178 protein-coding genes, 3 tRNA genes and 2 pseudogenes (2 of these 183 cut by a window edge) are annotated in these 230,686 nt (G+C 74.9%); 89 read left to right on the plus strand and 94 right to left on the minus strand.

All coding sequences use genetic code 11. The features are described from left to right. Window positions 1-624, minus strand: the 5' end (the start) of a protein-coding gene (locus tag IE99_RS0118560) for an erythromycin esterase family protein (RefSeq protein WP_211258851.1). Its footprint begins 672 nt before the window's first position; only the first 624 of its 1,296 coding nucleotides appear in the window; it begins with the start codon at window positions 622-624; its stop codon lies off the left edge, out of view. 246 nt (window positions 625-870) lie between these two features. Here IE99_RS0118560 and IE99_RS0118565 point away from each other — a divergent pair, with 246 nt between their 5' ends. The 3 genes from IE99_RS0118565 to IE99_RS0118575 all read left to right on the plus strand — a co-directional run bounded on the left by IE99_RS0118565 (window position 871) and on the right by IE99_RS0118575 (window position 3,579). Beyond that, the gene (locus IE99_RS0118565) at window positions 871-1,932 is read left to right on the plus strand and encodes a DUF2637 domain-containing protein (RefSeq protein ID WP_030172047.1); all 1,062 of its coding nucleotides are present in this window, start codon (window positions 871-873) and stop codon (window positions 1,930-1,932) included. A gap of 99 nt (window positions 1,933-2,031) precedes the next feature. Continuing rightward, the gene (locus tag IE99_RS0118570; RefSeq protein WP_030172050.1) at window positions 2,032-3,144 is read left to right on the plus strand and encodes a hypothetical protein; all 1,113 of its coding nucleotides are present in this window, start codon (window positions 2,032-2,034) and stop codon (window positions 3,142-3,144) included. A gap of 12 nt (window positions 3,145-3,156) precedes the next feature. Beyond that, entirely contained in the window at window positions 3,157-3,579 is a 423-nt protein-coding gene (locus IE99_RS0118575) for a pyridoxamine 5'-phosphate oxidase family protein (RefSeq protein WP_030172053.1), read from the plus strand. Window position 3,580: 1 nt separating this feature from the next. Here IE99_RS0118575 and IE99_RS0118580 read toward each other — a convergent pair whose 3' ends face one another. The 4 genes from IE99_RS0118580 to IE99_RS0118595 are packed head-to-tail and all read right to left on the minus strand — an operon-like array spanning window position 3,581 to window position 6,288. Beyond that, window positions 3,581-4,213 carry an SRPBCC family protein gene (locus tag IE99_RS0118580; RefSeq protein WP_030172055.1) on the minus strand — a complete coding sequence of 211 codons (633 nt, stop codon included), beginning with the start codon at window positions 4,211-4,213 and terminating at the stop codon, window positions 3,581-3,583. Then, on the minus strand, window positions 4,210-4,563 hold the full coding sequence (locus tag IE99_RS0118585; protein ID WP_030172059.1) for an ArsR/SmtB family transcription factor: 354 nt from the start codon (window positions 4,561-4,563) through the stop codon (window positions 4,210-4,212). Before IE99_RS0118585 ends, IE99_RS0118580 begins: the two co-directional genes overlap by 4 nt. Before the next feature lie 43 nt (window positions 4,564-4,606). After that, window positions 4,607-5,200 carry a CE1759 family FMN reductase gene (locus IE99_RS0118590; protein WP_030172061.1) on the minus strand — a complete coding sequence of 198 codons (594 nt, stop codon included), beginning with the start codon at window positions 5,198-5,200 and terminating at the stop codon, window positions 4,607-4,609. Continuing rightward, window positions 5,197-6,288 (minus strand): LLM class flavin-dependent oxidoreductase, encoded by a 1,092-nt coding sequence (locus tag IE99_RS0118595; RefSeq protein ID WP_030172064.1) that lies wholly within the window; start codon window positions 6,286-6,288, stop codon window positions 5,197-5,199. The genes IE99_RS0118590 and IE99_RS0118595 overlap by 4 nt, the downstream gene beginning before the upstream one ends. A gap of 117 nt (window positions 6,289-6,405) precedes the next feature. Here IE99_RS0118595 and IE99_RS0118600 point away from each other — a divergent pair, with 117 nt between their 5' ends. From IE99_RS0118600 to IE99_RS0118625, 6 genes are all read left to right on the plus strand, one after another. Next, window positions 6,406-7,209 (plus strand): universal stress protein, encoded by an 804-nt coding sequence (locus IE99_RS0118600; protein ID WP_030172067.1) that lies wholly within the window; start codon window positions 6,406-6,408, stop codon window positions 7,207-7,209. Window positions 7,210-7,318: 109 nt separating this feature from the next. Next, a complete protein-coding gene (locus IE99_RS0118605) occupies window positions 7,319-8,281 on the plus strand; it encodes a CHAP domain-containing protein (RefSeq protein WP_030172070.1) in 963 nt (320 codons plus the stop codon). Between the two features lie 37 nt (window positions 8,282-8,318). Continuing rightward, window positions 8,319-8,391 (plus strand) — tRNA-Gly (locus tag IE99_RS0118610). Between the two features lie 25 nt (window positions 8,392-8,416). After that, window positions 8,417-8,487: transfer RNA gene (locus IE99_RS0118615), tRNA-Cys, on the plus strand. Window positions 8,488-8,499: 12 nt separating this feature from the next. Next, window positions 8,500-8,574, plus strand: a tRNA-Val gene (locus IE99_RS0118620). A 151-nt stretch (window positions 8,575-8,725) separates the two neighbouring features. Further along, a complete protein-coding gene (locus IE99_RS0118625) occupies window positions 8,726-8,968 on the plus strand; it encodes a hypothetical protein (RefSeq protein ID WP_030172073.1) in 243 nt (80 codons plus the stop codon). A gap of 36 nt (window positions 8,969-9,004) precedes the next feature. Here IE99_RS0118625 and IE99_RS0118630 read toward each other — a convergent pair whose 3' ends face one another. From IE99_RS0118630 to IE99_RS0118685, 12 genes are all read right to left on the minus strand, one after another. Then, window positions 9,005-10,114, minus strand: a complete 1,110-nt coding sequence (locus tag IE99_RS0118630; protein WP_051712718.1) for a 4Fe-4S dicluster domain-containing protein — start codon at window positions 10,112-10,114, stop codon at window positions 9,005-9,007. Next, the gene (locus IE99_RS0118635) at window positions 10,111-10,575 is read right to left on the minus strand and encodes a hydrogenase maturation protease (protein ID WP_037559690.1); all 465 of its coding nucleotides are present in this window, start codon (window positions 10,573-10,575) and stop codon (window positions 10,111-10,113) included. The genes IE99_RS0118630 and IE99_RS0118635 overlap by 4 nt, the downstream gene beginning before the upstream one ends. After that, window positions 10,572-11,867, minus strand: coding sequence for a Ni/Fe hydrogenase subunit alpha (locus tag IE99_RS0118640; RefSeq protein ID WP_030172082.1), 1,296 nt, complete (start codon window positions 11,865-11,867; stop codon window positions 10,572-10,574). The genes IE99_RS0118635 and IE99_RS0118640 overlap by 4 nt, the downstream gene beginning before the upstream one ends. Then, on the minus strand, window positions 11,851-12,636 hold the full coding sequence (locus IE99_RS0118645; protein WP_030172085.1) for an NADH-quinone oxidoreductase subunit B family protein: 786 nt from the start codon (window positions 12,634-12,636) through the stop codon (window positions 11,851-11,853). The genes IE99_RS0118640 and IE99_RS0118645 overlap by 17 nt, the downstream gene beginning before the upstream one ends. 2 nt (window positions 12,637-12,638) lie before the next feature. Next, on the minus strand, window positions 12,639-13,448 hold the full coding sequence (locus IE99_RS0118650) for an FAD/NAD(P)-binding protein (RefSeq protein ID WP_030172087.1): 810 nt from the start codon (window positions 13,446-13,448) through the stop codon (window positions 12,639-12,641). After that, window positions 13,445-13,933 (minus strand): cyclic nucleotide-binding domain-containing protein, encoded by a 489-nt coding sequence (locus IE99_RS0118655; RefSeq protein WP_211258852.1) that lies wholly within the window; start codon window positions 13,931-13,933, stop codon window positions 13,445-13,447. The genes IE99_RS0118650 and IE99_RS0118655 overlap by 4 nt, the downstream gene beginning before the upstream one ends. Next, a complete protein-coding gene (locus IE99_RS0118660) occupies window positions 13,923-14,753 on the minus strand; it encodes a DUF6390 family protein (RefSeq protein WP_211258853.1) in 831 nt (276 codons plus the stop codon). Before IE99_RS0118660 ends, IE99_RS0118655 begins: the two co-directional genes overlap by 11 nt. Next, window positions 14,750-15,676 carry a DMT family transporter gene (locus IE99_RS0118665; protein WP_030172096.1) on the minus strand — a complete coding sequence of 309 codons (927 nt, stop codon included), beginning with the start codon at window positions 15,674-15,676 and terminating at the stop codon, window positions 14,750-14,752. Before IE99_RS0118665 ends, IE99_RS0118660 begins: the two co-directional genes overlap by 4 nt. Beyond that, window positions 15,673-15,909 carry a HypC/HybG/HupF family hydrogenase formation chaperone gene (locus IE99_RS0118670; protein WP_030172098.1) on the minus strand — a complete coding sequence of 79 codons (237 nt, stop codon included), beginning with the start codon at window positions 15,907-15,909 and terminating at the stop codon, window positions 15,673-15,675. Before IE99_RS0118670 ends, IE99_RS0118665 begins: the two co-directional genes overlap by 4 nt. Before the next feature lie 120 nt (window positions 15,910-16,029). Further along, the gene (locus IE99_RS0118675) at window positions 16,030-16,473 is read right to left on the minus strand and encodes a CPBP family glutamic-type intramembrane protease (protein ID WP_030172101.1); all 444 of its coding nucleotides are present in this window, start codon (window positions 16,471-16,473) and stop codon (window positions 16,030-16,032) included. After that, a complete protein-coding gene (locus tag IE99_RS0118680) occupies window positions 16,440-17,291 on the minus strand; it encodes a universal stress protein (RefSeq protein ID WP_030172104.1) in 852 nt (283 codons plus the stop codon). The genes IE99_RS0118675 and IE99_RS0118680 overlap by 34 nt, the downstream gene beginning before the upstream one ends. Window positions 17,292-17,353: 62 nt before the next feature. Beyond that, a complete protein-coding gene (locus IE99_RS0118685) occupies window positions 17,354-17,554 on the minus strand; it encodes a DUF1918 domain-containing protein (protein WP_030172107.1) in 201 nt (66 codons plus the stop codon). Between the two features lie 167 nt (window positions 17,555-17,721). Here IE99_RS0118685 and IE99_RS0118690 point away from each other — a divergent pair, with 167 nt between their 5' ends. After that, on the plus strand, window positions 17,722-20,337 hold the full coding sequence (locus tag IE99_RS0118690) for a cation-translocating P-type ATPase (RefSeq protein WP_211258854.1): 2,616 nt from the start codon (window positions 17,722-17,724) through the stop codon (window positions 20,335-20,337). A gap of 272 nt (window positions 20,338-20,609) precedes the next feature. On the opposite strand, the gene IE99_RS0118695 is transcribed toward IE99_RS0118690, so the two are convergent. Continuing rightward, entirely contained in the window at window positions 20,610-25,145 is a 4,536-nt protein-coding gene (locus IE99_RS0118695; RefSeq protein WP_051712720.1) for a cation-translocating P-type ATPase, read from the minus strand. Window positions 25,146-25,285: 140 nt separating this feature from the next. Here IE99_RS0118695 and IE99_RS30445 point away from each other — a divergent pair, with 140 nt between their 5' ends. Then, window positions 25,286-25,807 carry a hypothetical protein gene (locus IE99_RS30445; protein WP_051712722.1) on the plus strand — a complete coding sequence of 174 codons (522 nt, stop codon included), beginning with the start codon at window positions 25,286-25,288 and terminating at the stop codon, window positions 25,805-25,807. Here the strand turns inward: IE99_RS30445 and IE99_RS0118705 are convergent. The 10 genes from IE99_RS0118705 to IE99_RS0118750 form a co-directional block, all read right to left on the minus strand. Next, the gene (locus tag IE99_RS0118705; protein ID WP_030172118.1) at window positions 25,804-26,673 is read right to left on the minus strand and encodes an alpha/beta fold hydrolase; all 870 of its coding nucleotides are present in this window, start codon (window positions 26,671-26,673) and stop codon (window positions 25,804-25,806) included. The two genes, IE99_RS30445 and IE99_RS0118705, sit on opposite strands and share 4 nt — an antisense overlap. Window positions 26,674-26,726: 53 nt before the next feature. Then, complete coding sequence (locus tag IE99_RS31960) at window positions 26,727-26,963, minus strand: hypothetical protein (protein WP_030172122.1); 237 nt, start codon at window positions 26,961-26,963, stop codon at window positions 26,727-26,729. Between the two features lie 59 nt (window positions 26,964-27,022). Then, entirely contained in the window at window positions 27,023-27,448 is a 426-nt protein-coding gene (locus tag IE99_RS0118715) for a hypothetical protein (protein WP_030172125.1), read from the minus strand. 74 nt (window positions 27,449-27,522) lie between these two features. After that, the gene (locus IE99_RS0118720) at window positions 27,523-28,332 is read right to left on the minus strand and encodes an ABC transporter ATP-binding protein (RefSeq protein ID WP_030172128.1); all 810 of its coding nucleotides are present in this window, start codon (window positions 28,330-28,332) and stop codon (window positions 27,523-27,525) included. Further along, window positions 28,329-29,390: a FecCD family ABC transporter permease gene (locus IE99_RS0118725; protein WP_245623259.1), complete on the minus strand. Its 1,062-nt coding sequence runs from the start codon at window positions 29,388-29,390 to the stop codon at window positions 28,329-28,331. The genes IE99_RS0118720 and IE99_RS0118725 overlap by 4 nt, the downstream gene beginning before the upstream one ends. Then, window positions 29,387-30,352: an ABC transporter substrate-binding protein gene (locus tag IE99_RS0118730; protein WP_030172136.1), complete on the minus strand. Its 966-nt coding sequence runs from the start codon at window positions 30,350-30,352 to the stop codon at window positions 29,387-29,389. Before IE99_RS0118730 ends, IE99_RS0118725 begins: the two co-directional genes overlap by 4 nt. A gap of 25 nt (window positions 30,353-30,377) precedes the next feature. Then, the gene (locus IE99_RS0118735; RefSeq protein WP_030172139.1) at window positions 30,378-31,598 is read right to left on the minus strand and encodes a YcaO-like family protein; all 1,221 of its coding nucleotides are present in this window, start codon (window positions 31,596-31,598) and stop codon (window positions 30,378-30,380) included. After that, entirely contained in the window at window positions 31,595-32,989 is a 1,395-nt protein-coding gene (locus IE99_RS0118740) for a YcaO-like family protein (protein WP_030172142.1), read from the minus strand. The genes IE99_RS0118735 and IE99_RS0118740 overlap by 4 nt, the downstream gene beginning before the upstream one ends. Then, a complete protein-coding gene (locus IE99_RS0118745; protein ID WP_211258855.1) occupies window positions 32,986-34,368 on the minus strand; it encodes a CocE/NonD family hydrolase in 1,383 nt (460 codons plus the stop codon). Before IE99_RS0118745 ends, IE99_RS0118740 begins: the two co-directional genes overlap by 4 nt. Further along, entirely contained in the window at window positions 34,365-35,120 is a 756-nt protein-coding gene (locus tag IE99_RS0118750) for a hypothetical protein (RefSeq protein WP_030172148.1), read from the minus strand. Before IE99_RS0118750 ends, IE99_RS0118745 begins: the two co-directional genes overlap by 4 nt. A gap of 275 nt (window positions 35,121-35,395) precedes the next feature. Here IE99_RS0118750 and IE99_RS0118760 point away from each other — a divergent pair, with 275 nt between their 5' ends. Further along, the gene (locus IE99_RS0118760) at window positions 35,396-36,673 is read left to right on the plus strand and encodes an MFS transporter (RefSeq protein ID WP_084219613.1); all 1,278 of its coding nucleotides are present in this window, start codon (window positions 35,396-35,398) and stop codon (window positions 36,671-36,673) included. Here IE99_RS0118760 and IE99_RS0118765 read toward each other — a convergent pair. Both IE99_RS0118765 and IE99_RS0118770 read right to left on the minus strand, forming a co-directional pair. Next, a complete protein-coding gene (locus IE99_RS0118765) occupies window positions 36,631-37,467 on the minus strand; it encodes an NAD(P)H-binding protein (protein WP_030172155.1) in 837 nt (278 codons plus the stop codon). The genes IE99_RS0118760 and IE99_RS0118765 overlap by 43 nt on opposite strands. 171 nt (window positions 37,468-37,638) lie before the next feature. Next, the gene (locus tag IE99_RS0118770) at window positions 37,639-38,202 is read right to left on the minus strand and encodes a DoxX family membrane protein (protein WP_030172158.1); all 564 of its coding nucleotides are present in this window, start codon (window positions 38,200-38,202) and stop codon (window positions 37,639-37,641) included. 185 nt (window positions 38,203-38,387) lie between these two features. Here IE99_RS0118770 and IE99_RS0118775 point away from each other — a divergent pair, with 185 nt between their 5' ends. Then, window positions 38,388-41,042, plus strand: coding sequence for an HAD-IC family P-type ATPase (locus tag IE99_RS0118775; protein WP_051712725.1), 2,655 nt, complete (start codon window positions 38,388-38,390; stop codon window positions 41,040-41,042). Between the two features lie 23 nt (window positions 41,043-41,065). After that, on the plus strand, window positions 41,066-42,295 hold the full coding sequence (locus IE99_RS0118780) for an acetyl-CoA hydrolase/transferase family protein (RefSeq protein WP_030172164.1): 1,230 nt from the start codon (window positions 41,066-41,068) through the stop codon (window positions 42,293-42,295). 94 nt (window positions 42,296-42,389) lie between these two features. On the opposite strand, the gene IE99_RS0118785 is transcribed toward IE99_RS0118780, so the two are convergent. The 3 genes from IE99_RS0118785 to IE99_RS0118795 are packed head-to-tail and all read right to left on the minus strand — an operon-like array spanning window position 42,390 to window position 45,783. Beyond that, window positions 42,390-42,839, minus strand: coding sequence for a response regulator (locus IE99_RS0118785; protein ID WP_030172167.1), 450 nt, complete (start codon window positions 42,837-42,839; stop codon window positions 42,390-42,392). After that, complete coding sequence (locus IE99_RS0118790; RefSeq protein ID WP_084219615.1) at window positions 42,836-44,548, minus strand: sensor histidine kinase; 1,713 nt, start codon at window positions 44,546-44,548, stop codon at window positions 42,836-42,838. Before IE99_RS0118790 ends, IE99_RS0118785 begins: the two co-directional genes overlap by 4 nt. Further along, entirely contained in the window at window positions 44,545-45,783 is a 1,239-nt protein-coding gene (locus tag IE99_RS0118795) for a PP2C family protein-serine/threonine phosphatase (protein ID WP_051712727.1), read from the minus strand. The genes IE99_RS0118790 and IE99_RS0118795 overlap by 4 nt, the downstream gene beginning before the upstream one ends. A gap of 254 nt (window positions 45,784-46,037) precedes the next feature. On the opposite strand from IE99_RS0118795, the gene IE99_RS30450 reads away from it, so the two are divergent. Then, on the plus strand, window positions 46,038-46,406 hold the full coding sequence (locus tag IE99_RS30450; RefSeq protein WP_051712728.1) for an STAS domain-containing protein: 369 nt from the start codon (window positions 46,038-46,040) through the stop codon (window positions 46,404-46,406). A gap of 12 nt (window positions 46,407-46,418) precedes the next feature. Here the strand turns inward: IE99_RS30450 and IE99_RS0118805 are convergent, their stop codons facing one another. Continuing rightward, a complete protein-coding gene (locus IE99_RS0118805; RefSeq protein WP_030172175.1) occupies window positions 46,419-47,264 on the minus strand; it encodes an LLM class F420-dependent oxidoreductase in 846 nt (281 codons plus the stop codon). 112 nt (window positions 47,265-47,376) lie between these two features. Further along, window positions 47,377-48,663, minus strand: a complete 1,287-nt coding sequence (locus IE99_RS0118810; RefSeq protein ID WP_084219616.1) for an MFS transporter — start codon at window positions 48,661-48,663, stop codon at window positions 47,377-47,379. Between IE99_RS0118810 and IE99_RS29375 the strand changes: the two genes are divergently transcribed. The 5 genes from IE99_RS29375 to IE99_RS0118835 all read left to right on the plus strand — a co-directional run bounded on the left by IE99_RS29375 (window position 48,662) and on the right by IE99_RS0118835 (window position 57,692). Beyond that, window positions 48,662-49,417 (plus strand): DUF6544 family protein, encoded by a 756-nt coding sequence (locus IE99_RS29375; RefSeq protein ID WP_051712730.1) that lies wholly within the window; start codon window positions 48,662-48,664, stop codon window positions 49,415-49,417. The genes IE99_RS0118810 and IE99_RS29375 overlap by 2 nt on opposite strands. Before the next feature lie 39 nt (window positions 49,418-49,456). Then, window positions 49,457-50,509, plus strand: a complete 1,053-nt coding sequence (locus tag IE99_RS0118820; protein ID WP_030172180.1) for an NAD(P)-dependent alcohol dehydrogenase — start codon at window positions 49,457-49,459, stop codon at window positions 50,507-50,509. A gap of 177 nt (window positions 50,510-50,686) precedes the next feature. Further along, window positions 50,687-54,733, plus strand: coding sequence for a HAMP domain-containing protein (locus tag IE99_RS0118825; protein WP_037559691.1), 4,047 nt, complete (start codon window positions 50,687-50,689; stop codon window positions 54,731-54,733). A gap of 1 nt (window position 54,734) precedes the next feature. Beyond that, complete coding sequence (locus IE99_RS0118830) at window positions 54,735-57,179, plus strand: SpoIIE family protein phosphatase (RefSeq protein WP_030172184.1); 2,445 nt, start codon at window positions 54,735-54,737, stop codon at window positions 57,177-57,179. A gap of 93 nt (window positions 57,180-57,272) precedes the next feature. Beyond that, window positions 57,273-57,692 carry a response regulator transcription factor gene (locus tag IE99_RS0118835; RefSeq protein ID WP_051712732.1) on the plus strand — a complete coding sequence of 140 codons (420 nt, stop codon included), beginning with the start codon at window positions 57,273-57,275 and terminating at the stop codon, window positions 57,690-57,692. A gap of 7 nt (window positions 57,693-57,699) precedes the next feature. Here the strand turns inward: IE99_RS0118835 and IE99_RS33675 are convergent, their stop codons facing one another. Further along, entirely contained in the window at window positions 57,700-58,254 is a 555-nt protein-coding gene (locus tag IE99_RS33675) for a PP2C family protein-serine/threonine phosphatase (RefSeq protein WP_281176559.1), read from the minus strand. Between the two features lie 126 nt (window positions 58,255-58,380). Then, window positions 58,381-59,193: pseudogene (locus tag IE99_RS33680) on the minus strand (helix-turn-helix domain-containing protein); the annotation flags it as partial. A 298-nt stretch (window positions 59,194-59,491) separates the two neighbouring features. On the opposite strand from IE99_RS33680, the gene IE99_RS0118845 reads away from it, so the two are divergent. The 3 genes from IE99_RS0118845 to IE99_RS0118855 all read left to right on the plus strand — a co-directional run bounded on the left by IE99_RS0118845 (window position 59,492) and on the right by IE99_RS0118855 (window position 65,260). Then, a complete protein-coding gene (locus tag IE99_RS0118845; protein WP_051712734.1) occupies window positions 59,492-61,531 on the plus strand; it encodes an outer membrane protein assembly factor BamB family protein in 2,040 nt (679 codons plus the stop codon). A gap of 10 nt (window positions 61,532-61,541) precedes the next feature. After that, window positions 61,542-63,710, plus strand: coding sequence for a serine/threonine-protein kinase (locus tag IE99_RS31970; protein WP_051712736.1), 2,169 nt, complete (start codon window positions 61,542-61,544; stop codon window positions 63,708-63,710). A gap of 257 nt (window positions 63,711-63,967) precedes the next feature. Further along, window positions 63,968-65,260, plus strand: coding sequence for an RNA-guided endonuclease InsQ/TnpB family protein (locus tag IE99_RS0118855; RefSeq protein WP_157610376.1), 1,293 nt, complete (start codon window positions 63,968-63,970; stop codon window positions 65,258-65,260). Here IE99_RS0118855 and IE99_RS0118860 read toward each other — a convergent pair. After that, complete coding sequence (locus IE99_RS0118860; RefSeq protein ID WP_030172196.1) at window positions 65,214-65,693, minus strand: VOC family protein; 480 nt, start codon at window positions 65,691-65,693, stop codon at window positions 65,214-65,216. The genes IE99_RS0118855 and IE99_RS0118860 overlap by 47 nt on opposite strands. Window positions 65,694-65,836: 143 nt before the next feature. Here IE99_RS0118860 and IE99_RS0118865 point away from each other — a divergent pair, with 143 nt between their 5' ends. Continuing rightward, window positions 65,837-66,811 (plus strand): terpene synthase family protein, encoded by a 975-nt coding sequence (locus IE99_RS0118865; RefSeq protein WP_051712738.1) that lies wholly within the window; start codon window positions 65,837-65,839, stop codon window positions 66,809-66,811. 121 nt (window positions 66,812-66,932) lie between these two features. Here IE99_RS0118865 and IE99_RS0118870 read toward each other — a convergent pair whose 3' ends face one another. Next, on the minus strand, window positions 66,933-67,205 hold the full coding sequence (locus tag IE99_RS0118870) for a sulfurtransferase TusA family protein (RefSeq protein WP_030172200.1): 273 nt from the start codon (window positions 67,203-67,205) through the stop codon (window positions 66,933-66,935). A gap of 346 nt (window positions 67,206-67,551) precedes the next feature. Here IE99_RS0118870 and IE99_RS29385 point away from each other — a divergent pair, with 346 nt between their 5' ends. Then, window positions 67,552-67,911 (plus strand): STAS domain-containing protein, encoded by a 360-nt coding sequence (locus tag IE99_RS29385; RefSeq protein ID WP_084219623.1) that lies wholly within the window; start codon window positions 67,552-67,554, stop codon window positions 67,909-67,911. A 186-nt stretch (window positions 67,912-68,097) separates the two neighbouring features. Here IE99_RS29385 and IE99_RS30460 read toward each other — a convergent pair whose 3' ends face one another. Together IE99_RS30460 and IE99_RS29390 are read right to left on the minus strand one after the other, a co-directional pair. Then, window positions 68,098-68,940 (minus strand): STAS domain-containing protein, encoded by an 843-nt coding sequence (locus IE99_RS30460; protein WP_051712740.1) that lies wholly within the window; start codon window positions 68,938-68,940, stop codon window positions 68,098-68,100. Between the two features lie 3 nt (window positions 68,941-68,943). Then, window positions 68,944-69,327, minus strand: a complete 384-nt coding sequence (locus tag IE99_RS29390; RefSeq protein WP_037559693.1) for a hypothetical protein — start codon at window positions 69,325-69,327, stop codon at window positions 68,944-68,946. A gap of 362 nt (window positions 69,328-69,689) precedes the next feature. Between IE99_RS29390 and IE99_RS0118890 the strand changes: the two genes are divergently transcribed. From IE99_RS0118890 to IE99_RS0118900, 3 genes are all read left to right on the plus strand, one after another. Further along, window positions 69,690-71,132, plus strand: coding sequence for a maltokinase N-terminal cap-like domain-containing protein (locus IE99_RS0118890; RefSeq protein ID WP_030172205.1), 1,443 nt, complete (start codon window positions 69,690-69,692; stop codon window positions 71,130-71,132). A 165-nt stretch (window positions 71,133-71,297) separates the two neighbouring features. Next, window positions 71,298-72,146 (plus strand): C40 family peptidase, encoded by an 849-nt coding sequence (locus tag IE99_RS30465; RefSeq protein ID WP_157610377.1) that lies wholly within the window; start codon window positions 71,298-71,300, stop codon window positions 72,144-72,146. Window positions 72,147-72,301: 155 nt separating this feature from the next. After that, window positions 72,302-73,432 carry a rod shape-determining protein gene (locus IE99_RS0118900; protein ID WP_051712744.1) on the plus strand — a complete coding sequence of 377 codons (1,131 nt, stop codon included), beginning with the start codon at window positions 72,302-72,304 and terminating at the stop codon, window positions 73,430-73,432. Between the two features lie 121 nt (window positions 73,433-73,553). Here the strand turns inward: IE99_RS0118900 and IE99_RS0118905 are convergent, their stop codons facing one another. The 6 genes from IE99_RS0118905 to IE99_RS0118930 are packed head-to-tail and all read right to left on the minus strand — an operon-like array spanning window position 73,554 to window position 86,565. Beyond that, on the minus strand, window positions 73,554-75,554 hold the full coding sequence (locus tag IE99_RS0118905) for a hypothetical protein (RefSeq protein WP_030172216.1): 2,001 nt from the start codon (window positions 75,552-75,554) through the stop codon (window positions 73,554-73,556). Next, window positions 75,551-76,690 carry a VWA domain-containing protein gene (locus IE99_RS0118910; protein WP_030172219.1) on the minus strand — a complete coding sequence of 380 codons (1,140 nt, stop codon included), beginning with the start codon at window positions 76,688-76,690 and terminating at the stop codon, window positions 75,551-75,553. Before IE99_RS0118910 ends, IE99_RS0118905 begins: the two co-directional genes overlap by 4 nt. Then, entirely contained in the window at window positions 76,687-78,978 is a 2,292-nt protein-coding gene (locus IE99_RS0118915; protein WP_030172222.1) for a DUF5682 family protein, read from the minus strand. The genes IE99_RS0118910 and IE99_RS0118915 overlap by 4 nt, the downstream gene beginning before the upstream one ends. After that, on the minus strand, window positions 78,978-80,072 hold the full coding sequence (locus IE99_RS0118920) for an ATP-binding protein (RefSeq protein WP_030172225.1): 1,095 nt from the start codon (window positions 80,070-80,072) through the stop codon (window positions 78,978-78,980). The genes IE99_RS0118915 and IE99_RS0118920 overlap by 1 nt, the downstream gene beginning before the upstream one ends. Then, window positions 80,072-83,293, minus strand: coding sequence for a DUF4132 domain-containing protein (locus IE99_RS0118925; RefSeq protein ID WP_051712745.1), 3,222 nt, complete (start codon window positions 83,291-83,293; stop codon window positions 80,072-80,074). Before IE99_RS0118925 ends, IE99_RS0118920 begins: the two co-directional genes overlap by 1 nt. Further along, on the minus strand, window positions 83,290-86,565 hold the full coding sequence (locus tag IE99_RS0118930; protein ID WP_030172230.1) for a DUF4132 domain-containing protein: 3,276 nt from the start codon (window positions 86,563-86,565) through the stop codon (window positions 83,290-83,292). The genes IE99_RS0118925 and IE99_RS0118930 overlap by 4 nt, the downstream gene beginning before the upstream one ends. Window positions 86,566-86,927: 362 nt before the next feature. Here IE99_RS0118930 and IE99_RS0118935 point away from each other — a divergent pair, with 362 nt between their 5' ends. Further along, entirely contained in the window at window positions 86,928-87,416 is a 489-nt protein-coding gene (locus IE99_RS0118935) for a DUF4189 domain-containing protein (RefSeq protein WP_084219629.1), read from the plus strand. Between the two features lie 72 nt (window positions 87,417-87,488). Further along, window positions 87,489-88,622, plus strand: a complete 1,134-nt coding sequence (locus tag IE99_RS0118940) for a cystathionine gamma-lyase (protein ID WP_030172235.1) — start codon at window positions 87,489-87,491, stop codon at window positions 88,620-88,622. Here the strand turns inward: IE99_RS0118940 and IE99_RS0118945 are convergent. Next, entirely contained in the window at window positions 88,610-89,713 is a 1,104-nt protein-coding gene (locus IE99_RS0118945; RefSeq protein WP_030172238.1) for an amidohydrolase family protein, read from the minus strand. The two genes, IE99_RS0118940 and IE99_RS0118945, sit on opposite strands and share 13 nt — an antisense overlap. Window positions 89,714-89,824: 111 nt before the next feature. Between IE99_RS0118945 and IE99_RS0118950 the strand changes: the two genes are divergently transcribed. Then, entirely contained in the window at window positions 89,825-91,222 is a 1,398-nt protein-coding gene (locus tag IE99_RS0118950; RefSeq protein WP_211258857.1) for a type I glutamate--ammonia ligase, read from the plus strand. 87 nt (window positions 91,223-91,309) lie between these two features. Beyond that, window positions 91,310-92,617: an FUSC family protein gene (locus tag IE99_RS0118955; protein ID WP_051712747.1), complete on the plus strand. Its 1,308-nt coding sequence runs from the start codon at window positions 91,310-91,312 to the stop codon at window positions 92,615-92,617. A gap of 27 nt (window positions 92,618-92,644) precedes the next feature. Here IE99_RS0118955 and recD2 read toward each other — a convergent pair whose 3' ends face one another. Both recD2 and IE99_RS0118965 read right to left on the minus strand, forming a co-directional pair. Beyond that, window positions 92,645-94,888, minus strand: coding sequence for an SF1B family DNA helicase RecD2 (gene recD2, locus IE99_RS0118960; RefSeq protein ID WP_051712749.1), 2,244 nt, complete (start codon window positions 94,886-94,888; stop codon window positions 92,645-92,647). Between the two features lie 51 nt (window positions 94,889-94,939). Continuing rightward, the gene (locus tag IE99_RS0118965) at window positions 94,940-95,941 is read right to left on the minus strand and encodes an NAD-dependent epimerase/dehydratase family protein (protein ID WP_030172249.1); all 1,002 of its coding nucleotides are present in this window, start codon (window positions 95,939-95,941) and stop codon (window positions 94,940-94,942) included. Between the two features lie 177 nt (window positions 95,942-96,118). Between IE99_RS0118965 and IE99_RS0118970 the strand changes: the two genes are divergently transcribed. The 4 genes from IE99_RS0118970 to IE99_RS0118985 all read left to right on the plus strand — a co-directional run bounded on the left by IE99_RS0118970 (window position 96,119) and on the right by IE99_RS0118985 (window position 104,132). Continuing rightward, the gene (locus IE99_RS0118970) at window positions 96,119-96,907 is read left to right on the plus strand and encodes a hypothetical protein (RefSeq protein WP_211258858.1); all 789 of its coding nucleotides are present in this window, start codon (window positions 96,119-96,121) and stop codon (window positions 96,905-96,907) included. Next, a complete protein-coding gene (locus IE99_RS0118975) occupies window positions 96,904-98,463 on the plus strand; it encodes a DNA polymerase Y family protein (RefSeq protein ID WP_030172253.1) in 1,560 nt (519 codons plus the stop codon). The genes IE99_RS0118970 and IE99_RS0118975 overlap by 4 nt, the downstream gene beginning before the upstream one ends. Window positions 98,464-98,501: 38 nt before the next feature. Beyond that, window positions 98,502-101,777, plus strand: coding sequence for an error-prone DNA polymerase (locus IE99_RS0118980; RefSeq protein WP_030172255.1), 3,276 nt, complete (start codon window positions 98,502-98,504; stop codon window positions 101,775-101,777). A gap of 237 nt (window positions 101,778-102,014) precedes the next feature. Further along, complete coding sequence (locus IE99_RS0118985) at window positions 102,015-104,132, plus strand: protein kinase domain-containing protein (RefSeq protein ID WP_030172257.1); 2,118 nt, start codon at window positions 102,015-102,017, stop codon at window positions 104,130-104,132. Window positions 104,133-104,141: 9 nt separating this feature from the next. Here the strand turns inward: IE99_RS0118985 and IE99_RS0118990 are convergent, their stop codons facing one another. Both IE99_RS0118990 and IE99_RS0118995 read right to left on the minus strand, forming a co-directional pair. Beyond that, complete coding sequence (locus tag IE99_RS0118990; RefSeq protein ID WP_030172259.1) at window positions 104,142-106,304, minus strand: MMPL family transporter; 2,163 nt, start codon at window positions 106,302-106,304, stop codon at window positions 104,142-104,144. 124 nt (window positions 106,305-106,428) lie between these two features. Beyond that, window positions 106,429-107,355, minus strand: a complete 927-nt coding sequence (locus IE99_RS0118995; protein WP_030172262.1) for a Ppx/GppA family phosphatase — start codon at window positions 107,353-107,355, stop codon at window positions 106,429-106,431. Between the two features lie 95 nt (window positions 107,356-107,450). Here IE99_RS0118995 and IE99_RS0119000 point away from each other — a divergent pair, with 95 nt between their 5' ends. Then, window positions 107,451-107,867 carry a PH domain-containing protein gene (locus IE99_RS0119000; protein ID WP_157610378.1) on the plus strand — a complete coding sequence of 139 codons (417 nt, stop codon included), beginning with the start codon at window positions 107,451-107,453 and terminating at the stop codon, window positions 107,865-107,867. Here the strand turns inward: IE99_RS0119000 and IE99_RS0119005 are convergent. Both IE99_RS0119005 and IE99_RS0119010 read right to left on the minus strand, forming a co-directional pair. Beyond that, window positions 107,864-108,073, minus strand: coding sequence for a hypothetical protein (locus tag IE99_RS0119005; RefSeq protein WP_157610379.1), 210 nt, complete (start codon window positions 108,071-108,073; stop codon window positions 107,864-107,866). The genes IE99_RS0119000 and IE99_RS0119005 overlap by 4 nt on opposite strands. 58 nt (window positions 108,074-108,131) lie before the next feature. After that, window positions 108,132-109,235 (minus strand): glycerophosphodiester phosphodiesterase, encoded by a 1,104-nt coding sequence (locus IE99_RS0119010; protein ID WP_037559694.1) that lies wholly within the window; start codon window positions 109,233-109,235, stop codon window positions 108,132-108,134. A gap of 232 nt (window positions 109,236-109,467) precedes the next feature. Here IE99_RS0119010 and IE99_RS0119015 point away from each other — a divergent pair, with 232 nt between their 5' ends. Next, window positions 109,468-111,021: an alkaline phosphatase D family protein gene (locus tag IE99_RS0119015; RefSeq protein ID WP_051712751.1), complete on the plus strand. Its 1,554-nt coding sequence runs from the start codon at window positions 109,468-109,470 to the stop codon at window positions 111,019-111,021. Here the strand turns inward: IE99_RS0119015 and IE99_RS0119020 are convergent. Continuing rightward, complete coding sequence (locus IE99_RS0119020; RefSeq protein WP_084219631.1) at window positions 111,006-112,928, minus strand: ATP-binding cassette domain-containing protein; 1,923 nt, start codon at window positions 112,926-112,928, stop codon at window positions 111,006-111,008. The genes IE99_RS0119015 and IE99_RS0119020 overlap by 16 nt on opposite strands. Window positions 112,929-113,243: 315 nt before the next feature. On the opposite strand from IE99_RS0119020, the gene IE99_RS0119025 reads away from it, so the two are divergent. From IE99_RS0119025 to IE99_RS0119060, 8 genes are all read left to right on the plus strand, one after another. Beyond that, on the plus strand, window positions 113,244-114,284 hold the full coding sequence (locus IE99_RS0119025) for a LacI family DNA-binding transcriptional regulator (RefSeq protein WP_030172282.1): 1,041 nt from the start codon (window positions 113,244-113,246) through the stop codon (window positions 114,282-114,284). Beyond that, window positions 114,281-114,988 (plus strand): (Fe-S)-binding protein, encoded by a 708-nt coding sequence (locus IE99_RS0119030; RefSeq protein WP_030172284.1) that lies wholly within the window; start codon window positions 114,281-114,283, stop codon window positions 114,986-114,988. The genes IE99_RS0119025 and IE99_RS0119030 overlap by 4 nt, the downstream gene beginning before the upstream one ends. 44 nt (window positions 114,989-115,032) lie before the next feature. Next, window positions 115,033-116,442, plus strand: coding sequence for a LutB/LldF family L-lactate oxidation iron-sulfur protein (locus IE99_RS0119035; RefSeq protein ID WP_211258867.1), 1,410 nt, complete (start codon window positions 115,033-115,035; stop codon window positions 116,440-116,442). Next, the gene (locus IE99_RS0119040; protein WP_030172287.1) at window positions 116,439-117,056 is read left to right on the plus strand and encodes a LutC/YkgG family protein; all 618 of its coding nucleotides are present in this window, start codon (window positions 116,439-116,441) and stop codon (window positions 117,054-117,056) included. Before IE99_RS0119035 ends, IE99_RS0119040 begins: the two co-directional genes overlap by 4 nt. A gap of 50 nt (window positions 117,057-117,106) precedes the next feature. Next, entirely contained in the window at window positions 117,107-118,441 is a 1,335-nt protein-coding gene (locus IE99_RS0119045; RefSeq protein WP_211258868.1) for a rhamnulokinase, read from the plus strand. Between the two features lie 296 nt (window positions 118,442-118,737). Next, the gene (locus tag IE99_RS0119050) at window positions 118,738-121,716 is read left to right on the plus strand and encodes a helix-turn-helix transcriptional regulator (RefSeq protein WP_084219667.1); all 2,979 of its coding nucleotides are present in this window, start codon (window positions 118,738-118,740) and stop codon (window positions 121,714-121,716) included. 130 nt (window positions 121,717-121,846) lie between these two features. Then, window positions 121,847-122,938 carry an alpha/beta hydrolase gene (locus IE99_RS0119055; protein ID WP_030172293.1) on the plus strand — a complete coding sequence of 364 codons (1,092 nt, stop codon included), beginning with the start codon at window positions 121,847-121,849 and terminating at the stop codon, window positions 122,936-122,938. Between the two features lie 3 nt (window positions 122,939-122,941). Further along, on the plus strand, window positions 122,942-125,374 hold the full coding sequence (locus tag IE99_RS0119060) for a GMC oxidoreductase (RefSeq protein ID WP_030172296.1): 2,433 nt from the start codon (window positions 122,942-122,944) through the stop codon (window positions 125,372-125,374). Window positions 125,375-125,440: 66 nt separating this feature from the next. Here IE99_RS0119060 and IE99_RS0119065 read toward each other — a convergent pair whose 3' ends face one another. Then, window positions 125,441-125,905 carry an SRPBCC family protein gene (locus tag IE99_RS0119065; protein WP_030172298.1) on the minus strand — a complete coding sequence of 155 codons (465 nt, stop codon included), beginning with the start codon at window positions 125,903-125,905 and terminating at the stop codon, window positions 125,441-125,443. A 64-nt stretch (window positions 125,906-125,969) separates the two neighbouring features. Then, entirely contained in the window at window positions 125,970-129,551 is a 3,582-nt protein-coding gene (locus IE99_RS30470) for an AAA family ATPase (protein ID WP_157610380.1), read from the minus strand. 182 nt (window positions 129,552-129,733) lie between these two features. On the opposite strand from IE99_RS30470, the gene IE99_RS0119075 reads away from it, so the two are divergent. From IE99_RS0119075 to IE99_RS0119085, 3 genes are read left to right on the plus strand one after another with little or no spacing between them, the layout of a single operon-like run. Beyond that, a complete protein-coding gene (locus IE99_RS0119075) occupies window positions 129,734-130,333 on the plus strand; it encodes a sigma-70 family RNA polymerase sigma factor (protein WP_084219633.1) in 600 nt (199 codons plus the stop codon). Beyond that, entirely contained in the window at window positions 130,330-131,082 is a 753-nt protein-coding gene (locus tag IE99_RS0119080; RefSeq protein ID WP_030172309.1) for a zf-HC2 domain-containing protein, read from the plus strand. Before IE99_RS0119075 ends, IE99_RS0119080 begins: the two co-directional genes overlap by 4 nt. A 16-nt stretch (window positions 131,083-131,098) precedes the next feature. Then, window positions 131,099-131,785, plus strand: coding sequence for a hypothetical protein (locus IE99_RS0119085; RefSeq protein WP_245623274.1), 687 nt, complete (start codon window positions 131,099-131,101; stop codon window positions 131,783-131,785). Here IE99_RS0119085 and IE99_RS0119090 read toward each other — a convergent pair. Together IE99_RS0119090 and IE99_RS0119095 are read right to left on the minus strand one after the other, a co-directional pair. After that, on the minus strand, window positions 131,782-132,600 hold the full coding sequence (locus tag IE99_RS0119090; protein ID WP_051712756.1) for an ABC transporter permease: 819 nt from the start codon (window positions 132,598-132,600) through the stop codon (window positions 131,782-131,784). The two genes, IE99_RS0119085 and IE99_RS0119090, sit on opposite strands and share 4 nt — an antisense overlap. Beyond that, the gene (locus IE99_RS0119095) at window positions 132,597-133,559 is read right to left on the minus strand and encodes a daunorubicin resistance protein DrrA family ABC transporter ATP-binding protein (protein WP_030172316.1); all 963 of its coding nucleotides are present in this window, start codon (window positions 133,557-133,559) and stop codon (window positions 132,597-132,599) included. Before IE99_RS0119095 ends, IE99_RS0119090 begins: the two co-directional genes overlap by 4 nt. Before the next feature lie 54 nt (window positions 133,560-133,613). Between IE99_RS0119095 and IE99_RS0119100 the strand changes: the two genes are divergently transcribed. Next, the gene (locus tag IE99_RS0119100; protein ID WP_030172319.1) at window positions 133,614-134,369 is read left to right on the plus strand and encodes a TetR/AcrR family transcriptional regulator C-terminal domain-containing protein; all 756 of its coding nucleotides are present in this window, start codon (window positions 133,614-133,616) and stop codon (window positions 134,367-134,369) included. A 66-nt stretch (window positions 134,370-134,435) separates the two neighbouring features. Here IE99_RS0119100 and IE99_RS33445 read toward each other — a convergent pair whose 3' ends face one another. Beyond that, window positions 134,436-137,048 (minus strand): ATP-dependent RNA helicase, encoded by a 2,613-nt coding sequence (locus tag IE99_RS33445; protein WP_030172322.1) that lies wholly within the window; start codon window positions 137,046-137,048, stop codon window positions 134,436-134,438. 325 nt (window positions 137,049-137,373) lie between these two features. Here IE99_RS33445 and IE99_RS0119110 point away from each other — a divergent pair, with 325 nt between their 5' ends. Further along, a complete protein-coding gene (locus IE99_RS0119110) occupies window positions 137,374-138,138 on the plus strand; it encodes a nuclease-related domain-containing protein (RefSeq protein WP_030172324.1) in 765 nt (254 codons plus the stop codon). Between the two features lie 38 nt (window positions 138,139-138,176). Here the strand turns inward: IE99_RS0119110 and IE99_RS0119115 are convergent, their stop codons facing one another. Next, on the minus strand, window positions 138,177-138,635 hold the full coding sequence (locus IE99_RS0119115; RefSeq protein WP_245623261.1) for a hypothetical protein: 459 nt from the start codon (window positions 138,633-138,635) through the stop codon (window positions 138,177-138,179). After that, window positions 138,628-138,993, minus strand: a complete 366-nt coding sequence (locus IE99_RS0119120; protein ID WP_030172331.1) for a hypothetical protein — start codon at window positions 138,991-138,993, stop codon at window positions 138,628-138,630. The genes IE99_RS0119115 and IE99_RS0119120 overlap by 8 nt, the downstream gene beginning before the upstream one ends. Before the next feature lie 56 nt (window positions 138,994-139,049). Between IE99_RS0119120 and IE99_RS0119125 the strand changes: the two genes are divergently transcribed. Continuing rightward, entirely contained in the window at window positions 139,050-139,766 is a 717-nt protein-coding gene (locus tag IE99_RS0119125; protein ID WP_030172340.1) for a histidine phosphatase family protein, read from the plus strand. Between the two features lie 6 nt (window positions 139,767-139,772). On the opposite strand, the gene IE99_RS0119130 is transcribed toward IE99_RS0119125, so the two are convergent. Then, entirely contained in the window at window positions 139,773-141,278 is a 1,506-nt protein-coding gene (locus IE99_RS0119130) for a helix-turn-helix domain-containing protein (RefSeq protein ID WP_030172343.1), read from the minus strand. A 506-nt stretch (window positions 141,279-141,784) separates the two neighbouring features. On the opposite strand from IE99_RS0119130, the gene IE99_RS0119135 reads away from it, so the two are divergent. The 4 genes from IE99_RS0119135 (at window position 141,785) to IE99_RS30475 (ending at window position 145,278) form a co-directional block, all read left to right on the plus strand. Beyond that, window positions 141,785-142,327, plus strand: coding sequence for a hypothetical protein (locus tag IE99_RS0119135; RefSeq protein ID WP_157610381.1), 543 nt, complete (start codon window positions 141,785-141,787; stop codon window positions 142,325-142,327). Window positions 142,328-142,368: 41 nt separating this feature from the next. Then, complete coding sequence (locus IE99_RS0119140) at window positions 142,369-143,412, plus strand: threonine aldolase family protein (RefSeq protein WP_030172349.1); 1,044 nt, start codon at window positions 142,369-142,371, stop codon at window positions 143,410-143,412. 93 nt (window positions 143,413-143,505) lie between these two features. Then, the gene (locus tag IE99_RS0119145; RefSeq protein WP_030172352.1) at window positions 143,506-144,696 is read left to right on the plus strand and encodes a lipid-transfer protein; all 1,191 of its coding nucleotides are present in this window, start codon (window positions 143,506-143,508) and stop codon (window positions 144,694-144,696) included. A gap of 99 nt (window positions 144,697-144,795) precedes the next feature. After that, on the plus strand, window positions 144,796-145,278 hold the full coding sequence (locus IE99_RS30475; RefSeq protein ID WP_245623262.1) for an oxygenase MpaB family protein: 483 nt from the start codon (window positions 144,796-144,798) through the stop codon (window positions 145,276-145,278). A 211-nt stretch (window positions 145,279-145,489) separates the two neighbouring features. Here the strand turns inward: IE99_RS30475 and IE99_RS0119155 are convergent, their stop codons facing one another. The 7 genes from IE99_RS0119155 to IE99_RS0119185 all read right to left on the minus strand — a co-directional run bounded on the left by IE99_RS0119155 (window position 145,490) and on the right by IE99_RS0119185 (window position 156,827). Continuing rightward, complete coding sequence (locus tag IE99_RS0119155) at window positions 145,490-146,650, minus strand: aminotransferase class I/II-fold pyridoxal phosphate-dependent enzyme (RefSeq protein ID WP_051712758.1); 1,161 nt, start codon at window positions 146,648-146,650, stop codon at window positions 145,490-145,492. A 277-nt stretch (window positions 146,651-146,927) separates the two neighbouring features. Next, entirely contained in the window at window positions 146,928-148,631 is a 1,704-nt protein-coding gene (locus tag IE99_RS0119160; RefSeq protein ID WP_030172357.1) for an ATP-binding cassette domain-containing protein, read from the minus strand. Next, entirely contained in the window at window positions 148,628-150,406 is a 1,779-nt protein-coding gene (locus IE99_RS0119165; protein ID WP_051712760.1) for an ABC transporter ATP-binding protein, read from the minus strand. Before IE99_RS0119165 ends, IE99_RS0119160 begins: the two co-directional genes overlap by 4 nt. A 149-nt stretch (window positions 150,407-150,555) precedes the next feature. Continuing rightward, a complete protein-coding gene (locus IE99_RS31975; RefSeq protein ID WP_169744452.1) occupies window positions 150,556-150,714 on the minus strand; it encodes a VenA family class IV lanthipeptide in 159 nt (52 codons plus the stop codon). After that, a complete protein-coding gene (locus IE99_RS0119175) occupies window positions 150,692-152,560 on the minus strand; it encodes an alpha/beta hydrolase family protein (protein WP_051712761.1) in 1,869 nt (622 codons plus the stop codon). Before IE99_RS0119175 ends, IE99_RS31975 begins: the two co-directional genes overlap by 23 nt. Continuing rightward, the gene (lanL, locus tag IE99_RS0119180; RefSeq protein ID WP_084219637.1) at window positions 152,557-155,277 is read right to left on the minus strand and encodes a class IV lanthionine synthetase LanL; all 2,721 of its coding nucleotides are present in this window, start codon (window positions 155,275-155,277) and stop codon (window positions 152,557-152,559) included. The genes IE99_RS0119175 and lanL overlap by 4 nt, the downstream gene beginning before the upstream one ends. 686 nt (window positions 155,278-155,963) lie before the next feature. Continuing rightward, window positions 155,964-156,827 (minus strand): LLM class F420-dependent oxidoreductase, encoded by an 864-nt coding sequence (locus IE99_RS0119185; RefSeq protein WP_030172369.1) that lies wholly within the window; start codon window positions 156,825-156,827, stop codon window positions 155,964-155,966. Window positions 156,828-157,326: 499 nt separating this feature from the next. Between IE99_RS0119185 and IE99_RS0119190 the strand changes: the two genes are divergently transcribed. Further along, window positions 157,327-159,012 (plus strand): hypothetical protein, encoded by a 1,686-nt coding sequence (locus tag IE99_RS0119190; protein ID WP_030172372.1) that lies wholly within the window; start codon window positions 157,327-157,329, stop codon window positions 159,010-159,012. Between the two features lie 22 nt (window positions 159,013-159,034). Here IE99_RS0119190 and arsB read toward each other — a convergent pair whose 3' ends face one another. Together arsB and IE99_RS0119200 are read right to left on the minus strand one after the other, a co-directional pair. Further along, a complete protein-coding gene (arsB, locus tag IE99_RS0119195; protein ID WP_037559750.1) occupies window positions 159,035-160,081 on the minus strand; it encodes an ACR3 family arsenite efflux transporter in 1,047 nt (348 codons plus the stop codon). 74 nt (window positions 160,082-160,155) lie between these two features. After that, window positions 160,156-160,443, minus strand: coding sequence for an ArsR/SmtB family transcription factor (locus tag IE99_RS0119200; protein WP_245623263.1), 288 nt, complete (start codon window positions 160,441-160,443; stop codon window positions 160,156-160,158). A 108-nt stretch (window positions 160,444-160,551) separates the two neighbouring features. On the opposite strand from IE99_RS0119200, the gene IE99_RS0119205 reads away from it, so the two are divergent. After that, window positions 160,552-160,974 (plus strand): arsenate reductase ArsC, encoded by a 423-nt coding sequence (locus tag IE99_RS0119205; protein WP_030172381.1) that lies wholly within the window; start codon window positions 160,552-160,554, stop codon window positions 160,972-160,974. Window positions 160,975-161,015: 41 nt separating this feature from the next. Here IE99_RS0119205 and IE99_RS31980 read toward each other — a convergent pair whose 3' ends face one another. Continuing rightward, on the minus strand, window positions 161,016-161,252 hold the full coding sequence (locus IE99_RS31980; RefSeq protein WP_051712810.1) for an ArsR/SmtB family transcription factor: 237 nt from the start codon (window positions 161,250-161,252) through the stop codon (window positions 161,016-161,018). On the opposite strand from IE99_RS31980, the gene IE99_RS31985 reads away from it, so the two are divergent. Further along, window positions 161,163-162,053, plus strand: a complete 891-nt coding sequence (locus tag IE99_RS31985; RefSeq protein WP_245623264.1) for an NAD(P)-binding domain-containing protein — start codon at window positions 161,163-161,165, stop codon at window positions 162,051-162,053. The genes IE99_RS31980 and IE99_RS31985 overlap by 90 nt on opposite strands. Here the strand turns inward: IE99_RS31985 and IE99_RS0119220 are convergent. Then, window positions 161,957-162,346 (minus strand): ArsR/SmtB family transcription factor, encoded by a 390-nt coding sequence (locus IE99_RS0119220; protein ID WP_030172389.1) that lies wholly within the window; start codon window positions 162,344-162,346, stop codon window positions 161,957-161,959. The two genes, IE99_RS31985 and IE99_RS0119220, sit on opposite strands and share 97 nt — an antisense overlap. A gap of 145 nt (window positions 162,347-162,491) precedes the next feature. Between IE99_RS0119220 and IE99_RS0119225 the strand changes: the two genes are divergently transcribed. The 8 genes from IE99_RS0119225 (at window position 162,492) to IE99_RS0119260 (ending at window position 167,312) form a co-directional block, all read left to right on the plus strand. Continuing rightward, complete coding sequence (locus IE99_RS0119225) at window positions 162,492-162,962, plus strand: ArsI/CadI family heavy metal resistance metalloenzyme (RefSeq protein ID WP_030172392.1); 471 nt, start codon at window positions 162,492-162,494, stop codon at window positions 162,960-162,962. Window positions 162,963-163,164: 202 nt separating this feature from the next. Further along, window positions 163,165-163,518: a hypothetical protein gene (locus IE99_RS29415; protein WP_051712765.1), complete on the plus strand. Its 354-nt coding sequence runs from the start codon at window positions 163,165-163,167 to the stop codon at window positions 163,516-163,518. Further along, on the plus strand, window positions 163,515-163,964 hold the full coding sequence (locus IE99_RS0119235; RefSeq protein WP_030172400.1) for a MerR family transcriptional regulator: 450 nt from the start codon (window positions 163,515-163,517) through the stop codon (window positions 163,962-163,964). Before IE99_RS29415 ends, IE99_RS0119235 begins: the two co-directional genes overlap by 4 nt. Next, window positions 163,961-164,239 carry a hypothetical protein gene (locus IE99_RS0119240; RefSeq protein ID WP_030172403.1) on the plus strand — a complete coding sequence of 93 codons (279 nt, stop codon included), beginning with the start codon at window positions 163,961-163,963 and terminating at the stop codon, window positions 164,237-164,239. The genes IE99_RS0119235 and IE99_RS0119240 overlap by 4 nt, the downstream gene beginning before the upstream one ends. A gap of 31 nt (window positions 164,240-164,270) precedes the next feature. Further along, on the plus strand, window positions 164,271-164,603 hold the full coding sequence (locus IE99_RS0119245) for a YnfA family protein (protein ID WP_030172406.1): 333 nt from the start codon (window positions 164,271-164,273) through the stop codon (window positions 164,601-164,603). Window positions 164,604-164,732: 129 nt separating this feature from the next. Further along, window positions 164,733-165,452 (plus strand): AAA family ATPase, encoded by a 720-nt coding sequence (locus IE99_RS29420; RefSeq protein WP_037559700.1) that lies wholly within the window; start codon window positions 164,733-164,735, stop codon window positions 165,450-165,452. Window positions 165,453-165,571: 119 nt separating this feature from the next. Beyond that, window positions 165,572-165,772, plus strand: a complete 201-nt coding sequence (locus IE99_RS0119255; RefSeq protein WP_030172410.1) for a hypothetical protein — start codon at window positions 165,572-165,574, stop codon at window positions 165,770-165,772. Window positions 165,773-165,893: 121 nt separating this feature from the next. Continuing rightward, entirely contained in the window at window positions 165,894-167,312 is a 1,419-nt protein-coding gene (locus IE99_RS0119260) for a WS/DGAT/MGAT family O-acyltransferase (RefSeq protein ID WP_211258859.1), read from the plus strand. A gap of 6 nt (window positions 167,313-167,318) precedes the next feature. On the opposite strand, the gene IE99_RS0119265 is transcribed toward IE99_RS0119260, so the two are convergent. Together IE99_RS0119265 and IE99_RS0119270 are read right to left on the minus strand one after the other, a co-directional pair. Continuing rightward, on the minus strand, window positions 167,319-167,822 hold the full coding sequence (locus IE99_RS0119265; protein WP_157610383.1) for a hypothetical protein: 504 nt from the start codon (window positions 167,820-167,822) through the stop codon (window positions 167,319-167,321). Between the two features lie 75 nt (window positions 167,823-167,897). Continuing rightward, window positions 167,898-168,317, minus strand: coding sequence for a limonene-1,2-epoxide hydrolase family protein (locus tag IE99_RS0119270; RefSeq protein ID WP_030172418.1), 420 nt, complete (start codon window positions 168,315-168,317; stop codon window positions 167,898-167,900). A 42-nt stretch (window positions 168,318-168,359) separates the two neighbouring features. On the opposite strand from IE99_RS0119270, the gene IE99_RS0119275 reads away from it, so the two are divergent. From IE99_RS0119275 to IE99_RS0119305, 7 genes are all read left to right on the plus strand, one after another. Continuing rightward, on the plus strand, window positions 168,360-171,437 hold the full coding sequence (locus IE99_RS0119275; RefSeq protein WP_030172423.1) for an ATP-binding protein: 3,078 nt from the start codon (window positions 168,360-168,362) through the stop codon (window positions 171,435-171,437). A 31-nt stretch (window positions 171,438-171,468) separates the two neighbouring features. Beyond that, complete coding sequence (locus tag IE99_RS0119280; RefSeq protein ID WP_030172425.1) at window positions 171,469-173,016, plus strand: MFS transporter; 1,548 nt, start codon at window positions 171,469-171,471, stop codon at window positions 173,014-173,016. Between the two features lie 40 nt (window positions 173,017-173,056). Beyond that, a complete protein-coding gene (locus IE99_RS0119285; RefSeq protein WP_030172428.1) occupies window positions 173,057-173,971 on the plus strand; it encodes an SPFH domain-containing protein in 915 nt (304 codons plus the stop codon). Between the two features lie 438 nt (window positions 173,972-174,409). After that, a complete protein-coding gene (locus tag IE99_RS0119290; protein WP_030172430.1) occupies window positions 174,410-174,649 on the plus strand; it encodes a type II toxin-antitoxin system antitoxin in 240 nt (79 codons plus the stop codon). 2 nt (window positions 174,650-174,651) lie between these two features. Next, on the plus strand, window positions 174,652-175,272 hold the full coding sequence (locus IE99_RS0119295) for a GOLPH3/VPS74 family protein (RefSeq protein WP_030172434.1): 621 nt from the start codon (window positions 174,652-174,654) through the stop codon (window positions 175,270-175,272). Window positions 175,273-175,390: 118 nt separating this feature from the next. Then, complete coding sequence (locus IE99_RS0119300) at window positions 175,391-176,068, plus strand: lysophospholipid acyltransferase family protein (RefSeq protein ID WP_211258860.1); 678 nt, start codon at window positions 175,391-175,393, stop codon at window positions 176,066-176,068. An 84-nt stretch (window positions 176,069-176,152) separates the two neighbouring features. Beyond that, window positions 176,153-176,638, plus strand: coding sequence for an ATP-binding protein (locus tag IE99_RS0119305; RefSeq protein ID WP_030172440.1), 486 nt, complete (start codon window positions 176,153-176,155; stop codon window positions 176,636-176,638). On the opposite strand, the gene IE99_RS0119310 is transcribed toward IE99_RS0119305, so the two are convergent. Then, window positions 176,635-177,666, minus strand: a complete 1,032-nt coding sequence (locus IE99_RS0119310; RefSeq protein ID WP_245623265.1) for a mechanosensitive ion channel family protein — start codon at window positions 177,664-177,666, stop codon at window positions 176,635-176,637. The genes IE99_RS0119305 and IE99_RS0119310 overlap by 4 nt on opposite strands. 156 nt (window positions 177,667-177,822) lie before the next feature. On the opposite strand from IE99_RS0119310, the gene IE99_RS0119315 reads away from it, so the two are divergent. The 4 genes from IE99_RS0119315 to IE99_RS0119330 all read left to right on the plus strand — a co-directional run bounded on the left by IE99_RS0119315 (window position 177,823) and on the right by IE99_RS0119330 (window position 184,835). Next, window positions 177,823-179,481 (plus strand): CocE/NonD family hydrolase, encoded by a 1,659-nt coding sequence (locus tag IE99_RS0119315; RefSeq protein ID WP_030172446.1) that lies wholly within the window; start codon window positions 177,823-177,825, stop codon window positions 179,479-179,481. 114 nt (window positions 179,482-179,595) lie between these two features. After that, window positions 179,596-180,846 (plus strand): glycosyltransferase, encoded by a 1,251-nt coding sequence (locus tag IE99_RS0119320; protein WP_030172448.1) that lies wholly within the window; start codon window positions 179,596-179,598, stop codon window positions 180,844-180,846. A 97-nt stretch (window positions 180,847-180,943) separates the two neighbouring features. Then, the gene (locus IE99_RS33450) at window positions 180,944-183,820 is read left to right on the plus strand and encodes a helix-turn-helix transcriptional regulator (protein ID WP_030172451.1); all 2,877 of its coding nucleotides are present in this window, start codon (window positions 180,944-180,946) and stop codon (window positions 183,818-183,820) included. A 160-nt stretch (window positions 183,821-183,980) separates the two neighbouring features. After that, a complete protein-coding gene (locus tag IE99_RS0119330) occupies window positions 183,981-184,835 on the plus strand; it encodes a nitroreductase/quinone reductase family protein (RefSeq protein WP_030172454.1) in 855 nt (284 codons plus the stop codon). Here IE99_RS0119330 and IE99_RS0119335 read toward each other — a convergent pair. From IE99_RS0119335 to IE99_RS0119345, 3 genes are all read right to left on the minus strand, one after another. Then, a complete protein-coding gene (locus IE99_RS0119335) occupies window positions 184,795-185,874 on the minus strand; it encodes an NAD(P)H-dependent amine dehydrogenase family protein (protein WP_030172455.1) in 1,080 nt (359 codons plus the stop codon). The two genes, IE99_RS0119330 and IE99_RS0119335, sit on opposite strands and share 41 nt — an antisense overlap. After that, window positions 185,871-186,662 (minus strand): SDR family oxidoreductase, encoded by a 792-nt coding sequence (locus IE99_RS0119340; protein WP_245623266.1) that lies wholly within the window; start codon window positions 186,660-186,662, stop codon window positions 185,871-185,873. Before IE99_RS0119340 ends, IE99_RS0119335 begins: the two co-directional genes overlap by 4 nt. A gap of 62 nt (window positions 186,663-186,724) precedes the next feature. Further along, window positions 186,725-187,717: an ABC transporter ATP-binding protein gene (locus tag IE99_RS0119345; protein WP_030172461.1), complete on the minus strand. Its 993-nt coding sequence runs from the start codon at window positions 187,715-187,717 to the stop codon at window positions 186,725-186,727. 265 nt (window positions 187,718-187,982) lie between these two features. Between IE99_RS0119345 and IE99_RS0119350 the strand changes: the two genes are divergently transcribed. After that, on the plus strand, window positions 187,983-189,044 hold the full coding sequence (locus IE99_RS0119350) for a S1 family peptidase (protein ID WP_051712769.1): 1,062 nt from the start codon (window positions 187,983-187,985) through the stop codon (window positions 189,042-189,044). A 61-nt stretch (window positions 189,045-189,105) separates the two neighbouring features. On the opposite strand, the gene IE99_RS0119355 is transcribed toward IE99_RS0119350, so the two are convergent. The 9 genes and pseudogenes from IE99_RS0119355 to IE99_RS0119385 all read right to left on the minus strand — a co-directional run bounded on the left by IE99_RS0119355 (window position 189,106) and on the right by IE99_RS0119385 (window position 216,669). Continuing rightward, complete coding sequence (locus IE99_RS0119355; RefSeq protein WP_030172466.1) at window positions 189,106-189,843, minus strand: thioesterase II family protein; 738 nt, start codon at window positions 189,841-189,843, stop codon at window positions 189,106-189,108. After that, the gene (locus tag IE99_RS0119360) at window positions 189,840-190,460 is read right to left on the minus strand and encodes a GNAT family N-acetyltransferase (protein WP_030172469.1); all 621 of its coding nucleotides are present in this window, start codon (window positions 190,458-190,460) and stop codon (window positions 189,840-189,842) included. Before IE99_RS0119360 ends, IE99_RS0119355 begins: the two co-directional genes overlap by 4 nt. A gap of 46 nt (window positions 190,461-190,506) precedes the next feature. Continuing rightward, complete coding sequence (locus IE99_RS0119365; protein WP_030172472.1) at window positions 190,507-190,716, minus strand: MbtH family protein; 210 nt, start codon at window positions 190,714-190,716, stop codon at window positions 190,507-190,509. 12 nt (window positions 190,717-190,728) lie between these two features. After that, on the minus strand, window positions 190,729-194,631 hold the full coding sequence (locus IE99_RS31315; RefSeq protein ID WP_084219649.1) for a non-ribosomal peptide synthetase: 3,903 nt from the start codon (window positions 194,629-194,631) through the stop codon (window positions 190,729-190,731). Next, window positions 194,616-196,379, minus strand: a complete 1,764-nt coding sequence (locus tag IE99_RS33150; RefSeq protein ID WP_245623273.1) for a condensation domain-containing protein — start codon at window positions 196,377-196,379, stop codon at window positions 194,616-194,618. Before IE99_RS33150 ends, IE99_RS31315 begins: the two co-directional genes overlap by 16 nt. Beyond that, window positions 196,372-202,203 (minus strand): annotated as a pseudogene (locus IE99_RS29425) (amino acid adenylation domain-containing protein); the annotation flags it as partial. The pseudogene IE99_RS29425 and the gene IE99_RS33150, both read right to left, overlap by 8 nt. Further along, complete coding sequence (locus tag IE99_RS33455; protein WP_342666231.1) at window positions 202,188-203,852, minus strand: condensation domain-containing protein; 1,665 nt, start codon at window positions 203,850-203,852, stop codon at window positions 202,188-202,190. The pseudogene IE99_RS29425 and the gene IE99_RS33455, both read right to left, overlap by 16 nt. Beyond that, on the minus strand, window positions 203,753-214,684 hold the full coding sequence (locus IE99_RS33460; RefSeq protein ID WP_051712775.1) for a non-ribosomal peptide synthetase: 10,932 nt from the start codon (window positions 214,682-214,684) through the stop codon (window positions 203,753-203,755). Before IE99_RS33460 ends, IE99_RS33455 begins: the two co-directional genes overlap by 100 nt. Window positions 214,685-215,112: 428 nt before the next feature. Further along, on the minus strand, window positions 215,113-216,669 hold the full coding sequence (locus IE99_RS0119385) for an amino acid adenylation domain-containing protein (RefSeq protein ID WP_030172478.1): 1,557 nt from the start codon (window positions 216,667-216,669) through the stop codon (window positions 215,113-215,115). A gap of 209 nt (window positions 216,670-216,878) precedes the next feature. On the opposite strand from IE99_RS0119385, the gene sbnA reads away from it, so the two are divergent. Further along, entirely contained in the window at window positions 216,879-217,877 is a 999-nt protein-coding gene (gene sbnA / locus IE99_RS0119390) for a 2,3-diaminopropionate biosynthesis protein SbnA (protein WP_245623267.1), read from the plus strand. Between the two features lie 28 nt (window positions 217,878-217,905). Beyond that, on the plus strand, window positions 217,906-218,931 hold the full coding sequence (gene sbnB / locus IE99_RS0119395; RefSeq protein ID WP_030172483.1) for a 2,3-diaminopropionate biosynthesis protein SbnB: 1,026 nt from the start codon (window positions 217,906-217,908) through the stop codon (window positions 218,929-218,931). 3 nt (window positions 218,932-218,934) lie between these two features. On the opposite strand, the gene IE99_RS0119400 is transcribed toward sbnB, so the two are convergent. Continuing rightward, the gene (locus IE99_RS0119400) at window positions 218,935-219,522 is read right to left on the minus strand and encodes a Uma2 family endonuclease (protein WP_211258861.1); all 588 of its coding nucleotides are present in this window, start codon (window positions 219,520-219,522) and stop codon (window positions 218,935-218,937) included. Between the two features lie 151 nt (window positions 219,523-219,673). Here IE99_RS0119400 and IE99_RS0119405 point away from each other — a divergent pair, with 151 nt between their 5' ends. The 4 genes from IE99_RS0119405 to IE99_RS0119420 all read left to right on the plus strand — a co-directional run bounded on the left by IE99_RS0119405 (window position 219,674) and on the right by IE99_RS0119420 (window position 223,036). Beyond that, the gene (locus IE99_RS0119405) at window positions 219,674-219,922 is read left to right on the plus strand and encodes a hypothetical protein (protein ID WP_030172487.1); all 249 of its coding nucleotides are present in this window, start codon (window positions 219,674-219,676) and stop codon (window positions 219,920-219,922) included. Between the two features lie 89 nt (window positions 219,923-220,011). After that, window positions 220,012-221,097: an acyl-CoA dehydrogenase family protein gene (locus IE99_RS0119410; protein WP_030172490.1), complete on the plus strand. Its 1,086-nt coding sequence runs from the start codon at window positions 220,012-220,014 to the stop codon at window positions 221,095-221,097. 33 nt (window positions 221,098-221,130) lie between these two features. After that, a complete protein-coding gene (locus tag IE99_RS0119415; RefSeq protein ID WP_030172493.1) occupies window positions 221,131-222,138 on the plus strand; it encodes an ADP-ribosylglycohydrolase family protein in 1,008 nt (335 codons plus the stop codon). A 76-nt stretch (window positions 222,139-222,214) separates the two neighbouring features. Continuing rightward, window positions 222,215-223,036 (plus strand): alpha/beta fold hydrolase, encoded by an 822-nt coding sequence (locus IE99_RS0119420; protein WP_051712777.1) that lies wholly within the window; start codon window positions 222,215-222,217, stop codon window positions 223,034-223,036. Here IE99_RS0119420 and IE99_RS0119425 read toward each other — a convergent pair. From IE99_RS0119425 to IE99_RS0119435, 3 genes are read right to left on the minus strand one after another with little or no spacing between them, the layout of a single operon-like run. Beyond that, entirely contained in the window at window positions 222,987-223,418 is a 432-nt protein-coding gene (locus IE99_RS0119425; protein WP_030172499.1) for a TIGR03668 family PPOX class F420-dependent oxidoreductase, read from the minus strand. The genes IE99_RS0119420 and IE99_RS0119425 overlap by 50 nt on opposite strands. 15 nt (window positions 223,419-223,433) lie before the next feature. Then, window positions 223,434-224,237, minus strand: coding sequence for an enoyl-CoA hydratase (locus IE99_RS0119430; protein WP_030172502.1), 804 nt, complete (start codon window positions 224,235-224,237; stop codon window positions 223,434-223,436). Between the two features lie 34 nt (window positions 224,238-224,271). Then, on the minus strand, window positions 224,272-224,916 hold the full coding sequence (locus IE99_RS0119435) for a class II aldolase/adducin family protein (protein WP_030172504.1): 645 nt from the start codon (window positions 224,914-224,916) through the stop codon (window positions 224,272-224,274). Between the two features lie 45 nt (window positions 224,917-224,961). Between IE99_RS0119435 and IE99_RS0119440 the strand changes: the two genes are divergently transcribed. Further along, window positions 224,962-225,876, plus strand: coding sequence for a carbohydrate kinase family protein (locus tag IE99_RS0119440; RefSeq protein ID WP_030172507.1), 915 nt, complete (start codon window positions 224,962-224,964; stop codon window positions 225,874-225,876). A 39-nt stretch (window positions 225,877-225,915) separates the two neighbouring features. Here IE99_RS0119440 and IE99_RS0119445 read toward each other — a convergent pair whose 3' ends face one another. Continuing rightward, a complete protein-coding gene (locus IE99_RS0119445; protein WP_030172511.1) occupies window positions 225,916-226,551 on the minus strand; it encodes an ACT domain-containing protein in 636 nt (211 codons plus the stop codon). Window positions 226,552-226,751: 200 nt separating this feature from the next. Here IE99_RS0119445 and IE99_RS0119450 point away from each other — a divergent pair, with 200 nt between their 5' ends. The 3 genes in view from IE99_RS0119450 to IE99_RS0119460 are tightly spaced (at most 13 nt apart) and all read left to right on the plus strand, a layout consistent with a single transcriptional unit that may run on beyond the window. Further along, on the plus strand, window positions 226,752-227,393 hold the full coding sequence (locus IE99_RS0119450) for a nucleotide exchange factor GrpE (protein WP_030172514.1): 642 nt from the start codon (window positions 226,752-226,754) through the stop codon (window positions 227,391-227,393). A gap of 7 nt (window positions 227,394-227,400) precedes the next feature. After that, window positions 227,401-228,984 (plus strand): Hsp70 family protein, encoded by a 1,584-nt coding sequence (locus IE99_RS0119455; protein WP_030172517.1) that lies wholly within the window; start codon window positions 227,401-227,403, stop codon window positions 228,982-228,984. 13 nt (window positions 228,985-228,997) lie between these two features. Further along, window positions 228,998-230,686, plus strand: partial view of a SaeA-related protein gene (locus IE99_RS0119460; RefSeq protein WP_030172520.1) — the 5' portion only. It continues 915 nt past the right edge of the window; the window shows 1,689 of its 2,604 coding nt (coding positions 1-1,689); the start codon lies at window positions 228,998-229,000; its stop codon lies beyond the right edge, outside the window.

Below are 230,686 nucleotides of genomic sequence, written 5' to 3' on the forward strand. Positions count from 1 at the left end.
GCGCGGCGACGGGGCGCGCATCCGGGTCAGCAGCGCGAGGACCTCGTCGGCGCAGCCGTCCGGCACGAGCGCGGTGTTCCACCCGTACGCCTGCGGGTCCTCGCCGTGCGGCTCGAAGCAGCGGTACGCGGCGAGCGCCGTGTCGAGGTGCTCGGGGCGGTGCTCGGCGACGTGGTCGGTGACGGCGCGCAGCGACTCGTACAGGCTGTAGACGTCCAGGCCGTAGAAGCCGGCCCGCAGCTCGGACGGCAGCTCGGCGTTGCGGTCACGGAGCCACCGGCAGAACCCCGCCGTCTCCTCGTTCGCCCACATCCACGTCGGCCACCGCTCGTAGCCGCCGAGGACCGCGCGGGGGTCGTCCGCCGCTCCTCCGGCGAGCGTCACCGACCGGCACACGCGCATGCAGTCCGGCCAGTCCCCCTCGAGCGCGACGAACGCGAACCCCTTCTCCGCGATGAGCCGCCGGGTCAGCGCCGCCCGCCACGCGTAGTACTCGTGGGTGCCGTGGGACGCCTCCCCGATCAGGACGATCCGGGAGTCCCCGACGCGGTCGAGGAGGGGGCCGAGGTCCTCCTCGTACTCCAGCGGCAGGGCGGACCCGAGGACGTCGTCCCCGGTGCTCACCGCGGGTCCCCCCGCTCGCCCGCCTCGGCGCCGTACCGGCTGCTTCCTGGACGTGACATCGACATCTCCCCCTATTTCGGTCGTCACCCGACGGGTTCCCCGGATCGGGCGTTCGATGCCGGACGGGAGGCCCCCGCGAAAGCGGCCACGACACGTACCCGGAATCCACCACGAATAAGCCAAGAAATGGATAGTCTCCCCAGCGATTCGTTTCGATCGCGCAAGGAAACCGGGGGCAACCGCCGCATGAGCGCCGCCAACCGCGCACAGGTCATCACTCGCTGGGGGGCCATCGCCTTCATGGCGGCCGCGGTCATGACCGCGACCGCGGGCGGCTTCGCCCAGTCCTACGCCGGGCTCTACCACTGGGCGCTGGAACACGGCCTGCGCGGCTGGAAGGCCGAGTCCTTCCCCCTCCTGGTCGACCTGTTCATCATCGTCGGGGAGCTCGGCCTGTTCCTGCTCGCCGTGGACGCGTTCGTCCTGCACCGGCGGCAGCTCCTCAGCTGGCTGGACTTCTTCCTGCCGCTGACCATCGCGCTCGCCGGGTGGACCGCCAGCCTCGTCTTCAACGTCGGCCACGTCGGCAACCGGACGTTCTCCTACCAGGCGACCGCCGCCGTCCCGCCGATCGTGTCGATGCTCGGCCTGTTCGTCCTGCTGCGGACCCTGCACCGGTACGTCGCGCAGAAGGAGGCCGAGCCCGAGCCGAAGCAGCCCGAGCCGCAGCCGCGCGCCATCGCCGGGCCGGTCACCCTGCAGCAGATCACGTTCATGCCGGTGCGGCACACCGGGCCGCTGCCGCAGATCCAGGTCCCCGGGCACTCCGGCAAGGCCATCGAGTCCGGCGCCACCGCGCCCGCCGCGGCGGGCGGGCCCGCGCCCGCGCCGGCCGCCGCCGCGCCGGCCGCCGAGCCCGAGCCGGAACTCGCCGTGATGAGCGCCGCCGCGAGCGCCAACGGGCACGGCGCTCTCGGCGGGATCGCGGACGACCCGGCGCCCGCCCCCGCCGAACCCGCCGGGCGCGAGACGACCGCCGAGAACCTGCGCTCGGTCGTCCTGGAGATCCTGGAGCGACGGCACGGCGATATCGCCGGGACGGTCGCCGAGCTCACCGCCGAGGGGTACCACGTCGACGAGGCGGAGATCCGCCGGATCAGCGACAACCACTGGTTCCCGTACGCGGTGTACCGGCTGCTGGCCAAGCACGAGGGCGACGGCGCCCGGGTCGCCCGCGACCTGGACCTCCAAGGCATCTCCTACGACCAGGCGACGCTGGACGCGCTCGTCCGCTCCTGGCGTATGTGACATACCCGCCGATCACGCCGTGTCCGTGTGATCACTGTGCGTCCCGTGCGACGCTGGTATCCGGTCACCATGCCGCGTCCAGTGATGCCGGGAGAGCCCATGAGAACGCATCTCGCCGCGGTGGCCGCCGCGGCCGCCCTCGGCGGTGCCGCCGCCGGGTACCTGATCGCCCCGACGCCCGGGGACGCCGCGGCCCGCGCCGCACGCGACCAGGCCGCGTCCTACCCGGCCGGCGGCACCCGCACGTCACCGGGCGCGGATGAGCCGGGCGCGAACGACGAGCCCCCGAACACGGGTCGGCAGCCGCCGGACACGGGTGGGCAGCCGTCGGAAACGGGTGGGCAGCCGTCGGACACGGATCCCCGCGCGTCGAACGCGAAGCCCCGCACGCCGAAGACGATGCACATCGCGCTGAACATGCCGGCGGGCGACCGCACCCGCGCCGCCGCACTCGGCTACGACCTGTTCGACGCGGCGCCCGACGCGGGCGACCTCGCGGCGCTGCCCCCGGGCGGCCGGGCGCTGCTGTGGGTCGGCAACACCACCTGCGGCGAGTTCGCGATCGCGAGCACGCGGGAGTTCACCGCGACGGTGCGGCGGTTCGCGCGCGACCCCCGCGTCTACGGCTGGTACCTCTCGGACGAGCCGAACCCCGCCGACTGCCCCGGGATCGCCGCGCGGATCCGGAAGCGCGCCGACATCGTCCACCGGCACGCGCCCGGCCAGAAGGCGTTCGCGTCGCTCACCGACTGGCCCATGCGGGCGCTGCGCCCGGACGTGACGCACCTCGACCTGATCGGTCTCGACCCGTACCCGTGCCGCACCGACCGCGCGTGCGACCTGGACGACATCGACCGGATGGTGCGCCAGGCCGACCGGGCCGGGTTCCCCCGCCGGATGATCGTCCCGGTGTTCCAGACGTTCGGGCAGGAGTGCAACAGCGGCGCCCGCCAGTGGCGGCTCCCCCGGGCCGGCGAACTCCGCGCGATGCTGAGGCGGTGGGACCGGTTCGTCCGCGACCCGGCCTTCGACATCAGCTATTCGTGGGGCCGCCAGCGCAGGTGGGCGTGCCCGACGCTCGCCGACGCGGACGGCGACGACGGCCTGCCCGACCTCCAGTCCGTCATGAGGAGGCACAACACGCGCCCCGCCGCCGCCCGGACGTCCGCGCCGAGTCCGGCCCCCACCGGGCCGTGCGTGGACGAAGACTGACATCCTGCCGGAATGCAGGAGACCAGGCGGCACGATCTCGACCTCACCGACGCGCGGCTGCTCGCGTTCTGGCGCGACCGGCACCTGTGCACGCTGGTGACGCTCCGCCCGGACGGCACTCCGCACGCCGTGCCCGTCGGCGCCACGCTGGACGCCGACGCCGGCGTCGTCCGCGTCATCTCGTCGGGCACCTCCGCGAAGGCCCGGCACGTCGCCGCGTGCGCGGATCCCGCCGGGCTGCCCGTCGCGGTGAGCCAGGTGGACGGGCGGCGCTGGTCGACGATCGAGGGCCGGGCCGTGCTGCGCACCGACCCGGCCGCGGTCGCCGACGCCGAGCGCCGCTACACCGAGCGGTACAAGCCGCCCCGGCCGAACCCGGCCCGCGTCGTCATCGAGATCACGATCAGCCGGATCCTCGGCAACCTGCCCGCCTGAGTCACGCGGCGCCGGTGTAGGCCGCGATCGTGCGCTCCGCGGCGGCCCGCGCGGACGCCTCGTCCGCGCCGGACGCGGCGTCGGCGGCGGCCCACGCCTCGCCGCTCAGCCGCGTGAACTCCTTGCCCTCGTCCGACATGGCCCATTGCGGGCCCATCTCGGCGGCGGGCCGGGCCCGTCCCGACTCCAGGTGCAAGGAGAGGCCGAGGACGCCCATGTCCCAGCCGATGCCGACGGCGGCCGGGCCGAACTCGTCCCAGCGGTCGTCGACGTGCGCGATGTGCTCCAGTTCGAACCGGGTGCGGCCGCCCTCCTCGGGGACGAGGCGCACCTCGACCCAGCTGACCTGGCCGCCGTACTCCCATGTCGCCGCGTACGACTTCGGCGGGTCGCAGCGCTCGATCACCCCGCCCGCGTTGCCCTCGAACTGGAACCGGCCGCCCTCCCGCAGATCGCCCGAGACGGGCAGGAACCAGCGCGGGATGCGCTCGGCGCTGGTCACGGCGTCCCACACGTCCTCGACGTCGGCGTCGTAGACCCGGCTGACCGTCACGGTCTTCGCCGTGCCCGCCTCCAGGACGCGCTCGCCGACCCGGCGCCGCACCGCGGTGATCTGCCCGCTGACCTCGATCATGACTCGCTCTCCGTTCGCTCGGCCTGCCTGCGCGCACGCCTGCCCCGCACGAGCTCGGTGCCCAGGGCGTCGAGATGCGGCGTCCAGTACCGGCGGAACCGGTCCAGCCACGCGTCGATCTCCTGGAGGGGCGCGGGGTCGACGGCGTAGAGCCGCCGCGTCCCCTCGGCCCGGACCACCGCGAACCCGGCGTCCCGCAGCACCTTCAGATGCTGCGAGACGGCCGGCTGGGAGATCCCGAACTCCGCGCGGACGACCTCCGCGACGGCGCCGGAGGTGCGCTCCCCGTCGGCGAGCAGCTCCAGGATCCGGCGCCGGACGGGGTCGCCCAGCACGTCGAAGGCGTGCACGGAGCCCAAGATACAGTCTCCATTTATATAAGGCCAGTCTTAATCAACTGGCGAGCAGCGTCGCGAAGTCGACGGGCGAATCGTACGGGTCGTCCTTCGCGCGGGGCGGGGCCGCCCGGATCATCGCGGCCAGCTCGGCGCCGGCGCGGGCGACGCGTCCGGCGAGGGCGTCGTCGCCGCCGCCCGCCCAGTCCTCGGACGCCGCGTAGACGGCGGTCGCGGCGGGCCGCGCCCGCAGGTACCCGAACAGCGGCCGCAGCGCGTGGTCGAGGACGAGGGAGTGCCGCGCCGTACCGCCGGTCGCGCCCAGGAGCACGGGCATGCCGTCCAGCGAACCCCGTTCGAGGACGTCGAAGAACGCCTTGAACAGCCCGCTGAAGGACGCGTTGAACACGGGCGTCACGGCGATGAGGCCCGCGGCCCCCGTCACGGTCTCGACGGCGGCGCGGAACTCTCCGGTCGGGAAGCCGGTCAGCGTCGCGTCGACCACGGCGTGCGCGTGGTCGCGGAGCTCCACCGTCTCCACGGTGACACCGGGGCCGAGCGCCTCGGACGTCGCGGCGGCGAGCCGGTCGGCGAGCAGCCGCGTGCTGGAAGGCCGGCCGAGACCGGCGGAGACGACGGCGAGGGCGCTCATCGGACGGCCTCCACGTCCCTCTTCGCCACCAGGTCGTCGTGCCCCGGCGGGTCCGACGGGACGTGCTCGGGGCGGCGCGCCTCGAACTCCCTGCGCAGCACCGGGACGACCTCCTCGCCCAGCATGTCGATCTGCTCCAGGACGGTCTTCAGCGGCAGCCCGGCGTGGTCGACGAGGAACAGCTGCCGCTGGTAGTCGCCGAAGGAGTCGGCGAACGCCAGCGTCTTCTCGATCACCTGCTCCGGGCTGCCGACGGTGAGCGGCGTCTCGGCGGTGAACTCCTCCAGCGACGGCCCGTGCCCGTACACGGGCGCGTTGTCGAAGTAGGGGCGGAACTCCCGGACGGCGTCCTGCGAGTTCCGCCGCATGAACACCTGGCCGCCGAGCCCGACGATCGCCTGGTCGGCGGCGCCGTGCCCGTAGTGCTCGTACCGCCGCCGGTACAGGCCGATGAGCCGCTGGAAGTGCTCCTTCGGCCAGAAGATGTTGTTCGCGAAGAACCCGTCGCCGTAGTAGGCGGCCTGCTCGGCGATCTCCGGGCTGCGGATGGAGCCGTGCCACACGAACGGCGGGACCCCGTCCAGCGGGCGCGGCGTCGAGGTGAACGACTGCAGCGGCGTCCGGTACCTGCCCTGCCAGTCGACGACGTCCTCCCGCCACAGCCGGTGCAGGAGCCCGTAGTTCTCGACGGCGAGCGGGATGCCGTCCCGGATGTCCTTGCCGAACCAGGGGTAGACGGGGCCGGTGTTGCCGCGTCCCATCATGAGGTCGACCCGCCCGCCGGCGAGGTGCTGCAGCATCGCGAAGTCCTCGGCGATCTTCACCGGGTCGTTGGTGGTGATCAGCGTGGTCGCGGTGGACAGCAGCAGCCGCTCGGTGCGGGCCGCGATGTAGCCGAGCATCGTGGTCGGGGACGACGGGACGAACGGAGGGTTGTGGTGCTCGCCGGTGGCGAAGACGTCGAGGCCCGCGTCCTCGGCCCTGAGCGCGATCGCGACCATGGCCCGGATGCGCTCGGCCTCCGACGGCGTGCGGCCTGTCGTCGGGTCCGGCGTGACGTCGCCGACCGTGAAGATCCCGAACTGCATGGCCGTCCCTCCAAATAGTAGAATTTTCAACCATCGTACCGGAACCGGCGCAGCCGGGCGGATATTCCGGCGGCGCCGATCGCGTTCTCGATCCCGGCCTCGGGGAATGTGCACTGCATGATCGGTGAACACGTCCTCGCCGGATACGCCCCGGACGCGGGCGGCCGCGAGGCGCTCGGCCTGGCGCGCGCGATCATCGCGCTGACCGGCGGGCGGCTCAGCGTGGCGACCGTCCACCCGCCGGACCTGCCGGCCGCCGCCGGAGAGGCGCACGCGCTGCTGGAGCAGGCCGCCGACCAGCTCGGCGAGCATCCCGCCGAGCTGATCGCCCAGGAAGGCCGCAGCGTGAGCCGGGGCCTGTCGGTCCTCGCCAGCCGGATCGGCGCCGACCTCATCGTCGTCGGCTCCCCCGAGGGCGGCACCCGGGGCCGGATCGGCGTCAGCGCGACCGCCGACCATCTCCTGCACTCCGCCACCGCGGCGGTGATGCTCACCCCGTCCGGCTACACGCCGCCCGCCGACCTGAACCGGATCACCGTCATGTACGTCCGGCGCCCGCAGTGCGACGACGCGGTGGTGCGCGCCGCGCAGGCCGCCGACATCCTGGACGTCCCGCTCCGGCTGCTCACCCTCGCGCTCGGCGACGCCCCCCTCGAACGCCTCCGGGACGACCTGGCCCTCGCGATCCGGCTCGCCGTCGACTCGGCCGAGCTGCTCCCCGAGGATGTCACCGGCGACCTCGCCGAGGGCGACGACGTGGCCGAGGCCCTGGCCGACACCGACTGGTCGGACGGGGAGATCCTCGTGTGCGCCTCCAGCGAGGACGCCGCGGCCCATCGCGTCTTCCTGGGGGAGGTCGCGCTCAAGGTCCTGCGGGCCGCCCCGTGCCCGGCGACCGTCCTCCCACGGGGCTACTACTGAGTAGTCCGTTTTGACCGGTTCTGCCGAACAAGTTGCCGCCTGCTCTTTACCTCGACTACATTCCGTCGAGATCGTAACGTTACCTTGATCATCCGGGGGCGGGCGCGGGATGGATCCCATCGGCAAGAAACTGCTCGACGTCGCGAAGACCCAGCTCGGCTACACCGAGAAGGGCGACGGCTACACCAAGTTCGGCGAGTGGTACCGCAAGAACGTCGACGGCGACAACGACGCCTACTTCACCACCGCCCCCTGGTGCGACATGTTCCTCGCCTGGGCCGCCGAGCAGGCCGACGTCACCGACCAGGCGGGCCAGTTCGCGTCCACGATCCTGCACGCGAAGTGGTTCGAGAAGAACGACGCCTGGGGCACCGAGCCCGAGCCGGGCGCCATCGTCTTCTACGACTGGAACGGTTCAGGCGACATCGACCAGATCGACCACGTCGGCATCGTCGAGAAGGTCGACGGCAAGACCCTCCACACGATCGAGGGCAACGCCGACGGCTACAAGCTCATGCGCAAGACCCGCGACATGGACACCGTGGTCGGCTTCGGCTACCCGTCCAAGGTCAAGGTCGCCGCCAAGTACACCCCCAAGCACGCCGCCCCCGCCCCCACCGTCGAGAAGATCACGGCCGCCCCCGCCGCCGTCCGCGCGGAGGAGCAGGACACGGGCGGCGCGGCCCCCTCCCCCGTCCCCGTCCAGGAAGTAGTCCTCGGCGGCGTCCTCGCCCTCGTGCTCTGCGGCACCGCCGCGCTCGCCGCCGGCCGCGCCGCCGCCGCGAAGACCCCCACGACGCCCCCCATCCGCGTCCGCAAGCGCGGCAAGCACCACCGTCCCGCGACCCCCGTCGCCCTCCCCGCCGACATCACCCCGGCCGACCTCGACCGCGCCGACGCGGGTACGACGATCATGCCCGCCCTCTCCCTCGCCGCCGCCCACGAGGCCGAGGACCGCGAGTTCTGGGGCCGCATCGCCCACCTGGAGGAGGACCAGGAGCTCTCCTTCTGGAACTCCCTCCACGCCGACGTCGCCGAATCCGGTTACGCAACCACCCCGGAGTTCCGCTAGAGTTGTCATGCGCGCCGGGGGAGACCCCGAGCGGCACGCGGACGTGGCTCAGTTGGTAGAGCATCACCTTGCCAAGGTGAGGGTCGCGGGTTCGAATCCCGTCGTCCGCTCTGAGGGGCCGCAGGGCCTCGCTCTGGTGGAGTGGCCGAGAGGCGAGGCAGCGGCCTGCAAAGCCGTGCACACGGGTTCAAATCCCGTCTCCACCTCACGGCTGGCAAGGGCGATTAGCTCAGTGGGAGAGCGCTACCTTGACACGGTAGAGGTCACTGGTTCAATCCCAGTATCGCCCACCACGCACGACCAGGTCACAGGCCCTGTCTCCGATCATCGAGACGAGGCCTGATGTCATGACCGGGGAGATCTCCGAGGTCCGCCTCCCGTGATCGATCCCCTCCGAGCACCGTCGCCGGATGAGCGCGACTCCGTGCCGGTACCGTGTACCGCATGAGTGCAGAAGAGGCGCAGGCCAAAGTCGAACTCGCCACCACCCGCTACACCAAGGCCAAGGCCGAAGCCGAGGCCGCCCTCGAAGACCTCTTCGACGCCTACGCGGTCGCCGCCCAGGCCGGGCGCACAGCGGACGACCTCGCCAAGAACGGCACCTTCACCGCCTCCTACATCCGCAGGAAGCTCCGCGAGCGCGGCATCGAACCCCGCAAGGGCGGCCCCAAACCGCGAACCCGCTGAGTCCCGCCGTGAGCAGCTCTCCCGGTTTCGGCGGCCTCAGGGGGAGTCGGCTTCGGCTTGCAGGGCGTCCACCTCGGCGGTGATGTCGATGCCCACGGGGCACCAGACGATGCAGCGGCCGCAGCCCACGCAGCCCGAGGACCCGAACTGGTCGTGCCAGGTGCCGAGCTTGTGGGTGAGCCACTGGCGGTAGCGGCTCTTGGCGGACGACCGCACCGCCCCACCGTGCAGGAGCGAGTAGTCGGGGTCGAAGCAGGAGTCCCAGAGCTGCCAGCGTTCGGCGTGGTCGCCCGTGAGGTCGGTCGTGTCGGTGACGCGGGTGCAGAAGCACGTGGGGCACACCATCGTGCAGTTCCCGCAGGTGAGGCAGCGCTGCGCGACGTCGTCCCAGCGCGCGGAGCCGAGACTCCCCGCCATCAGGTCGCGCAGGTCGGGCGCGGGCATCTCCCGGCCCATCCGGCCGGCCGCCGCCGTGACCTCGGCGCGGGCGCGGTCGACGTCGGCGGGCCGCGCGGCGGCGGCGTCCAGGTCGGCGAGGACGGCCGCGCCGGCCTCGGTGCCGATCTCGGCGATGTAGCGGGGGTCGCCGTCGTCGAGTAGTTCGGTGAGCGCGATGTCGTAGCCCGGCCCGGCCTGGGGGCCGGTGCCCATCGACACGCAGAAGCACGTCTCACCGGGTTCGGTGCAGTTGACGGCGATGATGAGCGCGCCCTCGCGCCGGCCCGCGTAGGAGGGGTCGGTGTGGCGGCCGCCCATCAGGACGCGGTCCTGGATCGCGATCGCCCGCAGGTCGCACGGCCGGACGCCGAGGAAGGCGTAGCGAGGCGGGTCGGGGCTGTCGGTGGCGATCTGGAATCCGTCGCCGGTCCGGTCGGCCTCCCACAGCTTCACGCGCGGCCGGTGCAGGAAGGGCTTCCAGGACTGCGGCCCGGCCGAGTGCGCGAAGGCGGCGCGGTCGCTCCGGCGGCGCAGCCGGTAGCCGCCGGGCTCCAGCTCGACCCCCCAGCCGTGGGGAAGATCGTCGGCCGAGGACAGCTCGGCCAGGACGATGGCGCCGTCGCGGACGGTGGGGCCGACGACGGTGCGGCCCGCCCCGTGCAGCGCCTCGAACAGCGGTCCCAGATCGGTGAGCTCCATCGCTTTCATGTCGGGTCCCCCTTCATCACGGGCGCGGGAGCGAGCAGGGCGGTCACGCGGGCCGCGGCGGCGGCGACGCCCGCGGCGACCTGCGGGGTCAGGCCGGCGCCGAGGCCGAAGTCGAGCCCCTCGATGGCCAGGACGCGCAGGCGTCCGGGGAGCCGTCCCACGGCCCGGCCGAGCGCCACGGCCTCGCCGAGGCCGAACGCGTGGCCGCTGACGGCCGGTCCGGCGAGCGCGGCGGCGTCCGCGCCGAGGTCGTGGACGCGGCCGGGGACGGGCGGGTCGGCGCGCACGGCGTCCACGACGATCGCCAGGTCGGCGCCCGCCCACAGCTCGATCAGCCGGGCGGGTTCGCCGTCGGTCACCGCGAGCGTCGCGGCCACCCGCCCGCGGAGCGCGTCGATCACGGCCGGTCCCGCGCCGTCATCGCGGCGGAAGGGGTTGCCGACTCCGATGACGATGGTCATGTCCGCTCCACGGTGAGGTCGAGGAAGTGGGTGGAGCAGGAGATGCACGGGTCGTAGTTGCGGATCGCCTGCTCGCACCGGCGGGTCAGCTCGGCGTCGTCCAAGTGGAGGCGGGCGGCCACGAACCGGCGCAGGTCGTCCTCGATGGCGGTCTGGTTCTGGGAGGTGGGCGGGACGATCCGGGCGGCCGTGATCAGGCCGTCCGCGTCCAGGTCGTAGCGGTGGTAGAGGACCCCGCGGGGCGCCTCGGAGACGCCGTGCCCGGTGCCGGCGCGCGGTTCCACCGGCACCGCCGGGCGGTCCGGGGGCTCGTAGCCGGCGATGAGCCGCAGGGCCTCGTCGACGGCGTAGACGATCTCGACCGCGCGGACGAGGACGCTGCGGAACGGGTTGCGGCACTCGGCGCCGAGCCCGGCGCCGGCGGCGGCCTCCAGCGCGAGCGGTGACAGCAGGTGGCGGTTGAGGGAGTAGCGGGCGAGAGGGCCGGTGAGGTACGTCCCGCCATCGGTGAAGCGGGCGTGCAGGGCGGTGGAGTGCGGCACCTGCTCCTCGGTGATGTGGTCCTCGAACGCCGCCGCGGGGAACGCCCGTCCGGCGCCGCTGCGCAGGTCGCCGCCCTCGATGGGGTACCGGTCGGCAGACAGGGCCAGGTACTCGTGGTCGTGGACGAAGTCGGGGAACTCGAAGCCCGCCGCCCACCGCACGGTGTCGAGCGCGTCGTCCAGGGCGCGGCGCAGCATCTCGGCCAGCGGCGCGAGCTCGGCGCGTGCGGGGACCCGGTAGAAGCCGCCGACCCGGACGTTGACCGGGTGGATCGCCCGGCCGCCGAGGACCTCCATCAGCGTGTTGCCGGCCTTCTTCAGCCGCAGGCCCCGCTCGACGATGTCGCGGTGGTCCCGGGCCAGCTCGACGGCGCCGTGGTAGCCGAGGAAGTCGGGGGCGTGGAGGAGGTAGACGTGCAGCGCGTGGCTCTCGATCCACTCGCCGCAGTACAGCAGCCGGCGCAGGTCCCGCAGCGGGCCGTCCACGGTCGCCCCGCACGCCTCCTCGATCGCCAGGCACGCGCTCGTCTGGTAGGCGACCGGGCAGATCCCGCAGATGCGGGCGGTGATGTCGGGCGGCTCGGTGTGGGCGCGGCCGCGCAGGAACGCCTCGAAGAACCGGGGCGGCTCGTAGATGTCGAGCCGCACCTCCGCGACGTCGCCGCCGCGGACGCGGACGTACAGCGCGCCCTCGCCCTCGACGCGGGCGAGCTCGCCGACCTTCAGCGTCCGGTCATGCCGGTGCGTCATCTCCGGGGCCCTCCGGTACGGCCGCCTCGCGGAACGCGGCGACATTGAACGTGGACAGGACGCGGCGCGTCTCGTCCTCGGTCATGTCCAGCCAGGGCAGCAGCGCGCGGGTGTTGGGGCGGGCGCCGTCCCACGCCGGGGACGGGCCGAAGCATCCGTAGCAGCCGCGCCCGTAGGCGGGGCAGATGGCGCCGCAGCCCGCGTGCGTCACCGGGCCCAGGCAGGGGGTGCCGTGGGCGACCATCACGCAGACGTTGCCGCGGCTCTTGCACTCGAAGCAGACGCTGTGCGCGGGGACGTCGGGCCTGCGGCCGGTGAGGTGCGCCGACAGCACCTCCAGGAGCTGCCGCCGGTCGATCGGGCAGCCGTGCAGCTCGAAGTCGACCGGGACGTGCGCCGCGATCGGGGTCGACTCGGCGAGCGTCGCGATGTACTCGGGGCGGGCGTAGACGACGGAGGCGAACTCGCGGACGTCGGCGAAGTTCCGCAGCGCCTGCACTCCCCCGGCGGTCGCGCACGCCCCGATCGTGATCAGCGTCCGGGACACCGCGCGGACGTGCCGGATGCGGTCCAGGTCGGCGGGCGTGGTGATGGACCCCTCGACCAGCGACACGTCGTACGGGCCCTCGCCCACGGCGCCGGACGCCTCCAAAAAGTGCGCGATCTCCACCCGCCCGGCGAGGGCGAGCAGCTCGTCCTCGCAGTCGAGCAGGGTGAGCTGGCAGCCGTCGCAGGAGGCGAACTTCCACACCGCCAGGGTCGGGGCCATGGTCACAGCTCCCTGACGGTCATGAGCGGGAGCACCCGCTCGTACGGCAGGACGGGGCCGTCCCGGCAGATCAGCAGCGGGCCGAGCTGGCAGTGCCCGCACCAGCCGAGCCCGCAGCGCATGTTGCGCTCCATCGACAGCCGCACATGGGCGGCGGGCAGCCCCCGGCCGATCAGGGCCTGCGCGGTGACCCGCATCATGATCTCCGGGCCGCAGACGAACGCGGCGGCGAGGGCGGGCTCGATGTCGGCGGCGCCGACCAGCCCGGTGATCAGCCCGACATGCCCGGACCAGCCGGGGGCCGGGCGGTCGACCGTGACCTCCACCTGCGCCCCCCGCGCGCGCCACTCGTCGAGCTCGGCCGCGAACAGCAGGTCGTCCGGGGTGCGGGTGCCGATCAGGACGGCGATCCGGCCGTAGGCGTCCCGGTCGGCCAGCGCGGCCAGCACGAGCGGGCGCAGCGGCGCCAGCCCGATCCCGCCGGCGGCCAGCACCAGGTCGCGGCCCTTCGCGGCGTCCAGTTCCCAGCCGGTGCCGAACGGGCCGCGCAGGCCCAGGATCCGGCCGGGCGCCGTCGCGCACACCGCCCGGGTGACCGCGCCGACCGAGCGGACCGTCTGCTCCAGCACCGGACCGGTCCGGCTGACCGAGATCGGCACCTCCCCGACCCCGAACGCGTACATCATCGTGAACTGGCCGGGGGCGGGTTCCGCGATGGGCTCGGCGACGGGTTCCAGCGTGAGCGTCACCGTGTCGGCGAGGTCGGCCCGGCGCGCGGCCACCCGGTACGGGACGGGCGTCATGGGCGTCATGGGCGCTCCCCCGGCCGGGCGTACAGGTCGAGCAGGCGGATCCGGGTGGCGGCCAGCCGGTCCAGCATCAGCGTCCCGAACCGCATGGCGAGGTCGTAGCCGAGGTCGTGGTCGGCGGCGCAGAAGGTCCGGACGAGGCGCCCGTCGAAGCGCAGCGCGTCCACGGGCCCGGTCGCCACGGCGCCGAACCGCCAGCGGTGCGGCGGGAACAGCCATGACCAGCCGAGGACGGACGAGGCGGCCAGCGTCTCCACGATCACCGTTCCCCGGCCGGGAACGGACATGTCCAGGGCGACGGTGCCGGAGCGCAGCAGCCAGAAGTACTCGGCGACCTCGTGCTCCTCGAAGATGCGGCGGCCGGCGGGGATCTCCTCGACCGCCGCCGCCGTCGCCAGCCGGGCGACCCGGCTCCCGGCCACCCCGTGGAAGAACGGATGCCGGGCCACCTCGGCGGCCGTGACGCGTCCCATACCCTCAGCGGACACCGCTCGCCCTCCCCTCGGGCAGTGCTGAACGGCCCGTCCGGGCCGCCGGACGTCCCCCGGCGCCGGCGTGCCGCGCCGCCCCGTCCAGGATCGGGGCCGGGCGGGGCGCGGCGTTGACCACGGCGAGCTGGGCCGCGGTGTAGTGGCGGAGCCGGGCCAGGCCCCGGGGGCCGAGCCGGTGGCATATCCAGTCCCAGTGCAGGGCGACGGCGTCGCCGGGCAGGGCGCGCACGCCGGGTCCCTGCCGCACCCGCTCGGTCCGGGGACCGCCGAGCGCCAGCCCGATCCCGTTCCATTCCAGGGCCCGGGAGCGGACGGTCGCGGTCGCGCCGTCCACGGCCGTCACCCGTCCCCATCTGATGCGGCAGCGGTCGAGGACCCGCAGCGGCTCCCCCTCGAACCCGGCGCGCAGGAGCCCGACCCACGGGTACACGCCGAACACGTGGAAGTTGTGGTGGGGGCGGCCCCCGGCCATGGCCAGGGCCGCCAGGTCGGTCCAGTGCCGGCCGGCGCGGGCCCGGAACCTGTCCTCCAGGTGGGCGGCCAGCAGCGCGGGCCGCACCCGCTCCAGGGGTCGGCCGCCGATCCAGTAGGCGCCGACCACCCGGGCGTCCAGCGGGTCGCCGATGCGCGACGCCGCCGCGATGAGCCGCAGGTACGGCCAGGCCCCGGAGAATCCGGCGGCGAGCTCCACGAGCCCCCGGTCGCAGACCCCCGCCTCGGCGTAGTCGCCGACCGCGCCGCTGTCGGCGGGACCGCAGTACCCGAGCCGGTTCGGCGGGAAGGCGAACCGGGCGAACAGCACCGGCCCGGGGATCATGCCGCCGCCTCGTCCGGAGGTGTCCTTCTCCGCGCCGTCCCGGCCAGCACGACCAGCACCGCGCCGGTCAGGAGCATGGCCAGGCCGCCGGTCTCGGTGGCGGAGGGCGCGAGTCCCGTGTCGGCCGCCGCCAGGGCGGCCGTCACCAGTGCCGCGACGCTCAGCACCGCGGTCACGTCCACGGCCGGGGCGAGCGAGAGGGCCGAGTACCAGCAGGCGACGTATCCCGCGAGGACCAGCCCGGTCGCCGCCGCCCACGTCCACGCCTCGGCGTCCAGTCCCGCCAGCGTCGACCAGCGGCCGCTGACGGCCGCCCACGCGAGGAGCAGCAGCGACCCGAGCACCATCCGGGCGGCGCCGAGCGACACCGGCGGCACCTCCCCGAGCAGCCGCTTCACCACGATCACCTCGACCGCCCAGAGCAGTGTCGCCGCGAGGATCAAGGTCTCGCCCGTCCCGATCCGGAGGCCCGCGAGCCCCCCGTCGGCGACCGCCTGGCCCGCCACCAGCAGGGCGACGGCGGCGACGTGCGGCGCGCCGAGCCGCTCGCCCAGCAGGGGCACGGCGAGCAGGGCCACCCAGATCACCAGGGTCTTCTGCAGGAACGCCGCGTGCGTGGACGACTCCCGCGCCAGTCCCTCGAAGAAGAGGACGAAGGGGACGCTCCCGCCGATCACCCCGACGGCGGCGGTGGCGGCGAGCACGCCGGGGCTGCGCGGCAGCCGGGCCCCGCGTCCTGCCTGGCCGCGCGGCAGGGCGAGCGCCACCGGGATCAGGACCACGGCCGCGACGAGGTTCTTCGCGGTGGTGTAGACGGTGGCCTCCCCCACCGCCCGCACGCCCTTCGCGTTCAGGAAGACCGCCACCCCGCTGATCACGGCCGTGACGACGGCGATGCCGATTCCGCGCGCCCAGGGGGTCATGGCAGCCGCCCGTCCGCTTCCCGCCGCCACCGCAGGTGTTCCGCGGCCTCGTCCTCGCCGAGCCTGCGGACCGCGATGCCGCTGTGCGCGGCCAGCCAGTCGCCGGGCGCCAAGGGGACGCCCTCCGCGTCCAGGACGACCAGGGAGACCGACCTCTCGATCCCCTCGAATACCGCGACGGCGGTACCGTCCCCGCTCAGGGCCGAAACCCGACCGATCTGTTCGAGGCACACCCGTGCCACCCCCTCGCCGTGGGGTCTCATTCCATGGCATCGCATTCCGTACCCACGACCAAGGGTCAAAAGTCCCCCCATTCCCGGCGCGGTTCGGTCAGGGCGGAACGCGCGCCCCAGTCACCGCGGGGCGGGCTGCTCCCGCCGCGCGACGAGCACGCCGCCGCCGCGCACGACCTCCAGGACGATCAGTACGACGGCCTGGACGATGACCACCGTCGTGACCGCGGCGGCAACGCCGCCGCGCGCGGCGAGGGTGGCCGAGCCCAGGTTGTAGGTCGCGTGCCAGCAGGCCACGGCCAGCACGCTCCCGGTGCGGTCGTAGAGCCACGCGAGGACGACCGCGCCGCTGAACATGCCGATCAGGAACCCGACGAGGGTCGCCGGGCCGAAGCCCCGGAACGACTCCAGCAGCCAGAACAGCGGAAGGTGCAGCGGCCGAAGGGCCCCCGGGCTCGGGACGGCGGTCCTCGGCGCGAGCCGCCCCGGCCGTCCGCGGCCCCCGGGGGCGATATGGCGGCGCCCCCTCCTCAGCCCGGGTCCGGGACGACCGCGACGGGGCACCGCGCGTGGTGGACCGTGCCGTGCCCGACGGACCAGAACCGGGGCATGACCCGGCTGTGCGGATGCTCGCCGACGACGACCAGGCAGGCGTTGCGCGAGGCGTTCACCAGCGCGGTCACCGGATGCTCCAGCACCACCTCGTCGACCGCGTCGACGCCGGGGTGGTGGTCGCGCAGCGGCGCGTACGCCGCGGCGACGCGCGAGCGCAGCTCCGCCTCCATCGTCTCCACGTCCGGGGTGGCCCCGACCTCGGCGGCGGTCGGGTAGACCTGCCAGGCGTGCACGATCCGGAGGCGGGCCCCGCGGACGGACGCGGTCTCGAACGCGTACCGCAGGGAGTTCCCGGGGTTCCGGTCCAGGTCCAGCCCGACGACGACCTCGCCCCGATCGTCGGTCTCCCCCCGCACGATGACGACCGGGATCTCGGAGTGGGCGACCGCCTTCAGGCCGGTGGAGCCCAGCAGCAGGTCCGCGAATCCGCCGTGCCCTCGGCTGCCCAGCACGAGCTCGAACGCGCCCTCCGACTGTTTCCGCAGGGCGGCGGCGGTGTCCTCGGTGGCGAGGGCGGTGGTGGTTTCCAGTGCGGGGTGGCGCGTCCGGACGCGACGCTCCGCGTCCTCGAGGACCCTGAGGCCCGCACGGCGGACACGCTCCCCCGCGTCGGGCGGCGCGAGGCGCGGGACCTTGAGCGGCCACCCCTCCACGGCGTGGACGATGTGCAGGCGCCCGCCGCGCCGCACGGCCTCGCCGGCGGCCCAGTCGACGGCGAGGTCCGCGCAGTCGGATCCGTCGGTTCCGACCACGATCAGATCGGGCATGATGCCTCCTCACTGGTCCGCCCGCGGCGGGGCGCCGGGCGATGGTCTCGTCGCCGTCCGGGTCAGTGGGACCTGGACTCCCGGTGCCGTTCGATCACGGCGTCCGCGGCGGGGAAGAAGGTGCTGCTGTGCCCGTCGTCCCACTCGACCACGTACGGTGGCTCGCCGTCGCCGCCGTGCACCTCGACGATCAGTGCCTTGCGGTCGGGCTCCCCCACGTGGTGCCCTCGGACGATCACCCAGTCGCCCACGTTCGCCTTCATGGCCCCTCCTCGAGGTCCGTGTCGCCGCCACCTTCGACTGTGCGCCCGGTGGAAAGAGCGCGTCAGGGTCGAAGGTCCCCGGAACTCCGGCGACCATGCCGAAGGTCCCGTCCGGACCGGGGCTTGCGCCCCTACGTACGCCCCGGGGACGGGAAGAGGCTGGTCCCATGGCCACGATGACGACGACGCCGCCCGCCCGTCGGGGGCTGACGTCGGACGAGGCCGCCGCCAGGCTGCGGCGGGACGGGCCGAACGCGCTGCCCGCCGAGCGGCCTCCCTCTCCCCTGGTGTCGCTGGCCAGGCAGATGGTGCACTTCTTCGCGCTGCTGCTGTGGGCGGCGGCCGGGCTGGCCTATGTGGGCGGTATGCCGCAGCTCGCGGTGGCCATCGCCGTCGTCGTTGTTCTCAACGGCGTCTTCGCGTTCGCCCAGGAGTACCGCGCCGAGCGGGCGGGCCGGCGCCTGCGCGAGCTGCTGCCGGCGCGGGTGGCCGTCCGCCGGGACGGGCACCGCACGGTGATCGACACCATGGGCCTCGTCGCGGGGGACGTCGTCCTGCTGGAGGCGGGCGACCGGGTCTCCGCCGACCTCGAGCTCCTGGAGGCGCACTCCCTGGCGGTCGACGAATCGATGCTCACGGGCGAGAGCGTGCCGGTGCGGCCCGAGACCGGCGCTCCCGTGCACGCGGGGACGTTCGTGACCGAGGGCGAGGGCGAGGCCCGCGTGGCCGCGACGGGGAGCCGGACCCGGCTGGCGGGCATCGCCGCCCTGACCCGTTCCGCGCGCAGGCGCCCGAGCCCGCTGGCGCTCCAGCTGCACCGGGTCGTGCTGACCGTCGCGGTGATCGCGGTCGCGGTCGGCGCGACGTTCTTCGGCGCCGCCGTGCTGATCGGGCTGGAGCCCGGCACGGGGTTCCTGCTGGCCGTGGGCGTGACCGTCGCGCTGGTGCCGGAGGGGCTGCTGCCGACCGTGACGCTGTCCCTGGCCCGCGCCGCGCAGCGGATGGCCGGACGCAACGCGCTCGTCCGGCGGCTGGAGGCGGTGGAGACCCTGGGCTCCACCACGTTCATCTGCACCGACAAGACCGGCACGCTGACGCGCAACGAGATGACGGCCGTGCGGATCTGGACGCCGTCGGGGACGGTGACCGCGGAGGGCAGCGGGTACTCCGCCGAAGGCCGGCTGGCCGGCGGGCCCGACGCCGTCGACGCGGTCCGCAGGCTCGCCGTCAGCGCCTACCGCTGCTCCACCGGGCGGGCCCGGCTCCAGGACGGCCACTGGCGGGCGGTCGGCGACCCGATGGAGGCGGCCCTGCACACCCTCGCGCTCCGGGCCGGAGCCGATCTGCCCGACGAGGCCGAAGAGCGCCGCTACCCCTTCGACCCGCAGCGCCGCAGGTCGTCCTCCCTCACCGGCAGCGGACTCCACGTCAAGGGCGCCCCCGACGCGGTTTTGCCGCGCTGCGCGCCCGTGCCCGGCGCCGAGGACGCCCTCGCCGCCATGACCGGGCGGGGCCTGCGCGTCCTCGCGGTCGCCGTCCGCCGGCCCGAGGACCTGCCGGACGACCTGCCCGCCGACGCCGACGGGGCGGAGCGCGAGCTGACGCTGCTGGGGCTGGTCGGGCTGGAGGACCCACCCCGGGACGACGTCGCCGGCGCCATCGCGTCCTGCCACCGGGCGGGCATCCGGCTCGCCATGATCACCGGAGACCATCCGGCGACGGCCCGCGCCATCGCCGCCGAGGTCGGGCTGGCGGGCCCGGACGCCCTGGTGGTGACGGGCGCCGAGCTGCCGGACGACGAGGTCGAGCTGGGACGCCTGCTGGACCGCGACGGCGTCGTCGTCGCCCGCGTCACCCCCGAGGACAAGCTCCGGATCGCCAAGGCCCTGCAGGCACGCGGGCACGTGGTGGCGATGACCGGCGACGGCGTCAACGACGGCCCGGCGCTGCGGCAGGCCGACATCGGGGTGGCGATGGGCGCGTCCGGCACCGACGTCGCCCGCGAGGCCGCGGACCTGGTCCTGCTGGACGACCACTTCGCCACGATCGTCGGCGCCGTGGAGCTCGGCCGGGCGACCTTCTCCAACATCCGCCGCTTCCTGACCTACCACCTCACCGACAACGTCGCCGAGCTGGTGCCGTTCGTGGCGTGGGCGGCGACCGGCGGGCAGCTCCCCCTCGCGCTCGGCGTGCTGCAGATCCTCGCGCTGGACATCGGCACCGACATCCTGCCCGCTCTCGCGCTGGGGGCCGAACCCGCCGGGCCGCGCACGATGGAGGGCCGCGCCCGCAGGGACCGCTTGATCGACCGCGGCGTGCTCGGCCGGGCCTTCGGCGTCCTCGGTCCCGTCGAGGCGGCCGTGACCATGGCCGCGTTCGCCGCCGTCCTGCTCGCCGGGGGCTGGAGCTGGGGCGAGACGCCCTCCGCCGGCCTGCTGTTCACCGCGTCCGGCACCGCGTTCGCCACCGTGATGCTCGGGCAGATGGCCGCCGCGTTCTCCTGCCGCAGCGAGTCGCGGTGGGCCGGGCGCCTCGGCTGGAAGGGCAACCCGCTGCTGCTGGGGGCGGCCGGGATCGACCTGGTGCTGATGTTCGTCTTCCTCGGCGTGCCGCCGGTCGCCGACGTGCTCGGTGGCGGGTTCCCGTCGCTGCTCGGCTGGCTGGTCGCCCTCGGCGTGATCCCGGCCGTCCTGCTCGCGGACGCCGCCGCCAAGGCCGTCCGGGCCAGGAGGGCCGCGGCCGCCACGGCGGGCGGCGCCGCGGAGGTCCTCTCGAACCGGTGAGACCCGGCCGGTGCCCGGCTCGGCGGTGCGCGGGCTCGCCGAACAGCCACCCGGCGAGGCGGTCCGCGATCGCGGGCTCACCGCGCCCCCGGGTCCGGACGACGAGGCGCGTCCCGCCGTCCGGCAGGGGCCGCAGGTGGAACGCCCAGATCCCGTCGGTGTACGCCTTGGGGCGCGGCCCCCGCGGATCGAACCACCTGCCCGACGGGACCTCCGGCGACCCTCCAGAGGCCATCCGCTCCGGGCCGGGGGGCGTTCGTCCCCGGCCCGGCTCAGGCGGTGGGGGCGGTGGGCTCCTCGCGGACGAGGGACAGGGCGCGCAGGGCGCGGGGCACGGCGAAGGACGCGGCGGCGGCCCCCGCGGCGGCGGACAGGACCATGGCCCAGGCGGCCGGGCCGAGCGGAGTGCAGCCGAAGAAGCGGCTCACGCCCGGGGTCTCGATGACGGCGGCCAGCAGCAGCGTCGAGGCGCCGCAGGTGACCAGGACCGCCGGGCTGCGCCACCCGGCCTGGAGGGTCTGCAGGAGCTGCGTGAGGACCAGCGCGGCGAGGCCCATCGTCGCGGCCCGCCGGCCGCGTCCGGTGAACCGGCCCGCGTGCCAGGCGAGGACGGCGCCCATCGCGGTGACCGCGCCGCGCACCGCGATGGCCTCGTGCAGCGGGTCGGCCAGCGGGCCGCGGCGCACGGTCGCGCCGCCCGACGGCCCGGTGCCGTCCTCGCGGTCGCCGCCGGGCGGCGCGAGCGCCACCGCCAGCGCGGGCATCATGTCGGTGAGGGTGTTGACCAGCAGCAGCTGCCGGGTGGTCAGCGGGGAACGGCCGCCGAGGGCCGTCCCGTAGACGGTGAAGGCGATCTCGCCCGCGTTGCCGCCGACGAGGATCGACACCGCGTTGCGGACGCTGTCCCACAGGGCCCGGCCCTCCAGCAGCGCCTCCACGATCGCGGGCAGGTCGCCGCCGCGCAGGACGAGGTCGGCGGCCGACTGGGCGGCGCGCGAGTCGCCCGCCGTGAGCCCGATGCCGACGTCGGCCAGCCGGATCGCGGCGGCGTCGTTGGCGCCGTCCCCCGTCATCGCGACCGTGCGTCCCGCGCGCTGCAGCGACTGGACGATGCGGACCTTGTGCTCGGGCCCGACCCGGGCGAAGACGGACGTCTCGGCGATCCGGGCGGTGCGCTCGGCGTCCGGGAGCCGGTCGAGCTCGGCGCCGGTCAGCACCCGGTCCGGCGCGGGGATGCCGAGGTCGGCGGCGATGGCCTGGGCGGTCGCCGGATGATCCCCGGTGATCATCGCGACCCGGATGCCGGCCCGGGTGAGCCGGTCGATGGCCCCCGCCGCGGCGGGGCGGGGCGCGTCCGCGATGCCGATGAAGCCGGTCAGCGCGAGCTCCGCCGACTCCACCAGGTCGCCGAGCCGGTCGCCGTCGGCGATGTCGTCGCGGGAGGGCGACGCCTCCGCGACGGCCAGCACGCGCAGCCCGTCCTCGGCGAGGCGCCGCAGGGTGCGGCGCGCGTCCCGGCGCCCCGCGTCGGTCAGCGGGCGGGTGCCGTTCCCCGAGACCACCCGCGTGCAGCGCTCCAGCACCACCTCGGGGGCGCCCTTGACGGCGAGGCACGGCCGGTCCCCCGCCGTCCCGACCGCCGCCGCGAACCCCCGGCTGGGCTCGAACGGCGTCTCGTGCAGCAGCGTCCAGTCCGCGTCGTCCCCGGCGGTCTCGCGGGCGGCGGTCAGCACCGCCCGGTCGGTGGCGTGCCGCAGATCGGCCGCCTCGTCGACCTGCGGGCAGGCGCGCGCCCCGGCGGTGAGGAGCCTGCGGCCCGCGGGCGAGTCCGCCGCCACCTCGGTCTTCGGCCCGCTGAGCCGGGCGACGCCCAGCCGCCCCTCGGTGAGGGTTCCGGTCTTGTCGAAGCACAGGGTGTCGACCTGGCCCATCGTGCCGAGGGTCCGGGAGCTGCGCACCAGGATGTTGCGCCGCGACAGGCGGCGGGCGGCGGCGAGCTGCGCGACGGTCGCGACCAGCGGCAGCCCCTCGGGGACGGCGGCGACGGCCACCGACACCCCGGACGACACCGCCTGCCGGATCGAGACGCCGCGGGCGAACGCGAGGGCGGTGACGAGGGCGCCGCTGAGCCCGGTCACCGGCATCGCGACCCGCGTCAGCTCGTTGAGCCGGACCTGCACTCCGCTCGGCGGCGGCGCCTTGCCCGCCAGCGCGGCGGCCCGTCCGGCCTGGGTGGCGGCGCCGGTCGCGACAACGACCGCGTGGGCCTGCCCGGCGAGGACGGTGGTGTCCTCGAAGACCATGCAGGTCCGGTCGGCGAGGTCCGCGCCCGGGGTCGCGTCGACGGACTTGGCCACCGGCAGCGACTCGCCGGTCAGGCTCGCCTCGTCCACCTCGAGGTCGGCCGCCTCCAGCAGCCGGGCGTCGGCGGGCACGACGTCGGACGGGCGGAGCGCGATGACGTCGCCGGGCCGCAGGTCGGCGGCCAGCACGGTCTCCCAGATCTCGTCGTCGGCGCCGGTCGACCCGTTGAGCCCGCCCTCGGACGGCTCCGGCGGCGGGACCCCGTCCCGCAGCCGCCGGGCGGGCGGCCGCTGCCCGAGCAGCAGCGTGCGCAGCGCCCGCTCGGCGCGCATCCGCTGCACGCCGCTGATGGCGGCGTTGCCCGCGGTGACGCCGCCGACCAGGGCCGCGTCGACCCCCGAGCCGACGATCGCGGACGCGGCCGCGCCCAGTACGAGAACGGGCGTCAGCGGGTCGCGCAGCTCGTGCCCGACGGCCGCGCCGACGTCGGCCAGCACCCGGATCGGGCCCGGCGGCGGGCGCCTCGCGGCCGGGGCCTCGGGCTCGCCGGTCCGCAGCGCGGCGGCGCGGTCGAGGGCGGTGTCGGGGTCCATGGCGTGCCAGGCGACGCGCGGCGCCGGGGCGGGGTCGCGCCGGGCCGCCAGCCGCCGCGCCGACACCACCCCGGTGACCAGCGCGATCAGGGCGGCGCTGTGGACGGGGGCGAGGGTGTACGGGGCGGTGCCGCGCCGCCCGTTGACGACGAGCAGCGCGCCGAGCGACGTGCCGCCGAGCGCCATCCGCACGGACCGCCGGCTCGCCTCCCTGGCCGGGCCGAGCGCGCCGAGGATCCGCCACAGGTGCCCGAGTCCCGGCCCGCACACCAGGTCCGCGCCCCAGCAGGCGGACGGGCCGTGCCCCAGCACCGCGACGCCGACGTCGGCGGCCAGCGCCGCCTCGGTGTCGGCGGTGGTGGCCAGCAGCACCGCCTCCCCCGCGCCCTGAAGGGCGAGGATGTGCTCGGACAGCGGGAGCTCGGGCCCGAGGGCGTCGTCGGCGAGCGAGATCAGTTCGGCGGTGGCGGCGTGTTCGGTGAGCAGCACCCGGACGCCGGACTCGCGGGCGGCGCCCAGCACCGCGTCCGCCAGGGGGTCGACCCTGCACCCGACGCGGACCCGGCCCAGTACGGTGCCCGCCGCGTCCGCCAGTTCCATGCGCAGCCCGGCCGGGTCGTCGGGACTGCCGGGGTCCGTCCGTCTCAGCCGCCGGCCCTCGGCGTCGGGCCGCTCGGTGAGGCCGGGGTCGGCGGCGAGCAGGCGGGCGGCCGTCCGCCACGCGCCGGGCTCGTCGGCGTCGAGGATCTGCAGGCCGTCGCCGCACAGGACGGCGGAGTCGAGGACGACCGCGGTGATCCGGTCGAGCCTGCGGTAGGCCGAGCCCTGCAGCGGGACGACGCCGCGCCGGCCGAGGTCGCGTCCCAGGGTGGCGGCGAAGCCCTCGCGGCCGACCCGGGCGGCCTTGGGCACCGCGGCGAGGAGGATGTCGGCGGCCATGCGCGGTGACCTGCTCAGCGCCAGCATCCCGGCGGCGCCCGCGAACGCGGCCGGGGCGGACCGCTCGCAGTAGGTCTCGACGGGGCCCGGGGGCAGCGGGCAGGGGCGGGGGCCGCGCGGCGCGGCCTCGGTCGGCAGCCCGCCCGAGCACAGGTCCTGCTCGCGGCGGTTCCAGACGGAGCGGCGCTCGGCCAGCTCGGCCAGCAGGACGCCCCGGTAGAGGGCGTCCACGGCGAGGGTCCCGGGCTCCTGCGTCATCCCGTGCATGGCCGCGTTGGCCATCGCGAGCATCAGGTCGGCGCCGTGCCCGCCGAGCCTCGCCGCCAGCACCCGGCGCAGCCTCGGCTGCGCGTCGACCAGGGCGACGGCCGCCCGGGTGCCGCGCGGCAGCTTCGGCCAGCGGGCGACGCGGCCCGCGACCGCCAGCGCGAACGCCGTGCAGTCGGCGGCGAGCGCGATCGACTCGGCGGTGATCGGGGCGCGGTCGGCGGGATGCCCGTGCCCGGGGAACGGCTCGGCGGTGCCCGCCAGGCCGCCCGTCTCACGGGTCTCCTCGACCGCCTCGATCGTCTCGACCAGGCGCTCCACGCTGATCCTGGACTCGTCGAAGGCGGTGAGGATCTCCCCGGTGACGGCGTTGACCTCGGCCCAGTTCACCCCGTCCAGCCGCCGCACCGCCGCGGCGACCGCGGTCTGCGCGGTCGTGTCGGACCGCGCCGCGAGCCCCTTGACCTCGATGTAGGCGCGGCCGTGCCGGGCCCATACCCGGCGCTGGCCCCGCGAGCCGAACAGGTTCGCGAGTTCCGCGCGGGCCGGCAGCCCGGGAAGCCCGCGCAGCGCGTCCGCGTCGGGCAGGGCGTCCTGCAGGCGGGGCAGCGCCTCCGGAAGGGCGCGGACGGCCTGCGCGGGCAGGGCGGCGGCGGTCGCCGCGGCCCTGGGCGCCAACGCCAGCGCCGAGCGGAGCAGCCCCATCGAAGATCCTCACTGCCGTGGCCGATGCAGTGGGCCACTACCCGGCTGAGCTGCGATGACACCGTCGATCGGAGGCCGTGCTTCCGGCCGAATTCGGGGTAGGTCCTGTGATCCTGCCCGCGACCATCAGGAGATGGGACATGGCCACCAAGACCGCCCGATCGTCCGGCTCTCGTCCGAAGAGCACGCAGAGTTCCCGCAACGCGAAGACGCAGGGCGCGACGAAGACACAGGGCACCGCGAAGACACGCGTCACGAAGACACAGGGCACCGCGAAGCCCCGGGCGAAGACCCAGCCCACGTCGAAGAGCCGGGCCACCGCGAAACCGCAGGGCACCCCGAAACCGCGGGCCGCCCGGCCGGCGCGCACGGGCGCTCCGGGGACGGTGGGCGGGCGGCAGGGCCGGGAGTCCGAGAACCTGACCGTGACCATCCCGCGCACCGTCATCACCGCCGCCAGCACGCCGTTCGCCGTCGCCGGACGGGTGCTGCCCGCGAAGAAGGGCCTGCCGGTCTACATGGGCCTCGGCGCGCTGGCCGCCGGCGGCGCCATCGCCTGGCCCGTGGCCGCCGGCATCGGCGTCGCCTACGCGTCCATGCGCCGCTGGGGCCGTGCGTCCGGCCCGGCGGGCAGGGCGCCCGGGAACGAGGACACCCGTTAGCGGCCGGCGTCGAGCACTTCGCGGAGCTTGCGGGCGAAGGCCTCGGGCTGCCCGGCGTAGCCGTACTCGCCGCCCAGGAAGCCGCCGTGGTGGCTGGGGAAGACCGTCGCCTCCTGGCCGAGCAGTTCGGCCGTCGCCGCCGACGTCCGGCCGGTGAAGACGTCGAGCGACTCCTCGCCCACGGCGATCACGAGCCGGGTCGGCGCGGCGGTCAGCGCGGCCACGTCGGGCCGGTAGGCGCTGACCGCCCACGACCGGTCGGACAGCAGCGGGTCGCCGCGCTCGCCGTCGTCCTCGGCCGGCATCCCGAAGGCGGCGGGATCCGGCGCGGGTTCCGCGAAGTACTCGTCGGTGAGCTCGCCCTTCCACGAGGTCATCGCCATGAAGGCCGCCATTCCGGCGCCCCACCCCTTGGCCTCGTAGACGTCCCGGACCGCGGCTCGGGCGCGCTCGACCGCCTCCGCGTCGGGCAGGACGTGGATGAGCGGCGGCTCGTGCGCGACCAGTGTGGTCACATCCCCGGGGTGCGCCGTCACGAGGGCGAGGGCGGTGATCGCGCCGCCGCTGCTGGCGAAGATCTCGACCGGTCCGGCGCCCAGCGCCTCGATCAGGGCGTGCAGGTCGGCGGCCTGGGTCTCGGGCACGTGGTCGACCCGCCCGTCCTTGCGGGTGCTGCGGCCGAGTCCGCGCGGGTCGTAGGTGACCACCGTCCGGTCGGGGAAGAGCGACGCCAGCACGGCGAAGCCGGCGGCGTCCATGGGCTGGCCGATCATGAGTAGCGGCGGGCGCCCGTCGGTGGCCGGAAGCGGGCCGCGGACGTCATAGGCGAGATCGACCTCGGGCAGCTGAAGCAGATGTGTCGTCATGCCCGTACAGACCGGTAGCGCGTCCGGAACTCATCGCCCGCGCGGCTCGACGATCAGGGCCTGGGCGGATTGGCCCAGGCGTCCGGCCGCGTCGTAGAGGACGGCGGTGCTGAGGCCGGTACGTCGACCGCCGACGCCAGCAGGGCGGCGACGGCGCCGCCGTGCAGCGCGTCGCGGCGCCAGGGACCGCGCGCCCGGTCCCTCGGCACGATGCGGGAGCCGTCCCGTTCGAACAGGGCGGTCTCGTCGGTGGTCCCGGAGGCGCCCGGCGTCCGCTCATCGACTGTCATGACGCCACTCTGGCATCGGTCGCGGCGGCGCCGGCGCCCGGGAAAGCGAGACCCGCGTCTCAGTGGACCGGGTCCGCGCTGCGCTCCCGCCTCCCGGCACCGGCGGTGAGGAAGCCGACCGCCGCGGCGAGCGCGGCCACGACCTCCCCCGCGAGGCTGATCGTCTTGTCCGCGTACCAGGACGGGTCGTGCATGGCCGGAATGGGGCCCAGCCGCCCGACGTCCACGTAGTAGTAGAGGACGACGGCGCCCGCGGCGCTTGCGGCGACCACGAACGCGAACGCGTACGTCCACCTGCTCGCCCACGCCAGGACGAGGACCGCGGCGACGACCGCCACGATCGCCTGCGCGCGGAACAGGTCGTCGCCCGCGATGGTGCCGCCGGGGGCGTTGGGGCCGGGGGCCATGTCGGGCGCGAACCGCCAGTGCACCCACGCGTCGACCGCGAGCCCGGCGGCCACCAGAACACGAAGAAGGATTCCCATACCCGATGACACGTCCCCATCGCCTCCCCGGCTCAACCGAAACCGCACGAACCTTCCCGCGTCCGGATGCGGCCTCATTCCGCACCGGCATTCCCCGGCCCCTCGCGGGGCGGCCCCGTGCGGCGCGGGAGCCTGAGGGCGATCTGGGGGTTGCCGTCGGGGCCGGGGGTCACGTCCGCGGCGACGCGGTAGACGTCGGTGAGGAGGGCGGGGGTCACCACGGCGTGCGGGGTGCCCTCGGCCACCAGGCGGCCGGCCCGCAGGACGGCGAGGCGGTCGCAGGCCGCCGCCGCGAGCTGGAGGTCGTGCAGGGCCACGAGGACGGTGGCGTCCAGGTCCGCGAGGAGGCCGAACAGCTCCACCTGGTGGTGCAGGTCGAGGTGGTTGGTGGGTTCGTCCAGGACGAGGAGGCGGGGGCGCTGGGCCAGGGCGCGGGCCACCTGGACGCGCTGGCGCTCGCCGCCGGAGAGGGTGGCCATGCGGCGGCCCGCCAGGGACGCCACGTCGCAGCGGTCCATGGCGTCGTGGATCAGGCGGCGGTCGTGGCGGTCCAGGCGGCCGAGGGCGCCGAGGTACGGGAGGCGGCCCAGTGCGACGATCTGCTCGGCCGTGGTGTCCGGGTCGGCGGGGGCGTCCTGGGTGACGGCCGCGATGGTGCGCGCCACCTCGCGGGCGGGGGTGCGCCAGACGTCCGCGCCGTCGACCAGGACGGTGCCGCTGCCGGGACGGATCCGCCGGTAGACGCAGCGCAGCAGGCTCGACTTGCCGCTGCCGTTCGGCCCGAGGAGGCCGACGGTCTCGCCCGGCTCGACCCGGAGCGTGATGTCCGCGAGCCGCGCGGGGGCCCAGCCGAGGCCGTCGACGCGGAGGGCGGCGGGCTTCACGGGTGCTCCCCCCGGTCGGTCCTGACCAGCAGCAGGAGGAAGAACGGCACGCCGATGATCGCGGTGATGATGCCGACCGGGATCTCGTCGGGACGCTGCAGCGTGCGCGCGGCGACGTCCACCCAGACGAGCAGGATCGCGCCGGTCAGCGCGCTGACGGGCAGCACGAGCCGGTTGTCGCCGCCGGCCGCCATCCGGACGGCGTGCGGCACCATGAGCGCGACGAACCCGATGCCGCCGCTGACGGCCACGACGGCGCCGACGACGAGGGCGCAGCCGACGACCAGCCGGCGGCGGAAGCGGTCCACCTCCAGGCCGAGGCCGGTGGCGCCCTCGTCGCCGAGGACCAGCGCGTTCAGCCGGGCGGCTCGGGCCGAGAACCAGGCGAGGCCACCGGCGACGACCAGGGCGGGGACGCCGATGTCCCGCCACTGGGTGCCGCCGAGCCCGCCGAGCGTCCAGAACATGGCGGAACGCACCTCCTTGTCCGGGGAGGTCAGCACCAGGTAGTGGGTGGCCGCCTCGATGAACGCCGACACCGCCACCCCCGCGAGGACGAGGCGGGTCGGCGCGAGCCGGCCGCGCCCTCCGGCGAGGGCGAGGACCAGGGCGAACGCGCCGATCGCCCCGGCGAACGCCGCGACCGGCAGGGAGAGGACCCCGAGCGGGGCGAAGCCCGCGATGAGCACGCACACCGCGCCGAAGGACGCCCCCGAGCTCGCCCCCAGCAGGTAGGGGTCGGCGAGCGGGTTGCGCAGGACGGCCTGCATGACGGCGCCCACCACGGCCAGGCCCGCGCCCACCACCGCTCCGAGGAGCACGCGGGGCACCCGGAGGTCGAGGACGATGACGGCCTGCGGTCCCCCGGGCGCGGACTCCACCAGGAACGGCGCCCAGTGGTGGCCGATGATGCGGGCGACGTCGGCGAACGGGATGGACACCGGGCCGAGCCCCACCGCGGCCACCATGGACACGGCCAGGAGGGCGCCGAGCACGGTGACGGCGCCGGACGCCGTGGGGCGGCGCGCGGGCCGTCCCACGGCGTGCGGCGTGGTCACCTGCCGAATCCCGCGACCAGCGTCCGCAGGGCGCGGGGGCCGCGGACGCCCGGCTGGGTGTCGTTGACGGGGATGACGACGAACCGGTTCTCCTTCACCGCCGTGACGTCCTTCAGCGGCCCGAACGCCTTCATGAACGCGATCGCCTTCGCGGCGGGCTCGAACGCCTGGTCCTCGACGACGATGACGTCCGGGTTCCGCTTCACGACCTCCTCCCAGGCGACCTGCTTGTAGGAGGTGACCTCGGGGAAGATGTTCGTCCCGCCGGCGCGGGCGATGAGGTCGTCGATCAGCGCCCGGGACCCGGCGGTGGCGGGCTTGTCCGTGCCTCCCGCGTAGTCGAACACCTTCGGCGCTCCGGTGACCGGCCTGACGGCCGCGGCGTCCTTCTTCAGCCGGGCGACGAGCGCGGCGGCCGCCCGCTCCGCGCGGAAGACCTTCCCGAGGTCGGTGATGTCGGTGTGGACGTCGTCGAGCTTCGCGTCGCGGCCGGGGCAGTTGGCCGACAGCAGGTGGGTGTTGACGCCCTCCTTCCGCAGGACGGCGCGGTCCCCCATGGCCTTCTCCGCGTAGTCGTCGGGGTAGCCGCTGACGACGAGGTCGGGGTTCGCGGAGTAGACGACCTCCTTGGACGGGGGCGGGAACGCCTTCTCCGCGATGACCTTGACGCCCCGCAGCGCCGCGGCGTGCTCGGGGACGATGTCCTTGGCGGCGACGGTGCCCGCCAGCCGGTCCCGCAGGCCGAGGGCGAGGATCACCTCGGTGGCGACCGTGCTGGAGGTGACGACGCGCTCGGGCGCCTTGGCGTAGGTGTAGGACGCCCCGCAGTTGCCGATCGTCACGGGCGCGGCGGGCGCGGCGTCCGCCTCGTCCCCGCCGGATCCGCCGGATCCGCCGGATCCGCAGGCGGCGAGGGTCAGGCCGAGGGCCAGGGCCGGGACGAGGGCGGCCGTTCTGTTCACGCGGTTCTTCCTTATCTCTGGGGGTTCAGACGTGCGGGAGGGGCAGCCGCTCCGGTGCCGGGGGCAGCGGTTCGGCGCCGTCCCCGAGGAACGGGAAGGCGGCGGGCCCGACCGAGCGCAGGCCCGGCACGAGCACGCGGGCGACGGACCAGCCGGACGGCGCGAGGTCCGGCGGGGTGATGTCGACGGTCACCGGCTCGAGGCCGTGCGCGCGCAGGCGCGCGCCGAGGTCGACGGGGCCGGGGCGCCACCGGCCGCGCGGCCGGCCCCCGGCGAGGCGGGCGGCGGCTGCGCCGGCGACGCGCGGGTCGGCGAGGAGCTGCAGCGTGCACACCAGGTCGGTCGCGTCGGCGAGGTCGGGCCGGTAGGAGTCGGCGTAGCGGCGGTCGGGCCGGACGGGGCGGAGCACCGCCGACCAGTCCGGCACGCCCGTGTGCACGGCGTCCACCGCGTCGAGGGAGACGAGCGCCTCGGCGGCGGCCTTGCGGCCGGCCGCGGCGACGGGGTCGGTGGCGTCCGGGACGAGGGCGCAGCCGAGCGCGAGCCGGTCTCCGGACCGGGCGGCGCAGGCGACGACGGGCGCGCCGACGAGGTTCGGGACGGCCCGCCAGGTCAGCTCCGCCCCGTCCGGCGGCGGCACCGGCTGCGGGGGGAGCGCGGGGAACCGGCTCCCGGAGTACCAGGCGGTGGCGAGCGCGTGCCGTTCCACGACCTCGGCGAGCGCCGCCGCGCGGGCCCGGCCGGGCGTGTCCCCGGCGGCGATGCCGGCCGCGATCGGCAGGTGCGGCACCGCGCCGACCGGCCCTTCCGCCGCGTGCGGGCCCGGGGCGAGCCAGACGAGCGAGGCGGGGACCAGGCGGCGCCGGCCGCCGTCGGTGCGGCCCTCGACCCAGGCGCGCTTGCGGCCGGGCCTCAGGCCGTGGAACGGGAAGCCGGGCCGGGCGTGCTGCCCGTCGCGGTACAGGGCGAGGGCGGCGACGTCGACGGCGTCGGCGGGCGCGGCGGCCCAGTGCAGCCGGGCGGGGTCGACGAGGTGGCCGGCGTACCGTTCGACGGCCTCGCCGAGCGCGCGCCGCGCGGCCCGTCCGGGCGAGGTCCAGGACGTGCCGCCGGTGGACGGGTTGCCGAGCGGAAGCGCGTGCCCGCCGGTCGCGGCGAGGGCGGCGGTGGCGGTGTGCAGGACGCCGTGGGAGCGGCCGTGCCCGATCCCGGTCACGACCCCGCAGCGGTCGTCGGGGGCGGTCACGTGTGCGGCAGCGGGACGAGGTTGAGCTCGTCGTCGCGGGTCGGGGCGGTGCGCAGGCCGAGCCGCACCGGGTCGGTGCGGAGCCGGGCGCCGCCGAGGAACGGGAACGCCGCCGGGGCGTTGGAGTACGCGCCGGGCACGACGACGCGGGCGGCGCGCAGCCCGAGCGCGGCGACGTCGGGGGTGGTGACGTCGACGGCGTGGGCGGTCAGCCCGGCGCCCGCGAGCCGCTCCAGGTAGGCGCGGTAGGGGTCGCCGGTGACGCGGGGCAGCTCGTCCAGCCCGATCGGGTCGCCGGGCCCGGTGATGGGGGCGAGGTGAGGCCGCATCCGGGGGTCGAGCCAGATCTGGCTGTGGCAGGACAGGTCGGCGACGTCGCGGAAGTCCGCGCGGTAGGAGTCGGCGTAGCGGCGGTCGGGGCGGTGCGGATGGAAGAACTCGATCGGGATCGTTCCGTCCCGCGCCGACACCCAGATGTCGCCGTCCGGGTCGAGCAGGCCGAGCGCGTAGCGGCGCAGGGTCACGGCCTCGGCGAGCGCCTTGAGGGCGGCGCCGGCGGGGTCGGGCCGGGCGGCGACGCCGAGCACGCTGATCCGGTGCTCGGGGTCGTCCAGCAGGACGCCGAGGACGGCGACGTCGAAGACGGTGGGGAGCGCGACGACGCGGTAGCGGCAGGGCGAGTCGACGCCGGTGGCGGCGGCCCAGCCGGGCCCGGCCTCGGGGACCGGGGTGAGGTGCGGCGCCAGCCGGGGGTGCGCGACGTCGACGGGGCGGGCGGGCAGCCGGTTCGCCCACCAGATCACGGTGGCGTCCCGCTCGATGATCTCCTCGAGCGCGGCGGTGCGGGCCATCCGGTCGTCGGTGCCGGCGGCGATCCCGGCGAGCATGACGAAGTTCGTGACGGGCTCGGCGGTGCGGGGCGGCTGGTGGTAGTTGATGTAGACGAGGGACGCCGGGACGTGCACGGGCTCCTCGCCTGGCAGCGTGGCGCCGGTCGTCCACAGGACCGGCAGGTCGGGCGTGAACGGGACGAAGGGGCAGCCGGGCTCGGCGTACTGGGCGGCCGAGTACAGCGCCAGGTCCGCCGGGTCGACCGCCCGGCGGCCCGCCTCCACCAGCTCCGCGTGGGTCGCCCGCGCGAGCGCGTCCGGGACGAAGTTGCCGCAGTACCGCTCGACGGCCTCCCCGATCGCGGACCTCCGGGCGCGGGCCGGGTCGCCGAACGCGGTGCCGGTGGAGACGCGGTCGGCGGGCCACGGCAGCAGCGACGCCAGGTCGCCGACATGGGTGCCGAACACCGACAGGCCGGGCGGCCACCACGGCTCGGGATCGGCCTCGAAGAGCCGGGTGATCACGCCGGTGCGGTCGTCGACGAGATGGTCGGGGGTCACGGACGGTCCTCCGGCGGGGGCAGCAGCAGCGGTCCGAGGTCGAGGGCGACGTCGGCCGGGACGGGCGGGGCGGGGCGGCGCGGCGGGCGGCCGGCGGTCAGCTCGACGTGCAGGGCGTGGCCGGCGGGCAGCCGCACCGCCACGGGCGCGGCCCGCAGCTCCGCCCGGCCGCCGCCGGCCGGGACGGGCGCGACGGCGTCGGTGATCCGGGTGCGGACGCCGTCCGGGCGGGCGTGCACGAACGTGGCGACGAGGTCGACGGGGGCGGTGGTCGCGGCGCCGGCGGTGACCACGGCGGCGCCGTGCCAGGCGAGCGGGCCGGGGACGGTCAGCCGCAGCAGGTCCGGGCGGTCCTCGGGCGGGCCGAGCGCGGCCGAGTGCGGCAGCGACCGGACGGGACGCGCCGGGTCGTGCCGTAGCACCGCGCGCGGCTCCGGGAACGGGACGGACCGGTGCGCCGGGGGCTCGGGCGGCAGCGGGTCGCGTCCCGTCCAGCCGTCGCCGATGACGAGGCAGCGCTCGGCGACGCTCCACCGGTCTCCGCGCGCCTGCGCCGCGAGCCAGCCGAGCACGAGGTCGGCGGGGTCGGGGCCGTCCAGGACGTCCAGCGCGCAGTCCGGCCGGAGGCGGTGGGTGAGCGGTGACGCCCAGCCGCCCATGACCGCGGTGCCGTCGGCGGCGAGCCGCGCGTGCCGGAGGACGGCGTGCGCGGACGCGCAGTACCAGCTGCCCACGTGCAGGGTGGGGACGTTCGCGGCGCGCACTCCGCGGGTCGCCAGGCGCCCGGCCTCCTCCCGCGGGCGGGGCGGCCAGGGACCGAGCGGCACCGGCCAGCGGTCCGCGAAGCCCGGCGCGGCGGGGTCGGCGCCGGCGTCCGGGTCGAGGCCGGTGATGAGGTCGTACAGGCCGGGCCGGGCGGCGCCGCCGGTGCCGAGGTCGGTGCGCCACCACAGCTCCTCGTCCGTCGCGGGCGTCCCGTCCGGCGGCCAGGGCTGGCGGGACGCGACGGCGCGGACCGCCGGGTGGCCGGCCGCGCACCAGGCGGCGAACGCCTCGTAGGCGGTGCCGGACAGCAGGACCCGCCCGTCGCTCCATGGGCGGGACGCCACCCAGTCGAGGGTGGCCGCGCCGTCCGGACCCTCGTCCGCGCCGGGCCGGAAGACCCCGCCCGACCGGTGCCGGCCGCGCACGTCCTGGACCAGGACGGCGAGGCCCGCCTGGGCCAGCGCGGCGGCCTCGGGCCACAGGCCGGGCGTCCCGTAGGGGGTGCGGATCACGACGCAGGGGGCGGGGGCGGCGGCGGGCAGGAACAGGTCGCCGACGAGCGGGGCGCAGTCCCCCGCGCGGACGGTCACGTCGGGTTCGATCCGGGGGCTCACGCGGGCACCTCGCGCATCAGCCCCTGCGGCACCGGCAGGACGGGGTGGCGGCGCACCACGCCGTCGGCGAGGTCGATCCCGACCTGGACGTTCCGCCCGGCCGGGTCTCCGCCGCACCGCCACGTCCACAGGTCGGCGGCGAGGAACGCGGCGGCAGCGGCGGCGGCGACCGCTCCGGATGGGTCCGGTGCCGGGCGGCCGCCGCCGTCGAGCCAGTCCCAGTACGCGGCGAGCTGCTCCGGCCAGGGGGTCGCGGCGAGGCGCCGGATCCTCAGGTCGGTGTGCCCGCTGTCGCCGGGACCGGTCCAGAAGGGGCCGGCGTACCAGCGGCGGCCCTCGGCGTGCCCGCGGTGCCAGGGCACGCCCGCCGCGCGGACGCGGGGGTCGAGGTCCGACCAGCGCCGGTCCGGCAGCCACGGTTCGGCGGAGACGAGGGCGAGGAGCCCGCGGTCCAGCAGGTCCTCCTCCGGGCCGCGGAGCACGTCGAGGCCCAGCCCGGCCAGCGACCGGGCGAGGTGGTCGGCGAGCGGGCCGGTCCCGCCGATCCCGACCGGTCCGGGGCGCGGAGCGGGCTCCGGCGCGAGGACGCCCTCCGCGGCGAACGCCGCGCGGAGCTCCGGAGCGGCCGGGTCGGCGGGGCGGCCCGGCTCCGGCTCGACGACGAGGAACTCCTCGGCCGGGGTGTGGACCAGCAGGCCCTCGCCGTCGGGGATCAGCGACACACCGCCGGCCCATCGCGGGAACCCGTCCATCGCCTCTGTCCTCCCTTGTCGTCGGCGACCGGGTGCGGGCGTGCCCATGGGCACGCCCGCACCCGGCCTCTACCTGGTGATGCCGTTCATCCCGTCACCGCCAGACGACGGCGGACGACCGCGCCGTGGCGTGGTTCGAGGAGTGCACCTGCGCGCGGCTCTTGGGCGCCGCCAGCTTGGAGACCTTCATCCGTTGATCACCTCCTCCGGGGGTCGGACGTCCTCGATCAAAGCGAAAATGAAAACGGTTGTCAATATCGATAGAGTGGCGGAGCATGAAGCCGATCCCCCCGGCGCCCTCCCCCGGGCTGCTCCCGCTGCTGTCCGCCAACCGCGACCTGCGCCTTCTCTGGCTGGGCAACCTCATCAGCGCGTGCGGCGGCTGGTTCAGCGCGGTGGCCGTGTTCGCGATGGTCTACGAGCGCACCGGCGGCGCCCTGGCCGCCGGGGCCACGCTCGCGCTGCGCTACCTGCCCGGCCTGCTCGTCGGCCCGTGGGCCGGGGTCCTCGCCGACCGCGCCGACCGGCGGACCGTCATGCTCGCCTGCGACGGCGTCCTCGCCGTCCTCGCCCTGGCGTTCCTGCTCGCCGACGGCCCCGGCAGGCTGTGGCTCGTCTATCCGCTGACCTTCGCGGCGGCCTCCGTCGGCTTCGTGTTCCAGGCCGCCCGGTCGGCCTGGATGCCGTCCCTGGTGCGCCCGGACGAGTACGTCCTGTACTCGGCGGCCGTCCAGGTCAACGGCATGCTCTTCCAGGCCGTCGGCGGTCTGGCGGGCGCCGCCGTCACCGGCGTCCTCGGCTGGCGCTGGGCGTTCGCCGTCAACGCCGCCTCGTTCGTGCTCTCCCTCGCGCTGACCGCGCGCGTCACCGCCGGGAGCCGGCGCGGCGGCGGGACCCGCGCCCGCTGGCTCGCGTCACTGCGCGAAGGAGTGCGGGAGGCCCGCCGAACCCGCCTGATCGCCGCCCTGCTCTGCCTCGAGGCGGCCTTCTGCCTCGGGCTCGGCGGCACCGTGACCGCGATGACGCACCTCGCCCTGCACGTCCACGACCTCGGCGGCGGCGGGACCGGCTGGTTCTACGCCGCCCAGGGCGCCGCCGGGGCCTTCGTCCTGCTGGCCTTCTCGGCCCGGCTGCAGCACGCGGCGCCCCGCGTCCGGCTGCGTCTCATCGGGCTGTCCTGCCTGCTGGAGGGGCTGCTCACCATCCCGCTCGGCCTGCCCGGCGCCGCCGCGGCCGCCCTGCTGCTGTGGGCGGCCGCGGCGGCGGCCGACGCCGTCTACGGGCCGACCGCCGTGGCGGCGCTCCTGGCCGCGGCCCCCGACGAGGTCCGCGGCCGGATCATGTCGCTGTGGAGCGCCGTCGCCACCACCGGCCTCGCCGTGTCGTCCGCCGCCGGCGGCGCCCTCCTCGACACCGTCGGGCACCGGGTCCTACCGGCGCTCCTCGGCGCGGTGATGGCGCTGTCCGGCCTGGTCTGGCTGGCCGTTATGGCCCTCGCCGCCCACCGGGATCAGGGGTTCCAGATACCGGACGCGGCCACCTCCCGGACATAGGACGCGAAGTCCTTCGGCGGGCGGCCCAGCGCGCGCCGCACACCGTCGCCCGGCTCCGAGTTGCGGCCGTCCAGGATGGTGGTGAACAGGTACATGAGCAGGTCGATCACGTCTCCGGGCAGCCCGTGCTCCTTCAGGGCGGCGGCGTACCCCTCGGCGGGTACCGGGACGTACGCGATGTCGCGCCCCGCCGCGCCGGCGATCTCGGCGACCGCCTCGGCGAACGTCAGCGCGCGCGGACCGGTCACCTCGTAGGTTTCGCCGGTGTGGCCGTCCCGCGTGAGGGCGGCGACGGCCACGTCGGCGATGTCGTCCGCGTCCACGAACGGCTCCGCGACGCCGTCGGCGGGCAGGGCCACCTCGCCCGCGCGGACCGGGTCGAGGAGGTAGTCCTCGCTGAAGTTCTGCGCGAACCAGGCGGCCCGCAGGACCGTCCACTCCATGCCCGAGTCGCGGACGATCCGCTCGCACGCCACGGCCTCGTCCTCGCCCCGCCCGGACAGCAGGACCACCCGCCGGACGCCCGCCCCGGCCGCCGCCGCCGTGAACGCGCGGATCGCGGCGGGCGCGCCGGGGGCCGCCAGGTCCGGGGAGTAGGACAGGTAGACGGACCGGACGCCTTCCAGGACGGGCGCGTAGGTCGACTCGTCCTCCCAGTCGAAGGCCGGGTCCGCCGACCGCAAGCCCATCCGCACCGGAAGGTCGAGCGCCTCCAGCCGCTCCACCACGCGGCGCCCGGTCTTGCCGGTGCCGCCGAGTACCAGGATCAGGTCGTTCTCTGCGCTGTTCGTCATGTCCCCCAGCCAACCGCCGGGCGGCCGCGGCCGACATCGCCGAGACTCCCGCGCGCATGTGCGAGCGTCCACACGGCCGAGGCCGGACCCGCGCGGGTCCGGCCTCGGTGGAGACGCCTCGAGGGGCGCCCGGTGCGGGCGCCCCTCGGGACGGTCACTTCGTGAAGGCGGTCACTTGAGGAAGGGGAGCCGCTTCACCAGCGCCAGGTTGCTCCACCAGCGGCCGAGGCCGAGGGTGTCGCCCGCGCTGACCAGGGCCAGGCCGACGATGAGCAGGGCGTAGATGAGGTGGTCGTCCATGAACGGGTTGTTCTCGGGGAGAAGCGCGGCCGACCACATCATGACCAGGAGGAGCGCGCCGCCCGCGGCGGCGATCCGCATCCCGATGCCGAGGATGAGGGCGGCGCCGATGCCGGCGAGACCGATCATGAAGAGCCAGTCCGCCCAGGCGGCGCCCGCCATGCCCTGGTAGAAGTCGGCCAGCGGGCCCTTGGTGCCGTGGGCGAGGAAGCCCTCGGTGGGGCTGCCGCCGTCCAGCCACGCCTTCGCGGCGGGGGTGGCCCGGCCGAGGCCGAACATCTTGTCGAGGAACGCCCAGAGGAACACCCAGCCGAGGGCCAGGCGGGCGGCGGCCCAGAGGTACCGGGCTGCGGGCGACTCGGTCAGCGGCCGCGGCGTCACCACCTTGATGAGGGTGCTCCGGCCGATGTGCGTCTTGTGCTCGGAGATCGCCATTGCGGTCTCACCTTCCATCGTGTCGCTGTCTGCGTTTGCTTACATCCATGAGTGAACCCTGGCGGCGAACCCGCGGGGAGGTCCGATCGGTACATGGTCGGGGGGACCTATGTCCCCGCCCCCCGGAGGCCCGCTGGGACCTTGGCCCCTGCGGACCCGCGGCGCGCGTCGGGGAGACTGGTGGCGTGGATACGACGACCGCGCCCGCCGGCCCCCCGCACTCACTCCCGTACGCCCAGGTCGCCGACGCCCTCGGCACCGACACCGGGCTCGGGCTCGGCACGGACGAGGCAGCGGCGCGCCTCGAGCGGCACGGGCCGAACGCGCTGCCGGCCGCGCGGCGGCGCGGGCCGCTGCTGCGGTTCGCGCTCCAGTTCCACAGCCCGCTCATCTACGTGCTGCTGGTGTCGGCGGGCATCACGGCGGCACTGGGCGAGCACGTGGACGCCGCCGTCATCCTCGGCGTGGTGCTCGTCAACGCGATCGTCGGGTTCGTCCAGGAGGCGCGGGCCGAGCAGGCCCTCGCCGCGCTCGCCGCGCTGACCCGGACGGTCACGACCGTCGTGCGGGACGGGCGGCCGGCGCGGGTCCCGTCGCAGGAACTGGTGCGCGGCGACCTCGTCGTCCTGGAGGCGGGCGACAAGGTCCCGGCCGACCTGCGGCTCGTCCGGACGTCCGAGCTGAAGGCGGACGAGTCGGCGCTGACCGGCGAGTCGGCGCCCGTCACCAAGGACCCGGCCCCGGTCGGGGACGTGACGCTCGCCGACCGGCGCTCCATGGCGTACTCGGGCACGTTCATCGGCTACGGCCAAGGCGCCGGGATCGTCACCGCGACCGGCGCGGACACCGAGCTCGGCCTCGTGCACCGGCTCGTCGGGCAGGCCACGGGGGTGCAGACCCCGCTGACCCGGAAGATCGCCCGGTTCAGCAAGGTCGTGACGGTCGCGATCCTGGTCCTCGCGGCGGTGACGTTCGCGATCGGCCTGCTGCGCGGCCAGCCGGCGGCGGAGACGCTGACGGCGGCGGTGGCGCTCGCGGTCGGCGCGATCCCGGAGGGGCTGCCCGCGCTGGTCACGATCACGCTGGCGTTCGGCGTGGCGCGGATGGTGCGGCGCAACGCGATCGTCCGGCACCTGCCGGCGGTCGAGACGCTCGGCAGCACCACCGTGATCTGCACCGACAAGACGGGGACGCTCACCGAGAACCAGATGACGGTCGTCGGCGTCGCGGCGGGCGGGCGGCTGTACGAGGTGACCGGCGCCGGCTACGCCCCGCACGGCGAGATCCGCCTCGACGGAACCCGGGTCGGCCCGGCGGAGCACCCCGTCCTGCACGCCTGCCTGCTCGCGGGGGCGGCCTGCAACGACGCCCAGGTCCAGGAGGGCGACAACGGCTGGACGCTGCACGGCGACCCCACCGAGGGCGCCCTGGTGACCAGCGCGGCCAAGGCGGGCGTCGGGCCCGTCCCCGAGCGCGTGGACACGATCACGTTCAGCTCCGAGCGGCAGTACATGGCGACCCTGCACGCCGACGGCGCCGTCCACGTGAAGGGGTCCGTCGAGCGGATCCTCGCGGCCTGCGACACCCAGCTCGGCCCGGACGGCCGCCCCGCCCCCATCGACCGGGACGCGATCGTCCAGATCGCCCACGCGTACGGGGAGCAGGCGCTGCGGGTCCTGGCGTTCGCCCGCGCCGAGACGGACGCGGGCGCGCTCACCGAGCTCCCCCGGCTCACCTTCCTCGGGCTGCAGGCCATGCACGACCCGCCCCGCGCGTCCGCCGCGCGGGCGGTGCGGGCCTGCCGCACCGCCGGGATCCAGGTCAAGATGATCACCGGGGACCATGCCGCGACCGCCCGCGCCATCGGCGCCGCGGTGGGGCTCGAGGGCGACGTCATGACGGGCGCCGAGCTGGCGGCCTGCCCCGCCGCCGACCTCCCCGACGCGGTGGAGCGCACCGCCGTGTTCGCCCGCGTCACCCCCGAGCAGAAGCTGCGGCTCGTCCAGGCGCTGCAGAGCCGGGACCACGTCATCGCGATGACCGGCGACGGCGTCAACGACGCCCCCGCGCTCAAGCAGGCCGACATCGGCGTCGCGATGGGACGGGCCGGCACGGAGGTCGCCAAGGAGTCGGCCGACATGATCCTCACCGACGACGACTTCGCCTCGATCGAGGCGGCCGTCGAGGAGGGCCGCGGCGTCTTCGACAACCTGGTGAAGTTCATCGTGTGGGCGCTGCCCGCCAACGTCGGGCTCGGCCTCGTGCTGATGGCCGCGGTGGTGCTCGGCGGGGAGCTGCCGATCCTGCCGGTCCAGGTGCTGTGGCTGAACATGACCGCCGTGCTGATCCTCGGGCTGCCGTTCGCGGTGGAGCCGCACGACGACGACATCATGCGGCGTCCGCCGCGCGACCCGGCACTGCCGCTGATCCCGCGTCCCCTCGCGGCCCGGATCCTGCTGGTGTCGGTGGTGCTCCTCGGCGGCGCGTTCGGCCTGTTCCACTGGGAGCAGGAGCACGGCGCGTCCCTGGCCGAGGCCCGCACGGTCGTGGTGAACGTGTTCGCGCTGACCCTGCTGGCCTACATGTTCAACTGCCTGTCGCTGCACCGGCCGATGCTGTGGCGGGGCGTCCGCCGCAACCCGTGGACGGCGGTCGGCGCCGCCGCGCTCCTCGCCGTCCAGGCCCTCTACACGTACACGCCGTGGATGCGGGAGGTGTTCGGCTCCGCCGGGCTGGACGCGGCCGCCTGGCTGCGGGCCGCCGCGGTCGCGGTGCTCACCTACGTCCTCGTCGAGACGGTGAAGTGGGCGTCCGGCCGCGAGTTCCGTCACGGTCGGTGATCGCGGGGCGTTACGGTGGATCAATGCGGACGATCACCGAGACGCACCTGAGGGCCGTCCTGGCGGGCCTGCCCGGAAGGCCCCGCGTCGTGGCCGGCGGCAACTTCGCGGCACCGCGCCGGCTCCTGTCGATCCTGGACGAGACCGTGCCGGAGTACCGGCTGTTCATGCTGAACGCGCAGGGCGACCTGCCCGACCGCGACGGGGTCGTGCTGGAGACCCCGTTCGTCGGCGCCGGGATGCGCGGCCGGCGGAACCTGCGGTACTTCCCGTCCCGGCTGTCGCTGGTCCCGAACCTGCTGAAGGGGTCGCTGCCGCCGGACGTGGTGCTGGTGCAGACGTCCCGGCCGGTCGGCCCGACGGTCTCGCTCGGCATCGAGGTCAACGTGCTGCCCGCCGCGATCGAGGCGGTGCGGGCCCGCGGCGGCCTGGTGATCGCGCAGCTCAACCCGCGGATGCCCTACACGTTCGGTGACGCCGTCACCGCCATGGACGACATCGACTACGCGATCGAGTGCGACGAGCCGCTCGCCTCGCCGGACCCGCGGCCGCCCGGCCCGGAGGCCCAGACCATCGGCGAGCGGGTCGCCGGCCTCGTCCCGGAGCGGGCGACGCTGCAGCTCGGCATCGGCGCGGTCCCCGACGCGGTGCTCGCGTCGCTGCCGGACCGGCGGGGCCTCGGCGTGTGGTCGGAGATGTTCAGCGACGGCGTCCTCGCGCTGGAGAAGGCGGGCGCGCTCGACACCGGCACGCCCATCACCGCGTCGTTCGCGTTCGGGAGCCGGGAGCTGTACGACTGGACGGACCGCAACGAGCGGGTCCGGATGCTGCGCACCGAGAAGACCAACGACCCCGCGGTGATCGCCCGCAGCCCCCGGATGGTGTCGGTGAACTCCGCGCTGGAGGTCGACCTGTACGCGCAGGCGAACGCGAGCCGGGTGCGCGGCGCCATCTACTCGGGGTTCGGCGGGCAGACCGACTTCATCGTGGGCGCCCTGCACTCCCCCGGCGGCCGCGCCGTGATCGCGCTGCCGTCCTGGCATCCGCGCGCGGACGTCTCGACGGTGGTGCCGCGGCTGACGGGGCCGGTGACGTCGTTCCAGCACAGCTACATCGTCAGCGAGCAGGGCACGGCCGCGATCTGGGGCCGGGACGCCGTGTCCCAGGCCCGCGAGATCGTGGAGAACGTCGCCCACCCCTCCGCGCGGGACCCACTCCGCGCGGAGGGGAGGTCGCTCGGGTTCCCCCTCTGACCGCCAGGCGGCCCGACGCGTCCCATCCTCGCGGCGGGCGGGCGCGGACGATCAGGGCCGAAGGTCCCTGTCCGGCGGGCCGCAGGGCCCGCGGCTAGGGGCGCGTCGGAAGGCGGACGACGGTGACGAAGAAGTCGTCGATCTGCCGGATGGCCGCGATGAACTGGTCGAAGTCGACCGGCTTGGTGACGTAGGCGTTGGCGTGCAGCGCGTAGCTGCGCAGGATGTCCTCCTCGGCGGCGGACGTCGTCAGCACCACCACCGGGATCGGCGCCAGGTCCGGGTCGGTCTTGATCTCCTGGAGGACCTCGCGGCCGTCGCGGCGGGGCAGGTTCAGGTCGAGCAGGACGAGGTCGGGGCGCGGCGCGTCGGCGTACTCGCCGCGCCGGTACAGGAAGTCGAGCGCCTCGGCGCCGTCGCGGGCGACGTGCAGGGCGTTGCCGACCTTGTTGTGCTCGAACGCCTCGCGGGTCATCAGCTCGTCACCGGGGTCGTCCTCGACCAGCAGGACGGTGATGGGCTCGATGGAGTCGGGCGTGCTCATGAGCGGGCTCCCTGCAGATCTGCGGAGTCGGCGGACTCCCCGGCGGCCCCGGCCTCGGGGTCGGGGTCGGGGTCGGCCTCGGGGTCGGGACCGGCCTCGCCTTCGGGACCGGCCTCGGGTTCGGGTTCGGGTTCGGGGTCGGCGGCCAGCGTGAAATGGAACCGGGTGCCCTCGTCGTGCTCCTCGTCCAGCCAGATCCGGCCGCCGTGGAACTCCACGATCTTCTTGCACAGGGCCAGGCCGATGCCGGTGCCGCCGTAGGCGTCGCGGCCGTGCAGCCGCTGGAAGATGACGAAGATCTTCTCCGCGTACTCGGCGGGGACGCCGATGCCGTTGTCGGTGACGGTGAGGTGCCAGTGCCCGTCCGCCGCCTCGCAGGTGATCCGGACGACGGGCGGGCGGTCCGGGGAGCGGAACTTGACGGCGTTCCCGATGAGGTTCTGCCACAGCATCGTGAGCTGCGTCGGGTCGCCGGTCAGCTCCGGCAGGTCGTCCGGCACCTCCACCGACGCCTCCGCGGAGGTGAGCGCGTCGCCGAGGTTGTCGAGGGCCCGGTCCAGCGGCTCCCGGAGCGCGAGCGGGCCGCGGTGGTGGTCCATGCGGCCGACCCGGGAGAACGTCAGCAGGTCGTTGATCAGCACCTGCATGCGCTTGGCGCCGTCCACGGCGAAGTCGATGTACTGCCGGGCGCGGTCGTCGAGCTGATCGGCGTACCGGCGCTCCAGCATCTGGCAGAAGGACGCGACCTTGCGCAGCGGCTCCTGAAGGTCGTGGCTGGCGACATAGGCGAACTGCTCCAGCTCGGCGTTGGAGCGGCGCAGCTCGGCGGTCTGCTCGTCCAGCTCGGCGGTGCGGCGCCGCAGCAGCAGCTCCCGCTCGGTCGCCTCCTCCAGCTCCCGGACGATCCGGCGCCGCATCGCCTCGACGCCGCGCGCCACGTCCTGGACGTCGGCGGGCCCGTGCGGCGTGATGACGTGGCCGAACTCACCGTCGGCGACGCGCCGGGTCTCCGTGCGCAGCATGCCGAGCGGGCGGCCCACCGTGTGGTGCAGCAGGAGCACGAGCAGCACCATGGTCATCAGGAAGGCGGCGAACATGGCGGCCAGCACCCAGCCCCGCTGCGTGCGGATGTCGTGCAGTTCGGCACGGCCCTCCTCGCGGGCCTCGGCGAGGTGCCGCTCCTGGGCCTCGGTGAGGCGGTGGATCTCGTCGAAGGCGGGCCTGCCGCGAGCCGCCGTCTCGGCGGCGGACCGGCCGGGGCCGCGCTCGGCGACCTGGGCGAGCACGGCGGCGGCATGGTCGCGGCGCCACGTCCCGATCGCCCGCTCGAGGCCGGTGAGGTCGTCGCGCAGGGCGGGCTCGCCGGCCAGCAGCCCGCGCAGCGCCTCCAGCGACCGCCGCTCCTCGGCCAGCCCGGCGTTGTAGGGCTCGAGGAACCGCCGGTCGCCGGTCAGGGCGTAGCCCCGGACGCCGGTCTCCTGGCTGAGCAGCGCGGACTGCAGCCGGCCCGCCTCCACCCTGGCCGGGGAGAGCCTGTCGACGATGCGGTCGGAGGCCTCCGCGGTGCGTCCGAGGAGGATCTGCACGACGACGGCGGACGCGATGGCCAGCGTCCCCATCAGCAGCACGGCCACGAGGAACCACGACCGGACGGTCAGCAGCCGCCGCGGATCGCCGTCGCCCGGCGCGGTGGGTGTGGAGTCGTTCATGGACCGTCCCATCCGACGTGCACGACGGCGACGTCATCGGCGAGCCCGCCGTGGTCGGCCGACGCGGCCTCGACGTCGGCCAGGACGGCGCCGACGAAGTCCTCGGGCGGGTGGTGGCAGTGCTCCCGGGCGATCCGGACGAGCCCCGTGAGGTCGAGCCGCCGCCCCTCCGGGTCGATCTGGCCTTCGAAGAGACCGTCGGTGAACAGGACGAGCGACGTGCCGTCCGGCAGCCGCACCTCCTCCTCCCGCCAGTCCCCGAGGCCGGGGACCATCCCGACGGCGAGCCCGCCCGGCGGCTCGACGAGCGCGACCTCGCCGGGGGCGTGCAGGAAGAAGCCGTGGTGCCCGGCCCGCAGGACCCGCGCGACCCGCTCCCCGGGCGGCAGCGTGACGGTGGTGAGCGTGACGAACATCTCCGCGCCGCCGTGCTCGGCGACGAGCAGTTCCTCGAGCAGCTCCACCAGCCGGCCGCCGCGCATCCCGGCGAGGACGAGGGACCGCCACGCCACCCGCAGGCTGACCCCGAGCGCGGCCGAGGCGGGCCCGTGCCCGGCGACGTCCCCGACCACGACGTGCACGTGCCCGTCGGCGGTCTCCACCACGTCGTAGAAGTCGCCACCGAGCAGCGAGTGCGCGCGTCCGGGCAGGTACCGCGTGACGGCGCGCAGCCGCGGGTTGCCGACCCGGGGGCGCGGCAGCAGCCCATGCTCCAGCCGGGCGTTCTCCTGGGCCCGCATGCGCTGGGCCTGGAGGGCGGCGACGGCCTGCTGGACCTGGCGGCGCTGGACGGCGTACCGGATCGCGCGGCCGAGCCCGTCCGGCTCGAGCTGGCCCTTGGCGAGGTAGTCCTGCGCGCCGGCGGCCACGGCCGCCATGCCCGCCTGCGCCTCGGCGAGCCCGGTCAGCACGACGACCGCGGCGCCGGGCGCCCACTCCAGGACCCGGCGCAGGACCGGCAGGCCCCGGACGTCGCCGAGGTGCAGGTCGAGGATGACGCAGTCGGGACCGGGGCCGGCGGCGAGGTGCGGCTCGGCGTCGGCGAGCGACCGGACCCAGGTGACGTCGTGCTTCAGCCCGGTGTCGATGAGGGTGTCCTCGACGAGCAGGGCGTCGCCCGGGTCGTCCTCGACGAGGAGGATCCGCAGCTCCTCGGCGCCGAACACCCCGTCGGCGGGTTCGCCGGCGGCGGGCTCGGTGCCGGCACCCCGCGCCGCCCGGTCGGGGGGGCGCACCGGTTGCAGGGGACGCGACATCGGCAGTTCTCACACCTCTCCGGCCGGGCGCGAACCCCGATCGGCCGACGCGCGTAGTTCGGTCACCGAAAGAGAAGATACACGGCGCCGCGCGCGGATCCGGCGGAGGCGGCTCCACCTGCGGTGACGGGGGGAGGGAAAGGTCCCCTGGAGCATCTGGCGATTCCGCCCCGCCGGGGTAGTCTCGATACATCGGACGCCGGGATCCCGACGGCGTCCCCAGGGTGGTGCGGATGGACGATCTGGTGCGCACGGGCACGCTTCAGGTGACGCCCGCTCGCGAGGCCGACGGTACCCGTGTGCTGCGCGTTCGCGGCGCCGTCGACCGCACCGTCACCGGCCCCTGGGCAGAGGCCCTGCACGCCGGCGCCGAGACGGGCGGCGACATCCATCTCGACATGTCCGGCCTGGTGTTCATCGACGTGGGCGGGCTGCGCGTGCTGGTCGAGGCCGCCGCGCGGCTGGACGGCGGGCGCCGGTACCGCGTGCGCAACCTGGCGCCGCCGATGCACCGGGTCGTCCGGCTGACGGGATGGGACCGGGCGGCCGGCCTGGTCATCGACCGGTGGTCCGGGGAGGCCGGGCGCCCGGTCCCGATGTGACCGGCCTCCGGCTCAGAGGCCGAGCCGGCCCGCGTGGCGTCCCAGGAAGGCGACGACCTCGTCCTGCGGCTTGTCGGGCAGACCCCAGATGATCTCGGTGACGCCGGCGTCCGCCCAGGCCGCCATGTCGTCGGCCGAGGGGCGGGTGGCGGCCAGCACGCGGATCTCCGGGGCGCCGCCGCGGCCCGCGTCGGCCCAGGCCGCCCGCAGGGCGGCGGCCTTGGGGAGGATGTCCCGCTCGATCGGCGTCGTCATCCAGCCGTCGGCGTGCGCGGCGATCCACGCGAACGTCTTCGGTCCGCCGCCCGCGCCGATCAGCAGCGGGACGTGGTCCTGCGCGGGCTTCGGCCACGCCCAGGACGGGCCGAACGAGACGAACTCCCCGTCGTAGGACGCCTGCTCCTCGGTCCACAGCGCCCGCATCGCCTCGACGTACTCGCGCAGGACGGTGCGGCGGCGGTCCGCGGGGACGTGGTGGTCGGCGAGCTCGTCGGTGTTCCAGCCGAACCCGGCGCCGACGGTGACGCGGCCGCCGGACAGGTGGTCGAGGGTCGCGACGGCCTTCGCGAGGGTGATCGGGTCGGACTCCACCGGCAGAGCCACGGCGGTCGAGAGCCGGATCTCGGACGTGACGGCGGCGGCCGTCGCGAGCGACACCCACGGGTCGAGCGTGCGCATGTAGCGGTCGTCGGGGAGGGTCGCGTCGCCGGTGCCGGGGTGGGCGGCGTCCCGCTTGACGGGGATGTGGGTGTGCTCGGGGACGTAGAAGGTGTGGAACCCGTGGTCCTCGGCGGCCTTCGCGGCGGCGGCGGGCGTGATGCCCCGGTCACTGGTGAACAGCACGATGCCATGGCGCATGCGCCGATACTAGAACGATGTCTGGACACCTGTCTTGTCCCGCGCGGAAACGGGCCGGCCGTCCCCCTCGGGACGACCGGCCCCCGGCCGCACGGGCCGGATTCCGTTGCGATCAGGCGCGGTGGGCCGCCCGGCGCCCCCGCGCGGCCTGCTGCACGACCGAGAAGGTGAACACGGCGGCGGCCGCCGCGACCACGGCCAGCAGCGCCAGCCCGACGACGTAGGAGCCGTACGAGCCGTAGATCGCGCCCATCAGCAGCGGCGGCACGAACCCGCCGAGGCCGCCCGCGGCGCCGACGACGCCGGTGACCGCGCCCACCTTGTTGGCCGGGCTGAGCTGGGCGACCAGCGCGAACGTGGCGCCGCTGCCCGCCCCGAGCGCGGCGGCCATGGCGAGGAACGCGATGGTGCCGACCGGGAGCAGGGACGGGGCGAACGCCTGGACGGTCGCGCCGACGGTGACCACGGCGAGCGCGAGGGTCAGCACCCGGACGGCGCCGATCCGGTCCGACAGCCAGCCGCCGAACGGGCGCATCAGCACGGCGAGGAGGACGAAGCCCGCCATCCGGTTCGCGGCGTCCGCCTGGGAGAGGCCGTACTCGGTCTTGAGGTAGACCGGGAGGTAGACGGAAAAGGCGACGTACCCGCCGAACGCGACCGCGTAGAGGGCGGACGCCTGCCAGGTGACGGGCAGCCTGACGGTGGCGGCGAGCCGCTTGGACAGCGGCTCGGTGGGCGCGGTGCGTCCGGGCGCCTCCCGCAGGACGGCGTAGGCGAGGACGGCGTAGGCGGCGAGCAGGACGGCCGTCACCACGAACGGCGTCGCGGTGCCGCCGGAGTCGACGAGCCGGACGGTGGTGAGCGCGCTGATCGCGGTGCCGCCCATGCCCGCGCCGAACACGCCGACGGCCAGGCCGCGCCGCTCCGGCGGGAACCAGCCGTTGACGAACGGGACGCCGACCGCGAACGCGGTTCCGGCGACGCCGAGGAAGAACCCGCCGACCAGCAGGGCCGCCAGCGACTCGTGGCCCCACAGCCCGAGATACAGCACCGGCAGGATGGTGATCGCCGAGATGACCGGGAACATCACGCGGCCGCCGAACCGGTCGGTGAGCGCCCCGACCGGGATGCGGCCGACCGAGCCGACCACGACGGGCACGGCGACCAGCAGCGCCTGCCACGCGGCGATCGGCGCCGTGCCGGGGCGGCCCGTCCGATCGAGGTCCTGGCGGCCTGGGTCCAGGCTCGCGAAAGGGGCCGGAGGGGCGATAGGGACGTTCGGCCCTGCCCCCGGGACCGTTCGTCCGGGCCCCCGCGGCACCTGAGGGGCCGAAAGGCCCTCCGGCACGGGACCTCCGCCGCCGCGCCCGCTCCCGCAGGGGTGGTGTGCTGGGGGCATGAGCACCTCGACCCCAGAGCGGCACGCCCGGGACGGCCTGTCCGTCCCGGGCGGGTGGCCCGGCCCGTTCGACCCGGCCCTCGCGGCGGACCTGCCCGCGCCGGCGCGGCGCTGGCTGACCCACGCGATCGCGCCGGGGACGCCGCTGTTCGGCGGGGTCAGGCTCGAAATGCACGGCCGGATCCGGATCGGGTCCTGGTGGCCGTTCACCGCGACCCAGGTGCTGCGGCCCGCGTCCGGGTTCGTGTGGGCGGCGAGGGCACGGGTCGCGCACCTGCCGGTGACGGGCTTCGACCGCTACGCGGCGGGCGAGGGCGAGATGCGGTGGCGGCTGCTGGGCACCGTCCCGGTCATGTCGGGCGGCGGCCCGGACATCACCCGCAGCGCGGCCGGGCGGCTGGCGGGCGAGCTGATGCTCGTCCCGGGCGCTGCGCTGTCCCCGTTCGTGACATGGGAGCCGCTCGACGACGAGCACGCCGTCGCGCGCGTCACCGTCGGCGCGTGGACCCACCGGGTGACGATCGGCGTCGCCCCGTCCGGCGCGCTGACCTCGGTGAGAATGCCGCGCTGGGGGAACCCTGACAGGGGCGGCGCGTTCCGCGAGCACGAGTTCGGTGCCGTGGTGCACCGGGAGGCGTCGTCGGGCGGGTTCACCATCCCGAGCATCGTGAGCGCGGGATGGTGGCCCTGCACGGAGCGGTGGGGCGAGGGCGAGTTCATCCGGTTCGTGGTGGACGGGTTCGCGCACTTCTGATCCATTGGAAGAGCACGACGACGACAGAGGGGAACGACGATGCGAGCGCTGCGCCTGCTGAAGTGGAAGTCCGATCCCGAACTGGTCGAGGTCCCCGATCCCGTGCCCGGCCCCGGCCAGGTGGTCGTGCGGGTGGGCGGCGCGGGCGCCTGCCACTCGGACCTCCACCTGATGCGCGACTTCGAGGACGGCCTGCTGCCGTGGGGGCCGCCGTTCACGCTCGGGCACGAGAACGCGGGCTGGGTGCACGCGCTCGGCACGGGCGTCACGGGCCTGGAGGAGGGGCAGCCGGTCGCGGTGTACGGACCGTGGGGCTGCGGCCGGTGCGTGCGCTGCCGGATCGGCATGGAGAACTACTGCGACGACCCGGGCAGCGCGCCGGCGCCGATGGGCGGCGGCGGGCTCGGCCTCGACGGCGGGATGGCGGAGCTGATGCTCGTCCCGGACGCGCGGTCGCTGCTGCCGCTCCCGGACGGCCTGGAGCCGGCCACGGCGGCGCCGCTGTCGGACGCCGGGCTCACCCCGTACCACGCCGTCCGCCGGTCGTGGCCGAAGCTGCCGCCGGGCTCGACCGCCGTGGTGATCGGCGCCGGCGGGCTCGGGCACGTGGCGGTGCAGATCCTCAAGGCGACGACGGCCGCCCGGGTCATCGCCGTGGACCTCCGGCGGGAGGCGCTCGACCTCGCGGTGCGCAGCGGCGCCGACCTCGCCGTCGTGTCCGGCGAGGACACGGTGGCGGCCGTCCGGGAGGCGACCGGCGGGCTCGGCGCCGACGTCGTCCTCGACTTCGTCGGCAACGACGCGACGCTGGCCGCGGCGGTCGGCTGCGCCCGGGTGCTCGGCGACGTCACGATCGTGGGCATCGGCGGAGGCAGTCTGCCTGTGTCGTTCTTCTCGGTCCCCTACGAGGTCTCGCTGCAGACGACCTACTGGGGCACCCGGCCCGAGTTCGCCGAGGTCCTGGACCTGGCGGCGCGCGGCCTGATCCGGCCGGACGTCACCGAGTTCCCGCTCGACCGGGCGCAGGAGGCCTACCGGCTGATGGAGGCCGGAGAGCTCACCGGACGGGCGGTCGTCGTCCCGGGTCGCTGAACGGGCGCCGCCGCACCGCTCACCATGGCTACCCTTGCCTGATGCCCTTCCTGATGCCGTTCCTACCAGCTGTCCGCGGATTGCCCGGATACCGTCCGGCGGAGGGACGGGGCACATGTGGCCGACCGCGTGCCGTCCAGGCTCCGGCGCCCATGACGAGGAGACCAGGGATCCGTGATGAGTGACACCCCGGGTACGTCCGTCGCGCGGGCGAACGGCGAGGTCGCGGAGGTGGAGCTGCGGCGGCTGCTGGCCGGGCTGACCGCCGTGCGCGACGGCGACTTCGGCACGCGGCTGCCGGGCGACGACGCCGACGGGCTCCTCGGTGAGATCGCCGCGGTGTTCAACGGCATGGTCGACCAGCTCGCGCTGTTCACCTCGGAGGTCACCCGCGTCGCCCGCGAGGTCGGCACCGAGGGGCAGCTCGGCGGGCAGGCGCGGGTGCCGGGGGTCTCCGGCACGTGGGCCGACCTGACCGACTCGGTGAACGCGATGGCGGGCAACCTGACGACCCAGGTCCGCGACATCGCGCAGGTCGCCACCGCCGTCGCGCGCGGCGACCTGTCCCAGAAGATCACCGTGACGGCGCGGGGCGAGATCCTGGAGCTGAAGAACACCGTCAACACGATGGTCGACCAGCTGTCGTCGTTCGCCGACGAGGTCACCCGCGTCGCCCGCGAGGTCGGCAGCGAGGGCCGGCTCGGCGGGCAGGCGGACGTGAAGGGCGTGTCGGGCACCTGGCGCGACCTCACCGACTCGGTGAACTTCATGGCCGGGAACCTGACCGGCCAGGTCCGGTCGATCGCGCAGGTCGCCACCGCCGTCGCGCGCGGCGACCTGTCCCAGAAGATCACGGTGGACGCGCGGGGCGAGATCCTGGAGCTGAAGACCACGATCAACACGATGGTCGACCAGCTGTCGTCGTTCGCCGACGAGGTCACCCGCGTCGCCCGCGAGGTGGGCACCGAGGGCAACCTCGGCGGGCAGGCGACCGTCCGGGGCGTCAGCGGCACCTGGAAGGACCTCACCGACAACGTCAACGTGATGGCGTCCAACCTGACCGGCCAGGTCCGGTCGATCGCGCAGGTCGCCACCGCCGTCGCGCGCGGCGACCTGTCCCAGAAGATCACGGTCGAGGCGAAGGGCGAGGTCGCGGCGCTGGCGCAGACCATCAACACGATGGTCGACACGCTGTCCGCGTTCGCCGGGGAGGTCACCCGCGTCGCCCGCGAGGTCGGCACCGAGGGGCAGCTCGGCGGGCAGGCGCAGGTCCCCAACGTCGCCGGGACGTGGAAGGACCTCACCGACAACGTCAACTCGATGGCGAACAACCTGACCAACCAGGTCCGCAACATCGCCCAGGTCACCACGGCGGTCGCCGAGGGCGACCTGACGAAGAAGATCGACGTGGACGCGCGCGGCGAGATCCTCGCGCTGAAGACCACGATCAACACGATGGTCGACCAGCTGTCGGCGTTCGCCGCCGAGGTCACCCGCGTCGCCCGCGAGGTCGGCAGCGAGGGCCGGCTCGGCGGGCAGGCCGAGGTCGAGGGCGTGTCGGGCACCTGGAAGCGGCTGACGGAGAACGTCAACGAACTGGCCGGGAACCTGACCCGGCAGGTCCGCGCGATCGCCGAGGTGACGAGCGCCGTGACCTCCGGCGACCTGACCCGGTCGATCACGGTGGACGCGTCCGGCGAGGTCGCCGAGCTCAAGGACAACATCAACCTGATGGTGCAGTCGCTCCGCGAGACGACCCGCGCCAACCAGGAGCAGGACTGGCTGAAGACCAACCTGGCGCGGATCTCCGGGCTCATGCAGGGCCACCGCGATCTGGCCGTGGTCGCCGAGCTGATCATGGACGAGCTGACCCCGCTGGTGTCGGCCCAGTACGGCGCGTTCTACCTCGCGGAGGAGAGCGGGGAGCTGCACCTCATCGGGTCCTACGGCTACCCGGAGGACGGCGACCCGTCCGTCCCGGCGCGCCCCACGCGGTTCCGGGCGGGGCGGTCGCTGGTCGGGCAGGCCGCGCGCAGCCGGCAGACGATCGTGGTGGAGGAGGTGCCCGCCGGGTACCTGACCATCTCGTCCGGGCTCGGCTCGAGCGACCCCGCCAGCGTGATCGTCCTGCCGGTCGTGGTGGAGGACCAGGTCCTCGGCGTGATCGAGCTGGCGTCGCTCGGCACGCTCGGCCCCGTCCAGCGGGACCTGCTGGAGCAGCTGCGGGAGAACCTCGGCGTCAACGTCAACACCATCATCGCCAACGCCCGCACCGACGAGCTGCTCGCCGAGTCGCAGCGGCTCGCGGGCGAGCTGCAGGCCCGCTCGGAGGAGCTGCAGGCCCGGCAGGACGAGCTGCAGAGCTCCAACGCCGAGCTGGAGGAGAAGGCCGCTCTGCTCGTCACCCAGAACCGCGACATCGAGACCAAGAACCTGGAGATCGAGCAGGCCCGGCAGGAGCTGGAGGCGCGGGCGCAGCAGCTGGCGCTGGCGTCCAAGTACAAGAGCGAGTTCCTCGCCAACATGAGCCACGAGCTTCGGACGCCGCTGAACTCGCTGCTGATCCTCGCGCAGCTGCTGGCGCAGAACCCGACCCGCAACCTCACCCCCAAGCAGGTCGAGTACGCGGGCATCATCCACTCCGCCGGGTCGGACCTGCTGCAGCTCATCAACGACATCCTCGACCTGTCCAAGGTCGAGGCCGGCAAGATGAACCTCACCCCCGAGCAGGTCCCGCTGCGGCACCTGGTCGAGTACGTCGAGGCGACGTTCCGGCCGCTGACCACGCAGAAGAGCCTGGACTTCCGGGTCACCATCGCGCCCGGCGTTCCCGACCAGGTCCTGACCGACGGGTCGCGGCTGCGGCAGGTGCTGCGGAACCTGCTGTCGAACGCGGTCAAGTTCACCGACGCCGGCGGGGTCGAGCTGCGGATCGAGCCCGCCGACGCGGCGGAGCTGCCCGCCGCGATGCGGGCGCACGGCCGGGCGCTGGCGCTGCGGGTGATCGACACCGGTATCGGCATCCCGGAGCACCAGCTCGAATCGATCTTCGGGGCGTTCCAGCAGGCCGACGGCACCTCCAGCCGCAAGTACGGCGGCACCGGGCTCGGCCTGTCGATCAGCCGGGAGCTCGCGTACCTGCTGGGCGGGGTGATCATCGCGGACAGCGCGCCCGGCCGCGGCAGCACGTTCACGTTCTTCCTGCCCGTCGCCCGGCCCGACTTCCAGGGCCGGCCCGGCGGCCAGGAGGCCATCGAGGTCCAGGGCGGCGTCGCGGACCGGGAGGAGCGCGCCGTCCCGGCCGCGTACGCCGGGCCGCCGCGCGTGGACGGCGCCGCGGACCCCGGCGCCGGGCCGGGCGCGGCGCCGCGCCCGCGCCGGCTGCTGGTGATCGAGGAACGGCAGGGCGGGCTGCTGTCGCTGGTGGCGGAGAGCGCCGTCGGCGCCGGCGGGCACGCGCCTCCGGACGGCGGCGTCCAGATCATCAGCGCGGTCGGGGCCGAGGAGGCCGCCGCCGCGCTGGCCGCCGAGCCCTGCCACTGCGTCGTCCTGCAGCTCGACATGGCGGACGGCGCCGCGCTGACGCTGCTGGCGGCCATGGACGGCGACCCGGCCCTGCGCGGCTTCCCCGTCCTCGCGCACAACGGGCGCCGGCTGGACGGCGAGCAGGAGCGGCGGCTCCAGGAGTTCGCCCGGCGGCAGCCGCTGGAACTGCTGCAGAGCCTGGACGAGCTGCGCGAGCGCATCACCCTGTACCTCGCGGCAGAGCAGCCCGGCGACGTCCCGCCGCTGGTCCGGGACGGCGGCACGGGCGAGCAGCCCACGCCCGACATCGACACGTCGCTGGCCGGGCGCACCGCCCTGATCGTGGACGACGACTCCCGCAACGTGTTCGCGCTCACCGGCATCCTGGAGCTGCACGGGGTCCGGGTGCTGCACGCCGACAACGGGCGCAAGGGCATCGAGGCGCTCGCGGCCCACCCCGAGATCGATGTCATCCTTATGGACGTGATGATGCCGGAGATGGACGGCTACGCCGCGACCGCCGCGATCCGGGCGATGCCCGCGCACACCGACCTGCCGATCATCATGGTGACGGCGAAGGCGATGCCCGGCGACCAGGAGAAGAGCCTCGCGTCCGGCGCGAACGACTACATCACCAAGCCGCTCGACGCCGACGACATGATCGCCTGCATCCGCCGCTGCCTCGAGCCCGGCCACTGACATGGCGCCGGACGACCCCGCGTTCCCGGCCGCCGCACCGGCGCCCGCGAACGGCATCACCCGCCTGGCGGTGACCGTCGAGCGGCTCCAGCGACAGGTCCGGGAGGCGCAGGCCGCCGCGGACGGGCGGGGCGTGCTCGAGCTCGCCAAGGGCGTCCTCGTCGCGCGGCTGGGCTGCGGGCCGGTGGAGGCCGCCCGCCATCTGGACGCGCTCGCCGCCGAGGCCGGGCTCGCCCCGCTCGAGCTCGCCGCCGAGATCATCAATCAGGCGGCGCGGGACCGGGTCACCGCGGCCACGGAGGCGTTCCTGCGGCAGACGGCGCGCAACGGCGCGACCGGCCCGGACGCGGGCGGGGCCGGCGGGAACGGGTCCTCGGCGGTCGCGGCGCGGCTGCGGACCGCGGAGAGCGGCGCGCTCGCCGCACCGGACGCGCAGGCCGCCGCCGAGTCGGTGCTCGGCCACGCCCTGGAGCCGCTCGGCGCGGTCGCGGTCGCGGTCTGGGCCGCCGGGACCGACGCGTCCCTCACCCTCGCGGGCGCCGCGGGCTTCGCCGCCGAGGAGGCGGCGCGCTGGCGGTACGTGCCGCCGGGCGTCGCGACCCCGGCGCGGGCGGCGCTGGCCGAGCGAAGGTCGATCTGGTACGAGTCGCTCGACCGGTCGGGGCTGCCGTCCATCGGCCGGTACGAGCTGCCCGGCGGCGGGCGGGTGACGGTGCCCGCCGGGACGGGCGGCCGCATCGTCGGGGTGCTGGAGATCTGCTGGCCGGGCGCGCCCGAGCCGCGCACCGCGCAGATCGAGCGGCAGGTGGAGGCGCTCGCGGAGCTGGTCGCCCGCACCCTGGACGACTGGCCCGCCGACGAGACGGCCGGGACGGGTGCGACCGGGGCGGGTGCGACCGGGGCGGCGGCCGGGCCGGGCCGGCACCGGGAGCTGATCGACCTCGTCGACGGGCTGCTGACCCCGGCGCTGGTGCTGCTGCCCCGGCTGGACGCGCTGGGGCGGCTCGTCGACTTCCGCATCCACCACGTCAACGGCGGGTTCGTGGACTTCGCGGGCCGCCCCCGCGGCGAGATCGTCGGGGCGCTGCTGCTGGAGGCGTACCCCCTCGCCGCCGACGACGGCGGGCTGCTGGAGAAGATCGAGCGGGTGCACGCCACCGGGGAGCCGTTCCGCGCGCTCGGCGTCCCGCTCCGGACGCTCGTGGACGCGGTGCCGCTGTCGACGACCGCCGACATCGGCATCAGCCGGCACGGCGACGCCGTCGTCGTCGTCTACCGGTTCAAGGACGAGGGGGCCCGGCTGGCGAACCTGCTGCAGCACGCGCAGCGGCTCGGCCGCATCGGCGGGTTCGAGGAGAACCTCGCCACCGGCGAGATCGCCTGGAACGACCAGCTGTTCGAGCTGCACGGGCTCGCGCCCGGAACCCCGCCGCCGCCGCTCACCGCGCTGCCGGCCCGCGCGCATCCCGACGACGAGGCGGAGCTCGGCAGGTTCCTGCGCGCGGTGCTGCACCACCGCCGCCCCGCCTCGACCGCGTTCCGCCTGTGCCGTCCCGACGGGATCGTCCGGCACCTGAGGATCGTCGCGGAGCCGGAGGTGGACGCGGCCGGGCACCTGCTCGCGGTCCGCGGCGCGTACCAGGACATCTCCGCTCAGCACTGGACGGAGGTCGCGCTCTCCGCGACCCGCGACCAGCTCGCGCACTCCGAGCAGCGGGCCGCCGAGCGCAACCGGCTCACGCTGCAGCTGCAGCGCGCGATCATGCCGCCGTCGCGGGGGCCGATCGCCGCGGGGGGGCTGCGGGTGGCAGTGCGGTACCGGCCCGCCGAGCACGAGCACCTGGTCGGCGGCGACTGGTACGACGCGGTTCCGCTGCCGTCCGGGCGGGTGCTGCTCGGGGTGGGCGACGTCGCGGGGCACGGCATCGACGCGGCGACCGGCATGGTGGTGCTGCGCAACGCGCTGCGCGGGCTCGCCACCACCGGGGCGGGGCCGGCCCAGCTGCTCGGCTGGCTGAACCTCGTCGCGAACCACCTCACCGACCACGTGACGGCCACCGCGCTGTGCGGGCTCTACGACCCGGCGACCCGGACGCTGCGGTGGGCGCGGGCGGGGCACCTCGCGCCGGTGCTGGTGCGGCGGGGCGAGGCGGTCGCGCTGCCGCTGGTGCCGGGGACGCTGCTCGGGGCTCTGGACGAGGGCGAGTACGAGGAGGGCTCGATCGTCCTGGAGCCCGGCGACGTCCTGCTCATGTTCACCGACGGGCTCATCGAGCGCCGCGACGGCTCCATCGAGGACGCGCTCGCGCGGCTGCTGCGCACGGCGGTCGAGCCCTCCGGGGACCTGGAGGCCCGCCTGGACCACCTGCTGACCCACAGCAACGCCGACACCGACGACGACACGTGCATCGTCGGCGTCCACCTCCCCCCGGAGCCGTCCGGCTGAGTCATGCGGCCGGGTCATCCCGTCGCGGGCCGTCGTCGAGCCAGCGGAGCGCCTCGTCCCGGAACGGGACGGGCCGAGCCGGGCGCGCCGCCCGTGCTCGTCCTGACGATGTTCGACGACGCCGAGATCGTCTCGGCGGCGCTCGCGGCGGGCGCCGCCGGGTTCGTCCTGAAGGACGCCCCCTGCGAGGAGATCATCCAGGCGTGCCGCGCCGTCGCGGCGGGCGAGGGATGGCTCGACCCCGCCGTGACCCCGCAGGTCCTCGCCGTCTACCGGACGGGGATCGCCCGCGCGGGCCCGCCGTCCGCGCCGGCGTCGCTGTCCCCCCGCGAGCGCGAGGTGCTGGCCCTGATCGGCGAGGGCGCCACCAACCCCGAGATCGCGCTCCGCCTCGCCATCGCCGAGGGCACCGTGAAGGCGCACGTGGGCGCCATCTTCACCAAGCTCGGCCTGCGCGACCGCGCCGCGGCGGTGATCTTCGCGCTGCGCAACGGCCTCGACGGCGGGACGTGAAGCGGGGTCAGTCCGCGGCGCGCGAGATCGCGAGCAGTTCGGCCCCGTCGGTGAGGCGGCCGCCGGCATGCGCGAGCAGGCCCGCCATGACGGCGTCCAGCATGGTGTCGGTGTCCTCGGCGGTGTTCGCCGCGAGCCGCTCCTCGAACGGGTAGGGGACGCCGTCGCCGTCGCGGGCCTCGGAGACGCCGTTGGAGTGGACGAACACCCGGTCGCCAGGACGGCAGGGAACGGTGGCCGGGGCGAGGCCGCCGGCGGCGTGCTGGAGCAGGCCGAGCGGCGGATGGACGGGGACGGCGTCCGGCCGGGACACGTACCCGTCCCGCGCCAGGAGCGGAGGCGGGTGGCCGCAGCCCACCATGTCGAGGTGCTCGCCGTCCTCGCGGGCCGAGAGGAGGAGCGCGCGGACGGCGTCGTCCCCGGGGGCGAGAGCGGCGTGGAGGTGCCGCGCGAGGGCCGCGAGGTCGGCCTCGCAGGGGGCCGCGGCGCGGAAGGCGGCCAGGACGGCGGCGGCCGCGTGGTCGGCCGACGGCCCGGCGCCCAGCGCGTCCGCCATGAGCATCCGCAGGCCGAAGGGGGTCCGGACGACCGCCCGCGCATCGCCGCCGCGCCGCGCGGTGTCGGCGGGCCGCAGCCGGCGGCCCGTCACCCGCAGCGGCGAGCCCGGCTCCCCGGCGTCCTCGGGCGAGCGGCGCAGCCGGAGGAGGAGCTCCCGGGTGCCCTCCGGTGACGCGCTCTTCACCGACAGCTGCTCCATGACGTGGAGGTAGCGGTCGAGGTCGTCGAGCTTCTCGAGGTAGACGGCTCCGACGAGGTTCTCGAGGTAGACCGCGTCCGGGACCTCTGGGTCGGGGAACCGCAGGATGGAGAACGCGCCGCCCTCGGCGGCGTGCCCGCCGTGGGCCAGCGGCATGACCTGGATCGTGACGTTCGGCAGCAGGGACAGGGCGAGGAGGTGGTCGAACTGCTCCCGCATCACCTCCGCGCCGCCGACGGTGCGGCGCAGCGCCGTCTCGTCGATGACGGTCCAGAGCCGCAGCGGGTCGCCGCCCCACAGCCGGCGCTGACGACCGAGCCGCACCCCGACGCGGCGCTCGATCTCGTCGGGGTCCGCGTCGGGGCGGCCGACCTCGAACACGGCGCGCGCGTAGTCGGGCGTCTGGAGCAGTCCGGGCACGAACTGGATCTCGTACGTGCGGATGCGGGCCGCCGCGTCCTCCAGCCCGAGATAGGTCTGGAACCAGTGCGGGAGGAGGTCGTTGAAACGGTGCCACCAGCCGGGGACATTGCTCTCCCGCGCCCACCCAAGCATCGTTTCTCGGGTGCGCTCGTCGGACACCCCGTAAAGGGTGAGCAGATCGGCGACGTCGCGTTCCTTGAAACCGACGCGGCCGAGCTCCAGCCGGCTGATCTTGGATTCGGAGGAGCGGATCGCGTAGCCCGCGTCGTGCCGGGTCATGTTGCACGCCTCGCGCAGCCGGCGCAGCTGCGCGCCGAGCACGAGCCTGCGCACCGTCGAACCCGGCGCCGGACCACCCACGGCCACTGTCCCCTCCACCACGAACCCGTTGCCGGCAGGCACCACGGCAGTGTGGCACTTCCGTACAGCTTTTAACTACCTTTCCGGCAAAACGGAGATGTCCGGGCAGGATGCCTTTCCCGGCGAGAAGCGAAACGGTCGGCCCGCCGGAGAGGACATCACGACGGACGGTTCGTTCACCCGGACATGTCGCCCCTGCCGGACCGGACACGGCATGATGCCTTCTGTCCTCCGGCCACCCGGGGACGGAGGGAGAGCGATGGGGCCGCTGCTGGCGGAGGACCCCCGGCGGATCGGCGGATACCGGATCGTCGGGCGGCTCGGCGCGGGCGGCATGGGAACGGTGTACCTCGGCCGGTCGGCGGCCGGGACACCGGTGGCGATCAAGGTCATCCACCCGGAGCGTTCGGGCGATCCGGGGTTCCGCGCCCGGTTCGCCCGGGAGGTGACGGCGGCGCGCGCGGTGAGCGGCGCGTTCACCGCACCGGTCGTCGACGCCGACCCCGGCGCCGCCGACCCGTGGCTGGCCACCGCCTACCTGCCCGGGATGTCGCTCCAGGACGCCGTGGCCGAGCACGGGCCGCTCCCCGTCCAGGCGGTGTTCGGGCTCGGCGCCGGCCTCGCGGAGGCGCTGGTGTCGGTGCACCGCGCGGGGGTCGTGCACCGCGACCTGAAGCCCGCCAACGTCATGCTCGCCCCGGACGGCCCGCGCCTCATCGACTTCGGCATCGCGCACGCGGCGGGCGCCGCCGTCGTGACGCGGGCCGGGTCGCTGGTCGGCTCCCCCGGCTACCTGCCGCCCGAGCAGGCGACCGGAGGCGCGACCGGCCCGGCCGGGGACGTCTTCGCGCTCGGCTGCGTGCTCGCGTTCGCGGCGACCGGCACCGGCCCGTTCGGGCGCGGCGCCGCCGAGGTGCTGATCTACCGCGCCGTCCACGACGCACCGCGGCTGGACGCCGTCCCCGACCCGGAACTGCGGGACCTCATCGCGCTCTGCCTGGACAAGGACCCGGCGCGGCGGCCCCCGCCGCACCGGCTGGTGTCCCGGTTCGCCGCCCGCGCGCCGGACGCCGACGTCCTGCACGGGACGGCCTGGCTGCCCGAGCCCGTCGCGGAGCGCATCGTCCGGGCCGAGCGCGCCCTGCCCGGACGGCGGCGGTTCCTGGCGGCCGGGCTCGCGGCGGGCGGCGTCGCGGCGCTGGCGGGCACCGGCACCGCCGTCGCGCTGCTGCGCGGCGAGGAGGGCGAGCCCGAGACGGCCCCCTCCGTGACGCCGAGCCCCGCCGCGGCATCGACGCCCGCGGCGCCGCCTCCGCAGGCGCGGCAGCTGTGGAAGCGCGACATCGGCTTCGACCCCTACGGCGGCCTCGCCGCCGGCGACCGGCTGCTGTACGTCAGCGCGGACCAGGGGCGGCTGTTCGCCCTCGACCCCCGCACCGGCCGGGAGCGGTGGCGGTACCGGACGGGCGACCGGGGGGAGGGCGCGGCGAGCTGGCGGACGCCCGTCCCCGCGGGCGGCGTCCTGTACGCGGGCTGGCCGGACGCGAACGGCCCGCTGTTCGCGTTCGACGCGGACAGCGGCCGGGTGCGGTGGCGGTCGCCGGTCGCGGCGGACGCCCGGGACCCGGCCGTCGGCGGCGGCCTGGTCGTCGCCTGCTCGAAGGACTGCCACGCCCTGGACGCCCGCACCGGGGCGGAGCGCTGGCGCAGGTCGCTCGGCAACGTCCTCGGCGCCGTGCCGGTCATCGCGGGGCCGGCCGTGTTCGTCAACTCCCTCGACGCCCTCCACGCGCTCGACCTCAGGAGCGGCAGGACGAGGTGGCGGCGGGCGATGGAGCAGCAGCCGACCGGCGGGGAGGGGGCGCGCGGGCCCGTGGTCGCGGGCGGGCTCGTGCTGTGCTCGAACGGCGTCGGGGACCTTCTCGCGCTGGACGCCGCGACCGGCAGGGAGCGCTGGCGGTTCGTCGGCGGCACCGGCGTCGGCACGGCGCACGTGAGCGGCGGCGCCGCGTTCGTCGCGGACGGCAGCGGCACCATGGTGGCGCTGGACGCGGCGACCGGCCGGGTCCGCTGGCGGTACCCGACCGGCGGGGACGACGTCGGCCGGGGATCGGTGAGCGACGGGGTACTGTGCTTCACCGCCGGCGACTCCGCGCTCGGGCTGGACGCCGCGACCGGGCGCCCGCTGTGGCGGACCACGGTCGGCGGGGACGTCCGCGACGACGTCGCGGCGCACGGCCGGTACCACCTGGCCTACGAGGACGGCACGATCGTCGCCTACGCGGTGAAGGGACGGTGAGGGTTCCGGCATGGAGGCACTGCGTCCGGGCGACCCACGAGAGATCGGCGGCCACCGGATCACGGCCCGGCTCGGCTCGGGCGGCATGGGCCGGGTGTTCCTCGCCCGCAGCCCCGCCGGGCGGTCCGTCGCGGTCAAGGTCGTCCACCCCGAGCTGGCCGGCGACCCGGGGTTCCGGGCCCGGTTCGCCCGCGAGGTCGCGGCGGCGCGCGCGGTCGGCGGCGCGTTCACCGCACCGCTCATCGACGCCGACGCCGACGCGCACCGCCCCTGGCTCGTCACCGCCTACCTGCCCGGACGCTCGCTGACCGAGGCGGTCGCCGCGCACGGCCCGCTCCCGCCGCCGTCGGTGCGCGCCCTCGGCGCCGGGCTGGCCGAGGCGCTCACCGGCATCCACCGGGCGGGCGTCGTGCACCGCGACCTCAAGCCGTCCAACGTGCTCCTCACCCCCGACGGCGCCCGCGTCATCGACTTCGGCATCGCCCGCGCCGCGGACGCCGCCACCGTGACCCGCACCGGCACCGCCATCGGCTCCCCCGGCTACCTGCCGCCCGAGCAGGCCGCGGGCGGCACCACCGGTCCCGCCGGGGACGTGTTCTCCCTCGGCGCCGTGCTCGTCTTCGCGGCCACCGGCGAGGGGCCGTTCGGGGACGGCGCCGTCCACGAGCTCGTGTACCGGGTGCTCCACGAGCCGCCGCGCCTGGACGGCGTCACCGACCCGGAACTGCGCGCCCTCATCGCCGGCTGCCTGGAGAAGGACCCGGAGCGGCGGCCCGCCCCGGACGCGCTGCTGGAGCGCCTCGCCGCGCTCGCCCCCGCACCGCCGCACGGGGTGGACTGGCTGCCACCTCCGGTGGCGACCGACATCACCCGGCCCGTGCCCGTTCCGCCGCCCACGCAGGAGCCCGCGAAGCGGGCGGTGCCGTCGCCGGCGCGGCGGCGGCTGCTGGTCGGCGCGGCGGCGACCGGCGCGGTGCTGCTCACCGGCGGCACGGCCGTCGCGGCCGTGCGCTCGGTCCTGCGCGCCGTCGGCCCCGCCGAGGGCACCTGGACGTTCACCCCGGAGCAGGACAACCCGACCGGCGGGCCCCTCGTCCTCGGCGATCTGCTGCTCGTGACCGCCGGGATCGGCGACGACGTCCTCATCGCGATCGACCGGCGCACCGGGAAGCCGCGCTGGACGGCGGACGGGGTGAAGGCCCCGCGCGCCGGGACGATCCTCGGCGCGGTCTCCGCCGGGAACATCCTCTACACGTACGGCCGCGACGAGATCCTCGCGCTGAACCGGGCGGACGGGCGGCGGCTCTGGCGCGCCGACACCGACACGTTCGGCACCGACACCGGACCGGTCGCCGGCGGCGGAGTCGTCGTCGCCACGGTGCGCCGCCCGGAAATGCAGCTCCGCGGCCACGACGCGGTATCGGGCCGGCAGCGGTGGACGTTCCGGCTGGAGAGCGCGTTCTCGGTGGCCGCGGCCGTGGCCGGGCCGATGGTGTACGCCGTCACGTCGCGCGGCGACGTCTTCGGGATCGAGGCGGCGACCGGGCAGGCGAAATGGCGCCGCGCCCTCCGGCCGGGCGGCCTGAGCTCCTCGGCCGCGCCGGTTCCGGTGGCGGCCGGCGGCCTGCTGTACCTCGTCGACGAGGGCGTCACCCATGCGCTCGACGCGGCGACGGGCGCCCCGAAGTGGAAGAGCGCGGCCGCCGACGCGGCCTCCACGCTGCCGAACTCGGCGGTGGCGGTCGCGGGCGACGCCGTCTACACCGCCCATTCGACCCGGGTGCTGGAGGTGTTCGGCGCGGCGGACGGGAAGAAGCGCTGGCAGCACACCTTCCCGCCGGGCGACGACCGCAACGCGTTCTGGATGCTGCCGGTCGTGGCGGAAGGGACCGCCGTCAGCTACGTGAACGAGACGCTCGTCGCGCTGGACGCCGCGTCCGGGAGGGAGCGGTGGCGCAAGGGCGGGCTGCCGGGCATCTTCCAGCGGCCCGTCGCCGCGTCGGGCGCGGTGCACCTCGCGAACCTGCAGGACGTGGTGTCCTTCGACCTCGCGACGGGCAGGGAGCTGCAGCGGATCGACGGGCAGGGGAACCAGCCGCACAACGTCGCCGTCGCGGACGGGTTCCTCTACTGGTACGAGGGCTTCGGCGGCGTGCGGGCCGCCGAAGCCCCGCGCTGACGGCCGCTACCGGGATGCGGGCCAGTGCTCCGGCCTTCAGGCCGGGGGTGGAGGCCCGCGCTGGGAGGGCCGTCAGGCCCGAGCAGTGCCTTGACCGGGACGGCTCTGCCGCTCGATGTACCGCTTCACGAGGTGAACACTTCGCGCCGAAACTTCGTTATTGCACGGAAATCAAATGGACATGTGTCGCGAAACGCAATGTCCACCAGTACGGATACCTTCAAGATTTGCCATTTGCCGATGGTACGGTGCTCTTCGTGCAGCTCCGTTACAACTTCCGCGTCTATCCGACGCCCGGCCAGCGGATCGAGCTGGCTCGGGCGTTCGGGTGCGCGCGGGTGGTGTTCAACGACGGGCTGCGCCTGCGGCAGGAAGCCCGCGAGCGGGGTTTGCCGTACGTCTCGGACGCCGAGCTGTCCAAGCAAGTCATCACCGAGGCCAAGCTGACCCCGGAACGGGCGTGGCTGGGCGAGGTGTCGTCGGTGGTGCTCCAGCAGGCGCTGGCCGACCTGAATACCGCGTACCGTAACTTCTTCAACTCCGTGTCGGGTAAGCGCAGGGGCCGCAAGATGGCGCCGCCGCGGTTCCGGTCGCATAAGGACAACCGGCAGGCGATCCGGTTCACGAAGAACTCCCGGTTCCGCGTGTTGGACAACGGCCGGCTCAGGTTGCCGAAGATCGGCGACCTTGCGGTGCGCTGGTCGCGGTCGCTGCCGTCGGAGGCGTCGAGCGTGACGATCGTCAAGGACGCGGCGGGGCGGTACTTCGCCTCGTTCGTCGTCCAGGCCACCGACGATCCGTTGCCCGAGCTGGACTCGCGGGTCGGCATCGATCTGGGGCTGACGCACTTCGCGGTGCTGTCGGACGGCACGAAGGTCACGGCGCCGAAGTTCCTGCGCCGCGCCGCGCGCAAGCTCAAGCGGCTGCAACAGGCGCTTGCGCGCAAGCAGAAGGGCTCGAACAGGCGCAAGAAGGCGGTCGTCAAGGTCGCTCGCGCCCATGCGCGGGTGGCCGATACCCGGCGGGACTGGCAGCACAAGCTGTCCACGGCGATCATCCGCGAGAACCAAGCGGTGTACGTCGAGGACCTGTGCGTCGTCGGTCTCGGCCGGACCCGGCTCGCCAAATCGGTCCACGATGCCGGGTGGGCCGGCTTCACCGCGATGCTGGAGTACAAGGCCGCCCGGTGGGGGCGGACGTTCGGCCGGGTGGATCGGTTCTTCCCCTCCACCCGAATGTGCTCGGCGTGTGGCCGGATCAACGAGAAGATGGCGCTCAACGTCCGAGCGTGGGACTGCCCCTGCGGCGCGGCCCACGACCGGGACGTCAACGCCGCCATCAACGTGCTCGCCGCCGGACAGGCGGAGAGGGAAAACGACCGTCGAGCGCACGTAAGACCGGGACTCGTCCCGGCGGCGCGCAACGAAACGGTAACCCACCCGGACGCTGCGTGTCCCACGCGCAACGTGGAGGGAATCTCCGCCCTTCAGGGCGGAGAGGATGTCAATCCCCGTCGTACGCCTTCCGGAGCGCGGCGATGTCGAGCTTGACCATCTTCATCATCGCGTCCAGGACGCGCGCGACCTTGGCCGGGTCGGGGTCGGCGACCATCTCCATGTAGGCCGTCGGGATGATCTGCCACGACACGCCGTACCTGTCCTTGAGCCAGCCGCACTGCGACTCCTCGCCGCCCTCGCCGAGCCTGCTCCAGTAGGAGTCGACCTCCGCCTGGTCGTCGCAGAAGACCTGGAACGACACGGCCTCGCTGAACGTGAAGAGCGGGCCGCCGTTCAGGGCCATGAACGACGAGCCGTTGATCTCGAACTCGATCGCCATGACCGCCCCCGTCTCGCCGGGGGTGGCGTCGGTGTTGCGGATCACCTGCCCGATCCTGCCGTCCGGGAAGATCGAGGTGTAGTGGTCCACCGCCTCCTCCGCCTGGTCGTCGAACCACAGGCACGTGGTGATTCCGGTGCGGGCCATCGTTGCCTCCAAGGTCGGGTGTGGCCTTCACCCGGTACCGACACCTTCCGGCGCGGGAACTCATCGGCGCGGCCGGGACTGTCACCGCCTCGACAGATTATTACTCATTGTGACTTCAGCGCCACTGTGCATGACTGGACGGCGTGACAGAAACGATCGCCGGCTCCGGCGTCCTCCGCACGGGCGCCCACCGCTCCCCCGGCTTCGCAGAACGGCCGTGGGGGGACGACGCCCACCCTCCGCTCTACTCCCCGGGGCCCGTGCGGACCGACGACGCGCTCGCCGCCGAGGTCGGCCGCCGTCTCGCCGCGTGGGAGCGGGAGAACGGCCTGCCCGCCGGACGCGGCGAACCGGCTCTCGGGCGGCTCGCCGTCCTCGCCCACCCCGGCACGGACGATCCCGACCTGCTGCTCCTCGCCGCGCAGTTCTGCACGGCGTGGCGGGCGCTCGCCGCCCGTCCCGGCGATCCGGCGGCGCGCCTCGCGGCGCTGCCGGCGGCGCTGGACGGGCCCCCGCCCGCCGACCGGTACGCGCGGGAGCCGGAGGAGGCCGTCGCGGCCGATCCCGCGCTCCGCGCGCTCGGCTCCGCGGTCGCGCATCTGCGCGGCCACGCGACCCCGTCGCAGGTCATGCGCGTCCGCTCCGCGACCTTCCAGCTCGCCGCGAGCGGGGCGGCGGAGCCGACGGGCGCGCCGCCGCCGGTGTGGCGCCGCCTCACCGCCCTGCGCCTGGCGTTCCCGGCACCGGTGCTCATCGACGTCGTCGACGGCTACCGGCTCGACGCCGACCTCTTCGCCGACCCGCGCGTGCAGCGGGCCCTGGTCTGCGCGGGGACGGCGGCCGGTCTCGTGCACGACCTGCACGCGGCGGAGCGCGACCCCGCGCACGGCGGCGCCGTCCGGCTGATCGCGGCCGAGGAGGGCCACCCGCCGCCGGACGCGATCCGCGCGGCCGTCGCCCTGCACAACGGCCTCGTCCGCGACTTCGAGGACGCCCGCCGCCGGCTCGCCGCCGCGCTCCCGTCGGCGGAGCTGCGGCGGTTCCTGCACGGCGTGCAGGGCTGGCTGGGCGGATTCACCGAATGGCACCGCTCCGGCGGCGCGCGCCCCCGCGCGTGACCGCCAGGCCCGGCACGCCCCAGGACCCACCGGGTCGACAGAAACCACGGGGTGAATGGGACGCCGTGTCAGCGGCGGGGGGCCGGGTCGGCGGGGGTGTGGGGTCAGTGGGGGTGCGGGGTCAGTGGGGGCGCCAGGGCGATGCCGGGTCGGTCGGCCGGGCGTCGGCGGCGACCCGAAGGCCGTAGGTGGGGGCGTCGGCGGCGACCGGGCCGAGGTACTCGTGGCCGGTGAGGTGGCACCAGGCGGGCAGGTCGATCGGCGCGGCCGGGTCGTGGGCGACGAGGTGCACGACCGTCCCGGGCTCCAGGGGGGCGAGGTGGCCGCGCAGCTCCAGCAGCAGGCGGACGCAGGCTTTGTGACCGCCGTCGATCAGTACCGGATCAGCACGCATCCGTCCCCCTTCGCCCCTCTGGTGGTGAAATATACGGCTTCGTCCGCCTGATGGCTCACCCCGGGCGGCGGACGGCCCGGTGCGCGGGGGTGCCGCGGCGTTCTCAAACCTCCGCCGTACGGCGATAAATCGGAATGGTCCGCGCTCGCACCCCTTCGCTGGGACATTCGGGGCGTGGCCGGGATGCCGTCTTGACGCGAAGCGGAGTGTCGCGGGGGGATCACCTTCCGAAATTTGACCCTTTCTTTCAGATTTCGTCCGGCTTTGAGGCTTACAGTCGCAGGAGTCCCCCGGATCGACGTCCAGTGATCGCCGTCCAGCCGGACCTGAACTTTGGGGCGAGCCGATGAACCTCGGACCAGCTCGTGTGGAGCGCACGGCGACCTGCGGTGTGCTGTCCTTCCCCGCCGAAGTCGACCTGAGCAACGGAGAGGCGATCCTCGGCCAGTCCGAGCGGCTGCTCGCGGCCGGGGTGCCCGCGCTCATCCTCGACCTCACCGCCTGCGCGTTCTGCGATTCCAGCGGCCTCAACGTGATCCTGCGCTCCCAGGCGCGCGCGTCCGAGCTCGGCATCCCGATGTGGGTGGTGCTGCCGCACCGCGGCATCGTCCGGCGGGTCTCGGACGTCGCCGGGCTGCCGCGCCGCGTCGCCATCGCCCCGGACGTCGCGACCGCCCGAGAGGCCCTCGCCGTCCCCGCCCGCTGACCGCCGCCCCGGTTCCTTTGCGCGATCTCGCCCCGGCCGGGATGCGCGGGAGGGACGGGACGGGGCATGGATGCCTGCGGAAAGATCAGCGACCGGGGGGCGGCACATGGACCGGGCGACCGCGGGCACGCGAGACCCGCGCACCTCCTCGCGTCCCGGGCGGGACGGGTCGTGCGCGGGTCACGGTCAGAGCGAGCGGCAGGCGGAGAACACCTCGCCGAGGCCCTCGCGGTCGATGACGGCCCGCAGCCGCGGCGGCAGGCCCGGCAGCGACAGGCAGCCGCCCTCCGCCGCCACCCGCCAGCGGATGCCGAGCAGGATCGGCAGCGGGTCGCAGCGGATCCCGAGCCGGTCCCCCATCCGCACCATGAGGTGCCGCAGGTTCCCCTCCACCAGCGTCGTCAGCGTCTCGCCGAGGCGCCGCACGGTGCGCTGGTCGAGCGTCCCGGACAGGTGCACCACGGTGTGGTCGCCGTCCCCGGCGTCCACGGTGGTGATGTCCAGCGACGGCCCGGGTAAGCCCCCGGGCGGCCCCGGGCTGAGCGACAGCCCGGTATCGCCGGGATGCAGGGCGCGGATCGCGTCCAGGACGTGGGTCGTGTCCGCGTCGGCCATCGGACGCTCGGGGACCGGCGCGGCCGTCGCCGTCCGCACGTCGGGGAACACCGGGACGAGCGCGGCGAGGCCCGTGTCGTGCAGGGCGCGCCGCACGTGCGCCTCCTCCGGCACCACCACGCGCAGCGGGCACCCGAGCAGCTGCGCCCGGGTCTCGGTGCGCGCCAGCAGGACGAGCCCCGCGGCGTCGAGCAGGACGGCCTCACCGAAGTCGAGGACGACGCCCCTGCGCCGCCGCGCTCCGCCGGCCGGTCCGGCGGGACGAGGCGGCGGCGCCGCCGCCAGCGCCAGCGCGCGGCACACCCCGTCCCGGATGCCCGCGTAGTTCCGCCAGCCGATCTGCGCCGGCAGGCGCAGGACGAGGAAGCCGCCCCGCTCGGTGATGGCCAGGTCCGGCGCGGTCGTGTCCTTCACGGGTCACATCCCGATCGGGGTGCCCGCGCCGGCGCGGGCACGGCCGGACGCGGCGGGACGGGAGGCGGGAGCGCGGCCGCCCGGCGGCCGCGGCGCGCGGAGCGGCGGCCTGAGCGCGGGCCGGGCACCGCCCGGACCGGTCATGGACGGCGGGCGGGCGGTGAACGGCGGGCGGGCTCCCCGCTGGACGCCGGTCAGCCGGGACGCCGCGAGCCGCTCGATGGTCCGCTCGTCGGGCCGCACGCCGAGGTGGGTGCAGCAGCACCACAGGTCGTCCACGCAGCGCCGCACGTGTTCGGCCGGGATGTCGGCGAAGCGGGCGCGCAGCCGCGCGACGAGGGCGTCGCGCGCCGGTACGACCGATGGTGACGTCTTCCTGCGCTCCACTGTCCCTCCGATCGCTGCGGACGAAATGGCATTTCGTCCGATGTGTCATCGTCTGCCGGTTGGCAGGCTTTGTGGTTGGAAAGGACCTACCCGGGACAAGCGCCAGAAAAAGCGGCCCGGATAAAAACAGGGACATGACACGGCCGCCGCGTGGCAAGCATTGTCGCCCCGGAGCACCTGTTTGGCGGCACTGCGCGACACTGTTTTTCCGTTTCTTATGGCGGTTTTTAGTCGGTGCTTGCCGACCGTGCGCTTCATCGACTTCTTTAACGGATGGTTGCCCGCGCGGCGCGGGCCGGGAGCGGCCCCGGCGGGAACGGCTCATGGAGAAGGGATTCCATCGGCGTCGGGAGGACAGGACGGTGCTGCCACGCGAACACGTACTCACCCGCGATCTCGCCGAATGGCTGCCGAGGCAGCACTGGTTCGGCGGCGAGGACGGCCCCGTCCTCGGGGTCTCGATCGGTGCCGCGACCGAGCTGGTGCCCGGCGACCCGGGCCTGCACCATCTCGTCCTGGACGTGCGGCGGGGCACCGGCGCCGACCGGTACCAGGTGCTGCTCGGCGTGCGCCACCACCTGCCGGACCGGCTCCGGCACGCCGAGATCGGCGCCGTCGACGGCGGCGCGCCCCCGCACCTCTACGACGCGGCGCACGACCCCGAGCTGACCCGGACCCTGCTCGCCGACCTGGCGTCCGGGGCGTCCATCGGCCCCGTCCGGTTCCGGCGCCTCGGCGGCGCGCCCATCCGCACCGGCCTGACGAGCCTGCCGCTCACCGCGGCGCAGAGCAACACGTCGCTGCTGTTCGGGGACGACTACATCTGCAAGCTGTTCCGGCGGCTCGGCGGCGGCGTGAACCTCGACCTGGAGGTGAACCTGGCGCTGACCCGCGACGGCTGCCCGCACGTGCCGGCCGTCCTCGGCTGGATCGAGCTGGAGCGGGGGGCGGACGCGGACGGCGGGCCGGTCACGCTCGGGCTGCTGTCGGACTACCTGCGCACCGGCGCCGCGGGCTGGCGGCTCGCGCTGGCGAGCGTCCGCGACTGGTACGCGCACACCCCGCCGCCGGACGGGACCGGACGGCCCGACGAGTGGGCCGCGGTGTGGGCGGAGCTGGACGCGAGCGCGGCCGGCGGCGACTTCGCCGCCGAGGCGGAGCGGCTCGGCGCCGCCACCGCCGAGGTGCACCGGGCGCTCGCCGCCGCGTTCGGCGAGACGACGCTGCCGCCCGGCGAGGTGCGCGCCCTGGCCGCCCGCATGAACGCCGAGCTCACCGCCACGTGCCGCGCCGTGCCGGCGCTCGTCCCGCACGCCCGGTCCATCACCCGGGCCTTCGTCGAGCTGGCGGCGGACGCGGCGCCGCTCACCGTGCAGCGCGTGCACGGCGACTACCACCTGGGACGGGTGCTGCGCACGGAGTCCGGGTGGGCCCTGCTGGACTTCGAGGGCGAGCCGGCGCGGCCGCCGGGCGAGCGCCGCGCGCTCGCGCACCCGCTGCGGGACGTCGCCGGGATGCTGCGCTCGCTGGAGTACGCGGCGCGCTTCCTCGTCCAGCGGTCCCGCACGGTGCCGCCCGAGGCCGGCCGCGACCTGGAGGGCCGGGCGCAGGCGTGGGCGGCCCGCAACCGGGCCGCGTTCTGCCGGGGCTACGCGGCGGCGGGCGGCGCCGACCCGGCCGCGCACGCCGCGCTGCTGCGCGCGTTCGAATTCGAGAAGGCCGTGTACGAGGTGCGCTACGAGGCGCGGCACCGCCCGGGATGGCTGCCGGTGCCGCTGGCGTCGCTCGCCCATCTGGCCACTTGAGCAAAAACGCGGAACCGGGTCCCCAACAAGGCGTCATGATCATGCAAAATCGCACTGCCCACTCCGTTTCCATGTGCGAACGCGGGTACCCGCTGTTTCGACGGATGATCTGTCGAATGGTCGCCGTCACTTTCGCCCGAACGACAGAAAATGGAGAACGGAAAAATGGGAGTGACGTCTCGGGTGGTACCGGGCCGCGCCGCCGGGCCGCGACGGCGCGCGCCGCACGGCGGGAGCCGCCACAGCCGGACGGGGGTCCGAAAACACGGGCGGCGGCTCGCCCCGGCGGTCACCGCGGCCGCGACCGGCCTCGTGCTGACCATCCCGCTCGCCCCGCCGCCGAGCGCGCACACCCCGGTGCACGCCCCGGGGAGCGCGCGGCCCGAGACCGTCCCGGTCGCCGCGCACCGGCCCCTCCTCGACGCCGCCACGCTGCGGAAGGTGCGCTCCTACGGCCGGTACCGGGTCCGGGTGACGCTGCAGCGGCACCGCGCCCGGCAGGCCGCCCGCTTCGCCCGGAGCCAGGTCGGCAAGCCCTACCGCTGGGGCGCCACGGGTCCCCGCGGCTACGACTGCTCCGGGCTCGTCCTGCGGGCGTGGCGCACGGCGGGGATCGGCCTCCCCCGCGTCAGCCACGCCCAGTACCACCGGGTGAAGCGCAAGGTCCCGCTGCGCCGCCTGCACCGGGGCGACCTCGTCTTCTTCCACCGGCGCGGCCATGTCGGCATCTACCTCGGGCAGCGGCGGTTCGTGCACGCCCCGAGGGCCGGCGCACGGGTCCGCGTCGACCGGCTGCGCGGCTGGCGCCTGCACGCGTTCGCGGGGGCCGTCCGCCCGGCCGCCCCGCGACATCTGGAATGGCCCGAGCACGTCCGCCGAATGGCCCGGATGGCGGCCGGGATCCATGGACTCCGAAACACCCCCGAATCGCCCCCGCGTTTCCCCCCGGAATGGCCGCCGGAACTGCGGCTCCGCCCCGGCCTCGATCCGTCCTGGGGAGGATTCGCCTGGTAGAAGCGTCGAGGGCCCCTGTCCCGGCGAACAGGGGCTCTCTTTGTGCGGTGGTGGGGACCGCCGTCCCCCGGCGCCCGGCACGTGACCGAACCCACCGCAGGGATCCGACATTCCGGATCCGTCTTCACCGGTTCCTTCCATTCGCTTGCCGAACCTTGAGCATCCCGGCGGGCGGCGCGGGCATCTACACGGTTCCCGTGCGACTGGACGCGATGGAAGGGGACACGGGCATGTGGACGTACGCGGGCAGGGACACGGCCATCGACCTCGGCAGCTCGACCGTTCGCATGCACGTCGCGGGGCGCGGCATCGTCTGCCGCGAACCGTCCGTCCTCGCCCGCTCGCGCCGCACCGGGCGGATCCTGGCGCTGGGCACGCCGGCCCTGGAGATGGCGGGCCGCGACCCCGACGCCGACCTGGTCCGGCCCGTCCGGGAGGGCGCCCCCACGGACACCGACGAGGTCGAGTACCTGATGCGCCGGCTCGTCCGGCGGCACCTGCGCCGCCACTACACCGCCCGCCCCCGGCTGGTCGTGACGGTGCCTAGCGGGGTGAACTCGGTGTACGCGCGGGCCCTGGAGTTCTCCGCGTACCAGGCGGGCGCCCGGCGCGTCACGCTCGTCCCGGTCCCGGTGGCGGCCGCCGCCGGGATGGGGCTCATCACCGGCGGCCGCGCGGTCGCGGTGGTCGCCGACATCGGCGCCGAGCTCACCGACGTCGGCGTCATCGCGTTCGGCGGCCTGGTCACCGCGCACACGGTGGCCGTCGGCGGGACGCACCTGGACCGCGCCATCGCCGCGCTGGCCCGGCAGGAGTTCGGCGTCGCGCTGTCCCCCGCCGAGGCGGAGGCCGCCAAGCTCGCCGTCGGCACCGCGCCGTGCCCCGGCCGCCGCCCCGTGCGGGCGGTCACCGTGCACGGCCGCGACGTCGAGACGGGCCTGCCCCGCCCGGTGGAGCTCACCACCCGCGACGTCCAGGGCGCCATCGCCAAGCCCGTCGAGGAGATCGTCGAGGCGATCCGCGCCGGGCTGCGCGGCTGCGCGCCGGAGATCGCGGGCGACCTGCTGAGCGCCGGGATCTCCCTCACCGGCGGCTCCTCGCGCCTCCCCGGCCTGGACCGGCTGATCGGCGATCGCACCGGTCTCACCGCCGTGGTCCGCGACCCGACCGGCGACGCGGCGGTCATCGGCGCCGCCGAGGTGCACCGCGCGGTCGGCGACCGCCCCGAGCTCCCCGATCCCCGGCGGCCGCTCGCGCGGCTCACCACGTCCGTCCCCCAGTTCTGAGGAAGATCACGAATCTCGGCCCGGAATGCCGGGCGGGTCCGCTACGGCCTTGCCCGCCGGGCAAGGCCGTGGCCCAAGGTCGTCGCGCCATGCGCCCCAGGCGTGAGCGACGCCTGACGGGTCACCGCAGCTCGGCGGTGGTGATGAGGCGGATCGCCGCGTCGGCCCAGGCGCGGGTGGCGCCGTCGGTGCCGAGGGCCGCCGCGAAGCGGGCGAGGTCCGCGGCGGTGGCCGCGAACCCGGCGCGCGCCAGGTCGTCGGCGGCGGCCGACACGCGGTCGCGGAGGGCCGGGGTGGCGTGCCGGAGGCCGCGGTGCGCGGCCTCCGCGCACACGGCGAGCGCGGCGTCCAGGACCTCGGTGAGCGGGTCCGCCGCGGCGCCGGACGCGCCGTCCAGGGCCTCGGCGCCGTCGCCGGGCGCCAGGTCGGGGACGACGACGCCGTCCGGGGCGAGGACGGCGAACGGGTCGATGACGAGGCCGCCGCGCCCCCGCCGGACGGCGCCGCTGACGAGGCGCGGGCTCGCGGCGAGGGCCCCGGCGAGGGCGTCGAGGGCCGCCGGGGCGTGCGGGGAGTACTCGGCGGACACGACGGCGGTGACACCGCACGCGTCCGCGACGACCGCGTCGAGGCGCTGAGCGCCGGGGTGGTAGCCGATCTCGCGGACCTCGCCGATCTCGACGACGCGGACGAGCTCCGCCTCGACGCGGGGCCGGACGAGCCGGGGCGGCAGCGCGTCCAGGACCCGCTCCTCCGCCTTCAGGTCGCGGACGAGCAGTCCGTCCGGCAGCCCGGTCCAGGCGTCGCCGAGCGGGGTGACGGACGTCCTCGCGATCCGGCCCGCCGTGACCCGGACGACGCGCCGGGCGCTGCGCGTGGCGGACTCGGAGACGACGTTTCCCGCCGCGATGTCGCCGAGCGTGGTGCCGAGCAGGCGGCGGGACGCGATGTCCGCTCCGGTCGCGCGGGCGCCCTCCGGCACGTCGAAGCGCCGTTTCAGCACGAGGACGGTCCCGGCGGCGGCGTGCGCGAGGAACACGTCGGCGGTGCGGGCCCGCGCGGTCCCGCCGACCCGGCAGCCGAGCGCGACGAGCCGGACCTGCCGCAGCGGCGTCTCGGCGGACTCGCTCGTGCCGAGGACCTGGGAGCGGGCGCCGGTCGCGCGGTGCCGGGCGTGCAGCTCGGCGAGCAGCGCGGCGAGCCGCTCGGGCGCGTACTCGGCGTGCCGGGCGTGATGCGCGGCGAGCTGCCCGGCGAGGTCGTCGACGGCGCCCGCTGGCCAGTGCAGGCCCCGGCCCGCGAGGTCGGGGACGGCGCGCCGCAGCCCGGTCGCGAGGACGGGCCCGGCGTGCACGGCCCCTTCGAGGAGGATCTCGTCGGCGAGGTCGAGGACGTCGTCGAGGCCGTCCGGTTCGCGGCCGGTGCCGCCGATGTCGAGGCTGACGTCGGCGCCGTCGAGTCCCCGCTCGTCGGCGGCGCGGAACGCCCACACGGCGAGGACGATCACGGCGGCGCGCCGGCCGGCGGCCGCGTCGGTGTGCACGTAGCCGAGTTCGCCGGGCACCAGGAACCGGACGGTGCAGGACGGCAGGTCGACCTGGGCGACGGGGTCGCCGCCGGACGGCCGCCGGACGCGGGCGGCGTACCCGGCGCGGAAGGTGCGGCGGGCGGCGGTGAGGGCGCGCTGCCCGAGGACGGCGGTGAGCGCGTCGTCGTCGAACGCGCCCGGCGACCACGCCCCCGCGCTTCCGGCGGAGTCGGGCACGGCCGTTCCGGCAGGATCGGGCCCCGCCGCCCCGGCGGAGTCGGGCACGGCCGCCCCGGCGGACTCCGGCACGCTCTCCCCCGGCGGCCGCTCCTGGTAGGCGAGCACGAGGCAGAGCTGGTGACGGCAGGTGCCGGTGGCGGCGCACGTGCAGGTGGCGGCCTCGAGCCCGGCGCCCGCCGGGAGTGAGGCGCGGGTGCCGTCGGGGTAGTCGCCGTGGACGCCGCCGTCCGGGTCGACGGTGATCCCGGGCCCCTGCCCGGCGGCCAGGTCCTTCGCGGCGCGCTTGACGAGGCCGCGGTTGGCGAGGGCGGCCAGCGCGTCGGGGGTGAGGGAGAGCAGGTCGGTGCGGGTCATCGGGAGATCCGTTCGGCGACGAACTCGGCGAGCCGGCCCGGTGTCATCGCGCCGACGTGGGCGCCCGCGTCGGCGAGGCGCCGCGCGGTCTTCCGGTCGTAGTCGGGGTTGGCGTCCTCGTCGAGCGCGGCGAGGCCGAGGACCTGCGTGCCCTGCTCGACGAGCGACCTGACCTCCCGGACGAGCCGGTGCTCGTCGCCGCCCTCGTAGAAGTCGGTGATGAGGGCGACGATGGCGCGGCGCGGGTCCTCCACGAGGCCGGCGCCGTAGCCGACCGCCCCCGCGATGTCGGTGCCGCCGCCGAGCTGGACCTTCATCAGCAGCTCCACGGTGTCGGTGACGTCGGAGGTGAGGTCGACGACGGACGTGTCGAACGCGACGAGGTGCGTCCTGAGGCCCGGCAGGCCCCACAGGCACGCGGCCGTCACGGCGGAGTGGATCACGGATCCGGCCATGGACCCGGACTGGTCGACCAGCAGGATCAGCTGCCACTGCTCGACGTGCCGCCGCGTCCGGGACAGGAACCTCGGCTCTTCGATGTAGAGGCGCCGCTCGTCCGGCCGGTAGTGGCCGAGGTTCGCGCGGATCGTCCCGCGGAAGTCGAAGTCGCGGGAGTTCCTGCGGCGGCTGGGGCGCCGCGAGCGGGTGCCGTGGAACGCCTGCCGCACCTCCGTCGCGAGCCGCTCCATCAGTTCCCGGACGACCTGCTCCACGATGCGGCGGGCGAGCGCGAGGACGTCGGGGCTCATGAGGTGCTTGGTGCGCAGGACGGCCCGCAGCAGCGTCCGGTCGGGCTCGATCCGGGCGAGGACGTCGGGGTCGGTGACGACCTCGTGGATCTCGTACCGTTCGACGGCGTCGCGTTCGAGCCGCTCGATCGTCTCCTTGGGGAAGAGCCGGTGGACGGCGTCCAGCCAGTCGACGGTGGTGATCTGGGACGGCCCGTCGCCGCCCTCCCGGGTCTCCGGTCTCGCGCCGCCGCGGCGCACGCCCCGCTCCCCGAGTTCGGAGTCGCGGCCGTAGAGCCAGTCGAGCATCCGGTCGCGTTCGGCGGCGCCGCCGGCGAGCCCGCCGATGCGCCCCTCGGCGGGGGCGCCGAGGACGAGCCGCCAGCGTTCCAGGCCGGCGTCGGTCATGGGGTCCCTCCCGGGAGGAGGCCGGCGGCCGCGAGGGCCTGCCCGGCGCGGCGCTCGAGGGCCTTCGCCTCGGCGATGAGGACGGGGTCCCCGGCGGTGCGCAGCAGCGCGCGGGCGGACCCGGCCGCGCCCCGCCGGCCGAGCAGGCGGCCGGCGATCGTCTCGCGCTCGCGGGGCGGGAAGAACGCGAACGCCTGCCGGAGCGCGGGCAGCGCGACGAGGAAGTCGTCGTCGGCCAGGGCGGTGACCATCTCGTCGAGGACGCCGAGGACGGACGAGCCGTCGTCCAGGACGTCCTGGCGGGCCAGCGCGAACAGGCCGGCGAGCCAGTCCCCGAAGGTGCGCGGCCCGGCCGCGCCGCGCACCGCGCGGGCCGGGTCGGCGGTGTCGCCGAGCGCGCGGGCCAGGCCGAACGCGGCGCCGCGCAGGTCGGGCGGGACGTCGGGGTTCGCGGCGACGCGGCGGGCGACGCCGAGGGCGGTGTCCCGGTCCAGGCCGGCCCGCTCCCGCAGCGGCCCGGCGGCGTGCAGGAGCGCGTCGCGGGTGGCGGCGAGGGCGTGCAGCCGGCCGGGGTCGGCGGGCGCGGGACCGCCCCGCACCCCCTCGACCAGCCACAGGACGCGCTCGGCGCAGCCGGCGACGACCGTCCCGAACAGGGGGCTGCGGGCGGTGCCGAGGACGCGGTCGTGCCGCCACAGCCCGAGGACGACGCCCAGCGCGGCGCCGAGCCCGGCGATGTCGGACGCGCCCGCGATGCCGGCGGCGAGGGACGCGGCGATCCGGTCGGACTGCCCGGCGCAGCCGCACAGCGCGGCGTCGAACAGCACCGCCGCGAGAGCCGCCATGTCGGTGCCCGCGCCGGCCATCCGCTCGTCGAGGGCGGCCGCGGCCGCGTCGGCGAGCGTCGGGCCGTAGGCGCCCGCCTCGATCAGGGCGGACAGCCGCGCGGGGTCGCGGTCGGCGGCGGCGAGCGTCCAGCGCTCCTTCAGCACCGGGTCGGCGCCCGTCCGCGGCCCCTCGTCGCGGACGAAACCGGGGACGCGCAGGACGCGGAGTCGGTGCAGGGCGCGGCTGCGGGCGAGGCCGCGCGGGTCGGCGAGCTTGAGGGCGACCGTGCCCGCGCGGTCGAGGCCGAGCCGCTCGAGTTCGGCGGCGGTGTCGTGGACGAGCGGCGGCGCCGGGGTGTCCGCGTGGAGGCGGCCGACGCGGTCGCCGCTCAGCGCGGTCACCATCTCCAGCACGGCGGGGTGGGCGCCGGGCGCGAGGGGGCCGCGCGACGTCCACGGCAGGCGCTGGTCGAGGTCGTCGGTGACGAGCGCGGCCACCAGGCCGTCCAGGATGTCGGTGCGGGCGGGGGCGCGGTGGCCGCGCAGCCGGGTGAGGCCCTCGGTGAGGGTGCGGGCGGCGATCAGGTCGGCGGTCGAGACCCGCTGGCCGCGCTCGCGCAGCCGCGTCACGACCGTCTCGGTGAGCGCCTCGGCGGCCCGCTCCGGGCCGCTCTCCCAGAGCCGCCGGTAGTACTCGGGGGACGGCATCCCGGACTGGTAGCCGGTGAACGCGTCCAGCCGCCGGAACGAGTACGGGACGAGGAAGCTCCCGCCGAGCGCCCCGTCCGGCGGGCTCGGCACCCGCGGCCACGCCCGCGGCCCGTCCGCGATGAGGGCGCGCAGGGCGGGCGTGTGGAATCCGCCCGTCACGACCAGGACGGGGCGCCCGCCCGCGGCGTCCTCCGCCGCCCTGATCCAGGACGCCATGTACGCCTCGCGCTCGGTGTCGTCCTCGCCCGCCTCGGCCTCGCCGCGCAGCAGGTCGAAGTAGGCGTCGAGGCGTTCGCCGAGGCCGTCGGCGTCGCCGATCTCGAACAGGTGGTCCCAGAGGACGTCGGTGTTGTCGACCGCGAACTCTCGGCACAGCCGCTCCGCGACCTCCGCGTACCTGCGGTCGGCGTCGGCGTACCGGTTCGCGCGCCCGGCGAGCGCGGGATGCCAGGCGGGCAGGTCGATGAACCGGACCTCGGCCCCGGCGGCGCGGCCGTCGTGCAGCGCGATCCACTCGGGCGAGTACCCGCAGAACGGCGTCCAGGACGAGTGGACCCGCTCCCCGTCCCGGTGGTAGCTGAAGATCGCGACGGGGGGCTCGTGGCCGAGGAGGAGCTCGTCCAGCCGGTCACCGAAGTCGGCGGGGCCCTCGACCAGCACGTACGCGGGCCGGAGCCGGGCGATGGTCTCCCGGACGAGCCGCGCGCACGCCGGGCTGTGGTGCCGGACGCCGATGAACGCGACGGCCATCAGCCGGGCAGGAGGTGGCGGGCGGCGTGCAGGGCCCGCCACTGCTCGCCGGAGCGGCGCGGGGCCTGCTGCTCCAGGTAGCGGCGGAGGCGGGCGAGGTCCTCGGGGCTGTCCTTGGCGGCCGTCCCGGCGAGGCACTCGACGATGTCGGCGGCGCCGCCCGGCTCGCCGCGCAGGAACCAGCCGCGGACGCCGACCGCGTGCGCGACCGACACGGCCTCGGCGGTGCTCATCACCGCGCCGAGGCGGTCCATGGCGCGGCCGTCCTCGGTCGTCGCGTTCCGCAGCTCCCGGAACGTGGTGACGAGGACCTCCAGGACGTCGCGGCGCGGCGCGGCCCGCACGCCGGAGTGCTCGAGGAGCCGCGCCGCCTCCGCCTCCACCAGGTCGAGCTCGGTGGCGAAGTCGGAGATCGGGAAGACCGTCTCGAAGTTGAACCGGCGCTTGAGCGCGGCGCTCATCTCGTTGACGCCCCGGTCGCGGGTGTTCGCGGTCGCGATGACGTTGAAGCCGTCGCGGGCGAACACCATCGCGTCCGGGCCGGTCAGCTCCGGCACCGAGAGGACCCGGTCGGACAGCGGGGAGAGCAGGGAGTCCTGCACCTCCGGCGGGCAGCGGGTGATCTCCTCGAACCGGACGATCCGCCCCTCCGCCATCCCGGTCAGCAGCGGCGCCGGGACGAGCGACCGCGTCGACGGCCCCTCCGAGACGAGCAGCGCGTAGTTCCACGAGTACTTGATCTGGTCCTCGGTGGTGGCGGCGCCGCCCTGGATCGTGAGCGTGGACGTCCCGCCGACGGCCGCCGCGATCAGCTCGGACAGCAGCGACTTCGCGGTGCCGGGCTCGCCGACGAGCATGAGGCCGCGGCTCGTCGCGAGCGTCACCAGCGCCCGGTCGATGAGGGCCGTGTCCCCGACGAACTTGCGGGTGACGCCCAGCGCGTCGTCCCCGGTGACGAACCGGCGCGCCGCCGTCAGGCTCAGCGCCCAGCCGGGCGGGCGGTGGCCGGTGTCGTCCTCGCGGAGCCGTTCGAGCTCGTCCGCGAACCGGACCTCGGCGGGGGGCCGCTGGTAGTCGGCGGTGTCGTGCGTCATTACGTTCCTTCAGAGTCGGGGCCCAGGGGGAGGGTGATGAGGGCTTCGGAGAGCGCGACGGGGTCCAGTTCGCCGAAGTGGGGGCCCGTCGAGCCGTCGCCCGCGACGACCCGTACCTCGCGCAGGCGGTACCCGGCGGCGTCCCGGTCGGCGGCGCCGAAGAGGGCGATGAGGCGGTGGTCGCCGGCGATCCGCCGGCTCAGGCTGCTGGTGTACGCCTCCCCCGCCTCGTCGGTCCACGCCCAGCCGCGGTAGGTGAGCCGGTACAGCCGCTCGGAGTCGATCACGGCGCCTCCGAGCCCGGTGAGCACGCCGGACGAGCGCTGCTCCGGGTCGAGGGCCACGAAGGGGTGGTCGAGCTGCGGAAACGGCTGGAGGATCTCGTAGTCGGCCAGGACCTCCGCCCACGCCTTGAGGTCGCCGCCCAGCTGGACGGGGTGCGCGATCCCGACGCGCGCCGTATCCGGGAGGTCGTAGGCGTCGTCGTGGACGTCGGCGAACGTGCGGTCCTCCGCGACGCGGAAGAACGCCGCCGCGCCGCCGTCCTCGGCGAGCCAGACCAGGCGGCGGGCCAGGTGCCACACGAGCGGATGCCCGATGATCAGGTCGCGGAACTCGTCCGGCGACCAGCGCCGCCGCGCCGGCATCGCCCGCTCCAGCCGGTCCCGCTGGTGGGCCGCGACCGTCCGGACGTTCTTCTTCAGGTCGGCGAACGCCCGGTAGGCGGCCGGGGCGAGGTCGGGGTCGTCCTTCTTCGCGGGTTTCGGCGGGGACTTGCGGGGCGTGCCGTCCTCGTCGGCGACCTGCGGCCTGAACTGGTCGTCGAACCCGACGGTGAAGCGGCGCGGCCCGTAGTCGAGGACGAGGGCGCCGCCGCCGTCCATGCCGAAGGCCGGGACGAGCCGGTCGCCCAGCTGGTCGGCGGTCAGGCCCCGCTCGGCGGCGGCCCGCTCGAACCTGTCGCGCGCCTCGCCGCGCAGCTCGCCGAACCGCGACCGCTCGGCGACGTCGTAGAGGGCCGCGAGCGCGGTGTCGGAGCCGAGGGCGACGAAGACGTCCAGGCCGCGCACCGCCTTGGCGTGCCCGCGCGCGCCCGGCCACTTGTGCACCACCGGGAGGAGGCGGTCCACGGTGCCGTCGTCACCGGTGGTCCCGAGCTGCGCCAGCGCCCAGCCGTCCCTGGCCGGATGGCCCGCGGCCCGCCACCGCTCGAGCAGCGCCCAGCCGAACTCCGCGAGCGACGCCGGGTCGCACGCCTCCCGTATCGCGTCCCGCCCGTACGGGACGGGCAGGGACAGCAGCTCGAGGAGCGTCCGCACGGCGTCGTGGGGGAGCGCCTGCCCGCGTCCGCGCAGCAGCGGCTGCGGGAGCGCCGGGAGGTTCAGCCAGCCCGCCGTCCTCGGCCGGGGCGCGAGGCCCGTCTGCGCGGGATGGGCGGTGAGGAGGGCGCGGAGCCCGTCCGCCGCCTCGGGGACGGCGTCCGCGACCGGGTCCGTGCCGTGGGCGGCGGCGATGTGGCGCAGCGCGGCCTCCGCGTTCCGCCGCGCCGCCGCGGGTTTCGCGAGCGCGGCCGGGGCGAGGCGGGGAACCGCGTCCAGGCCGTGCCGGTCGAGCCAGGCGCGGGCCGTCAGGGCGGTGCCCTTGCCCTCCTGGCGCAGCCAGCCCGCCATCAGCGCCGCGACCTCCGCGTCGAGGAAGGGCAGCAGCAGCGCGTGGTCCCGGGCGGGATGCTCGGTCGCGTGGTGCAGGGCCATGGGATACGCGTCCAGGCCGTAGCGCGCGATGAGCGGCCGTGCCCACTCGTTCCCGAAGTTCTCCGAGGGGCCGTCGGCGTCCCAGCCGGCGAGGATCGGGCGGACGATCTCCTCGGGGCCGTACAGCAGGAGCTGCAGCTTCAGGCGGTCGGGGCCGCCCCGGCGGTACCCGCGGGCGAGCGCCGCCCAGTGGGGGTCGTCCATCATCGGCGGCGCCTCGGCGGCGAGCCATTCCTCCCGCTCGCCGTCCCGCCACGCGATGCGCGTGCCGGCCGGGGGCTTCAGGTCCGGGGCGAGCGGCTTCACCGGCCGCGTCCACGGCAGGTCGGCGAGGAAGGCGGGGAGGGCGTCCGGCGGCGCGTCCGGGACCCGCGGGGCCCGCGACGTGAAGCGCTCGACGGCCGCGCGCAGCTCGCCGGGCAGTGCGGGCAGCACCTCCGGATGCCCCTGGACGTGGTCCCGCAGCAGCTCGTCGGCGCCCGCCGCCGCGAGCAGCCGCATCGCCCGGACGGGGAACCGGTTCATCGCCTCGACCAGCGCGGGCACCGCGTTCCGGTCGGCGCGCCGGTCCAGGAGCGCCTGGAACGCCTCGTCCACCGGCAGCACGGCGACCGTCTCGTAGAGCTGCCGCGTCTCCTGCGCGGTGAGGCGGCCCCCGTCGATGTTGTGCACGAGGAAGGGCAGGAGCCCTGCGCCCATGGCGTCCGTCATCGTGGCGAGCAGGCCGCGGGACGTCTCCCTCCAGCCGAGGTCCGGCGGGGGGTCGCCCAGCAGGGCGGGGTCGTCGAGGCTGCAGTACAGCAGCCAGCGGTCGTCGCTCGGCAGCACGCGCCGGAACCGGAGGCACTCCTCAAGCCAGTCGCGCCGTTCCGGCACCAGGTAGGACACGAGCCATCGCGCCGCCGGCTTGCGCCGGTGCCCGCCGAGGCGCTCCACGGCGTCCGCGTGGGCGTCGTCGTCGAGGGCGGCGAGGAGGCACCGCGCGCGGCGCACCGCCTCCCGCTCCGTGCCGCCGAAACCGGACTTGCGGTACGAGACGCCGAGCCAGCGGTCGTTCCAGGGCCCTCCCCTGCCCCGCTGCTCGATCATCGTGCTCAGCTCGACGACCGCGCACGCGGCGAACCCGGCGCCGTGCTCGGCGGCCCAGGCGTCAACGAACGCGCGGTGCGTCCTCGCCCGCCGGTCCCGCCCGACCGTGCCCGCGGCGACGGTCGCGACGGCGGCGGCGCCGACCGGGCCGGGGTCGCCCTCCAGGTGCAGGCGCGCGGCCTCCGCGAGGGCCGGGTCGCCGGCGCGGCCCGCGACCAGCGCCTCGAACGCGCCGCCGATCCCGTCCAGCATCTCCCGGACGGCCCGCACGGCCGGGGCGCCCACCCTGATCCCGGGACCGGGCGTGCCGCCGCGGCGCGCGTGCAGGTGGCGGCGCCATTCCCGCGGGATCGTCAGGGTGTCCTCATCGGTGTTCACTCTGCGGCCGCGGCGAGGGTGGTCAGGTCGGCGAGGACCTCGGACGCGATGACCGGGTCGAGATCGCCGAACCGGTACGGGGCGCCGTTCCTCGGCCGGAAGTCCCCCGGGCGGGCGGCGAACCAGACGTACTCGAGGGTCTGGTGGTCGCCGGTCGCGTCGACGGCGCCGACCGAGATGCCGGGATGGAGGTCGATGACGACGTACCGGTCGTCGGCGACGCGGCGGGAGATCCACCGCTCCCCGCCCGCGTCCTGCGGGACGCCGCGCTCCCATCCGAGCCGGACCAGGCCCAGCACCTTCCCGAACGGGACCTTGAGCCCCTCGAACCGCTCCAGCCGCCCGGCGTCCCGCTCGTCCTCGGTCAGGGTGTGGACGGGGCGTCCGAGCTGCGGGAACGGCTGCAGGATCTCGTAGTCGGCGAACACCTCGCCCCAGGCGTCGCGTTCCCCGGGGGTCAGGTGGACGGGATGCGCCACGCCCACGGACGCGGTCCCGGGAAGCGGGTAGACCTCGTCGTCGGCGTCGGCGAGGGTGCGGTCCTCCGCGACGCGGAAGAACGCGGTCGTGCCGTCCTGCTCCGCGAGCCAGAGGAGGCGGCGGGCGAGGTGCCGGACGAGGGGGTGCCCCACAATGAGGTCGCGGAACTCGTCCGGCGTCCAGCGGCGCCCCGTCACCATCGCGGTCTCGAAGCGGCGGAGCTGGTCGGCGGCGACCGTCCGGACGTCCTTGCGGAGGTCGGCGAACGCCTTGTACGCCTCGGGGGCCCTGTCCGGGTCGTCCTTGGCGCCGGGCTTCGGGAGGGTCTTGCGCTGCCTGCCCGACTCGTCCTCGACGGTGGGCCTGAGCTGCTCGTCGAACCGGACGGTGAAGCGGCGCGGCCCGTAGTCGAGGGTGCGGGTGCCGTCGTCGTCCAGGCCGAACGTCGGGACGAGCCGGTCGGCCAGTTGCTCGGCCGTGAGGCCCAGGCGATCGGCGACCTCGGCGATGCGGTCCCGTGCCTCCGCCTTGAGTCCCTTGAACTTCGCCTTCTCGGCGATTCCGTTCAAGTGCATCAGCGCCACGTCCGTCCCGATCCCGGCCAGGACGCCGAGCCCCTTCACCGCGTTCCTGTGCCCGCCCTCCCCCGGCCACGCCCGGATGACCGGCGTGAGCCGCCGGACGGTCTCGTCGTCACCGGTGATCCCGAGCTGCGTCAGCGCCCAGCCGTCCTTCGACGGCGCCCCCGCGTCCCGCCATTTCTGGAACAGGGTCCACCCGAACCCGGTGAGCGCGCCGGGTTCGAGCGCGTCCCGGACCTCGTCGAGGCCGCCGGGCGCGGGCAGCGTGAGCAGCTCGATCAGCCGCCGGGTCGCCGCGGCGGGCAGCGCCCGCTCGCCGCCGCGCATCGGCGGCTGCGGCAGTGCCGCCGTGTCGGCCCAGTCGCCGATCTCCGGGCGGGGGTACAGGCCGGTGCGTCCGGGGTGGGCGGCCAGGATCTCGCCGACCGCGTCCGCCGCGGCGTCGCCGTGGGCGGCCCGCGCGGCGGCGACGACCTCCTCGCGCGCGCACGGGAGGCGGCGCAGCGCGCTCTCCGCCGACCGCCTCGGCTTCGCCGCCTTCCCGAGCGCCGCCGGGACGAGGAACGGCACCGCGTCCGATCCGTGCCGCTCGAGCCACCGGCCCGCCACACCGCGGACGGCGGTCGCCCCCTTGGCCAGCCAGTCGCCCATCAGGAGCGCCACCCGCTCGTCCAGGAAGGGCATCAGGAACCCGGCGCACTCCTTCGGGTCCCTCTCGGCCATGCGGAGGGCGGCGGGGAACGCGTCCCCTTCGTACCGGGCGACGAGATCGAACAGCCAGGACGCGTCGGGGGCGTACGGCCGGCCACGCCATGCGGCCAGGAGCGGCCGCACCAGGTCTTCGGGTCCGTGCACCATGATCTGGAGATCGCTCACGGTGTTGCGCTCGTGGCGGCGGTACAGCGCGACCACGGTCTCCCAGTCGGGGGCGCCGGGACGGTCGACCAGGTCGGTCCCGGTGCCCCGCCACCGCTCCCGCTCGCCGTCCCGCCAGACCGCCACCGGCCCGCCGGGTGCCCGCAGACCCGGCACGACCGGCCGCACCGGGGGCTCCCAGGGAGATTCGGTCAGCACCCGGGGCACGTCCGCCGGATCGGCGTCCGGGAGGCGCACGTTCGCCGCCGCGACCGGCTCGACGATCGCGCGCGGGCCGGCGGGGAGCGCGGGCAGCGCTTCCGCGACGGCCTCGGGGTGGGCGCGCACGTGGTCGTCCAGAAGCGGGCCGGGCCCGGCCGACGCCAGCAGCCGCAGCGCCCGGACGGGGAACCGCTTCATCGCCGCCCGCAGCGCCGGGAGCGCGTGCTTGTCGTCGCGCCGCGCGAGCAGGGCCTGGAAGGCCTCGTCGGACGGCAGCAGGGAGACCGCTTCGAAGATGTTCCGGCGGTCGGAGGAGTCCAGGTAGTGCGCGCCGACGGCCGCCAGCAGGAGGTCGAGCGCGCCGGTCCCGAGACCGTCCAGCACCGTGGCGAGCATCCCCCGCGTCGCGCCGCGCCAGTGGATCCCGGCGTTCGCGGCGGCGATGTGGGCGGCGGATCCGGCCATGGCCAGCAGCAGCCAGTTCCGGTCGCTGTACCGGGACCGGGGCAGGCCGCCGGCGCACGCCTCGGCCACCCAGTCATGCCGCGTCGGCGCCAGGTAGGCCACGACGAGGCGCGTCCCCGGCCCGTGCCGGTGCCCTTCCAGCAGCCGCACGGCCGCCGCGTACGCCTCGTCGTCCGCCGCGGCCAGCAGGCTCCGGACGCGGCGCAGCACGGGCTCGCCCACGCCGATCTCGTCCTCCTCGCGGTGGACGGCCCCCGCCTCGCGGACGTCGCCGAGGCCCCCGTCGACGCCGGCCGTCCGGCTCAGCTCCACCAGCGCGCGGGCGGCGAACCCGATCCCGTGCTCGGCGGTCCACGCGTCGGTGAAGGCGCGGTGCACCGCGTCGCGGTCCGCGACGGTGAGCGCCGCGACGGCGGCGACCGCCGCCGCTCCCGCCGGGTCGGCCTCTCCGCCCAGGTGCCTGCGGGCCGTCTCGGCCAGCGCGGGGTCGCCGTGCGCGCCCGCGCGCAGCGCCTCGACGGCCGTGCCCGCGCGCTTCATGTGGGCCCGGACGGCCTTCGCGTCCACCTTGATCGCGGGTCCGGGGGCGCCGCCGTGCCGGGGGTGCATCGACCGGCGCCAGGAGTCCGGGATCGTCAGGACGTCCTCGTCCGGGAGGAGATCGTTCATGTCGCCTCACCGTAGAGCAGCGCACCGACAAACCGCTCAAAAACGAAAACAGGCACGTCACGCCTTCGGCGCGAACGCGGCGCCGACACGCCTCCGGCCGTAACGCCCGTTGGGAATTGTCATATTTTTGCCACTTTGTCTGCGGACGAAATCGCTATGATCCTCCTGAAATCGACGCATCGCGGGGAGCGGTCACCATGCAACCTCCTCAGCCGCCGTACGGCGGCCGTCCGCCCGGCTACGGGCCTCCGGCCGGTCCGCCCGGCCCTCCGGGCGGTCCGCCCGGCCCTCCGGGCGGTCCGCCCGGCCCTCCGGGCTGGGGTCCGCCCGGTCCTCCGCCGCCGCCGAACGGCAACGCCGCGGTGGTCTTCATCGTGCTGGCCGTCGCGGGGGCGTTCGTGCTGGTGTTCGGCGGCGCCTTCGTGTGGCTGGTGTCCGGCTCCGACGACACACCGCGCGCACCGGTGGCCGCGCGGACCACCCTGGACATCCCGACCCCGCCGAGCTTCACCCCTCCGACGCTGCCCTCGACGCCGACCACCCCGGAGACGACCTACTCTCCGCCGCCGCAGAACTACGGGGCCATCGCCGTCGGCCGCAACGGCGCCATCGGCAAGGCATGGGACTACGACTCCCCGGCCGCCGCCCGGCGAAGGGCGCTCAACGAGTGCCCGACCTCCGGCTGCAAGGTCCTCACGACCTTCGTCGACGGCTGCGGCGCGGTCGCGTTCAACCCCAGGACCAACAAGTACTGGGGCGGCAGCGGCAAGACGCGGTCCGCCGCCACGAGCGACGCGATCTCCAACGCGGGCGGCGGCCGCTGGATCACCTGGGTCTGCACCACGCGGTAGCGCCGCCCCGCGTCATGCCCGGTCAGCGAGGTGCGAGACGATGGAGGCCGGCTCAGGGGAGGGCACAGGGCGATGTACGGGGACGGAACGACGGCCGTGAACGCGGGGCGGCCACCGGCGGAGAAGTACACCCCCTCCCTTCCCGGGCCGGTGTTCGCGGCCTACTACCACCTGCCCGGCGAACCCGCCGGCCCCTACACCTACGGCCGCGACACGAATCCGACGTGGACCCTCCTGGAGTCGGCGATCGCCGAGCTGGAGGGCGGGGGCGAGGCGACGTCGTTCGCGTCCGGGATGGCGGCCGTTTCGGCGGTGCTCCTGTCCCTGGTCAGGGCGGGCGACGCGGTCGTGATGCCGGACGACTGCTACCAGACCACCCGCATGCTGCGGGAGCGCCTTGAGTCGTACGGCGCCGAGGTGCGCATGGTGCCGACGACCGGGGACGCGGTGTTCACCGCCCTCGAGGGGGCGCGCCTGGTGTACCTGGAGACCCCGTCCAACCCGAACCTCGACACCTGCGACATCACCCGCGTCTGCGAGGCCGCCCACCGGGCGGGCGCCCTGGTGGCCGTGGACAACACGCTCGCCACGCCGCTCGGGCAGCGCCCCCTCGATCTGGGCGCGGACATCTCCCTGGCCAGCGACACCAAGGCGATGACGGGCCACGGCGACCTCCTGCTCGGCCACGTCGCCACCCGCGATCCCGGGATCGCGGAGGCCGTCCGGCTCTGGCGCAAGACCGTGGGGGCCGTCCCCGGCCCCATGGAGGCGTGGCTGGCGCACCGCTCCCTGGCCACGCTGGAAGTCCGGCTGGACCGCCAATGCGCGAACGCCCTGGCGATCGCGCAGGCGCTGCGGGGACGCGACGGCGTTTCGGGACTGCGTTACCCCGGACTGCCCGACGACCCCGCGCATGAGATCGCGGCCCGCCAGATGCGGCGCTTCGGCTGCGTCGTCTCCTTCACGCTCCCGGACGAGGCGTCCGCGGAACGGTTCCTCGGGTCGCTGAGGCTGGTCGGCCAGGCCACGAGCTTCGGCAGCGTCCACAGCATGGCGGAACGCCGCGGACGCTGGGGCGGCGACGCGGTCCCGCCCGGCTTCGTCCGCCTCTCCGCCGGCATAGAGAACACCGGGGACCTGGTGGCCGACGTCCTTCAGGCGCTGGCGGCGTCCGCCCCCGCCGGCGGCCCGGATCACGTGCCGTAGACGCGGCGGGCGTTGGCGGAGGTGATGAGGCGGGCGGCGCGACCGGCGTCGGCGTACGTCCACGCGCCTTCGCGGACGCCGTCCTCCAGGAGGGACGCCAGGCCGCGGCGGAACAGGGCGGAGCCGAGGTAGTACAGCTCCGCCAGGGCGAACGCGTCGGACGCGTACAGGACCTTGCCGAACGGGGCGAGTTCCAGCAGCTCCGCGATGACCGTGGACGCCCTCTGCCCCACGCCGTGGGTGGCGAGGCTGACGTCCACGTGCACGTTCGGGAACACCTGCGCGAGGTAGCCCGCGTTCCGGTGGAACGGGTAGTTGTGCAGCAGGACGATCGGGACGCCGGTCGGCGCGATCGCACGCAGGAGGCCGGTGAGCAGGAGCGGGTCGCCGCGCCGGAGGTCGGTGTCCGCGTCGCCGTAGCCGACGTGGAACTGGACGGGCAGGCCGGCGTCGACCGCGCACCAGATCAGGAACCGGTGCAGGACCTCGTCGTCGACGCGGGGTCGCGCGGCGCGCATGAGGCGTCCGGCGGCGGCCGCGACCTCGGTGCCGGACGGGCGCTCCCCGCCCAGTTCCAGGCCGGCGCGGTAGGCGGCGATGGACTTGGCGCCGACGGCGCCCCGGGCCGAGAGGCGCTCGCGGATCTCGGACGCGAAGTCCGCGGCGCCGACGCCGTCCGCGGCCGTCTCCTCCGCGAGCCTCTCCAGGCGGACGATCTCGCGGGCGTCGGCCCTCGCGAGGCGGCCCAGTTCCTCGGGTCCGAGCATGGCCTGCGGGGTGTGGCCCGTGTCCACGTAGAGGGCCTGGAGCCCCGCGGCCTCCAGGAAGCGGCGGTTCACCTCCGCCGCGCCGAGGGCGGCGCGGCGTTCCAGGTAGGTGTCCGGGTCCGCGTGCGGCTCCAGGTCGAGGACGGGCGGGCACCAGCGGCGGAGCGCGAATCCGAGCTGGGAGTCGAACACGGAGACGCCCGGGGCCTGCCCGTCCCGCGCCTCGGTCAGCCGCTCCTCGAACGCGCCGCGGTCGAGGTCGGCGCCGAGGACGCCGTGGCAGTGGTGGTCGATCAGTGGCAGTGATTCCAGCCGAGTCGGCACGACACCCTCTCTCTCCTCCCCGCGACGGCGCTCTGTTGTTCCTACGATGCCTGTGCGGGACGGGGCGCACCATCCGGCGCGCCCAGGCCGCCGGGCGACCGGGGAGCACACGTGGAAGAGATCGGACATCTCGACGGCCGGGCGCGGGCGGCGCTCGGGGCCAGGGCGGCCGAGGCGGCCCGGCGGCTGGCCGGTCAGGGCATCGAGGCGGTGGCGCTGACCTGGGTGGACGTCGGCGGCATCACCCGCACCAAGACGGTCCCGATCGGGCGCCTGGAGCACGCCGCCGCATGGGGCGTCGGGATGTCGCCGGTGTTCGACGCGTACCTGGTGGACGACTCCATCGCGCCCGGCCGGCACGTCGGCGGCCCGGTCGGGGACCTGCGGCTGCACCCCGATCTGGATCGGCTCGTCCCGCTGGCGGCGCTGCCCGGGTGGGCGCACGCGCCCGCGTTCCGGTACGCGCAGGACGGCACCGCGCATCCGCTGGACACGCGCGCGCTCCTGCACCGGGAGATGGCGCGGCTGGCCGGGGGCGGGTGGTCGGTGAGGGCGGCGTTCGAGATCGAGTGGGCGGTGTCGGACGGTGAGGGGGACGGGTTCTCGCCCGCCTGCCATGGCCCCGCGTACGGGATGACCCGGGTGAGCGAGCTGTCCGGCTACCTGCGCGACCTCCTCGCGGCCCTCAGGGCGACCGGGGTGTCGGTGGATCAGCTGCACCCCGAGTACGCGGCCGGGCAGTACGAGGTCTCGGTCGCGGCGGAGGACCCGCTGGGCGCGGCGGACACGGCCGTGCTCGTCCGGGAGAGCATCCGGGCCGTGTCCATGGAGCACGGCCTGGCCGCCTCGTTCTCCCCGAAGGTGGAGGCCGATTCGGTCGGGAACGGCATGCACGTCCATCTGAGCCTGTGGCGGGACGGGAAGGTCAACATGATGACGGGCGGGGACGGGCCCCACGGCCTGTCCCCGGCCGGCGAGTCGTTCGCGGCGGGGATCCTGGAGCGGCTGCCGGCGCTGCTGGCGGTCTGCGCCCCGTCGGTCGCCTCGTACCTGCGGCTGGTCCCGTCCCATTGGGCGGGCGCGTTCGCCTGCTGGGGACTGGAGAACCGGGAGGCCGCGCTGCGGCTGGTCACGGGCGCGGACGGGGAGCGCGCGACGGCCGCGAACCTCGAGGTCAAGTGCATCGACGGCGCGGCCAACCCGTATCTCGCCCTCGCCGCCGTGCTCGCGGCGGGACGGGCCGGCATCGCCGCGGAGGCCGCCCTGCCCGACCCCGTGACGGTGGATCCGGCGAGCATCGACGCCGATGAGCGCGCCGCCCGGGGCATCGCCGCCCTGCCGTCCTCGCTCGGCGCGTCGGTCGCGGCTTTCGAGGCGGACGCCGTGCTGCGGGACGCCCTCGGCGAGGTGGTGGCCGACACCGTCGCGACCGTCCGGCGCGGGGAGATCGCCCTTCTGGACGGGGCGTCGCCGGAGGAGGTCGCCGCCACCGTCCGCTGGCGGCACTGAGACCCGGCAATACCGACATGCCCGAAATCACCAAATCGGGCGGGGCGTTGGCCGTGGCTTTGCCCTCGCCGGGGAAGGAGGGCGTCGATGACGCTGTCCTTCTTCCATCGTCCGGACCGCGCCGCGCGGCCGTCGCTCGAGGTCGCGACCGAGGTGCAGTCGACCGTGTTCCGCATCGCGCGCCTGACGCTGACCGCGGTCGCGGCGTTCCTGATCGCCCTGGCCCTGCTCCCGATGTACGCGTCGCGGCCGCTCCTGGCGCCGCTCACCGCGCTGCTCGTCGTCCAGTACTCGGTCTACGAGACCATCAGGTCCAGCATCATGCGGGTCCTGTCGGTCGCCTCCGGGGTCCTGCTGGCGGTCGCCTTCGCGGAGACCGTCGGGTTCTCCTGGTGGAGCCTCGGCATGACCATCCTCGCCGCGCTCACCGTGGGGCACGGCCTGCGGCTGGGCGAGCACATCCTGGAGGTGCCGATCAGCGCGATGCTCATCTTCGCGCTCGGATCGGCCAGCCACTCCGCCGCCGCCGGGCGCATCGTGGAGACCCTCATCGGCGCCGCCACGGGCCTCGCCGCCGCGCTGCTCGTCCCCTCGGTCCGGGTCCGCCCCGCGGAGGAGGCCGTGGAGGACATCTCCACCCGGCTCGCCTCGCTCCTGGAGGGGGTCGCCGACGACCTCCAGGGCGTCCCCAGGCAGGACGAGGCGGCGCACTGGCAGGCGGAGACCGAGCGCCTCGCCCACGACATCGGCCGCACCGACCGCGCCCTGGGCGCCGCGGAGGAGAGCGTCCGCCTCAACCCCCGCGCGCGGCGGTTCGTGGACGCGGGCGTCGCGCTCCGCAACGCGGTGGAGACGATGGAGCACTTCACGCTGTCGCTGCGCGGCCTGATGCGGTCGCTCGCCGACGACGAGCGGCTCGACGGACCGGGCCGCGTCCTCACCGACCGGGCGCTCCGCCCGGAGTTCGCGGAGATGGTCGGCGCGCTCGCGCGCACGATCGCCGCCTACGGCCTGCTGGCGCGGTCCGACCTGGACCGGGACGCGCTCCCGTACCACGCGGAGGAGGAACTGGACCGGTGCATCCGCGTCGCGCACGGGCACCGGGAGCGGCTCGCGCGGATGCTGCGGGAGCGCGGCGGCGGGTCCGAGCGCTGGCCGCTGTACGGGGAGATCTCCATGGACCTCGCGCGGCTCCTGGAGCACCTGCGGGTCGAGCACCGCACCCGCGCGCGGGAGCAGTGGCGGCGGCATCGCGGGGCGGAGCGGCACCTGCCCGAGCGGCCGCTGCGGGTCGTCCGCCGCGCCGGGCACCGTCTGCGGCGCGCGGCCGAGACCGCCGCGTCGGCCGCCGAGCGCGAGGCGCGGGACTCCGGCAGCCCGTACCGCTTCCGGTGACGCCCCGGCGGGCGGGGGCGGGGGCGGTCAGGCGAGCCGGTGGGCGAGCGCGGTGTGCCGGCGGCCCGCGCCGGCGGTGCGGACGGCGGCGGCCAGCGCGCGCCGGGACCCCACCAGCACGACGAGCCTCTTCGCGCGCGTGATGCCGGTGTAGAGGAGGTTCCTGCGGAGCATCGTCCAGGCGCCCGTCGTCAAGGGGAGGACCACGGCCGGGTACTCGCTGCCCTGCGAGCGGTGGATGGTGATGGCGTAGGCGTGGGCGAGCTCGTCCAGTTCGTCGAAGGCGTAGTCGATGCTCTCGTCCTCGTCCGTGCGGACGGTCAGGGTGTTCTCCTCCAGCGAGACCGACGTGACCACCCCCACGGTGCCGTTGAAGACCCCCGCCTCGCCCTTGTCGTAGTTGTTGCGCAGCTGGGTCACCTTGTCGCCCACGCGGAAGACGCGCCCGCCGTACCGGCGCTCGGGGCGGCCCTCGTCGTGCGGGGTCAGGGCGTCCTGGAGGAGCTGGTTGAGGGCGCCCGCGCCGGCCACGCCCCGGTGCATGGGGGTGAGGACCTGGACGTCCCGGCGCGGATCCAGGCCGAACCTGCGGGAGATGCGGTTGGCGACGACATCGATGGTCACTTCCGCCGCCTCCTCCTGCTCCTCGCAGGGGAACAGGAAGAAATCCGGGAAACCGCGGGTCTGCGGGTGCTCGCCGGAGTTCACGCGGTGGGCGTTGACCACGATCCCGGACCGCTGCGCCTGCCGGAAGATCCTCGTGAGCCGGACGCGGGGGATCCGCTCCGCCGCGAGCAGGTCGGCCAGCACCTCGCCCGCCCCGACGGACGGCAGCTGGTCGACGTCCCCGACGAACAGCAGGTGGGCGCCGCGCGGGACGGCCTTGACGAGCTTGTTGGCGAGGATCAGGTCGACCATGGAGCTCTCGTCCACGACCACGAGGTCGGCGTCCAGGGGCTCGTCCTGGTCGAACTTCGCGTCGCCGCCCGGCTGGAGCTGCAGGAGGCGGTGGACAGTGGCGGCCTCGTGGCCGGTCAGCTCGGCGAGGCGCTTGGCGGCGCGTCCGGTGGGGGCGGCCAGGACGATCTTCGCCTTCTTGGCGGCGGCCAGTTCCACGATGGAGCGGACGGTGAAGCTCTTGCCGCATCCGGGGCCGCCGGTCAGCACGGCCACCTTCGAGGTGAGCGCGAGCCTGACGGCCTCCTCCTGCTCGGGTGCGAGGTCCGCCCCGGTCCGCCGCCCGAGCCACGGCAGGACCCTGTCCCAGTCGACGTCGGCGAACGCCTTGAGGCGGTCGGTGGGCGCGTCCAGGAGCTCCCGCAGGCCGCGCGCGAGGGAGCGTTCGGCGCGGTGGAACGGGACCAGGTAGACGGCGGGGATCGTCGCCGCGCCGTCCCCCCGGCCGGGGATCGGTTCCCGCACGACGCCCTCGTCCCGCGCCAGCTCGTCCAGGGCCGGGAGGATCAGGTCCCGCTCCACGCCCAGGATCTTCTCCGCCGCCGTGACGAGGTTCGGTTCCGGCAGGAAGCAGTGGCCGTCGTCGGCGGCCTCCGAGAGGGTGTACTGGAGGCCGGCCTTGATGCGCTCCGGGCTGTCGTGGGGGATGCCGACCGCCTGCGCGATCGTGTCGGCCGTCTTGAACCCGATGCCCCACACATCGGACGCCAGCCGGTAGGGCCGCTCGCGCACCGTCTGGACGGACGCGTCCCCGTACTGCTTGTAGATGCGGACGGCGAGGGACGTGGAGACCCCGACGCCCTGCAGGAAGACCATCACCTCCTTGATGGCCTTCTGCTCCTCCCACGCGTCCGCGATCCGCTTCGTGCGCTTGGGGCCGAGGCCGGGAACCTCCACCAGGCGCTCCGGCTCCTCCTCGATCACACGGAGGATGTCGGTACCGAAGTGGCCGACCATCCGGTCGGCCATCACCGGCCCGATCCCCTTGATCATGCCGGAGCCCAGATAGCGGCGGATCCCCTGCACGGTGGCCGGGAGGACCGTCGTGTAGGAGTCGACCTCGAACTGCCTGCCGTATTTCGGGTGCGAGCGCCACCGGCCGGTCAGCCTGAGGCTCTCCCCCACCTGCGCGCCGAGCAGCGCCCCGACGACCGTCAGCAGGTCGGCGCCCGTTCTCTCGGTGGCGACCCGGGCGACGGTGTAGCCGGTGTCCTCGTTCGCGTACGTGACGCGCTCCAGAACCGCCTCGAGCACCACCGGCCTCGGAGGAGCCCCATGGCCCGGAGGGCTCCCTGGTCTCGTCACGAACCCCATGATGCCGGACCCCTGCGACAGGGCGGCCGGATCCGGGCCGTCCGGCCCGCGCTACCCGTCCTCCGGGCCGGCCGTCATCGCCTCGAGCGCGTCCCGCGAGCTGTGGCGCGGGCGCCAGCCGAGGCGGTCCCTGGCCCGAGAGGTGTCGGCGAGCATCGGGTACCGGACCGCGTGCACCCACTCGAGCCTGGCGGGCTTCACCGGCAGCAGCCCGACGAGTTCCGCGGTCATCCCGACCAGCTCCGCCGGCACGGGCACCGCGTACGCGCCGACCGCGCGGGCGAAGTCCGACACGGTGATCGTGTCGTCCGCCGCCAGGTTGTACGCGCCGGGCGGGCCGTCCCCCAGGGCCGCCGCCACGATCGCGGACGCGACGTCGGCCGGGTGGACGAGCTGGAACCGCGTGCCCGGGTCGGGCAGGACGGGCTTCAGCCCGGGCACCGTCCCCAGCGCCCTCCGCACGGGGGACGGGACGTACGAGGCCGCCTGCTCCCACGGCAGGTTCCGCACCAGCACGGTCGCCTCCGGCCCCGCGACGACGCAGGGGCGCAAGACGTACACGTCCAGATCCGCGCCCTCGGTGGCCTCCGCCAGCAGCCGCTCGCACGCCGCCTTCTGCGCCGAGTAGTAGTGCTCGGCGGAACCGCGGGCCGGAACGTCCTCCGTCAGGGGCGCGGGGTTGTCCCGGTGGTACCCGTAGGCCGCCACGGAGGAGGTGTAGACGAGGCGTCGCGCGCGGGGGGCGGCGGCCGTGAGCTCGAAGACGTTCCGGCAGCCGGTGAGGTTGACCCGTTCGCTCTCCTGGTGCGATCCCATGATGACGTAGGCGAGATGGACGACGACGTCCGCGCCGCCCACCAGGTCCCGGACGGCCGACCGGTCGAGGACGTCCCCCCGGCGGTACTCCGTCTTGCGCCACCCCCGCGACGCGGGGTCGAACGGGCGGCGCGCCATGCCGAGGATCCGCTCGACCCGCTCGTCCTCCTCGAGCGCCCGCACCGCCGACGTGCCGATCTCTCCGGTGGGTCCGGTCACCGCGACGGTGAGTCCCATGACGCTCCTCCCGATCGATCGTCCGACAATTCCCCAAAAAAGTGGCCGCAACACCGGCGCCATCGGGCTTTCCGAGTCCTGCGGAAACCCCGTTGGAGCGGTCTGTGACCTGCGACGACTTGACAGAAGTCGAACCTGTGTTCGAAATTTGGGGAGGACGGGAGAGGAGGGCCGGTTGTGGCCGAAGCGGCGCTGCGCGCGATGGACGCGGTGGGCATGGACGCCGTGGGCATGGACGCGGTGGGCACGGCCCCCCTCCGCGAGGGCCTCCCGGTGCTCCCCGCGCTGCGCGGCGTCCTGCCGGGCGGGCTGCGCCCCGGCTCGCCGGTGGGCCTGGCCGGCCGCGGCGCCGCGTCCCTGGGCCTGGCGCTGGTGGCGGGGGTCTCCCGGCACAGCGGTCCGGACGGCGCCGGCGGGTGGTGCGCCGTCGTCGGCGTCCCCGGCTTCGGCGTCGCGGCGGCGGCCGCCATGGGCGCCGTCCCGGACCGCCTGCTGCTCGTCGACGACCCCGGCGACCGCTGGCCGGATGTGGTCGCCGCCCTCACCGAGGCCGTCGACCTGATCCTGCTCGACCCGGCGGACCGCCCCGGCGGGCCCGCCGTCCGCCGGCTGTCCGCGCTGGCCCGCAGGCACGGCTGCGTCCTCGCCCTGACCGGCCCGCACGCCCACGCCTGGCCGGCCGTCCGCCTGAGCCTGCGCCTGGAGGCCGTCACCTGGCATGGCCTGGCGGACGGCCACGGGCGGCTCACGGCGCGCCAGGCGGACGTCGTCGCGCAGGACCACGGACCGGCCCGCCGCACGCGCCTCTGGTTCCCCGCCGCCGACGGCACGGTCGCGCCCGTCGCCGTCCCGCCCCTGGAGGCCGTCGTCCCCGGCGGCGACGCGCGCGTGAGCGCGGGCGCCCCCGCCCACCGGCCCGTCCTCCTCCCGCCCGCCCCGCGCCCCCTCCTGAGCGAGGGCGCGTGACGCGCGTGCTGGCGGTGTGGTGCCCCGACTGGCCGGCCACGGCGGTCGGCGTGGAGGCGGCCGTGCCGGGGGCGGCCGTCGACCGGGGACGGATCGCCGCCTGCACGGCGGCGGCCCGCGCGGAGGGCGTGCGGCGCGGCCAGCGCCTCCGGGACGCCCAGCGCCGGTGCCCCGGCCTGGTCGTCCGCGAGCGCGACACCGGCGCCGAGGGGCGGCTGTTCGACGCCGTCGTGGAGGCGGTCGCCGAACTGGCGCCCCGCGTGGAGGTGGTGCGGCCCGGCCTGTGCGCGATCCCCGCGTCCGGGCCCGCCCGGTTCTACGGCGGCGAGGAGGCGCTGCGGATCCTCGTCCAGGACACCGTGGTCGAGGCCGGGCACGACTGCGGATCCGGTGTCGCGGACGGCCTCTTCGCCGCCGAACTGGCCGCACGCGCCGGCCAGGGCGGCGTGGTGGTGCCGGAGGGCGGCGCGGCGGCCTTCCTCGCGCCCTACCCGCTGTCGGTCCTGGGCCGTCCCGCGCTGGCCGACCTCCTGGCGCGGCTCGGCGTGAAGACGCTGGGCGCGTTCGCCGCGCTGCCGTCCGGCCACGTGGCCGCGCGGTTCGGCGCGGACGGGGCCCTCGCGCACCGCCTGGCGCGAGGTGAGGAGCCCCGCCCGATCGCGCCCGGCCCGGCCACCGCGGACCTCTCCGTCCGCGCCGCGTTCGATCCCCCCGCCGCCCGGGACGAGCAGGTCGTGTTCGCGGCGAAGCGCCTGGCCGGCGACCTGCACGGGGGCCTCGCCGCCGGTGGCATGACGTGCGTCCGGCTGGAGGTCGGGATCGGTTTCGCGGACGGCCACGTCGTCCACCGCCGCTGGCGGCACGACGGCCGCCTGTCAGCCCTCGCGGTGGCGGAGCGGGTGCGGTGGCAGCTGTCCGCCTGGCGCGCCTCCCGCCCCACGCCGGGCACGGACGAGCACGGGGTCGAGGCACCCGCCGACGACGACGCCGTCTGGGGCGGCGTCACCTGGGTGGAGCTGGCGCCCGACCAGCTCATCCCGGACGAGGGATCCCAGGAGGTCCTCTGGGGCCGCGGCACCGTCACGGATCGGATCACCCGCGCGGCGGACCGCGTCCAGGCCCTCCTGGGCCATCACGCGGTCACGCGGCCGGTCCTGACCGGCGGCCGGGCCCCCGGCGAGCAGGTGGCGAAGGTGCCGATGGGCGACCTGCCGCCCGCCGGCGTCCCCGAGGGCCCCTGGCCGGGCCGCCTGACCGGCCCCGCTCCCGCCGTGGTGCCCGCGTCGCCGGTTCCGGCGGCCGTCGCCGACGCGATGGGCCGCCCCGTCAGGGTCTCCGCGCGCTGCGCCGTCTCCGCCCCGCCCGCGACCGTGACCCTGGGCGGGGAATCGGCGGCGGTGACGGCCTGGACCGGCCCCTGGCCCGCCGACGAGCGCTGGTGGGACCCGCCCCGATCGCGGCGCCGCGCCCGCTTCCAGGTCACCACCGACGACGGGAACGCCTACCTCCTGGCCGTGGAATCCGGCCAGTGGCACCTGGAGGCGTCCTATGACTGACGGTCGCGGGCGCGGGGCCGTGCGGAGGGAGGTGACCCATGGGGTGGAGTAATCCGCCTGTTCCCTGGCGGGAGCTGGAGGAGCGCCTTTCGTGGCGGGTCCCGCAGAGCCCTCCGGCACCGGAGCCGGGACCGGCGCCGGAGGCGGCCGCTCCGGCGCCGCGGCTGAGCGGGGTCGCGTGGGCGGAGCTGCACTGCCATTCGTCGTTCAGCTTCCTGGACGGCGCCAGCTCGCCCGAGGCGCTCGTCGCGGAGGCGGCGCGGCTCGGGGTGGAGACCATGGCCGTCACCGACCACGACGGGATGTACGGCGCCGTCCAGTTCGCGCGGGCGGCGGGCGAGGCCGGTATCGGGACGGTGTTCGGCGCGGAACTGGGCCTCGGCGCCCCCGGCCCGCGCGCCGGGGAGCCGGATCCGGCGGGGCGGCACCTGCTCGTGCTCGCGCGCGGCGCGCAGGGGTACGGGCGGCTGTGCGGGGCGATCACGGCGGCGCAGCTGCGGGGCGGCCGGAAGGGGCGTCCGGTGTACGAACCGGACGAGCTGGCCGCCGCCCACGGCGGGCACTGGGCGGTCCTGACGGGGTGCCGGAAGGGGGCCGTGCCCGCGGCGCTGGAGAGCGGCGGCCCCGAGGCGGCGGAGCGGGCACTGCGGGACCTCGCCGAGAGGTACGGGCGGGCGAACGTCTTCGTGGAGCTCGTCGACCACGACCTGCCGGACGACGACCACCGCAACGACGCCCTGTTCGACCTCGCCGGGCGGGTGGGCGTGGACGTCGTGGCGTCCAACAACGTGCATTTCGCGGGGCCGGGGGCGGACGCGCGACTCGCCCAGGCGCTGGCGGCCGTCCGGGCGCGGCGGAGCCTGGACCGCATGGAGGGGTGGCTGACCACCGGCACCGCCCACCTGCGGAGCGGGGCCGAGATGGCGGCGAGGCTCGCGCGGTTCCCCGGGGTGCGGGAGCGGACGGTCGACCTCGCCCGCGAGTGCCGGTTCGACTTCCGGGTGGTGGCCCCCGGGCTGCCCGACCGGCCGGTCCCGGAAGGGCACACCGAGGCGAGCTGGCTGCGGCACCTGGTGGCGGAGGGCGCGCTCAGGCGGTACGGGCCGCCGGAGGGCGAGCGCGTCGAGGGGGCGCACGCCCAGATCGCCCGGGAGCTGGACGTCATCGAGGGCCTGGGGTTCCCGGGGTACTTCCTGATCGTCCACGACATCGTGGAGTTCTGCGTGCGCCGGGGGATCCTCTGCCAGGGGCGCGGGTCGGCGGCCAACTCGGCGGTCTGCTACGCGCTCGGCATCACGGGGGTCGACGCCGTCCGGCACGGGCTGCTGTTCGAGCGGTTCCTCTCCCCCGGACGCGACGGCCCGCCCGACATCGACCTCGACATCGAGCACCGCCGGAGGGAGGAGGTGATCCAGTACGTGTACGGCCGGTACGGGCGGGAGTGCACGGCGCAGGTCGCGAACGTCATCGCCTACCGGCCGCGCATGGCCGTCCGGGACGCGGCGCGCGCCCTGGGGTACTCGCCGGGGCAGCAGGACGCCTGGTCGAAGAGCATCGACGCGCGCGACCCCGTCGGGACGGAGAACGACATCCCCGCGCCCGTGATGGAGCTGGCGAACCGGATGCTCACCCTCCCCCGGCACCTCGGCATCCATTCGGGCGGCATGGTCATCGCCGACCGGCCCGTCGGCGAGATCTGCCCCATCGAGTGGGCCGCCATGAAGGACCGCAGCGTCCTGCAGTGGGACAAGGACGACTGCGCGACGGCGGGGCTCGTCAAGTTCGATCTGCTGGGCCTCGGCATGCTCGCGGCCCTGCACGACTCCTTCGACCTGGTCGCGCGGCACCACGGACGCCGGTACGACCTCCAGTCGATCCCGCCGGACGACCCGGCCGTCTACGACATGCTGTGCGACGCCGACACGGTCGGGGTGTTCCAGGTGGAGTCGCGCGCGCAGATGGCGACGCTCCCGAGGCTGCGGCCCCGCAGGTTCTACGACCTGGTGGTGGAGGTGTCGCTGATCCGCCCCGGCCCGATCCAGGGCGGGTCCGTCCATCCCTACCTGCGGCGCAGGAAGGGCCTGGAGCCCGCCGCGTGCCCGCACCCGCTCATGGAGCCCGCGCTCGCGCGCACCCTGGGCGTCCCGCTGTTCCAGGAGCAGATGATGCAGCTCGCCGTGGACTGCGCCGGCTTCACCCCGGCCGAGTCGGACGAGCTGCGCCAGGCGATGGGCGCGAAGCGGGCGCCGGAGCGTGTCGAGCGCCTCCGGCGCAGGCTCATGGACGGCATGGCCGAGCGCGGCATCCCCGAGGACGTCGCGGAGAGCGTCTACCAGAAGATCCTGGGTTTCACCGGGTACGGGTTCCCGGAGTCCCACGCGCAGAGCTTCGCCCATCTCGTCTACGCGAGCGCCTATCTGAAGCGGCACCACCCAGCCGCCTTCACCGCCGCTCTGGTCCGGAACCAGCCGATGGGGTTCTACTCGCCGCAGAGCCTCCTGGCCGACGCCCGCCGCCATGGTGTCGTGGTCAGGGGTGTCGACATCAACGCCAGCGACGTCCATCCCGTCCTGGAGGAGCCCGTCGAGGTGCGCAGCGACCATCCGCACGCCCCCGAGGAGCCCCAGCCGGCGATCCGGGTCGGCCTGGCCGGTGTCCGCGACCTCGGTGAGGAGACGGCGAAGGCCATCGCGGACGGCCGCCCCTACGCGAGCATGGAGGAGCTGGCCCGCCGCGTCCCGCTGTCGGCCGGCGCGCTGGAGGCCCTCGCCACGGCGGGCGCGTTCGGCTGCTTCGGGCTGTCCCGCCGGGAGGCGCTGTGGGCGGCGGGGGCGCTGGCCGGATCGGGCCCCGGACGGCTGGAGGGCGTCACTCCGGGCGCGCAGGCCCCCGCGCTGCCCGCCATGACCCCGGTGGAGGAGACCCTCGCCGACCTGTGGGCGACCGGGGTGTCCCACACCCACCCGGTCGCGCACGTCCGCCCGTCCCTCGACGAGCTCGGCGCTCTCTCCGCGACCCGCGTCGCCGAGGCCCCGCCCGACACCAACGTCGTCGTCGCGGGCCTGGTGACCCACCGGCAGCGGCCCCCGACGGCGGGCGGCATCGTGTTCATGACGCTGGAGGACGAGACCGGCGTCGTCAACGTCGTCTGCCCGCCCCCGGTGTTCCGGCGGCACCGGGCGCTCGCCGTCGACTCCCAGGCGCTCCTCGTCTCCGGGCGGCTGGAACGTGCCGACGGCGTGACGAGCGTCCGCGCGACACGGCTGCGCCGCCTCCCCGTCCCCGGCAGGGTCCGCGCCCGCAACTTCCACTGAGCCGCCTCCGTCCGGCCGGGCCGGAGCGGGAATTCGGCGATCCGGCGAACCGATCGCCGGTTTCGCCGGTCAGAGGTAGGCGGAAGACGACGGCGTGCGGCGCCGTCCCGGCCGCCCCCGGACTCGGGCGGGTCTGGCCGGAACGGCATGTCCTCTGCCATCGTGGGAGCGGAGTGGGCCGCGCGCCGCCGTGGGGGCGGCCGCCGAGACGCGGCTTCGGGGCGGAGAGGTGAACCGATGGAGAGCCCGGGCACCCGTCCGCGTGCGGCGTCGACCCTGCGCGAGCTGGGGCCGGACGACCCCACCCGGGTCGGCCGGTACCGGATCGAGGCGAAGATCGGCGAGGGCGGCATGGGCGCCGTCTACCTCGGCCGCGACGAGGAGGACCGGGTCGTCGCGGTGAAGGTCGTCCGGTCGGAGCTGGCCGGAGACCGGACGTTCCTCGCGCGGTTCCACGACGAGGCGGCGAACGCGCAGCGGGTCGCGTCGTTCTGCACCGCGCAGGTCCTGGAGCACGGCGAGGACCTCGGCCTCGCCTACATGGTCACCGAGTACATCGACGGGCCGTCGCTGCTGCAGCACGTGTCCGAGAACGGGGCGCTGTCGCCCGGCCTGCTGCACGGCATGGCGGTGGGTGTGGCGGCGGCGCTCGTCGCGATCCACAACGCCGGGCTCGTCCACCGGGACCTGAAGCCGAGCAACGTGCTGCTGTCCATCTCCGGCCCGCGTGTGATCGACTTCGGGATCGCGCGGGCGATGGACGTCGCGAGCTCCCACACCCGCACCGGCCAGGTCGTCGGGACGCCCGGCTGGATCGCGCCGGAGCAGATCACGACGCAGCGGGTGACCCCGGCCGTCGACATCTTCGCGTGGGGCTGCCTGGTCGCGTTCGCCGCGTCCGGGCGCAACCCGTTCGGGCAGGGCTCGTTCCAGATCATGGCGGCGCGGGCCGTCCACGCCGAGCCGGAGACCGGCGACCTGCCCGAGCCTCTGGCCGGGCTCGTCGCCGCGGCGCTGCGCAAGGACCCGGAGCAGCGGCCGAGCGCCCGGGACCTGCTGCTCGACCTCGTCGGCGGTGCCGGTGACGGCGCGGTGAACGCGACGCTCGGCGCGTCCTGGGCGGCCCCGCCGATGCCGGACGCCACGTCCCGGGACCTGCCCGTCCCGCCGCCGCCCGAGCCGGAGCCGGAGGCCACGGTGTTGCAGGCGCCGGCGGATCCGCGTCCCGAGCCGGCGCCCGCCGCCTTCCCGGCAACGCCGCCGGCGCATCCGGTCACGGAGCCGGCGGAGTTGCGGCAGCGCACCGCGCCGGCCGGCGAGATCCGGACGGACTCGCCCGCCGGGATGCGCGTCCCTCCGCCCGCGACCCCCACCGCCGTCGAGAGCGGGACGCGGCCGCCCGGCGGGCGCGAGCGGCGGCGCAACACGATCCTGGCAGGGGCGCTGACGACCGTCCTGCTCGCGGGCGCCGTCGCGGGCGGGGTGTACCTGTTCACGCAGGACGAGCCCGGGAAGCGCGGTGGCGGCGCGGGAGCGGCTGCGCTGCCTAAGGGGATGCTGCTCGTCCGGATCGACACGAAGCCCGGGTGGCCGAGGGAGTGCCACGGCGATCTCGGCCTGTTCAAGCCGGGCGACGCGGCGCCGAAGACGCTGGTCTCCGGCGACCAGTGCGACACGCTGCCCCAGGCGTCCCCGGACGGCACGAGGATCGCGTTCTCCCGGGAGCAGGACGGCCGCAAGACGGCGATGGTCATGAACGCCGACGGCAGCGGGCTGCGGGAGGTCGCCGAGAACGCGGGCGGGCGCGTGACCTGGTCACCGGACGGCAAGCGGCTCGCCTACACGGTGCCGCAGGGCGGGATCCGGCAGATCCACGCGATCGACCTCGAAACCCGCGTGAAGACGCAGCTCACCAAGGACGGGTCCCAGAAGGACGACCCGTCCTGGTCGCGCAACGGCATCGTGTTCTGGAGCGACAGGGACAAGGGCCAGCGGCTCTTCAAACTGGATCCGGCGAACCCCTCCGCGGCGTGGACGCCGCTCACCGAGCCCGGCGCCCGGTCGGTCGACCCGGTGTGGTCGCCCGACGGCGGCAAGATCGCCTACTCGTACGGCGCGTACCCGAACGGGCGCATCTACGTGATGAACGCCGACGGCTCGGGCAAGCAGCCGGTCACCGGGGGCATCGGGCACGCGATGGACCCGGGGTGGTCCCGCGACGGCCGCCGCCTCTGCTTCGTCAGGGGCCCGTACGCCAGTCCGTCCGTCCAGGAGATCGGGCTGGACGGCAGCGGCGACAAGGTGCTCACCCCGCCCGGCGGGCGCGTCGTCATCGGCCACCCCACCTGGACGTGACTCGAGGCGTCAGCGCGCGGCCGGGGCCGTCTCGTCCTCCAGCGGTCCCTTCGCGGGCGCCTCGGCGCGGGCGAGGGCGCTCGGCCACCACATGTGCCGCCCCACGTCCAGGTTCAGGGCGGTGACCAGCACCGACCGGACGATGAAGGTGTCGAGCAGCACCCCGAACGCGACGGTGAACCCCAGTTCGGCGACGAAGACGAGCGGCAGGGAGCCGAGCGCGGCGAACGTCCCGGCGAGGACGGCGCCCGCCGAGGTGATGACGCCGCCGGTGGCGGCGAGGCCGATGAGGGCGCCCCGCCGGGTGCCGTGCGGCTTCGCCTCCTCGTGCACGCGGGTCATGAGGAAGATGTTGTAGTCGGTGCCGAGCGCGACGAGGAACACGAACGTCCAGAGCGGGAACGACGGGTCGGCGGACGCGAACCCGAAGACGTGCTCGAACACGAGCGCGCTGACGCCGAGCGCCGCCGCGAACGACAGCACGACGGTGGCGACGAGGATGAGGGGCGCGACCAGGGCGCGCAGGAGCAGCGCGAGGATGAGGAACACGACGACGAGCACGACGGGAATGACGACGTTCTGGTCGCGTCTCGACGCCTCGTTGATGTCGAGGGTGATCGCGGACCCGCCGCCGACCTCGGCGTTGGCGCCGGGCACCCGGTGGACGGCGTCGCGGACCCGTTCGATGGCCGTGAACCCCGCCGGGCTGTCGGGCCGGTGCGTCAGCGTGCCCTCGAGGTAGACGAGCCCGCCGATGGGCTGGCCGGGCCGCGCCCCGGCGGGCTGGACGTCGGTGATGCCGGGCACGGCGGACGCGGCGGCGCGGACGGCGTTCTCCGTCCCGGCCCGGGTGATGATCTGGACGGGTGAGCCGCTGCCCGCCGGGAAGTGCCGGGCGAGGACCTCCTCGCCCGTGACGGAGTCGGGCTTGTCGCCGGCGAAGGCGTCCTTGTTCGGCAGCGATCCCGTCCGCAGGCCGAGGACGCCGAGCGCGAGGACGCCGAGCACCAGCGCGGTGACCAGCCACGTCACGCGCGGGCGGAGCGCGACCAGCGCCCCGGTCCGCGCCCACAGCCCCTTCTCGGACGGCTCCGGCGTCCCGTACCGGGGGCGCTTCGGCCAGAACAGCCAGCGGCCGCCGATGACGAGGAGCGCGGGCAGCAGCGTGACCATGGCGGCGAGCGCGACGACGACGCCGATCGCCATGACGGGCCCCATGCTCTTCGTGGAGTTCAGGACGGCGAGCAGCAGGCACAGCATGCCGAGCGCGACGGTGGAGCCGCTGGCGATGATCGCGGGCCCGGCGCGGTGCAGCGCGAACGCCATCGCCTCGTGCCGGTCGTCGTGCCTGCGCAGTTCCTCCCGGTAACGGGCGATGAGCAGCAGCGCGTAGTCGGTCCCGGCGCCGAACACGAGGACGGTGAGGATGAAGGCGGCCTGCCCGTTCACGGTGAGGCCGGCGTTGTCGGCGAGCAGGTAGATGACGGCCTGGGCCACCGTGAGCGCCACCCCGACGCAGAGCAGCGGGGCGAGCCACAGCACGGGGCTGCGGTAGGTGACGAGCAGGATGGCGACGACGATCGCGGCGGTGATGAACAGCAGCGTCTTGTCGAAGCCCGCGAACACGTTGCTGAAGTCGCCCCCGTAGCCGACCGGGCCGGTGACGTGCGCCTTCAGTCCGGCCGGGCCGCCCCGGACGATGTCGCGGTAGTCGTCCACGGCGGGGCCGAGCAGGTCCCAGCCGTCGTCGCCGGTGCCGACCACGACGAGGGTCTCCAGGGCCTTGCCGTCCTTGGACGGCGCGGGCCCCTGGGTGCTGATCGCGAGGCGGCGCGGGGGCGCGTCGCCCTTCGGGTCGCCGGTGACCGCCTGGAGGCGGGCCACGTCCGCGGCGGCCTTGGCGCGGTCGGCGGGGGTGATGGGCGCGCCGTCCCGGTGGTAGACGATCACGGCGGGGGCGGATTCGGCGGGCACGAACCGCTCGGAGTCCTCGACGACCCGCGTGGACTCGGCGTCCTTCGGCAGCCACGCGGACGAGTCGTTCTCCTGGGCCCCGGTCAGCTTGCCCGCGAGGGGCATCGCGACCAGGAGCAGGACGATCCAGGCTCCGAGGACGACGAACTTGCCGCGCCGTCCGCAGGGCAGGGACGAGAACCTGTACGCACCCGGCATTGGAGAACCCCCAGGAAAGAGCCGCCCGTGCGTTCCAGACTGCGACGCGATCCCGCCATGGTCAAGACATATCGCGTCGAGCGGCCGCGTTCGGGCAGGTCAGTCCGCGCGCGACCGGATCCGGTCAGCCCGTGATGCGGTCGAGCCGCTCCAGGATCACGCCCTCCCGCAGCGCCCAGGGGCAGATCTCCAGCTCCGTCAGCCCGAACAGGTCCATCGCGGCGTCCGCGACGATCGCCCCGGCCACGAGCTGCGGCGCGCGCCGCTCCGACACCCCGGGCAGCGCGGCGCGCTCGGCGGCGGGCAGCCCGCCGAGCCGGTCGGCCCACCCGGTCAGGTCGGCGCCGCGCAGCACCCGCCGCTGGTACGGGCCGGCCTCGCTCGGCGCGGCCCCGCCGATCCGGGCGAGCTGCTTGAACGTCTTGGACGTGGCGACCGCGTGCTCGGGCGGCCCGTACCGGGCGACCTCGCCGACCCGGCGGGCGATCTCCGCGCGGACGTGCCGCCGCAGGTTGCGCAGCTCCTCCGGCGCGGGCGGGTCCGCGGTGAACCAGTCGCGGGTGAGCCGGCCGGCGCCGAGCGGCAGCGAGATCGCCGCGTCCGGCTCCTCGTCGATGCCGACGGCGATCTCCAGCGAGCCGCCGCCGATGTCGACGACCAGCAGCCGCCCCGACGACCAGCCGAACCAGCGCCGGACGGCGAGGAAGGTCAGCCGCGCCTCCTCCTCGCCGGGCAGGGCCGCGATGTCGATCCCCTTGTCGGCGCGGATCCCGGCCAGGATCTCCTCGCCGTTGGCGGCGTCCCGCACCGCGGACGTCGCGAACGCGACCAGGTCCTCGACGCCCTTGTCCTCGGCGATCTGCAGTGCCTCGTCGACGAACTTGCGCAGGAGCTTCTCGCCGTCCGCCGACACGCGGTCGCCGTCCATGTGCTCGGCCAGCCGCAGCTCGGCCTTGTGGGAGTAGGCGGGCAGCGGCCGCGCCCCCCGGTGGGCATCCACCACCAGCAGGTGCACGGTGTTCGAGCCCACGTCCAGCACGCCGAGTCGCATATGCATGACGCTATCGGACACCTCGCCCCTTCCCGGCGCGGACCTCGGTTACGGCACGGCACTGTGGCCGTCCGGTCGCCGCTACGGTGGCCGTCATGACGGAGATGCCCGTGCGGCGGTGGGGCGTGCGGCGCCGCGACCTCGTTGCGAAGATCGCGGCGGCCGTCGTCGCGGCGGCGCTCATGCTCGCGCCGGCGCACGATCCGCAGCGCTTCCTCCTCGCGCTCGGGGCGGTCTCCGGCCTCCTCGTGCTCATCCTCCGCGACCTCCTCGCGCCCGTCCGGCTGGCCGCCGACGAAGCGGGCGTGACCGTCGTGCGGGGGTTCGCCGGTCGGCGGCGCGTCCCGTGGGCGGAGGTGACGGCGATCCGGGTGGACGAGCGGCGCCGCCTCGGCATCCGCACCCGCCTCCTGGAGATCGAGACGGAGGACGACCTCTGCCTCCTCAGCGCCGCCGACCTGGGCTCCGACGTCCAGGACGTGGCCGACTCCCTGTACCGCATCCGCGCCTAACCGGCGCGGAGGCCGGCCAGGTCGACGACCTCCGCCAGGGCCTCCACGGACGGGTAGTAGCCGCGTCCGACGAGCATCCCGCCCCGGGTCACGAGGTAGGCGCACTCCCCCCGCACCCCGGCGAGGTCGGCCCACACCCGGTGCGCCCCGGTGAGCCGCACCACCGTCACCCGCACCCCGCCCGGCCCCTGCCATTCCTCCCCCACACACGAAACGTTACGCTCCGTGATTATTCGAGGTCACGGCAGGGGCCGGGCGGACGGTTCAGCCTCCGTGGCGGTCGGCGCGGGCGGCGGCCGCCGTGTCCGGGTTGTCGCTGAACAGCCCGTCGACACCGGCCTTGAAGAAGGCGCCGTACTCCGCGAACGCCTGCCCGTAGTCGGACGGGACGGTCCCGTTGCGCAGCGCGGGCGGCAGGAACGCGTTCTCGTTGCGGAACGTGTACGGGCCGACCTTCAGCCGCGCCGCGTGCGCGTTCGCGACCAGCGGCGTCGGGGCGCCGAGCGTCCCGGCGGCCGTGACCGGGACGACCAGCGACTTCTCGGGACCGATCCAGGACGCGTAGGAGCGGATCTCCCGCAGCCCGGCCGGGGTGATCATGTCGGCGAACGTCGGGCCCTTCCCGGCCGCGACGGTGTCGTAGGGCGCCCCGGACGCCGAGACGCACTGGAGCGCGGGCACCCGCAGCGCTCTGTCCAGCGTCCGCAGGCTGGTCGGCTCGAACGACTGGACGATGACGCGGCCGTCGGCGCGGTCGAGGCCGTTGCGCTTGATCGCCGTGATGAGCGCGCCCTCCAGCGGAAGGCCGATCGACCGGAAATAGGTGGGGTGCTTGGTCTCGGGGATGATCCCGACGCGCCGGCCGTGCCCGCTCCCGAGGCGCTTCGCCAGGTCGATGACCTCCTGCAGCGTCGGCACCTCGTACCGGCCGTCGTAGAGGGTGTTGCGCTGGCGGACGGCGGGCAGCCGCTCGACCGCGCGCAGCGTCTTCAGCTCGGCGAGCGTGAAGTCCTCGGTGAACCAGCCGGTCACCTTCGCGCCGTCGATGGTCTTGGTGGCCTTGCGGGACGCGAACTCGGGGCGGCTCGCGACGTCCGTCGTGCCGCTGATCTCGTTCTCGTGGCGGGCGACGAGCACCCCGTCCCTCGTCGGAACGAGGTCGGGCTCGATGTGGTCGGCTCCCATCTTCACGGCCAGCTCGTACGACGCGAGCGTGTGCTCCGGCCGGTACCCGGACGCGCCGCGGTGCCCGAACACGAGCGGCTCCTCCCGCCCCGGCGCCGCCTGCGCCGTGCCCCCCACGGCCCCGATCGGCACCATGAGCGCGACGGCCAGCGCCAGCGCCGCCCTTGTCCTCGTTGCGCGCATCTCCGCTCCTCTCGCGGCCGTGCCGGGGCGACCACCGCCCTCGGGACACCGCCGCCCGGACGCTACGGCGGCCCGGTGCCCCGGCGGACGCCCGTCCGGTGACGGCCCGCCCAACCTTGATCGTCGACCCGGTGAACCGCCCCGCGCCGCGCCGCGGACCCTTCACGCTCCGTTGCCCGCCCCGTCGCCCGCGGCTTCCGCCGCGCTCGGACGGCCGCGCTGCACTGGACGCGTGGATCCGACACGCCGGACGTTCCTGGCCGCCACGCCCCTCGCCGCCGCTCCCCTCCTCAGCCCCGCCCGCCGCCACGTCCATCGCGCGGCCCCCGCCGACCCCTTCACGCTGGGCGTCGCGTCCGGGGATCCCGCCCCGGACGGCGCCGTCCTCTGGACGCGCCTCGCCCCCCGCCCGCTCGCCGAGGACGGCCTCGGCGGCATGCCGCACCGCGACGTGACCGTGGAATGGCAGGTCGCCGAGGATCCCCGCTTCGCCCGCGTCGTCCGCCGGGGGCGCGCCACGGCGCGGCCCGGCTCGGCCCACACCGTGCATGTGGAGGTCACGGGCCTGCGCCCGGACGCCGACTACCACTACCGCTTCCGCGCGGACGGCCACGTCTCCCCGGCGGGCCGCACCCGGACCCTGCCGGCGCCCGGCTCCCCCACGCCGCTGACGTTCGCCGCGGCGTCCTGCGCGAACTACGAGCACGGGTACTTCACCGCGTACCGGCGGCTCGCGGAGCAGGGCCCCGACCTCGTCGTGCATCTCGGCGACTACCTGTACGAGGACGCGTCCGAGCCGTCGCGGGAGGGACGCGACGCGCCGCCGATCGTCCGCCGCCACGGCGGCGGGCGGTGCCTCACCCTGGCCGACTACCGGCGCCGGCACGCCCGGTACCGGACCGACCCCGACCTGCGCGCCGCGCACGCCGCCGCGCCGTGGGCGGTGACCTGGGACGACCACGAGATCGAGAACAACTGGGCCGGCGACCTGCCCGGCACGGCGCTGCCGGGCTTCCCGGCCCGCCGCCGCGCCGCCGCGCGGGCGTACTACGAGCACATGCCGCTGCGCCCGTCGGCGTTCCGGCGCGGCCGGGTGGACCTGACCCGGCGGCTCGACTGGGGTGGCGTGGCCGCCGTGCACCTGCTCGACACCCGCCGGTTCCGCTCCGACCAGCCCTGCGACGACGGCGTCCGGGCGGGCTGCGACGACCGGCTCGACGAGCGCCGCGCGCTGCTCGGGCCGGGGCAGCTGCGCCGGCTGGAGGCGGGGCTGCGCGGCTCGCCCGCCCGCTGGAACGTCCTCGCGCAGCAGGTGTTCCTCGCGCAGCGCGACCACCGGCTCGGGCCGGGCACGGAACTGGCGATGGACGGCTGGGACGGGTACGCCGCGGAGCGGTCCCGCCTCATGGGCGCGCTCACCGGCGCGCGGAACCCGGTGGTGCTGACCGGCGATGTCCATGTCGCGCACGCCTGCGACCTGCGCGCCGACTTCGACGACCCCGCCTCGCCCCGGACGGGCGTCGAGCTGGTGGCCACGTCCATCGCCAGCGACGGCGACGGCTACCACGACCCCGCGGGGAACGCCGCGATCCGGGCGGAGAACCCGCACATCGCGTTCGTCGACCAGCGCCGCGGCTTCCTGCTGTGCCGCGCCGGGTCCGGTGAGCTGCGCGCCGAGTTCCACACCGTCCCGTACGTGTCGCGGCGCGGCGCCCCGTCGTCGGTGGCCGCGTCGTTCACGATCCCGGACGGGGCCCGCGCCCTTCCGGCTCAGGCGACGGCGTAGCCGAGCAGTCCGCCGGCGGGCAGCGGCACGACCTCCGCCCGCCCCGAGAGCCCCCGGACGGCGGCGACGGCCCCGCCGAACCCGTGCGCGCCGGGCGCGCCGGCGACCAGGGTCCGGTTCCGGATGGCGAGAGCGTCCCCGAACCGGCCGAGGGCGGGCGTGAGGGTCGTCCCGCCCCGGGCCGCCGGGCCGCGTCCCCGCACACCGCGCAGCACCCGCACCGCGCCCCGGCCGGGTGCGCCGGCCGCCAGCTCGGGCACCCCGTCACCGGTGAGGTCGCCGGCGGCGAGGGCCGAGCCGAACCGGTCGTGCCGTCCCGCGCGGCCGCGTCCCCGCAGGGTGGGGCCGAGCTGCGTCCGGGACGATCCGTCGATGATCTGCACCGCGCCCTCGTGGTAGGCGTACGAGGCGTGCTCGGCGCGGTTCTCCCCCGGGACGCCGACGGCGATGTCGTCGTCGCCGTCCCCGTCGAAGTCGGCCACGGCGAGCGCCGACCCGAACGCGTCGCCGCGCTCGGACGAGATCATCAGGACGGCGAGGTCCTGCGCGGCGAGCTCGGACAGCAGCCGGTGCACCTCGGCCTTGGTGCCGACGTCGATGCCGCGGGTCGGCTCGTCCACGATGAGGACGGTGGGTTCGGTCGCGAGCCACTTGGCGAGCACGACCTTCTGCTGGTTGCCGCCGGACAGGACGCCCACCGTGTCGCTGAGCCGCGCGTACTTGAGCTGGAGGCGCAGCGCCCAGTCGGCGGCGCGGTCCCGCTCCACCCGCCGGGAGAGGAGGCCCGCCCTGCCGCTCTCGCGGCGGAGGGACCGGAGCCGGGTGAGGCCCATGTTCCGCTCGATCGACATGTCCATGACGAGGCCCTGCTGGCGGCGGTCCTCGGGGACGAGTGCCAGCCCGGCCGCCATCGCGGCGGTGGGGCTCGCGGCGGGCAGCCCCTTCCCGTCGACCGTGACGGAGCCCGCGTCCCAGCGGTCCACGCCGAAGATCGCGCGGGCGACCTCGCTGCGGCCGGCGCCGACGAGGCCGGCCAGCGCGACGATCTCGCCGCGGCGCACCTCGAAGGAGACGTCGGTGAAGGCGCCCTCGCGGGTGAGGCGGTCCACCTTGAGCGCCACCGGCCCGAGGGCCACGTCCTGCTTGGGGTAGAGCGCCTCGAGGTCGCGGCCGACCATCCGGCGGACGAGGTCGTCGGGGGTCAGCCCGGCCACCGCCTCGGTGCCGATGTAGGCGCCGTCCCGCAGGGTGGTGACCCGCTGGCACAGCTCGAAGATCTCCTCGAGCCGGTGCGAGATGAACAGGATCGCGCAGCCCTGCTCCCGCAGGGCGCGGGTCACCGCGAACAGGCGGGCGACCTCCTGGCCGGTCAGCGCGGCGGTCGGCTCGTCCATGATGAGGACGCGGGCGTCCCGGGAGATGGCCTTGGCGATCTCGACGACCTGCTGGTCGGCGATCGACAGGCCGCGGGCGGGCTGCCGCGGGTCGAGCGCGACCCCGAGCCGCCGGAACAGCTCGGCGGTCCGCTCGTGCACGGCCCTCCGGTCGATACGGCGGAGCGCGGCGCGCGGCTGCCGGCCCATGAAGATGTTCTCCGCGACCGACAGGTCCGGGAACAGCGTGGGCTCCTGGTAGATCACGGCGACGCCGGCGGCCTGCGCGTCGGCGGGGCCGCCGAACGTGACGGGCCGGCCGTCGACGCGGATCTCGCCCGCGTCGGGGCGGTGCACGCCTGCGAACGTTTTTACGACGGTGGACTTGCCCGCGCCGTTCTCGCCCGCCAGTGCGTGCACCTCGCCCGCGTGCAGCTCCAGGGTGACCCCCTGCAGCGCGCGTACGGCACCGAACGACTTGCTGACACTGACCAGCGCCAATGTCGGCGGTGCCGACTGGCCTGGTGCGCTCATGGCGGCCCTCCTCAAGGGGAGTGGTCGAGGACGGAGTGGAAAAAACGTTTTAACGCTCTGCGTTGCGGAGGACGGTAGATGTGAGGTGGAGCACTCGTCAAGAGGCGATCCGCCGACGGTTCCGCCCGACCGCACCCGAACCCTTGCGGGGCAAGGGCGCAGCTCGTTTCGAAACCGTCCGCCGGAGACCGCTCCGGGTCCTGCCGACCGTCTCGCCGGAGGCCCGATCGGGGCTTGACACGTTTTAATCGATGTCCCAGAGTGAGCGGCGACACACCGCAGGCACACATCAGCGAACCGACCGGGAGCGGCCCAGTGAGCAGCAACGACACCGCGCGGCCGGTGGGCATCAAGCAGGTCGCCGCGCACGCCGGCGTCTCCCCCGGCACCGTGTCGAACGTCCTGAACCGCCCCGAGCGCGTCGCCGACGGCACCCGCGAGCGGGTCGAGCGCGCCATCGTCGAGCTCGGGTTCGTCCGCAACGGGTCGGCGTCGACCCTGCGCGCCGGGCACAGCAGCACGATCGGGCTGATGGTCCTCGACCTCGCCAACCCCTTCTTCACCGAGGTCGCGCGCGGCGTCGAGGACGTCGCGAGCGAGCGCGGCTACGCGGTGATCCTCGCCTCGTCCGGGGAGTCGGACGAGCGGGAGCAGCGCAACCTGCGGGTGCTCGCCGAGCAGCGGGTGCGCGGCGTCCTGCTCACCCCCGTCGGGGACGAGGGCGAGAACGCCGACCGGCTCCGGGACCGGGACGTCCCGGTCGTCCTGCTCGACCATCCGACGCCCCGCGCGAACCAGTGCTCGGTCGCCGTCGACGACGTCGCGGGCGGCGAGCTGGCGGCGGCGGAGCTGCTCGCGGGCGGCGCCCGCACCATCGCGTTCGTCACCGGCCCGCCGGGGCTGCGGCAGTGCGCCGACCGCCGCAAGGGCGCGCTGCGCGCGCTGAAGGCGGCGGGCCTCGGCCGGGACGCGCTGCGCGAGGTGCCGGTCGCCGCGATGAACGCGCGCGCCGGGCAGGAGGCGGCGGCGCGGCTGCTGGACGGGCCGCCGCCCGACGCGGTGTTCTGCGCGAACGACCTGCTGGCGCTCGGCGTGCTGCGCGTCCTGCTGCAGGCCGGGATGCGGGTCCCCGAGGACGTCGCGCTGATCGGGTACGACGACATCGATTTCTCGGCGGCTGCGGCCGTCCCGCTCAGCTCGGTGCGGCAGCCGACCTACCGGCTCGGCCGCATCGCGACGGAGCTGCTGCTGGAGGAGTGCGACGACGCGGGGGGCCACGCGCACCAGCAGGTGATGTTCCAGCCGGAGCTCGTCGTCCGGGAGTCCAGCCGGCGCGCGCCGGGGTCCGCCCGATGAGGATCGCCCTGTTCGTCACCTGCGTCAACGACACCATGTTCCCCGGCACGGGGCGCGCGATGGTGACGCTGCTGCGCAGGCTCGGGCACGAGGTCCTGTTCCCCGAGGCGCAGACGTGCTGCGGGCAGATGCACCTGAACACCGGGTACCGGAGGCAGGCGCGCGCCCTGGCGGAGGAGTTCCCGAAGGTGTTCGCGGGCCACGACGCCGTCGTGACGCCGTCGGCGTCCTGCGCGGCGACGGTCCGCGACTGGCATCCGCGGCTCGCGCCCGGCGCGGGCACGCCGCCCGTGTTCGAGCTGTCGGAGTTCCTCGTCGACGTCCTTGCGGTCACCGACGTCGGCGCCTACTACCCGCACCGGGTCACCTACCACCCCACCTGCCACTCGCTGCGGATGCTGCGGATCGGCGACCGGCCGCTGCGCCTCCTGCGCGCGGTGCGCGGCATCGACCTGGTCGACCTTCCGGACGCCGCCGAGTGCTGCGGGTTCGGCGGGACGTTCGCGCTGAAGAACGCCGACGTGTCCGCCGCGATGTGCGCCGACAAGGTCGCCTGCGTCGAGCGGACGGGCGCGGACGCGCTCTGCGCCGCCGACAACTCCTGCCTCATGCACATCGGCGGGACGCTCGCCCGGAACGGGGCGCGGGCGCGGACCGTCCACCTGGCCGAGATCCTCGCCTCCACCGAGGAGGACCCGTCGTGAGCGCCGCGCCGCCGCCGTCCCCCGCCATGCCGACCTATCTCGGCATGCCCGCGTTCCCGGACGCCGCGCGCCGCGCCGTCGCCGACGAGCGGCTGCGCGCCAACCTACGGCACGCCACCACCACGATCCGGGGCCGCCGCGCCGGCGCGGTCGCCGAACTGGACGACTGGGACGCGCTCCGCGAGGCCGGCAAGCAGATCAAGGACCACGTCCTGGCGAACCTCGGCCACTACCTGCGGCTGCTGGAGGAGAACGTCACGGCGGCGGGCGGCACCGTGCACTGGGCGCGGGACGCCGGCGAGGCGAACCGGATCGTCGCGGACCTGGTCAAGGCGACCGGCGAGACCGAGGTCGTCAAGGTCAAGTCGATGGCGACGCAGGAGATCGGCCTGAACGAGGCCCTCGCGGAGGAGGGCGTCACGGCCTACGAGACCGATCTCGCCGAACTGATCGTGCAGCTGGGCGACGACCGCCCGTCGCACATCCTGGTGCCCGCCATCCACCGGAACCGCTCGGACATCCGCGACATCTTCCTCGCGCGGATGGACGGCGCGCCGCGGGACCTCACCGATGAGCCCGCCGCGCTGGCGGAGGCCGCCCGGCGGCACCTGCGCGCCAAGTTCCTGTCCGCGAAGGTCGGGATCTCCGGGGTCAACTTCGCCGTCGCCGACACCGGGACGCTCGTCGTGCTCGAATCGGAGGGCAACGGCCGCATGTGCCTCACGCTGCCCGAGACGCTGATCTCCGTGATGGGCGTGGAGAAGGTCGTGCCGTCCTGGCGGGACCTCGAGGTGTTCCTCCAGCTGCTGCCCCGCTCGTCCACGGCCGAGCGGATGAACCCCTACACCTCCACCTGGACGGGCACGCACCCCGGCGACGGGCCGCGCGACTTCCATCTCGTCCTTCTCGACAACGGCCGGACGGCGACGCTCGCCGACGAGGTGGGGCGGCAGGCGCTGCGCTGCATCCGCTGCTCCGCGTGCCTGAACGTGTGCCCGGTCTACCAGCGCGCCGGGGGCCACGCCTACGGGTCGCCCTACCCGGGGCCGATCGGCGCGATCCTGTCGCCGCAGATCCGGGGCATCGGGTCGGACGTGGACGCGTCGCTGCCGTACGCGTCGACGCTGTGCGGGGCGTGCTTCGACGCCTGTCCCGTCGCGATCGACATCCCCGAGGTGCTGGTGCACCTGCGGGCGCGCGCCGTCGAGGACGGGCCGCGGCACCCCCTCGAGCGGGCGTCGATGACGGCCGCCGGCTGGGTGCTGCGCTCCCCCGCCCTGCTGCGCGCCGCGCAGCGCGCCGCGTCCGCGAGCCGCCGGGTGGTGGGCCGCGGCGGCCGGATCGGGCGCCTGCCCGGACCGCTGCGCGCCTGGACCGCGACCCGCGACGCGCCCGTCCCGCCGCCCGAGTCGTTCCGCCGGTGGTGGCGGCGGACGGACGGGGGCCGCGCGTGAACGCCCGCGAGGAGATCCTCGGCCGGATCGACGGGATCTTCCCGGCCCGCCCGGCGGCGGAGGTCGCCGCCGACCACGAGCGGATCGACCGCCGCTACCGGCGCGCCCACCACGGCGGCGGCATCGTCGACCTGTTCGCCGAGCGCGTCGCCGACTACCGCGCGACCGTGCTGCGCGCGGCGCCGTCCGAGGCGCCGGGGCTGATCGCGGAGCGGCTCGCGGCGCGGCCCGGCAGGTACGGCGTCCCGGCCGGCCTGCCCGCCGCGTGGGTCCCGGCGGCGGCGGCGATCGTACGGGACCCGTCCGCCGGCGAACTGGACGGGCTCGCGGGCGCCGTCACGGGCTGCGCCGCCGCGTTCGCCGAGACCGGCACGATCGTCCTCGACCACGGGCCGGCGCAGGGGCCGCGCGCCCTGTCGCTCGTCCCCGACTTCCACCTGATCGTCGTGCTGGCCGGGCAGATCGCGCCGGACGTCCCCGGCGGCCTGGAGCGCCTCGACCCGCGCCGGCCCCTCACGTTCGTGTCCGGACCGTCCGCCACGAGCGACATCGAGCTGGACCGCGTGGAGGGCGTGCACGGCCCCCGCACCCTGGAAGTGGTGATCGTCGCGTGACCGTGTCCACCTTCGGAGCCGTCGACCTCGGCGCCTCCAGCGGCCGCGTCATGGCCGGGAGCGTCGGCCCCGGCACGCTCGCGCTGGCGGAGGTCCGGCGGTTCCCGAACCGCCCCGTCCGGGTGAACGGCACCCTGCACTGGGACATCCTCGGCCTGTACGGCAACGTTTTGGACGGCCTGCGCGCCTGCCCGCCCGGCCTCGCGTCCGCCGGGATCGACTCGTGGGCCGTCGACTACGGCCTGCTGGACGAGCGCGGCGCCCTGCTCGGCAACCCCGTCCACTACCGGGACTCCCGCACCGACGGCGTCATGGAGCGCGTCCGCGCCGAGCTGGGCGACGACCTCCTCTACGGGACGTCCGGCCTGCAGTTCCTGCCGTTCAACACCCTCTACCAGCTCGCCGCGGACGACCTGTCCCGCGCGCGGACGCTGCTGCTCGTCCCCGACCTCCTCGCCTTCTGGCTGACCGGCGCGATCGGCGCCGAGCGCACCAACGCGTCCACGACCGGCCTGCTGGACGTCCGGGACGGCATTTGGTCGGCGCCGCTGCTGTCCCGGCTGGGCGTCCCGGCCGGGATCCTGCCGCCGATCATCGAGCCCGGCGCGCCGATCGGGACGCTCCGGCCGGACGTCGCGGCCGAGACCGGCCATCCCGGTCTGGCGGTGACCGCGGTCGGGTCGCACGACACCGCGTCCGCCGTCGCGGCGGTGCCCGCCTCCACGGACCGCTTCGCCTACATCTCCTGCGGCACCTGGTCGCTCGTCGGCGTCGAGCTGGACGCGCCCGTCCTGACCGCGGAGAGCCGCGCGGCCAACTTCACCAACGAGGGCGGCGTCGACGGCACCGTCCGGTACCTGCGGAACGTGATGGGGCTGTGGCTCGTGCAGGAGTCGCTGCGCGCGTGGGGCGGCCCCGACCTGCCGTCCCTGCTCGCGGAGGCCGCGCGCGCGCCCGCCCTGCGCTCCCTCGTCGACCCCGACGACCCGGAGTTCCTCCCGCCCGGCGACATGCCGACGCGGATCGCCGCGCACTGCCGCCGCCGCGGGTTCGCCGAGCCGCGCACCCCCGCCGAGACGCTGCGCGCGGCGTCCCGGCTGTCCGGCCGGGAGATCGACGTCGTCCACCTGGTCGGCGGCGGCAGCCGCAACGAGCTGCTGTGCCGCTTGACCGCGGACGCGTCCGGGCTGCCGGTCGTGGCCGGCCCGGTGGAGGCGACGGCGCTCGGGAACGTGCTCGCGCAGGCCCGCGCCGCCGGGGCGGTCGGGAGCCTGGCGGAGGCGCGCGCCCTGGTCGCGGCCACGCAGCCGCTCCGCCGCTACGAGCCGTCCGGTGATCCGGCCGCGTGGGACGCGGCCGAGGAGCGCCTGCGCGGCGAGCGCTGACGGCGGGGCGGCGAGCGCTGACGGCGGTATCCGCCACCGCCGCAGGGGGGCGGAAGGGATGGAGAACTGTGACCGGTGCGGAAGGTTTACCGTCCGCCGGTTGACACGCCGCGCCCGCCGACGGTTGATAGCACTGGAGCACGGAGGAGGACGAGAGGGAGATCGCGGGCATCCGGAATGCGTGTTGCCCGCCTTTATTGACGTTTCACCCGATAAGGTGATCCTTACAGTTTCGCGGGAATCGATCAGAACTCGATCACGGCGTATCGGCCGCCTGTCGCTGGTGGGGTGTGGACATGCGAGGTCCGGACGGCGCCGGCGCTCGACCCGGCCGCCCGCGGCCCGAGCCGGCCGAGCGGAGCGGGGCGGCGGGGCCGGGCAGGCTGGTGGGGCGCGGGGACGCGCTCGCCGCGCTCGACCGCGCCCTCGACACCCCTGGCTTCGGGTTCCTCGCGCTCGTCGGCGAGCCCGGCGCCGGGAAGAGCCGGCTGCTGAACGAGCTCGCCGACGGCGCCTCCGGCCGCAGGCTGCCCTGCCTCACGGGGCGCGCCGCCGAGTTCGAGCAGGAGATGCCGTTCGGCGCCGTCGTCGACGCCCTCGACGACCGCCTGGAGGAGCACGCCCCCGAGCTCGCGCCCGGCGCGATGCGGCTGCTCGGCGGCGTGTTCCCCGCGCTGTCCGACCTCGACCCGGACGCCGCGCCGCCGGCCGCGACCTCGCGGGTGGCGCGCTACCAGCTGCACCGCACCGTCCGGCACCTACTGGAGGAGCTGGCGGCGCCGCAGGGCGGCCTCGTCCTGATCCTGGACGACCTGCACTGGGCCGACGACGCCACGGTCGAGCTGCTCGACCACCTCGTCCGGCATCCGCCGCGCGCCCGGGTCCTCGCCGCCGTGGCGTACCGGCCCGCGCAGGCGTCGCCGCGGCTGGCCGCCCTGGTGGACGCGGCCGGGCCGCTCGGCACCCGCGTGCCCGTCGACCCGCTGACGCAGAGCGAGGTGGAGGAGTTCCTCGGTCCCGGTGTCGGCCGCTCGCGGTGCGAGGCGCTGTACAAGGCGTCCGGCGGGAACCCGTTCTACCTGGAGGCGCTGTCGCGGATGGCGCCGGACGCCGCGCCCGCCGCCGCGGACGGCACCGAGTGGCGCGACGGCGTCGCCGCCCTGCCGGAGGTGCCGCCCGCCGTCCGGACCGCGCTGCAGGTGGAGCTGAGCGCGCTGCCCGGCCCCGCGCTGCGGCTGGCGCGTGGCGCGGCGGTCGCCGCCAACGTGTTCGAGCCCGCGCTCGCCGCGGTCGCCGCCGAACTGGACCAGGGCGAGGCCCTCGCCGCGCTGGACGTGCTGACCGCGCACGACGTGGTCCGGCCGATGTCGGGCGGCCGGTTCCGGTTCCGGCACCCCCTCGTCCGGCACGTCGCGTACGCGTCGACGGCGGCGGGCTGGCGGTTCGCCGCGCACGCCCGGGTGTCGGAGCGGCTCGCGGAGCTGGGCGCGCCCGCCGCGGTCCGCGCGCACCACGTGGTGCGGTCGGCGCGGTTCGGCGACCTCGCGGCCATCGGCACGCTGGTCGAGGCGGCCCGCGCCGTCGCGATCCAGGCACCCGGCACGGCCGCCACCTGGCTGAAGTCCGCCATGGAGCTGCTGCCCGAGCACGGCGGCGAGCCCGGCGGCGACGGGCCCGACCGGCTGGAGCTGCTGCTGGAGCTCGCCCAGGTGCAGGCCGTCAGCGGCCGCGCCGAGGAGGGCCGGGAGACCGCGCGGACGCTGCTCGGCCTGCTGCCCGCCGGCGACACCGTGCGGCGCGCCCGGACCGTCCACATGTGCGCGGTGATGGAGCGCCAGCTCGGCCGCATCCACGAGGCGCGCGCGATCGTCCTGGACGAGCTGCGCCGCATCACCGACCGGCAGACGCCGGAGGCGGTGCTGCTGCGCATCCGCCTGGTCGCCGACCGGATCCAGCGGATCGACATCCGCGGGTCGCAGGCCGTCCTGGACACGATCCCCGAGAGCGCGCCCGGCTGGGGTCCGGGCCTGACCGCCGCGGTCGCGTCGATGCGCCCGATGGTGGCCTACGGCGCCGGGAAGATCACCGACGCGATCGCCTTCGCGGAGACCGCCGACCGGCTGTTCTCCGCCGCGTCCGACCACGACTTCGCCGACTGCCTCGACTGCGTGCTGTGGCTGGTGTGGGCGGAGGTGTTCCTCGGCCGGTACGAGAGCGCGCTGCGGCACGTGGAGCGGCTCATCGCGATCGCGCGGGGGCAGGGGCAGAGCTACATCCTCGGCTACATGCTGGCCGCGAAGGCGCGGATCCTCGCGCTGACCGGGCGGGTCGCGGAGGCCGCGGCGTTCGCGGACGAGTCCGCCGCCGTCGGCCGGGAGCTGCGCTCCCCCGAGGTCACGGCGTACGGGCTGAACGAGCAGTGCGTGATCGCCGGCTGGACCGGCGACCACGACCGGGCCGTCCGGCTCGGCGACGAGGCGGTCGCGCAGGACACCGGCTCCGGCGAGTGGTGGACGCGCATGGCGCACGTCGTGCGGGCCTGCGCCGTGATCGGCGCGGGCCGGCCGGACGAGGGCGCGGACGCGCTGGTCGAGGCGTGCGGCGAGGGCGTCGGCGCGCTCGACCTGAGCACGCTGGTGGCGAGCGCGGAGACCCTGGCGTGCCTGCGCGCCGGGCAGGACCGTGCGGACGCGGCGCGCGAGTGGGCCGACATCGCCGCCTCCCTCGCGATGCCGGAGCTGAGCGTGGACGTCGCGATGGCGCGGCTCGCGGAGGCGCACGCGCTGCGCTGCGTCGATCCGGAGCGGGCCGCCGCGGTGGCGGTGGCGGCGGCCGAGGAGCTGGCCGGGGCGGGGCGGCGGCCGGACGCGGGCCGCGCCGAGCTGACCGCGGGGATCGCCTACGGGGCGGCGGGCCTTCGCGCGCCCGCGCTGGAGCGGCTGCGCGCCGCCGGGGAGATCTTCGAGGCGTGCGGGATGACGGGCTGGCACGCGCAGACCGTCCGGGAGCAGCGGCGGCTCGGGGTGCGGGTGCCGGGGCCGGGCGCGGGCGTCCGGTCCGGCGGGAAGGCGGCCGAGAACCCGTTCGGGCTCTCGCCCCGCGAGCTGGAGATCGCCCGGCTGGTCGCGGAGGGCTGCTCCAACCAGAGGATCGCCGAGCAGCTGTACCTGAGCGTGCGGACGGTGGAGACCCATCTGTCCAGGGTGTTCGGCAAAATCGGGGTCACGTCGCGGGTCGGAGTGGCGACCGCGATGAACCGATCGAACGGTTCGTAAGTCTTATCCCTCGTATGCCGGGATTGAGAGTGGCGTACGGGGACCTGCGGTAAGTACGGGTTCTCCACGATGCCGGGTATCTCCCCATGTCCGGCAAGGTAGAGGCGGTCGGAACACCGAAGGGATCATCATGGGACAGCGGATCGCGCGCTTCACGCACGCGGGCGTCGCCGACGCGGCGATCTCCGTGCACCCCTTCGCCACGAGCGACGGCCTCGGCCTGGAGCTCACCCGGTTCCGGCGCGGCGGCGAGACCGCCGACGACGTCGTCCTGCTGGTCCACGGGCTGACGACGTCCAGCGACATGTACATCATGCCGGAGCACACGAACATCGTGAACTACCTGCACGATCACGGGTTCACCGACGTGTGGGCGCTGGACTTCCGGATGAGCGGCCGCTTCCCCTACGACACCGAGACCCACCGCTACACCCTCGACGACGTCGCGCGGCACGACCATCCGGCCGCCCTCGCCGAGCTGCGCCGGCACGTCGGGGACCGCCGGGTCCACGTGATCACGCATTGCCTCGGCTCGGTGTCGTTCGCGATGGCGCTGTTCGGCGGGACGGTCACCGGCATCGCGAGCATGGTCAGCAACAGCGTCGCCCTGACGCCCCGCACCAACACCTGGTCGAAGATCAAGCTCGGGCTCGGGCCGTCGCTCATGGAGTACGTCCTCGGCCCGCCGTTCGTCGACCCCCGCTTCGGGCACTCGCCCTTCATGACGCGCGGGTGGATGCTGTCGCGGGCCGTCTCGGCGTGGCACCGGCGCGGCTGCGGCCAGCCCGCCTGCCACATGCTCAGCTTCATGTGGGGCGGCGGCAAGCCGATCTACACGCACGGGAAGATGTCGCCGGTCACGCACGGCCGGCTGCCCGACCTGTTCGGCGCCGTCGGCCTGCACTACTACCGGCACATGTACAAGATGGTGAAGGCGGGACGGGCCGTCCGGTTCGACGAGCGGCACGAGGACCTGCCCGAGGACTACCTCGCGCGCGCCGCCGAGGTGGAGACGCCCATCCTGTTCCTCACCGGCGACCGCAACCACGTGTTCGCCGACTCCAACATCGTCTGCCACCGCACGCTGGAGGAGATCACGCCCGGCCTGCACGAGCTGGAGATCCTCGACGGCTACGGCCACCAGGACACCTTCATGGGCAAGGACGTCCACGAAGAGGTGTTCCCCCAGGTTCTGGACTTCTTGAAGCGGAAGGCGGGCTGACCGATGGAGCATGTCGGCGCCGTCGTCGTCGGGTCCGGGTTCGGGGGGGCCGTCGCCGCGTACCGGCTCGCCGAGGCGGGTGAGGACGTCGTCCTGCTGGAGCGCGGGCGGCCGTACCCGCCGGGCAGCTTCCCGCGCTCCCCGCACCAGATGGGGCGGGCGTTCTGGGACCCGGCCGAGGGCCTGTACGGGATGTTCGACGTGTGGAGCTTCGGCGGCTGCGACTCCGTCGTCGCGTCCGGGCTCGGCGGCGGCTCCCTGATCTACGCGAACGTGCTGCTGCGCAAGGACGAGCGCTGGTTCGTCACCGAGCAGCCGATGCCGGGCGGCGGCTACGAGTCGTGGCCGATCACCCGCGCCGACCTCGACCCGCACTACGACGCGGTCGAGCGGATGATGGGCGCGACGCCCTACCCGCTGGACCGGGCGCCGTTCAGCGACACCCCCAAGACCCATGCGATGCAGGACGCGGCGGCGGAGCTCGGGCTCGACTGCTCCCTGCCGCCCCTCGCGGTGAGCTTCGCTCCGCGGCCGGGCGCCGAGCCGGGGCCCGGCCTGCCGATCGTGGACGCCGGCTACGGCAACATCCACGGCGGCGGCCGCCGGACGTGCAAGCTGTGCGGCGAATGCGACATCGGCTGCAACGAGGGCGCCAAGAACAGCCTCGACCACACCTACCTGTCCGCCGCGGCGTTCCACGGCGCCGACATCCGGACGTCCCGGGAGGTCAAGGCGATCCGGCCGCGTCCGGGCGGCGGGTACGAGGTCGACTACGTCCACCACACCGACCTGGAGACGAAGAAGAGGCGCCTCCCGGTCGTGACGATGTCGTGCGACACGCTGGTCCTCGGCGCCGGCACGTACGGGACGACCTACCTGCTGCTGAGGTCGCGGGACGCGTTCCCCGGGCTGAGCGGCGCGCTCGGCACCCGGTTCTGCGGCAACGGCGACCTGCTGACGTTCCTGCTGAAGGCGACCGACCGCGAGCGGGTCCGCCCGCTGGACGCCAGCCGCGGGCCGGTGATCACCAGCGCGATCCGGCTGCCGGACGAGCTGGACGGCGTGCCCGGCGCGGGCCGCGGCGCCTACATCGAGGACGGCGGGTACCCGGCGTTCACCGACTGGATCGTCCAGTCCATGGACGTCGGCGGCGAGATCCAGCGCGCCGTGCGGTTCCTCTGGGAGCGCTTCACCGAGTTCTTCAAGGACGCCCCCGACACGAACGTGTCGAAGGAGCTGTCGGACCTGATCGGCGACGGCGCGCTGACCGTGTCGTCCCTGCCGCTGCTCGGCATGGGCCGCGACACCGCGGACGGCCGCCTCCGCCTGAAGGGCGGCCGGCTCGCCGCCGAGTGGTCGACCAGGACGAGCGAGGAGCACTTCGACCGGGTCCGCACCACGATGCGGGGCATCGCGGCCGTGCTCGGCGCGGAGTACCGGGACAACCCGATGTGGTTCGCCAAGCGCGTCGTGACCGTCCATCCGCTGGGCGGCGCCCCCATGTCCTCCCACCAGGACGAAGGCGTCTGCGACGCCTTCGGCGAGGTGTTCGGGTTCCCGGGCCTCTACATCGCCGACGGGGCGGCGATGCCGGGACCGGTGGGCCCGAACCCCTCGCTCACCATCGCCGCGCACGCCGACCGGATGGCGACGCGGCTGCTGGAAGGGGCGCCCGCCCGACGGCGTGCGGGCGCCGACGGATCCTCCTCCGCCCGGAGTTCGGGGGCCGGCCCGGAATCGGGGACCGGGCCGTCCGGGGCGGCGGGGCACGACTCGGCGTACGGGCCGGGCACGGGGTCCGGCGGAGACGCTCGGGGTGCGTCCACGCTGGTGTCCGGCCGTACGTCGCTGTCGTTCACGGAGGAGATGAAGGGGTCGGTCGCGTTCGGCGCGACCGACCCGCGGGAGGGCGAGCGGGCGCAGGGCCGGGAGCCGTGCGCGTTCCGGCTCACCATCACCGCGGACGACGCCGACCGCTTCCTGGCCGAGCCCGCGCATCTCGCGCGGGCGGAGGGCTGGGTCGAGGCCGCCGGCCTGGGGGGCCGGCGGCCGGTGACGGAGGGGTCGTTCAACCTCTTCGTCCCGGACGGCACCGCGGACGACCGCCGCCTGATGAAGTACCGGCTGTTCTTCACCGACGGCGAGGGCCGCCCGATGACCCTCGCCGGGGAGAAGAACGTGCTGCACGGTCCGCCGACGCGGATCTGGCCCGACACGTCCACGCTCTATGTGCGGATCCTGGCGGGCCATGTCGCGGAGGACGCGGAGGACGGGGCGCCCCTCGCGGGGGCGGGCGTCCTGCACATCCGGCCGACCGACTTCGCCCAGCAGCTCACGACGTTCCGGACGTCGGGGCCCGGCGGCGCGGAGGCGCTGCTGCGGTTCGGGCGGTTCTTCGCCGGGGAGCTGTGGGAGGTGTACGGCCCCGGCCGCTAGGCCGGGGTTTCGGGGGGCGTGGTCGTGCGGGCCGGGGGAACTGCGGGGTGCTCCCGGCCCGCACCTTCACGGGTGCGGGTCGCCGGCCGGCCGCGCGGGGCAGCCCGCGGGGCAGTGCTCGACGTGCGCGGGCAGCCAGCGGGTGAACATCTTCAGCATCATGCCGAGCGCGGGCCTCAGCAGCGGTCCGGTGCCGGGGATCAGCGGCTCGAACGTCGATTCCCAGCGGATGCGGGTCCCGGAGCCGGTGCTCTCGAGGTGGATGTCCGAGCGGTAGCGGCGGACGGGCAGCCCGGAGAGCGCGACGTAGGCGAAGTGCCCGTGCGGCTCGTACGCGACGGTCTGCTCCCTGGCGGGCCAGATCTGCTTGACCGACCCGACGCCGTACGGGGTGGTGTCGCCCTCGCGGACCTGCCGGGCCCGGGTGGGGAACCTCCCCCAGGCGCCCCACGCCTCGGGGACGGCGAGGTGCCGGAACAGCTCCTCGGGCGTGGCGGAGGAGGTGGCGGTGGAGCTGATCTCGTACGGCATGGCGCGACCCTAGCCATCGGCGCGCGGCGGCGGCAAGCGCCCGGACGGCCGGTTCGGGCCGTCGTCACAGGTAGAGGCCGGGACCGTCGCGGCCGGGCGCGGCGCCGTCGGCGGCGGCCTCCAGGTCGGCGCGCCGCAGCGTGCTGACCTCCGCGCCGTCGAGCGTGCCCGGAGCGGTGGTGATGCGCTGCGCCTGGACGGCCACGGCCCGGTCGAGCAGGTTCCGCATCTCGCGCGCGTTGCCGAAGTGCGCGTCGCGGGCGGTGCGGGCGAGCAGCCGCCGGACGGCGTCGAGCGCGCCGGGCTCCACGCCGAACCCGGCCCGCGCCGCCATCGCCGCGAAGATCGCCACGAGCTCGTCGTCGGCGTAGTCGGGGAACCGCAGCACGCGCGGGAAGCGGGACGCGAGGCCCGGGTTGGAGCGCAGGAACTCCTCCATCTCCCGCTCGTACCCGGCGACGATGACGACGAGGTCGGAGCGGTGCTCCTCCATCAGCCGCAGCAGTTCCGCGACGGCCTCGTGCCCGAAGTCGGCGCCGGACCGCCACCGCCCGGCGAGCGCGTACGCCTCGTCCACGAACAGGACGCCGCCGAGCGCGCGGTCCACGGCGGCGCGGACGCGCGGCGCGGTCTGCCCGACGAACTCGGCGATCAGGTCGGCGCGGGTGACCTCGACGAGGTGCCCGGACGACAGCAGCCCGAGCCGGGCGTACACGGCGGCGAGCAGCCGCGCGATCGTCGTCTTCGCGGTGCCGGGGTTGCCGGTGAACACCATGTGCCGGGTGGGGCGGGCGGCTGGGATGCCGGCGTCGCGGCGCAGCCGTTCCGCGCGGGCCTCCGCGACCAGCAGCGCGACCTCCTCCTTCACCGTCGCGAGCCCGACCAGCCGGTCGATCTCGGCGAGCGGGTCGGCGGCGGGCGCGGCGGGGGCGCCCGGCACGAGGGTGGCGGGCACGTCGGCGGGGCACAGGGTGTCGAGCGGCTCGTCCTCGTCGAGGGCCCCGGCGTTCATGACGCGCCGCGCCTGCCGCGCGACGGTTCGCTCCAGCAGCGCGGCCATCAGCCGGGCGTTGCCGAGCCGGGCGCCGCCGGCGCGGCTGGCGAGCAGGTCCCGGACGCGGTCCAGGACGCCCGGCGCGAGCGCGAACCCCTCCGCGGCGGCCCGTTCGGCGAACACGGTGACGAGTTCCTCCTCGGTCAGGTCGGGGAAGCGGACCGTCTTCGGGAACAGCCGCGCGAGGTCGGGCCGGGCGTTGAGGAGGCCGCCGAGCTCCCCCTCCGGGCCGGACAGGATGACGACGAGGTCGTCCGGGTGGGCCTCCAGCGCCGCGACGAGCGCGTCCAGGACCTCCGCGTCGCGGGCCGCGCCGCCGGGGCCGATCAGGTGCGCGTTGCCGATCAGCAGGACGCCGCCGCGGGCCCGCTCGAACGCGCGCCGCACCTTCGGCCCGGCCTCCCCCGCGTACCCGCCGGCGAGGTCGGCGCGGTCGACGTGCACGAGGTGCCCGGACGTCAGGACGTCCAGCTCCCCGTAGAGGCGGCCGAGGATGCGGGCGACCCGCGTCCGGCCGGTGCCGGGGTTGCCGGTGAACACCAGGTGCCGGGGACGGGCGTAGGCGGTCATGCCCGCCTCCTGCCGCAGCCGCGCCGCCCGCGCCTCGGTGACCAGCGCCCGGATCTCCCGCTTCACCGGCCCGATGCCGACGCAGGCGGCGAGCTCGGCGAGCGGGTCGGTGGCGGGCGCGCCGGGCGCCACCGGGCGCGCCGGCAGGTCCGCCTCGGTGACCTCGGGGACCTTCGCGGGGCCGCCCTGCTCGGCGGCGCGGCGCCGGGCGCGGGCGAGGCAGACCCCGGCGAGGTGCCCGGCGAGGCGGGCGCCGCGCATGTTGAGCTGGGCGGGGGTCCGGACGATCAGGGCGGCGGCGGCGCGCGCCACCCGCCGGTCCACCCGCCCGCCGCCGGCCCGGACGGCGCGGTGGAACAGCTCGGCGTGGTCGCGGACGCCGAACTCGCCGGTGCGCGCCACGTCCATGAGGTGGACCAGCGCGGGGTTCGCCGCGACGAGGCGTTCCTCGCCGCCCGCCCGGCACAGCGCGACGACGTGCAGGCCCGGATGGTCGGCCATCGCGCGGCGCAGCTCCTCCACCACGGCCGCGCCCGCCGTCTCGCAGCCGAGGACCGCGTCCAGGTACCGGATGACGAGGAGCCGGCCGCCGTCCACGGCCTCCCGGACACGGGCCTGCGTCCACAGCACGGCGTCGCTCACGCCGAGGTCGGTGAACACCTGGTCGGAGATCCGGACCGGCTCCCCGGCCCGCCCGGCGGTGGCGAGGTCCGTCTCCAGGGCGGCCGCGCACGTCCGTCGGCCCGACCCCTCGGGTCCCGAGACCAGCAGCCGGACGGGACGCGCCGTGTCGTCCAGGACACGGCGGAGCGTCGCGGTCAGCGCGGCCGGGCCGAGGATCTCGTCGACGGCCCTCGGCAGGCCGGGATCGTCGTCGTCCTCGTCGTCCCAGGCCGCGTCGTCGGCGTCGTCCGGCGGCCGCGGCGGCCGGCCCAGGGCGCGGGCGAGGGGGTTGGCGACGGTCCGGCGGTCGAACAGCCGCCGCAGGTCCAGCTGGAACCCGGCGACCGGCAGGACGCGGTGCGGGCTCGTCGCCGCGTCCGGCAGGCCCTCGACGGCGCCCGTGACCCGCATCGCCATGTCCAGCCAGGCGCGGCAGGCGTCCGCCTCGCCCGCGACGAGGCCGCGCGCCAGCCAGGCCCGCACGTCGTCCTGCCAGGTCTCCACGCGGAAGGCGTGCCGCTCGGCGCCGAGCCGTTCCTGCAGCTCCTCCCGCGCCGTCGCGCCGAGGACGACCGCGAGCTCGGCGGGCGCGGCGGACACCCCGGCCGACAGCAGCAGCCGCGCGAGCGCCCCTTCGAGCTCGCCGCCGTCGCCGAGGGCGGCCGTCAGCCGCTCGTGCGCGGCGCCGAACCCCGTGCACGCCCACCCGAGGTAGCCGACCGGGCCCGCCAGCTCCGGGAGGGCCTCCAGCGTCGCGGCCGGCACGTCCTGCGCCCACGTCTCCTCCAGCCGCTCGTGCGGGACCGTCATGTCGCGGTCCCGCAGCACCGGGTCGGCGGCCCGCCGCTCGAACAGCGCCGCGAGCGCCGCGCGCCGGGGCTCGACCGGCTCCAGTCCCTCGAACGCGTCCAGGCAGTTCCGCGCCAGCTCGTACATGACGGCGCGGCGCTCGGGGTCGGCGCCCGCCGGCTCGGGCAGCCACAGGCCGGGCGGCCGCCACCGCCCGCCCTGCGTGAACCAGGCGAGCGGGTCGCGGACGGGGGGCTCCGGCGCGGCCAGGAGGTCCGCCAGGAGCTCGAAGTCGACGTCGCCCCGCGACCCGCCACGGATCGCGGACGCGCCGAGCAGGAACGTCAGCAGCGACCACAGCTCCGCGCCCGCGACGCTGGTGCCGTCCCCGTAGAACTCGTTCAGCCGCCGGGTCAGCGCGCGGGCGCGCGGGTCGCGGTTGAGTTCGAGCGCGCGGTCGCGGATCTCGGCGTACCGGCCGTCGGGAACCCGCCACGGCCCGGCGGCGTACACGTCCAGCACCGGCTCGTCGGTGAGGAGCACCTCCAGGTGCTCCGGCAACCGGTCCACGCCCACTCGGCCACCCTCCCGCGCAGATCCCTATTCTCCCTCTTTGCCCGTTCCTGGCCCTCCCCAGATCCGTACCCGGAGGGAAATGCGGGTGCGTTGAACCGGGGCCGCCGCGATGCCCGTACTGCCCCCCACAACGGCCACACCGGCCCGCGCCCCCGCATCGCCCCCGGAGACCACCGATGGCTCACAGATCCCCGTCAGCGGCCACCCGCGAACGCCCGCCCTCCGGCGCGGGTCCGTGGAGCTGGTTCCGCGGCGCCCACCCCGGCGGCGTGGACGACCAGGTGCTGGTCACGGAGCTGTACCGGGTCTACGGGCGGCCGCTGCTGTCGTTCGTCCTGCGCCTCACCGGCGGGGACCGGCACTGGGCCGAGGACGTCGTCCAGGAGACGATGATCCGCGCTTGGCGGAGCGCGGGGCAGTTGGACGAGAACGCGGCCTCGCTCCTGCCGTGGCTCGCGACCGTCGCCCGCCGCATCGTCATCGACGACCAGCGGCGCAAGAACGCCAGGCCCCAGGAGGCGGGCGAGGGCCCGCTGGAGAACCTGCGGGTCGCCGACGGGATGGAGGACCTCCTGCGCTCGGTCGTCGTGTCCGAAGCCCTCCTCGCGCTGTCCCCCGCCCACCGCGAGATCCTGAACGAGACCTTCTTCCGGGACCGCTCCGTCAACGAGGCCGCCCGCCATCTCGGCATCCCCGTCGGCACGGTCAAGTCCCGGGTCTACTACGCGCTCCGGGCGCTGCGCGTCGCTCTGGAGGAGAGGGGCGTGACCCCGTGAACGCCCTGCACACCGACGTCGGCGCGTACGCGCTCGGGCTGCTGGAGGACGCCGACCGGCGCGCGTTCGAGGCCCACCTGCCGGCCTGCTTCACCTGCCACGAGGAGCTGACCGTCCTGCGCGGCGTCGCCCGCACCCTGGACGGCATGGGCCCGATCGCCGAGCCGGCCGGCGCCGCGCCCGTCCCGCCCGAGCCCGCCGTGGTGACCGACCTGCTGCGGCACCGCTCCCGCCGGGAGCGCCGCGGCCGGACGGTCCGCGCGCTGGCCGGCGCCGCCGCCGGCCTGGTCCTGCTCGCCGGCGCCGCCGGGACCGGGTTCACGCTCGGCGACGACCCCGACCCGGCCGCCGCGCCTCCGCCGGCCACCGCCTCGCCTGGGAGAACGGCCCCCGCGGCGGACGGCGGCGTGGAGGCGCTGCTGGCGGGCGGCGACAAGGTGTCCGCCGAGGACCCCGCGACCGGCGTGTCCGGGACGGTCGCCATGGAGGGCAAGCTGTGGGGCAGCAAGGTCGCGCTGCGCCTCAGCCGGGTCAAGGGCCCCCTCCGGTGCGAGCTGGTCGCGGTGGACCGGGCCGGGAACGCGCACACCGTCGCGGGCTGGACCGTCCCCCCGAAGGGCTACGGCCGGCCGGGCTCCCCCGCCCCCCTGACCATGATGGGCGGCACGGCACTGCTCCCCGAGGAGATCGAGAGGTTCGAGATCAGGACGATCGGCGGGCACGACACCCTGCTGACCATCCCCGCCTGACGGATACGCTCTGCGGGTGAGTTCTTCGCTGGTGCTCCCCGGGCTTCGTGACGTGTACGCCGCATTCGTCCGGGAGGCCGAGGCCCTTCCCGGGTTGCCGGGGGCGCTGGAGGGCGAGGTGTGGGCGTCCGCCCGCCTGGGCGCCCTGGAGGCGGCCGCCCCGCACGCCGAGGGACGGCGCGCCGCGCTCGGCGACCTCATCACCACGCTGCGGGACGCCGGGACGCCCGGCGCGCGGGCGTTCCTGCGCGCGATGGCCGCGATCGGGCCCGCCGAGGCGCGGCGCGCGGCCGGGAAGGCCGCCGACACCCTCACCGGCGCCGCGCCGGCCCCCTGGGAGGAATCGCTCGGACGCGTCGTCCCCGGCCAGGTCTGGCTGATCCAGGAGGGCCCCCTCGACGGCGACCGCCTCTTCTGCGAGTTCCGCTACGCGGGCGCCGGGACGTCCGGGATGCACGCCCTCGCCGTCCGCCTCGGCTACGGCGACACGCTGAGCGAGGCCGTCGTCGTCGGGGACGTCCCGGCGCTGATGGCGGCGGCCCGGCAGGCGATGCAGGCCGAGCTGTGCGTCGTCCAGCCCTACGACGCCGCCGCCGTCGGCGCCCGGCTCCGCGCCGCGCTGGGCGGCACGGAGCCGGTACCCGAGGACTGCCACCCGGTGCTGCCGCTCGCCCGGCACCGGGCCGCGCTGCTGCCCGGCTAGCGGCCCCGGTCGCGGTAGCGGCGCACCGACAGCGGCAGGAACACCGCCGTGATCGCCAGCGGCCACGCGAGGGCCATGAGGAGGCCGTGCCCGGCCGCCCACGACGTCCCGGTGACGGTGGGGTCGCCGAACAGGTCGCGGCAGGCCGTGACCGTCGCCGACATGGGGTTCCACTCCGCGACCGCGCCGAGCCAGCCCGGCATCGTCCCCGGCGCGACGAGCGCGCTCGACAGGAACACCACCGGCCACACCAGGATCTGGACGGCGACCAGCGACTCCGGCCCCTTCGCGAGCAGCGCCAGGTAGATCCCGGGCCAGACCAGCGCGAACCGCAGGAGCAGCAGCAGCCCGAACGCCGCGAGCGCGGCCGGGACGCCGTCGTGCCAGCGCCACCCCATCGCCAGCCCGCAGACCACCATGACCGCGAGCCCGGCGACCGAGTACAGCAGGTCGGCGGCGGCACGGCCCACCACCACGGCGGACGGCGCCATCGGCATCGACCGGAACCGGTCGGTCACCCCCTTCGCCGCGTCCCCGGCGACGGCCGCGAACGTGGCCTCGATCCCGAACACCATGGTCATCGCGAACATGCCGGGCATGATGAACTCGCGGTAGTCCCCGCCGCCCGGCACGTCCATCTGGCCGCCGAACAGGTAGCCCATCATCACGACCACCATGACGGGGAACAGCAGCCCGGCGACCATCTCGCCGGGCCTGCGCGCCCAGTGCGCGAGCGCGCGCCGGGTCAGCGTCCACCCGTCGATGACGGTCCACCGGACGCCCGTCGCGCCCCCTCCCGCGGGTGCGGAGATCATGCGGGCACCTCCTCGCTCTCCGTGAGGTGCAGGAACACCTCGTCCAGCGTCGGCCTGCGCAGGGCGATGTCGGCGACCGGCACGCCCGCGGCGTCCAGCGCCCGGACGGTCTCGGTCAGCGACGCCGCCCGGTCGGAGACGGGGGCGCCGACCCGCAGCGCCTCCTCGTCCACGTCGGGTTCGGCTCCGGTGACCCGCCGCACCACGGCGGCGGCCCCGGCGACCGCCTCCGGGTCCGCGACGACCACGTCGACGCGGTCGCCGCCGATCCTCGCCTTGAGCCGCTCCGGCGAGCCCTCCGCGATGACCCGCCCCCGGTCGATCACCGAGATCCCGTCGGCGAGCCGGTCCGCCTCCTCCAGGTACTGGGTGGTCAGGAGGACGGTCGTGCCGCCGTCCACCAGGTCGCGGACCGCCTCCCACACCTCGGTCCGGCCGCGCGGGTCGAGGCCGGTGGTCGGCTCGTCCAGGAACAGGACGGGCGGCGCGAGGATCAGGCCGGCGGCGAGGTCCAGCCGGCGGCGCATGCCCCCCGAGTACTCGCCGGCGGTCCTGTCCGCCGCCTCCGTGAGCCGGAACCGCTCCAGCAGCTCGTCGGCCCGCTTCTTCGCCGCGCGCATGCCGAGGTGGTAGAGCCGCCCGAACATGACGAGGTTCTGCCGTCCGCTCAGGACCTCGTCCACGGCGGCGTGCTGCCCGACGAGCCCGATGCGCGCCCGCACCCGGACCGGATCCCGGACGACGTCGTGCCCGGCGACGGTGGCGGTGCCGCCGTCCGGCCGGGTCAGCGTGGTCAGCACGCGGACGGCGGTCGTCTTGCCCGCGCCGTTCGGCCCCAGCAGACCGTGCACGCTGCCGGCGGGCACCTCCAGATCGAGGCCGGCGAGGGCCTCGGTGTCTCCGTATCGCTTGCGCAGCCCCTCGGCCGCGACCGCGGTCACCCCAACTCTGTACGCCATACGGTGTAATATATCCGTACGGAGTACGGAGTTCAACCCTGCGAGGATGGCGGCGTGCCGGAGTACAGCGGAGCGGGCGATCCGAAACACACCCTGGAGCTGCTGTGGGGCGTGCGGGAGCGGCCCCGCCGCGGCCCGAGGCCCAAGCTCACCGTCGAGCGCCTCGTCACGGCCGCGATCGCCGCCGCGGACGCCGACGGCCTGAACGCCCTGTCCATGCGCCGCATCGCCGACGACCTGGGCGTCTCCCCCATGTCGATCTACACCTACGTCCCGGGCAAGGCCGAGCTGATCGACGTCATGGTCGACCGCGTCCTCGGGGAGCTCACCCCGGCCGACGGCGTCCCCGGCGGCTGGCGTGCCCGCCTCGAGCACATCGCCCGCGACAACTGGGCGCTCTTCCACCGCCACCCCTGGCTGCTGCACGTGGCGATCGTCCGCCCCCCGATGGGGCCGAACGTCCTCGCCAAGTACGAGTTCGAGCTCCGCGCCGTCGACGGCATCGGCCTCACCGACCTGGAGATGGACGCCGTCGTCGCGCTCGTCATCGGCTTCGCCGAGAGCTCCGCCCGCGTCTCCGTCAACGCCGCCGAGGCCGAGCGCCGCAGCGGAATCAGCGACGAGGCGTGGTGGGCGGCGACCGCGCCCGTCCTGGAGAAGCTCATCGACGGCGCGGCCTACCCGCTCGGCGAGCGCGTCGGCACCGCCGCCGGCCAGGAGTACAACGCCGCCGTGGCCCCCGCCCGCGCGTTCGAGTTCGGCCTCGGCCGCATCCTGGACGGCATCGAGGTCCTGATCGCGTCCCGCTGAGCCGGCGCCGGCGTTCCGCCGGGGTCGGTGCGGCTTCCGTCGGGTCGGTGCCGATGTCCCGCCGGGTCAGCGCCGCGGCTTGGCCCGCCGGGTCGCCACCGCCTGCCCGGGGTCCTCCGGCCAGGGGTGCCGCGGGTACCGCCCCCGCAGCTCGGCCCGCACGGCCTTGTAGCCCTCCCGCCAGAAGGACGCGAGATCCGCGGTCACCGCCGCCGGCCGCCCCGCCGGGGACAGCAGGTGCACCACCGGCGCCACCCGCCCGCCCGCGAGCCGCGGCGCCGCGTCCCACCCGAACAGCTCCTGCAGCTTCACCGCGAGCACCGGCCGCTCCCCCGAGTAGTCCACCCGCACCCGCGACCCGGACGGCACCTCCAGCCGTTCTGGCGCCAGCTCGTCCAGCCGCGCCGCGAGCTCCCACGGCAGCGCCGCCCGCAGCGCCCCGGCCACGTCCACGCGCCGCAGATCACTCCGCCGCCGGACGGACCCCAGCCAGCCGGGAACCCGCTCCAGCAGTGCCGCGTCGTCCATGGCGGGCCAGGGGTCCCCCAGCGCTCCGTGCAGGAACGCCAGCCGCTCCCGCAGCGCGACGGCCGCCGGCGTCCACTCCAGGAGCCCGAGCCCCTCGGCGCGCAGCCCGTCCAGCACGGCCGCCCGCACGAGCTCCGGATCGGGCTCCCGCAGGGCCCGCGCGTCCAGCTCGATCGCCCCGAGCCGCTCGACCCGCCGCGCCACGACGTCCCCGTCCCGCCAGGCGACCTCCTCGGCGGTCTCCAGCAACGGCGCCGCCGCGTACCGCGCGGCCTCCTCGCCTATCACCACGGCCTGCCGCACCCGCGCGGAAGCGGCCCCCGCCGGCCGGTCCGCCGCCGCGATCGCCAGCCACTCCGCCCGAGCCGCCGCCAGCGCGGATCCCCGCAGGAACTCCGCCCCCGTCCCGGACGCCATCAGGTACCCGCCCCCGGGCCGTCTCCGGGCCACCCGCTCGGGGAAGGCCAGCGCCACCACGGTCCCGACCACCTGGTCATCACCCGCTCCACCGTGCGTGGAACGCTCGGCCGCGGCGTCCGGCACGACCTCCCGGCCGGGAGCGCCGCCGTGAGGGGAACGGCCGGAGGCGGCGGGATCACTCGGGTCGGCCGCGCGGGTGCGCCGGGCGGAGTCCTCGCCGCGGGTGGCCTTGAGGGCCGTGAGGAGGCGGGTGGTCTCGTCGCGCCAGCGTCTCGCATGAGGGGCCGCCGAGTCCCGCCCGCGAAGGGCGCGCCAGGTCGCCGTCAGATCGTCACCCGCGTTGGGGGGCGGGGGTTCGCTCAGGAGGGCCACGACCTCGGCGGCGGTGCGGGCGCCCACCTCCCCGGCGCCGTCCAGGAGGGCTCTGGCCAGGCGGGGGTGGACGCCCATGCGGGCCAGCAGGCGGCCCCGATCGGTGACCCTGCCGTCCTGGACGGCGCCCAGCGCGCGGAGTGTGGCGTGCGCGGCGTCCATGGCCGCCGGCGGGGGCGGGTCGGGCAGGGCGAGACCGGACGCGTCGGGGTCGCCCCAGCAGGCGGCCTGGAGGGCGAAGGCGGTGAGGTCGGCCAGTTCGATCTCGGGGCGGGGACGGGCGGGGAGGCGGTCGTGCTCCGCCCGCGTCCAGCAGCGGTAGACGGTGCCGGGGGCCTCCCGTCCGGCGCGTCCGGCGCGCTGCTCGGCGGTGGCGCGGGACGCGCGGACGGTGGTGAGCGCGCCGAGGCCGCGGGCGTGGTCGGTGCGCGGCTCGCGGGCGAGGCCGGAGTCGACGACGGCGCGGACGCCGGGAACGGTCAGGCTCGACTCGGCGACGGACGTCGCGAGCACCACGCGGCGGCGGACGCCCGGCGCGAGGACGGCGTCCTGGACCTTCGGAGGCGCCTGGCCGTGGATCTGGAGGACATCGGCCGGGACGTCGGCGAGCAGCCCCGCCACGCGGGCCAGTTCTCCGGCGCCCGGGAGGAAACAAAGTATGTCGCCGCCGGTCTCGGCCAGGGCGCGGCGGACGGTCACGGCCACGTGGGCGAGGACGGCGGGGTCGACGCGCATGCCGTGCGGGGGCGGGAGCGGGCGGTCCGGCGGCGCCCAGACGGTCTCGACGGGGTGGAGGGCGGCCTCGGTCTCGACCACCGGGCCGTCGAGGAGGCGCGCCCAGGGGCCGGTGTCGGCGGTCGCGGACGCCGCGACGAGGCGGAGGTCGGGGCGCAGCGCGGCGCGGACGTCGAGGAGGAAGGCGAGGGCGGTGTCGGCGTCCAGATGCCGTTCGTGGCATTCGTCCAGGATGACCGTGCCGACGCCGGCGAGCTCCGGGTCGTGCTGGAGGCGCTGGAGGACGACGCCCGTGGTCACGACGTCGATGGCCGTCCCGGGCCGGTGCTCGCCGCGGACGGTGACGCCGACGCGGTCGCCGACCCGTTCGCCGAGCAGCCAGGCCATCCGGCGGGCGGCGGCGCGGGCGGCGAGTCGGCGCGGCTCCAGGACGATGACCCTGCCGGGGTGCGGCGGCCCGGCGGGAAGGGCGAGGCCCGCGAGGGCGAGGGGGACGAGGGTCGTCTTGCCGGTGCCGGGCGGGGCGGCGAGGACGGCGGCGCCGTGCGCGGCGAGGGCCGCGCGCAGCGGGGGGACGGCGGTGCGGACGGGCAGCCGGGCCGCGGCGCCGAGACGCGGGTGCATCGGTCCAGTGTGGCGGAACGGGCCGGCGCCGGCGCCGGCGGACGTGCCGCTGGGTGAGCGCCCACATCCCGAACGCGACAAAAACGATAAGGACCCTGAATATGTCGATGTAAGTTGCATCGACATATTCAGTTCTAGCGCGGGAACGTTCTAAAATCTTCCCCAAAAAGGTCGACCCCGGCCTCACGAAAGGCCAGGTCGGACCGAGGTTCCCCGTCCACGCTCACTTTTCGGTATGACACCCGTCACCGAGCGATGTGTAGCGAGAATACACCCGGCGTCCCCATAATGGGATGTGTCGTCGCAGGTGCGCGGGAGGTTCGTCATGATCGGCAGCTCCATCTACCTGAGGGACAGGGCGGCCTTCACCGGAGGTTCACCGCAGGCCGTATACGAGGAGTTGTGGCAGCAGGGGCGGCAGGCCCGACTGCGGACGCGAGCCATTATCTCGCTCTCCGCCATGGTCCTGTGCGGATTGCTGGTCAACGCGGTATTCGGCCTAGCCGTCGCCGCCCTGGTCGCCCTCGCGGACATCATCGTCCATTGGCGCGTTTATCGCTCTTCGCGCGTGTGGCGGCACGGGCTGCGCGGCGAGGAGCAGATGGCCCGGCTGCTGAAGTACACCCTGGAGCGGCGGGGGCACCGCGTCCTGCACGCCCGGACGGTGCCCGGCCACGGCTCCGCCGACCAGCTGGTGTTCGGCCGGGGCGGGATCTGGCTCGTCCACAACGAGGCGTGGGACCCGGAGGCCGAGATCGCCCACCACGGCGGCCGGCTGTTCGTCAACGGCCGCACGCAGTCGAAGCTCGTCAAGGAGCTGACGGAACGCGCCGCCGAGGCCGCGCGCCTCATCTCCGACGCGTCCGGGACCATCGTGAAGGTGACGCCGGTGCTCGCGGTCCACTGCGGCGACCTCGCCCGGACGCCCTTCACCGCCGACGGCATCACGTTCGCGCCGCCGTTCAAGCTGGTCCGCTGGATGAGCCGCAACCCGAACGGGGACTTCTCCGCCGAGGACGTGGAGCGGCTCGCCCGCGCCGCCGTGCACGCGCTGCCGATCGGCGGCCGCACCATGACGCAGGCGGCATGACCTCCGCCCTGTGGTTCCAGCACCTGTGGCCGGAGGGCTCACCCGCCGCCCGCAGGGCGCCCACCGCCCGTACCGGGCCCACGCGCGCGGGCGGTGCGGCGCAGCCACAGCAGGCCCACGGCCGGCAGGACCAGCGGGACGAAGCCGTACCCCCGCCCGTAGGCCGACCAGACGGTCTCGTCCGGGAACGCCGCGGCGTCGACCAGGCTCAGCGAGCCGACGACCAGCACGCCCGCGAGTTCCACCGCGCACGCGGCGACGGCGACCCGCAGCGACGTCCTGCCGCCGCGCGCCAGCGCGACCGTCGCCACGACGTAGACGGCCGCGGCGAGCGCCGACAGCGCGTACGCGACCGGGGCGTCGCCGAACCGGGTGGCGATCTGCACGCCCGCGCGCGCGCCGGCCGCCAGCGCGAAGACCGCGTAGACGGCGACGAGCAGCCGGCCGGGTCCGCCGCCCGTGGCCGCCGGGGCCCCGGCCCCGATCCGGTCAGCCAACGGTGCCCGCCCAGAGCTGATCCAGCCTGACGGTCATCACGGCGGTCGCCAGGCAGGCGACGACGATCACGGCCGGGCCCCAGCGGGACCGTTCGAGCAGGCCCCATCCGGCACCGGCCGGGGGGATCAGCAGGGTCGCGATCAGGTAGCCGACGAACGTCGCGGTGTCGTCCGGCCCGCCGCCCCCGTTCAGCTTGACGAACCCGACGACGACCTGGGCGGCGAGCAGCACCTCCAGGACGCCGAGCGCGACGAGGTGCCCGACGCCCATCGGGCGGTCGCGCAGCGCCGTCACCAGGGCGTAGGCGGCGGCCAGCAGCGCGGCGACGATGTTCGCGGTGGCCAGGACGTCCGTCACGACAAAAGAGCGTACTACCGCTTGTAGTGGACGGCGCGCCGGATCCGCGTGGCAGCATGGCGGGCGTGGACACGCTGCAGTGGCTCAACCTGGCCCGGCACGGTGAGAGCACCGGCAACGTCGCGCACGACGCGGTCGACGGCACCGGCGCCGAGGAGAAGGACGTCCCCGAGCGGGACGCCGACATCCCTCTCACGGCCGCCGGCCGCGAGCAGGCCGCGGGCCTCGGCCGGTGGCTCGCCACGCTGCCCGCCGACGAGCGTCCGACCGCGGTGGTCACCTCCCCGTACCTGCGCGCCCGCGAGACCGCCCGGATCGCGCTCGCCCGGACGGACTACGCCGCCGACCTGGTGCCCCGCGTGGACGAGCGGCTCCGCGACCGCGACCAGGGCGTCTTCGAGGGGCTCACGCCGGCCGGCATCCGCGGCCGCCACCCGGAGGAGGCGCGGCGGCGGGAGTGGATCGGCAAGTTCTACTACCGGCCGCCGGGCGGCGAGTCCTGGACCGATCTCGCGCTCCGCCTCCGCTCCTTCTACCGCGACCTCGGGTCGTGCTTCCCCGGCGGCCGTGTCCTCATCGTCACCCACGACGTGATCATCGTGATGACCCGCTACCTGGTCGAGGAGCTGACCGAGGAGCGGCTCATGGAGATCGAGCGGGAACCCGTCGGGAACGCCTCGATCTCCCGCTGGCGGCAGGGCGGCGGCGGCCTGCGCGCCGTCTGCTATGACGACCGCGCCCACCTCGCCTCCGCGGGCTCCCCCGCCGAGTAGCCGGGGTCAGGTCTCGGCGAGAAGGCGCGCGGCGCGGGACTCGACGGCCGCGCGGCGGGAGTCCCCGGGCGGCAGGACCGCCGCCAGCCGCTGGAGCGCCTCCAGATCGCCGCGTCCGGGCTCGGTCTGGACGTGCTCCCACAGCGTGTCCGGACCGCCGTGGGCGAGGGCCAGGCGGCGGACGCGGACGGCGAGCTCGTCGCGTTCGGCCCGGACGCCCGGGGCGTCCGAGCGGGGCAGCAGCTCCCCGCCGTGCAGCCGGACGGCGCCCGCGACGTCGCCCTCGTCCAGCATGCGCCGGACGGTGCGGAAGTCGGCGTCGACCGCGCAGTCGAGCCGGTACGGGCGGGCGCGGACCAGGGGGCCGAGCCGCGCGCGGAGCCGGTGGATCTCGGCGCGGACCGTGCCGGGGCTGCCGTCCTCGCCGTAGAGCAGCAGCGCCAGCCGGTCGCCGTCGAGGCCCCGGGGGTGCAGCGCGAGCAGTGTGAGGATCTCGGCGTGCCGCTGGCCGAGCGGCACGACGGCGCCGTCGAGCCGGGCGTGCGGGCGGTCGGCGCCGAGGAACGACAGCGAGAGCAGCGGGCGGTCGGCGGCGGTGGCGCCGGCGCGGAGCAGGAACCCCTCCCCCAGGGGTTCGGCGACGGCGGCGCGGCCGTCCGGGAGCACGACCGTGCCGTCCGGGCCGGGGAGGGGCAGCCGCCGCCCCTGCCAGCCGGGTTCCGCGGCGGCGACGATCCGGCCGGTGGCGCTCAGCAGGACGGTGCCGGCGGCGCCGCGCAGGGCGGGCGGCACCCGTTCGCGGAGCCGCTCGTCCCGGCGCAGCATGACGATCTCCAGCTGCGACGCCGCGAGCCGGGCGGCGGCGGCGACGAGCGCGACGGTCGCGGGGTGCAGCTCCGCGACGGTGCCGCTGACGTCGACACAGCCGACGACGCGCCCGGTGTCGGGGTCGATGACGGGCGCGCCCGCGCACGACCAGCCGTGCAGCGCGACCGCGAGATGCTCGGCCGCGTACACGTACTCGGGACGTCCGGCGGCGAGCGCGGTGCCGATCCCGTTCGTCCCGACGGACCCCTCCGACCAGCAGAACCCCTCGGCGAGCCCGATCGCGCCGGCGGCGCGGCGCGCCGCGGGCGGGCCCTGCGTCCACAGCACGTGGCACTCCTCGTCGGTGACGACGAGGAGGTGCCCGGACGCGTCGGCGGCCGGGCCGAGCAGCGCGCCGAGCATCGGCAGGTGCGGGCCGAGGGGGTGCGCGGCGCGCGCGTCCGCGACGGCGCCCCGGTCGAGCACCGGCGGCGCGGCCCGCACGCCGGTGCCGGCGCCCGCCGCGCGGGACCGCCGCCACGACTCGGCGATCTGCGGCCGCGTGCCGCCGGAGACGCCTCCGGAGACGTCACCGGGGGTGCCGCCGCCCTGGGCGGTCTCGTGCCGGCGGGACAGGTCGCGGACGAGGTCGCGCGGGTCGCGGCACGCGTGCGGCGCGTCCGGGGCCTCGTCGGTCGCCCTCATGGTCCCCCCTCGCGGATTTCCGGCTGAGATTCTCAGCCTTTCGAGGATCCGCCGGTCCGGGGGCGGGCGCAAGCGATTCGGGGCAACCGGCTGACCCCGATCAGGTCACCTTGCGTCACGGCGGCGTCGCAACCTGCATGCAACGTACGGCGTCCTACGGTACCCACTGGCCCGGACACGTCCGGTCACCGCAACGCCGTCTCGTGCGCCGGCTGGGGGGGAGGCGCACGAGACGGCGGTGACATGGGAGGACGGCCGTCGCGGCCTCAGGGGAGGGGAGATTCCTTTGCTGTGCCTGACCTGTCGGCGCGTCCGACCCGCGCTGGAGCGCGCGGACTACACCACCGGCCGTGCGAGACTGATCGTCGAGCGGGGCCTGTGCACGTGTCCGGTCGTTCCGGAAACGCGGCGGTTCGCCGGAAATGCAGCGCGTGTTCACCACCCCTTGGGGGCTGGTTCGCCTAGAGTTTAGAGAGATCCTCCGCGCCGCCCCGAAGGGGATGAACATGACCATCGTCCCGGGTCTCGTCCGCCGCGCCGCCGCCGAGGCGGAGCGTCAGTTGCGCGGGGGCGCCGGCCTCCTGGCGCGGCTGGCCCGGGAACTGGATCGGCCCGCGCGGATCGGCGCGCGCCTCGTGTGGCTGGAGACCGCCGTCCGCGCGCAGGACGCCGAGTTGCGCGCGCTGCGCGGCGAGCTGGGTTCGCTCGTCGCGCAGCTCAACGAGCGGCTGCTGCCGCGCGTCGACGAGCGCATCGACGACGCCGAGCGCGATCTGACGGTGCTCGCCACCGGCCTGATCCGCACCGGACGCGACACCGCCGCGCACGGCACCCGGCTCGACGCGGCCGAACGCCGGCTCGCGTCCCTGCGCACCAAGCTCGCGCAGCTCGAGCAGCGGACGGGTCTGTGGCGCGATCTGCAGGCGACGATCGCCCGGCTCGACGGCGACGTCGACGTCCTGCGCGACCGCATACCGGTCCGGCCCCTCGGCGCCCCGATCGCCGCGGACCAGGACGAACCGGCCCCGGAGCCCCTCGCCGGCCCGTGACCGCCCGCCCGCCGCGCGAGCGCGTCCGGGAGAATGGGGGAATGAACATCGAGGCCGGCGGCGAGCGCGGATTCGCCAGTGACAATCAGGCGTCCGTCCATCCCGAGGTCCTGGCGGCGCTGGCCGCGGTGAACACCGGCCACCAGCCGGCGTACGGAGACGACCCGGTGACCGCGCGGCTGGCGGAGGTCGTGCGGGGGCACTTCGGGGAACGGGCCGAGGTGTACCCGGTCTTCAACGGGACGGGCGCGAACGTCGTGGCGCTGCAGGCGCTCACGCAGCGGTGGAGCGCGGTCGTGTGCCCGGAGTCGGCGCACATCAACACCGACGAGTGCGGCGCCGCGGAGAAGATCGCGGGCATCAAGCTCATCCCCGTCCCGGCGCCGGACGGGCGGCTGACACCGGAGCTGGTCGACCGGTACGCGACGGGGTTCGGCAACCCGCAGCGCGCGCAGCCCGCCGTCGTGTCGATCACGCAGAGCACCGAGCTCGGGACGGTGTACCCGGTCGCGGAGACTGCGGCGCTCGCCGCGGCGGCGCACGAGCGCGGGATGTCCCTGCACATGGACGGCGCCCGCGTCGCGAACGCGGCCGCCGCGCTGGACCTGCCGCTGCGGGCGCTCACCACGGACGCGGGCGTGGACGTCCTGTCGTTCGGCGGGACGAAGAACGGCCTGCTGCTGGGCGAGGCCGTCGTCGTCCTGAACCCGGACGCGGTGCGCGGCGTGGGGTTCCTCCGCAAGTCGAGCATGCAGCTGGCGTCCAAGATGCGGTACGTGTCGGCGCAGCTCCTCGCGCTGCTGGAGGGCGATCTGTGGCTGCGGAACGCGCGGCACGCGAACGCGATGGCGCGGCGGCTGGCCGGCGCGGCGGCCGGGGTGCCGGGCGTGGAGATCACGCGTCCGGTGGAGGCCAACGCGGTGTTCGCGCTCATTCCACCGGACGCGGCGGAGCGGCTGCGCAAGCGGTTCGCGTTCTACACCTGGGACGAGCGGGCGGGCGAGGTCCGCTGGGTGTGCTCGTTCGACACGCGAGAGGAGGACGTGGACGCGTTCGCGGCGGCGCTGGCGGCCGAACTGGGCTGAGCGTCCCGGCCACCAGGAATCCAAGCGAGCGCTCGGTCGGGGTCCGCGTTATCGTGTCACCGAACAGGATTCGGTAAACAGGAGGCGACCCCCATGGCCAACCGCACCTTCGTCGTCGGCGTGGGCATGACCAAGTTCGAGAAGCCCGGCTCCCGCGACTGGGAGTACCCGGACATGGCCAAGGAGGCCGTCGGCAAGGCCCTCGAGGACGCGGGCGTCGGCTACGACAAGGTCGAGATGGCGTACGCCGGCTCGATGTACGGGTCGATGGGCCAGCGCGCCCTCTACGAGACCGGCATGACCGGCATCCCCGTGATGACCGTCATGAACGCGTGCGCGACGGGGTCGAGCGCGCTGTTCCTCGCCCGGCAGGCCGTCCGCGGCGGGCTCGCCGACTGCGCGCTCGCGCTCGGCATGGAGAAGATGAAGAAGGGCTCGCTCGGCGCGGGCATGGGCGAGTCGAAGGTCACGATCATCGACCACCACCTGCGGTCGATGACCGCGGGCCGCGAATGGGAGCTCGACAAGGCGCCGATGCCGCAGATGTTCGGCAACGCGGGCCGCGAGCACATGGAGAAGTACGGCTCCACCCCCGACCACTTCGCGTGGATCGGCTGGAAGAACCACAAGCACTCGGTGAACAACCCGTACGCGCAGTTCCAGGACGAGTACTCCCTCGAGGACGTCAAGAACGCACCGATGATCTTCGACCCGCTGACGAAGCTGCAGTGCTCCCCCACGTCCGACGGGGCCGGCGCCGCGCTCGTCGTCAGCGAGCGGTTCCTGGACGAGCACGACCTGTGGGGTCAGGCCGTCGAGATCGCGGGCCACCACATCGCCACCGACACCCCGCGGAGCTTCGCCGACCACTCCTCGATCCAGGTCGTCGGGTTCGGCGTCTCGCAGCTCGCGGCGCGCAAGGCGATGGACGAGGCGCAGGTGTCCATCGAGGACGTCGACGTCATCGAGTTGCACGACTGCTTCAGCGCCAACGAGCTCATCACCTACGAGGCGCTCGGCATGGCGGAGGTCGGCGAGGCCCACAAGCTGATCGACGACCAGGCCACCACCTACGGCGGGAAGTGGGTCGTCAACCCGTCCGGCGGCCTGATCTCCAAGGGCCACCCGCTGGGCGCGACCGGCCTCGCGCAGTGCGCCGAGCTGACCTGGCAGCTGCGCGGCCAGGCCGGCAAGCGGCAGGTCGAGGGCGCGCGCGTCGCGCTCCAGCACAACATCGGCCTCGGCAGCGCCTGCGCGGTCGCGGTCTACAAGCCGGCCTCCTGACGGTGGCGGGGGCGTCGCACCGATTGACGTGCGACAAATATTGACTCACGTCTCATGGCGGCTACGCTGGTGAGCACGTAGGTACCGCCGGGAGGTGCGATGCCCCCGTCCCCGCCCGTCCGGGCGCCGCTCGGCCCCGGCACGCTGCTCTGGCGGCACGCCGCCGACCTCCGCTCGCTGCTGCCGGGCGCCGCCGCCGGGCTGCTCCAGCTGCTGCACCCCGGCATCGGCGCCGGGGTGTCCGAGCACTCCGCGTTCTTCGACGCGCCGTTCGACAGGATCCACCGCTCCGTCCCGCAGATCTGGGCGACGATCCTGGCCCCGGACGGCGCCGACCGCGCCCGCGCCATCCGCGACCTGCACCGCGGCGTCGGCGGCGTGGACGAGCACGCCCGCCGTTACCACGCCCTCGAACCCGGGACGTTCTGGTGGGCGCACGCCACGTTCTGGAACTCACCCCGGCGGCGGCCCGCGCCCTGGAGATCGCCAAGCACGGCTCCGACACCGTCACCCTGCTACCCGTCGGCGGCCCGCGCCTCGACCGCGCCGGACGGCTCGTCGCCGAGCGGCCGCTGCGGCTGATCACGTTCGGGTGCCTTCCGCCGATCGTCCGGGAGCGGTTCGGCATCCCGTGGAGCGCCCTCGACCAGGCCCGGTTCGCGGCCCTGGCCCTCGCCAACCGGCAGGGCTACCGGATGGTTCCGGCCGGCGTGAACCACTGGGCGCTGCGCAGCATGCTCCGCTACATCGGCGCGCAGACCCGCGACCAGCGCTACCGCCCCGCCGCCTGACATCACGCGGGCATGTGGAGCCGGTCGCAGAGGCCCGCGAACCCGTCCAGCACATGCTCGACGTCGCCGTCGGTCAGCCCGGCGTGCATCGACAGCCGCAGCCGGCCCCCGGGCGCCGCGGGCCGCGGCGCCGTCGGGAAGAGCGCGGCGGTGAGGACGCCCCGTGCGGCCAGGTCGTCGCGGAGCAGCCGCGCGTCCGCCTCCGAGCCCGTCGCCAGCGAGATGATCTGCGAGTCGCCGGCGCCGACACCGTAGCCGAGCGCCAGCAGCCCGCGCCGGACCCGGACGCTCACCGCGCGCAGCCGCTCGCGCCGCCATCCCTCGTCCCGGACGATCGGCAGCGCCGCCGCGAGGCCCGCCAGGTCGTTCGGCGGCAGCGGGGATCCGTACCCGGCGGGGCGCGCGGCGTACCGGAGCCGGTCGGTGAACCCGGGGCGGCCGGCGGCGATCAGCCCGGCCCGGATCGGGAACGCCTTCGCGAGGCCGGCCGTCCGGAGGTGGACGCGGTCCTCCAGCGCGAGCGCCGCGACGAGGCCCTCGCCCCGGTCGCCGTGCGTGCCGAGGCAGTGCGTCTCGTCGACCACCAGGGTGCAGCCGGTCTCCTCCGCGACGTCCGCGAGGCCGGGCAGCGGGCACACCGAGCCGTCATCGCCGTACAGCGCGTCCACGGCGATGACGCCGGGACCGCCCGCCGCGATCCGCTGCCGCAGATCGTCGAGGTCGTTGTGGCGGAAGCAGGCCGTCGCACCGCCCGCCGCCCGCGCCCCCTCCCACAGCGACACGTGCGCGAGGACGTCGAGGTACACCGGCGCGCCGGGGTCGACGACCGCCCGCATCACCGCGGTGTTGGCGGCCCAGCCCGATGCGCACAGCCCGACCGACGCGGCCCCGAGATGGGCGGCGAGGGCGTCCGCGAGCCTCCTGGTCCCCAACCGGGCGGCACGCGGCGACGGGACGCCCCGGGCCCCGCGGAGCCCGCCGATCGCGGCGGCCGTGATCTCCTGGTGCTCGCCCAGGGCGAGGTAGTCGCTCATCGTCAGGACGACCGGCCGGGATCCGGGGCCGGCGCGGTCCGGCCCGCGGGCCGGACCGGTCCGCGGCCCGCCCCGCCCATCGCGGAGATCCGCGATGGGCTCCCCCAGCCGCTGGTGGGCGCTGGTCATGCTCGTCACACTCCCCGCTCAAGATCTGGTCACAGAAGGTAGTCATTGTCTTTCATACTGTGAAAAGAAGCAATGGATTAGCCATGGCGAGGACCAAAAGGCCGCAATGGGCCGAGCGATGCCCGAAATGCACCATTTGGCGAACGCGCGAGAGCCACGGTCCCCCGCCCGCACCCCGACCCGCGGGGGGTCGGGCGCCGCCTCCGCAAGAGCGAGGGCCTCTTAGCGCGCAGACTCGAGTCGGCCGGGCTCGGCGGATCCGAACGCTCGGCCGGGCTCACGACCGCCAGTGGCCGACCAGCTCGGCGTACAGCGGGCTGAGGTCCAGCAGCGCGTGGTGCGTTCCGGCGATCGCCCCCGAGGCGTCCAGCAGCAGCACCTGGTGGGCCCGTTGCGCGGAGCTGATCCGGTGCGCGATGACGATGAGCGTCCCGCCGCGGGCCGCCATGGCCTCCTCCGCGCGGGCCTCGGCGGCCGGATCCAGATGGCAGGTCGCCTCGTCGAGGACGACGACCGGCGCGGGAGACAGGTAGGCGCGGGCGAGGGTGATGAGCTGGCGCTCCCCGTGGGACAGCGATCCGCCGCCGGGCGGGATGTCGGCCTCGTAGCCGCCGAGCCGCCGCAGCGTCCCGTCCAGGCCCACCGCCTCGGCGGCCTCGTCGAGCTGCGCCGTCGTGGCGCGCGGACGCAGGTAGGCGAGGTTCTCCCGCACGGTGCCGGCGAAGACGTAGCTCTCCTGCGGGATGAGCGTCACGGCGTCCCTGAGCCGTGCCGGGTCCAGGTCGGGCAGCGGCACCTTGCCGAGGGTGACCGTGCCCCGCTGCGGACGGACGAGGCCGGTGAGGACGTTCGCGAGGGTCGACTTGCCCGTGCCGCTCGGGCCGACGACGGCGAGGTGGGTGCCCTCGGGGATGTGCAGGCTCAGGTCGGTGAGCACGGGGGCGGCCCGCGGCGAGTACGCGAACGTGACGCGGTCGAGCTCGATGTCGGACGAGGCGGGGACGGCCGCGGGCAGGGCGCGGGCCGTCGGGGCGGGGCCCGCGGAGATCTCGGCGAGCCGGCCGAGGATCACGGCGAGGCTGAGCAGCAGGGTGCCTCCCGCGTCGACCAGCAGGATGATCCCGGGCTGCAGACCGGTGATGAGGTAGCCGGCCGCGCCGGCCACCTCCCCGGTCGTGAGCCGTCCGCCGACGATCAGGGCGGGCGCCAGCGCCAGCAGCGCGAGGAGCGGCAGGTGCACGCCGAGCGCCAGCACCGGGAGCCGCACCAGGCGGGACCGGGCGAACGCCCGCAGCGCCTCGGCCTGCGCGTCGATGGACGCGCCGACCGTGCGGGCCGCGCGGTCCTCGGCGGCGCACGCGACGACGTCCCGCAGGCCCTCCACGACGGCGGCGCCGGACTCCCCGATCCGTTCGGCGTGCCGGACCACGGCCCGATACCGGCGGACCTGGACGCCGAGGAACGCGGCGAACACGCCCAGGGCGAGCGCGACCGACACCGTGACGGCCAGCGCGAGCGGCGCGGACAGCACCGCGAGCCCGAGCAGGGCGGCGACGCCGGCCGCGAGCAGCTGCCGGACGTTGCGCAGCGCGGTGCCGAGCAGCGCCCGGACGGCCTCGGCCTGCTCGGTGACCTGCGATACGCCCGCGCCCGCCGGACCCTCCGCCCGCAGCAGGGAGGCGGTGACGACGTCGGTGACCAGGGAGTCGCGGAGCGGCTCGACGATCGCGGCCAGCCGGGGATAGACGCGCCTGGTCGCCTCGGCGCCGCACAGGTACAGCAGCCCCAGGGCCGCGAGCCAGGCCAGGCCCGCGCCGGGGCGCCCGGCAAGGAATCCGTCGTCGAGGGCCCTGGCCAGCAGGAGGCCGGCGGCGAACACCGGCACGCTCTCCAGGACGGACCAGGCGGCGAGCCGGCGCAGCGCCGGCCCCCGCCCGCTCAGGTGCCGGCGCAGCAGCCGGGCCCCGGGCGGCGCCTTCATGCGCCCGGTCCGGGGGCGGCGGCGAACACGGCCCGGTACCGCGGGTCGGACCAGAGTTCGGCGTGGGGGGCGAGCGCGCGGATCCGCCCGCCGTCCAGCCAGGCGACCAGGTCGGCGCGCGCCGCGGTGGCGGGACGCCGCGCCACCACCAGGCTGGTGCGCCGGGCCAGCAGCCGCTGGAGCGCCCGCGTCACCTTCAGCTCCGTCGCGGTGTCGAGGCTGCTCGTGGCGTCGTCGAGGACGAGGACGCGGGCGTCGGCCAGCGCCGCCCGCGCGAGCCCGAGGCGCTGCAGCTCGCCGCCCGACAGCGGCGCCCGGTCGAGCGGGGTGTCGTACCCGTCCGGCAGGGCCCGGACGAACTCGTCGGCGGCGGCCGTCTCGGCGGCGCGGCGCACATCGGCGCGGGTGGCCTCGGGCCGGCCGTAGGCGATCAGGTCGTGGACCGTCGCGCCGAGCAGGGCCGGCCGCTCGAAGGCGTAGGCGACGGCGCGGCGCAGCTCGGGCGGCGCGACGGCGGCGACCGGGACGCCGTCGAGCTCGACACGGCCCTCCTGCGGGTCGATGAGCCGCCCGACCAGCGACACGAGCACGCTCTTGCCCGTCCCGGACGCGCCGACGACGGCGACGCCGAGCCCGGCCGGGACCGTCAGGTCGAGCCGGTCGAGGACCGTCCGGTCGCCGATCCGGACGGTCACGTTCCGAAAGCCGAGCCGTCCGGGGCCGTCGGCGAGCGCGACGGGGCGCGGCGCCGGCGCGACGGCCGGGGCGGTGTCGAGCACCTCCTGGACCCGTCCGGCGCCGACCTCGCAGTTCAGCAGCGCGACGAAGGTGTCGAAGAGCGCGGCGGCGCCGACCGCCATGGCGGTGTAGGACACCGCGGCCACGAGCTGGCCGGGGGTGATGGCGCCCTCGCCGAGCCGCAGCCCGGCGACGGCGACGATCAGGATCTGCAGCAGCGGCGCCAGCAGCGCCAGCCGCCAGCTCACCCTTCCCTGCACGGCCCAGGTGCGGTGCCCGGCGTCGCGCAGCGCCGGGAGCGGCCGCAGGATCCGGGCGGCCTCGCGCGCCGCCGTGCCGCCGGCGCGGATCGTCCGTATCCCCTGGTGGGCGTCCAGCAGCCGGGTCGTGATCGCCGCCTGGTGGCGCTGGTAGTCCGCGAACGGCTCGCCCGCGCGCGCGACGAAGACGCGCAGCACCACGACGGCGGGCGGCACCCCGAACGCGAAGGCCAGCGCGAGCGTCCAGTCGATGAGGCCCAGCGCGACCACGGCGCCCGCGGTCGTCGCCAGCGTCGCCGCCACCGAGACCAGCTGGACGGGGAACGCGGCGGGGCCGCTCGCGCTCTCGGTGAGCCGGGCGAGGACGTCTCCGGGGGGGAAGCGGCGCCGGCCGGGCACCCCGAGTTCGAGGACCCTGCCGACCAGGCGGTGCCGCAGCCACGCGGTGATGCGGCTGCCGCAGTAGGCGCCCGCGAGGTCCTCCCCGGTGTCGGCGACGGCGGCGACGGCGAGGACGAGCGCCAGCCCGGTCAGGGCGGAGCCCGTCGGGTCACCGGTGTGGACCGCGTCGACCGCGCGGCCGAGCATGACCGGTGTCGCCAGCGTCGCGAGGACGCGCAGCAGCGTGCACAGCACCAGCAGGCCCATCCACGCGCGGGTGCGGCGGGCCGCCGCTCGCAGCAGCCGCCGGCCGGCGGCGCGCAGCTCGACGGGATCGGGGGGCGCCCCCGGGACGGGCGGGGCACCGGCGCCTCCGGGAGGCTCGGTCCGGACCACTCGGGTCGGCTCCCTTCCCTCCCGGCGGGCATTGACTACAGTGAGAAGTGGGTCCGGTCACGGATCGGCCGGGTCAGCCGGCCGATCCGTGACCGGTGTCTACGGGCCGGGGTCACACGTCATCTCCGGACCGTGTCCGGTGATCGGCGTCACGCACAGGAGATGCCGACGCACACGGTGTTGAGCAGCGTCAGCAGACCGGCGCACGCGCACGTGCCGCCGAGCTGGATGCCGTCGATCTCGATCGGGTCGGTCTCGGGCAGGTCCTGCAGCTCCGCCACGAGGTCACCCTCGAAGATGTCCATCATTTGTTCCACCTCCTCTCCTGGTCGATGCCAAGGTCCGCCCCGCATCGAGGCAGAAGCGGACCACAGCCGTCCGGAGGACCGCGGGCCATGCCTGGACGACCTCGGTGTGGTCGCCGTCGACTTCGAGGTACTCGAAGTCGGGCCCTTCGGTCCTGCCGAGTTCAAGGAGGCGCCGGCGCAGCGCCCGTGACTGCCGGACGGGGACGACCTCGTCGCGGATGCCGTGCGCCACGAGCAGCGGCGCGGTGAGCGCACCGCACAGGTCCAGGACGTCGCGCGGCGCGGCCCCTCCGTCGCCGTCGAGCCGGTCGCCGTCGAGCCGGTGCAGCCGCGCCACCCGGTCCCGCACGGGGGCGGTCGCGTCCCGGTACAGGCTCGCGGCGGAGGTGAACGGGGCCAGCGCCGCGCACGCCGTCCACCGGTCCGGTGCGCGGCAGGCCGCCAGCAGCGCGAGCCACGCGCCGTAGCTGACGCCGAGCAGGATCGGGTGCGGCGCTCCGGTGGCGACGCCGCGGCGGCGTTCGGTGATGCCGCGGCCCAGATGGACGACGTCCTCGAGGTCGGGGCCGCCCCACGCGCCGACGACCGCGCGCAGATAACGGTCGCCGTAGCCGGTGCTGCCCCGGTAGTTGGGGGCGACGACGGCGATGCCCGCGGCGGCGAGATGCTGGAAGAGCGGGTCGAACTCCAGCCGCCACGCCGACAGCGGGCCGCCGTGCAGCGCGAGGACCACCCGGTCGCTCTCGTGCCAGCGCGGGCCGCCGTAGACGATCGCCTCGATGGGCCCGTCCGGGCCCGGCAGCTCGATCAGGTCGGCGGCGGCCCAGCCCGCCTCGGCGTCGGACGGCCGGCGGGCGAACGACCAGCCGCTGTGGTGCGCCGTCGCCAGCGTCGGCGGCCGGTGCGGCGCCGAGAAGCGCAGGTGGATCCGCCCGCCGGTCCAGGACGCGGGCGGCGACAGGACGCCGGGCGGCGCGGGGAGCGGCTCGACGCTGTCGTCCGCCGCCGTGTGCACGAGGAGGCGGGACGCGGCGCCGGCGTCCTCGCAGACCAGCAGGCGTCCGCGGCCGTCGAACGCCAGGGGGGTGCGGGCGCGGCCGGCCCGGTTGAGGGCCTCGGGGAACCGCACGCGGCCGCCTCCGGGCGACCACAGCCCGATCGCGGGGGCTCCGCCGCGGCCGCTGGTCGTCACGGCAAGGGTCCCCGAACGCCGGTCGCGGACGGCGATGCGGTCGGTCGTCGTGCTGGAGACCGTCCAGATCCGGCGCCATGCGCGCTCGTGGAGGTCGACGGCGATCCCGTCCGTCCGGTGCCCGGCGCCGGAGTGGTCGAGCGCCAGCGTGCGCCCGCCGTCCAGCCAGACGCCGCCCGTCAGCACGCCGGGGATCCGCAGCACCGGTTCCGGCTGCGCCGCGGCGTCCGGCAGGAGCCAGATGCGGGAGTGCCGCTCGTCCTCCACCGCCACGAGGACCAGGGTCTGCGGGGATCCCGGGCCGGCCAGGGGGTACCCGGCGAGCATCGGCGTGATCCGCCACGACCGGGAGGCGCCGCCGCCGGGGCGCACCGCGACCACCGTCCAGTGGCCGGCGGGCGTCCCGTCGGCGCCGACCGCGGGACGCGCCACCAGGACGCGGCCGTCGTCCAGCGGAACCGGGCGGCTGAACCGGTCGACGGGCTCGCCGCCCGTGTCGACGGCCCGGCCGGACGGTGCGTCGCCGGTGAGGGCCCACCGCTCCAGCGTCACGCGGTCCTGGACGGTGCTCAGGCAGGTGGCCCAGCGGCCGTCGTCCGAGAACGCGAACCCGAAGCGGGACGGAATGGCCGGAAGGGCGGGAACGGCGGTCATGAGGCGCCTCCCCCGGTGGTCGCCGGAGCGGCGGCCTCGAGCGTCCAGAGGCGCGGCGACCCGTACCGCAGCCGCAGCAGGAAGCCGAGCACTCCGCTGAGCCCGTCGCCCCAGGTCACCGAGACCTCGCCCTGTTCGTCGGGGAGGACGAGGCGTCCGTCGCGGTGCGCGCGCGAGGCGAGGACCGTCCGGCCGAGCCGCCATGCCGCAGCCCGGTGCCGGTCGTCCCCGGTCAGCTCGGCCATGTCGAGCAGGAAGTCGCCGTTGCCCGACAGCCCGTGGCACTGCCCCAGCACCGCGCGCCAGGCGTGTGCCGTCACGGCCTGGGCGGCGAGGTCGGCGGTCTCGAGAAAGCGCACGTCGCCGGTGGCCGCGCCGAGCCGCACCAGGAAGCCCCCGATGCCCGACGCCCCGTGGCACCAGTACGGGGCGGTCGGCGCGTCACCGGCCCCGGCCCCCCACATGGCGGTGCCCCGCTCGATGACCGCCGCGTCCAGCAGTTCCTCGCCGACGCGGATCGCCAGCGTCCGGCAGTCGTCGCGCCCGGTGGCCTCGGCGCAGGCGAGCAGGAAGTGGCCGACGCCCGCGATGCCGTGCGCGAACCCGTAGTACGAACGGCCCGCCAGCTTGGAGTCGACGTCGGCGGGAGTGCTCCAGACGAGCCCGCCGGCGCTCTCCTCGACCGTCCCGAGCAGCGCGTCGGCGGCGGCGTTCGCGCGCTCGGCGAACCGCGCCAGTCCGGTGCGGGCCCACAGATGCAGGGCGGTCAGGCCGAGACCGGCCGTCCCGTGGGTCACATCGGGGCTGGCCACCGCGGGCGGCAGCGTCTCGGCCACCGCGACGGCGTCCTCGACCAGGCGGTCGTCGCCGGTCTCCAGCCCCGCGTCCAGCAGCACCCACGCCACGCCGGCCGTGCCGAAGTACAGGCCGGGCGGACGGCTCGTCCCGTCCGCCATCCGCGCGCGGATCCACCGGGACGCCACGGCGATCGCCTCCGGCAGGCGCGGATCGCCGGTGAGACGGGAACATCGGACCAGGGCGCCCAGGCAGCCGGCGGCGCCCTGCTGCAGGGTGCACGGATCGGGCGCGCCGTGGACGCACGACACCGGCCACAGCGCGTGGGACGCGTCCGGGTCCATGGAGGCGAGCAGCTCGTCGGTGATCCCCGCGATGGCCTTCTCGACCGTCTCGCGCAGGCGCGGCGTCTCGGCGTCGACCGGGCCGCGCCCGCCGCGCGGGCCTCCCTGCGCGAGCACCTCGCGGGCCCTGGCCGCCGTCCAACGGCGCTCGGGATCGTCCGCCATCAGCCCGAGGAGCAGCGCCCGCAGGTGCTCGGGGAACTCCATGCCCTGGGTCCGGGCCGTGAGCCACTCTTCGAGTCGTTCCGTCAGGGTCCTGCTCTCGGGGTACTCGTCGAGCAGGTAGGGCGGGCTGCCGGTGAAGACGTAGCAGAGCGTCGCGCCGAGGCTGTAGTGGTCGGCCGAGGCGTGCGGCGGCGCGCCCCCGAGCTGCTCGGGCGCCCCGAACGCGGGGGTCCCGGCCCGCAGCGGGCCGTCCTCGCCATCGGCCACCGCGAGTTCGAGGTCGATGAGGACGGGGGCGCCGTCGGGGCGGACCATGATGTTGTTCGGATTGAAGTCGCGGATGAGGAGCCCGGCGGCGTGCGCGTCGGCCATCAGATCGACGAGGCGCCGCGCCATCTCCGTCGCGACCCCGAGATGGTCGCCCCAGCCGGCCTCGACGATACGCTCGGCGGTCCATTCCCGCAGCGGACCGCCCTGGACCATTTCCTGCGCGAGGAACAAATGGCCCCCCTGCGGGAACAGTTCGACGAGGCGCGGCGCCAGGCCGCGGCCGCCCAGGCGTTCAAGGGCCCCGGCCTCCGCCCGGAGCCGGTCGCGGGTGTCGCGCCCCTCCATATCCGCGGCGACATGCGGGCGCGCCTCCTTGATCACGACCGGTTCCCCGGTACGGCGGTCCACCGCGCGATAGACGCCGCCCTTATTGGAATGACGGATCGCCTCGCGGACCGCGAAGCGCCCGCCGAGCACTATCTCACCGGTATCGCCTGTCCGCCGGGTGCCGTTCGTGCCGTTATCGGGGAAGGGACATGTCACCCAGGAGGGAGGGGTGTACCTTCCGGCGCGGCGATCCTCCACCGGCTTCCCGTCCGGGTCGAGGATGGTCCACGCATAGAACCCGTCATTGGTCAGCCGCCGTTCTTCGACGAAAGCCCCGTAGCGATAATGCACCAGGCTTCCCGGCGCATAGGGCCGATCGGACAGGACGCGCGGCCCCGCCAGCCCTTCGGTCACCTCATGGAGTTCGCGCGCGAGCCGCACGGCCTCCGCGTCGCTCTCGGGGTACACCGTGATGAACTTTCCCGAATGGCCGCGCGAGGTGTTGCGCGCGTTCAGCGCCGCGACGAAGTCGACGCTCGCGGCGAACTTGAAGGCCGAACCGGATTCCAGCAGCACCCGCAGCGCCCGCCCGAGGACCTCCTCCGCGGAGGCCGGCGTGGCCGAAACGTGCAGCTTCCAGCCCTGGGGGCGGCGCGGAGCGTCCTCGGGGACGGCCGAGCACCAGATCCCGGAACGTCCGATCCGCCACCGTCCGGGAGCGGCCGGCACGGCACGCATGAGGATGTCGACCAGAGTGGCCTCTCCAGCGTCCGCCGCGGTCACGGCCGTGAAGACGCTGAATTTGAAATCCACCATAAATGACTCCGCCACTCGCCTTCGTCGATGAATCACCTGTGGAAAGAACGAGATCGTTCAATCCGTTCGGCTCACCTCGAGCAGCCACACTGTAACCATGCTTCTCGGGCCGGATCCAGTGGTCTTTCGACCTCGGCCTGGCCACATCAGGACCTACATCGACCTTGACGCAACTTGGATCTTGACTTCGAATAACCCGTCACGCGACATGGAACACCGCACGTCAAGCGCGCTTTTCTTCGCTCATCCGCACCGACGGGGCGACCGGTCCCGCACGGGCTCCGGAGCCCCCGACAACACGAAATGGACAAAGGACGCACAGTCGATCGCGAGCGACACAGACCGATATGTCGTAGCTATCGACGGAAACGCGGTGAAATGCCCGAATGAAGGGCTCGCTGTCGCCATCTCTCCGCTTACGCGAATGCGCTGCGCGTTTCCCTTACCGCCACAAGACCGGACGGCGGACCGATCCCGGGAAGGCGGCATGCCGGAATCCCACCATGCACGGCACGCCTTTCGACCGTCAGCCGAAACTGGGGCGAACAGTCACAAAACCACCCCCATCAGCTCCCCGTCCCATGGCGCCGCGTGCCGTCTCGTATGGACGGCCGGTACCGCGACCCGTCGCGCGGACGCGGACGTGGCGCACCTACATGATCACGGGGTGGCCGAGGCCGCCCGCGCTACGCGGTCAGCGCGGCGGCGAGGCGGCGCCACTGATCACGCGGAAAGGCCCTCTCATCGGGCGTGAGGACCTGGACGCAGACGTGGTCGGCGCCGGCGTCGCGGTGGTCGTCCACGCGGCGCCTGATCGCGTCCTCGTCGCCCCAGGCGATCAGGGCGTCGAACAGGCGGTCGCTCACCGATTCCACGTCCTCGGACGAGAAGCCCGAGCGCAGAAGGTTGTTGGCGTAGTTGGGCAGCGACAGGTAGCCGCGGAGCCAGTCGGTCCCGATCGCGCGCGCCTCGTCCCGCGTCGAGCACAGGATCACCGTCTGCTCGGGGAGCACGAGCGGACCCTCCCCCAGCGACTCGCGGGTGCGCCGCGTGTGCTCCGGCGGCACGAGGTACGGGTGGACGCCGCGGCTCCGCGCCTTCGCGGTCGCCTGCATCTTCGGGCCGAGCGCGGCCAGGACGCGCGACCCGGCGGGCACCGGCGGCCGCGCCCCGTCGAGGCCGTCGAGGAAGGCCGCCATCGCGGCCAGCGGCCTGCGGTACCGCCCGGCCTCCTGGGCGTCCACCAGCGGAGCGTGGCTGACGCCGATGCCCATCAGGAAGCGGTCGCCGTGCTCGGCGGTCAGCGCCGCGTGGGCCGCGGCGGCGTCCTCCGGCTCGTGCATCCAGAGATTGAGGATGCCGGTCGCCACGACCGCGCGCCGGGTCGCCGCGAGCAGATCGCCGACCGCGTCGAAGAGCGGGCCGCCGACATCCGGGACCCACAGGGCGGTGTACCCGAGCTCCTCCAGTTCGGCAGCCGCGTCCGCCGCCTCGGCGCGGTCGCCGTACCGCAGCTGCTGACTCCACACACCGGTCCCGGAAAGCTCCACGACGCCCATCCCCTCCACTCGACGCGCCCAACGCTACCGTCCGCCCCCATGCCGCCCCAGCGGCCACGACACGCACGAGCCTCGTCAATGGCGGGAGGGACGCGATCCTTTGCGCCAGGTAGGCGATCTGAATGAGCAGAGTTTGTGAGGGCTGGGACAGGTCCAGCGAGGGATCGGCGCGGGAAGCCCGGGGAGGTGGGCCACGTCCGATCACGAGTGGTACCGGTTCGCGTATCGATCGGAACGTTCTGGGCGGCTGCGAGTGGGGCGTCTCGGGGGGTGGTCGCGAAGACGGAGAACTGGCCATCGGGCGACCGGGCGGCGAGTTCAGTAGATGTCCTCTGCGCCGCGGGAAGCCGGCGTGTGCGAATTCCTCGATCGCTTCCGGCGGCGGGGCGTGGACCGGCAGTATGGACGAGACGTCGCGTTCGTGCATCGCCGCAGCTGCTCTCGCGTCCCGTTCGCCGTACGCGGGGCGAGCCGAGGAGGGATTGGGGACATGGCCGCAGGGCGCTACCGGTCCGTCTTTCACACCGGCCTGCCGGCGGACGAGGCGTTCTCCGTGGCGGAGCAGCAGATCCGGAGCTGGCTCGGGCACAAGCACCTGGATCAGGAGGCGTTCGACCGGGGGGCCGCGCGGGTGGGGCCGGACGGTCAGCTCATGCTGGTCCTGGCGCGGAACACACCGGACGGGGCGCAGACGAAGCGGTGGCAGCTCCGCGAGCCCCGCGCGGAGGGCACGTGGGTGTCGACGCTCACGGTGCACGGTCCGGGAAGGTCCCGTGACGGAGTCCGCAGCTGGTTCTGGCTCGACATCGAGCTGCTCGCGCCGCCGGCCGGCGAGCCGGACGAGGACGTTCCCCCGAAGCCGAAGCGTCCGGGGGTGCCGCAGCTGGTGCGGGGCCTGCTGGACGTCCTGGACGCCCGCGACTCGCTGACGCTGCTGCGCGAGAAGCCGATCCTGGTGCGGCCGCCGGACATCGACGCACTGATCCACGTGGTGTGCGACCCCGAACGCCGGATGCCCGTCATCGTGGCGAGCGCACACCCCCATCGGGACTTCGAGACGTGGCGCGGCACCGTCGAGCACGCGACCCGCTTCACCGCCGGCCTGGCCGGTCTCTACCTGCTGGATCCGCACGCGACGGAGCAGTTCAACCGGGAGATCGGCGACACCCACGGGGTGTGGGGCGGCGGTGTCCGGACGTACCTGCCCGATGCCGACCCGGCCAGTGCGGACGACTCCCTGCGCCACCGCGTGCTGTCATCGAAGTGGATCGAGGACGGCCAGAACCGCACCCGGGTCCTGCTGGCGGGTCTCCCCTACCGGCTCAGCTCGGAGGCGCTGCTGCCGCGTCCGCTGGCCGGGCTGAGCCGGGCGCTGCTCTCGGACGCGTCGCTCGGGCTCGGCTCCCCGCCGTCCCGGGCGCCGGAGTCCGAGGCGCGTCCCGAGGACGTCGAGAAGCTCCGGGAGAACCTGGAGGCGGCCTTGGAGCTCGTCGCCGAGGCGGAGAAGACGGAGGAGAAGCTCGCCCGGCGCAACGACGAGCTGATCGCGCTCTCCGCGGAGTTCGACGCGGTCAACCAGCGCGCGGAGTTCCTCAGGGACCAAGTGAAGACGCTGCGGCGGCTGCTCGTGCGGGCGGGTCGCGCGGCCGACGCCCACGCACCGGCCGACGAGCGGACGCGCCTTCCGGCGACCTTCGCCGAGGCCCTCGACCGGCTGGAGAAGGAGCTCCCCCGCGTCGTCTTCACCGGTGACCTCGACCATCCCCTGGAGCTGGACGAGCGGCCCAGCGCGTCGTCCTGGGCGCAGACCGCGTGGCAGGCCATGCGCGCCATGAACGACTACGCGGAGGCGAGTGCCGCCGGCTCCTTCGCCGGCGGCTTCCCGGCGTGGTGCAAGAACCCCCCGACGGGAGCGCACGCGATCAGCGCGGGAAAGGTCGCGCCGGACGAGTCGGAGACCGTGAAGAACGACAGGAAGATGCGCCGCGCCCGCCTGCTTCCCGTCCCGGAGGCGGTGGACGCGTCCGGCAAGGTCTTCATGGGGGCGCACGTGCGGCTGGGCGGCGGCGGGGGGATGAGCGCGCCCCGGATGCACTACGCCGACGACGTCAAGGGCACGGGCAAGATCTACGTCGGCTATCTCGGCCCTCATCTCCCGGTCAAGTCGACGAACTGAGCGGGTGGTGGGTGCCCCGGGTTCAGCCGGGTCGCCCGGTCGCCGCCATCCGGCGGCGCAGCCATAGCGACACGTACACCAGTCCCACGAGGACGGGCACCTCGATGAGCGGGCCGACCACACCGGCCAGGGCCTGGCCGGAGGTGACGCCGAACGTGCCGACGGCGACGGCGATGGCCAGCTCGAAGTTGTTGCCGGCGGCGGTGAAGGCCAGAGTGGCGGTGCGGTCGTAGGGCAGGCCGATGGCGCGGCCGAGGGCGTAGGAGCCGCCCCACATCAGCGCGAAGTACACCAGCAGCGGGACGGCGATGCGCGCGACGTCCACCGGCCGGTTGGTGATGGTGTCGCCCTGCAGCGCGAACAGGATCACGATGGTGAACAGCAGCCCGTACAGCGCGAACGGCCCGATGCGGGGCAGGAAGCGGGTCTCGTACCAGTCGCGGCCGCGGGCCCTCTCGCCGGTGCGGCGGGTGAGGTAGCCCGCCAGCAGGGGGACGCCGAGGAACACCAGCACGTTGAGGACGATCTCGCCGGTGGAGAAGCGCAGGCCGTCGGTGTCCAGGCCGAGCCGGCCGGGCAGCACCTGCAGGTAGAACCAGCCGAGGGCGCCGAACGCGACGACCTGGAAGAGCGAGTTGAGCGCGACCAGGACGGCGGCGGCCTCCCGGTCGCCGCAGGCCAGGTCGTTCCAGATGATGACCATGGCGATGCAGCGGGCCAGCCCGACGATGATCAGGCCGGTGCGGTACTCGGGCAGGTCGGCCAGGAAGATCCAGGCCAGCGCGAACATCACCGCCGGGCCGACCAGCCAGTTCAGCACCAGCGAGGAGACCATCAGCCGGCGGTCGCCGGTGACGGCGTCGAGCCGGTCGTAGCGGACCTTGGCCAGCACCGGGTACATCATCACCAGCAGCCCGAGGCCGATCGGCAGCGAGACGCCGCCGATCTCGACCTTGGACAGCGCGTCGTCCAGGCCGTCGACGGCGCGGCCGGCGAGCAGCCCGAGCGCCATCGCGGCGATGATCCACATCGGCAGGAAGCGGTCCAGGGTGGACAGCCTGCCGATCAGGTGGGCGCTTGGATCGTCCCCGGGGCCCGGACCCGCGGGCCGCTGGGCCGGGTGATCGGCGGGACGGGAGGTCGTCACGGGCAGGGCCTCTTCCGGGTCTGGGCGCGGGCGCTCCCGGCCGCGGCGGCGAGTCCGGCGAGGCGCGCGGAGGCGGCCCGCAGGGGCTCGGGGTTCAGCCGGTAGTAGATGAAGCGGCCGCAGGGCTCGGTGTCCACCAGCCCGGCCTGGCGCAGCACGCGCAGGTGGTTGGAGATGTTGGTCTGCCGGGCACCGGTCTCCTCGATGAGGTGGCACACGCACAGCGCCTCGGCGGCCAGCAGCTCGACGATGCGGGCGCGCAGCGGGTCGCCGAGCACCCGCAACACATCATTCTCGACTGATATCACCATGGGCTGATACATTAGCAGCCGCATGTCCGCAGGTCGACCGCCCGCACGACCGCAGGGCGCCACCGGAAAGGAACCCTCGCGTTGACCGAGCCGACCCCTGGCACGCCCAGCGTGCTGTTCGTGTGCGTCCACAACGCCGGACGCTCCCAGATGGCCGCCGCCTACCTCGCCCACCTGGCGGGCGACGCCGTCGAGGTGCGCTCGGCCGGCTCGGCGCCCGCCGACGCCGTGAACCCCGCCGTCGTCGAGGCGATGACCGAGGAGGGCATCGACGTCTCCGCCGAGACGCCCAAGATCCTGACGGTCGACGCCGTCCGCGCCTCCGACGTGGTGATCACCATGGGCTGCGGCGACACCTGCCCGGTCTTCCCCGGCAAGCGCTATCTGGACTGGACCCTGGACGACCCCGCCGGGCAGGGCGTGGACGCCGTCCGGCCGATCCGCGACGAGATCCGCAGGCGGGTCGAGAACCTGATCGCCGAGCTGACGGCGACGCCGGCCTGACCCGGCGGCCGGGCAGCCCGGCCGCCAGAGCCGAGGACGGATCAGGGCGGCTCAGGGGGGGCAGCAGGCGCGCGGTAGCCCCGAAGCTCGGTGAGGGAGCGGTCGACGGCGGCGGCGTCGATGCGGTAGTAGACCTGTTTACCGGCCCTGCGGGAGGTCACCAGCCCGCCGCGGCGCAGCAGCGCCAGTTGCTGCGAGGCGCTGGACTGGCCGACCCCCAGGCGCTCTGCGACCGCGCCGACGGTGAGGTCGGTTCCGCCGGCGAAAAGCTCGAGCATCTGCTGGCGCTGCTCGCTGGCCAGCGCCTTGAGGAACTCCCGAACCCCGGCCCCGAGCCGGACCGCCGCCCGCACCGGCCGTCGCTGCCGGGCCTGGACGAGTTCGGCGGCACGGTGCTGCACTCGGCCGACTACCGGCGCCCGGAGGGTTTCGCGGGCATGCGCGTGGTCATCGTCGGAGGCGGGAACTCCGCAGTGCAGATCGCCATCGAGCTCGCCGCCGTCGCGGGGGCGCGGGTCACGCCGGCCACCCGGTATCCGCTGCGGTTCATGCCGCAGCGGATCCTCGGACGGGACGCGCATCTGTGGCTGCAGCGCACCGGACTGGACACCGCCTCCTGGGCACGGCCGCTGCTGGCCGGCGGCAAGGGCACCCCCGTCATGGACACCGGCACCTACCGGGGCCGGATCGCCGCCGGCAACCCCGACCGCCGCCCGATGTTCACACGCCTCGACGGCGACCGCGTCGCATGGCCCGACGGGACCGGCGAGCGGGTCGACGTGGTCCTGCTGGCCACCGGCTACCGGCCCGGCGTCGACTATCTGGCCGCGCTCGGCGCGCTGGACGCCGAGGGGCGGCCGGCGCATCGCGGCGGCGTGTCCACCACCCACCCCGGCCTGGGCTATGTCGGGCTGGAATGGCAGCGCTCGTTCGCCTCGGCCACCCTGCGCGGCGTCGGCGCCGACGCCCGCCACGTCCTCGCTCACCTGCTCGAAGGCGACCGCGCTTCCGGCCGGGGGGAGGCGGGCAGCGCGAACAGGCCCGACAGCCGGGTCAGCCGCTCGCGGACGACGCGGTAGTACACCCAGGTACCGCGCCGCTCCCCGTCGATCAGCCCGGCCCGGCGCAGCACCTTCAGGTGGTGCGAGACGGTCGGCGCCGACACCTCGAACCGGCCGGTCAGCTCGCACACGCACGTCTCCCCGCCCTCGTGCGAGGCGATCAGGTTCAGCAGCCGCAGCCGCACCGGGTCCGACAGCGCCTTGAACACCCCGGCCAGCTCCGCCGCCTCCCGCTCGCCCAGCACCGGGCCGCTCAGCGGCGCACAGCACGCCTGCGCGGTGACGTCCTCCAACTCCTGTGGATTCGACATCCATCTAATTTGACATCCATCTATTGATGGAGGCAAACTCGACTCGTCAGCTTGATTCGATTCTCATCGAAGCAGGGTCCGTGCGGTGTTCGACATCACTCACCGTCCACCTCGACCGGGCCCGCACCACCGAGGAGGAACCGTCATGTCCCGTGTCCAGCTCGCTCTGCGCGTGTCCGACCTGGAAGGCTCCATCGCCTTCTACTCCAAGCTGTTCGGCGCCGAGCCGGCCAAGCGCCGCCCCGGCTACGCCAACTTCGCCATCACCGAGCCGCCGCTCAAGCTCGTCCTCATCGAGGGCACCGGCGACGAGCCCACGCGCCTGGACCACCTGGGCGTCGAGGTCGAGGACGGCGCCCAGGTCACCGCCGCCACCGAGCGGCTCACCGCCGCCGGCCTGGCCACCGTCGAGGAGAACGACACCTCCTGCTGCTACGCGCTCCAGGACAAGGTATGGGTGCACGGCCCCGGAAACGAGCCCTGGGAGGTCTACGTCGTGAAGGGCGACGCCGACACCCTCGCCAAGGCCGCCGACTCGGCCTGCTGCGCCACCGGAACCACCGACAAGGCCACCTCCGACGACGCCGAGACCGCAGCCGCGTCGGCCTGCTGCTGACCGCCGCGAGCGGCCTCGACCCGAGGCCGCTCGACCACTGCCCACGCGCCCGGCCGCCTCACGTGCCGCAGCGCGTGGGCGGTGCAGCGCCCGCATCGTCCGGTCGGTGTCGGCTGGATCGCGTAGCGGTTGCATCCTGTACCCGGGTACAGGCTTACCGTCGGGTCGTGGCCGCCATCCGGGTGGCCGACGAGGAGCCGGGATGCCCGAGTCCGAGGTGCCGATCATGTGCACGCTGTCGCCGCTCTCCATGGCCCGGCGGCTGACGGAGTTCGCGTCGCTGTTCGCAGCGGGGCTGACCGGGGTGGAGCGCGAGCCGTCCCGGTTGCGGCTGCTGTTCGCGGCCGACGCCGAACGGGAGAGCGTGATCCGCGACCTGTTCGCCCGGGAGGAGCAGTGCTGCGCGTTCCTGTCGTTCGCCTATCAGCGGACGGGAACCGGCCTGGTGGTGGAGGTGACCGCCCCTGAGGAGGCCGGCCCGACGCTGGACGGCATGCAGCGGCTCGCGGAGAGGAACGCGCCGCCGGAGCCCGCCGTCCAGGGGCGGACGCCGTGAGCGGCCATGAGGGGTTGCGGTCCGGGCAGGTCGCCGAGGCGGCCGGAGTGAACCGGCAGACCCTGCGCTACTACGAGCGGCGGGGCCTGATCACCGAACCGGAACGGAGCCTCGGCGGGCATCGCCTCTACCCCGAGCGGACCGTCACCGTGCTGCGTGTCATCAAGACCGCGCAGCGGCTCGGGTTCACCCTGGAGGAGGTCGCCGACCTGCTGGAGGCGGCCGGGCACCGGCACGGCCGCCCCGACCACGGGCTGCGCGGGCGCGCCCGGATGAAGCTGGTCGAGGTCGAGGAGCTCATCGCCGACCTGCAGATCATCCGCTCCACCCTGCTGGAGGCGATCGACGCCGGATGCGATGACCTGATGACCTGCGCCGACCGGCCGTGCTGCCCGCTTCCGTTCGCCGACCTCGCCCGTCCCGGCGGCCAGGAGCACGCCCGATGACCCCGTCCAGGACCGGCACCGGGCTCGGAGCCCTGGCCGCCGCCGCGTGCGTGGCCTGCTGCGCCCTTCCGCCGCTCATCGCCGCCGGCGTCCTGAGCGGCGGCGCGGCGGCCTTCCTCGCGGACGGCATGCCCGTCGTCGCCGTCGCCCTGGCGGGCGCGGCGGTCCTCGCCTTCGCCGCGGCGGCGCGCCGCAGGTCCCGAAGCGGCCGGTGCGGCGCGGCCTGCGGCGGCCGGACGACGGCCGGCCGCGGATGCCCGAGCGGCCGCGCCTGAGCCCGCGGCGAAGGTCGATACCGTGCCGTCCATGGCTATCGCCCGGTCTTTGCTGCTGTTCGCCCTCGCCGCCGTCGCGGAGATCGGCGGGGCCTGGCTGGTCTGGCAGGGCGTCCGCGAACACAGGGGCGCCTGGTGGGTCGGCGCGGGCGTCATCGCCCTCGGCCTGTACGGCTTCGTGGCGACGATGCAGCCGAACGCCCACTTCGGCCGCATACTGGCCGCCTACGGGGGCGTCTTCGTCGCCGGATCCCTCGCCTGGGGCATGGCCCTGGACGGCTTCAAGCCCGACCGGTGGGACGTCACCGGCGCCCTCATCTGCCTCGCCGGCGTCCTCGTCATCATGTACGCCCCTCGCAGCTGAACCTCGGCACCCATCTGGATTCGTGCCCCAAGGTCCCGTCGACGACCGCCTTTGGCCCCTATCCCCCGCGCGCGACGGGCGGCAGCGTGAAAGCGCACGTCGATGGGCTCACGCGAGAGGGGACACGGCATGATCGGGTGCCTCCGCCTTCCCGTCCGGACGGTCGAGGCCGAGCGGCCGGACGTCCGGTTCACGGACGTCGCCGGGTACGAGGGGGTCAAGCGGGAGATCCGGGAGGCCGTCCGGCGGCGCCGCGACGTGCTCATGGTGGGGCCGGCCGGGACCGGGAAGGCGCTGCTCGCGCGGGCCGCCGCCGGTGAGGCCGGTGCGCCGTTCCTGCAGATCAGCGGGGTGTCGCTCGGCGCGGCCGGGGCGCACGAGGTGTTCGTCCGGGCCCGCGGGAAGGGGCCGGCGATCGTGTTCATCGACGGGATCGACGCCGTCGGCGGCGACGGGCCGGCGCTCCGGCGGCTCCTCGCCGAGCTGGACGCCGACCGCCGCGGCGTCGTCGTCCTCGCCGCGTCCGACCGCCCGGAAGGGGTCGACGGCGCGCTGCTGCGGCCGGGCCGCTTCGACCGGCAGGTCACCGTGCCCCTGCCGGACGAGGCCGAGCGCGCCGCCATCCTCGCCGCGCACGCCCGCGGCCGTCGCCTCGCGCCCGAGGCCGACCTGCCAGCCGTCGCCCGCGCCACCCCCGGGTTCTGCGGGGCCGATCTGGCGCGGCTGGTCAACGAGGCGCACATCGGCGCCGTCCGGGACGGCCGCACCGTCATCACCGGCGCCGACCTGGGCGCGGCCGCCGAGGCGGCACGTGGACGGGCCGCCGAGGAGGCCCGTCCCCGCACTTGAGGGGCGAACGGCTCCGGGGAGGGGACGAACGTCCCTACAGACCACCGGCCTCCCGGCGGACGCTGGAATCGGGACCGTGTCCGTCATCGGGCGGCGCGACGAGTGGAAGGAGTCCCGTGATGGCGAGGGAGATCTACATCGGAGCCGCCCACCCGACCGTCGTGACGCTGCAGCACCGGGTCGCGGTGCTGGAGCACCAGGTCGCGGAGCTGACGGCGGCGCTGCACGAGCTCGCGGCCGCGCTCGAGGTGCCCGGCCGCGGAGCCCCGTACCTGGCCGCGGTCGAGGACCCGGTGGCCGCCGTGAGCAGCACGGGCTGACATGCACCTTGTTCCCGCCCGGCAGGGACCTTCGGCCCTGCATCCCCCCGCGGTACGGGCGCATGCTGAGACCCAGAGGCACCGGGACGGTGCCGGCGAGCCGGCCAGGGAGGCGGCGGCCATGGCGAACGCGCCCGTGGAGCACATGAACGCATTGGACGCCGGGATGTTCTTCGCGGAGAGCGAGAAGGCGCCCCTGCACATCGCATCGGTGTCCGTACTGGAAGGGCCGGCGCCGGCCTTCCGCGACCTGGCCGCCACCGTGGAGGCCCGGATGGCGCGGGTCCCCCGGCACCGGCAGCGGGTGCGGACGGTGCCGCTGAACCTGGGGCTGCCCCTCTGGGAGGACGACCCCGGATTCCGCATCGAGCACCACGTCCGGCACCTGACGGTTCCGGCGCCGGGCGGGCCGGACGAGCTGAACGACCTGGTCGGCCGCATCATGACCTACCGGCTGGACCTCGACCGCCCGCTCTGGGAGATGTGGATGGTGGACGGCCTCGCGGACGGCCGCTGGGCCCTCATCTCCAAGATCCACCACTGCGTCGTGGACGGGTCCGGGGGCAGCGACCTCATCGCGCGGCTGTTCGACCTGGAACCGCGGCCCGCGGCCGTTCACGAGCCGGGCGGCGCCACCGCCGCCCGCCCGCCGTCCACCGCGTCCGGTCTCGTGCTGGACGGGCTCGGGCAGAGCGCCGTCCGTCTCGGGCGGCGGCTGCTGCGCCTGCCGTCCCCCGCGCGCGGCCTCGACGGGCTCCGCAAGGCCCGCGACTTCGCCGGCGGTCTCCCGCACACCCTCGCGACCATCGCCCACCACGGCGTGGAGTCGCTGCCCGGCCCGACCGGGCCCTACCGGCGCTGGGCGTCCCTGGACGTGGACTTCGACCAGGTCAAGACCGTCCGCGCGGGCCTCGGCGGCACCGTGAACGACGTCGTCCTGGCGGCGGTGGCGCGCGGGTTCCGCGACCTGCTGGCGGCGCGCGGCGACCTGAGCGGCGACACGCTCGTCCGCTCGCTGGTGCCGGTCTCGGTGCGCGGGGACGACGAGGGCGACCTCGGCAACCGGGTCTCCGCCCTCTTCGTCACCCTGCCGTGCGGGGAACCCGATCCCGTCCGGCGGCTGTCCTCGCTCCGCGAGCAGATGGACGGCCACAAGAGCACCCGCCAGTCGGTCGGCGTCGACGCGCTCGTCCAGCTCGCCGGGACGGCGCCCGCGGCGATGCCGCTCGCCACCCGGACCGTCATGAGCGCGATGACGCCGCTGTTCCAGACGGTCATCACGAACGTGCCCGGACCTCAGTTCCGGCTGTACGTCCTCGGCCGCGAGGTCACCGCCCTCTACCCCTACGTGCCGATCGCGGCGGGCGCCGGGATCTCCGTCGGCGTCTTCTCCTACCGGGGAAGGCTCCACTTCGGCGTCACCGCCGACCCCGACGTCACCCCCGACCTCGGCGTCCTGATCGCCGGCATCGGGGCCGGGTTCGCCGAGCTCGCCGAGCTCGCCGAGCTGTCCGAGATCCACGCGATGGCGAGGGGATGAACCGGATCAGATTCCCGGTCCGGCGGGGAGGCCGCGGCCTCCCCGTTCGCTTGGGCGGGTGAAGTAGGCGCGAGCCTGGCGGGTGAGGAGGGTGGGAAGGACGCAGACCGCCGGAAGGATCACCGCCACCACCGGGAGGGTGAAGAAGAAGCCCACGCTGTCCAGGGCCAGCCAGGTTCCGAGGACGCCGACCGCGAGCAGGATCAGCGCCTCGAAGACCAGCACGGCGGCGTGGAGGCCGGCGCGGCCGCGGGTGAAGCGCAGGGCGAGCACGATGGCGGGCACCGCGAACAGCAGCAGCGGCGCCGTGAAGATGACCGGGACGAAGAGCCACTGCGCGTTCTCGTCCTCGGGGACGCCTTCCGCGAGCACCATCAGCGCGACGAAGGCGTTCGGCGCCAGCCACATGAGGGCCAGCGCGACCGCCTGGACCGACAGCAGCACATGGGCGACGGTCAGTGACGGGGGCCGCCGGAGGGGCCGCGGCGCCCACGACGCGTACATGTCCATGCCGACGAGTCTGGCCGCGCCGGAGCCGGGGCACATGAGCACGGCTACTCAACATGCCCTGGGTACCGGGTCGGTTCAGGGAGCCGTCCTGGCCTTGGGGCGGGGAGTCAGCAGGGCCTTCACGGCGCCCTTGGCGCTCGCGGCCAGGACCGTGGTGAGGTCGAAGTAGTCGCGCCAGAGGGTGATCTTGCCGTCGTGGACCTCGAAGGTGCCGCACACCCAGAACTCGGCGCGCCAGGCGCCGGCCTCGAGGACGTCCGTGCGCTCGGTGAGGACCTTGGGGCCGTTCGCGGCGATGGTGTGGACGCGGGCCTCGAAGCCGGTGCCGTAGCGGCCCATCAGCCGGAGCGTCTTCTCCACCGCCTGGGCGCCGCGCGCGGCCGGGAACGGGACGTTCTGGTAGACCATGTTCGGCGCCGCGAACGTCATCGCGCGGTCGATGTCCAGGGCCTCCAGGGCGGCGAGGAAGTCGGTGACGGTCTGGGTCTCGGACATGGCGGATCCTCCCGGTGCGCGGATGATCCACGGTAGCGGGGAATGCGCGAGAATCCGGTCATGTGGTTCGGCATTCTCGGGGCCGTCGAGGTCCGGCGGCGCGGCGCGCCCGTCGCGGTCGGCGGTCCCCGGGTGCGGACCCTGCTCGGCGCGCTGCTGCTCGACGCCGGGCGCGTCGTGCCGGTCGAGCGGCTCATCGACGCCGTGTACGGGGACGATCCTCCGGCGAACGCCGCGAACGCCCTGCAGGCGCAGGTGTCGCGGCTGCGCAGGGGCCTCGGGGACGCGGGGCTGGTCGAGGGGCGTCCGGCCGGGTACCGGCTGGCCGTCGACCCGGACGATGTCGACGCGTTCCGGTTCGAGCGGCTGGTCGAGGAGGGGCGCGGCGCCGAGGCGGCGCGGGCCGTCGGCCTCTTCCGGGAGGCTCTCGGGCTGTGGCGGGGGCCGGCGCTCGCGGACGTGCCGATCAGGGCGGACCGGCTCGACGAGGCCCGGGTCGGCGTCCGGGAGGAGCTGGCCCGCGCGCTGCTGGCCGCCGGGGAGCCCGCCGAGGCCGCGGCGGAGGCGCGGGCGGTGCTCGCCGAGCATCCCCTGCGCGAGCGCGCCGCGGCGCTGGCGATGCGGGCCCTGCGCGCGGAGGGCCGGCAGGCGGAGGCTCTGGCCGTGTTCGCGGAGATGCGGGAACGGCTCGCGGACGAGCTGGGGGCCGATCCCTCGGCGGATCTCGCCGAGGCGCATCTGGAGGTCCTGCGGGGCGCGCCCGCGGAGGTCGTGACCCCGCTGCCCGTCCCGCTCACCAGTTTCGTCGGGCGGGACGAGGAGGTGCGGCGGGTCGGGAAGATGCTCGGCGAGGGACGGCTCGTCACGCTGCTCGGCCCCGGGGGCGCGGGCAAGACGCGGCTCGCCGTGGAGGCGGCGGGGCGGGTCGGCGGGGAGGTCTGCTTCGTCGATCTCGCGCCGGCCACCGCGGACGAGGTGCCGAAGGCCCTCGCCGGGGCGCTCGGGCTGCGGCTGCCGGGGGCCGGGCCGGCGGAGGTTCTGGAGCGGCTGCTGACGGCGCTGGCGGGACGGCGCGTCCTGCTCGTCCTGGACAACTGCGAGCACGTCGTGGACGCGGTCGCGCGGGTCGCGCACCGGTCGCTGACGGCCTGCGCCGAGCTGCGGGTCCTCGCGACCAGCCGGGAGGCGCTGGGGATCACCGGGGAGGCGCTGCTGTCCCTGCCGCCCCTCCCGATGCCCCCGGACGGGGCGGACGCGCGGGACGCGCCCGCGTATCCGGCGGTGCGTCTGTTCGCCGACCGGGCGGCGGCGGTGCGTCCGGGATTCCGGGTGGACGAGGGCAACGTCGCGGACGTCCTGCGGATCTGCGGGGCGCTCGACGGGCTGCCGCTCGCGATCGAGCTGGCGGCGGCGCGGCTGCGAACCCTGCCGGCGGAGGACGTCGCGACGCGGCTCGGTGACCGGTTCCGGCTGCTGTCGCGCGGAGAGCGGACGGCGGCGCCGCGCCATCAGACGCTGCGGGCCGTCGTCGAGTGGAGCTGGGACCTCCTCGGCGCGGACGAGCGGGCCCTCGCCCGGCGGCTCACCGTCTTCTCCGGCGGGTTCACCGCCGAGGCCGCCGCCGCCGTGTGCGGCGCCGATGAGGAGACCGTGTTCGGGCTGGCCGACAAGTCGCTCGTCCAGTCCGACGGGCGGCGCTTCCGGATGCTCGACACGATCCGGGCGTTCTGCGCGGAACGGCTGGAGGAGGCGGGCGAGCGAGAGCGGTTCCAGCGCGCCCACGCGGAGTACTTCCTCGAACTCGCGCGGCGGGCCGATCCGCATCTGCGGGGCGCGGAGCAGCTGGAGTGGCTGGACCTGCTCGCCGGCGAGCACGCGAACCTGCACGCGGCGCTGCGACGGTGCGTCCGGCTCGACCACGTGCTGGCGCTCCACCTCATCGCCAACCTGACCTGGTACTGGTGGCTGCGGGGGCGGGTCGAGGGCGCGACGCTCGCGACGGAGCTCCTGGACGCCGTCGGCGCCGTGCCGGACGGCCTGGACGAGGAGTACGTCCTGTGCGCGACGAACGCGATCGCGGGCGGCGTCACCGGCGACCGGGCGGTCGCGTGGCTGGACCGAGCCGAGGCGCTGCTCAACGGCATCGACCGCACCCTCGCGTACCCGGCGACGACCGTCCAGTGGGCCCTCACCGCCGGGCCCGAGCGCACCCGGCTCGCCGTCTTCCCGAAGCAGATCCCGGACGACCCGTGGTCGCGGGCGCTGCTGCGGATGAGCGACGCGTACCTGCACCAGTTCTCCGGCGGCTTCGCGGCGGCCGAGCAGGCGTGCGCGGACGCCCTGGCCGGGTTCCGGGCGGCGGGCGACCGGTGGGGCACCGCGAACACGCTCGACATCCTCGCCCATCTCGCGGACCGGCGCGGCGACCGCGAGCGGGCCCTCGCGCTCCTGGCCGAGGCGCTCGCCCTGACCGAGGCGCTCGGCGCGCTGGAGGACACCGCCGACCTGCTGTTCCGCCGCGCCGACATCAGGCTCCGGGACGGCGACCTGGACGCGGCCCGCACCGATCTCGCGCGCGGCGGCGAGCTGGCGCGGCGGGCGGGGGCGCCCGACAAGGTGGCCGCGGCCCGCTTCGGCGCGGCGCAGGCGGCGCGGCTGCGCGGCGACCTGGCCGCCGCCCGCTCCGGATACGCGGAGGCCCTCGCCGGGGCGGCCACCGAGCGGTTCCCCGCCGCGGGGACCCGATGCCTGGCGCTGGTCGGGCTCGGCTGGGTCGCGGTCGAGGAGGGCGACCATCGACGGGCCCGGGAGTTGTTCCGGGAGGCGCTGCTCGCCGGGTTCGACCATCCGATCTTCTCGCACGAGGGGACCGCGGCGGCAGGGCTCGCGGCCGTCGCGCTGGCCGAGGGCGACCCGGCGCGGGCGGCGGTGCTGCTCGGCGCGGCCGGGGCGGTGCACGGCGCCCTCGTGCCGGGCGACCCGGACGGCGAGCGCGTCGCGTCCCGCGTCAGGGGAGCCCTCGGCGCCGACGCGTTCGAGGCGGCGGCCGCGGAGGGCGCCGCGCTCACCCGGGACGAGGCCGTCCGCCTGCTGACGGAGCCGCCGGCCGGCCGTCAGTGACCGGTCAGCGCCCACCTGCACGCTTGCGGGCATGGAATCCCCCGGACGCAAGTGGGCCGTCTTCGCCGTCTGCGCGCTGCTCGCCCTCGTTCCCAACATCGACCTGACCGCGCTGAACCAGGCGGTCCCCCATCTCAGCGCCGATCTGGAGCCGTCGGCCACGCAGATCCTCTGGATCGCGGACGCCTACGGGTTCGCGCTCGCCGGCCTGCTCATCACCATGGGCGGGATCGGCGACCGGATCGGGCACAAGCGGCTGCTGCTGACCGGCACGGCCGTGTTCGCGGGGGCGTCCGCGCTGACCGCGTACGCGCCGTCGGCGGAGCTGCTGATCGCGGCGCGCGCCCTGCTCGGCGTCGCGGGCGCGACGCTGATGCCGTCCGGGCTCGCGCTGATCCGGCGGGTCTTCACCGAGCCCAAGGAGCGGACCACGGCGATCGGGATGTTCGCCGGCATCGGCGGGCTCGCGGTGGGGCTCGGGCCGGTGCTGTCGGGCGCGCTGCTCGACCACTTCTGGTGGGGCTCCGTCTTCATGATCAACGTGCCGCTGATGGCGGTCGCGTTCGTCGCTGGCGCGATCATCCTGCCGGAGGCGCACGGCCGGGTCAGCGGACGGCTCGACCTGCTGAGCGTGCCGCTGTCGATCCTCGGCGTCCTCGGGCTCGTGTACGCGATCAAGGAGGCCGCGGCGCACGGCGTGGACGAGGCGCGGGTGCCGGTCGCCGCGCTCGCCGGCGTGCTCGCGCTGGCCGCGTTCCTCGTCCGGCAGGGCAGGGTCGCCGACCCGCTGATCGATGTCCGGCTGTTCCGGCTGCCCGCGTTCACCGGGTCCATCGTCACGAACATGTTCGCGATGTTCACCCTGGTCGCGCAGTCGCTGATCTTCTCGCTGTTCTTCCAGCTGGCGCTCGGCTGGTCGCCGCTGAAGGCGGGCCTGGCCGGGCTGCCGGGCGCGCTCGGCGCGATGGTCGGCGGCGCCGCGGTCGCCGCGCCGCTGATCGGCGCCCTCGGCCGGGCCCGGACGGTCGCGCTCGGCATGGCGGTCGCGACGGGCGCGTTCTCGCTCTACCTGATGGTCGGGCTGGGGACGTCCTACCCGGTGATGGTCCCGGCGATGCTGCTCGGCGGCCTCGGCATGGGGATCGCGATGACGGTCACGTCCGACACCGTGCTCGCGACCGTGCCGAAGGACCGCGCGGGGTCCGCGTCGGCGATCTCGGAGACCGCGACGGAGCTGGGCGGGGCCCTCGGCATGGCGGTCCTCGGCAGCATCCTGACCGCCGTGTACCGCGACTCCCTGGACGTGCCCGCGGGGGTGCCCGCCCCGGCCGGGGCCGCCGCCCGCGACTCCCTGGCCGCCGCCCTCCAGGCCGCCGCGAGGCTCCCGGCCCGGCTCGGCGCGGAGCTCGCGGACGCCGCCAGGGTCGCGTTCGTGGACGGGATGCACGCCGCCCTGCTCGGCAGCGCCGCCTTCGCCGCCCTGGTCGCGGTGTTCGCCCTCGTGACGCTCCGCGCCGTCCCGAAGGTCATCCCGGACGATACCGGCGAGGCGCCCGTTCCGGTCGTATTGGAAAAGTGATATCACTTTGCTAGCCTGACGATAACAACGGAGGTTGGCGATGAACATGGACACACCGGGCATCGAGATGCCGCGACCGCAGATCGAGGAGCGGGCCGGGCGGAACCTGAGCGGCTGGGGGATGCTGGGCCTCGCGCTCCTGCTGATCCTCGCCGGGGGCGGAGCGGCCGCCGGCGGCGCCGTCGCCGGCGGGACCGCCGCGATCGGGACCGGGGCCGCCGCCGGCACCGTGCTCGCACTGGCCGGGCTGGTGCTGATGGTCGGACTGACCGCGATCGCGCCGGGCGAGGCGCGCGTGCTGCAGGTGCTCGGCAAGTACGCCGGGACCGTCCGGGAGGACGGCCTGCGCTGGGTCAACCCGATCACCGAGCGGAAGCGGGTCTCGACCCGGATCCGCAACCACGAGACGGGCCACGCGAAGGTCAACGACCTGGACGGCAACCCGATCGAGATCTCGGCGGTCGTGGTGTGGCAGGTCCAGGACACCGCCCGCGCCGTGTTCGAGGTCGACGACTTCGTGGAGTTCGTCGCGTTCCAGACCGAGGCCGCAGTCCGGCACATCGCCGGCAGCTACCCCTACGACGCGGCCGACCGGATCTCGCTGCGCGACAACGCCGACGAGATCACCCGGCAGCTGTCGGAGGAGCTGGCGCTGCGGGTCGCGTCCGCCGGCGTCGGGATCATCGAGTCGCGGATCACCCGCCTCGCGTACGCTCCGGAGATCGCGCAGGCCATGCTCCGGCGGCAGCAGGCCGGCGCCGTCGTCGCGGCCCGGCAGCGGATCGTCGAGGGCGCGGTCGGGATGGTGCAGGACGCGCTCGGGCGACTGGAGGCGCAGAACGTCGTGGAACTGGACGAGGAGCGCAAGGCCGCCATGGTCAGCAACCTGCTGGTCGTGCTGTGCGCCGACCGCGATGCCCAGCCGGTGGTGAACACCGGCTCCCTCTACCATTGAGTGCTCCCCGCCCGGGTGGGAGGGAGTTTCCGCCCTCCACGGGCTTTGCGGGGATTTTCGGCTCAGGCCGCCTCGCGGCCAGGCTGGCCGGGAGGTCTTGCCCGGCTGGACCGATCTGCTCGCCGTGCTGATGAGCGGCGCGGGCGGTGGCGACGCACTCGTTCCACACCCACCGGCACCGATCCCACTCGGCCAGCAACGCCCGCTTCGCGCAGCGCGACAAGCGCACCCGGTAGGTGAGCCGGGCGTTGGCCGGCGCCGTGGGCTCGATGAACGTCACACCGCGATCGTAGCGCCGAATATCGAACAAAGGAGCGAAATCACTGAATCACATCGAGTGAATGATCGTGCTTCGTGGGACGGCAGGTCGTTCCTGGCCTGCTCCGCAAGACCCGATTCCTGCCGCGTCCTGAGGGCGGGGCATTCTCGGAGGTTCCGGTGACGGAACGCAAGAAGGTGCTGCTGCGGCTCGACCCGGCCGTCCACGACGCGCTGTCGCGGTGGGCCGGGGACGAGCTGCGCAGCACGAACGCGCAGATCGAGTTCCTGCTGCGACGCGCCCTCGGCGAGGCGGGGCGGCTGCCGAAGGCGGCCGGGCCGATGCGCGGACCCGGGCGGCCGCGCAGGGACGCCCGGCCGGACGACGAGAACGACCGTGACGGCGACCACGGGGAGTGATGATGACCCAAGTTCCGGACGCGCTGCCGGCGCGGATGTACCTGCTGGCCTACGACCTGCGGCGGCGGCGCATGACGAAGTCGCGCTCCGAGCTCGGCTGCATGGTGCGGGCCGCGGCGCTGACCGAGCTGTACCTGGACGGGCGGCTCGCCGAGAGCAGGCGGCGGCCGGTGCCGGGCACTCCCGGCGACGACCCGTACGGGCTGCTGGCGGCGATCGGGGCGTCCCGTCCCCGGTCGTGGCAGCACTGGGTGCGCAAGGACGCGCGGGCGTTCGCGACCCGGATCCGGGACGAGCTCGCGCACGAGGGGTGGATCCGCCTGCACCGCCGCAGGTTCCTCGGCTTCCCCCGCACCGTGGTCGAGGTCCGCGATCCGCGCGTCGTGAAGGAGCTGTGGGGGCGGGCGTCGTCGGCGCTGCACGGCCGTCCGGTCGCCCACGTGCACAGCTTCGACGCGGCGGCGGTGGCGCTCGCGGCGGCGTGCGAGCTGTCGTGCGTCCTGCCCCGGCGGGAACGGCGGCGGCACCGGCGGCGGATCGCGGAGCTGACGGCACGGTCGGGCCCGGCCGTGACCGCCGCGCGCAAGGTGATCGAGGCGCAGAACGCGGCGGCCGCGGGTTGACCTGTGCCGCGGACCCGGCGGCGCGGGCGCAAGCGCGGTCCTCTACAAAGCCGCTCGGCCCGATCTTGTGCGGGCGCCCGGCGCGGGACGAGGCGCGCGAACCCTACCGTCGAGTGACATGGACTCCGAACGCGTGATCTATCCCCTCACGAAGTACGTGGTGCTCGGGCCGCTGCTGCGGGTCGCGTTCCGGCCGCGGGTGAGCGGGCTGGAGAACGTCCCGCGGACGGGTCCGGTCATCCTCGCGGCGAACCACCTGGCCGTCCTCGACTCGTTCGTGGTGCCGCTGACGGTTCCGCGCCGCGTGCACTTCCTCGGCAAGCAGGAGTACTTCACCGGGTCGGGCCGGCGGGGCCGGGCGACCGCCGCGTTCTTCCGCAGCGTCGGGGCGATCGCCGTCGACCGGTCCGGCGGGCGGGCCGCGTTCGACGCCCTGGACGCGTCGGCGGCCGTGCTGGAGCGCGGCGGGGTGTTCGCGATCCATCCCGAGGGCACGCGGTCGCCGGACGGGCGGCTCTACCGGGGCCGGACGGGCGCGGCGCGGCTCGCGATGCGGACCGGCGCGCCGGTGGTGCCGGTCGCGATCGAGGGGACCGACCGCGTCCAGCCGCGCGGCCGGGCCGTCCCGCGCCCCGGCCGGATCTCGCTGCGGTTCGGCGAGGCCCTGGAGTTCTCCGGGCGCGGCGGCCCGCCCGGCCGCGTCGCCCGGGAGATCACCGACGAGATCATGCAGGCGATCCACAAGCTCTCGGGGCAGGAGTACGTGCACGAGTACGCCCCCCGCCCGGACATGTGACACGCGGGACCTTGGGCCCGCGTTTGATATCCACTCCGGGGGCAGTCTTTCGGTGACGGATAAAGGACCGACGACGGAGCCGATGTGGAGATCAATCTGGACCTTCAGCTTCCGCGCGACGCGGCCAGCGTGCCGGTGACGCGACGGATCCTGACCGCGGCGCTCGACGCCTTGGGGGTGGAGGACCAGATCTGCGGCGACATCGAGATGGTGCTCACCGAGGCGTGCACGAACGTGATCGAGCACGCCGCCGAGGGAATCGACTACACCGTCCGTGCGGCGATCCAGGACCGGCGCTGCGTGATCAAGGTGATGGACTCCGGGCACGGCTTCGACGCCGACCGGGTTCCGGTGCCCGAGACCGGGGCCGAGCACGGCCGCGGCCTGATGATCATGCGGGCGCTGGCGGACGACGTCCGGTTCGACTCCTTCCCGGAGGACGGGGCGCTCGTCGCGCTGGAGAAGCGCCTGGAGTACGGCAAGAACAGCCTCGGGGACAGGCTGACCGAGCCCCAGCTGTTCGGCCCCGACGACATGCCGGACTGGCCTGATGGGGAGGCGCAGGGCTAGGCGGCGGGCTCGTCCAGCGTGATGCGGGCGCGGGGGTAGGGGGTCTCGACGCCCGCTTCGCGGAACGCGCGGTGGAGGCGCTTCACGAACTCGTGCTTGATGCGGAACTGGTCGCCGAACTCGGTGGTCCGCAGGATGACGGTGAAGCCGATCGAGGCGTCGCCGAAGGTGTGGAACCGGACGAGGACCTCCGCGTCCTCGACGCCGCCCTGCACGTCGGCCATCACCGACTCGCCGACACCGACGGCGATCTTCTCGATCTCGTCCAGGTCGGCGTCGTAGGGCGCCTTCGCCTGCAGGAGCAGGCCCATGTCCTGCGCGGGCCGGTGGTAGTTCGTCAGTATCGTGTCGGAGAAGCGCTGGTTCGGGACGACCTCGATGTTGTCGGACAGCGTCCGGATCGAGGTGTTCCGCCAGTTGATGTCGACGACATAGCCCTCTTGCCCGGTGGCCAGCTTGATGTAGTCGCCGGGCTCGATCGTCTTGGACGCCAGGACGTGCACGCCCGCGAACAGGTTCGCGAGGGTGTCCTGGAGGGCGAGCGCGACCGCGAGGCCCGCGACGCCGAGGGCGCCGAGCACCGGGGTGATCGACACGCCGATGCTCTGCAGCATCACGAGGACGCCGATGCCGAGCACGACCACCCGCGTGATGTTCGCGAAGATCGTCACATTGGCGGCGACGCCCTGCCGGGCGAGGGTGATGGAGGCGACGGCGCCGGCGATCAGCCGGGCCATGGCGAGGGACACCACGAGGATCGTCCCGGCGGTCAGCACCTTCGCGGTGACGTCGAGCGTGCCGGGCCGCAGGTGCAGGATGTTCGCCGCGATCCAGGCGCCGCCGATCAGCGCGACCGGCACCGCCAGGTCCCGGACGAGGCGGGCCGCGAGGTCGTCCCAGGCCCAGCTGGTGACCCCGGCGCGGCGCAGCAGCCGGCCCGTCAGCGTCCGCAGCACGACCGCGATCCCCAGCGCGACGACCATCACGACCGCGGCGGCGATGATCCGCTGCCAGTTCAGGTCATGCACGACGCACCCCTCGCCCGCGCGATTCCCGCACGTGACCTCCTCGACTCGCCTTGACGCCCTCATTGCGTTTCTCTGAACCGTCCCGATCGTAATGAACGCGCGGCGGGGCCGGGACACGTCGCGGGCAGAGGAGCACCCCCGGATACGATCGACGTGATGGTGTCTGCGGGAAGGATGCGCCGGCTGGGGGTCACGGCGCTGGGACTGCGGAACGGTCCCCACCGGGTGGCGGTCGAGCGCGACCTCGCCGTCCCGGCCGCCGACGGCGTCGTCCTGCTCGCCGACCGGTACCGCCCGGTGGGGCTGGAGCGGCCGCCCACCGTGCTCGTCCGGTCGCCCTACGGGCGGCGCGGGCCGTTCGGGCTGATGTGCGGGCAGGCGTTCGCGTCGCACGGGTTCCAGGCGGTGGTGCAGAGCGTCCGGGGCGGCTTCGGGTCCGGCGGCGTGTTCGAGGCGCTGGACGAGCGCGAGGACGGCCTCGCCACGATCGCGTGGCTGAAGGAGCAGCCGTGGTTCGGCGGGACGTTCGCCATGCACGGCCCGAGCTACCTCGGCTACGTCCAGTGGGCGGTGGCGGCGGAGGCGGGACCGGAACTGAGGGCCCTGTCGATGCAGGTCACGGCGTCCAGCTTCCGGGACGCGATCAACGTCGGAGGGACGTTCGCGCTGGAGTCGACGCTGATCTGGGTCGATCTCACCTCCCGGATGAAGGGCCCCCTGTCGGGAGTGACGACGGGGATCCTGTCGCCGCGGCGGGCCCGGCGGGCCGCGCTGTCGGGGCGTCCGCTCTCCGAGCTCGACCAGGTCGCGACCGGCGCGCAGCAGCGGTTCTTCCAGGACCTCCTCGTGCACGGCCCCGACACCCCGTTCTGGGACAAGCGCGACTTCAGCCCCACCGTGTCGCGGGTGTCGGCGCCGGTGAACATGACGGGCGGCTGGTACGACATCTTCCTGCCCTGGCAGATGAAGGACTACGCGGCGCTGCGGGCCGCCGGGCACCGCCCCCACCTGACGATCGGCCCGTGGACCCACGCCGACCAGCGGATGATGCGCGACTCCGTCGGCGAGGCCGTCACCTGGTTCCGCGCCCACCTGCTGGACGACCCGTCCGGGCTCCGGGAGCAGCCCGTCCGGCTGTTCGTCACGGGCGCGGGCGAATGGCGCGACTACCCCGACTGGCCGGTGCCGGGGATGGCGGAGGAGCGCTGGCACCTGGCGCCGGGCGGCGGGCTGCGGCCGGACGCCCCGCCCGAGTCCCCGCCCGACCGGTACCGGTACGACCCGGAGCATCCGACGCCCTTCCTCGGCGGGCCGACGCTGCTGGGCGACACCCGCCCGTCCACGGACCAGCGGCGCCTGGAGCGGCGGCGCGACGTCCTCGTCTACACCTCCGATGTCCTCACCGAGGACGTGGAGGTCATCGGGCCCGTCTCGGCCGACCTGCACGTCCGGTCCGACCGGGAGCACACCGACTTCGTGGTGCGGCTCTGCGACGTGGCGCCCGACGGCGAGTCCCTCAACCTGTGCGAGGGGATGCGGCGGCTCGTCCCGGGCGGCACCGACGAGGGGCCGGACGGGGTCCGGCACGTCGCGGTCGAACTGTGGCCCTGCGGGCACCGGTTCCGCGCCGGGCACCGGATCCGCGTGCAGGTGGCCAGCGGCGCGTACCCGCGGGTCGCCCGCAACCCCGGGACCGGTGAGCCGATCGGCACCGCGACCCGGACGCTGACCGCCTCCCAGGAGGTCTTCCACGATCCGGCGCGGCCCTCGGCGATCGTCCTGCCGGTCGTCCGTGCGGCGGAGCGGCGCGACTGATTCCGAATTGCGAGGTTTGGCGGAGACGCATGCCGGAAATAGATCTCCCCGAGCAGGTGTCTACGACGCAGATACCTCCAGGCTTCCCTGTGTGTAGTCCCGGAGGATCTCGCCATGCACCGCCCGCTCGACATCGCGCTCGTGTCCGCCTCCGACCTCGACGGCGAACACCTGCAGTCCATCCACGTCCGGGAACTCGCCCGGTCGCTCGCGCGACCGCGCACCGACAGCGACGACGGCCACCGCGTCACGGTGTACGCACGCCGCCAGGACCCGTCCGCCCGCCCGCGGGTGCGGATCGGCCCCGGCGCGGCCCTCGTCCACATCGACGCCGGCCCCGCCCGGCCGCTCGCCGACGACGACGTCCTCGGACACATCCGCGACTTCGCCGATGGGCTCCGCCGCCGCTGGAGCGGCGCCGGACGGCCCGATGTCGTGCACGCCCACGGCTGGCTCGCCGGCATCGCCGCCTGCGCCGTCGCCCGCGAGATGGACATCCCGTTCGCGCAGAGCTATCACGGCGTCGGCGTCGACGACCGGCGCGCCGGACGGACCGTCCACCCGCACCGCGACCGGCTGGAGAAGGCCATCGGACGGGGCAGCGACCTCGTGATCGCCGGGCACGCCGAGGAGGCCGGCACCGTCGTGCGGATGGGCGTGCCCCGCCCGGCCGTGACCGTGGTCCCCTACGCGGTGGACGGCGATCACTTCGCCCCGACCGGCCCCGCCATGCCGCGCGGTGACCGGGCCCGCCTCGTGATGGTCTGCGACGACCTCGAGTCCGCGGACGTCGAGACCGCCGTCCGCGCCCTCGTGCACGTGCCGGGCGCCGAGCTCACCGTCGCGGGCGGCCCGTCCCGCGAGGACCTCGAGAACGACCCCGTCGTCCACCGGCTCCGGCTGGTCGCCAAGGAGATGCACGTCGGCGACCGGGTGATCTTCCTCGGCCGGCTGCCGCACAAGACGCTGCCCAAGCTGCTGCGCACCGCGGACCTCGCGCTGTGCATCACCCCGCACCAGCCCTCCCCGGCGGTCCCGCTGGAGGCGATGGCCTGCGGCGTCCCGGTCGTCGCCACCCCGGCCGGCGGGCACGCCGACGAGGTCCTCGACCACATCACCGGGCTGCACGTGCCGGCCCGGCGGCCGGTCGAGATCGGCCGCGCCGTCCGGCGCCTGCTGGCGGAGGAGACCACGCTGCACGGCTACTCCATCGCCGCCGCCGACCGGGCCCGGTCCCGCTACTCGTGGGCCCGGATCGCCGCCGAGACGATCCGCGCCTACCACAGGATCCTTCCGGTTCCCGAGCCCGAGCCCGAGCCGGAGATCGCGGTGGAGGAGGAGCGGGTGCCCGCCATGGCCGGCTGACCTCCCCGCATCCGCCGAAGGGCCCCGGATCCGCCCACACGGACCCGGGGCCCTTCGGCGTCGTCCCACCGGGCGGCACCGGTGCGATACTCGACCCGTGTTGATCGGGAGGACGGCCGAACTCGGCGCGCTCACCGCCGCGCTCGACCGGGCCGGCGGCGGGTCCGCCGGAGTGGCGCTGGTCAGCGGCGACGCCGGGGTCGGCAAGACGCATCTGGTGTCGGCGCTGACGCGCGGCGCCGCCGAGCGGGGCCGCGCCGTCCTCGTCGGGCAGTGCGCGGAACTGGGCGAGAGCATGCCGTACCTGCCGCTCGCCGACGCGCTGTGGAGCGCGGCCGGGGCGGACGGGCCGGCCGCGGCGGACGTGCGCGCCGCGCTGGACGCGCGCCCCGTGCTGCGGCGGCTGCTGCCGGACGGCGACGGAGGGCCGGGCGGGGCGTCCGAGCTGGGGCAGCAGCAGCTGTTCGGGGCGGTGCTGGGCCTGCTCGGCGAGCTCGGGCGGGAAAGGCCCGTCCTGCTCGTCCTGGAGGACCTGCACTGGGCCGACCGGTCCACCCGGAACCTGCTGACGTTCCTGAGCCGGGTGCTGCAGCGCGAACGCGTCCTGCTGGTGGGCACGTACCGGGCCGACGACCTGCACCGGCGGCACCCGCTGCGGCCGGTCGTGGCGGAGCTGCTCCGGCTGCCGGACGTCACCGGCGTCGAGCTGCGGCCGTTCGGGCCCGGCGAGACCGCCGAATACCTCGGATCCCTCGCGTCCGGGCCGGTGACCCCGGACGTCGCGGAACGGATCCACCGGCGCTCGGAGGGCAACGCGTTCTACGCCGCCGAGCTGTTCAGCGCCGAGCGCACGGGCGAGGCACTGCCCGCCGGTCTCGCCGACCTGCTGCTGTCGCGGGTCGAGCGGCTGTCGGACGGCGCGCAGCGCGTCGTCCGGGTCGCCGCCGTCGCCGGGCGCCGCGTCGACGACGAACTCGTCCGCCGCGTCGCCGGGCTCGACGAGGACGCCGTCGGGGAGGCGCTCCGCGAGGTCGTCTCCCACCAGGTGCTCGTCCCGTCCGGCACCGGGTACACGTTCCGGCACGCGCTGCTGCGCGAGGCCGTGCACGCCGACCTGCTGCCGGGCGAGCGGACCCGGCTGCACGCCGCGTTCGCCCGGCTGCTCGCCGCCATGCCGGACGGGCGGCGCGGCACCGCCGCCGAACTGGCCCACCACAGCCTCGCCGCGCACGACCTGCCCGGCGCGTTCGCCGCGTCCGTCCGGGCCGGGCGGGAGGCGGAGCGGCTCGGCGCCCCCGCCGAGGCGTACGAGCACTTCGACCGCGCCCTCGAGCTGTGGGACGCCGTCCCCGGCCCGGAGGCCGCCGCCGGGACCGACCGGATGCGGCTGTCGCTGGACGCGGTCCGGGCGGCCGACCGCGCGGGCGAGCCGCGCCGCGCGCTGTCCCTGCTCCGCCGCCTGCGGTCGGTGGCCGACCCCGCCGACCTGCGGCTCGGCACGCGCATCCGGGAGCGGATGGCGGAGATGCTCGGCGAGCTCGACCGGGACGACGAGGCGCACGCCACCGCCCGCGAGGCCGTCGCGATGCTGCCCGCCGACCCGCCCACCCCCGAGCGCGCCGCCGCCCTCGCCACCTACGCGCGCATGCTCCTCTTCCGGGACCCGGACGCGGAGATGCCCGGACTCGCCGAACGGGCGATCGAGGCGGCCCGCGCGGCCGGCGCCCCCGAGGCGGAGGCGAGCCTGCTCGTCACCCTGGGCGTCCACCGCGAATGGCACGAGGCCGACAGCGGCGTCCCGGAGATGTTCGCGCGGGCCCGCGACCTCGCCGTCCGGCACGACAACCAGCCGACGGCGCTGCGCGCCGCGTTCCAGTACGCCCGCGTCCGGCTGGACCGCGGCGACCTCCCCGGCGCCGCCCGCGCGGCCGATGAGGGCGTCGCGTACGCCCGGGAGCACGGCCTCGACTGGGCGGCGTTCGGCATCATGCTGCGGAGCCTGCAGTACCTCGTCCACTACACGGCCGGGAACTGGGCGGAGGCGGGCCGCCTCGCCCGCGGCTTCCCGCTGCGCGCCGCCCGGCCCGCCGAGGGCCAGGTGTCGGCGTACGCGCTGTTCCTCGACGTGGCGCGCGGCGCGGCATCGGTCGATGAGCGCCTCGACCGCCTGGCGCCGCTCTGGACCGACGACATGTTCCTGCGCTACGTGGCCCGCGGCCTGGCGGCGGAGCACGCCCTGTGGAACGGCGACCCGGCCGCCGCCTGGGAGCATGTGCGGTCCGTCCTGGAGAGCCCGTACGCCCGCGAGACCCCGGTCATCCGCGTCGCCGCCACGGGACTGTGGGCGCTGAACGAGATGGGCGGGCCCGCCGACGCCGGCGCCGATCTGCTGGCCCGCGCCCGGAGGGCCGCGACCACGACGGCCACCGGCCACCCGCTCGCCTGGCTGGGCCTGGAGGGGCGGGCCTGGCTCGCCCGCGTCGAGGCCGAGCACGCCCGCCTGTCCGGCGTCCACGACCCGGACCTGTGGCGGAGTGCCGCCGAGCTGTTCACCTACGGGGATCCGGACGGCGGTTTCGTCTACGAGGTGGCGCGCTCGCGCTGGCGCCTGGCCGAGGCCCTCGCCGAGACCGGCGATCGCGAGGGCGCCGCGACCGCCTGGCGCGCCGCCGTCGCGACCGCCGAGCGCCTCGGCGCCGCTCCCCTGCTCAAGGCCCTGCGCGACCTCGGCGGCCGGGCCCGCCTGGACACGTCCCGCCGCGCCGCCGCCGCACCGGGCGCCCTGTCGTCGCTGACCGCCCGCGAACGCGAGGTGCTGAAGCTCGTGGCGGACGGCCTGGGCAACAAGGAGATCGCCGCGACGCTCTTCATCTCCCCCAAGACGGCGAGCGTCCACATCTCCAACATCCTCGCGAAGCTGAACGCCACCAGCCGCACCCAGGCCGCCGCGATCGCCCACCGCGAAGGGGTGTGATCCCCTGACGCATCGCCTAGGATCACTCTCGTGACTGCCGGGTCGGCCTTGGGCCACGCACGAGTGGGGTTCCCGGCCGGGGTTTGACGCCCCGGCGGGCCAGAGGCCCGCCCTTCCCCTTTCTCCTTCACGTCGTTTCTTCCAAGGGGAAAGGGAAAGAGTGCCGAACGAGTTCGATCAGCAGATCATCGAGGAGTTCCGCGCGAACGGCGGCCGTGTCGGCGGCATGTTCGAGGGCGGGCGGCTGCTCCTGCTCACCACCACCGGGGCCCGCTCCGGGAAGCCGCACACCACACCGCTCGGGTACCTGCCGGACGAGGGCGGGCGCGTCCTGGTCATCGCGTCCGCGGGCGGGTCGCCGAAGCACCCCGCCTGGTACCACAACCTCGTCGCGAACCCCCGCGCCACCGTCGAGACCGGCCCGTTCGCCTACCAGGCCGCGGCGACGGTCCTGAGCGGGGACGAGCGCGACCGCGTGTTCGCCCGCGCCGCCGAGGCCGACCCCGGCTGGGCGGAGTACGAGGAAAGGTCGGGCCGCGTCCTGCCCGTGGTGGCGCTGGCGGCGGCCGACCCCGGGCCGCCCGAGTACCCCGGCGGCATGGGGGACACGCTGAAGGCGATCCACGAGGTGTTCCGGCGGGAGCTCGCCATCGTCCGCGCCGAGGTCGCCGCCTCGGGACCCGGCATCACCGCGCAGCTGCGCGTCAACTGCCTCGCGTTCTGCCAGGGCCTCGGGCACCACCACACCATGGAGGGCCAGGGGATGTTCCCGCACCTGGAACGGGAGCATCCCGAGCTGGCGGAGCCCCTCAACCGTCTTTACGCCGAGCACGAGACGGTCGAGCGGCTCCTCACCGAACTCCAGGCCACGATCAAGGACGGCGATCCCGCGTCACTCCTCGGCGAGATCGACCGGCTCATCGCCGAACTGGAGGCCCACCTCGACTACGAGGAGGAGCAGCTCGTCCCGGTCCTCAACGCCCTCCCCGGCCGACGAGCCCCCGGCCCGCGATGAGCGGGAGGTCGAGCGCGGTCACCAGGCCGGGCTCGGCCTCCACCACGGCGGGGATGGCGTTGACCAGCCGCATCGCGGTCGACTTCAGGCCGGCGGTGTTGTGGTCGCCGTCGGCGCCGACCATCTGCAGGTCGAGGGTGTAGTTCGGTTCGCCGCGGACCTCGACGCGGTAGCCGCCCTGACCGGTGGGCTGCGGCCAGTCGGGCGCCAGGTCGTCGCGGAGCCGGGTGACGTGCTCCAGGACGATGACGCTCTCGCCGTCGCGGACGCCGCGCACCTCGAACCGGAGCGCGGCGGCCGTGCCCTTCTCGATCGTCCCGGACGAGACGTCGAACGACTCCGGGGCGGGCAGGCGGGTGTACCACTCGGTGACCTCGTCCAGCTCGACGCCGAGCCCGGCGGCGATCTGCCGGACGACGCTCCCCCACGCCATGGTGAGGACGCCCGGCGTCAGCAGCATCGGCGTCTCGTCCAGCGGGCGGCCGAAACCCATGATGTCGAACAGGACGGTGCCCTGGTCGTAGGTGTCGTAGTTCATGATCTCCAGGCAGCGGACCTGGTCGACGCGCTCGCTGATGCCGGTGAGGGCGAGCGGCAGCGTGTCGTTGGCGAAGCCGGGGTCGATGCCGTTCACGAAGATCGACGCACCGCCCTCGCGCGCGGCCTCGCGCACCGGGTCCGACATCTCGGGCGGGACGACGCCATCCGGGAACTGGAGGAAGACGGGACTGCTCGACACGACGTTCGCGCCGGAGCGCAGGATGCGGCACAGGTCGTCGAGCGCCTCGGTGATCCGGACGTCCGCCATCGCGGTGTAGACGACGCAGTCCGGCCGCAGCGCGAGGACCTCGTCGGCGTCGCCGGACGCGGCGACGCCGAGCTCGCGGCCGAGGCCCGCGAGCTCCCCCGCGTCCCTGCCGACCTTCGCGGGGTTCGACACCCAGACGCCGACGAGCTCCAGGTCGGGCCGGGCGTCGATTCCGGCGATCGCGTTCCGGCCGACGTTGCCCGTGCTCCATTGCACGACGCGGTAGGTCAAAGGTCCTCCAGGCGGAGATCGAGGTTCGGGGTGTCGAGGCCGCCGTCGACGCGCAGGACGGAGCCCGTCACGTAGGCGGCGGCCGGGGAGGCCAGGTAGAGGACGGCGGCGGCGACGTCCTCGGGGTCGCCGATGCGGCCCAGGGGCGTCTTCGTCTCCATCTCCGTCCGGGTCGCCTCGTCGGTGAGCACGAAGTCGAGCGCCGAGGTCGCGACGGAGCCGACCCCGATCGCGTTGATGCGGACGCGGGGCGCCAGGTCGAGGGACGCCAGGCGCGTGTAGTGCTCCAGGGCGGCCTTCGCGGTGCCGTAGGCGAGGTAGCCGCGGCCGACGACGCGTCCCATGACGGACGAGATGTTCACGACGCTTCCGCCGGTCTCCAGCATGTGCGGAACGGCGGCGCGGGTCAGCGCGTGGGCGGTGCTGACATTGAACTGGAACGCGTTCTCAAGATATTCGGGCGTGGTGTCGAGGAACGCGTTCGGAATCGTCCCGCCCATGTTGTTCACGACGATGTCGATCCGGCCGAACTCCGCGGCGGCGCGGTCCGCGAGGCCGGCGGCCGCCTCGGGCTCGGACAGGTCGGCGGGCACGATCAGGGCGCGCCGCCCGGCTGCCTCGATCTCCGCCGCGACCTTGCGGAGCTGCTCTTGCGTACGCGCCGAGATGACGACGTCGGCGCCGGCCTGGGCGAGGGCGACGGCCGACGCCGCCCCGATGCCGCGCCCCGCGCCGGTGACGATCGCCACCCGTCCTTCGATGCTGAACCGGTCCTGGATCACGGGCATCGCCTCCTCGACCACCCTAGAGGCGAACTAGAACCTATTTCAATATCAGTTCGGTGCCGCCTTCACCGGGGGCGCTGTCGGCCGGCCGTCAGGGAGTCCCACTCGGTCAGCCAGTTGCGGCCCTGGTCGTCGATGAACGAGCCGGGCGGCGGCTTGACGCGGTGGGCGCGGAGCCATTCGCCGGGGCGGCGCATCGCCGGGCGGACGCTGCCGTCGCTCGGCATGAGCTGCGGCGGGATCGGGGCCGGCATCGTGGTGACGGGCGGGCCCTCGTTCTCCATCTCGGCGAGGTCCTTCTCCTCCGCCATGCCGATCGGGCCCTGGCGGCGGGCGTTGAAGAACTGGCTGACGGCCGGATGCGTACTGGACAGGACCATCTCGCGCGGACCGAACATGACCAGGCTCCGCCGGAACAGCAGGCCCAGGTTGTCAGGCAGGACGCGGGCGGTGCCGATGTCGTGGGTGACGATGAGGAACGTCGCGCCCAGCTCGGCGTTCACGTCCACGAACAGCTGGTTGAGGTAGGACGTGCGGACGGGGTCCAGGCCCGAGTCGGGCTCGTCCGCGAGGATGACCTCCGGGTCGAGGACGAGCGCGCGCGCCAGGCCCGCGCGCTTCTTCATCCCTCCCGAGATCTCACCGGGGAGCTTCTCCTCCGCGCCGGTGAGGCCGACCATCTCCATCTTCTCCAGGACGATGCGGCGGATCTCCGACTCGCCCTTCCTGGTGTGCTCGCGAAGTGGGAACGCGATGTTGTCGTAGACGTTCATGGAGCCGAAGAGGGCGCCGTCCTGGAAGAGGACGCCGAACTTGCGGCGCATCTCGTAGAGGTCGCTCTCCCGGAGGCGCGGGACGTCGCCGCCCCCCACGTAGATGTGGCCCCGGTCGGGGCGCAGGAGGCCGACGAGGTTCTTGAGGAACACGGACTTGCCGGTCCCGGACGGCCCGAGCAGCGCGGAGATCTCGCCCGCCGGGATCGTGAACGACACGTCCTCCCAGATGACCTGCCGCCCGAACGACTTCCTGAGCCCTTCCACATGGATCTCGACGCCCATGGCCACTCCCGGGCGGGCGCCGGGGGCGGAGGGTCCGCGTCGTCTAACCGGCCCCCCGCCTGATCCCGACTGTACGTGCGGAACGGCGCGCCGGGGAGGCCCACCGTGACTCCCGGCTTGACCACGGGCCATGCCCCCGGGTGACAACGAGGCCGCCCGGAATTAGGCACCTTATGTGTCTTTCGCCCGACTTGCCGGTCTTACACCATGGCGTTCACCTCCGGCGCACCACCAGGGTGCGCCAGACCCCCCGCTGGAGGCAGACGTGCAGAACCGCCGCAGACGCATCGCCGTCACCGTCACCACGGCCACCGCCGCCCTGACGGCCGCCACCCTCGCCACCGCTCCCGCCGCTCCCGCCGCTCCCACGGCGCCGGTGGCCGCCGCCCCGGCGGCGGCCGGCGAGGCCGCGACCGCCCTCGCGCAGCGGCTCGGCTCCCGGACCGCCGGCGCCTACCTGCAGGACGGCAGGCTGGTCGTCACGGTCACCACCGCACAGGCCGCGCAGGCCGTCCGCGCCGCGGGCGCCGTGCCGAAGACCGTCGCGCGCAGCGGCGCCGACCTGCAGAAGGTCATGGCGGCGCTCAAGCGCGACGCGACCGTGCCCGGCACCGCGTGGGCCGTGGACCCGGCCGCCAACCAGGTGGTGCTCACCATGGACGGCACGGTCAAGGGCTCCCGGCTCGGGAAGGTCAGGGCGGCCGCCGCCAAGCACGGCGCCGCCGTCCGCACCGAGAAGGTCGCCGGGGCCTTCCGCACCTTCACCCTCGGCGGCGAGGCCATCCGCACCGGCGGCTCGCGCTGCTCCCTGGGCTTCAACGTCCGCAGCGGCAGCACGTACTACTTCGTCACCGCCGGGCACTGCACCAACATCGGCACGACGTGGACGGACAGCTCCGGGCGCACCCTCGGCCGGACCTACGCCAGCAGCTTCCCCGGCAACGACTACGGGGTCGTGCGGTACACCTCGACGCCCGCCGACACTCGCGGCGCCGTCAGCCTCTACGGCTCCGGCACCCGCGACATCACCGCCGCCGGGAACGCCACCGTCGGGCAGACCGTGTACCGCAGCGGCAGCACCACCGGCCTGCGCAGCGGCCGGGTCACCGCGCTCAACCAGACGGTGAACTACGCCGAGGGCTCCGTGAGCGGGCTGATCCGCACCACCGTGTGCGCCCAGCCCGGCGACAGCGGCGGCTCGCTGTTCGCCGGATCCACCGCGCTCGGGCTGACCTCGGGCGGCAGCGGCAACTGCACCACGGGCGGGACGACGTTCTTCCAGCCCGTCACCGAGGTGCTCTCCCGCTACGGCCTGAGCGTCTACTGATCGATCCCCCGCGCCGGCGGGCCGTCCCCATCCGGATCCCGTGGGGACGGCCCGTCCGGGCTCAGCCGGCGGCGGGGACCTCCAGGGTCCGCTGGACCTCGGAGACGACGTCCCGCTGCCGGTCGTTCAGGTAGAAGTGGCCGCCCGGGAGGACCTTCAGGGCGAACCGGCCCTCGGTGTGCTCCGCCCAGCCCCGGGCCTGCTCCTCGGTGACGTGGGAGTCGCTGTCGCCGATGATCGTGGTGAGTGGGGCGGTGAGCCGCGTGCCCGGCCGGAACGCGTACCCCTCGATCAGCGCGAAGTCGTTGCGGACGTACGGCAGGACCAGCTCCCGGAGCTCCGGGTCCCGGAGGGCCTCCGCGTCGGTGCCGCCGAGCTTCACCATCTCGGCGACGACGCCGTCGTCGTCCTTGTCCGAGACGCGGTCGTTCCCCCGGTCGTGCGGGGGGCGGGCGCCGGACGCGAACACGTGCAGCGGCGCGCTCCCCCGCTCCTGCAGCAGCCGCGCGACCTCGTAGGCGAGGACGGCGCCCATGCTGTGCCCGAACAGCGCGGCGGGCCGGTCCATCAGCGGCGCCATCGCGCCGGCGATCAGCCGGGCGAGCTGGTGCGGGTCGGTGACGAACGCGTCCGCCATCCGGTCGGCGCGGCCCGGGTACTGGACGGCGTGCACCTCGACGGCCGGGCTGATCTCCTTCGCCCACGACCGGTAGAACACGGCGGAGCCGCCCGCGTGCGGGAAGCAGAACAGCCGCAGCGAAGCGAACGGGCGGTTCTCCGCGCAGCGGAACCAGGTCATGAGATCAACTCCTCTTCCTCCGCGGGGCGGCGCGCCACGCGGGGGTCGTGCGGCAGCGGCCAGGGGGCGAGCCGGGGGTCGGGGACGCGTTTCGGCCCGGTGGTCTCCGCCGCGACCTTGAAGCCGCGGCGCCGGTAGTTCGCCATCGCGCTCGGATGGTCGAGGGTGCTGGTGCGCAGCCAGACGCGGGTGGCGGGACCGCTGCCGGTCGCCCACAGCTCGCCGCGCTGCCACGCCCGCCGCACGCACTGCTCGACGAGGTAGCCGCCGTAGCCGCGGCCGACGAACGCGGGGGTGAGGCCGACGAGGTGGATCTCGGTGTCGCCGCCGGGCTGGGCCTCCAGCTCGAAGAACCCCGCGATCGTGCCCTCCGCCATCGCGATCCACGTGCTCAGCTCGGGCCGCTCCACCCAGGCCCGCCAGTCGCCGTGCGTCCAGGTGAAGCGGTCGGTCCAGCAGACGGGGGCGCCGACGGCGGCGTAGAGGGCGCGGCTGACGTCGGCGGAGGGCACCCCCGCGAGGGTGAACGTCATCTCGACGCCGGGCAGCGGCGAGGGACGCAGGTCCGCGACGTCCAGCATCTCCATCGCCCACTCGGTGACCGACGGGACCTCCATGACCTCCCCGGGACCGGGACCCGCCGGGGGCGGCGCCCAGTCGCCCTCAGGCACCCATCGCCTCGATCAGGCTCTTCGGCCGCATGTCCGTCCAGTTCGCCTCGATGTAGTCGAGGCACGCCTGGCGGGTGTCCTCGGCCTTGGCGACCGTCCAGCCGGCGGGGACCTCGGCGAACGACGGCCACAGCGAGTGCTGGTTCTCGTCGTTGACGAGGACGACGTAGGTGCCGTCGGGGTCTTCGAACGGGTTGCTCATTTCTGCGCCCTTTCAGGAGTTGTGCATCTTGTCGAGCTTGGCGGCGAGCACGGCGCCCATCTCGGCGGCCGGGCCCGGCTCCATGAGGAGGTGGTGGTCGACGTCGAGGGGGTAGTCCTCGACGTCGCCGCCGACGAGCGGCCCCCAGTTGGACAGGCCGGTCGGGGAGTCGCCGGTCCGCCCCTGGAGGGCGGTGAAGAAGACGATGTCGCCGTCGAACCGTCCGGGACGGTACTCCTCCGCCTGCCGCAGGCCGTTCTCGTAGTTGCGGTAGACGTTGACGAGGTCGTCCTCGCCGAGGGTGGCGAGGGCGTCGCCGCGGTCGGCGAGCACCGCCATGATCTGCCGCATGTCGGGGTTGCCGTCGGCGGCGACCATGTTCGCGTCGATGCCGATGGCCTCCAGCAGCTCGGGGAGGATCTCGCGGCGCTCGGACTCGAGGTCCTGCCCGTGGTAGGCGTCGATGAGGGCGAGGAGCCCCACGCGCTCACCGGCGGCCCGGAGCCGGACGGCCATCTCGTAGGCGACGAGCCCGCCGAGCGACCAGCCCGCGAGGTGGTACGGCCCCCGCGGCCGGACGGCGCGGATCTGCGCCAGGTAGTCCTCCGCCATTTCCTCGACGGACCCGGGCAGCTCCGACCGCGTGAACGCGCGCGCCTGGAGACCGTAGATCGGCTGGTCGGCGGGCAGGTGCCGCTGGAACTGGAGGTAGCCCCAGGAGAGCCCGCCGGCCGGGTGGACGAAGAACAGCGGCGGGCGGGCGCCGGTCGTCCGGATGGGCAGCAGGACCTCGAAGCCGAGCCGGTCCTCGGGCTCGCCGACGCGGGTGAGGGCCTCGACGGTCTGGTGCGTGAACACGTCGCGGGGGGTCAGCTCGATCCCGGCCTGCCGGGCGCGGGTGACGAGCTTCAGCGCGGTGATGCTGTCGCCGCCGAGATCGAAGAAGCTGACGTCGGCGCCGACGCGGTCGAGGTCGAGGACGTCCGCGACGATCGCGCACAGCGCCTCCTCCTCGGGCGTGGCGGGGGCGCGTCCGGCGGCGGCGTCGCCGTAGTCGGGGGCGGGCAGCGCGCGCCGGTCGAGCTTGCCGTTCGGGCCGACCGGGAACGTGTCGAGCCGGACGAACGCGGCGGGCACCATGTACTCGGGCAGCCGGTCGGCGACGTGCTTCTTGAGGCCGTCGATGGACGGGGCGACGACGTAGGCGACCAGCCGCTTGACGCCGGGGGCGTCCTCGCGGGCGACGACGGCGACGTTCGCGACGCCCGGGTGCGCCGCGATGGCCGCCTCGATCTCGCCCAGCTCGATCCGGAACCCCCGCACCTTGACCTGGAAGTCGGCGCGGTCGACGTATTCGAGGACGCCGTCCGGGCGGTGCCGGACGAGGTCGCCCGTCCGGTACATGCGGGATCCGGGCGGGCCGAACGGGTCGGGGACGTACCGTTCGGCGGTGAGGGACGGGCGCCGCAGGTAGCCGCGGCCGAGCCCGGCGCCCGCGAGGTACGCCTCGCCGACGACTCCCGGCGGGACGGGCTTCAGCCCCGGGTCGAGGACGTACACCCGCCGGTCGTCGATGGGCGGGCCGAGCAGGGCGGACGTCTCGGCGGGGTCGCCGAGCGGCGCCCGCTGGCTCCCGATCGTCGTGTACGTGGTGGCCTCGGTCGGGCCGTAGACGTTGCCGACCTCGGTGTCCGGGCAGGCCGCGAGGACCTTCCGGATCGCGGACGGCGACCCGGCCTCACCGCCCGTCAGGACCTCGCGGAGCCCCGCGAACGCCTGCGGGCGCTCGTCCGCGACGAGGTTGAACAGCGTGGTGGTGAGGAACAGGCCGGTGAGGTCCTCGGCCGTGACGAGCGACTCGATGGCCTCGCCGCTCAGGTGGCCGGGCGGCGCGACGACGGCGGTGCCGCCGTGCAGCAGCGGCGTCCAGATCTCGTAGACGTGCGCGTCGAACGCGTGCGGCGAGTGGACGAGGACGCGGTCGTGGGCGCCGCCGCGCAGCCGCCCGTCGGTGGCGAGGCTCAGCGCGTCCCGGTGCCGGAGCATGACGCCCTTCGGCACGCCCGTGGAGCCGGACGTGAACAGCACGCAGGCAAGCCGCTCGGGATGCTCGGGAACGCCCGGATCCGTGGCGGGACCGGCGGCGATCTCCGGGTCGGCGTCCACGTTCAGGACGGTGGCCGCCGAGTCGAGGCCGGCGACGCGGTCGAGCGTCGGGCCGTCGACCAGCAGGACGGGCGCGGCGACCTCGGCGACCGCCCACGCCGTCCGCTCCGCCGGGTAGCCGTGGTGGATCGGCGCGTACGCCCCGCCCGCCTTCAGGATCGCGAGAGACGCGACGATCATTTCGGCGGAGCGCTCCAGCAGCACCGCGACGGGCGTCTCGCGGCGGACCCCGAGCCCGATCAGGCGGTGGGCGAGGCGGTTCGCGCGCTCGTCCAGCTCCCGGTAGGTGAGGGACTCCCCCGCCGCCCGCACCGCGACGGCGTCCGGCGCGGCGGCGACCTGCGCGGCGAACGCGCCGGTGAGGGTGCCGGGCCGGCGGGACGTGACCGGCCCCTGCCAGGCGCGCAGGACGAGGTCGCGCTCGTCGCCGTCCAGGACGTCGATGCGGCCGAGCGGCAGGTTCGGGTGGTGCGCGATCGCCTCCAGGATCCGGACGAACCGCCGCATCAGCCGCTCCGCCGCGTCCTGCGTGTAGAGGTCGGTGCGGTAGTCGACGCGGAACGACAGCTCCCGGCCGGGCACGGCGGCGAACGTCAGGGGGTAGTGCGAGGCGTCGTAGCCGTCGACGCCGTGGAGGGTGAGGCCGCCGAGGTCGGTGCCCGCCGCGTCCGGGTCGAACGGGTAGTTCTCCAGGACGGTCATCGTGTCGAACAGCGTGCCGGTGCCGGTGAGCCGCTGGATGTCGGCGAGGCCGAGGTGGTGGTGCGGCATCAGCGCGGCCTGCTCGTCCTGCAGCCGGGTGAGGGCGTCCGCGACGGTGTCGCAGGGCCGGACCCGGACCCGGACCGGCAGCGTGTTGATGAACAGGCCGATCATCTCCTCGACCCCGGCCAGCTCGGGCGGGCGGCCGGACACGGCGGCGCCGAACACCACGTCGGCGGAGCCGGTGAGGCGGCCGAGCAGCGCGCCCCAGCCGAGCTGGAGGACGGTGTTGAGGGTGACGCCCTGCGCGCGGGCGCGGGCGCCGAGCGCGGCGGTGAGGTCGGCGTCCAGGCGGGTCCGGACGCGGCCGGGCGGCTCGGCGCCGGGGTCGCCCGCGCCGGGCGCGACGAGGGTCGGCTCATGGACGCCGTCGAGGGCGCGGCGCCACGCGTCCTCGGCGGCGGCGCGGTCCTGCCCGGCGATCCACGCGAGGTAGTTCTTGTAGGGCGTGACGCGCGGCATGCCGGTGTCGTCGCCCTTCGCCAGGTACAGGGCGAACAGCTCGGTCTGGAGGACGGGCATGGACCAGCCGTCGAGCAGGATGTGGTGATTGGTGAACACCATCCGGTGCAGGCCGTCCGCCAGCCTGATCAGCGTGTAGCGGAGCAGCGGCGGCTTCGCCATGTCGAACGGGCGGGCCCGCTCCTCGTCCGCGATCCCCTTCGCCTCCGCCTCCCGCCCGGCGTCCGGCAGGTGCGAGAGGTCGACGTCCCGCCACGGGAGCCGGACGTTCCGGTGCACGATCTGGACGGGCGAGCCCTCCTTGCGCTGCCGGAACCCGGCCCGCAGGTTGGCGTGCCGGCGCAGCAGCGTCGCGGCGGCGGCGCGCAGCGCGTCCACGTCGAGGGGCCCGCGCAGGTCGAACACGATCTGCGCGGTGTAGACGTCGCCGCCGGAGTCGTACAGCGCGTGGAAGAACAGGCCCTGCTGCAACGGGGACAGCGGCAGGATGTCCTCAAGCTGCGACGTGCTCAATCCAGCTCCCATTCGCCGTCGAGCTCGGCGGCGAGCTCGTCGATCTCGTCCTGGTCGACCTCCACGAGGGAGAGGTCGGAGGGGGTGAACCCGCCGACCGGCCCGTCGGCGGCGCCGGCGACGTGCGCGACGAGGCCGCGCAGCGCCGCGAACCAGCGGCCGGCGAGGTCGCGGATCTCCGCCTCGCCGAACAGGCCGCCCGCGTACGTCCAGGTCGCGGACAGCTCGGGGCCGCCCGGCAGGTCGCGGGTGTGCGCGTTGACCTCGATGGCGTGGACGAGGCCGAGCGCGCCGTCCTGGCCGCCGCCGAGCGCGTCGGAGTCGGCCTGGCCCGCGGGCCCCCAGTCGGTCGCCTCGGGCGCGGTGGACCGGCCGAGGTAGTTGAACGCGATCTGCGGGTGCGGGCGGCCCGCGAGGCGCGCCCCGGTCGCCGGGTTGAGGTGGCGCAGCAGCCCGAACCCGATGCCGTTGTCGGGCAGGTCCCGGAGCTGCTCCTTGACCCGCTTCAGCGCGGTCCCGACGGCCTGGCCGCCCTCCCGCACGTCGGACGGCTCGACCCAGCCCGCGTCCAGCCGCACCGGGAAGATCGACGTGAACCAGCCGGCGGTCCGGGACAGGTCGACGCCCGGCACGACCTCCTCGCGGCCGTGCCCCTCCAGGTCGATGAGGACGGCCGTGTCGTCGGACGTGCCCCGCTCGCGCCGCCATTCGGCGACCGCGAGGGCGAGGCCGGTGAGCAGCACGTCGTTCGCGCGGCCGTGGAACGCGGCGGGCACGTCGGCGAGCAGCGGCCCGGTGACGTCGGCGGGCAGGTCGAGGGTGAGGTGCCGGGCGGTGCCGAACGTGTCGGCGGCCGGGTCGAGGGGCCGCTCGCCGAGGACGGGGTCCGGGGTGGCGAGGACGTCCTCCCAGAGCGGGAGCTCCTTCGTCCGGGACGGGTCCGACGCCTCGGCGGCGAGGCGCTGCGCCCACCGGCGGAACGACGTCGGGACGGGCTCGAGGTCTCCCCCGGCCCAGGCCGTGACCAGGTCGGGCAGGATGATCCGCCACGACACGCCGTCCACGACGAGGTGGTGGAGGGTCAGGAGCAGGCGGCCGGACGCGTCCGGGCCGGCGTCGAACCAGACGAGCTGCGCCATCGTCCCGGCGGCCGGGTCGAGGCGCCGGCGGGCGGCCGGCGCCTCGTCGCGGAGCACGGCGCGCAGGGCGCCGCCGTCCAGTCCCGCGACGTCGACGCGGCGGACGAGCGGCGCCGCGTCCACCGTGCCGGGCTCGGTGACCTCGAAGTCCTGACCGAGCACCCTCAGGCGCAGCATGTCGTGGTGGTCGAGGACGGTCTGGAGCGCGGCGGCGATCCGGTCCGTGCCGAGGTCCGGCGGGACCTGGAGCAGCATCCGCTGGCTGTAGTCGGCGACCGGGCCGGTCAGCTCCTGGAACCAGCGCATGATCGGAGTGGCGGGGACGCGGCCGACGCCGGCGCCGGGCGCCTCCCGCTCGACCTGCTCGCCCTCGCCGACCGGGCGGGCGGCGGCGGCCAGCTCCTCGACGGTCTGGTGCTGGAACACCTCGCGGGGCGTGATGACCAGGCCGGACTGGCGGGCGCGCGACACCAGCTGGATAGCGATGATCGAGTCGCCGCCGAGGTCGAAGAAACCGTCGTCGACGCCGACCCGCTCCAGGTTGAGGACCTCGGCCGACGAACCGGCGCAGCTCGGCGGAGTCGGTGCCGGAGCCGACGACGTAGGCGACGAGGCGGTCATCGCGGACGATCACCGCTGCGTCCGACACGGCCTCGTGCCGGACGAGCGCGGCCTCGATCTCGCCGAGCTCGATCCGGAACCCGCGCAGCTGCACCTGCTGGTCGGCGCGCCCGAGGTACTCCAGGGAGCCGTCGCGGCGCCAGCGTCCGAGGTCGCCCGTCCGGTACATGCGGGTGCCGGGTTTGCCGTGCGGGTCGGCGACGAACCGCTCGGCCGACAGCCCGGGACGGTTCAGGTAGCCGCGCGCCAGGCCCGCGCCCGCCACGTACAGCTCGCCGACCACGCCGGGCGGGACGGGCTGGAGCCGGTCGTCCAGGACGTAGACGCGCAGGTCGGGGATGCCGGTGCCGATGATGCTTCCGGGCGCGGTCGCCGCGTAGACCTGGTCGAGGGCGATGTAGGAGACGTGGACGGTCGTCTCGGTGATCCCGTACATGTTGACCAGCGTCGGCGCGTCCTCGGCATGCCGGGAGTACCAGTCCTCAAGCCGGCCCAGCTCCAGGGCCTCACCACCGAACACGACGTACCGAAGAGCCAGATCACGGCCGGGATCGTCCTTGTCGGCCGCCATCAGCTGGTAGAACGCCGACGGCGTCTGGTTCAGGACGGTGACCTTCTCGGTTTCGAGAAGGTCCAGGAAATCGGCGGGGGTGCGCGAGGTCAGGTACGGGACGACGACGAGCCGGCCGCCGTACAGGAGCGGCCCCCACAGTTCCCAGACCGAGAAGTCGAAGGCGTAGGAGTGGAACAGGGTCCAGACGTCGTCCGGGCCGAAGTGGAACCACTCCTCCGTGGAACGGAGCAGACGCACGACGTTCTGATGCGGGATCACCACACCCTTCGGGCGACCCGTCGAACCCGACGTGTAGATGACGTACGCGGGGTTGTCGGGTGAGATGGCGACACCGAGGTCGGTGTCGTCGTAGCCGTCGGCGTCGATGTCCTCCGGCCCCAAGGTCAGGACGGGCTCGGCGTCCTCCACCATGTACGCGATCCGATCAGCCGGATAATCCGGATCGATCGGAACATACGCCGCACCCGCTTTCAACACCGCCAGAATCGCCACGACCAGCTCCGCCGAACGCGGCAACGCCAACGCCACGAACTGCTCAGGACCCACACCCCGCTCCACCAGGCGACGCGCCAGACGATTCGCCTTGGCGTTCACCTCCCCGTACGTCCACGACACACCCTCGAACACCACCGCCACCGCACCCGGACGCACCGCCGCCTGCGCCTCGAACAGCGCCGGGATCGTGGTGCGCTCGGCGACCTCGCTCCGGCCGCCGGCCCACTTGCGCAGGAGGGTGCGGCGCTCGGAGCGCTCCAGGATCTCGGCGGTGCCGATGGGCGCGTCCGGGTCGGCGAGCAGATCGCGGACGATCCGCTCGAACCGGTCCGCGATCGCGACGGCGGTGTCGGGCTCGAACAGGTCGAGGGCGTATTCGAGCCCGGCCTCGATCCCGGCGGGGGCGCCGTCCTCGCCGTGCCGTTCCTCCAGGTAGAGCGACAGGTCGTACTTGGCGGTGACGGCGGCCAAGGGTTCGGCGCCCCCGCTCAGGCCGTCCATCTCCAGGCGGGCCTCGGGGTTGTTCTGGAACGACAGGACGACCTGGAAAAGCGGGTGCCGGGCCATCGACCGGGCCGGGTTGAGGATCTCCACGAGCCGCTCGAACGGCAGGTCCTGGTGTCCGTAGGCGGCGAGGTCGGCGTCCTTGACCCGCGCGATCAGGTCGCGGAACGACGGGTCGCCGGACGTGTCGGTCCGCAGGACGAGCATGTTCACGAACATCCCGACGAGGTCGTCGAGGGCCTCGTCGGTGCGGCCCGCGATCGGCGACCCGATCGGCACGTCCGTCCCGGCGCCGAGCCGGGTGAGCAGGGCCGCGTAGGCGGCCTGCATGACCATGAAGAGGCTGGCGCCGCTCTCCCGGGCGAGGGCGAGCAGGCCGGCGTGCAGCTCGGCGTCCAGCTCGAACGCGTGGGTGCGGCCCCGGTAGGTCGCCTCCGCCGGGCGCGGCCGGTCCGCCGGCAGCCGCAACTCCTCCGGCAGCCCCGCGAGCGCCTCCCGCCAGTAGGCGATCTGCCGCGAGATCAGGCTGTCCGGGTCGTCCTCCGAACCGAACAGGTCGCGCTGCCAGAGCGTGTAGTCGATGTACTGGACGGGCAGCGGCGCCCATTCCGGCGCGCGCCCCTCGGCGCGCGCGGCGTAGGCGAGGATGACGTCGCGGGCGAGCGGCGCCATCGACCAGCCGTCCGCCGCGATGTGGTGCAGGACGAGCGCGAGGACGTGGGTCCCGTCGCCGAGCGCGAACAGCATCGCGCGCAGCGGCGGCTCCACCGACAGGTCGAACCCGCGTCCGGCCTCGGCCGCGAGCGCCATCGGCAGCCCGGCCTCGTCGATCTCGACGATGTCGAGGCGGGGCCGGGCGGCGGCCGGGTCCAGGACGAGCTGCCGGGCGCTGCCCGAGCCGTCCGGGAAGATCGTGCGGAGCGTCTCGTGCCGGGCGACGACGTCGGCGAGCGCGTCGCGCAGCGCGTCCCCGTCGAGGGCGCCGTCGAGGCGCAGCGCGATCGGCATGTTGAACGTGGCCGACCGGCCCTCGAGCCGGTTGAGGAACCAGAGCCGCTGCTGCGCGTACGACAGCGGCACGACCTCGGGGCGCTCGGCGCGCACCAGCGGCGGCCGGGCGGTGCCGGACGCCGCCGCGAGCCGCTCCGCGAGCCCGGCGGGCGTCGGCGCCTCGAACAGGGCGCGGACCGGCAGCTCGGCGCCGAGCGTGGAGCGGATCTTGCTGACCAGCCGGGTCGCGGTGAGCGAGTCGCCGCCGAGCTCGAAGAACCCGTCGTCGACGCCGACCCGCGCGACGCCGAGGATCTCGGCGAACAGCCCGCACAGGATCTCCTCCTGAGGCGTGCGCGGCGCCCGGCTGACGGACGCGGCGCCGCCGTCGGGGGCGGGCAGCGCGGCGCGGTCCAGCTTCCCGTTCACGGTCAGCGGCAGCGCGTCCAGGACGGTGAACGACGGGACCATGTAGTCGGGCAGCCGCTCCGCGACGTGCCGGCGCAGCGCGGCGACGTCGAGGGCCGTGCCGGTGACGTAGGCGGCGAGGCGCCTGTCGCCCGGCCGGTCCTCGCGCACGACCACGGCGGCCTGCGCGACGCCCGCGAAGCCCGCCACGACCGACTCGACCTCGCCGGGCTCGACCCGGTAGCCGCGGATCTTGACCTGGTCGTCGGCGCGGCCGAGGTACTCGATCGTGCCGCCGGGCAGCCACCGGGCGAGGTCGCCGGTCCGGTACATGCGGTCGCCCGGGGCGCCGAACGGGTCGGCGACGAACCGCTCGGCGGTCAGGCCGGGCCGCTCGAAGTAGCCGCGCGCGAGCTGGACGCCCGCGAGGTACAGCTCGCCGGGGACGCCGACCGGGGCGGGCTGGAGCGCCGCGTCCAGCACGTAGGCGCGGGTGTTGCGGTAGGGGGCGCCGATCGACGGCCGTCCGGCGTCCGCCACGACCTGGTTCATCGTGTCGATCGTCGACTCGGTCGGCCCGTAGAAGTTGCGGGTCTCCAGGCCGGGGGCGAGGGCGCGCAGCTCGTCCCAGAGGGCCTCGCCGACGGCCTCGCCGCCGAGCAGGAGCTGCGAGGGCCGGTGGTCACCGGTGAGCAGGCCGGCCTCGCGCAGGGACGCGAAGTGCGACGGGGTGGTGTTGACGAGGTCGATCCTCTCGCGCGCCACGTACGCGGCGTACGCCTCGACGTCGCGGCGGGTGCCGTCGTCGATGAGGTGCAGCTCGTGGCCGTCCATCATCCACAGCAGGCCCATCCAGGACGTGTCGAACGAGAACGACGCGAGGTGCGCGAACCGCATGCGGCGCCCGCCGGCCGCCTCGACGGCCGGGACGAAGAACGCCTCGCGGTGCGCCGCGTAGTAGTTCAGCAGGCCCGTGTGCGCAACGGTGACGCCCTTGGGCCGCCCGGTCGAGCCGGACGTGTAGATCAGGTAGGCGGCGTTGCCGGAGCGCAGCGGCCGGACCCGCTCAGCGTCGGACGGATCGTGCGACGGCCGCCCCGCGCAGTCCGGCGGCGTCTCCCTGATCGTCAGCGCCGGACGGCAGTCGTCCAGCATGTAGGCGACGCGGTCGGCCGGGTACTCCGGATCGACCGGGACGTACGCGGCGCCCGCCTTCTGTACGCCGAGGATCGCCACGACGAGGTCGGGCGTGCGGGGCAGGACGAGCGCGACGCGGTCCTCGGCGCCGATGCCCCGCGCGATCAGCTCGTGCGCGAGCCGGTTGGCGCGCTCGTTCAGCTCCCGGTAGGTCAGCGCCGTGCCGCCGCACACGAGGGCGACGTCGTCGGGGGTGCGGGCGGCCTGGCGCTCGAACAGCTCCGGGAGCGTCCCGGACGGGAGGCCGGCGGCGGTGTCGTTCCAGCCGTCCAGGAGCGCCCGCTCCTCGTCCGAGGCGAGGGCGAGCGCCCCGACGAGCTGCTCGGAGTCCTCCGCGAACGCCTCCAGGAAGCGGCGGACGCGGGCCAGCAGCGCCTCGACGACGTCCCGCTCGAACACGTCCGGCCGGAAGTGCAGCCGCAGCGACAGCGTGTCGCCGGGCGCGGCGACGAACGACAGCGGGAAGTGGGTGGCGTCGTAGGAGTCGGCGGCGGCGATCCGCACGCCGTTGAGCGACCCGTCCATGGAGGCCGGGTCGAACGGGTAGTTCTCCAGCACCGTCATCGTGTCGAACAGGACGCCGGTTCCGGTGAGCCGCTGGATGTCGGTGAGGCCCAGGTGGTGGTGGGCGAGCAGTTCGGCCTGCTCCTCCTGGAGCCGCTCCAGCAGCGACGCGAGGGACTCGTCCTGCCGGTACCGGACGCGGATCGGCAGGGTGTTGATGAACAGGCCGATCATCTGCTCGATGCCGGGCAGCTCCGGCGGGCGGCCGGACACGGTGGCGCCGAACACGACGTCGCCCGTTCCGAGGAAGCGCCCGAGGACCAGGCCCCACGCGCCCTGCAGGACGGTGGACAGCGTCACGCCGTGCCGCCGCGCGGCGCGGGTCAGGCGGCGGCTGGTCCTCTCGTCCAGCTCCGTGACGGTGCGTTCCGGCGGGCGCGGCGCGCGGGCGGCGGCCTCCGGCGCGACCAGGCTCGGGCCGGTGACGCCGTCGAGGGCGCGGCGCCACGCCTCCTCGGCGGCGGCGCGGTCCTGCTTCGCGAGCCACGCCAGGTAGTTCTTGTACGGGGTGACGCGCGGGAACCCGGCGTCGTCGCCGCCCTGCACGTACAGCAGGAACAGCTCGGTCGCGAGGATCGGCGTCGACCAGCCGTCCAGCAGGATGTGGTGGTTGGTGAAGATCAGCCGGTGCCGGTCACGGCCCGTCCTGACCAGGACGAACCGCAGCAGCGGCGGCGACATCATGTCGAAGCCGCGCGCCCGCTCCCGCGCGACGATCGCGTCGGCCTCGGCGGCCGTCGCGGCCTCGGTCTCCTCCCACGGCAGCTCGACCGCACGCGGGACGACCTGCACCGGACGCGACAGGTCCTCGTGCCAGAACGCGGCGCGCAGGTTGGAGTGCCGGCGCAGCAGCGTCGCGGCGGCCGCCTTCAGCGCGCCGGCGTCCAGCGGCCCTTCCAGGTCGAGGACGAACTGCGCCGTGTAGACATCTCCGCTGGCCGCGCTCGCTCGCTCACTCGTTCCTCGGTCCGCCGCCCGCCGCTCCGGCGTATCGTCGGAATCGAACAGCGCGTGGAAGAAGAAGCCCTGCTGCAGCGGAGAAAGCGGCAGGATGTCCTCGAGGTCACCCCGGTTCACTATTTGGCCCTCCACGCGCTCTGCAGCTTGTCGATCTCGCTCTGGTCCAGGTCGACGAGAAGGTCGGACGGGGTGAACCCGCCGCCGGACCCGTCCGCCGCGACATGCGCGACCAGGCCGCGCAGCGCCGTGAACCAGCCCTCCGCCAGCTCCCGGACGGCGTCCTCGTCCAGCAGGCCGCCGGGCCACGTCCAGGTGGCGGACAGCTCCGGCCCGCCCGGCAGATCCCGGGTGATCGCGTTGATCTCCAGGACGTGCGCGACCGGCATCCGCGGGTCCTCCCCGGGGGGCGGCTCCTCCGGAGCGATCGACCAGTCGCCGCCCTCGTCGCCGGGCGCGACCCGGCCGAGGTAGTTGAACGCGATCTGCGCGGCCGGGAGGCCGGCCAGCTCCTGCGCCGCGTCCTCGTCCAGGTGGCGGAGCAGGCCGTAGCCGATGCCCTCGGGGGTGGCGCGCAGCTGCTCCTTCACCTTCTTGACGGCGGTGCCGACGACGGGGCCGCCGTCCCGGACCTCGGTCCAGTCGGCGCCGCCCGCGTCGAGGCGCACCGGGTGGATGGTGGTGAACCAGCCGACGGTGCGCGACAGGTCGGCACCGGGGACGGTGTCTTCGCGGCCGTGGCCCTCGAGGTCGATGAGCACGTCGGTGCCGCGCCCGCCCGCGCCCCGGCGGCGGCGCCACTGCGGGACCGCGAGGGCGAGGCCGGTGAGCAGGACGTCGTTCGCGCGGCCGTGGAACGCGGCGGGCACGTCGGCGAGCAGCGGCCCGGTGACGTCGGCGGGCAGCGTGACCGTCACCGACCGGGCGCGCTCCGCGAGGTCCGTGCCCGGGTCGAGGGCGCGGTCGGCGAGCGGCTGCGGCCTGCCGTCGGCGATGTCCAGCCAGTCCTCCAGGACGTCCTCGCCGGGGACGGCGGTGGTGAGGCGCTGCGCCCAGCGGCGGAACGAGGTCGGGACGGGCTCGAGGTCTCCCCCGGCCCAGGCCGTGACCAGGTCGGGCAGGACGATCCGCCACGACACGCCGTCCACGACGAGGTGGTGGAGGACGACCAGCAGGCGGCCCTGCTCGGCGCCCGCGTCGAACCAGACGAGCTGCGCCACCGTCCCCGCTCGCGGGTCGAGGCGGTCGCGGGCCGCCGTCGCCTGCTCGGTGATCACCGAGGCGAGCTTGTCGGCGTCCAGCCCGGCGACGTCGACGCGGGTGACGAGGTCGGCGGCGTCGACCGCGCCGGCCGGCCGGACGACGGGCTGCCAGCGATCATCACCGACGTCCAGGCGCAGGCGCAGCATGTCGTGGTGGTCGAGGACGGTCCGCAGGGCGTCCGCCAGCCGCTCCACGCCCAGGGCGGGCGGGGTGCGGAGCAGCATCGACTGGTGGAAGCCCGCGATACGGGACGCGTCGCCGCCCACCCGGTCGCGCAGCCACGCCACGATCGGGGTGACCGGCACCGGGCCGATCCCCGCGCCGGGCGCCTCCCGCTCGAGCTGCTCGCCCTCGCCGACCGGCTGTGCGATCGCGGCCAGCTCCGCCACCGTCTGGTGCTGGAACACCTCGCGCGGCGAGATCACCAGGCCGGACCGGCGGGCGCGCGACACCAGCTGGATAGCGATGATCGAGTCGCCGCCGAGGTCGAAGAAACCGTCGTCGACGCCGACCCGCTCCAGGTTGAGGACCTCGGGCGGCGCAGCTCGGCGGAGTCGGTGCCGGAGCCGACGACGTAGGCGACGAGGCGGTCGTCCCGGACGATCACCGCGGCGTCGGCGACCGCCTCATGGCGCGTCAGGGCCGCCTCGATCTCGCCCAGCTCGATCCGGAACCCGCGCAGCTGAACCTGCTGGTCGCTGCGGCCCAGGTACTCAAGGCGACCGTCGGTCAGCCAGCGGCCGACGTCGCCGGTCCGATACATGCGGGTGCCGGGGGCGCCGAACGGGTCGGCGACGAACCGCTCGGCCGACAGCCCGGGACGGTTCAGGTAGCCGCGAGCCAGGCCCGCGCCCGCGACGTAGATCTCGCCGACGACGCCCGGTGCTACCGGCTGGAGGCGGTCGTCCAGGACGTAGAGGCGCAGGTCTGGGATTCCCGTGCCGACGACGCTGCCGGGAGCGGTCGCGGCATAGGCACGGTCGAGCGCGATGTAGGAGACGTGAACCGTTGTCTCGGTGATCCCGTACATGTTGACGAGCGTCGGAGCGTTCTCGGCGTGACGGGAGTACCAGTCCTCAAGCCGGCCCAGCTCCAGGGCCTCACCACCGAACACGACATAACGCAACGCCAGATCGCGTCCCGGATCGTCCTTGTCGGCCGCCATCAACTGATAGAACGCCGACGGCGTCTGGTTCAGGACCGTGACCTTCTCGGCTTCGAGGAGGCTCAAGAACTCTGCGGGGGTGCGCGAGGTCAGGTACGGGACGACGACAAGGCGGCCACCGTACAGCAGCGGCCCCCACAGCTCCCACACCGAGAAGTCGAACGCATAGGAGTGGAACAGCGTCCACACGTCGTCCGGGCCGAAACCGAACCACTCCTCCGTCGAGCGGAGCAGCCGCACCACGTTCTGATGCGGGACCACCACACCCTTGGGACGACCCGTCGAACCGGAGGTATAGATCACGTACGCCGGGTTGTCCGGCGAGATCTCCACATCCAGGTTCGTATCGTCGTAGCCGTCGGCGTCGATGTCCTCCGGACCCAGCGTCAGGATGGGCTCGGCGTCCTCGACCATGTACGCGATCCGGTCCGCCGGGTAGTCGGGGTCGATCGGAACGTACGCCGCGCCCGCCTTCAGGACGGCGATGATCGCCACGACCAGCTCGGCCGAACGCGGAAGAGCGAGCGCGACGAACTGCTCAGGGCCAACACCACGCTCGACCAGACGACGCGCCAGACGATTCGCCTTGGCGTTCACCTCCGCATACGTCCACGACACACCCTCGAACGACACCGCCACCGCACCCGGGCGCACCGCCGCCTGCGCCTCGAACAGCGCCGGGATCGTGGTGCGGTCGACGGGCGCGGCCTCGCCCCCGGCCCAGTCGCCGAGGATGACCGTGCGCTCCGCCTCGCCGAGGACGTCGGCCGCGCCGATGGGGGCGTCCGGCTCGGCGAGGAGGGCGGTGAGGAGGCGCTCGAACCGGGCGACGAGCGTCCGGGCGGTGGACGGGTCGTACAGGTCGAGGGCGTACTCCAGCTCGCCGTCGAGACCGCCGTCCCGCTCGGTGAGGATCATCAGCAGGTCGAAGCGGGACACGCCGGCGTGCAGCGGCTCCACCTCGGCGCTGAACCCGGGCATCTCCAGCCGCGCCTCGGGGTTGTTCTGGAACGTCAGGCCGACCTGGAACAGCGGGTGCCGGGCCAGGTGGCGCGGCGGGTTGAGGACCTCGACCAGCCGCTCGAACGGCACGTCCTGGTGCGCGTACGCGGCGAGGTCGGTCTCCCTGACGCGGGCGACGAGGTCGCGGAAGGCCGGGTCGCCGGACGTGTCGGTCCGGAACACCAGCATGTTGACGAACATGCCGACGAGGTCGTCGAGGGCCTCGTCGGTGCGACCCGCGATCGGCGACCCGATCGGCACGTCCGTCCCCGCGCCGAGCCGCGTCAGCAGGGCGGCGAACGCGGCCTGCGCGACCATGAACGGGCTCGCGCCGGTCTCGCGGGCGAGGGCGAGCAACGCGTCGTGGACCTCGGGGCCGAGGCGGAAGCGCTCCGTCCCGCCCCGGTAGGTCGCCTCCGCCGGGCGCGGCCGGTCCGCCGGCAGCCGCAGCTCCTCCGGCAGCCCCGCGAGCGCCTCCCGCCAGTAGGCGATCTGACGGGAGATCAGGCTGTCCGGGTCGTCCTCCGAACCGAACAGGTCCTGCTGCCAGAGCGTGTAGTCGATGTACTGGACGGGCAGCGGCGCCCACTGCGGCCCGGCCCCGGCCGCGCGGGCCGCGTAGGCGGTGATGACGTCGCGGGCGAGCGGCGCCATCGACCAGCCGTCGCCGCCGACGTGGTGCATCAGCAGCAGCGCGACGTGCTCCTCGGGGGCGACCCGGAACAGGTGGGTGCGCAGCGGCGGCTCGGCGGAGATGTCGAAGGCGTACCCGGCGGCCATGGCGAGCCGCGTCGGCAGCTCCGCCTCGGTCGTCTCGACGACCTCCAGCTCGGGGCGGGCCGCGGCCGGGTCCAGGACGAGCTGGCGGGGCGTCCCGTCGTGGTCGGGCAGGACCGTGCGGAGCGTCTCGTGCCGCGCGACGACGTCGCCGATCGCGGCGCGCAGCGCGTCCTCGTCGAGGGCGCCGCGGATCCGCAGCGCGGTCGGCATGTTGTAGGTCGCGGACGGCCCCTCGAATCGGCCGAGGAACCACAGCCGCTGCTGCGCGTACGACGGCGGTACGACGGCGGGCCGCTCGCGCGGCTCCAGCGCCGGGCGGGCCGCGCCCTCCTGCGCGCCGAGGAGCGCGGCGAGCCCGGCGACGGTCGGGGCCTCGAACAGGGCGCGGACGGGCAGCTCCACGTCCAGGGCGCGGCGGACGCGGCTGACGACCCGCATCGCGATGAGCGAGTTGCCGCCGAGCGCGAAGAAGTCGTCGTCGGCGCCGACGCGCGACACGCCGAGCAGGTCGGCGAAGACGGCGGCGACGGCCTCCTCGCAGGGGCCGGACGGCGCCCGGTACGCGGTCGCCGGGGCGATCGCCAGATCGGGCTTCGGCAGCGCCCTGGTGTCGACCTTGCCGTTCGGGGTGAGCGGCATCTCGTCCAGGACGACGACGGCGGCGGGCACCATCGACTCGGGCAGGTTCGCCCGGACGTGCGCCCGCAGCTCCTCCGGGTCGACGGCCCGGCCGGGCGCGGCGACGACGTAGGCGACGAGCCGCTTGACCGCCGGTTCCGCCACCGGGGCGGCGGACGGGCGCAGTCCCTCGGCGCCCGGCAGGTCGAGCCCGCCGACCGTGACGGCCGCGCCGGACGCGACGGCGGCTTCGAGCGTGCGCCGGAACCACCCGGCGAGCTTCGCCGCGGTGGCCGGGTCGAACAGGTCGAGCGCGAACTCCAGGGTGCCGGCGAGGGCGCCGGTCCCGTCGCGGGCCTCCTCCAGCATGAACTCGAGGTCGAACTTCGACACCCCGGCGTCCACCGGCTCGACGGCGACGTTCAGGCCGGGCAGCTCGACGCTCGCCTCGGGGTTGTTCTGCAAGGTCAGCATGACCTGGAACAGCGGATGCCGGGACAGCGACCGCACCGGGTTCAGGACCTCGACGAGCCGCTCGAACGGCACGTCCTGGTGGGCGTAGGCGGCGAGGTCGGTCTCCCGGACGCGGGCCAGCAGCTCCGCGAACGAGGGGTCGCCGGAGGTGTCGGTCCGCAGCACGAGCGTGTTGACGAACACGCCCACGAGGTCGTCGAGGGCCTCGTCGGTGCGGCCCGCGATCGGCGACCCGATCGGCACGTCCGTCCCGGCGCCGAGGCGGGTGAGCAGCGCGGCGAGCGCCGCCTGCAGCACCATGAACAGGCTGACCTGGTGGTCGCGGGCGAGGTCGCGCAGCGCCTCCGCGAGGTCCGCCGGGACCTCGAACGCGACCTGGGCGCCCCGGTAGGACGCCCGCTCGGGACGCGGCCGGTCGGTGGGCAGCGCGATCGCGTCGGGCAGCCCGGCGAGGGCGTCCCGCCAGTACGCGATCTGGCGGGCGGCGAGGCTCGTCCCGTCCGCCTCGGAGCCGAGGAGGCCGCGCTGCCAGAGCGCGTAGTCGGCGTACTGGACGGTCAGCGGCTCCCAGTCGGGGGCGCCGCCGTCGCGCCGCGCGAGGTAGGCGGTGATGACGTCGCGGGCGAGCGGCGCCATCGACCAGCCGTCGCCGGCGATGTGGTGCAGGACGAGGAGCAGCAGGTGCTCGTCCTCGCCCAGCCGGTACAGGTGCGCGCGGACGGGCGGCTCGGCGGCGAGGTCGAAGCCGCGCGTCGCGTCCGCGAACAGGGCCTCGCGCAGGTCGCCGGCGACCTCGCCGATCGTGAACGGCGGCTCGGCGTCCGCCGCGTCCAGGACGATCTGGTGCGGTTCGCCGTCGGCGTCGCCGAACAGCGTCCGCAGCGACTCGTGGCGGGCGACGACGTCGCGGAGCGCGGCGCGCATCGCGTCGTAGTCGAGGGCGCCGGTGAGCCGCAGCGGGATCGGCATGTTGTAGGTCGCCGTCGCGCCTTCGAGGCGGTTCAGGAACCACAGCCGCTCCTGCGCGTACGACACCGGCAGCGGCTCCGGGCGCGGCGCGGGCCGCAGCGCGGGCCGCGCCGCCTCCGCCGAGGCGGCGATGTGCGCGGCGAGCCCGGCGACGGTCGGGGCCTCGAACAGCGCCCGGACGGGCAGTTCCACGCCCAGCGCGGCGCGGGCGCGCGCCACGACCCGGGTGCCCTTCAGCGAGTCGCCGCCGAGGTCGAAGAAGCCGTCGTCGATCCCGACGCGGGGCAGGCCGAGGACGTCCGCGACGATGCCGCAGAGGATCTCCTCACGGGCGTCGCGGGGGCCGCGCGCGGTGAGGGCGGCGGCGAAGTCCGGCTCGGGCAGCGCGGACCGGTCCAGCTTGCCGTTCGGGTTCAGCGGGAACGCGTCCAGCACGACGATCGCGGACGGCACCATGTAGTCCGGCAGCGACGTCGCGACGAACGCGCGCAGCGCGGCGGCGTCCACCGGACCGCCGACGACGTAGCCGACCAGGGCGGTGTCGCCCGCCGCGTCCCTGCGCGCCACGACGACGCTCTGCGAGACGTCCGGGTGCGCGGCGAGCGCGGTCTCGATCTCGCCGAGCTCGATCCGGAAGCCGCGCACCTTGACCTGGTGGTCGAGGCGGCCGAGGTACTCGATGTGCCCGGCCCGGTTCCAGCGGACGAGGTCGCCCGTCCGGTACATGCGCTCGCCGGGCCCGCCGAACGGGCACGCGACGAACCGGTCGGCCGACAGCGACGGGCGGCGCAGGTAGCCGCGCGCGAGCCCGTCGCCCGCCACGTACAGCTCGCCCGGAACCCCGACCGGGACCGGCTGCAGCCTCTCGTCCAGCACGTACGCGCGGGTGTTGGCCATCGGGCGGCCGATCGGCGCGAACCCGTCGGTGTTGCCGTCGTCGTACCAGCCCGTCACGAAGACCGTGGCCTCGGTCGGGCCGTAGATGTTGGAGATCCGCGCGTCCGGCAGCAGCGCGCGGGCGTCCCGGACGAGCTGCGGCGGCAGCGCCTCGCCGCCGAACGCGACGTCCCGCGCGTCCAGCCGGAGGCCCCCGCGCTGCAGCAGCACCGCGAACGCCGACGGGACGCCGCTGATCAGCGAGCCCTGCCAGCCGCCGCGCTCGGCGACCTCCAGCAGGTCCCGGACGACCTCGATCTCGCCGCCGACCGTCAGCGGCACCAGCCACTCGAACACCGACACGTCGAAGTTCAGCGACGTGGAGAACAGGACGCGGGTCATCCGCTCCAGGCCGTAGCTCGCCATCGCCTCGGCGCAGAAGTCGACCACGTTCGCGTGCGAGATGACGACGCCCTTGGGGCGGCCCGTCGACCCCGACGTGTAGATCACGTACGCCGGGTTCGCGGGCCGCAGCGGGCGGACGCGGTCGGCGTCGGTGAGGTTCCCGTCCGGCGCGCCGTCCAGGGAGAGGGCGTCCAGCTCGACGCGGGGCGTGCCGCCGGGCAGGTCGGCGCCGCTCGTGGTGATGACGCAGGCGGGGGCCGCGTCGTCCAGCATGTAGGCGATGCGGTCGGCCGGGTAGGCGAGGTCGATCGGCTGGTACGCCGCGCCCGCCTTCAGCACGGCCAGCGCCGCGACGATCAGGTTCCCGTCGCGCGGGAGGGCCAGCGCGACGAAGTCCTCGGCGCCGACGCCGCGCGCGACGAGGTGCCGGGCGAGCCGGTTCGCGCGCGCGTTCAGCGCCGCGTAGGTGAGCTCGGCCTCGCCCGCGATGACGGCGGTCGCGTCGGGCGTCCGGGCCGCCTGGACCTCGAACAGGTCCGGGACGGTCGCGGACGGCGTGGGCAGCGCCGTCGCGTTCCACTCCTCCAGCAGGAGGGCGCGCTCCGCGCCGTCGAGCAGGTCGACCGTGCCGATGGGCCGGTTCGGGTCGTCGGCGACCTGCGTCAGGAACCGCTCCAGCCGCGCCGACATCGCCGCGGCGGTCTCCGCGTCGAACAGGTCGAGCGCGTACTCCAGCTTGCAGGCGATCCCGGCCGGGCCGCCGCCGGCGTCCCGGCGCTCGTCCACGAGCAGCGCCAGGTCGAAGCGGGACGTGCCCGGGTCGACCGGCTCCACCGCCACCGTCAGGCCGGGCAGCTCCACGCGCGCCGACGGGTCGTTCTGCACGGAGATCATCACCTGGAACAGCGGGTGCCGCGCCATCGACCGCTGCGGGTTCAGGACCTCGACCAGCCGCTCGAACGGGACGTCCTGGTTCGCGAACGCCGCGAGGTCGGTGCGGCGCACGCGGGCCAGCAGCTCCGCGAACGCCGGGTCGCCGGAGGTGTCGGTGCGGAGCACCAGCGTGTTGACGAACACGCCGACGAGGTCGTTCACCGCCTCGTCCGCGCGGCCCGCGACCGGGGACCCGATCGGGATGTCGGTGCCCGCGCCGAGCCGCGTGAACAGCCCGGCCAGCGCGGCCTGCAGCACCATGAACAGGCTGGCGTCGTGGCGGCGGGCCAGCGCGGTCAGCGCGGCGTGCAGCTCCGGCGACAGGGTGAAGGAGTGCTGCGCGCCCCGGTACGTCGCGCGGGCGGGCCGGGGCCGGTCGGCGGGCAGCCCCAGCTCCTCCGGCAGCCCCGCGAGCGCGTCGCGCCAGTACGCGATCTGCCGGGCGAGGACGCTGCCCGGGTCGTCCTCGTCGCCGAGGACGTCCCGCTGCCAGATCGCGTAGTCGGCGTACTGGACGGGCAGCGGCGCCCACTCCGGCGCGCGGCCCTCGGCGCGGGCGGCGTAGGCGGTGATGAGGTCGGTCGCGAGCGGCTCCATCGACCAGCCGTCGCCGGCGATGTGGTGCAGGACGAGGAGCAGGAGGTGGTCGTCCTCCGCGACGCGGAAGACGTGCGCGCGGACCGGCAGGTCGGTGGCGAGGTCGAAGCCGCGGGTCGCCGCCTCGAACACGGCCTCGTGCAGGCGGTCCGGGCCGCGGTCGGACACCTCGGGTTCGGCGGCGGCCTCGTCCGGCGCCAGGATCCGCTGGTACGGCTCGCCCTCGATCTCGGTGAACACCGTCCGGAGCGACTCGTGGCGGGCGAGCATGTCGCGCATCGCGGCGCGGACGGCGTCCAGGTCGAGCTTCCCGGTCAGCCGCAGCGGGATCGGGATGTGGTAGGTCGCGGAGGGGCCCTCGAGGTCCTGGATGAACCAGAGGCGCCGCTGCGCGTACGAGACCGGGACCGGGTCGGGACGCTCGGCCGGGACGAGCGGGGGCGGCGCGTCCCGCCCGGCGCTCTCCTCGATGAGGCCGGCGAGGGCGGCCACGGTCGGCGCCTCGAACAGGGCGCGGACGGAGAGGTCCACGCCGAGCGCGGCGCGCGCCCGGGACACGACGCGGGTCGCCTTCAGCGAGTCGCCGCCGAGGTCGAAGAAGCCGTCGTCGACGCCGACCCGCTCCACGCCGAGCACCTCGGCGAACACCGCGCAGAGCAGCTCCTCGCGGGCGTCGCGGGGCGCTCGGCTCTCCGCCGACGCGGCGAAGTCGGGGGCGGGCAGCGCGGCCCGGTCCAGCTTGCCGTTCGGGTTCAGCGGCATCGCGTCCAGCACGACGACCGCGACCGGGACCATGTACTCGGGCAGGGACGCGCCGGCGAACCGCTTCAGCTCGGCCGGGTCGACGCCCTCCCCCACGGCGTAGCCGACCAGGACGGTGTCGCCGGCCGCGTCGCGGCGGGCCACCACGACGCTCTGCGACACGGCCGGGTGCGCGTCCAGGACGGTCTCGATCTCGCCGAGCTCGATCCGGAAGCCGCGCACCTTGACCTGGTGGTCGAGGCGGCCGAGGTACTCGATCCGCCCCTCGGGGCTCCAGCGGACGAGGTCGCCCGTCCGGTACATGCGCTCGCCCGGCGCCCCGAACGGGCACGCCGTGAACCGGTCGGCGGACAGGCCCGGCCGGTTCAGGTAGCCGCGCGCCAGGCCGCTCCCCGCGAGGTACAGCTCGCCCGGGACGCCCGGCGGGACGGGCTTGAGCGCCGCGTCCAGCACGTACGCGCGGGTGTTGGCGATGGGGCCGCCGATGGGCGCGTGCCCCGCCGCGTTCCCGTCGTCGTACCAGGCGGTGGCGTAGACGGTGGCCTCGGTGGGGCCGTAGATGTTGGAGATCCGGGCGTCCGGCAGCAGGGCGCGCAGGTCCCGGACGAGCTGCGCGGGCAGCGCCTCGCCCGCGAGGACGACGTCGCCCGCCGCGAGGTCGAGCCGGCCGGTCGCCAGCAGCGCCGCCATCGCCGACGGGACGCCGCTGATCAGCGAGCCCCGCCGGCCTCCGCGCTCCGCGACGTCCAGGAGGTCCCGGACGACCTCGACGCGTCCGCCGAGGGTGAGGGGGGTCAGCCACTCGAACACCGACACGTCGAAGTTCAGCGACGTGGAGAACAGGACGTCGGCGAGGCGCTCGGGGCCGAAGTCCTCGCGCGCCCACGCGCACAGGTCGACCGCGTTCGCGTGCGAGACGACGACGCCCTTGGGGCGGCCCGTCGAACCCGACGTGTAGATGACGTACGCCGCGTTCCCCGGGGTGAGGGGGCGGACGCGCTCGGCGTCGGTGACGTCACCGCCGGGCAGGCCGTCCAGGACGAGGGCGTCGAGCTCGATCCGGGGGACATCGCCGGGGAGGCCGGACCCGGTGGTCGTGATGACGCAGGCGGGCTTCGCGTCCTCCAGCATGAACGCGATGCGGTCGGCCGGGTAGGCGAGGTCGATCGGCTGGTACGCCGCGCCCGCCTTCAGCACGGCCAGCGCCGCGACGATCAGGTTCTCGTCGCGCGGGAGGGCCAGCGCGACGAAGTCCTCGGCGCCGACGCCCCGTGCGATGAGGTGCCGGGCGAGCCGGTTCGCGCGCGCGTTCAGCTCGCGGTAGGCCAGCACGGCGTCCCCGTGCGCGACGGCGGGCGCGTCGGGCGTGCGGGCGGCCTGCGCCTCGACCAGCTCCGGGACGACGGCGGGCGCGACCGGGCGCGCCGTGTCGTTCCACGCGTCCAGGACGAGGGCGCGCTCCGCGTCGTCCAGCAGGTCGACCTCGCGGAGCGGCGTCGCCGGGTCCACCTCGCCCAGCGCGCGCAGGAACCGGATGTACCGCTCCTGGTGCGCGGCTACCTCCGCCTCGCCGTACAGGTCGGGGTGCGCGTCGAAGTCGACGCGCATGCCGGTGCCGTCGAAGTTGTCGTAGATGTTGATCGACAGGTCGTCGATCGGACCGGTCGTGATCGCGTGCATCCGCGCCGGCAGCCCCGCGAAGTCGAGCCGGTAGTCGAACGCCATGATGTTGATGACCGGCCCGTGCAGCCGGCGGCGCTCGCCCAGCAGCTTCAGGTCCCGCAGCAGGTCCTCGCGGCGGTACCGCTGGTGCCGCAGCGCCCGCGCGCTGGCCCGGGTCACCGTGCGGACCAGCTCCTCCACCGTCATGTCCGGGCCGACCCGGACGCGCAGCGGCAGGACCGTCGCCAGCATCGCCGGGGTCTCCCGCGCGATCTCCGACGTGCGGCCGGACACGGCGAGGCCGAGGATGACGTCCTCGGTGCCCGTCATCCGCGCCACGTAGGCGGCCGTCGCGGCGATCGCGAGGCCCTGCGTGGCGGTGCGCAGCCGGCGGGCGCCGGCCGCGAGCGCGGCGGTCCCGTCCGGCGGGATGACGGTGATGCGGGTCAGGTAGTCGGCGGTCGGCTCCGCCATCTCGTCCGACAGGCTGACCGCGACGGGCCGGTCGGCGAACCGCTCCGTCCAGTACGCGCGGTCCCGCTCGAACCTCTCCGACTCCCGGTAGGCGATCTCCTCCGCGAGGACCCGCCGGTAGTCGCCCAGCTCCGCGGGCTCGTACGCGCCGCCGTTGGCGAGGGACGTGTAGATCTCCGCGGCGCGGCGGCTGACCAGCGAGCCGCTGTAGGCGTCCTGGGCCACGTGGTGCACGCGGATGAACCACCAGTGCAGCTCCCGGCCGAGCCGCAGCAGCATGGTGTCGTAGAGGCGCTCGCCGTCCAGCGGGAGGGGCGCCTTCATCCGCGCGTCCATCCACGCCTGCGCCGCGGCGCGCGGGTCGGGCTCGGCGGAGAGGTCCAGCAGCGGGATCGTGGCCGTCGCGTCCGGGTCGAGGATCTGGTGCGGAATTCCGTCGCGCTCCACCAGCCGGGCGTTCATGGCCAGTCCCTCATGCGCCGCGATTCGCGCGACCCGGTCGAACAGACCGTGGTCGAAAACACCCTCGAACTCGATGTACTGCGCAATATGGATCGGCGTCTGCGGGGCCAGCTGCTGCGCGTACCAGACGCTCTGCTGAGCGGCCGAAAGAGGAACGCACTCGGAGGACGACATCAAGCGGTTACTTTCCCGGTCGGAGGGGTTTAGTTCACACCCGGCATCGGCGCGCGGAAGGCGCCGGCGGGCAGAAAAACAAAGCTGGTGACCACGGAACTGATCGGCCCTCCCCGTCCCCTTTCCCGAGTCCCGGCGGGAACGTGGGCGACGGCGATTCATCCCCGGAGTGAGCGCCGTGTGCTCCCGCCGGTACGGAGCGCCGTCACCATTCCACCCCGCGTGGTGGGTTGCCCCGCCCTCGACCCACGTCTCTACTCAGGAGTAGCGGAGGCTCAGTTAACCAGCCTGCAACATGCCTCGCAATCCCCCCGAAAGTAGAACTTGACCCCGCTATTTGCTCACAGGTGTGACAAGTTTCCGAGCGGCCCGTGTGCCGCGACGCTCGTCCACTGACAAGGGTTGACAACCGAATCCGGCCAGTTCGATTACGCACCGTATTCATGGACGACCACGGCGGCGGCGCCCACCGCCGGATGCCGCTGCAGCACGGCCTCGATCTCGCCGAGCTCCATCCGCACTCCCGCGATCTTCACCTGGCGGTCGACCCGCCCCAGGTACTGGAGCGTCGGCCGGTCCTCGCCGCCCGCTCCGGCGGGCAGCAGCCGCACCGCGTCGCCCGTCCGGTACAGCCGTCCGGTCGGGGACTCGCCGAAGGGGTCCTGGTAGAAGGACTCGCGCGTGCGCTCGTCGTCGCCCAGGTAGCCGCGCCCGACGACCACGCCCCCGACGAACAGCTCGCCGGTCTCGTCCACGTCGCAGGCCGCCCACGTGCCGTCCCCCTCGTCCCGCAGGACGTAGAGGCGCGTGTTGACGATCGGCGTGCCGATCGGGAGGCGCAGCAGCGCCAGGTCACCGGCCGTCACGGTGTGGTGGGTGACGTCGTCGGAGCACTCGGTGGGGCCGTAGGCGTTGAGGAGCCGCGCGTGCGGCATGGCCTCCAGCCAGCGGCGCGACAGCTCGGTCGGGAGCTCCTCGCCGGTCGCGATCATCCAGCGGAGGCCGCCCAACGGCCTTCGCCCGGGGGCCTCGGGGGGCGTCCCCCCGGAGGTGCCCGCATCCTCGGGAGCGTCCGCGAGGTCGTCCAGGAGGTGCCTGACCATGGTCGGGACGAGCTCCACGATCGTGATGTCCTGCGCGTCCACCACCCGGGCGAACGCGACCGGGTCGTGGGCGACGTCGTCGCCGATGACGTCCACGCGACCACCGAGCAGCAGCGGGCACAGCATCTGCCACACCGAGATGTCGAAGCCGAGCGGAGCCGTCTGCGCGACGACGTCCGCCTCGGTCATCTCCAGGTCGATGACCTTCGCCCACAGATGGTTCAGCATCCCCTGGTGCTCGACCACCGCCCCCTTGGGGCGGCCGGTCGAACCCGAGGTGAACAGGATGTAGCGGGGCTGGTCGAGCGACTCCAGGCGCGGCGCGCCCGTCCATTCCGGCAGGCCGGCCGCCTCCTCCGCGCGGACGACCCGGCATTTCGCCTCGGCAGCGCCCGCCAGCAGCGCGGGGGCCGGGTCGCCCTCGTCCACGGCGATGAGCACGGACGCCCCGGCCTGGTCGAGGACGTCCCGAACCCGGCCCGCCGGCCAGGTCTCGTCCGCCGGGACGTAGAGGGCGCCGACCAGCTCGATCGCCAGGAACGCCGCGATGACGGCGGCGCACCGCTCCCCGCCCACGCCGACGACGGTGCCCGGCCGCACTCCCTCGCGCTCGAGCAGCGCCGCCAGCCGGCGGGCCTCGGCGGCCAGCTCCGCGTAGGACAGCGTCCGGTTCCGGTCGCGGACCGCGGGCCGGTCGCGCTCCGCCGCGAACCGCTCGACCCGGGCGATCACCGGGTCGGCGAGGTCCACCGCGTGCTCGCGGACCATGCCGTGCCGGACGGTCAGCTCCCGCGCCCGCGCGGTCTCGGCGGGGGGCACCGTCAGCGCGGGCAGCCCGGCGAGGGGCAGCAGCCGGTCGAGGACCGGTCCACGAGCAGTCATCGTCACTCTCCGCGATCTCGTACGTCTCCACCGTCATCACAAAAGAGGCGGGCGTCATAGCTTAAGTCGGGCCGCGCCCGGCTGTGTTCGGGATTGGCCGCATTCCACCCTACTGAAGGGTAAGTAGGGGGTTGCGAGGCAAGATGCCCCCGGGTACGGTGATGCTCCGCCCGACATGGGCCGGAGGATCGCGGCGAACTCGGGGGAAGATGAGGGAATTGCCGATAATCTCTTCGCCGCAAGAATTCAACGTCGACGATCTCTATGTCGATCTCCGTCCTGTCATCGACAGCCCGCTCTACCTCAAATGCGAGGGATTCAATTTCGCGGGCTCGGTCAAATTGAAGGCCGCGGCCGCGATGGTGGCGGCCGCGGAACGGGACGGCCGGCTCACCGCCGACTCGGTGATCGTCGAGTCGTCGTCGGGGAACCTCGGGATCGCGCTCAGCCTGATCGCCGCCGACCGGGGCCTGCGTTTCGTCTGCGTCACCGACCCCCGCTGCAACCCGGCCTCGATCCGCGTGATGCGCGCGCTCGGCGCGGAGGTCCGGATCGTCTCCGCCACCGACGGCAACGGCGGCTACCTCGCCAGCCGCATCGGCTACGTCCGGGACCTGTGCGCCTCCGGCGACCGGTACGTCTGGCTGAACCAGTACGCCAACGAGAACAACTGGCTCGCCCACTACCGCGGCACCGCGCCCGCCATCGACCGCCAGTTCCCCGGCCTCGAGGTCCTCTTCGTCGGCGCCGGCACCACGGGCACCCTGATGGGCTGCGCCCGCTATTTCCGGGAACGCGACAAACCCGTCACGATCGTCGCCATCGACGCCGTCGGCTCCGTCACGTTCGGCGGCGAACCCGAGCGCCGCATGGTCCCCGGCCTCGGCACCAGCACGCGCCCGGCGCTCGTCGACGAGTCGCTCGTCGACGACGTCGTGCACGTCGCGGAGCCCGACACGATCCGCGCCGTGCACGCCCTCGCGTCCCGCGGGTTCCTGTTCGGCGGCTCCACCGGCACCGTCGTGTCCGGCGCCGCGGCCTGGCTCGCCGCCAAGTACCCCGGCGAGGACCCCGTCGCCGTCGCGATCGCCCCCGACCTCGGCGAACGCTACCTCGACTCGATCTACGACGAGCGGTGGCTGCGCGACAACTTCGCGGACGCCCTCCCCGGCCTGGACCTTCCCGACGCCGATATCCTCGACGTCTGATCACCGAGCATCGACGGAGTTCCCACCCATGACGCAGGCCCCCACCTTCTCCGTGATCTCCGGCGCCCAGGTGCACGCCGCGATCACCGGACGCGAGGAGCAGGTCACTCGCATGATCGAGGCGGCGTACCGCCTCCACGGCGAGGGCTCGACGGTCAACCCCGACTCGTACTTCCTGCGCTTCCCGGACCGGCCGTCCGACCGGATCATCGCGCTGCCCGCCTCCGTCAAGGGCGACGTCGACGTCCACGGCATCAAGTGGATCTCCAGCTTCCCCGGCAACGTCGCGAACGGCATCCCCCGCGCGTCCGCCGTGCTGATCCTCAACGACGCCGAGACCGGCTACCCGTTCGCCTGCCTGGAGAGCTCCATCATCAGCGCGGCCCGCACCGCCGCGTCCGCCGCCCTCGCCGCGGCCGTCCTCGCCGACGGGCGCGGCGACCGCCCCCGCCGGGTCGGCTTCATCGGCGTCGGCCTCATCGCCCGCTACGTCCACACCTACCTGGCGGGCAACGGCTTCACGTTCGACGAGCTCGGCGTCTTCGACCTGTCCGCCGAGCACGCCGAGGGCTTCAAGGGCTACCTGGAGCGCACCGAGAAGGGCGAGATCACGATCCACGACTCGGCCGAGTCGCTGATCCGCTCGTCCGACCTGATCGTCTTCGCGACCGTCGCGGGCGAGCCCCATGTCACCGACCCGGCCTGGTTCGCGCACGACCCGCTCGTCCTGCACGTGTCGCTGCGCGACCTCTCCCCCGAGATCATCCTCGGCGCCTACAACATCGTGGACGACGTCGAGCACTGCATGAAGGCCAACACCTCCCCCCACCTGGCCGAGCAGAAGGCGGGCCACCGCGACTTCGTCGCCGGCACCCTGTACGACGTCCTCACCGGCGCCACCGCCCCGCCCGCCGACAAGCCGGTGATCTTCTCGCCGTTCGGCCTCGGCGTCCTCGACCTGGCCGTGGCCCGCTACGTCTACGACCAGGTCACCGCCTCGGGCGACCTGACGACGATCCCCGACTTCTTCCACGAACTGAAGCGCTACGGCTGACCCTCAGGGGAACTCGGAGGTGTCGAGTTCGACGCTGAACGGCTCCGGCAACGACAGTGCCTTGCCGAACGGCACCACCTCGACGTGCGGGTAGTCGTCCCCCTCCGGTTCGCTGTAGAGCGTCACCCGATCCTCACTGCGGTCTACCAGCAGGTAGAGCGGAATGCCGGCCCGGGCGTAGCAGTGCCGCTTCGTCTCCCGATCCCGATCCGGCTTGGAGGACGTCACCTCGACCACCATCGAGACGCCGTCAGGCGGCATCCACGGATCGGCTCCGTGAAAGAGCCTGAGTTCTGCAGGGGCGAAGGTGGCGTCCGGGATGACCCGGTTGCTCGGGCAGCGACCCCCACTCGGCACGAGCAGCCCCTTGTTCGGGGCGTTGTGGAACATGGTGGGGCTGTGCCGCACGATCTGTAAGGTGATCACCGCGATGCATGCTTCGTGATCACCACCGGGGGGTGGGGTCACGACGATCTCTCCGTCGATCAGCTCGGCTCGGAAGCCCTCGGGGGTATCAAGGGCGAGGAAGTACTCCACAAGGTCGACGGTGGCGCCGTCCTGCGTCAGCGGTTCATGAGCCATGACAGTCATGCCCTGCTCCTTTCCTCATGGAGAAGCCTAGGAGCGGAGCGCCACCCTTCGCATGCGGATCGTGACATTCGAGCCGGACGGTCTCAGCGTACGTCGCGGTGGCCTGCGGCGGGAGCCTTAGAACCGGGGGGAACGGGGAAGGCTCCCCGGCATGAGGGATGAGCGATTCGAGCAGCGCGGGGACGTCCAGGAGCTGACGGACTTCGAGCTGGCCGTGTACGAGACCGTGGCGGAGATCGACAAGAACGGGGGCGCGGCGGACTACGCCACGCTCGAGCGGCTCCTCGGGGGCGCCGTCGAGGAGGATCTCTGGGCCGCGCTGGGGCACCTGGTGTCCGTGAACCATATCCACACCACCGTCGACGGGTACGTGCTCGGCTCGCACGACTGGTCGGCGTGACGTCCCGATGAGCGGGAGAGGGGTGGGGGCCTGACGGCGGCTCCGCGACAATCGCGGCTGGCATGTGTCAGCGCAGGGGAGGCCGCCGGATGAAGCTCGTCGACACCGAGGAACAGCGGGAGCTGCGCGAGGCGCTGCGGCGCTTTTTCGCGGACCGGTCCCCCGCGGCCGAGGTCAGGCGGCTGATGGAGACGCCCGGCGGCCACGATCCCAAAGTGTGGGCGCAGATGGCCGAGCAGCTCGGGCTGCAGGGCCTCGCCATCCCCGAGGAGCACGGCGGTGCCGGGTTCGGGCACCGCGAACTCGCGGTCGTCCTCGAGGAGATGGGGCGCGCGGTCGTGTGCGCCCCGTTCCTCGCCACGGTCACGGCGTCCGCCGCGCTGGTCGCCGGGGACGGCGGCCACGACCTGCTGCCCGGCATCGCGGACGGCTCCACGATCGCCACCCTCGCGATCGCCGAGGAGGACGGCCGCTGGGACCTCGGCGCGGTCACCACCGCCTTCGTCGACGGGGCACTGACGGGCGTCAAGAGCTTCGTCCTGGACGGGCACGTCGCGGACGTGCTGCTCGTCGCCGCCCGCGACGGGAGCGAGGTGGCCGTGTTCGCCGTCGAGGCCGGCGCGGCCGGGCTCGCCCGCAAGGTGCTGCCCACGCTCGATCAGACGCGGAAGCTGGCCCGGGTCGAGCTGGACGGGACGCCGGCGCGCCGGGTCGGCGGGGTCGGCGCCATCGCGCGCGCCCTCGACATCGCGGGGGTGCTGCTGGCGGCCGAGCAGCTCGGCGGGGCGCAGCGGTCCCTTGACATGACCGTCGAGTACGTGAAGGTGCGCGAGCAGTTCGGCCGCCCGATCGGCTCCTTCCAGGCGGTCAAGCACCGGTGCGCGGACATGTTCGTGCTGGTCGAGTCGGCGCGCTCGGCGGTGCTGAACGCGGCGTCCGCAGCGGACGAGTCGCCCGCTGAGCTGCCGCACGCCGCCGCCGTGGCCCAGGCGTACTGCTCGGACGCCTACTTCCAGACGGCCGCCGAGATGATCCAGCTGCACGGCGGCATCGGCTTCACGTGGGAGCACGACGCGCACCTGTACTTCAAGCGGGCCCAGGGGTCCCGCCAGCTGTTCGGCTCCCCCGAGCACCACCGCGCGAGGCTGGCGTCCCTCGCCGGCATCACGGGCTGACCGCCGGGGCCGTCCGCAGGCCAGAATGGCCGGATGACGACCAAGCGACGGGTCAGCGGAGCGATCTTCGGGCTGGCGTACGGGGACGCGCTGGGAGCGCCGACCGAGTTCCTCGACATGGAACAGATCCGGCGGCGGTTCGGGGAGAGCGGGCCGAAAGAGCCGTCGGGCGATCCCGCGCTCGTCACCGACGACACGCAGATGACGATCGCGGTCGCGCTGGGCCTGCTCGACGCCCTGGAGAATCCGCCGTTCACACCCGATCTGATCACGCCGATGTGGCGGCGGCGGTTCGTCGACTGGCTGCACGACCCGGAGAACGATCGGGCGCCGGGGAACACGTGCCTGCGGGCGTGCGAGGGACTCGACCGGGGCCTGCCGTGGGTGCGGGCCACGCAGCTCCATTCCAAGGGATGCGGCGCGAACATGCGGGTGGCGCCCGTCGGACTCGCGCCCGGACTGCCGGACGAGGCGCGGGCAGGGGCCTCGCAGCTCCAGGCGGCGATGACGCACGGGCACGCGACCGGGCTCGCGGCCAGTGAACTGACCGCGTTCGCGCTGCGGTGGCTCGCCGACGGGACGGCGCCCGGGGACCTGCCCGGCGCGCTGCGGGCGCGCTGCCGCGAGCAGCGGACGGTCTACCACGAGCGGTGGCTCGGGGAGCTGTGGCGGCGGCCCGGCGTCGACGACCCGGCGGCGTTCATCGCGCGGGGCTGGGACGAGTGCCTCGGGGCGCTCGACCGGCTCGACGCGGCGCTGGCCGAGGGCGATCGGGCCTCCGATCCGTGCCTGGCCACGGGCGCCGGGTGGATCGCGGAGGAGGCCCTCGCCACCGGGTTGCTGTGCTTCCTGCTCTTCCCGGACGACCCCGTGGCGGCCATCCGGCGGGGCGCCGCCTCGTCCGGGGACTCCGACTCGATCGCGTGCCTGGCGGGGGCGTTCGCGGGAGCCCACCTGGGGATGGACGCGTGGCCCGCGGAGTGGGCGGAGCGCATCGAGTACGCCGCCGCCCTGCGGCGGATCGGTGACGCCTGGGACTGACCTCTTGACGTCGCCCGACCCTATGGCTAATGTTATTAGCCATAGGGCTAGGCATCATAGCGACGAAGGGGCCATCATGGGCGGGACCCGTTACCTCGAACTCCCCGGCGGGCGGCTCGCCTACGACGACGAGGGCGACGGGCCGCTCATCGTGTGCCTGCCGTCCATGCTCGACCTCCGCTCCCAGTACCGGCACCTCAGGCCGCTGCTGCTGGCGGCCGGGTACCGCGTGGTGACCGTCGACCAGCGGGGCATGGGCGACAGCGACGCCGGCTGGCCGGAGTACGGCAGCACGCCGCTCGGCCGCGACCTCGTCGCGCTGCTCCGCCATCTGGACGCCGGGCCGGCGCTCGTCCACGGCTGCTCCAACGGCGCGGCCGCAGGCGTATGGGCGGCGGCCGAGGCGCCCGAGCTGATCGACGGGCTGGTGCTGTCGGGGCCGTTCGTCCGGGACGGGAAGGCCGGACTCGCGCAGAGGCTGACGACCGCGCTGCTGCGCGTCCCGGGTCTCGCGCGGCCCCTCTACATGTCCTACTACCCGAAGTGGGAGCCGAACCCGCCGGCCGACTTCGCCGAGCACAGGGCCGCGCTGGACGCGAGCTTCAGGCGGCCGGGGCGCTCCGCGGTCATCGGCGCCTACATGTCCATGTCGCACGCCGAGGCCGAGGCGCGGCTCGACCGGGTCGCCGTCCCCGTCCTGGTGATCATGGGGACGGCCGACATCGACTGGCCGGACCCCGTCGCGGAGGCGGAGTGGATCGGGCGGCGGCTGGGCGGCGAGGTCGTGCTGATCGACGGCGCGGGGCACCATCCGCACGCCGAGTTCCCCGAGCGGGTCGCCGAGGCGATCATCCGGTTCCGGGAGCGGCCGACCAGCCCGTCCAGCCGTCGATCGTGATCGCGATCACCGGGCCCTCGGGCGGGCGGTCCCGGTACCGCGGGTAGCGGGCCGCGAGGAGCGCGAGGGGCTCGCGCATCCGGGCGGGCTCCGCGACGATGCCCGCGTGGCCGTCGACGCGGACCCACCACAGGCGGGTCCAGTCGTCCTCGTAGTGGTCGGCCAGGAGGGCGACGCGGGGGTTCGCGCGGATGTTCGCGAGGCGGCGCAGGTCGCGGGTGGTCTTCGGCTTGTGGTCGACGGCCGTGTAGACGGCGCCCCGGTGCACGGCGAACGTGACCGGGACGAGGTGCGGGCGGGCGTCCTCGCCGACCGTGGCGAGGCGCGCGACCGGCGCCCCGGCCAGCAGCCGGCGCGCCGCGTCCGGGTCGAGCCTGGGCATGCTCCCAGACTGCCATCAATCCTCGAACTCGGGCGGGCGGTGCTCCCTGCGCGCCTTGATCGCCTCTTCGAAGTTGCGGGTCGTCAGGCGGACGAACAACTGCGCGAGGCCCTCCTGGCCGATGTGGGCGTCGAGGCTCGCGGCGTCCAGGCCGGACCACAGCGAGCGCTTCGTCAGCTCGACGCCGGGACGGCTGAAGGCGGCGATGCGCTCGGCGAGGTCGTAGCAGGCGTCCAGGAGCTCGTCGCCGGCGACCGTGCGGGACACGAGGCCGATGCGCTCGGCCTCGGCGGCGTCGACGTCGCGTCCGGACAGCATGATCTCGAAGGCGCGGGACGCGCCGATCGCGCGCGGCAGCAGGTAGCTGAGCCCGAGCTCGCTCGCGGTGAGCCCGTTGTTGATCCCGGCGGCGCGGAACAGGGCGGTGTCGGACGCGAGCCGGATGTCGGCGGCGAGCGAGAGGCAGAGGCCGCCGCCGATCGCGGGGCCGTTGATCGCGGCGATGACCGGCTGGTGGACGCGCCGCATCGTCCGGACGACGTCGTCGAGCAGCTCCATCGACCGGAGCGCGATGGTGGGGAGCGTGAGCCCGTCGATGCCGGGGATGTTCCCGGGGTTCTCCAGGTCGGCGCCGGAGCAGAAGCCCCGCCCTGCGCCGGTGACGACGACCGCGCGGGTGTCGTTGTCGCGGCTCACCTCGTCGAGGGCCTCGCGGAACGGGACCATGACGTCGAACGCCATGGCGTTCATCCGCTCGGGCCGGTTGAGGGTGATGAGCGTGACGTGCGGCCGTGGCTTGTCGATCCGGACGAAGGGCAACGCGACCTCCCGGTATAACCTAACAAGCGTTAGGTTATACCGGAGGCCACTCCGGCGGCGCGAGGCCGCGCTCGAGCACGGCGAGGAGTTCCGCCTCGGTCAGCACGCGCGGCTCGCCGATCGCCTTCGCCCGGACGTACACGCCGCACAGCCATTCGAGCAGCCGCGCGTTCTCGAACGCCTCGTCCAGGTCGCGCCCGAGGGCGACGCCTCCGTGGTTGGCCATCAGCGCCGCCCGCTTGCCGCCCTCCATCGCCGCCCGGACGTTCTCCGCCAGCTCCGGCGTCCCGTAGGTGGCGTAGTCGGCGACCCGGACGACGCCGCCGAGCAGGAGGGTGTTGTAGTGGATCGGCGGCAGCTCCGTCATGGTCGTCGCGACGACCGCGCCATAGGTGGAGTGGGTGTGGACGACGGCGCGCTCCGGGGTCGCCTCGTAGAGCGCGAGGTGCATCGGCGTCTCGGAGGACGGGGCGCGCTCCCCCTCCGCGAGCCTCCCGTCCATGGTGACGACCGGGCAGTCGGCGGGTTCCATCCGGTCGAGCATCATGCCGCCCGGAGTCACCGCGACCAGATCGCCGACCCGGATGCTCAGGTTGCCGGACGCGCCCGTCACCAGGCCCGCCTCCGCGCAGCGCCGTCCGATCGCGCACAGCGCGGCCCGCTCGTCCTCCAGCAACATGCGAATCCCTTTCACGTTAACCGCCGGACGCCCTACGCTAGCGCCATGACCGTCGTGACCCTGGGCGCGCACATCCTGGACGTCCTCGCCAGGCCCGTCGACCGCATCCCCGAAGGACAGGACACGGTCGTCGTCGACCGGATCCGGGTGACCGCCGCGGGCGCCGCCGCCGGCACCGCCGTCGCGCTCGCGCGCCTCGGCAACCAGGTCGTGTCGGTCGGCGCGATCGGCGACGACGACCTCGGCGACCTGCTCGTCACGATCATGCGGCGGGAGGGGGTGGACGTCTCCGGGCTCGTCCGCCGCACCACCGACCAGACGAGCGCGTCGATCCTGCCGATCCGCCCCGACGGGGGCCGCCCCAGCTTCCATGTGCCGGGCGCGAACCTGACGCTCACCGCGAGCGCCGTCGGGCCGGGGCTGCTCGCCGCCGCGCGGGTCGTCCACCTCGGCGGCCCGGACGTCACGTTCGGCCTCAACGACCCCGCGTTCCTCACCGTCCTCGACGCGGCCCGCGCCGGCGGCACCGTCGTCACCATGGACCTGCTGTCCAACATGCCCGACCTGGTGCGGGGGGCGGCCTCGTTCCTGCCGCACGTCGACCACTTCCTGCCGAACGAGGAGCAGGCGTCGGCGATGACCGGGGAGGACGACCCGGAGAAGGCGGCGCGCGCGCTGCTGGCCGAAGGGCCGGCGTCGGTCGTGGTGACGCTCGGCGGGGAGGGCAGCCTGGTCGCGACGCGGGACGGCGTGCACCGGCTGCCCGCCCGTCCCGTGGAGGTCGTCGACACGACCGGCTGCGGCGACGCCTACTGCGCCGGGTTCATCACCGGGCTCGTCCAGGGCCGGGACGTGCCGGAGGCGGCCCGCTGGGGCACCGCCGCCGCGTCCCTGGTCGCGCAGGGGCTCGGCTCGGACGCGTGCCTGACCGGACTGGACGGCGTCCTCGCCCTGCTCTGACCGGCCTCCGCCGGAGCCGGGGCACGTCCCACCGGGGCCCTATCCCGGCATCCGGACCAGGCCGCGCGCGAGGACGGCCGTCGCCGCGCTCGCGAGCTGCTCCAGCCGGCACACCTCCGTCCGGTGGAACGGCGGCGCGCCCGACCGCGCCACGACCAGCACCTGGTCGCCGAGCGGGCAGATCGCGTACCGGACGCCGTCCGGCGCGGTGAACGCGCGCGGCCGCAGCGGCTCCAGCGCGGGCAGCTCGGCGAGGTCGAGGCATCCGGCGCTGACGTGCACGACGCCGGCCCGGCCGCCGGCCGCGATCTGCGCCAGGCACGCCCAGTCGGCGCTCAGCACGCCCGGCGCCGCGTCGGTGAGGATCTTGTGGCCGTGCTCGGGGACGGCGGCGATCTGGCCGATCACGGCCGCGTCCGGGAACGCGCCCTGCGGCTCCACGGTCGGCCAGACGCCGAGCACCTCGACGCCGGGCACGCTGCCGAGCCCGTCGATGAGGCGCTCCAGCGCCGCGCCGGCCGGCCAGACGACGGTGAAATCGTCCAGCGCCCGTCCGTTGTCGCGTTCCAGCACCGCCATCTGGACCACGTCGGCACCGGCGGCGCCGAGCGTCCGCGCCACCTGCCCCAACGCGCCCGGGCGGTCGGGCAGCCGCACGCGTATCCGCAGCAACATCGCCACCTCCCCCGTTTCGCCATCGTGCCTGTCCAGGCCGTGCGTCCAGGTTCCCCGGGTCGCGTTTCCCCCGCGTTACCCGCACGTGTCGGCATGGAGAAGTCCATGCTGGAATGCCCGCCAGGCGGCAAACTAGGGTCACGTATACGTCAGCAGCAGGTCTTACGCCGCCCACCGCCGCACCATTAAGGTAACTGCACGTGTCGAGGGACCCCGAAGACCCGGTCAACGACGGCGCTGGAGCCGAGCCAGGGCCGTCCGGCGACACGGGCCGGCGGGACCGGCCGGAGGAGGACGCCTTCCCCGCCGAGGTCGCGGCGGCGCTCGCCGGGCTCTCCGCGCGCCTCGACCGCGAGCACGAGCGCGCCGCGCACCGGGAGGCGGTCATCGACCGGCTGCACGAGGAGAACCAGCGGCTCCGCCGCGGGGAGCTGCTCGGCATGCTCGAACCCGTCCGCGCCGCGCTGTTCCGGCTGCACGACGAGGCGAACCGCGCGGCGGAGCGGCTCTCCCGGCCGGGCGATCCACCCGATCCCGCCCAGACGGCGCGGTTGCTCACCGCGGTGGCCGACGAGATCGCCGACGCGCTCGCGCGGATCGGCGTCGAGCGGTTCACCGCCGAGCCCGGCGACCCCTACGACGCGGCGCGGCACCGGCCGGTCGAGGCCGCCGCCGTCACCGACCCCGGGCTCGCCGACACGGTCGTGACCGTCCGGGCGGACGGATTCGAGCAGGACGGGCGGGTCCTGCGCAAGGCCGAGGTCGCCGTGGGGAGGTTCGGCGGCGGCGCGGACGGGACGACGAACAGGGCACTGAACTCCGGACTCGGCACCGACAGGTGAGAGGGACATGGCTGTCTACGGGATCGACCTGGGAACCACGTACTCCTGCATTGCCTCCATCGACGATGTGGGGCGGCCCGCGGTCCTGCGGAACCTGGAGGGGACCGACACCACACCGTCCGTCGTCTACTTCGAGACCGACGAGAACGTCGTCGTCGGCGCGACCGCGAAGGACGCCGCCGTCCTCGACCCCGACAACGTGGTCAGCCTGATCAAGCGGGACATGGGCCGGGACGTCACCCGCCCGATCCGGGGCACCGACTTCGCGCCCGAGGAGCTGTCGGCGTTCATCCTGCTGAAGCTCGCGACGGACGCGCGGACCAATACCGGGGACGAGACCCGCGACGTGGTCATCACCGTCCCGGCGTACTTCGGCGCGGCCGAGCGGGACGCGACCCGCAAGGCGGGCACGATCGCCGGGCTGCGCGTCATCGACATCGTGTCCGAGCCGATCGCCGCCGCGATCACCTACGGGGTGCTGAACCCCGAGGCCGACCGCACGATCCTCGTCTACGACCTCGGCGGCGGCACGTTCGACACCACCGTGATCGCGCTGCGCGGCGGCCACATCGAGGTGATCTGCACCGACGGCGACCACGAGCTCGGCGGCGCCGACTGGGACGCGCGGCTCGTCGAGTACCTGGCGGAGCGGTTCCGGGAGGAGCACCCCGACGCGGGTGACCCGCTCGACGACCGGCAGACCGAGCAGCAGCTGCGCCGGGACGCCGAGGACGCGAAGAAGGCGCTCACGTCCCGCACGTCCCACACCGTCCGGGTCATGCACGGCGGGCGGGTCGCGGCGGTCGAGGTGACGCGGGAGAAACTGGAGGAGCTGACCCGCGACCTCCTCGACCGCACCGTCGAGATCACCGGCCGGACCCTCGCGACCGCGCAGGACAAGGGCGTCGAGGAGTACGACGACATCGTCCTCGTCGGCGGCTCGACGAAGATGCCGGCGGTCGCGGCGCGGCTGGAGACCGAGCTGGGCCAGGCGCCCCGGCTGCAGGACCCGGACCTCGCGGTCGCGAAGGGCGCCGCGCTGTACGCGTTCGAGGAGACGTACCGGCGGCTCGTCCGCGCGGGCGAGGAGGAGCGCGCGGAGGAGATGGCGAGCCGCGCGGGCCTGTCCGCGCAGCAGCGGGCGCAGATCGCCGGGCGGCGCATCCGGACGGTCGCCTCGCACGCGTTCGGGATCGTCGTCGTCGACCGGGAGACGGGCGCCGAGCACGTCGCGCACCTGGTGCACGCCAACGACGAGCTCCCGGCGGGCCGCACGGAGGACTTCTTCACCGTCTACGACGACCAGACGTCCGCCGACATCCGGGTGATGGAGCAGGCCGGCAGCGTCGAGTCCGCCGAGCTGATCGACAACACCGAGATCGCGACCGGCGAGATCCGGGTCCCGCCCGGCAAGAAGGCGGGCTGGCCCATCGGGGTGACGTTCGCGCTGGACGCGTCCGGGCTGCTCAACGTGACGGCGGTGGAGAAGGAGACCGGCGAGCGGCTGGAGCTGAAGGTGGACGTCGGCCGGATGTCGCAGGAGGACGTCGAACGCTCCCGCAAGGCCCTGTCGCGGGTGAAGGTGAGCTGACGGGCCGCCCCCGATGGAAGCGAGCAGGGCGTTCGACGACGCGTACCGGGCGGAGGTGCTGGAGCCCGCGCGCGCCGCGGGCGACCGGCCGCCCGAGGACCTGCGCGTGCGGTACGCGCTGCCCGATCCCCTCACGCCGGACGCGGTCGCGGCCCGGGTCCGGGAGGTCCGGCGGTGCTGGCGGCGGGCCCGGGGGCAGCTGAAGTTCCGCAAGCTGATCGACCGGCTGGAGGCCGAGCACCGGGAGCTGGTCCCGCTGTTCCAGGCGGCCGAGCGCGGTGACCTCCACCCGCTGCGGGCGCGGCTTCGCGGTGGGCGGGAGCGCGCGGAGCGGCGCGGCGAGCAGGCACGCGAAGGGCTCGCCGACGCGGCGGGCGCGGCGCTGATGGTGACGCCCGGCGAGCTGGACGCCATCGCCCGGACCGCCGGCGTGGCGCCCGCCGAGCTTGCCGCGTTCGCGGCGGCGGAGGGCATCGACGTCCGCGAGCCGGACCCGCTGCCCGCGCGCCCGCCCTACCCGGCCTACCGGAAGGTGCGGGAATCCCTGGACGTGCTGGGGGCGCGGCACCTCGCCGCCTTCGTCCTCGGCGCCCGCACCGCGCCGATGCACGTCGTGGACGGTTTCGCGTCCCCGGCCGCCCCCGCCGGGCTGGGCCCGGACGCCGTCGCGGCGGCGGGGGCGCGGTGGGCCCGCCGCAGCCGCGACACGAGCACCACGCACGCCGACACGGTCCTCGCCGCCCTGCGCTCCGCCGACCCGGCGGAGCTGGTGCTGTTCGACGTGGTCGACCGGCTCCGCGACCGGCTCCGGCAGCGGGCCTCCGAGCGGGCGCTGCTGCGCTACGCGACCGGCGGCCTCGGCGTCGCCGAGCAGGACGCGCGCCGCCTGGTGTTCGCGCTCGTCCGCGAGTCCGGCCCGGCGGGGGGCCTCGCGGGGCGGCTGCGGGCGCTTCTCGACGCGGGCGAGGTCCAGGCGGCGGCCGCGCTCGCGGAGGCGTCCGAACCGCCCGCCCGGGACGGGGATCCGCCGGAGGAGGCCGTCCTCGCGGCCGAGGCGCGGCGGCGGCTCGACACGGCGCTGCGGCTCCGCGAGACGGCCGCCGCCGAACCCGACCCGGACCGGGCCTGGCTGCTCCTCGCCGACGCGCTCCGACTCGTCCGCGATCTGCCCGGCGCGGAGCGGCACCGCCGCTCCCTCCCGCCCCGCCCGGTGCCGGCCGTGCACGCCGACGTCGACGGCGGCGCGGTGCGCGTGTCGTGGACCCCGTCGCCGTCGACCGCGGGGGACGTCCGGCATGCCGTCGTGCGCCGCGAGGACCGCCCGCCGCGCGACCCCGCCGACGGCGAGCGGATCACCGGGCAGGAGGCGGGCGGCGCGGTGCGGGACGTGCGGGCGCCCGTCAACGTGCCGCTGCACTACGCGGTCTTCGCGGTGCGGGAGGACGCGGTCGCGGCCGGGGCGGTGGCGGGGCCGGTCGTCGTCCGGCCGGAGCCGGCCGACGTCGTGCTGGCGGCGGGGGACGGAGTGGTCACCGGGCGGTGGCGGTGCCCGGAGGAGGCGGCGCGGATCGTCGTGACCCGGGACGGGCGCGGCGTGCCGGCGACGCGCGACGGGTTCCGGGAGCGCGTCCCCAACGGCGCGGCGCTCCGCTACCGGGTGAGCGCCGTCTACCTGGACGCGTCGGGCCGCGAGACCGGCACG

Source organism: Spirillospora albida, assembly GCF_000718255.1.
Classification (GTDB): Bacteria; Actinomycetota; Actinomycetes; order Streptosporangiales; family Streptosporangiaceae; genus Spirillospora; species Spirillospora albida.

Coding starts and splice junctions, on each gene's coding strand:
- IE99_RS0118565 (WP_030172047.1), top strand. CDS start 871: ATGAGCGCCGCCAACCGCGCACAGGTCATCACTCGCTGGGGGGCCATC.
- IE99_RS0118570 (WP_030172050.1), top strand. CDS start 2,032: ATGAGAACGCATCTCGCCGCGGTGGCCGCCGCGGCCGCCCTCGGCGGT.
- IE99_RS0118575 (WP_030172053.1), top strand. CDS start 3,157: ATGCAGGAGACCAGGCGGCACGATCTCGACCTCACCGACGCGCGGCTG.
- IE99_RS0118580 (WP_030172055.1), bottom strand. CDS start 4,213: ATGATCGAGGTCAGCGGGCAGATCACCGCGGTGCGGCGCCGGGTCGGC.
- IE99_RS0118590 (WP_030172061.1), bottom strand. CDS start 5,200: ATGAGCGCCCTCGCCGTCGTCTCCGCCGGTCTCGGCCGGCCTTCCAGC.
- IE99_RS0118595 (WP_030172064.1), bottom strand. CDS start 6,288: ATGCAGTTCGGGATCTTCACGGTCGGCGACGTCACGCCGGACCCGACG.
- IE99_RS0118600 (WP_030172067.1), top strand. CDS start 6,406: ATGATCGGTGAACACGTCCTCGCCGGATACGCCCCGGACGCGGGCGGC.
- IE99_RS0118605 (WP_030172070.1), top strand. CDS start 7,319: ATGGATCCCATCGGCAAGAAACTGCTCGACGTCGCGAAGACCCAGCTC.
- IE99_RS0118625 (WP_030172073.1), top strand. CDS start 8,726: ATGAGTGCAGAAGAGGCGCAGGCCAAAGTCGAACTCGCCACCACCCGC.
- IE99_RS0118630 (WP_051712718.1), bottom strand. CDS start 10,114: ATGAAAGCGATGGAGCTCACCGATCTGGGACCGCTGTTCGAGGCGCTG.
- IE99_RS0118635 (WP_037559690.1), bottom strand. CDS start 10,575: ATGACCATCGTCATCGGAGTCGGCAACCCCTTCCGCCGCGATGACGGC.
- IE99_RS0118640 (WP_030172082.1), bottom strand. CDS start 11,867: ATGACGCACCGGCATGACCGGACGCTGAAGGTCGGCGAGCTCGCCCGC.
- IE99_RS0118645 (WP_030172085.1), bottom strand. CDS start 12,636: ATGGCCCCGACCCTGGCGGTGTGGAAGTTCGCCTCCTGCGACGGCTGC.
- IE99_RS0118650 (WP_030172087.1), bottom strand. CDS start 13,448: ATGACGCCCATGACGCCCGTCCCGTACCGGGTGGCCGCGCGCCGGGCC.
- IE99_RS0118660 (WP_211258853.1), bottom strand. CDS start 14,753: ATGATCCCCGGGCCGGTGCTGTTCGCCCGGTTCGCCTTCCCGCCGAAC.
- IE99_RS0118665 (WP_030172096.1), bottom strand. CDS start 15,676: ATGACCCCCTGGGCGCGCGGAATCGGCATCGCCGTCGTCACGGCCGTG.
- IE99_RS0118680 (WP_030172104.1), bottom strand. CDS start 17,291: ATGCCCGATCTGATCGTGGTCGGAACCGACGGATCCGACTGCGCGGAC.
- IE99_RS0118685 (WP_030172107.1), bottom strand. CDS start 17,554: ATGAAGGCGAACGTGGGCGACTGGGTGATCGTCCGAGGGCACCACGTG.
- IE99_RS0118690 (WP_211258854.1), top strand. CDS start 17,722: ATGGCCACGATGACGACGACGCCGCCCGCCCGTCGGGGGCTGACGTCG.
- IE99_RS0118695 (WP_051712720.1), bottom strand. CDS start 25,145: ATGGGGCTGCTCCGCTCGGCGCTGGCGTTGGCGCCCAGGGCCGCGGCG.
- IE99_RS30445 (WP_051712722.1), top strand. CDS start 25,286: ATGGCCACCAAGACCGCCCGATCGTCCGGCTCTCGTCCGAAGAGCACG.
- IE99_RS0118705 (WP_030172118.1), bottom strand. CDS start 26,673: ATGACGACACATCTGCTTCAGCTGCCCGAGGTCGATCTCGCCTATGAC.
- IE99_RS31960 (WP_030172122.1), bottom strand. CDS start 26,963: ATGACAGTCGATGAGCGGACGCCGGGCGCCTCCGGGACCACCGACGAG.
- IE99_RS0118715 (WP_030172125.1), bottom strand. CDS start 27,448: ATGGGAATCCTTCTTCGTGTTCTGGTGGCCGCCGGGCTCGCGGTCGAC.
- IE99_RS0118750 (WP_030172148.1), bottom strand. CDS start 35,120: ATGGACGGGTTCCCGCGATGGGCCGGCGGTGTGTCGCTGATCCCCGAC.
- IE99_RS0118760 (WP_084219613.1), top strand. CDS start 35,396: ATGAAGCCGATCCCCCCGGCGCCCTCCCCCGGGCTGCTCCCGCTGCTG.
- IE99_RS0118765 (WP_030172155.1), bottom strand. CDS start 37,467: ATGACGAACAGCGCAGAGAACGACCTGATCCTGGTACTCGGCGGCACC.
- IE99_RS0118770 (WP_030172158.1), bottom strand. CDS start 38,202: ATGGCGATCTCCGAGCACAAGACGCACATCGGCCGGAGCACCCTCATC.
- IE99_RS0118780 (WP_030172164.1), top strand. CDS start 41,066: ATGCGGACGATCACCGAGACGCACCTGAGGGCCGTCCTGGCGGGCCTG.
- IE99_RS0118785 (WP_030172167.1), bottom strand. CDS start 42,839: ATGAGCACGCCCGACTCCATCGAGCCCATCACCGTCCTGCTGGTCGAG.
- IE99_RS0118790 (WP_084219615.1), bottom strand. CDS start 44,548: ATGAACGACTCCACACCCACCGCGCCGGGCGACGGCGATCCGCGGCGG.
- IE99_RS30450 (WP_051712728.1), top strand. CDS start 46,038: ATGGACGATCTGGTGCGCACGGGCACGCTTCAGGTGACGCCCGCTCGC.
- IE99_RS0118805 (WP_030172175.1), bottom strand. CDS start 47,264: ATGCGCCATGGCATCGTGCTGTTCACCAGTGACCGGGGCATCACGCCC.
- IE99_RS29375 (WP_051712730.1), top strand. CDS start 48,662: ATGAGCACCTCGACCCCAGAGCGGCACGCCCGGGACGGCCTGTCCGTC.
- IE99_RS0118810 (WP_084219616.1), bottom strand. CDS start 48,663: ATGCCCCCAGCACACCACCCCTGCGGGAGCGGGCGCGGCGGCGGAGGT.
- IE99_RS0118820 (WP_030172180.1), top strand. CDS start 49,457: ATGCGAGCGCTGCGCCTGCTGAAGTGGAAGTCCGATCCCGAACTGGTC.
- IE99_RS0118825 (WP_037559691.1), top strand. CDS start 50,687: ATGAGTGACACCCCGGGTACGTCCGTCGCGCGGGCGAACGGCGAGGTC.
- IE99_RS0118830 (WP_030172184.1), top strand. CDS start 54,735: ATGGCGCCGGACGACCCCGCGTTCCCGGCCGCCGCACCGGCGCCCGCG.
- IE99_RS33675 (WP_281176559.1), bottom strand. CDS start 58,254: ATGCTCATGGCGGACGCGCTGGGCGCCGGGCCGTCGGCCGACCACGCG.
- IE99_RS0118845 (WP_051712734.1), top strand. CDS start 59,492: ATGGGGCCGCTGCTGGCGGAGGACCCCCGGCGGATCGGCGGATACCGG.
- IE99_RS31970 (WP_051712736.1), top strand. CDS start 61,542: ATGGAGGCACTGCGTCCGGGCGACCCACGAGAGATCGGCGGCCACCGG.
- IE99_RS0118860 (WP_030172196.1), bottom strand. CDS start 65,693: ATGGCCCGCACCGGAATCACCACGTGCCTGTGGTTCGACGACCAGGCG.
- IE99_RS0118870 (WP_030172200.1), bottom strand. CDS start 67,205: ATGCGTGCTGATCCGGTACTGATCGACGGCGGTCACAAAGCCTGCGTC.
- IE99_RS29385 (WP_084219623.1), top strand. CDS start 67,552: ATGAACCTCGGACCAGCTCGTGTGGAGCGCACGGCGACCTGCGGTGTG.
- IE99_RS30465 (WP_157610377.1), top strand. CDS start 71,298: ATGGGAGTGACGTCTCGGGTGGTACCGGGCCGCGCCGCCGGGCCGCGA.
- IE99_RS0118905 (WP_030172216.1), bottom strand. CDS start 75,554: ATGACCCGCACCGACCTGCTCTCCCTCACCCCCGACGCGCTGGCCGCC.
- IE99_RS0118910 (WP_030172219.1), bottom strand. CDS start 76,690: ATGACCGACGCCGGCCTGGAACGCTGGCGGCTCGTCCTCGGCGCCCCC.
- IE99_RS0118915 (WP_030172222.1), bottom strand. CDS start 78,978: ATGGCCGTCGCGTTCATCGGCGTCCGGCACCACAGCCCGGCGTGCGCG.
- IE99_RS0118920 (WP_030172225.1), bottom strand. CDS start 80,072: ATGACGCACGACACCGCCGACTACCAGCGGCCCCCCGCCGAGGTCCGG.
- IE99_RS0118930 (WP_030172230.1), bottom strand. CDS start 86,565: ATGAACGATCTCCTCCCGGACGAGGACGTCCTGACGATCCCGGACTCC.
- IE99_RS0118940 (WP_030172235.1), top strand. CDS start 87,489: ATGTACGGGGACGGAACGACGGCCGTGAACGCGGGGCGGCCACCGGCG.
- IE99_RS0118955 (WP_051712747.1), top strand. CDS start 91,310: ATGACGCTGTCCTTCTTCCATCGTCCGGACCGCGCCGCGCGGCCGTCG.
- recD2 (WP_051712749.1), bottom strand. CDS start 94,888: ATGGGGTTCGTGACGAGACCAGGGAGCCCTCCGGGCCATGGGGCTCCT.
- IE99_RS0118965 (WP_030172249.1), bottom strand. CDS start 95,941: ATGGGACTCACCGTCGCGGTGACCGGACCCACCGGAGAGATCGGCACG.
- IE99_RS0118980 (WP_030172255.1), top strand. CDS start 98,502: ATGGGGTGGAGTAATCCGCCTGTTCCCTGGCGGGAGCTGGAGGAGCGC.
- IE99_RS0118985 (WP_030172257.1), top strand. CDS start 102,015: ATGGAGAGCCCGGGCACCCGTCCGCGTGCGGCGTCGACCCTGCGCGAG.
- IE99_RS0118990 (WP_030172259.1), bottom strand. CDS start 106,304: ATGCCGGGTGCGTACAGGTTCTCGTCCCTGCCCTGCGGACGGCGCGGC.
- IE99_RS0118995 (WP_030172262.1), bottom strand. CDS start 107,355: ATGCGACTCGGCGTGCTGGACGTGGGCTCGAACACCGTGCACCTGCTG.
- IE99_RS0119000 (WP_157610378.1), top strand. CDS start 107,451: ATGACGGAGATGCCCGTGCGGCGGTGGGGCGTGCGGCGCCGCGACCTC.
- IE99_RS0119010 (WP_037559694.1), bottom strand. CDS start 109,235: ATGCGCGCAACGAGGACAAGGGCGGCGCTGGCGCTGGCCGTCGCGCTC.
- IE99_RS0119020 (WP_084219631.1), bottom strand. CDS start 112,928: ATGAGCGCACCAGGCCAGTCGGCACCGCCGACATTGGCGCTGGTCAGT.
- IE99_RS0119030 (WP_030172284.1), top strand. CDS start 114,281: ATGAGGATCGCCCTGTTCGTCACCTGCGTCAACGACACCATGTTCCCC.
- IE99_RS0119035 (WP_211258867.1), top strand. CDS start 115,033: ATGCCCGCGTTCCCGGACGCCGCGCGCCGCGCCGTCGCCGACGAGCGG.
- IE99_RS0119045 (WP_211258868.1), top strand. CDS start 117,107: ATGGCCGGGAGCGTCGGCCCCGGCACGCTCGCGCTGGCGGAGGTCCGG.
- IE99_RS0119050 (WP_084219667.1), top strand. CDS start 118,738: ATGCGAGGTCCGGACGGCGCCGGCGCTCGACCCGGCCGCCCGCGGCCC.
- IE99_RS0119055 (WP_030172293.1), top strand. CDS start 121,847: ATGGGACAGCGGATCGCGCGCTTCACGCACGCGGGCGTCGCCGACGCG.
- IE99_RS0119060 (WP_030172296.1), top strand. CDS start 122,942: ATGGAGCATGTCGGCGCCGTCGTCGTCGGGTCCGGGTTCGGGGGGGCC.
- IE99_RS0119065 (WP_030172298.1), bottom strand. CDS start 125,905: ATGCCGTACGAGATCAGCTCCACCGCCACCTCCTCCGCCACGCCCGAG.
- IE99_RS0119075 (WP_084219633.1), top strand. CDS start 129,734: ATGGCTCACAGATCCCCGTCAGCGGCCACCCGCGAACGCCCGCCCTCC.
- IE99_RS0119090 (WP_051712756.1), bottom strand. CDS start 132,600: ATGATCTCCGCACCCGCGGGAGGGGGCGCGACGGGCGTCCGGTGGACC.
- IE99_RS0119095 (WP_030172316.1), bottom strand. CDS start 133,559: ATGGCGTACAGAGTTGGGGTGACCGCGGTCGCGGCCGAGGGGCTGCGC.
- IE99_RS33445 (WP_030172322.1), bottom strand. CDS start 137,048: ATGCACCCGCGTCTCGGCGCCGCGGCCCGGCTGCCCGTCCGCACCGCC.
- IE99_RS0119110 (WP_030172324.1), top strand. CDS start 137,374: ATGATCGGCAGCTCCATCTACCTGAGGGACAGGGCGGCCTTCACCGGA.
- IE99_RS0119125 (WP_030172340.1), top strand. CDS start 139,050: ATGGCGGGCGTGGACACGCTGCAGTGGCTCAACCTGGCCCGGCACGGT.
- IE99_RS0119130 (WP_030172343.1), bottom strand. CDS start 141,278: ATGAGGGCGACCGACGAGGCCCCGGACGCGCCGCACGCGTGCCGCGAC.
- IE99_RS0119135 (WP_157610381.1), top strand. CDS start 141,785: ATGACCATCGTCCCGGGTCTCGTCCGCCGCGCCGCCGCCGAGGCGGAG.
- IE99_RS0119140 (WP_030172349.1), top strand. CDS start 142,369: ATGAACATCGAGGCCGGCGGCGAGCGCGGATTCGCCAGTGACAATCAG.
- IE99_RS0119145 (WP_030172352.1), top strand. CDS start 143,506: ATGGCCAACCGCACCTTCGTCGTCGGCGTGGGCATGACCAAGTTCGAG.
- IE99_RS30475 (WP_245623262.1), top strand. CDS start 144,796: ATGCCCCCGTCCCCGCCCGTCCGGGCGCCGCTCGGCCCCGGCACGCTG.
- IE99_RS0119155 (WP_051712758.1), bottom strand. CDS start 146,650: ATGACCAGCGCCCACCAGCGGCTGGGGGAGCCCATCGCGGATCTCCGC.
- IE99_RS0119160 (WP_030172357.1), bottom strand. CDS start 148,631: ATGAAGGCGCCGCCCGGGGCCCGGCTGCTGCGCCGGCACCTGAGCGGG.
- IE99_RS31975 (WP_169744452.1), bottom strand. CDS start 150,714: ATGATGGACATCTTCGAGGGTGACCTCGTGGCGGAGCTGCAGGACCTG.
- IE99_RS0119175 (WP_051712761.1), bottom strand. CDS start 152,560: ATGACCGCCGTTCCCGCCCTTCCGGCCATTCCGTCCCGCTTCGGGTTC.
- lanL (WP_084219637.1), bottom strand. CDS start 155,277: ATGGTGGATTTCAAATTCAGCGTCTTCACGGCCGTGACCGCGGCGGAC.
- IE99_RS0119190 (WP_030172372.1), top strand. CDS start 157,327: ATGGCCGCAGGGCGCTACCGGTCCGTCTTTCACACCGGCCTGCCGGCG.
- IE99_RS31980 (WP_051712810.1), bottom strand. CDS start 161,252: ATGCTCGAGCTTTTCGCCGGCGGAACCGACCTCACCGTCGGCGCGGTC.
- IE99_RS0119220 (WP_030172389.1), bottom strand. CDS start 162,346: ATGTCGAATCCACAGGAGTTGGAGGACGTCACCGCGCAGGCGTGCTGT.
- IE99_RS0119225 (WP_030172392.1), top strand. CDS start 162,492: ATGTCCCGTGTCCAGCTCGCTCTGCGCGTGTCCGACCTGGAAGGCTCC.
- IE99_RS29415 (WP_051712765.1), top strand. CDS start 163,165: ATGCCCGAGTCCGAGGTGCCGATCATGTGCACGCTGTCGCCGCTCTCC.
- IE99_RS0119240 (WP_030172403.1), top strand. CDS start 163,961: ATGACCCCGTCCAGGACCGGCACCGGGCTCGGAGCCCTGGCCGCCGCC.
- IE99_RS0119245 (WP_030172406.1), top strand. CDS start 164,271: ATGGCTATCGCCCGGTCTTTGCTGCTGTTCGCCCTCGCCGCCGTCGCG.
- IE99_RS29420 (WP_037559700.1), top strand. CDS start 164,733: ATGATCGGGTGCCTCCGCCTTCCCGTCCGGACGGTCGAGGCCGAGCGG.
- IE99_RS0119255 (WP_030172410.1), top strand. CDS start 165,572: ATGGCGAGGGAGATCTACATCGGAGCCGCCCACCCGACCGTCGTGACG.
- IE99_RS0119260 (WP_211258859.1), top strand. CDS start 165,894: ATGGCGAACGCGCCCGTGGAGCACATGAACGCATTGGACGCCGGGATG.
- IE99_RS0119265 (WP_157610383.1), bottom strand. CDS start 167,822: ATGGACATGTACGCGTCGTGGGCGCCGCGGCCCCTCCGGCGGCCCCCG.
- IE99_RS0119270 (WP_030172418.1), bottom strand. CDS start 168,317: ATGTCCGAGACCCAGACCGTCACCGACTTCCTCGCCGCCCTGGAGGCC.
- IE99_RS0119275 (WP_030172423.1), top strand. CDS start 168,360: ATGCGCGAGAATCCGGTCATGTGGTTCGGCATTCTCGGGGCCGTCGAG.
- IE99_RS0119280 (WP_030172425.1), top strand. CDS start 171,469: ATGGAATCCCCCGGACGCAAGTGGGCCGTCTTCGCCGTCTGCGCGCTG.
- IE99_RS0119285 (WP_030172428.1), top strand. CDS start 173,057: ATGAACATGGACACACCGGGCATCGAGATGCCGCGACCGCAGATCGAG.
- IE99_RS0119295 (WP_030172434.1), top strand. CDS start 174,652: ATGACCCAAGTTCCGGACGCGCTGCCGGCGCGGATGTACCTGCTGGCC.
- IE99_RS0119300 (WP_211258860.1), top strand. CDS start 175,391: ATGGACTCCGAACGCGTGATCTATCCCCTCACGAAGTACGTGGTGCTC.
- IE99_RS0119315 (WP_030172446.1), top strand. CDS start 177,823: ATGGTGTCTGCGGGAAGGATGCGCCGGCTGGGGGTCACGGCGCTGGGA.
- IE99_RS0119320 (WP_030172448.1), top strand. CDS start 179,596: ATGCACCGCCCGCTCGACATCGCGCTCGTGTCCGCCTCCGACCTCGAC.
- IE99_RS0119340 (WP_245623266.1), bottom strand. CDS start 186,662: ATGCCCGTGATCCAGGACCGGTTCAGCATCGAAGGACGGGTGGCGATC.
- IE99_RS0119345 (WP_030172461.1), bottom strand. CDS start 187,717: ATGGGCGTCGAGATCCATGTGGAAGGGCTCAGGAAGTCGTTCGGGCGG.
- IE99_RS0119355 (WP_030172466.1), bottom strand. CDS start 189,843: ATGACCTGGTTCCGCTGCGCGGAGAACCGCCCGTTCGCTTCGCTGCGG.
- IE99_RS0119360 (WP_030172469.1), bottom strand. CDS start 190,460: ATGGAGGTCCCGTCGGTCACCGAGTGGGCGATGGAGATGCTGGACGTC.
- IE99_RS0119365 (WP_030172472.1), bottom strand. CDS start 190,716: ATGAGCAACCCGTTCGAAGACCCCGACGGCACCTACGTCGTCCTCGTC.
- IE99_RS31315 (WP_084219649.1), bottom strand. CDS start 194,631: ATGGGAGCTGGATTGAGCACGTCGCAGCTTGAGGACATCCTGCCGCTG.
- IE99_RS33150 (WP_245623273.1), bottom strand. CDS start 196,379: ATGACCGCCTCGTCGCCTACGTCGTCGGCTCCGGCACCGACTCCGCCG.
- IE99_RS33460 (WP_051712775.1), bottom strand. CDS start 214,684: ATGTCGTCCTCCGAGTGCGTTCCTCTTTCGGCCGCTCAGCAGAGCGTC.
- IE99_RS0119385 (WP_030172478.1), bottom strand. CDS start 216,669: ATGACTGCTCGTGGACCGGTCCTCGACCGGCTGCTGCCCCTCGCCGGG.
- sbnA (WP_245623267.1), top strand. CDS start 216,879: ATGAGGGAATTGCCGATAATCTCTTCGCCGCAAGAATTCAACGTCGAC.
- sbnB (WP_030172483.1), top strand. CDS start 217,906: ATGACGCAGGCCCCCACCTTCTCCGTGATCTCCGGCGCCCAGGTGCAC.
- IE99_RS0119400 (WP_211258861.1), bottom strand. CDS start 219,522: ATGACTGTCATGGCTCATGAACCGCTGACGCAGGACGGCGCCACCGTC.
- IE99_RS0119405 (WP_030172487.1), top strand. CDS start 219,674: ATGAGGGATGAGCGATTCGAGCAGCGCGGGGACGTCCAGGAGCTGACG.
- IE99_RS0119410 (WP_030172490.1), top strand. CDS start 220,012: ATGAAGCTCGTCGACACCGAGGAACAGCGGGAGCTGCGCGAGGCGCTG.
- IE99_RS0119415 (WP_030172493.1), top strand. CDS start 221,131: ATGACGACCAAGCGACGGGTCAGCGGAGCGATCTTCGGGCTGGCGTAC.
- IE99_RS0119420 (WP_051712777.1), top strand. CDS start 222,215: ATGGGCGGGACCCGTTACCTCGAACTCCCCGGCGGGCGGCTCGCCTAC.
- IE99_RS0119425 (WP_030172499.1), bottom strand. CDS start 223,418: ATGCCCAGGCTCGACCCGGACGCGGCGCGCCGGCTGCTGGCCGGGGCG.
- IE99_RS0119435 (WP_030172504.1), bottom strand. CDS start 224,916: ATGTTGCTGGAGGACGAGCGGGCCGCGCTGTGCGCGATCGGACGGCGC.
- IE99_RS0119440 (WP_030172507.1), top strand. CDS start 224,962: ATGACCGTCGTGACCCTGGGCGCGCACATCCTGGACGTCCTCGCCAGG.
- IE99_RS0119445 (WP_030172511.1), bottom strand. CDS start 226,551: ATGTTGCTGCGGATACGCGTGCGGCTGCCCGACCGCCCGGGCGCGTTG.
- IE99_RS0119455 (WP_030172517.1), top strand. CDS start 227,401: ATGGCTGTCTACGGGATCGACCTGGGAACCACGTACTCCTGCATTGCC.